Here is a 230,686-nt window from a genome sequence, read left to right as displayed (position 1 = left end):
TCGTGGCGACGACCAGTTGCTCGATCGGCAAACCCATCATCCGCGCAATATGCCCGGCGCACACGTTGCCAAAATTACCCGATGGCACCGTGAACGACACCCGCTCGGCGTTCGACTTCGTCGCGGCGAAGTAGCCCTTGAAATAATAGACAACCTGCGCCACCACGCGTGCCCAGTTGATCGAATTGACCGTGCCGATCTTGTTGGCCGCTTTGAACGCGTGATCGTTCGACACCGCCTTGACGATGTCCTGGCAATTGTCGAAGTTGCCGATCACGGCCAGATTGAAGATGTTCGGGTCCTGCAACGAAAACATCTGCGCCGTCTGGAACGCGCTCATCTTCTGATGCGGCGACAACATGAAAACGCGCACGCCCTGCTTGCCGCGCATGGCGTATTCGGCCGCGCTGCCGGTGTCGCCCGAGGTCGCGCCAAGAATGTTCAGCGTCTGCCCTTGCTTGGCCAGCGTGTACTCGAACAGGTTGCCGAGCAACTGCATGGCCATGTCCTTGAACGCGAGCGTGGGACCGTTCGACAATTCCAGCAGCGACACCGTCGTGCCGCCCTCTTCGCCCAGCGTTTTCAGCGGCGTAATCTGCGACGCGCTCTCGTGATCGCGAACATTGCTGTACGTGCTCGCCGTATAAGTGCGGCGCGTGAGCGAGTGCAGATCTTCGTCGGAAATGTCGTCGCTGAACTTGCGCAGGATTTCGTAGGCGAGATCCGCATACGAAAGCGTGCGCCAGGCGGTCAGCTCGTCCGCCGTGACGCGCGGATATTCAGCGGGCAAATACAGGCCGCCGTCCTTGGCGAGACCGCCGAGAAGGATGTCGGAGAAAGTATGTCGTTCGCCGAAACCGGCGCCGCGCGTAGAGATATAGTTCATTTCAAAGCCCTAGTTCAATCCTTCCATGCGCAGCTTCGTCACTTTCGAAACCACGGTGGAAAGCGCCTCGATCTGCGTGATCGCCGCGTTGATTTCCCGTTCGACCGTTTCGTGCGTGAGCAGGATGATGTCGGTTTCGCCCTTGTCCTCACCATCGACGTGCTCGGATTCCTTCTGCAGCAACGCGTCGATGGAAATGACCTTGTCGGCGAGAATCCGCGTGATGTTGGCGAGCACGCCGGTGACATCCGCCACGCGCAGGCGCAGGTAGTAGCTGCTCGTCACTTCCTCGATCGGCAGGATAGGCGTGTTGGCGAGGCTGTCCGGCTGGAACGCCAGGTGCGGCACGCGATGTTCCGGGTCGGCCGTATGCAGGCGCGTGACGTCCACGAGATCGGCGACCACCGCCGACGCAGTCGGCTCAGCACCCGCACCCTTGCCGTAATAAAGCGTGGTGCCGACTGCATCGCCGTGCACGACCACCGCGTTCATCGCGCCCTCCACGTTCGCCAGCAAGCGTTTTGCCGGAATCAGGGTGGGGTGCGTGCGCAACTCGATGCCCTTCTCCGTGCGCCGCGCAATACCCAGCAGCTTGATCCGATAGCCCAGCGCCTCGGCATAGCGGATATCGATGGCGTCGAGCTTGCTGATCCCTTCCACGTAAGCCCGGTCGAATTGCACGGGCACGCCGAACGCGATCGCGCTCATGATCGTGACCTTGTGCGCCGCGTCGACGCCTTCAATGTCGAAGGTCGGATCGGCTTCGGCATAACCCAGTTCCTGGGCCGCTTTCAGCGCGGTCGCGAAGTCGAGCCCACGGTCGCGCATCTCCGAGAGAATGTAGTTCGTCGTGCCGTTGATGATGCCCGCGATGTACTGGATCCGGTTGGCCGTCAGTCCTTCGCGCAGCGCCTTGATGATCGGAATACCGCCCGCGACCGCCGCTTCGAACGCGACCATCACGCCCTTCTTGCTCGCCGCTTCGAAAATCTCGCTGCCGTGCACCGCCAGAAGTGCCTTGTTCGCCGTCACCACATGCTTGCCGTTGGAGATGGCGCGCAGTACCAGTTCGCGCGCGATGCCCGTGCCGCCGATCATCTCGGCCACGATGTCGATGGAAGGATCGTCGACGACGGCGTTGAAGTCGGTCGTGACGTCAATGCCCGCCGCGCCCTGCACCTTCGACGGCGTGCGCACCGCGATGCGCGTAATTTCGATGCCCCGTCCGGCGCGCCGTTTGATTTCTTCCTGATTGCGGCGCAGCACCGTGAAGGTGCCGCCGCCGACGGTGCCGAAGCCCAGCAGGCCAACTTTGATCGGTTCCATTGCAGCGTGAGTCTTATAAGAGAGGTTTTAGACAGAGTGACGCTTTCGATAACCATCGAGAAAGCGCGCGATACGGTTGATGGAGTCAGCGAGATCGTCCACGTTCGGCAGGAACACTACGCGGAAATGGTCCGGCGCCGGCCAGTTGAACCCGGTGCCCTGGACCAGCAGCGTACGTTCTTCGAGCAACAGGTCCGTAATGAACTGCTGGTCATCGACGATCGGATACATCTTCGGGTCGAGCTTCGGAAACATGTACAGCGCCGCCTGCGGCTTGACGCAACTCACACCGGGGATGGCGGTGAGCATGTCGTAGGCGAGTTCCCGTTGCTTGAAGAGCCGGCCGCCCGGCACGATCAGGTCGTTGATGCTCTGGTAGCCGCCCAGCGCCGTCTGGATGGCGTACTGCCCCGGCACGTTCGCGCACAGGCGCATGGAGGCCAGGATGCCGAGCCCTTCCATATAGTCATGGGCAATGCGACGGTTTTCACCCGTGAGACCGGAGATGAACATCCAGCCCGCGCGATACCCGCAGGCCCGGTAGCTCTTCGACAAACTATTGAATGTGACCGTCAGCACGTCCTCCGACAACGCCCCGACCGCCGTGTGCTTGCGGCCGTCGTAGACGATCTTGTCGTAGACCTCGTCGGCAAAAATGATCAAGCCGTGCTTGCGCGCCAGTTCGATCATCTCCAGCAACAGTTCGTCCGAATACAGCGCGCCCGTCGGATTGTTCGGATTGATGATGACGAGCGCCTTCGTGTTCGGCGTGATCTTCGAGCGCAGGTCGTCGAGATCGGGCATCCAGTCGGCGGATTCGTCGCAGAGATAATGCACCGGCGTACCGGACGACAAGCTCACCGCAGCCGTCCACAACGGGTAGTCCGGGGCGGGCAGCAGCACTTCGTCGCCGTCGTTGAGCAGACCCTGCATGGCCATCACGATCAGCTCGGACGCGCCGTTGCCAATGTAGATGTCGTCCAGTTCCACGCCCGCCACACCCTTTTGCTGGGTGTAATGCATGATCGCCTTGCGCGCGGCGAACACACCCTTCGAGTCCGAATAACCCGACGAAGTCGGCAGGTTACGGATCATGTCCTGGATGATCTCGTCCGGCGCATCGAAGCCGAACGCGGCCAAGTTGCCGATATTAAGCTTGATGATCCGGTGGCCCTCGTCCTCCAGCCGCTTCGCGTGCTCGAGCACGGGACCGCGAATGTCATAACAGACGTTCTGTAATTTATTGGATTTTAGAATCGGTTTCACGGCGGGAAAGCTCACTGGTTACTGGAAGTCAGGCTCTGGATCAGGAAAATCGGCAAATAAAGTTGACAAGTCAGGGCCACGGACTCGGCGCAGCGCCGGCCACGCCGGTGTTTTCGCCCGGCGCTTCAGGTGCTGCGCGTGAAAACACGTCAAACCGGGACCTTGAACGGACCGGACACCGCGCAGAAACCCTAAGTAGCGACGCGGAACAGGCAGTCTAGCGAAAATGCGTCGGATAGAGGCAGGTTTAGGCGCAATCGTGTGAGCTTATGGCCATCAGGCCAAGGCAAAACGCCCGATTGCGTGTCGGCAAGCAGCTTGTGGCGGCACGCGAAGCATCGCGCCGCCCGGGCTCGCAACCCGCTGACGGCTGAAAAGTTATAATTTAGCGGATTATCCGTGACTTTCGCAATGCGCCACCGGCAAAACGCGTGCACATCGGCTTCATCCAGGTGCCCGCACAAGCCGATGAACCCTGTATTGCGCGCCGAGCCGTCCGGTTGTCACAGGACTCTCGCGCAGTCACCTCTCGCCATCAACTTGCCTGTCGGAATACCGATTTGAAACTACATCAGGAAGCCAGCGGCGCGCTCAATACCATCACGAGTTACGGCGCCGATTACGTCGCGATCAATCTGCAACGCCATGAAGGCAGCATCATCGTGATGCCGGAAACGCCGGTGATCGCATGGCCTGTGTCCTCGTTCGAGGCGCTGACGCCGGAAGACTTTGACGCGCTCATCGCGATCGCGCCTGAAGTCGTCGTGTTCGGCAGCGGTGCGCGCCTGCGTTTTCCGCATCCTCGGCTCATCGCGAAGCTTTCCCAGCAACGCATTGGCGTGGAGACAATGGATTTCGGCGCCGCATGCCGTACTTACAACATTCTCATGTCGGAAGGCCGCCGGGTCGCGGCTGCGCTGCTGATCGAAGCGTGACTTCGGCATACCGGTGGAAGCTCACATGAACGCTGCGGCAACGCTTCAGCGCGGATTCCACGCGCCGGTGCGATAAACTGCCGCCCGGCGCCGAAATCGATACGGCTATCGGCATCGGGAACGCCTGTTTTCTGCGCACTGCTGGATGACGCCCCGGCCCGCACCCGCCCGCCGCACGGCGAAACGCACAAGGACTGGCCGTTTGGCTGGCTTGTGCGCGTTGTCGAAGCAGCGGAACCTGCATGGGCTGGCCGCGCGCCGGATGGTGCCGAATAGGTGCCGGATACGCGGCGAAGCTTGCCCCCAATGTGCCTGCTAAGCGGGCCTTAAGCCTCAATGCGCCAAACTCGAGCCCCCATGGATTTTGCTAGCGCCGCGAAAGCGGCATCGGACAGGTCGACTCTCATGAACGATACGCCTTCGCGGCTACCGCTCACCCGCCTCGCACTTCTGTTGCTAATCGCGGCACTCGCCGTGATCTGGTTCGCGCCGCTGGGCCTGCGTCATCTCGTCCCAAGCGACGAAGGCCGTTACGCCGAAATGGCGCGCGAAATGTTCGTGACCGGCGACTGGATCACGCCGCGTTACAACGGCTACAAGTATTTCGAAAAACCGCCGCTGCAAACCTGGGCGAACGCGCTGACGTTCGCATGGTTTGGTATCGGCGAATGGCAGGCGCGGCTTTATACCGCGTTGACGGGCTTTGCCGGCGTGCTGCTGATCGGCTATACCGGCGCACGGGTCTTCAACGGCGTGACAGGATTTTGCGCGGCCGTCGTGCTCGCAACTTCGCCGTACTGGAACCTGATGGGCCATTTCGATACGCTCGACATGGGCCTGTCGTTCTGGATGCAACTCACGCTCTGCAGCTTGCTGCTGGCGCAACGTCCGAACCTGCCCGCGCCCCAAGTCCGCCTCTGGATGTGGCTTTGCTGGGCCGGCATGGCGCTCGCGCTGTTGTCAAAGGGGCTGGTCGGCCTGATCCTTCCGGGCGCGGTGCTGGTGCTCTACACGTTGATCGCGCGTGACTGGGCGTTGTGGCGCCGGCTTTATATTGGCAGCGGGCTGATCCTGTTCCTGATAATTGCCGCGCCGTGGTTCGTTCTGGTCCAGATCAAGAACCCCGAATTTCTGAATTTCTTTTTCATCGTGCAGCAGTTCGCCCGATATCTGACCCCCGAGCAGAATCGTCCGGGTGCGTTTTATTACTTCGTGCCGGTGCTGATTGTCGGCTTCCTGCCCTGGCTCTCGGTGTCGTTCCAGAGCGTCCGGCATGCGCTGAAGGTACCGCGCCAGCCGAACGGCTTCGCACCGGTCACTCTGCTCCTGGTCTGGTCGGCGTTTATCTTCTTGTTCTTCAGCGCATCGCATTCGAAACTGCTGTCGTACACGCTGCCAATCGCGCCTTCCATTGCGTTGCTGATCGCAATCTACTTGCCGCTGCTCACGCGCGCCCAATGGCACAAGCACCTGACCGGGTACGCGGTTTTTCTTGTCGTGGCGGCTTTCGGCGCGATCTTTTTGGGTCGGATGGGCGGTGGCCACACGCCGAATGCGCTGTACAGGGAATTTCAGGTCTGGGTGTACGCCGCGCTCGCCGTGGCCTTCGTGGTCACGCTGGCCGCCATCTGGCTGAACCGGCGCAGTTCGATCGGTGGCGTGGTGCTACTGGGAACTGCGTGGCTGCTGATAGGCACGATTGCCGGCACCGGCCACGATGTATTCGGCCGCGAAAGCTCTGGCGTGCAGTTGGTGCCCGCGGTGAAAGCCGCCATGGCCCGATTGCCCGCCGACACGCCGTTCTACTCTGTGGCCAAACTCGATCACACCATGCCGTTCTATCTCGGCCACACCATGATCATGGTCCAGGAACCCGACGAACTGAAGTTCGGAGTCACGACGGAACCCCAGAAGTGGGTGCCGACCATCGACGAGTGGATCCAGCGTTGGGATGCGCAACGCTACGGTCTTGCGCTGATGCCGCCCGGCCGGTATGACGAGTTGCTGGCAAAGCACGTGCCCATGCAGGTCATAGCGCGGGACGACCGAAGGGTGATTGTCGAGAAACCCCAGCCTTGAAACAATGGCGCCGCGTGTTGACCTGAGCACCGGCCGCCCGCGGATACAAAAGCCGGACAACGCCACGAAGTCTCACCGCTTCGCCGCGCTCCGCAAAAAACCCTATTACGGCCCACGATGAACCCGATATCCTTCATTTGCATCATCACCGGCGTCATGCTAAACGCCGGTGCGCAGTTGCTGCTCAAAGCGGGCGTGAACGCGGTCGGCCATTTCGAATTCACCCCGGCGAACATCGTGCCGATTGGTTTCAAGATCGCGACGCAATGGCCGATCATCGGCGGGCTGGCATGCTACGTGATCAGCGTCTTCGTGTGGATCGTGGGATTGTCGCGGGTCGACGTTTCCATTGCGTACCCCATGCTCTCGCTTGGCTACGTGGTGAACGCGTTCGCGGCGTGGTATTTGTTTGGCGAAATCCTGTCATTGCAACGGCTGGTCGGCATCGGCATTATCCTGATCGGCGTCGTGGTACTGACGCGCGGTTGAGGTGTTAAGCGCAGCCAAATGTGCCTGAGCGAACCTGAATCCGGCACACCCCCGGCTGACATTGCGTATCAAAGACTGTGCTTCAAAGACTGTGTATCAAAGATCTCACCGTTCCTTTCCTTCGCAGAGCTTCCATGACCCAGAACGTGCCTTCTAATACGCTTGCCTTTCTGCCTTTCGTACGCGCCGAGATCGACGAAGAAACGATTCAGGGCGTCGTCGACGTTCTGCGTTCGGGCTGGATCACGACCGGTCCGCAAAACCAGCAGTTCGAAGCCGAACTGTCCGCCTATTGCGGCGGCCGCCCGGTACGCACGTTCAATTCCGGCACGGCGACCATGGAGATTGGCTTGCGGATCGCTGGCGTGGGCGAAGGCGACGAAGTCATCACCACACCCATGACCTGGGTCTCGACCAGCAATGTGATCATTGAAACAGGCGCTACACCGGTGTTCGCGGATATCGACCCGATCACGCGCAATATCGACCTGGACCTGCTCGAAAAAGCCATTACGCCGCGTACCAAGGCAATCCTGCCGGTATATCTGTCGGGCCTGCCCGTCGATATGGACCGGTTGTACGGCATTGCGCGCGAGCATGGCCTGCGCGTGATCGAAGACGCGGCCCAGGCGTTTGGATCGTCCTGGCGCGGCCAGAAGATCGGCTCATTTGGCGATATTATTTCGTTTAGCTTTCACGCGAACAAGAACGTCACGTCGATAGAAGGTGGCGCGCTCGTCCTGAATAATGAGGAAGAAGCCGTGCTGGCACAAAAGTACCGGCTGCAAGGCATCACGCGCACCGGCTTTGACGGTATGGACTGCGACCTCCTCGGCGGCAAATACAATCTCACCGATGTCGCCGCCCGCGTCGGCCTTGGCCAGCTCAAGCATGTGGAGCGGTTCACGGAACAACGCCGCGAGCTGGCACGCGCATACTTTGAGAGTTTCGCGAACGGCGCGGCGGTGCGAATGGGCGTGCAGCTACCGGTGCCGAATTTCACCGACAGCAACTGGCACATGTTCCAGATCGCCCTGCCGCTCGAGCGCCTGTCGCTTACGCGCTCGGCGTTCATGGGCCTGATGAAGGAGCGCGGCATTGGCACGGGCGTGCATTACCCGGCGCTGCACCTGTTCACGCTGTATCGCGGACGCGGGTTTCACGAAGGCATGTTCCCGCACGCCGAAAAATATGGCGCATCAACGGTCACGCTGCCGCTTTTCACGCAGATGACCCAGGACGACGTGACACGCGTCGTGCGTGCAGTCAATGAAATCTGTGCGGCGCACGCCATTTAAGGTACCTAAAAAGGCACTTGAATAAGATGCCTAAAGCAGCGCAGGCACGCACGCCACGCGGATGGCACAGCAAAACAAGAACCACATTTATCACGGACACCTAGCGGAACCATCGTCAACATGAGTCAAACGGATTTTCTGCAGACCGGCCCTGAATTAACGGTCGTGATCCCGGTGTACAACGAAGAAGAAGGCCTCGCCGCCCTCTTCTCCCGCCTGTATCCCGCGCTTGACGCGCTCGGCGCAACGTATGAAGTCATCTTCATCGACGACGGCAGCCGGGACAAGTCGGCGAGATTGCTTGCCCAGCAGTTTCGCGCGCGGCCGGACACCACCCGCGTCATCCTGCTGAACGGCAACTATGGCCAGCACATGGCCATTCTCGCGGGCTTCGAACAATCGCGCGGGGAAAGCGTCATCACGCTCGACGCCGACTTGCAGAACCCCCCCGAGGAAATTGCCAAGCTGCTCGAGAAGATGCGGGAGGGTTACGACTACGTCGGCACGATTCGCCAGCAACGCCAGGACAGCTTTTGGCGCAAGAAGGCGTCGCGCCTGATGAACCGGCTGCGCGAGCGCATCACGCGTATCAGGATGACCGACCAGGGTTGCATGCTGCGCGGTTACAGCCGGCACATCATTGACACCATCAACCGCTGCGGTGAAATCAACACCTTCATTCCTGCGCTGGCCTATACCTTCGCGCAGAACCCGATCGAAATCGATGTCGCGCACGAAGAGCGCTTCGCTGGGGAATCCAAGTACTCGCTTTACAGCCTGATCCGCCTCAATTTCGACCTGGTGACCGGATTTTCGGTCGTACCGCTGCAATGGTTGTCGTTTATCGGTGTGATCCTGTCCGTGGGGTCCGCGGGCTTGTTCCTGCTGCTGTTGGTCCGACGCTTCATGTTCGGCGCGGAAGTCGAAGGTGTGTTTACGCTGTTCGCCATCACGTTCTTCATGCTTGGCGTGATCATCTTCGCGCTTGGGCTGCTGGGCGAATATATCGGCCGGATCTATCAGCAAGTGCGTGCACGGCCGCGTTACCTGGTGCAGACCATCCTGGAAGAGCGCGACGGCAAGCTTGCGCGAACCATGCCACGCCAGGAAGCGGTAGCAGCAATCAGCCGCGAGGTCGATCCTCTATGAGGTCGCTATGAACCCAGCGGTTACCGGTACAAACGCTACGAGTGCTACAAGCGCTCCACGCGCGAAACCTCTCGCGGTCGTATTCGCGTATCACAACGTCGGCGTACGCTGCCTGCAGGTCCTGCTCGCCCGTGGCGTGGAGGTCGCGCTGGTCGTCACGCACGAAGACAACCCCGACGAGAACATCTGGTTCGGCAGCGTGAAGTCAGTCGCGGCGGACCATGGCATCACGGTCATCACGCCGGCCGATCCCAAGTCGCCCGAACTGCATGACGCAATCAGCGAACTCGCGCCGGACTTCATTTTCTCGTTCTACTACCGGCACATGCTGCCAGTCGGCCTGCTCGCACTCGCCGCCCGCGGCGCGTACAACATGCACGGTTCGCTGTTGCCGAAGTATCGTGGACGCGTGCCCACCAATTGGGCTGTGCTGAACGGAGAAACCGAAACGGGCGCGACGCTGCACGAGATGGCCGCAAAACCCGACGCCGGTGCGATCCTTGCCCAGACGCCGGTGCCCATTCTCCCCGACGACACCGCCGCGCAAGTCTTCGACAAAACCACCGTCGCCGCAGAACAAACCTTGTGGCGTGTCTTGCCGGCCTTGATCGCGGGCGAAGCGCCGCATTTGCCGAACGACCTCACGAAAGGCAGTTACTTCGGCGGCCGGAAGCCGGAGGATGGCCGCATCGACTGGTCGCAAACCGCGCAGCAGGTCTACAACCTGATTCGCGCCGTCGCGCCGCCGTATCCGGGGGCTTTTACGGACATCGGCCAGCAGCGGTTTATTGTCGCGCGGGCTCGTCTCGTGCCCGAAAACGGCCTGCCGGGTATCGACGCCGAAACCCTGCGTGAGGTCTCGAATTTGCCCCCTGGCCTGCACGTGAAGGATAATGCGCTGTTTGGCGTATGCGGCGACAGCCGCGTCGTCGCCATCCGTGAACTACGGCAACCATTCGTGGACGAAAGCCAGACTCCCGCCGGCGGCGAACGCGTCGTCAGTCCCGCCGAATTCGGCCGACTCACTCAATCACTTCCTCATTCATGAAAAAAGTCCTGATCCTGGGTGTCAACGGCTTCATTGGCCACCACCTCTCCAAGCGCATTCTCGAGACGACCGACTGGGAAGTCTTCGGCATGGACATGCAACGCGACCGTCTCGGCGACCTCGCCAATCACGAGCGCATGCATTTCTTCGAAGGCGACATCACGATCAACAAGGAGTGGGTCGAATATCACATCAAGAAGTGCGATGTGATCCTGCCGCTGGTTGCTATCGCCACGCCGGCGACCTACGTGAAGCAGCCGCTGCGCGTGTTCGAACTCGACTTCGAAGCGAATCTGCCTATCGTTCGTTCGGCTGTGAAATACGGCAAGCATCTCGTGTTTCCGTCGACGTCCGAGGTGTACGGCATGTGCACCGACGAGCAATTCGACCCGGAAGAATCGCAACTGAGCTACGGCCCGATCAACAAGCCGCGCTGGATCTACGCGTGTTCGAAGCAGTTGATGGACCGCGTGATCTGGGGTTACGGCATGGAAGGCCTGAACTTCACGCTGTTCCGCCCATTCAACTGGATCGGCCCGGGCCTCGACTCCATTTACACGCCGAAGGAAGGCAGCTCGCGCGTGGTCACGCAGTTCCTCGGTCACATCGTGCGCGGTGAAAACATCAGTCTCGTCGATGGCGGCGCGCAAAAGCGTGCGTTCACGGATATTGACGACGGCATCGGTGCATTGATGAAGATCATCGAGAACAAGAACGGCGTGGCGACGGGCAAGATCTATAACATCGGCAATCCGAGCAACAACTTCTCGGTTCGCGAACTCGCCCACAAGATGCTGAAGCTCGCCAACGAGATCAGCGAGTACGCCGAAAACGCGAAGACGGTGCAACTTGTGGAAACCTCGTCGGGTGACTACTACGGTGCGGGTTATCAGGATGTGCAGAACCGCGTGCCGAAGATCGACAACACGATCCAGGAACTCGACTGGAAACCGGTCGCGACCATGGACGACGCGTTGCGCAAGATTTTCGAAGCCTATCGCGGCGATGTAGGCACGGCGCGGCGCCTTGTCGAAGATCAGTCTTAAGGACGGCGCGTGGCTCGCATCGTTCTGAAAATCGACGTCGATACCTTGCGTGGCACGCGCGAAGGCGTGCCGAATCTGGCGCGCCTGCTCGACAAATATCGCGCCCGCGCAACATTCCTGTTCAGCCTTGGACCCGATCACACCGGCTGGGCATTGCGCCGCGTGTTTCGGCCCGGGTTTCTCAAGAAGGTCTCGCGGACGTCGGTGGTCGAGCATTACGGCATCAAGACGCTCATGTATGGGGTACTTCTGCCGGGGCCGGATATCGGCCGCCGTGCGGTTGCCGAAATGCGCGCGATTCATGAAGCGGGTTTCGAGTGTGGCATCCACACGTGGGATCACGTGTACTGGCAGGACAACGTCCGTGCCGGCAATCGTGAGTGGACAGCCAAACAAATGCAGCGCAGCCACGCACGTTTCGCCGAGATCTTCGGCACGCGACCCGTTACGCACGGCGCGGCGGGCTGGCAGATGAACGGCTACGCGTTCGAACAGATCGACGCTTGGGGCATGAAGTACGCGTCCGATGGGCGTGGCCACACGCCCTATATTCCGGTGCTCGATGGCCGAACACTGAACCACGTCCAGATGCCCACTACGCTGCCGACGCTGGATGAAATCCTCGGTGTGGATGGCGTTGACGTGAGCAATGTCGCCGCGCATTTACTAGGTCTCACGTCGAAGCAGGCGCACGACCAGGTCTATACGCTCCACGCAGAGCTGGAAGGACAAAAGCTGGCCACGGTATTCGAACAATTGCTGGCCGGCTGGAGCGCGCAAGGTCATAGCTTCTGCACGATGGGCGACTATCATGCGACGCTGGACCGCGCGACGCTGCCCACGTACCCTGTCGCGTGGGGCGAGATTCCAGGTCGCGCAGGCGAGTTGATACTTCAGCCGGATTGATACTTCGGGCGGATTGAAGCATGCGCACGTCTAACGCGTGGTTGGCCTCAGTCGAGCGGGCTATTTTGCAAACTCGGGCGGCGGGATCAGCCGATCCGGCTCCGCCGAACCGAGCAAGCGGATGCCAGTCGATCAAACCCAGCTGGGCCGCGCCATGCCCCGACGCATCAAGCTTTCCCCGAATCCGCACTACCGTTCCAACGTGCTCGCTCTCCAGAAACTGGCGCTTGGGCGCGCGTCACCCGATAACAGCAACCATGTTACATGGGACCGGAGTAAGCGCTATGGGACCAAAGTAGGCACTAAAGCGCCTACTCTGGTCGACACGCCAACTCCGGTCGACCGCAAACAATTTACATGGGACCGGAGTAAGCGCATGGGACCAGAGTAAGGCACTAAAGTGCCAACTCTGTTCTACACGCCAACTCCGGTCGACACAGGAGAAACTTCGTGCCGATCGCAGTCGATCAACCCGTTCCCGATTTCACCGCGCCCGCAACCGGCGGCGACTTTTCGCTGTCTAGTCTGCGAGGCAAGAAAGTCGTGCTGTTTTTTTATCCGAAAGACAATACGCCCGGCTGCACCACGGAAAGCCTGCAGTTCCGTGATCTTTATGCGAAATTCAAGAAGGCAGGCGCTGAAGTGATCGGCATCTCGCGTGACAGCGTGAAATCGCACGACAACTTCAAAGCGAAGCTGGAACTGCCGTACACGCTGGTGTCCGACTCCGACGAAGTCATCTGCACGCTCTTCGGCGTCATCAAAATGAAGAAAATGTATGGCAAGGAAGTACGCGGAATCGAGCGTTCGACCTTCCTGCTGGACGCGAACGGCGTGCTTCGCCGGGAGTTCCGTGGCGTAAAGGTTCCAGGCCACGTTGAGCAGATTGTGGAAGCTGTACAAGCGCTTTGAGGCACGTTATATTGATTCGCAATGAGCGCTTGCCCTTCCCTCCATTTCTCTTTGCGTAGCGTCCGGTGTTTCGCGGCTTTCCCCGCGACCGGCACGGGGTCCCGCTACACGCCACGCCTTGAATCCTGGGGCGTGGCGGAAGTTGAAAGGCGCTTTGAAGCAGGCGCTGTCGAGCCGCTGGTCCCATCGTCCGGGACGGCGGCTTTTTTGTTCGCGGACGCTCCCTTACCCGCAGCGTGTGCGCCTTGGGCGTCCCGCGCCGTCCGTGCGTTTCATCCCCGTTTTCTTCAGGACGCAACTTCCAAGGAGCCGATCGAAATCTAGGCGAACCGGCGTTTTCGAAACCGAAGCGCGTCTCCGGGCGCAAACTGCATCGACGTCCGGCCTTCTGGCTAAAAACCTGAGGCCTGAAAGACCCACGCAGGATGCGACAGGCGACGCACGACATACGATCCGAATCCTATCGAGGAAAACCATGCCTTTGCCTACCGCACCCGTCAAGCTCGGCAACCTCCTGCCGTCTGAAGAATACAAAGCCAAAGCCCGGCCTGCCCGATCATCGAAAAAGCAGGCAAGCGACGGCGATCTAGTTGAAACCGAAACCGATTTCGGCGCGAGTGTCGGCGCTTCGCGGCCTGCTGCCGCGAATACCGCCAACACGTTGCGCGCTATAGCAAGCGAGACGCTGGCGAACGCGGCCAAAGGCTCGGCGGTAGAAGCCTCCGACGCAGCGCCCGCCGCGCGCACGCGCCGCACGAAACAAACCGCGGCGTTGCTGCAACCCGCTGCGGCACCGGCCGAACAGATCGAAACCACGCAGCCCGCTGTCGCTCGTACGCCGGTCGAAGCACGTGAACGCATGCCGGCGCGCTCCGAAGCACCGGTCGCGCCCGTGGCTGCGGCAGCTCAACCGCGTGGCCAGCAAAAGCGCCGCCAGCGTGGTCAGCCGGAAAACGAGATCGGCAAGCTGTTCGTGCTCGACACGAACGTGCTGATGCACGATCCGTCATCGCTGTTCCGGTTCGAGGAACACGACGTCTATCTGCCCATGATGACGCTCGAGGAACTCGACGATCACAAGAAGGGCATGTCGGAGGTCGCGCGCAATGCGCGTCAGGTGAGCCGCACGCTGGATGCATTGGTGGCGCACGTCGGCGAGATGTCGGCGGGGTTGCCGTTGTCCGCGCTGGGCAATCGCGATGCGACCGGCCGCTTGTATTTCCAGACCACGCTGACCGACATTGAGCCGGTAGAAGGCCTGCCGGTCGGCAAGGCCGACAACCAGATTCTCGGCGTGGTCCGCGCGTTGCAAAAGGAGCGCACCGATCGCCAGGTCGTGCTGGTGTCGAAAGACATCAACATGCGCATCAAGGCCCACGCGCTCGGCCTGCCCGCTGAAGATTATTTCAACGATCAGGTGCTGGAAGACAAGGATCTGCTCTATTCCGGTGTCCGCGCGTTGCCGTCCGACTTCTGGACGAAGCACGCGAAGGGCATGGAAAGCTGGCAGGACACCAAGACGGGCACGACGTATTACCGGGTGACCGGTCCGCAATGCGCGTCCATGCTGGTGAACGAGTTCGTTTATTTCGAACCGCAGAACGGCGAACCGTCGTTCTACGGCATCGTGCGCGAGTTGAACGGCAAGACAGCGCTGCTGCAAACGCTACGCGATTACAGCCACCACAAGAACAACGTGTGGGGCATTACGTCGCGCAATCGCGAGCAGAATTTCGCGTTGAACCTGTTGATGAACCCGGACGTGGATTTCGTCACGCTGCTGGGTCAGGCCGGTACCGGCAAGACCTTGATGGCGCTGGCCGCCGGCCTCGCGCAAGTGCTCGACGACAAGCGCTATAACGAGATCATCGTCACGCGTGCGACGGTTCCGGTTGGCGAAGACATCGGCTTCTTGCCGGGTACGGAAGAGGAAAAAATGCAGCCGTGGATGGGCGCATTCGACGACAACCTCGAAGTCCTGCAAAAGACCGACGACGCCGCCGGTGAATGGGGCCGCGCCGCCACGCAGGAACTGATCCGGTCACGGTTGAAGGTGAAGAGCATGAACTTCATGCGCGGCCGGACCTTCGTGGACAAATACGTGATCATCGACGAGGCGCAGAATTTAACGCCCAAGCAGATGAAAACGCTCGTCACGCGCGCCGGTCCGGGCACGAAGATCATTTGCCTGGGAAATATCGCGCAGATCGACACGCCGTATCTGACGGAAGGCAGTTCGGGCCTGACGTACGTGGTCGACCGTTTCAAGGGCTGGACACATAGCGGCCACGTCACGCTCGCGCGCGGCGAACGCTCACGTCTGGCGGATTACGCGTCCGAGATTCTTTAAATTTTCAGCATGTTTTGAAAGCCCGGCAAGCGATGCTTGCCGGGCTTTTTTGCGTCTTTTCAATGCATTTGGATCTAAAAACACGTTCCGTCGAAGCAACACTTACAGCGTAAACCTCAAGTGACTTATTAAGAAAACTTGCCCGTGCCCCGTCTGACGGGCTAGTATCGCGGGACTGTCATCATGGCGAGCGCTCATGTTCACCCTCGGCTCGCCCTTGCCGAATGCGTCGACTCTGGTCACTGCTGCTCCTCACCCTCCTCGTTGCCGCGTGCTCCAGCGCGCCGACGCGGGTGTCGCGTGCACCGGCTGCATCGAACGCTACGGCTTCTAATCGCACCTTCGCTACACCCTCCGGCTTCCCGAATTTCGTCGATCACAGCGTCGGACGCGAGGAAATTTCCATTCAGGCGATGGCGCTCGTGGGCGTGCCGTATCGATGGGGAGGCAATACGCCGGAGGCCGGTTTCGATTGCAGCGGGCTCGTGCGCTATGTGGTGGATCGGGCGGCATCGGTGAATCTGCCACGCACGACGGCGGATATGAGCGTACGCGGTGAATCGATTGAACCCGACGAAGTTGCCCCGGGCGACTTGATTTTCTTCAACACGACGGGCCGGCCGCATTCGCACGTCGGCATCTATGTGGGTAAGCTGCGCTTCGTGAACGCGCCATCGACAGGCGGCACCGTGCGGCTCGATTACCTCACCAATCCGTATTGGGCCAAGCGTTTCGATGGCATCCGGCGCGTCGCGTCGCCGAAAGCCGTGCCGGCTCCGTTCGATGCACCGACCTATCTGGCGTCGCCGGTCCCTGTTCCTGGCCCCGTCCCGGCGGATGGCGCGTCAGGCCGTCCAGCGACGCAAGTCGCCGCTCAGGCCAGCGATCGGTATGAACCGCCGCGCGATCCGCCTATGACGGCCGCGGCAAGCTCCTACCGGAGTACCGCCTCCTCCGATCAGTTCGAACCACCGCCGCCCGCGTTGTCCTCCGCACAGCGGCAGGCGCAATCGGCGGGTGCTGTCTCACCGGCCATCACCACGGCCCGCTCCGGCGCCGATCCGTTCGAGCCGCCGCCGTCCTCGCTTTCCGCCGCACAACGTCAATCGCAAGCAGCAAACGCGATCTCGCCGCCACGCGAGTCGCAAGCTGAATCAAATGCGGTCGCGGCGGCATCGAATGCGCCCGATCCCATCGCGGCCGCTGCCGATGCCTTCGAACCGCCGCCGCCCACCGCCCGGCTGGCGGCGCAGCAGGTGCGTTCGGTTCAAGAGCGACAACCAGAGCAACAACCCTCATCGGTTGGCCGGATTCCCGCGTCCGATCCCGCCGCCCACGTGATGCGCGCCTCCACGAATTCGCTCGCGCCCACGCGCCCCGCTGCCACCGACGACCCCATCGCGAAGTTCGCCAACGGCAGCTACTGAGCCGTCCCCCGGCCAGCGCGTTCAGCGCAATGGCCGACCTGCACGTATTTCCCAGCGTCTGCTATCGTGTCTCGATAACGATTCCATGCGTCATCGAATCGATCATCAGCCTCGAAAGGAGTGAACCTCATGGACTTGGGACTCGCCGGCAAGATCGTGCTCATCACGGGCGGCAGCAAGGGTATCGGCTTCGCGTGCGCGCGGGCGTTTGCAGCGGAAGGGGCGCGCGTCGCGATTGTTTCGCGCGATCCCGCGAACCTCGCCCGCGCTCGCGAAGAACTCGCGAAAGAGGGTTTTCACGTGCATCTCGCGCGTGCCGATCTTCACGAAGCGCACAGCGCACAAGACGTCGTGGAAGAAGCGACGGGCGCGCTCGGCCCGATCGATATTCTCGTGAATTGCGCGGGCGCCGCTAAACGCTACGATCCCGATCTCCTCGATGCCGCCGGTTACAAAGCCGCAATGGACGCGAAATATTTCCCCTGCATCTACCCTCAGCAAGCCGTGCTGAAGCAAATGGCCGAACGGCTGAAAGCGAACCCCAAGGCCGAGCCGGGCGCGGTGGTGAACATCATCGGAATGGGTGGGAAGATCGCGAGCGATATTCATATCGCGGGCGGCGCGGCGAATGCGGCGCTGATGCTGGCAACCGTTGGTCTCGCGCATCATTACGCGAAGCTCGGCATTCGCATCAACGCGATCAACCCGGGCGCGACGTTGACGGAACGCGTAGAGGAAGCGCTGGCGCTCGAAGCGCAGAGACTGGGTGTCACGCGAGATGAAGCGCTGGCGCTAAGCCAGGCGAAAGTGCCGCTTGGGCGATACGCAAAACCCGAGGAGATCGCGGACGTTGCGCTGTTCCTGGCGAGCCGTCGGGCGAGTTACGTATCGGGCGCGATCATTCCGATGGACGGTGTCGGCGCGCCGCTGATCTGACGCACGAAGCGCGGGTGACTTGAAAAAGGCAAGTCACCCGCGAGCCACTCGCTCAAAGAAAGCGATGTCCGAGCCACCAAGCAGCGGCGGCCATCACGGCAGACGCCGGAATGGTCAGGATCCAGGCCCAGACGATGTTCCCCGCCACTCCCCAGCGCACTGCGCTGAATTTCTGCGTCGCGCCAACGCCAACAATCGCGCCGGTGATCGTATGCGTGGTCGACACGGGAATACCCAGAAACGACGCGACGAACAGCGTAATCGCCCCGCCCGACTCCGCGCAAAACCCGCCGACGGGCTTGAGCTTCGTGATCTTCTGGCCCATGGTGCGCACAATGCGCCAGCCGCCGAACAGCGTTCCGAGCCCCATCGACAGATAACATCCGCCGATCACCCAGATCGGCGGCGCGTCGGCCGTTGCTGACGCATACCCCGCCGCGATCAGCAGCATCCAGATCACGCCGATGGTCTTCTGCGCGTCGTTGCCGCCGTGCCCGAGGCTATACAACCCTGCCGATACAAGCTGCCAGCGTCTGAATCGCCGGTCCACCTTGGAGGGCGGCGTGCGGAAATACATCCACGAAACGATCAGCATGAACAGCGATCCGAGCACGAAACCCAGCAGCGGCGAAATAAAAATGAACGAGACGGTCTTGAGCAAGCCCTCCATATTCAGCGAGCCCCACCCTGACTTCGCCCAAGCCGAGCCGACCAGACCGCCGATCAGCGCATGCGACGAACTCGATGGAATGCCGTAGTGCCACGTGATGATGTTCCAGCCGATCGCCCCGATGAGCGCGCCGAAAATCACATATTGATCGACGATAGCCGGGTCGATCGTCCCTTTGCCAACGGTGGCGGCAACCTTCAAATGAAAGATGAAATACGCAATGACGTTGAACGCAGCGGCGAACGCCACGGCTTGCTGAGGTTTCAGCACGCCGGTGGACACAACGGTTGCGATGGAGTTGGCGGCGTCGTGGAAACCGTTCATGAAGTCGAACACAAGTGCGACCACGACGAGCGTAATAACAGCCCAGAGGGCGAGTTGAATCGAATGCATCGTTTATCGAGTGAGTGGCGCGGCTGAAATCAGGCGTTTTCCAGCACGATGCCTTCGATGATGTTCGCGACATCCTCGCATTTGTCGGTGATCGTCTCGAGCAACTCGTAGATTGCCTTGAGCTTGATCAGCGTCTTGACGTTGTCCTCTTCGCGAAAGAGTTTCGACATGGCCGAGCGCAGCACCCGGTCGGCGTCCGATTCCAGACGGTCGATTTCTTCGCAGATCTTGAGGATTTCGCTCGCGCGTTTCATGTCGGCGAGCAGCTTGACGGCTTGCTGCACACGCTCGGAGGTGGCCGTGCAGATATGGGCGAGCTGGCTCATTTCCGCGGTCGATTCGCGCACATCGTAAAGCGAAATGGCGGTGGCGACGTCTTCCATCAGGTCGAGGATGTCGTCCATCGTCGTGATGAGCTTGTGGATTTCGTCGCGATCGAGCGGCGTGATGAAGGTCTTGTGCAGCAGATCGATGGTTTCGTGCGTGAGCTTGTCAGCACGTTTTTCGTTGGTCTGGACGTTCTGCTTATGGACCTCCATCTGGTCCATGTTGTCGATCAGCAGTTCGAGTTCGTGACTGGCGTCAACGATGCACTTCGCGTGCGCATTGAAGATTTCGAAAAATTTGCCCTCGGTGGGCATGAATCGACCAAACATTTGAGTCCTGTTGAGAAATTTTTCTCTTTTTAATCAATTAGTTGATGAATATTACAACATCAACCGTTCTTGCTGTACGCAAAATATACGCAAAATTAATAGCCCCGCCACGAGTTCATGTGTCAAATCCGTGACAACGTCATATTCTATCGGAAAGCGTTTGGTCGTTGGCCTGCGTTCCCGTTCTGGGAGCCAGCGTTATCGTCGACGGGTCTGTTCTCTTTCTTGGCCCACCGTGGAATCCGGCCACACACGTGCATTCTCGAGGCCGCCTTGACCCCGTCAACACGCCGGCCGGATACTTTAACGATCCCGGAGGACCCGGTTACCCGTTTTGGGGCCGTTGAGCGTCAACGCAAGCGCCACTGTGGCGAGAGCAAACCCAGCAGTGCCTGTCCCATCGGAAGCAGCCGTCCGGTTTGCGCGGATAAGGCGTCAGCGGCCCGCGCAAAAGACCGACGTGCTGCGGAAAGAATCTGAAGCGCTCTGGAGCGCATGACATGCTCGAGGTTGTGCTTGAATTCGCAGTGGAGCTTCTCACCCTCGCGAGCGTCATCCTCATCTGGGTGCCGGCGTAAAAGATCAGCAATGCTCTGCGCGTTACGCGCGACCTGGCGGAAATAGCCTTGAAAACCGGTGCGAAAGATCTAGCCAAGGTGGCAGCGGGTGCGGCCTTGGCGGGCAAGCAGGTGCCCGTGGAGTTTAGCGAGGACGATGACTGGCGGCTCAGATGGGGATTTGCTGCCGAGGGCGTGGCGACCGGCATCAAGATTCTGCCCGGTGACGCTGTTGCGGCCGCCACGCATGTAGGAAGGGGTAAGTCACGACGACCGATCAAAGAACCATTCAAATGACCGTTTTTTGCTTCCAGCAGAGCGGTTACCCGCCGCTCACGTGCAACCGCGGATTGGATGGGTGCCGCTTTTACGCTGCCAGCAACCACCATGAGCTGACGTCGATCTTGGCGCAGTTAGCCGCGCGCCGGGCTGCGCGTAATGGACCTGGTTGGCTTGACCGGCTGCCGCAGGGAATTTTCCGCCTGCCGTCAATGCCGCTAAATCCTGTTAGCAGCATGGCGTTTAATGCGGGGCGGTCGGACTGACAAAGATTCGCTGAAAGATGTACTCCGATCGATTTCCAAAGCACGCGACGTACAGTTGGGGCGGCGCGTCAGCCACTGGAAAGTGATCGAAGGACAGCAATTCGCTGCGCTCTATATGTGGCAGCCAGTAGGAATGACCAAACAGGATCGTAGCGACGAAGACGAGCACCGCCAAAAAACCAATCGACATCGCTGTTATCCAAGCAGCAACACGAGCACGTGCGACACGTCGACCTCGTTTTCCCTTCGCTTCGCACGAAAATGCTCAGTGACATGACGCTGACGGCTCTTTTGCGCCGGGCCAAGGCGGTCAGCGATGAACCCGGGCGTGTTGCAACGGCGCATGGATTCCGTTCCTCTTTCCGCGACTGGGCAAGCGAGCATGGCTACGCGCGTGATCTCGCTGAGCGTGCGCTAGCGCATGCGGTCGAGGGCGATACCGAGGCCGCCTACCATCGCACCGATCTGCTCAATCTGCGCCGGCCGATGATGCAGGCGTGGGCCGACTTCGTCGGCGGCGCCGACAAAACCGCAGAGTCACCCGACGATGCCAGCACCGCCGATCAGATTCCAGCCGAAGCGTGAGTGGGAACCCATCTGCGGTGTCAATGCTTGCGATGCTGTACGGCGCCGAGCTCAACCTGCGGATGATTCCCGGCAACTGCGACTCCTTTATGCCCTATTTACGCCTTATTCTCGCCTTACTGTTGACCCCGGCCGCTCGCATAGGCCTTAGCTTTCTATCCTGACGGCAACGAACCGACGCGGCAGATGACATTTTCTATACCAATCGGAGATCCCACAACACATCAAGTACGTGTTGCGTAGAGCTCTCGACGCACCCCGTACGATGCGCAATGCCGAGCCGACGCCACAGCGCCGGGCGCAGCGGGCGCATGACAATGCGCGGGTCGGGAGATGGAGTAGTGGCCTCATGGGGTAACAACGCTGCGCCGTAACCAGCCGCGACCAGACTCTTGATTGCGTCGTTGTAGTTAAGCTGAATGCGCGGCACAGGATGGTGCCCTCCCGCTGCCAACCACTCCGTGCTGAGGTGCGAAAGCCGTGTAGTTGAGTCATTGAGAATGAGTGGCCTGCTAGCCAGCCACTTGGGTGTTACGCGGACTGGGCATTGCCACTGGGCCGGCATGAACGCCATGACAGGATCGCGGCGCCATGGCTTGATCACAAGGCCAGCCATCGTGGGCTGGGGTAGCGCGACCAGCCCGATATCCAGCGACCCTTCCGCCAGACGGGTGAGCGTGTCCTGCGACGTCAGCACCGTAACCTGGACGTCGATCGCGGGATGTTGCTGCCCCAACACTTCAAGAGTCCGAGGCAGGAGGTGTGCGATTGCGCCCGTCGACGCGCCAAGTCGTACACGGCCCTCAAGCCCCTGTACTTGCCGCCTGACATCGTCCAGCGCCTGCCCGGCATCGGCCAGGAGGTGCCGTGCCTTTTCCAGAAGGGATTCCCCGATCGTGGTGGGCTGAACGTGGCCGCGCTTGCGTGACAGCAGCGGGGCACCAACTCGATCCTCCAGTTCCTGAATGTGAAGACTGACTGTCGGCGCAGCCAGGTGCAGGATACGTGCGGCCTCCGCAAAGGACCGATGGTCTGCGATCGTCACAAAGGTGCGAAGGCGGTCCAGACTAATCTCTCTCATCCCAGTGCCAGATTAGAAATAACTGAACGTTGGTTTCAGGAAATTCAACTTTTCATATTCTATCCCTGGAACGAAGATCGGAGTCTCAGGTTCCGGAGATAGAGAATGACTGATGTACACGAAAGTGCCGATGGCGCCGAAGATGGGCAATTAGCGGATATCGATGCGGAGGCGAACAGGTGGGTCGCCGCGCTGACGCTCACCGGACTATTGGTGACCATTCTGGTCATCGCTGGCCTGTATGTCACGACAACTGCACGCGCCGTGAATCAGGTGTGTTTCCAGAAGAAAATGAACGATGAGCACACACTAATGGAAGCCTTCTTCCAGGCTCCCCCGGAGCAGGATGCGATCGTGGAGGCGATGCGTGCCTGTTCGTACTGACCTAAGCCAGTCCAATTTCCCGTTAGCATTCCCGTGTCGAACTCACTTGGTCTCAACGGATTGACGCCGGCACAGGGTCGGCGACTCAATGACCGATTGTGGCCGCACCAAGCCGGTCAGGCAAAGCGAGTCCAGACTTGCGGTAAAGTCCTGAATGGAATCGCTTCGCGACAACATTCGCTCACCCTGAACCAACAATGACTGCCTTGCTATTCCCGGCCGGTGCGCTCCTTTTGCTGGTGGATCTTCAGAAAGCAATAGACCACCCTAGCTGGGGGCGGAGAAACAACCCGCTTGCGGAAGTTCAAATTGCACGTTTGCTCGACCATTGGCGAGGTAATGGCTGGCCGGTGTGGCACATTCGGCACGACTCCACCGAGCCTGGCTCGTATTATCGGCCAGGCCAAGGCGGACATGACTTCAAGCCTGAGGCCTCCCCTGTCGTCGGCGAGCCTGTGATCCCGAAACGGACTAACAATGCCTTTATAGGTACAAATCTGGAAGCGCAACTCCGCGCGCAAGGCCATGACACACTCGTGGTGGTCGGCGTCATCACCAATAACTCTGTCGAAGCGACGGTTCGTATGGCCGGCAACCTGGGCTTCACAACCTACCTTGTAGCCGATTGCTGTTTTACGTTTGATCGAAGGGATTGGAACGGCAACCTGAGAAGCGCGGAAGACGTGCACGCAATGTCGCTTGCCAATCTGGACCTGGAATACTGCACCGTCATCAACGCTGAGACCTTGCTGGACACGGACAAGTAAGCCGGCCTGTTTCAGGTGGTGCGTGAGGGATCAAGCAGATTCGGGCTCACATACATCCGATCCGAAGTCCTACTTATGGCCTTCAACCGAACGGCCGAGGGCCGGTCATCTATGGTCGCAATCAGTTGTTCGTCCGCTGATCGTCGTCGATATGGCCGACCATGTCGAACCCTCTCACGGTGGCCGGGCCCGGCCCGACGCTTGACGGACGAGTGACGCTGGCAACAACCGGCTGCTTCAGGCAAGTCGACCCATTGCCGTTCTTCGACACGCTCCATTGAGTATAGAAAGATACCGAGCACGCACTGGGCTTTACGCGGGTCAGCATAACCTCATGCAGTCGCATTGGCCCATTGCACGAATATATGACCGGCCTCTCGCAAGACCGCATCCCGATGTCCCATATCGAGGGCAGGCGCGTCGTAATATGCCGCTATAAGCAGCGGCGCGCGGCCTGGCGGCCGCACGAATGCGTAGTCATTCGTCTCTGCCCCGACGCTTGTACCGGGCCGGTCACCTGCAAGCCAATCCGCAGGAAATACCGCACGAAGCCGGTTGAGCCCAGGCCTGCACGCGATCATCCAGTCTTCCAATTGCTGCCGCGACTGGAGACTGAGAACGTCGCCCAGAAGTATGTTCTTACCGATGTCGTGATGGCTCTCGGCGTTGTGGTGTCGAGCAACCCGCTGTATTCGTTCGACTTGGGTTCGTACCGATCGGAACGAGTCACGGTGTCCCCGAGACGTCGCGTGAATCGGGTCAGCGCCGCTGGCGCCACCGACGCTACTCATCAAAAGGACCGCCGCCGTGTTATCGCTCAGCTCGACCGTGGCCTGACATAGAGCACCGACCGTCATCTCGCCCTGAGCGACATTGGCTTTGGTGACTGGCGAAGTAAAGATAAGGTCCTTCTCGGTGTACCGCAGGGGTCGCGCCAGGCTTTCCTGGCCAGCATCCACACGTGAGAGCACCAGCGCGATGAGAAGCCCCTTGAACGTGCTGCACATGAGAAAGTGTTCATCGGCGCGGTAAACCAGCGTTCGTCCGGACTCAGTGTCGACAGCGAATATACCGAGTCGGCCTCCATAGCGGCGCTCGATATCGGCAAACGGAGATTCGGCGGCCAACAGGCGCGTTGTCTTACCGCTTATGCCAAGCAGCAGAGGAAACCCGATGATAAGGTTTCGGCGCGTCGCGGAAATTTTCATAGCGTCGTGCCGTATGTTTCGAAGCGGGGCCATGGATATCAAAATGAACACTCAATGTCCATCCAAATGCTCCGCCGTACGACCGACCACGCGCATCGCCCTTTGAAAATGATCGCGCAGCCGGGTCGAGCGTTTTGTAACCATCCGACCACGACCGTTCTTGACAGCGTGTTGATATCGAACAGGCATAGCAGGAACCAGGTCTTGATGCGTGTGGAATTATCCCTGCTGTCGCCCAAAGATCGGTCGATCAAAGGTCGGTCGATCAAACAGCGGATTTACGCCTGGTGGCACTCGCGTCGCCCGGTCATTCCGAGGATCAGGGGCTGGCGCATGGCCAAGCGCCAGTCGCACATCTTGGCTTCTGTCCGCAGGCGCATGTATCCGCGACAGATGTTCGAAGTTCGTTTAACCCGCAGCGGCCTTTTTTTCGTCACTTCCGGTGACCGTTCACCGCGTCCTTGAATGCTTTACCCGCGGTAAACTTCACCGTTTTCGCGGCCGGGATACGAATCTCCTCGCCCGTTCGCGGGTTACGTCCGACACGTGCGGCACGTTTGCCTTGCGTGAATGAGCCGAACCCGATCAGTTGCACGTCCGCACCGTCTGCGACGGCGCCGCTAATCGTGTCGATCAATGCGTCAATCGTCTCGCCAGCCTTAGACTTGCTCGCGCCTGTCGAGGTGGCTACCGCCTCAATCAATTCCTGCTTGTTCATCCCTGTTCTCCTTCATTCGTTGTTGCACATCACAACCACGTCCAGACTACGACCGCCGTTATAAAAGAATTCGTCCACCTCTTCAAGCGGTATACGTCAATGCCCAGCGGACGCACAGAACGCGCCATTCATGCGATGCCGCATGGGTCAGGAACATCAACCGGGGACCCCGCTATCCGTTTTCTCCCGATGCAGGCTGACCGGTCGCGGCAGCCTGTATCGGCGATCTCGCGTCGCTCTGCACGAAGCGCTGAAGCCGCTCCCAGGCCGCCTCATACACATATGCCGCCACCGTCCCGAGTTGCTGGTCATGGATCGCCAGGATCGACTCCAGCGCCTTCAGGCCAACATCAGAGAGCGACCACTCCCTGCCGTTCTCCGCGCAGCTGATGCTCTGCTGAAGCGCCATTTCGGCTGCACGGAACAGCTCGATCTCGCTGCCTTGTGATCCCTTATCACGCAGAAAATACGCGAGATATACCACCTTCAACAGGCAGAGCATCTGCTGGCTACTGCCGTGGCCACTACGCAGGGTGGCCAGGGCGAGATGATTCTCAAGCGCCATCGCTCGGACGTTGGCCACCGGCAGGGGTAACAGCATGTCCTTTGTGAGTGGCTTTCTGCGCGGTTTTGTGGCGAGGCGGTGCGTACGAACCATGAATTCAGGTCAGCAAGAACTGGTGCGGTCTTCCCGCGGCAGGCGCCGACCGAACAGACACATTGGCTGGCCCGTCACGGTCACACTGTGGCTGGCCGTTCGGCCGGCAAGCCGACGCGCGCCGGAAATCCCTACTGTAGCAATAAATGATCGCCGGCAGAACCTCACCGAGCCTCGCTTCACATCCGTCGGCTATTCGTCCCGGGGCCCGTCCCGATACCGCAAGGGCTGCTTGAACCCATTGGCTGACGTTTCGCACCGGACCCACCCGACATTCTGACGATCCATGCCTAGGCTGCAAGTTCGGCATCTGCTGGGAAAGGAAATCGCCGGCATGCGCATGACTCCCGGTTCAGAACTATCATATCCTCAGACATATGCGGCAGCCGTGGAAGGCCGGACATGGACAAACCGATCGAGATCACCCACTACACGTCCTTTGCGATTGATGACCTGCTGTTCCTCGGGAAACAGTGGAAAGCAGAGCGGCCGCAAAGCGCCCGGCAGATCGGCAGCCTTGTCGACCTGATGCGACGGGGCGTGAAGTTTCTCCTTCCCAACTGCGCCGAGCTGATTGACGAAAAATCCATCGGCGAGGCGCACCTGGAGCTGCTGCGCCTGCCCTACCCGGTCACCATATTTGAAGCGCCGTGGGAGCTGGACCGGCCGGTCGACGCATGGCTGAACGGTGCCCCTCAGTCCCGCTCGAGCAGACGCATCGCACTCTGCTGGGAGCTTTCTGAGGATATCGAACCCTTTGCCGGGCTCAACACCCGATACCGCCAGATGTTCCCCGAAGGCGGGGTATTCATCTTCCCCGTGTATTACCTCGATGCCCTCAGGAGCTGGTCTCCCGGGGTGGGAGGACTCTTCGTTCCCCATGACAGCAGGGTTGACGGGCATTTGGCGGACACGCCGGCCACGACACTCGCGCACCAGGCTTTGCGTAGCGCCGGCCGCTTGAAGGGCAAGGGCTACCGGTTCCGGGCCGAACCGTTCGCGTTAATTCCGGATCTGTTCGCCGAGACCATTGCCAGATTCAACGGGGACGAAGCGCTGGCGTTGTCGCAGGTGATCGTCGACGCGCATGACGAAGTCGGCATGGTGGTCCAGGCCTGCACCGTCCTGAACTGCACGAATGTCCAGACCGTCGATGTGCCGCCCGGCAGGGCCAGCAATGCAGTTCGCACGGCGAGAAACCAGACACCGTTCTACACGTACAAGGTGCTGCAGCTAAAGGCCGAGGCGCCGGCCGCTCACCCGGCCGGCGGAACGCATGCCAGTCCCCGTGCCCATCTGCGCCGGGGCCATATCCGGCGACTCCCGGATAAAACCACGTGGGTACGGGCGAGCTTCGTTAACCCGGGTAGTGAGCGGGGCGTCGTCGACAAGGACTATGCGCTCCCTGCGCCGGGCTCGCGCCCGGATGCGCCGTGACCTTATCGTGGTGTGGACCCTATCGTCTCACACACACTTGTCTGTGAGACGCACCGGACAACGTCGTGCACGAGGTCATCGGCGTGCCCTTGCGCGGGCACGAGTTGTAAGACTCCTGTGCGTTCACTATTTTGCAGTCCTGATTTTCTAAAAACGATCGGGTACATCTCTTCTGCACCAGCAGACCACGATCACGCGGGCGGCAATATGACTTCTCGCGCAGTCCGCCAGTCTGCAGCGTCTCGCGCGGCCTGGTCCCGGTACTCCGCGGAACACGATGCTTGCGGCTTGCGCTTCTTGGTCCTGGCATATCAGTGCCGGTTTTCCGTGAGGGCGCCTTGCGTGCCCCGCATCCCGTGTCAGTGGCCGCGTCGCCAGTGTCCCTGTCACAGCAGCAACGGCCATCTGCAACGCTGGTACCTGGTACCAGCTGCCTGCTCCGTCAGGCTTGACGTCAACGGCATGGGGCACATCCCTCCGCTAGCGCTCCGTGACCGGGCTTTCGTGCTTGCGCATCGAGCCGCGTACGCGTCTCGACCCTTGCGGGCTTCAATCCCTTGCGCAACACCTTGACCCCTCAAACCCTTAAAGGCCCAGTCAGGTGAAGGCCGCAAGCGGCCTCCACATTCGCGCTCGCCGCGCGGCGTTTCATCCTGCTCGAACAGCGAAGTGCTTCGCATCCACCAGTCTCCACCGTTCCCGCCCTAACCCGCGACAGTAGCCGACGCCGGGCGGGTGTCAAGGCGTTCGGGGCCGAGTCCTCCGCTTCGCTCCGTCCCGCACCAACCCCTCACTTCTTTCCTTGACACCCACCCGGCGCCGGCTCCTTGAGTCGCACGGGCGCGAACTCAGGAGACTGGCGGCAGCAAAGCCAACCCCTGGCTTCGACCAGGACGAAACCAACCCCTACGGCGGGGGCGAATCTTGGAGCCCGGTCAGCGCAACACCGATCAACCCTTTTTGATGGTTTTCTCTCTGGAGACTGACATGCAACTCGCTTCCTCTTTCCGTTCCGGCTCCCCGATGCTCCGCTCCGACTCCCCCCTGTCGGATGACCAGATTCACCGCGTCGCCCCGTCCATCTTCGCCGATGGCAAGCACCAAAGCCGTTCGGAGCGCTACACCTACATTCCGACCATCGACGTGCTGCGCGGTCTGCGCAACGAAGGTTTCCAGCCCTTCATGGTCTGCCAGACCCGCGTACGCGACCTGGACAAGCGCGAACACACGAAACACATGCTGCGCCTTCGCCCCGGCACCGAAATCACGGGTGAGGACGTCAACGAAATCATCCTCCTCAATTCGCACGACGGCTCGAGCAGTTTTCAATTACTGGCTGGTGCCTTCAGATTTGTTTGCCACAACGGCATGGTCGCCGGGGACACCGTGCGCGATATCCGTGTGCATCACAAAGGTAACGTGGTGCAGAACGTCATCAACGGTGCTTTCGACGTGCTCGACGGCTTCGACCTGATCCGCGAGCAGAAAGATGGCATGCGCGCCGTCACGCTCAACCGCGACGAACAGCATGCCTTTGCCCGCTCCGCGCTTGCGTTGCGCTATGACCCGACCGACGCCGAGGCGCCCGCCCCGATCACCGAAAGCCAGTTGCTCGCCCCGCGCCGCTTCGAGGACCGCCGCGACGACCTTTGGACGGTTTTTAACAAAGTGCAAGAGCACTTGACCAAGGGCGGCCTGCATGGGCGCTCCCGCAGCGGGCGCTCCATGTCCACCCGTCCCGTCACCGGCATCGACCAGAACGTGAAACTGAACCGCGCCCTCTGGATGCTCGCTGACGCGATGCGGACGATGAAGGCGTAAGACCGGCAGGGCCGGTCAACCCCGGCTCTCACCGCGCATCACATCATGAGGACTCCTACCCGGATTCGGGACTCATGATGTTTCGCAACAAGCCGGACCCGGGACCTTTCTTTTCTCTTTTGGAGTCTGTCATGCAATCGCAAGTCATCGCATCAACCCCTGAACTGTCGGACGCAACGGATACCGACGTCAGCACCAGCGAAGCCACCGCCGTACTGGAAACCGATTTCGGCAAGGAGCAGCCGGTCGAACACGTCCCGTATTCGCGCCTTCGTCTCTCACCGCTCAATGTCCGCACCAAACCCCTTTCGGGAATCGCCGGATTGGCGGATAACATCGCCGCAAAGGGGCTGCTTCAAAACCTTGTGGTCCATTTCATCAAGGGTTCCCGCAGCAAACAGCCCAAGCTCGGCGTGTGCGCCGGTCAGCGGCGACTCGCCGCCCTCGACCTGCTGCACAGGGATGGCCGTATTCCCGCCGACTACCCGGTGCCCGTACGCATCGTCAGCGAAGCCGATGCGTTCGCCGCGAGCCTGATCGAAAACAGCCAGCGGGAGAATCTCGACGTTTTCGATACCGTGCTTGCCTTCAAACGCCTCGCCGACGAAGGGCGAAGCATTGGTTATATCGCCGCGTTGTTCGACGTGTCGCCGCTGACCGTGAAACGCCGCCTGAAACTCGCGCATGTCTCCCCGAAACTGCTCGCCCTTTTGCGCGAGGACGCCATCAGCATTGACCAGCTTGCCGCCCTCGCGCTCGTGGACGACCACGAAACTCAGGAACGCATCTGGTTCGACGCGCCCAATGATTACCAGCGTGCGGCGCATTATCTGCGGCAGGCCATCACCCGTGCCGAAATCGACGCCAGCCGCAGCCGTCTGGTGAAGTTCGTCGGCCTCGACGCCTATGAGGCAGCTGGGGGGTACGTCAGGCGCGACCTGTTCAGCGACGAACAGAACGCAGGGTACGTCGCGGATGCCGACCTGCTGCAGCGGCTCGTTGGCGAAAAACTCGAAGCCGCCGCCGAGGCCGTGCGTGCGGAAGGGTTCGGCTGGGTGCAGACCCGTATCGAGCGCGATCACAGCGAACTGAACAGCTTCGGCAGGCTCCAACCGGTACACCGGCCCTATACCGAGGACGAGCAGCGCGAGCTTGACGCGCTGAAGGCACAGCACGACGAAATCGTCGCGAAATTCGACGCCCTTGAGGAAGGCGACGAGAAAGCGTACGAGGAAGCCGAAAACCTCGAAGCAGCGATGGACGCGACCGAAAGGGCAATCGGGACATTCGCGCAGCGCGCGCAGGTGTGGGACGCCGCACAGATCGCACAGGCGGGGGCATTCGTCACCGTCGGGCCGAATGGCGAACTGATGATCGACCGTGGACTCGTGAAGCTGGAAGACTTCGCCATACTCGAAGGTGACGGCGCGGTCGTCACCGGTCTGGCCGACACGGACGTGAGCGACGCATCCACCGGCAGCGGAAAGGCCGCCCCGAAAGAAAGGCCCGTCCACAGCGCGGCGCTCTGCCAGCGCCTCACCGCGCACCGCACCGCCGCTGTACAGGCTGAACTCACCAAACGCCCGTCCATGGCGCTTGCCGTCCTGCTGCACCGGCTTGTGCCGGTTGTCTTTCCCGAGCGCTATCGTTCCGGGTGGGATGCGTCCTATCTCGAACTGAACGCGACCAGCAGTCACGACAAGCTGCTGAAAGCAGCCGACGACATGCCCGCCAGCATCGCATGGACAGCCATCGACGCACAGCGCCAGCAGTGGACCACCACCCTGCCCGCACGACGCGCCGACCTGCTGCCGTGGCTCATCGACCAGGACCCCGGCACGACGCTGCTCGACCTGCTGGCGTTCTGCACGGCGTCCCTGATCGACGGCATTACCGGCACCGGGGCACCGCACACGGTCAATGCCCTGACTCAGGTACTGGAACTGGACATGACCCGCTACTGGACCCCCACGCGCGCGTCGTACTTCGATCACGTCAGCAAGGCCCGCATCATCGACGTGGTCGCCAGCGCCATCTCGCCCAAGGCCGCCGCCGACCTTGAAAAGATGAAAAAAGGCGACGCCGCAGCCGCAGCCGAACTGCGTCTCGCAAAGGTGAAATGGGTCCCGGAAATCCTCACCTCTCAGGCTCCGCCCGTCATCAATCACTACGATCCCGATGACGACGAGGCCGACGATGGTGACGATGGTGACGATGGCGACACGCAGAACGAATCGCCCGAGGATGACGACACCGGCGCGCACGCAAACGGCACGGACAGCGAACCGGACGGCAGTCAGGCCACCGCAGAGGCGACGACGCTCAACGGCGATGCAACGGGGCGCGGTGCCGATGGCGACGATACCAGCGCCGCCGCACCGGGAACGACGCCAAACGGCGCAGGACCCGCATGGCCGTTCCCGACCGCCGCCACAGCCTCTGGCAAGCCGGTAGCCCGAGCGTGACCGCAGGAGCCATACAGCGCCGCCCGCGCAGGGCGGCGACCTATGCACCCGGCGCGGTCCGCGCATGGCGCTGGCATGGCGACGGTGACGGTGACGTGCGTGGATATCGTCCGCCTCGCGGCTGGACGGCAGTCGCCGACCTGAGCGATATCCATCCGATCAGCGGGCAGCAACTAACTCGCTCGGTATGGTGGATCATCGAGACAAAGCAGTAACGGCAGTGACGGCAGCAACTGTCCCGGCAGGGCACGCCGGGACCGCTCAGACCTGACCGACGCCTGCACGCGACCGACCTGCTCATCGCCAGCCTGATCATCCCCGCACGCCTGTTGTGTTGACAAAACCCCTGTAACGGATACGCCCTTGCTTTGACACAACGCCCGAAACGTGCGGCGCGCTGAATGACGCGACACGTGGTTAACGGGCCCTCTGGCCTTCACCTTCCACGACCGGCACCACGTCGCGCCAGCCCGGGCTCTCGCTGAACTCGAACATACGGCTGGAAGATGTGTAATGCACATGAGTGATGTACATTGAACATCTTGACGTGAACGCCTCTGCGCTGTACATTTGACATCATTGATGTATATCACACATCGAGACGAATATGAAAAACGCAATGCTCAGTGAACTATTCGGCGGGGTGCAACGCTTTGCCCTGCTTCGCGCCCTGTATCAAGACCCAATGCGCAGTTACACAACGGTTGAACTGGCCCGCATGGCGGGCGCCGATCGCGGCAACGTTTCCAGGTGGCTGCGCAGGTGGACCGAGGTCGGGCTGGCAAAGCGGGTCGAGCAGGGGCAGCACATCACCTATCAGGCAGGCGACGACCCCTTGCTGGCGGGACTGACTGACATGGCCCGCCGCAGCGACGAAGTACTGGCCGACATTGCAGACGCTCTCCCCGAGCAGGCCGAGGCGGCTGTCGTGTTCGGGTCGGTTGCCCGAGGCGATGAATCGGCCCGCTCCGATATTGACGTGCTGGTCCTCGGTGACCACCTGAGCAGCCTGAAGGTCAATGCCCGGCTGAAACCAGTCGGACGCAAACACCATCGCCAGATTCATGCAACCGTCGCTTCACGCCGGGATTTCGAGGAGAAGCTCGCTGACGGCGAAGGTTTTGCCAGCAATGTCGTGTCGAGTCCCTTTATCCCGTTAAAGGGGGAGTTCGCGTATGCCAGTGCGTAACCCGCTCTCGCTGTCCCAGGACGAACCCGATCTGGTCCGCCAGGAGCGCACCAGAAACCGGCAGACCATCCAGTCACAACTGCGCGCCGCAGTACAGAAATACCGGGATGCGCAGCATACAGGCGTGTCAGGCCCGACACGGCTCGACGCGGCCTATGATGCAATTCTCTTCTGCGCGCTGGCGGTCTTTGCTGCACAGGGATTTCGCATCGCTTCCAGACCCGGTCATCACCGCATCGCCCTGGAAGGACTCGCCGGTACGCTTGGTTTGAGCAGCGGCGTGCATGACGAACTCGAAACGCTGCTCGACCTTCGCAACAGCAAATACGACGGTTTTGAGTCCGTGGATGCGCAGACGCTGAACGACGCCTTGCAACTGTCGAACAGCATTCTGTCCACGGTGTCCGAATGGCTGAAAGAGCATCATCCCGATCTGGTCGCGAGAACCTGAGCAGTCCGTCACCGGTACCACAACCCTGCTGCGAGGATCAGGTGAGGCCCCCCGCCCCGCGACTTCATCGGCTGGTCCTCTGGTCCTTGTTTCCACACAAGCCATCCTCTGCCAACCTCACCTCGCCGTGACGCTTGTCCCGTCGCACCACGGCCTTGTGTTGATACAACGGCACCACCCGTGCCGTCGCACGCGCACCCGTGTACGTGAGCCTTGTTTTCACACAAGACGCCGCCCAAAGAATCATCGCCTCACCGCCACGGTCGTCACATCGCCGCACGCCTTGTGTCGAATCAACAGCACCGCCAGTCCCACCGCACCCTCATCCGTTGCCGCAAGGCTTGTTTTCACACAAGCCACCCCCAACGCCTTCTCATCGCAGCACCCTTGTGTCGATACAACGCGATAACCCCTGCCGTCGCGCCCTCACCCCGTCACGCGAGCCTTTTTTCACACAAGACGCCGCCCGAAGAATCATCGCCGCACGCCTTGTGTTGAATCAATGGCATCGCCAGTGCCACCGCACCCTCATCCGTTGCCGCAAGGGTTGTTTTCACACAAGTTCTCCCGCGACATCCCTCGCCTCACCGCTGCGGTTTATCCCGTCGCAGCCTATCTTGTGTCGATACAACACCGGTCGTTTGCGCACAACCAGAGCGCGGGTCGCCTGGGCACCCATTTCCCACGATCCCGGAGTTTGTGTTGAGACAACCTCTACCGATCTGCTCAACCAGGCGCCCTGCGGCTCGCCAATCCAGTCTTCAAAGCCCTTGCCCCGGCAGCCACAACGCCCATCGCCCTCGCTACCTACCTCCACCAACACTACTTTCTTCATCTATTGCAGGATAGGCTACCGCCGGTTTTGGGATGCCGTAGCCACTTGGCTCGACTAGCCGAATTTGCCCTTGACGACGCCGGAAGCTTCAACGCTCGCGCGTTGCTACCAAAATGGCAACAGCGAGAGTGCCGCCTGACCATGAGACGCCGACTCCGTTACCCTAGGATCCGCCCGATATATTCAAGCACCCCGCTATGGCCACGCTCACGCCCGCCGGGTTCTGGTGACGTTCCACGATGCGTCGGCACCGGACATGCCGAACGAGCCACGGCTGCACAGTCAATGGGTGGTTATTCGATTTATACGGTTGACCCGGAGACGGGTAAGCCCGTAGCGAGCCGGCGCGGAAAACCCACGATCATAGCGGTGGTCGTGGCCCTCAACCAATACATCCATACTGCGCCTTTCAATGGACAAAGCGCGGTTGCGATTCGTGGCGACCAGGCAGTAGGCGAATCGTACTGCCTCGCGCACCGCATCCTGGGCGGCTTGCCTTGGGGCCGAGGTCAAGGACGCGCTACGCCGGCGCGCCGACTTTCTGGCCGAACAGGGATTGGCCGAGTATCTCGCGCAGCGCATCGTCTTCGCGTCGAGCCTGCTGGCGACGTTGCGCGGACGCGAGCCGGCACAAGCCGCGAAAGACATTACCGTTGAAACAGGCCTGGCGCGCCGGCCAGTGGCCGACGGGCAACGCGTGATCGGCATCTGCCGGCGCTCCGTCATGCTCGCCAAGCGGGCGTTACGCGATGTTCGATGACGGCATGGGCTTCTCGCTGGCACCTTGGACGCCGTGATTGAGCAGCGGCCAGGGTTGCCTGTTGCTGCCACAACGTATGACGGTATGGTGTCTTGGAATCTAACGAGAAAGCCTAGCCGGTGTATCGGCTAAGAGCACGCTAACGGGCGATTGCAGCGGGCGGGAAACCAGTGAACTCCTGCCGTGGAGCTGCGAGGACTGCGCGAGGTCAGTGTCGAGATGACGGACAGGTTTGCCCTGGCGTGAACGCCAACGGCCGGTTCTTCACTGATGTGCAGGGTATGACGTTTTTTGAGGGTTAAACGTCCTTTCCGTCATCTTATACAGATCCCATAATTCGCCCACGAAATCAAGTTAAGGCAAATGTAGTCGTGCTTTGAACTTTTAGCTTGATCAATAGCGAACCAGGGAAGAAACGTAAAGATGAAGCTTAAAACTAGATCAGCCTTGATCACGGCCGGAACGAGCGGCATCGGTCCTGCCGTTGCTAAGTCGTCCGCGGGGAATTTGCAGGCGGCGCCAACATCGTCAGAAAAATGTTCCAGATCGGTGAATACGAGACGCTCTTTCTCACCTCGGAGCCGTCAGGCTATCGCCAGCCAGCGAGATCATAAAGGGACGAAAACAAAGTGGTCCGCACTAAGGATACTGTCCTCTGCAGCTCTCACGTTCACCTTGGCGACGACCGCGTTTGGGGCCGACGGGCATACGTCGGTGGGAGAGGAAGCAAAGATCCGGGCTCTTGAGGATCGTCTCGTGGAAGCGAATAGGACCAAGGATGTCGCAGCTACGATGGGGCTTTACGCCTCCAATACGAATGTGCTTATCTTTGACGTTGTCCCACCACGTCAGATGACGAAGCAGGATGAGGAAAAGAACGTCACCAGTTATTTTGCATCGTTCGATGGCCCTGCGGGACTGGAGATCAGCGATCTCAACATCACTGTCAGTGGCGATCTCGCCTACGCGTATATGACCCAGCACTTCTATGGCAAGCAGCGAGCTGGCGGACAGCTCGACATCAAGGCCCGTGTTACGGACGTCTATCGCAAGATTGGTGGTCGATGGTACATCGTCCATGAGCATGTGTCCGTCCCAGTGAATATTCAGACGGGGCAGGCTGATCTGCAATCCAAGCCATGAGCGAAAGCGGAAAAGCAGCGACGTTCGACCTCGCTGGGAAGAAGGCACTCGTCACCGGTGCGGCGAGGGGCATCGGCGCGGCGATCGCAATGGAACTCGCCAAAAATGGTGCCGACGTCGCTATCACTTTCAAGAGTTCGCAACGTCAGGCGGACGATCTGGTCAATGCGATCACCAAACTGGGGCGCCAGGCGTTTGCAATCAGGGCGGACAGCGGCGATGCCGAGGCAGTGACGCGATCTGTGAACGAGGCCGTTACTAAATTCGGCCGTCTCGACATCCTCGTAAATAATGCGGGAGTGCTGCACTATGGACGCCTCGAAGACATGTTGGTCGACACGATCGACGAGATTATCGATGTGAACATCAGAAGCAGCGTGCTTGCCACGCGAGCAGCAATCCCGCACATTCCAAACGGGGGGAGAATCATCTTCATTGGCTCCTGTTTAGCCGAGCGGGTTTCTCTGACCGATGTCGCCATTTATTCGATGTCGAAGTCGGCCCTGCTGTCGCTGACGCGCGGTCTGTCCCGAGACCTGGGTCCCCGCAATATTACCGTCAACCTGGTGCATCCCGGTCCTACCGACACCGACATGAACCCGGCGGATGGGAAGGGAGCAGATGGCCTACGGGCTCAGATGGCACTAGGCAGGTTTGGATCGGCCGGTGACGTCGCCACTGCTGTCGCCTATCTAGCCAGCCCGTCTGCCCGACACATTACTGGCACTGGCCTCGTGATCGATGGCGGCTTGAACGCCTGACTCTCAATGCCGCCGATGACATACGGCTTCGATAAGTCGAATCACTTGCACAGTGGGCGGCACTCAATCCTCGCGGCTTTTTTGCCTGCGCCCGTAGCGTGGCGAACACGGCGCAGGCCGGCAACGCCCTGACGTGGTGGTACCAGCCGTGCCGTCGGCGTACCTCATATTGATCGAACCCGCATTCGAATCGGTCGCCCGCACGCCAGTTTCGATTTTCCACGTACGGCCCGCGACGTTGGTAACCGTCCAACAAAGGCGTCTTCCCGGATAATTATCCGGTTGCTCATGGCAAAACATATCCATTCATGGGATTGCATTTCCTAGGCCCATTTCGTTACGCTTGAGTTGAACAACTGGTCCTCAACGGTCGGGGCGTGCTGCACTCTACCAGGCAAAGGAGCGATGAATGCGTGTGCGTCCAGCGATAACTGATGACTCTGAGTCCATTAGCAGAATCGCGAAAACTACTTTTTCGCTGGCGTGCCCCGCAGACACACGGGCAGAAGAGTTAGAGCGCTACATCAGCGAAAATCTATCCCTATCGTGTTTTCAGACCGCGTTGGTCACGTCAAGCCAGGAGGTGCAGGTGCTGGAGAAAGCCGGCGATGTCGCGGGTTTCAGTCTGGTCGACTACAAGCCCGATCGCTTAAGCATCGCGCTGGCGGATGGCATTCCTGAGTTGAAACGATGCTATGTCGCGTCGGAGCATCATGGGACGGGCGCTGCACAGCTCCTGCTAACAGCTACGCTTGCTGGTGTTTCCAATCGCATCCGACTCACGGTGAATGATCAGAATGCCAGGGCCATACGCTTCTACCAACGTAATGGGTTTATGACAGTGGGAGAAATGAGCTTTCAATGCGGTGGGGATATCCACCGAGATTTGGTGATGATACGCGAGTGGAATGAGTTGGCGTAACTGCTTGCCGACGAAATCATTTGGATTAGCATACTCCCTTCAACGATGTGCCAACAAGTCCTCAGTTTTTCTTGCTCGCCGAGTTGGAAGTCGCGCAAGAATATCTTTCGAATCAGCATGCGGATCATGAACATTTAGCCGCGCAGACTGAATCAAATTCATGTTCGCCGCCGCCCCGTTTGCTGGACCCTGCGCAGCGCGTCCTGCAAACAACCCGGTCGAGCGCCCCAGCGCAAGTGCGAGATCATTCTGCCCATATCGGGCAGGAAGTTGAAGTCCATTACCGTTGGCATCCCTTGTACGGGCGTCGCGTCAAGGTATGACACTTCGAGGCGAAGCGGCGGTCGCGTGGCGCACGTCGAAGCCAGTCCCGCGTAGTAAGGGTGGTCTCGGCTTGGATGCTGGATCGTGTCATGTGTTCTGCCATGGCGTTGGGCGAGCCGTGCGTTCCTGTGACGGTGCTGAACGAACTCGACCGGCTGCTGGTTGACTGGCGCTTGCGAGCACACTCGTCGGACGACCCCCCCTACCGTCCGGGAGAAACGCAATGGACAAAGCTGCCAAGGGGCGTACTGCCACGCGCACAAACGCCCGCATTGACGCTGTCTCAGATGAGTCTGAGATTCGACACCGCCGAGCTTCAGGGGAACGAGCGCGGCGCAGTGAGCAAGGTTAATCACACACCTTGGGAACGTGCTACTCCAGGCCGCAGGCGTCACCATCCGCAAGGTCTGACGATGACGAACGTTGATCGTCTGCCAGCGCCTTTGCTCTGCCAACTGGCTGTTGTTCGCCACGTGCAGGTCAAAGAACTTGCGGCGCGCGTGGCGCGAACGACAGCGGCAAGTTGTTCATGATATGCGATCCATGACGTTTTTTGAGGGTTATACGTCCTTTGCGTCATTACCCATGTGTTCCATAATTTGCCCACGAAATCAAGTTGAGAGAAGCGCGGTTGCGCTTCGACCATTTGGCTTGACCGATTACCAAGCAGAGAAAGGAATGCAAATATGAGGCTTAAGAATAAGTCAGCGCTGATTACTGGCGGCACGAGTGGCATCGGTCTTGCCACTGCCAAACTTTTCATCGCAGAAGGCGCCCGAGTGGTGGTAACTGGTCGCGACGAGACGGCGTTCGAGCGCGTGAAGGCCGAGCTCGGCGAGAATGCGCTCGTCCTCAAGGGAGACGTACGTTCAATCAATGACATGCGGGCGATTGCTGCCGCGGCAAAAGAGAAGTTCGGTGGCCTGGATGTCGTTTTCGCCAACGCTGGTTGGGCTTTCCCATCCGCACTCAATGACATCGACGACGAACTCTATAGCGAGATCATGGACATCAACGTCAAGGGCGTAGTGTTCACGCTTCAAGCGGTGCTGCCGGACTTGCGGGAAGGCTCCTCAGTCATTCTCAATACATCGTTCGTCGATCAAACCGGCAAACATGGCATTTCGTTGACCGCGGCGGCAAAGGCCGCGGTGCGATCGCTTGCCCGTAGTTGGTCATACGAGTTTCTCGATCGCAAGATCCGATTTAACGCGATCGCGCCGGGTGGCATGGAGACGCCCCTGCTCAGCAAATGGGGGATGTCGGACGAGGACGTCCGCAACTTCAAAAGCGAGTTCGCGAAAACCATTCCGGTTGGCCATATGGGAAAGGCCGAAGACATTGCTTACGCGGCACTCTACCTCGCGAGCGACGAGTCCTCTTACGTCGTGGGCACTGAGCTGGTCGTGGATGGCGGTGCTTCACAGCTTTAAGTCTTCGGTTGCCGATTTCAGAGCCGCACTCGTCGTCTCGGGTCGTTCACCTCTCAATCACACCCCCACCGCGTCTTACGCTGCGGTGGTTTTCCAATCTGCCCTAACCCGGCTGCGCCCCCAGAGGGAGCCGAAGTGCAAGGAGAAATTATCTTGACCGACAACAGAGAAAATCACGCTCCCGGCGAACAGCTCACCAGAGCAGGTCATTCTCGTCGCGATGTTCTCAAGTTTGGCAGCGTTGCAGCGCTCGGCGCCGTTCTTGGGGGCGGAGCCTTGCTTGGCGGCGCCACGCCCGCGCTTGCACAGTCAGTCAGTCAGGGGCCGTTGGCCCCGAGTGATCCACTCAATATTCTCATCGTGAATTACGACGGCGGCACGCTTCTCGATTTCGCCGGTCCTAGCGAGATTTTCCACCGGCTACCGAATACGAACGTCCGCTATGCGAGTCTCAACGGTGGCACGGTGACTCTCGAATTCGGGGTCGTCTATGGCAAGACCGAAAGATTGGCCGATATCGATAAAACTGACTTGATCCTGGTTCCAGGCGGATCTGATTTGTCGGCACCGATGAGTCCGGAGTATCAGGCTCAAATCCGGCGTCTGGCCGAAAGTGCCAAATATATTACGTCGGTTTGCAACGGTTCACTCGTGCTCGCCGCAACCGGCGTTCTCAACGGTAAGCGAAGCGCCTGCCATTGGGCCTTCGTCAACAAACTGTCTGAATATGGCGCCATCCCTGTTCCGGATCGTTTCGTGGAAGACGACAACGGCCGGTTCATGAGCGGCGGTGGTGTGACGGCAGGCATCGATTTCGCCCTTCGCGTTGCAGCAAAGCTGCGTGGTCAACAGGCCGCCGAATTTACGCAGCTCTTGATCGAATATGATCCCGCGCCGCCGTTCCATTCCGGTCACCCCCGAGACGCCCGGCCGGAATTGATGGCGATGGTCGACAAGGAGCTGCCCGGTGCATCTAAGGGCCTCGCACGAATTCCGGGCGTTCGCTGAAGCGTTGGCGGGCAGTGTGTGCGAAATCATCTCGCTGACTGCCTGCGGTCACGATTTTCTCAGTAGTCGAGATAACCAAATTGAGCAATCCCTATGCGATCGATTTTTACCAAATTTGTTTTATTGCCAGTTGCTGTGGCCCTCGCTGCCATGTCCGCTACCGTCTACGCGGCAGGTCCCCGGCCGTCCACGGAGGCAGCCATTAAAGCTGAAAATGACCGCTGGGCCGATGCCTTCAGACGAGGCGATTATCAGGCGATTGGGCATCTCTACACCGATGACGGAACACTTCTGCAGCCTGGCGGCGAGCGCGTCACGGGCCCCGCAGCGATCACGAAATATTTCAAGGATGGATACGCGGGGAAAGCACCGGATACGGTGACCTTCAGCAACTACGAGTTTTACGGTAACGACGAAGTCGTGGCCGAGGTGTCGGACTCGATCGTCCGGAGCCATGATGGAGAACTGAAGTCGCGCGGCAAGCAGATCCTCATATTTCTGAAACAGGGCGGTGCTTGGAGACTTCACCGCGATATCTGGAACGACAATGGTCCGCTGAAGCCAAATGATCGCTGACCCAACATTGCCAACATAGGTGTCACATGTTCAAGAATGTTCTCATCGTCTATGCACATCACGATCCGAACTCGTTTGCCAAGGCGATGCTGGATCGCACTGTCGAAACGCTTGCCCGACAAGGGTATGCCACACGTGTGTCCGACCTGCACGCCATGGCATTCAAGGCCGTCGCCGATGATGCCGACTTCATCGAACCCCACCCTGGCGGGGGACCGGGTTCGGGTACCGACTATCAGTCCCGACAGCGTGTCGCTTCAATAGAGGGGGGTTACGCGCCCGACATCCTGGACGAACTTGACAAGCTCACCTGGGCCGATGCTGTCGTTTTTTTGTTTCCACTTTACTGGTTTCATGTCCCGGCAATCCTCAAGGGTTGGTTCGACCGAGTGTTCGCCTACGACCGCGTATATAGCAACGACCATCCAGATATTGGCGCCTACCGGCGTGGCGGCCTCACGGGCAAGCGGGCTTTAATCGGTACGACCTTTGGCGCGCCCGAACCGCGCGAAGGAGCGGTGCCGAGCCGGCATTCCGAGCGGTTCGAGTCCATCCAGAATGGCGTACTTGCTTACGCTGGGTTTGATGTGATGGCTCCCTTCTATGCCTGGTCGGTCGCTCACGTCGGCTCGGATCGTCGTACCGAATACCTGGATGAGTGGGAAAGTCGTGTGCTAGGGCGAATGGCACTTACTTAAGCCCGTGGCGCGTGCCCATATTTTCGGACGCGCTCGCGTGCGATGTGACGAGGCTCTTTCAGCCATGGGTAAGACTTCGGTCTTCGTTTGCGCATTCGTGGTTCGATGCGACCGGGACGATTCCCAACGCAAGACTGCGCGATCAGGTTGAACAGGAGACTCTGGTCGTGGGTTGCTGCCAGACCTCGGGCCAGCCATTCAGTCCATAACTGCACGGTGTGTTTGAAACTCAGTGTTCTCGGATCGGTGGCATAGTGGCTCGCGGCCTGAGCCATCAGCAACCGAATCACGTTATAGGCCAGCAGATGGACCCAGATCTCCTTCTCGTTCATGTGGGCAGTCTGGCAATGCAGTACGTCCATACCCATCGTCGTCTTGATGTTACGTAGATCCAGTTCCACGTTCCAACGCCTGGCGTACAACTGCGAGAGCTCCTGTTTGCTGGTCTTGCGTTCATCAAGCATCGTGGTGACCAGCACCCGGTGATGCAGCCTGGACTCGCGCACCACCAGTTCATCGGGGAAGGCCTGGTACTGCTCACGCGTCATCCAGTCGGGCCGCTGCCGGGGTTTGAGCCACGTCACAATGTGATCGCGCATGCCCAGCGACTTGCCTCGCCGAAAGTCGGTGCGGCGCGCCCCATGCTGTTCCATAACGACATCCACTCCGGCGGCGATCATTGAGGCCATCAGAAAGTAGTGGCAATACAAGGCATCGGCGACGATCACATCACCTTTGCGAAACGTATCTTGCAGCATGCGAAACGCCGTCAGCTCCCCGCTGCCTTTGCCCGCGTACGTTCCGACACTCGCCTCCAGCACTGCGCCGCTTGCCAGACAGATCACCGCAACCAAATAGGCTAACGGAAATCCCACTCCTTCAGCCTGAGAACTGGACTGCGGGAAGCGGGCCTGGTTCGACGGCGTATCGGGCATCGAGATCCCTGTCCCGTCAACCAGCTTGACCGGGCGCCCGCGCCACATCCAGGCCGCTCTGGCCTGCTCGTGCAGTTGACGTCCTGTCTCGCGCGTCAACTCCCGCACCATCGTCAGAGGCAGTCTCTGGCGAGCGCGGCAGTAGCCTCCCGTACGCACACTCATGGGTCGCAGCCCGTCGGCAGCTCGCTGCGCAGCCCACCCGTTGACCGCCTTCTGACAGGAGGCGTCCTCTTCCAGCGCCTGGCGCATGAACATCGACAGTGTCACCGTCGGCGGATACAGCCGTTCCCGATGCTCTGGCAGATGTGCTTCCGTTATGTCCAACAGCTCCGGGCTCGTCAGTATGTTGAAGTAGTCAACCGCCTGGGCCCTGCGTGCCCGGCTTTGAACGCCGCCTAGGGTTTGCCTGTGATGACTTCGTGCATTACGATCCATGGGGGCTGGTCCTTGGAATGAGACGGGTGTTTGCCTGGTAACAACCATCCTATCAATCCCTGGATCAGCCTCCTCCGTTTCTCTTCAAGTACTTATCCGCGTCTTCTCCTCCATGCTGGCTTAAGTAAGTGCCATTCGTGCTAGGGCTCTTTGCAAAAACGCCCGAACTGCGCGCCGCCGCCGGCCCCACGCCACAGCCGACTGTGCTGCTGGGACGGGTGCGAGAGCCTGGCGAACAGGTCTGGCCTTACGGGGGCGACCGGGCTCTAGCGGGCTTCGCGGCGATGGAGCGGCTACGGGCAAAGCCTGGTCAGGCGGAGGCACTCGTGCAAAAGCTCAAACCGCTAGTCGCTGCTGCCAGTGCGGACGGCGGAACACGAATCTACGCTTTGCTGCGCTCGCGCGATGACAACGACGACATATGGTTGATCCAAACCTTCGACGACGTTGCTGCCGCAGAGCAGCATGCAAATGCAGAGCCCTTCGCAACGATCCTCGACGAGATTGCCCCATTGCTTGCGGAACCGGCCTGCATCGTCCGCCTAATTCCTTTGCTCGCAAAAGGTCTCTAGTAGTACAGAATGGTTCGGATATTGACAACCATCAATCGATTGGCTAATGACGGAAGAAGTGCAGAGAGACACACCTCCTTCCAGACTCAGATTCGACGAATACAACATCTTGACATTCCACATCTAGTCGGCCCGAACACGGTCGATAACCATCGGTATTTGGCCACTGCAGGAGCATAAGAGGAAGATTTCTGAGAATAGGCACTTGAAGATAGGTAGCTTGATCTTTCCAAATATGGACCAATGTGATTTCACGGGGCCATTTGAAGCGCTGTCGCGTATCCCCAACTCGACGTTCTACACATTGTGGAAAGACAAAGGCGTTGTGCGAGATATGCGAGGCATGCAGCTGGTTCCGGACACCTCGTTCGGAGAAGCGCCTCAACTCGATGTGCTAGTACTACAGCCGTAGATTTTTTTACTATAATTCATTAGTACTACTATGTGAGTATAAACCGATGCGAGCAATTGCGAAATCGTGGGAACGTGAACTGTACGCATTGCATGAACGTCTCGAACACCTGTTCAGACGCCCTGAACCCCGGCAGCGCTCACTGGCGTATATGAAGGGGCTGCTGGGCACAGTCGAGCGCAAGAACGGCTGGCAACTTGCCGAATGGATTGGCGAGGCAACACCGGACGGCGTGCAGCACCTGCTCGAGCGGGCACAGTGGGACGCCGACGCCGCGCGCGATGTACTGCGCCAATACGTGGGTGAACGACTCGGCGAGCGTGATGCAGTGCTGATCGTGGACGAAACTGGTTTCGTCAAGAAAGGTGAGCACTCGGCCGGCGTGCAACGCCAATACAGCGGCACGGCGGGCCGAATCGAGAATTGCCAGGTCGGCGTATTCCTCTGCTATGCCGGTCATGGCGGCAGTGCATTCATCGACCGCGAGCTGTATGTGCCGCGGGCATGGACCGATGACCCAGCTCGCTGCAAAGCAGCCGGCGTCCCGCCGACGTTGGAGTTTGCAACGAAGCCACAGCTCGCGCGCAGCATGCTTGAGCGTGCGCTGGATGCCGGCCTGCCATGCGGCTGGGTCACAGGTGATGAGGTTTATGGTGGTGACCGTGACCTGCGATTGTGGCTGGAGTCACGCGGGCAGGCCTTCGTGCTGGCAGTCGCAAAGAATGAGCCGCTATGGTGGCAAGGGCCGAAGTACGTTCGCGCAGACAAGATAGCCGAAGCGTTGCCGTCAACGGCATGGGAGCGCCTATCGGCTGGCGTGGGCGCCAAAGGCGAACGTCTGTACGATTGGGCAATGACGCCACTGTGGAGGCTGCAGATCACCGCCGAGGAATATAGCTTCGGACACTACCTGCTGGTACGGCGCAGTCTGGATGAAAAGCGCGAGCATGCCTACTATGTCGTCTACGCTCCATGCAGTAAAGCTTCACTGCAGATTCTGGTGAATGTCGCAGGACGCAGATGGGAAATCGAAACTGGCTTCGAGGCGACCAAGGGGGAGTGCGGCCTGGATCAGTATGAGGTGCGTCTATGGCGCGGGTGGTACCGCCATATCACCCTGGCACTTCTGGCGCACGCAGTACTTGTCACCCTTCGGATCGAGGGTAAAAAAAACTCCTGAAGGCATGATGCCTCTCAGCCCGCAGGAAATTCGTCGACTGTTATGCCGCCTGTTATGGCGCGCCGTCCATCCGATCAATCATGTGATTGCATGGTCAATTTGGCGACGTACTCACCAGTGGCGCGCACAACAGTCCCATTACCGACGCCGTGGTTTTACCCCGCCTGTCAGTTAGTATCTACGGCTGTAGTACTAGTACTACAGCCGTAGATTTTTTTACTATAATTCATTAGTACTACTATGTGAGTATAAACCGATGCGAGCAATTGCGAAATCGTGGGAACGTGAACTGTACGCATTGCATGAACGTCTCGAACACCTGTTCAGACGCCCTGAACCCCGGCAGCGCTCACTGGCGTATATGAAGGGGCTGCTGGGCACAGTCGAGCGCAAGAACGGCTGGCAACTTGCCGAATGGATTGGCGAGGCAACACCGGACGGCGTGCAGCACCTGCTCGAGCGGGCACAGTGGGACGCCGACGCCGCGCGCGATGTACTGCGCCAATACGTGGGTGAACGACTCGGCGAGCGTGATGCAGTGCTGATCGTGGACGAAACTGGTTTCGTCAAGAAAGGTGAGCACTCGGCCGGCGTGCAACGCCAATACAGCGGCACGGCGGGCCGAATCGAGAATTGCCAGGTCGGCGTATTCCTCTGCTATGCCGGTCATGGCGGCAGTGCATTCATCGACCGCGAGCTGTATGTGCCGCGGGCATGGACCGATGACCCAGCTCGCTGCAAAGCAGCCGGCGTCCCGCCGACGTTGGAGTTTGCAACGAAGCCACAGCTCGCGCGCAGCATGCTTGAGCGTGCGCTGGATGCCGGCCTGCCATGCGGCTGGGTCACAGGTGATGAGGTTTATGGTGGTGACCGTGACCTGCGATTGTGGCTGGAGTCACGCGGGCAGGCCTTCGTGCTGGCAGTCGCAAAGAATGAGCCGCTATGGTGGCAAGGGCCGAAGTACGTTCGCGCAGACAAGATAGCCGAAGCGTTGCCGTCAACGGCATGGGAGCGCCTATCGGCTGGCGTGGGCGCCAAAGGCGAACGTCTGTACGATTGGGCAATGACGCCACTGTGGAGGCTGCAGATCACCGCCGAGGAATATAGCTTCGGACACTACCTGCTGGTACGGCGCAGTCTGGATGAAAAGCGCGAGCATGCCTACTATGTCGTCTACGCTCCATGCAGTAAAGCTTCACTGCAGATTCTGGTGAATGTCGCAGGACGCAGATGGGAAATCGAAACTGGCTTCGAGGCGACCAAGGGGGAGTGCGGCCTGGATCAGTATGAGGTGCGTCTATGGCGCGGGTGGTACCGCCATATCACCCTGGCACTTCTGGCGCACGCAGTACTTGTCACCCTTCGGATCGAGGGTAAAAAAAACTCCTGAAGGCATGATGCCTCTCAGCCCGCAGGAAATTCGTCGACTGTTATGCCGCCTGTTATGGCGCGCCGTCCATCCGATCAATCATGTGATTGCATGGTCAATTTGGCGACGTACTCACCAGTGGCGCGCACAACAGTCCCATTACCGACGCCGTGGTTTTACCCCGCCTGTCAGTTAGTATCTACGGCTGTAGTACTAGGGCGTGTTCACACTAATTGAATTTACCTGTAAACTTCGGGAATGGAACTCACCGAAGCCCAATTTCAAAAGATCGAACATTGTTTGCCGCGTCAGCGTGGCAACGTAAGCATGTCGAATCTTCAAGTGCTAAATGCGATTCTTTACGTTGCTGAGCATGGTTGCAAATGGCGTGGTTTGCCAAAGCGCTTTGGCCGATGGCACACGGTCTATACGCGCATGAACCGTTGGTCCAAAAGTGGCGTGCTGGATCGCGCATTTACCGAACTGCAGCGTGCCCAGATTGTTCGTGTCAGGATCGAGGCGGTCTCGCTGGATAGCACGATTGTAAAAGTGCATCCAGACTGGACTGGCGCATTAAAAAAAACGGACCGCAATCCATCGGCAAGTGCCGGGCCGGATGGACTACCAAGATTCATATGGTTGCCTCGGATGCTCGAACAGCCATAACGTTTTCACTTTCTCCCGGCCAGGCCGGTGATGCCCCCGAAGGACGAGCCTTGCTACAAAGCCTCGGGCCACCGAATCGGCCACTGTACTTGCTCATGGATAAGGCGTATGAGGGCAACGAGACGCGACAACTCGCACTTGACCTGGGCTTCATCCCCGTTGTCCCGCCAAAAAGCAATCGCCTTGAGCCATGGGAATACGATCGGGAAATGTACAAACGTCGAAACGAAGTGGAGCGACTGTTCCGAAGACTCAAAGGCTTCCGTCGCATCTTCTCGCGATTCGACAAGCTGGATGTGATGTTCATCGCTTTCATCAATTTCGCGCTTATCGTCGATGGACTCAGGTAGTGTGAACACGCCCTAGTCATTCCCGGGGGGTATGGCCAGGAAGAAGTCGCAACCGATGGAGAAGTTCTCACATTTATTCGGGAGCAGGCCAAGCGTGCCTTGTATGTGTACTCGGTATGTACCGGCGCTCTTATCTGCGGCGCCGCTGGCTTGCTGCATGGCCGAAAAGCGACGACTCACTGGACGGCAATGGAAGTGCTGCCGTTCTATGGCGCAACCCCCATCGATGACCGCGTCGTCATCGATGGCAATTACGTGAGCGCGGGAGGCGTTACATCAGGCATTGACGGCTCTCTCATCCTGGCCGCACTTCTCCATGGAGATCAAATAGCAAAAGAACTCCAACTCTACATGGCGTACGATCCGCAACCGCCGTTTGACTCGGGCTCACCTACGAAGGCATCCGCTGACGTCTTGAGCGCCGTCCGTGCGCGAGCACAGGAAATCACTGAACAACGCTTTGCCAGCGCTCGCAAGTACGCGGACCGAGCATTAGATCCTGTGTAACTACTCATTCCGTACGATGCCCTCCACATTTCTTGCCGACGCGACCCCAGCAGAATCGATGGCAGTTTGACCATCGATCGATCATCGGCTGCCCATGAGTCTGCTCTCGCGCCGGATTGATTGCGGCGGATGTCCATGTAGTTTGACGAAAGCCCTCCGCATTCGCTCTGGATCGGTGAATCCCACAGCCAGAGCAATCTGCTCGATCGGTTCGCTACCGTCTTGCAAGCGTAGTCGCGCAGCTTCAACTCGTAACCGCTCAACCGCCTTAGCAGGCGTTTCACCAGTTTCTCGGCGAAATGCCCGTCCGAATTGTCGCGGACTTAATCTTGCAGCATCTGCGAGTCTCTCAACAGGTAGTGCTTCAGCTAAATGTTCCCTGGCAAAGTTCAGAGCGATGCGAATGCGATCCGATTCCGGCTCCATCTGCGACATAGCCGAGAATTGCGACTGACCTCCTGGTCGGCGATACGGAACAACCAGGAGCCTGGAGACAGCGCGCGCAATTTCTGCGCCCATATCCGTTTCAATCATCGCGAGTGCCAAGTCTATTCCAGAGGCGATGCCTGCCGACGTCCAAATGTGACCGTCCGCTATATAGATGCTATCGCCCTCAACTCTGGTGCGAGGAAAGCGTGACTGCAATTGAGTTGTGTATCGCCAGTGCGTTGTTGTTCTCCGGTCGTCCAGCAAGCCGGTTTCCGCAAGCAAAAACGCCCCCGTACACACGCTTGCCACGCGCGAGGCTCTGGCGCCCAATTTCTTGGCAGCGGCGATGTTCTCCGATGTTTGCATCGGATCTATATCCCCGCCCACGAAAATTACAGTGTCAAACACGCGCCGTCCGATCGGCTTTGTCTCAATCGGAAGACCCGCATTGCCGAGAATTGATCCTCCTACCTGCGAGATTAGTTGAAGATCGTAGGGGGTATGGCCGGCGGCTGTGGTCACCTGATTAAAAGTCGAAAGTGGCCCAGCAAGATCAAGAAGATCGTAGCCACGGCAAACGAAGAATCCAATTCGATGCATGATGACGTAGTCAACTGGAAACCTTGAAGTGTCCAATTTTAAGGGAAAAACGAAAAATTAGACACATGTCCTTAGATCGAGTGCCAGTCCGGATCGTAAAGGCGGCCGCCGCCTGCACACTGGCCGCCTGCAGGAGTTTCTCGCAAACTCTGGCAGCGGCCTACGGTGCCGTACGCCCCAACGATTTGCCCTTCGGTAATAGAGATGACCGCCACTCCAGCAGCGTAGGTCGACCGGAATTCGACACGTCCATATAACTAGGTGGACTCGCGATCCTCCCGCCATTGATCGAGGTAGGCCATGACCGCCCGCAAAGCCTCGTTTCGAACCGCGATATCGATGCGGCCTTCCTGTAAATAACCGAACTTCAGGCAGGCAAGCCCAATTTCGACGGCGAGCGCTGCAACGTCCGGAGACAGCGGCAAGGCCGGCAGTTCGCCAAATCGCGCGGCCGCATCGCGTAGCAAACGCCCGATCGAGGCATTCTTGGTGGCGTGGGCGGCACGATCCGCGTCGCTGAAAGAACCATTGAGAAGAAGCACGCTCGCCGCAGGGTGGGCGTTGTAATAGTCCACGCAGGTATCGATCACGGTACGCACCCAAGTGTGAAGCGTGCGGGTCCGGGCGGCTCCCGAATTTGCGATAGCGTCACTGAGGCGCTGCATATGGATCTGCGCGATATGCGCGAACAGCGTGTATTTGTCTGGAAAGAACGGGTAAATGCTGGCTCTCGGCACCTCCGACATTTCCGCAAGAGCGGGAATCGAAGTCTTTTCGGGGCCCTGCTCTTCCAGCATGCGCTCGGCCGCCTCGATGACTCGCGTCATGCGCTCCAGCGAGCGCTCCTGGACAGGACGGCGCGTGCGCTTCCCTTTGGCGGGATTTGCATCTGAATCAGACATATGTTAGATTTATAAACAACAAATGTTGGATATTAAGAGTTTCGACACTCAAGGTTACACCATCTCCCGCTCCGATCGCGCAGGCCATCCCGCGCACGCCGCCGGGGTCGGAACCATGACGATGTACAGGGATTCTGCCGGGTCGGTGCTCGACGTGTCGCAAACCCCTGCCTCGACCTGTCAACCGGAAGAAACGCGATGAAAACTGCATCCACGAAAGTCCACATCCATGTCGAGGAACAGGGCAGCGGCGCGCCTTCGCTGATCTTCCTGCACTACTGGGGCGGCTCGTCCAGGACGTGGCGCGACGTCATCGGCGCACTCCCGGGCGCGCATCGCACGCTCGCCGTGGACCTTCGCGGCTGGGGCGCGTCGGACGCTCCCCGCGAAGGTTACGCGCTGGCGGACTTTGCGGACGATGTGCGCGACGTCATCGCCGAGCGCGGCGTGTCGAACTTCGTGCTGGTCGGGCACTCGATGGGCGGCAAGATCGCTCAACTCCTCGCGTCGCAAAAGCCCGAAGGGCTGGTCGGGCTGGTGCTCGTTGCCCCTTCGCCTCCAACGCCGCTGGCGCTGCCCCCAGAGGTGCGCGAAGGCATGGAAAGCGCCTATTCGTCTGCCGCCTCGATCGAAGCAACGATCGACAATGTGCTCACGGCGAAGCGGCTCACCGAAGACCAGCGCAAGCAGGTCGTCGAGGACAGTCTGCGTGGCGGCACAGTGGCAAAGATCGCATGGCCGCGCTCCACAAGTCTGGAAGATATTTCGGCGGCAGTGAGCGCGATTACCGTGCCGACCCTGGTGATTGCGGGCGAACTGGATCGGGTCGACAGCGTATCGACGCTTGAGACCGAGTTGCTCACCCGCATTCCCCATGCGGTCATGCGCGTGCTCCGCGGCACCGGGCATTTGTCGCCGCTTGAATCCCCGCGTGACATAGCGGAATTGCTGGGCCAATTTCTTGCATCGCTGGCGCCGGAAGCGGCAACGCTTAACGGCAGGTAAGACGGCGGCACATGCCGCTGTTTGCATCACGCATGTTTCGCCGACGTCGCAGGCGTTTCGGCAATCAGCTAGTTGTCGTTTGTCGTTATCCCATCCCTATCTTCAGGAACGATCCGCAATGTCCAAGACTATCCTCATCACGGGTGCCGGCTCCGGATTCGGCGAAGCGGCCGCAATCGGCCTTGCGCGCAAAGGTCACAACGTCATTGCCACCGTGCAATGTTCGCCCCAGGTCACACCGCTGCGCGAAAAAGCCAAGGCACTCGGACTCGCCAACTTGCGGGTCGAGAAACTCGATCTGTTCGATTCGCACGACATGGCTTTTGCCCAGAGCTGGGATATCGACGTCCTCTGGAACAATGCCGGCATGGGAGAAGGCGGCCCGGTCTTCGAGATCCCTCTCGATCTGGTTCGTCACAACTACGAGGTCAACGTTTTCTTGCCGCTCACCCTCACGCAAAGCTTTGTCAAAAAGTGGATCGCGCAGAAAAAGCCGGCGAAGATCGTTTTCACATCGTCGATGAGCGGGCTGTTCTCCCCCGCGAACTGGGGCGTGTACGCGTCGACCAAGCATGCTCTGGAATCGATTGCCGAAGCACTGCAGCAGGAATTGGCCGTGCATGGCATCAAGGTTCAGACCATCAATCCCGGCGCCTTTTACACCGGCTTTAACGAAACCATGGCCGACACGGCATTCCGGTGGCTCGACGACGCGAAAAACATCACCCGGCGCGCCGACTTGCGCGCGCAGTTCGACGAGGCGCTGGCGTCGCCGCTCGGGCACCTCGACGCCCAGGAAATGATCGATCGCATGATCGAGATCGTGCCCGCCGACGCGGGGAAGTTCCGCAACGTTGTGCCCGTGGCAGTCGAAGATATGCTGAAGGCACTGCAGCTCGCGGCGTGGGACAACCGGATCTGACTTCCGCGGGACACGGCTGACTCCACGCCCCATAGACGAGACGGAAAAGCATGAACGACTCCATTTCGGTTCGACAGGGGGCGCAGATCGTTCCGATCGTCCCGCATATCGCAAGACGGCATCCCGATCTGGCTGTACGGGGATTGCATGTGGAATACCACGCGATTGAAGCGACGGCCTTCCCTGAACGCGAGCTTCTACAACACAATCTCTTCCTCTACACCGGTCCGGCTGCGCGAGCGGAGATTAAAAGCCCCGAGTTCTCCGGGCTGAGATGGATTCGTCCCGGCTCTCTCTGGGTCATGCCCCAGGGAAGCCGGCATGGCGTCCGTTTCGAAAGCGCGGTGGAAGGAGTGGCGCTGGCATTTGATCAAGTACAGCTTGACACCCTGGTGCTGTCCGCAGGCGGCAAACATTCCGTCCCGATCGTTCAATCTCTGGCGGCGTGCCCACCGAAAATCGAGCATCTGATGCGCGCGTTGGGGCACGAAAGCTATCAGCCCAGCGCACCGGGCCATGTCGGCCTGGAATGTATCGCTACGGCAATCGTTCTGGCGCTGAGTCAACATGCGGGGGCCACGGTGATATCGTCAAAGGCCGGCCCCCGGCTTGCGCCACGGCAGATTCGTGCTATCAAGTCCTACATCGACGAACGACTCGGTCAGCCCATCGCATTGTCCGATCTGGCTGGTGCCGCCGGACTGAGTCCCTTTCACTTTCTCCGCGCATTCAAAGGTAGCTTGGGCGTGACACCCGGACAATATCTTCTTGATTGCCGAATGGAGCGAGCGAGGATGCTGCTCAAGAACGGCAACCTGAGCATTACCGAAGTCGGTATCCACGTCGGCTTCGACGATTTGAGCCACTTCTCACGCGCTTTCCGCCGGGTAGTGGGAATCGCGCCGTTGATGTTCCGGAAAAACTGTCGAGAATAAGCAAGGAACGTCAAATTGCCGCAATTTCGGGTAACGGCGATTCCGGATAACTCCAGCAAAATCGGCGCAGCCGCCATGTTGAATCTCGCGTAATTATTGCGGGCTTCCGTGGCTCAAGACTCGCCCTTTCTGCTGCTTCCCCGGAGAAAAACACTCATGGCACAAACCGTCCCGGTAAAAAACATCGTCTTGGTCCACGGCGCTTTTGCCGATGGATCGAGCTGGTCCAAAGTCATCCCGCTGCTGCAAACCAAGGGTTATAAGGTGACTTCCGTGGGCAACCCGCTCACCTCCTTCGAGGATGACGTGGCCGCAACCCGGCGGGCCATCGCAGTACAGGATGGTCCGGTCATCCTCGTCGGCCATTCTTACGGCGGGGTCATCATCACGGAAGCAGGCAATGACCCGAAGGTCGTCGGGCTCGTCTATGTCGCGGCCTTTGCGCCCGACGCGGGACAGTCGATCGGAGAAATCGCGCAGGGCTTTCCGAAACCTTCGGGACTGGATCACCTCGATCCACTGGCCGACGGCTTTCTGCGCCTGTCGGTGGAAGGCATCGAAAGCGGACTGGCGCAGGACTTAAGCAAGGAAGAGAAGGCGCTTCTCGCCGCGGTTCAACCCCAGACGGCGGCTTCCATCTTCGGGGCGCACCCGACGCAGGCGGCGTGGCATAACAAGCCTTCGTGGTACATCGTGGCTGCGAACGATCATATGATCGCACCGGAGCACGAAGCCAGCATGGCCCTCCAGATTAAGGCGACGACAACGACCCTACCTTCGAGCCACGTCGTCATGCTGTCTCATCCGCGGGAAGTCGCGCAAGTCATCGAGGATGCCGCGACAGCGAGCAGTTAATAAATAACCTGCAACGCCCGTTTGGCCTTTTGCGAGGCGAAGCGACCTCGCATTCACTCTTTCTCCGGGTAGCGAGCATCGTCATTGCGCCGAGGCGACGGCTGCGGGAGGCATCGAAAACCTGACAGACGTGGAGGCCGAGGCTCTGGTCGGCAAACCGGACCGGCATCGACGCGCCTGATGGAGTTTGATAGAGCTAAAGACGACGAAAGGTTGTCCAGCTTTTCGCAATAGAGGCAACTGATCATTCAGCACTTTATCCAATCCCCACGACGACGGGATTTGGTCACCGAAATTTCTTCCCAACGGAAAACAAATGAGCTCTCAAACAAACGAACAGAATCCTTCGGTATCGAGGCGCAATATTCTGATGGCGAGCGCAGGCGCAGTTGCTGCTGCGACGGTTTCCAGTTTCTCCCACGCCGCCGATACTTCGCCGCGCAAAGAGGCATCCATTCACTCTGCAAATCCAGGAGCGCAAGCCATGAACTACGTCACCACCAAAGACGGCGTCGATATTTTTTACAAAGACTGGGGGCCGAAGGATGCGCAGCCCATCTTCTTCCATCATGGCTGGCCCCTGAGCTCCGATGACTGGGACGCGCAGATGCTCTATTTCCTCAGCAAAGGCTTCCGTGTCATTGCCAATGACCGTCGCGGCCACGGTCGCTCCAGCCAGGTGAGCGACGGCCACGACATGGACCATTACGCCGCCGATGCAGCAGCCGTGGTCGAGCACCTCGATCTGAAGAACGCGGTCCACATCGGCCATTCCACCGGCGGTGGCCAGGTAGCGCGCTATGTCGCAAAATACGGTCAACCGCAGGGCCGTGTCGCCAAAGCTGTGCTCGTCAGTTCGGTTCCCCCCCTGATGCTCAAGACCGAGACGAATCCGGGCGGCACACCGATCGAGGTGTTCGATAATTTCCGCAGCGCCCTCGCCGCCAACCGGGCGCAGTTCTACATCGACGTCGCCAGTGGGCCTTTCTATGGCTTTAACCGCCCCGGCGCGAAGGTCTCGCAAGGCGTGATCGACAATTGGTGGCGCCAAGGCATGATGGGCAGCGCCAAGGCACATTACGACGGCATCAAGGCATTTTCTGAGACCGACCAGACCGACGATCTGAAGGCGATAACGGTACCTACTTTAGTCACCCAGGGCGACGACGATCAGGTGGTCCCCTACACCGACGCCAGCCTGCTCCAGGTAAAGCTACTGAAGAACGGCACGCTTAAAATCTATAAGGGCTATCCGCATGGCATGCTCACTATCCATGCCGACGTGATCAACCCGGACCTGCTCGCCTTCATCCGCGACTAACGAGTACGGCGCCTGACGCCGCGCGCACTTTTTATTGTCTCCGAAAAGATGCTATATGTCCTGGCCGGTATCACGTCAAAAGCGGCGACGGCAGATGCACCGGTCGGGCGCGCGTAGCAAATGAGTTGAGCTTTTGCCCATCCGAGGTCTGCAAACGCTGTGTCCTTCGCAAGTCGAGTCGCCCAAGCGCTGGCGGGGCTCTGTCACATCAAATCGTGTCTCTCGCGCACTCCAAGTCTTTAAGCAAGCATTCAATCCGAGCGCTGGCATAGAAAAAATCTGTGCCGTTGCCCCCAGTTTACCCAGACCGGTCTGGATGACATCAAGCTGCTTCGGTGAAGGCAAGTTGCTGCGGAACATCTTCGATGATTTGTCCCATCCGATCCGATCCGACGAAACGGCACGGACACATAGCCACCCGGTTTATAGGTATGACACGCGACGTGTGTTTGCCAGCTGAAGTGGGCGACTGTGACCGGCGTCTCAGAGGCTGCTCCAGAGACTGAATCAATCGCCGTTGTACAGCTACTCTGATTGACCAATACTTTACTGATCCGCATCGAACCTGTTTTGGGCGTCGTCGATCTCCGCGATATGGTCGCATGCCCATTTCCCAAGCGCCACGACAGGTTTGCCAAGCGATTGGCCAAGTTTCGTGAGTGCGTATTCCACTTGCGGGGGACTGCTGGGGAGGACAGTCCGCGATACGATTCCATCGCGCTCCAATGCACGCAAGGTCCGCGTCAGCATCTGCTGCGAGATCCCTTCGATGCTGCGTTTGATGTCGTTGAAACGACGAGGGCCAGGTCGAAGCAGGACGATGACAAGCACACTCCACCTATCGCCAATACGAGTCAGCACGCGGCCGACACGGCGCGTGTCCTTCAATACATAACGGCCGTCCTCAGTCATACTCATGTGACTAGATCCCACATTTATGCGTTCTCTCAACCAGCGAAATGGCTCTATATTTAACCTCGGTCAATTAATGAACAGCCCCGCAGCAAGCTCTGAGGATTACCCACATCTCTTGATTTGATTCCGGCGTAGGCTACTCGTTTTGCCGGAAGATGCGATACACGACCGTGCTCTCGTGCAGTGCGAGAAAGCCACGCCACATGACGGTTGGTCCCGGAGGAAGGTCGTGCTTGCGATTGAGATAACCACCGAGCTTTGCAACCCAAAGCACCACCTGCGCGAGCGTCGGCGGTTCGGCCGGCGCTTGCGTTGTGCCGTGTATCCGGCAATACAGCGCGCGCCATTCGACCGGCTGCAGCAGCACTTCGCAGGACGGGTCGCCGTCAAGGCGGGCCAACAGCGTCGCGTACATGATGCGCCAACTGACGACAGCAAACAATGCTGTGGCGCGCACGAAACGATCGAGGTGGCCGAATTGTCGGGCTTCGATCTGGCACCCGCTCTTCAGGACGCGATGCCACGATTCGATCGTCCAGCGGCGGGCATACCACGCCAGACGTTCGAGTGCGTCATCGCAGTTCAGTGTCGGCACTGAACTCAGCAACATCCATTCGATTGGCTCGACGCCCTCGGGGGGCTGAGTCTCCAGCGCGTGGATCACATACACATCGACATCAGGCAACTTTTCGCGCTGACGGCTACGCGGCGGATGCAACCGGAGTGCCTTGCAACGCACCGTCAATTGCGCAGTACGTGTCGGCGCCTTTCCATTGCGTGTCGGCACCAGCAGATCCGTTTCGCCCACAGCGGGCTCTGCCGCAACGGCGTCCCACAGATATGCCTGCGGATGCGCGACGCGGCGGCTCCAGGCTGCGCGTACCAGCCAGTCAACACCCGCAGGCCGAGGGGCGATGAACGCATCGTAGACATCGCCGTCGCGGTCGGAGATGCCGATGATGTGGGTGTCGGGGCAACGCGTTTTCAGCGACGCCAGATGCTCAAGACCTTCGAGCCACTTGAAGCTTTCCTTCTCCTCGATAGGGCGTTTCCTGCGTTGCTTCGATTTGCCGGATTCCTCGGGTGCGCGAATCCAGGTCTTCATCCCTAGCACCCCGAGTGGCAGGCCCTCAGGTGTCACGGCCAGCAGGCTGTGCAGCATGAAGCCGTGCAGATTGCTGCTCGTGCCGTGGCCCAGTCCCTGCGTCGCCGGTAGATGCATGAGGTTGATTCAGTCGTATCCTGCGGCGCCAGGACCACCGGGACCTGCTGCATGCGGTTCAGCGTCTGCCCGATGTGGTTGACCAGTACGCCGTCGGTGTCGATCCGTGGGTTGTCGAAGAAACGATACGCGGCTTTCAGTTGTGCCCCGTCCAGCGACTGCGGAAACGAACACTGCGGGCTCTGTGCCAGCCGTCGCGCGAGTGCCACGAGCCGCTGCGTCAGGCGGGCGTCGCCCAGCGCCGCCGTGCCGAATTCCTCGCTGGCCCAGTCATCGGATTCACCCGTTGCAGACAATGCGCTTCACCCCGGTCCATGAACGCGCGCCCAAAGTTAACATCGGTCAGCGCAGTTTACAAGCGGTGATTCGAGATGTGGGTAATCCTCAGAGCTTGCTGCGGGGTATCTTAAAACAGCGCGAGCTGATGATCTGAGTGAAGCTTGTGGTATTCGTTGCCCTGATTCTTGACGTATCGACCTATCATCGCCTCGTCGCCGTGTTTGCCGACCGTGCTGGCGAAGTAACCGTCCGACCAGAATTCGCCGCCCCACAGCTGCTTCTTGACCTGCGGACACCGGCGAAAGATCTCTCGCGCCGTCAGACTCTTCAACATCTGAACGAGTCTCGACACGCTGTAGGTCGGCACCGACTGAACGAGAAAATGAACATGATCCTTGTCCGTCCCGATCTCCAGAAACTTCACCTGATAGCGCTCCGCAATCTCAAGGCATACCTCTTTTAGAACTTCGTCAACCCGATTGTCGAACACCGCTCTGCGGTACTTTGCCGGAAACACGAGGTGGTACAGCAACACCGTCACGTTGTGGCTCTTGTGGATGTATTCGCTCATCCACAAAGTCTACTTCTACGCCGCAAGCGGCGGGGAATTCGACCCGAAGAGATTAAGCCATCTCTAGCATCGGTCCAGCGATATCGAACGCGGGACAGATCGACATGTGGCGATGAGACGGCCAAGAGCTAATAACACACAGGTCCAGTAGCAAAACTCAACGACGCGACTCGAGGGATTCAGCCGCTGCACAATGATCGTCACCGGCAGCGCTTGTGGAATAGAACCCAACTTAATGAACCCATCTGCTGATAAACGAATGAGAGAAATGAACAGGAGCATGCAAAGGGTAGCCGTTGTAACCGGTGCCAGCCGCGGCGCGGGAAAAGGCATTGCACTTGCGCTTGGCCAGGCTGGGATGACGGTATATCTCACAGGTCGCAGTCTTGCTGACGACGATTCCCCGTATGGAGGCACGATCAGCGAAACCGCCTCCCTGATCGACAAGGCAGGCAGCCGGGGAATCGCGGTCGCAGTAGACCATACCGATGACACGGCGGTTGCCTCGCTCTTCGAGCGCTTGCGCAACGAGCACGGCAGGCTCGATATCCTGGTCAACAATGCGGCCAATCTGGTCGCCACGACGATGGTGGGTGGCTTCTGGGAAAAGCCCCTCGCCACCGTAGATCTGATCACGGTAGGTCTTCGCTCGCACTTCGTCGCGAGCTATCATGCCGCGCCTCTATTGATCGCCAATGGCAAAGGCCTGATTGTGAACACGGACCACTACGGGGCCCTGTGCTATTACCACGGCCCTGTCTACGGCGCGCAAAAGGCCGGATCGGACAAGATGGCCGCCGACATGGCCAAAGAATTACGTCCGCATAATGTCGCGGCGTTGTCGATCTGGATGGGCGGATTGGATACCGAACGGGCTCGTGCATATCTGATGACGCTTCCCCCAGCATCACGTCCGACCGCGAAGCGGGAGTCGCCACAGTTCACCGGAAGAGTCATTGCCGCCCTATACGAATCCGATCAAAGGATGGCTCTATCAGGGCGCGCGCTGATTGGTGCGGAAATCGGTGCCCTCCTTGGTGTAAGCGACATAGACGGCTCGCATCCCGTCTCACATCGCTACACGCTGGGCGGGCCGCCCGAACTTCATCCTTCTCTTTTGACCTGACGTGAGGCAGCACCTTTTTTTCTATCGAGCATCGGCAATGGCAACCTGGCGCCCCGCGCAATCCCCTCTGCAGTGCGCCCTCGCTCAATATCTCATCAGGTTGTTCGCGGTATTCCGCAGAAACCACTTGTCCGGCCAGGCCGTTGCCCTGAACGAATACGTCCAGCAGACGGATGTGCCTCCGGACACCCTCTTGGTCTGTCATGCATTCAAGCTGGTCGACTGAAGCAGGCGCTGCCCCGTTAGCCGTTCGAGAATCGCAAGCGGCCCATACTCAGGCCGGATCATCGCGGCGACAGGCAGGAAAAACGTCTGCTCCAGCATGAACTGTCCCGACAGCACGGCGTGCGACGTCTGATCGGAAAAGCAGATCCATGTACTGCCTGGCTGGAACGCCGCGAGCTCCTGCGAGCCGTCACGCTGATAATTCAGGTCTGCCTTCATCGCATCATGCAGCCCAAGCATCAGATGATCGTACCGGGTGCGCCTCGACTTCGTGATTCGCAGCTTTTCGAGGATCCAGGCGCTGCCCGGCCTTTGCGGGGGGATGCCTGGGATGAACCGGCGCACAGCGAGCTCGAACGGCTCGCCGACACGCCATACGCGAGGTACGCCAGCCGGATTAACGTTGGCAAAGACCCGGAGGATCCGCATGCCGTGATTGGGTCGGGAAGGAAACGCATCCACATGAAGGCGGCTATCGTCCGCCTTCCACGACCGCTTGCGATGCTCGACGGGTGAAGGCGCAGACTCGTCGGTTCGGGTCGTAGATGCGGCCTGTATTCGGGGACCAGGTTTTCGACAAGCTGGCGCGCATACGCCTGATACCGCGCAATCAGCATCTGAATGCCGCGCTTCGCCGTAGCGTCTCCGAGCACACCGGACAAGGACGCACCATCCGCTGAGAGACTGATATTCCTGCGCGCCGGATCGGCAAGTTCCGGACGAAGTAACGCCCTTTCAGACGGTGCAAGATCGAATTCCGTTTCCGGAAAATACAGCACCTTGCCCTGTTCAAGCGCCTGCGCACACTGCGAACGAAAAGCGGCAGGATTGGACGACAACTGCGCCTGCCAGTCACCGTCCGGACCTACTACCTGAGACAAACCTGGATTCATTTCAATCCCTGAAAATGCGAGGGCTGCGCTCGGTGCGATGCTGCGGAAAATCAGATCGCGACAGAAGGAACTGACGCCGATCGGGTTCGTGGAACCGGATAGTTATCCGCGCCGTGCCAGGCGAAATTCAGCGAAAGCTTCACCTGCCCGGACAGGTTCCTGCCTGCCCGATGCAGCGTGTTGCAATGGAAAAACAAAGCCTCGTCGAAGCATCCACGATCGAGGTCCATACGGTGCGAACGCGGAATAAACCGGATTGCGCCGTTGGAGGCCCGTTCGGAACCGAGGGCCAGCCTCGCCGAGATCAGGTCGTCACGTTCGAACGACCAGTAACGGATATCCCGATGCCATCCCGTTGCAGTTCCATACCTCGGATATTTGCTCATCAGGCTGTTATGGTGAGCGAGAGACAATCGGGCCGGTCCACAAAAATGTGCTTCCAGCAATGCTCTGGTGGCCGCTGAGGTTGCCCAGGCGGAGAACGCTGGATGTCGCACCACACCGCCAGCAGCAGCCTGATCGTTTCGCCTCCTGGTGCATCCCGCGAATGCGATGCGCCGGGGTAACCCACGTCGACTTCGAACTCGAGCGGTGGCCTGCGCACCGCAAGTTCCTGAGACGCCAGCTCGCACAGTTCGGCACACCGTTCAGCGTCAACCATGCGCCGGATGACGACATAGCCCTCGCCGTCTAACACGGCACCGTACTCTCGGGCGAATGAAGAATCGGGCATTACCTGTCCAGAGATGTTTCAAAATCCGACCGGATGCGGCGTGCGCTCCCTGTTGGAAGCAGCACCGGCACCGTGCTAGTTTTTAGGCGCTACCGGGTTGAAGTATTTGATGCCGATGACGGCGCTGATCAGCTTCACGGCAAGAATCAATGCGATGCACGCCGGCCAGCCTCCAGCCGCATAGGCGAACCCGGGCAGAAATGCCCCGACACTGCCCCCTGCGTAATAGCAGCAGACGTAGACTCCCGCGGCCGAAGATTTCGCCTTGCCAGCGACTGCTCCCATCTGCCCGGTCGCGGCCGTCTGAGCGACGAAAACGCCCGTAGAAATGAGCGCTACACCGATCAGCGCCACGACGAGGTTGGGTATCAGCGTGAGCAGAATGCCGACCGTACTCGTCGCGAGTGCGGCGATCAGACCAACCTTGTATCCGACTCGCCCCATCCACCGGGCCGCAAACGGATTGGCAAACGCACCGAACAGGTTCAGCAGGAACATGAAGCCCAGCGCGGCGTTCCCGAGAAGGAACGGCGGTTTGACCAGGTAGAAGGTGATATAGGTGAAGACACTGACGAAGACAAAGAGGTTATTGAAGGCGCACGCGTAGATGGCGACCAGGCTGGGGTTTTTCAGATGCCGGGCCATAGTGAGAAGGCCTGTGCCGATACTGCGCTGGCGCTCGAAGTGCTGCGAGCGCGGGAGCAGAAGCCAGACGCAAAGGCCGCCGAGCGCGATGAGACACGCCAGCAACAGAAAGGAGGCACGCCAGCTATGGAGGTCCGCGGCAATGCCGGAAATAACGCGCCCGGAAACGCTACCTACCACGCTGCCAGAGACATAGGCCGACATGCCCATGCCGATGTTCTTGCCCTTCCACTCCTCGCCTACGTAAGCCAGCGTGACCGAGAAGATACCCGGAATGAACAGCCCCTGGATGAAACGCCAGATGATGAGCTGCTCGAGCGATGTCGCCGTCGCAGCGAGGGCCATGGGTATCGAGAGGCCGAGAATGCAGGCAACGAGGACAAGCTTGCGCCCAATGGTGTCGGCGATGACGCCGCTGAATGGTGCGGCAATCGCGACGGCGAGCGTTGTCGCCGTAATCGTCAGGCTGATCTCGCTCGCGCTGGTACCGAATAGCTGTGCAAGAGACGGCAACAGCGGCTGGGTCGCGTAGATCGCAAAGAAGGGGCAACAGGCGCACAGCGCGACAGCCCAGAAGCGACGTCTGTCGGAATCGGTTGAAGCTGCGGTCTGAGCGCCGACCGGGGTATTGATGGACATGGCTATTTCTCGCAATCATGGCCCGGATACGGACGGGCTAAGACTGAGAATTTAAGCCAGCTCTCATTGGCAGTCGCTCGCTCCTCGGTCAATTCACGTCGAGAAAGTGACAATCTTGCGTGACCCGGATGCATTGGCTGATGGGATTGAGCCAGTTCCGTTTGCGCTCGTACCGGATCAAGCGGGAGCCGGTGGAAGGCACGCTACGCGTCTCGGACCGTGATTTCGACCGATCCGCCGTGAAGATAAGCATGTCAATCAGATAGATCACTCCATGGGCTCGGCAGACTGGCTGTTTTTATGAAAGTAAGCCGCCGGTGTGGCGCCAAGCGTTCGCCTGAACATCGCACCAAAAGCGCTTGGACTGTCGTAGCCCAGATCGAGCGCCACCGATATGATTGTTTCACCACGGGCCAGCTTGGGGAGGCTTGCCAGAATTCTGGCCTTCTGTCTCCACTGGGTAAACGTCATCCCAGTACTCACAAGAAATTGTCTCGTCAGAGTACGCGCGCTAGCCCCTACGCCCCGTCCCCACTCCGCCAGTGTCAAGTCAATCGAAGGGTCGGCAATCAGCCCCTCGCATATCTTCGCAACGCGCGGATCGTCAGGAATCGGAAGATGAAGCGACAGAATCGACAAGGTTCGGGTTTCATCGAGCAGGACAGCAACCAGCCGCTCCAGTCGGGCCTGCCGATCCTCCTCGCCGCCTTCCAGACTGGTGGCGCGAAGGATCAATTCCCTCATCAGCGGCGTCACGTCAATAACCGAACATTCCGTTGGAAATGCCCGCTCGATATCCGTTCCGGGTTCGAAATAAAGCGTGCGCATTTTGAGCATGCCCGAAGCGCGAATCTCGTGTTCAAACCCGGCCGGCATCCATACGGCCCGCTGCGGCGGGACCACCCATGTTCCGCGGCCGGTCGTGATCGTCATCACGCCCGCCGACGCGAAAACCAGTTGTGATCGGCGATGTGCATGGCTGGCGATAAGCGCGTTGTCCGGGTAGTCCTTGGCCATCGCCGCAACGATCTGGAAATCCTGGCGCTCGCCGGGATGCTCGGGCGGCAATGTCATTCTTTGCGACAGTCTGGATTCGCGCTCGATACTCGCCATCGGTTGGTGGGCCGTCGTCACCGGCATGATTTATCAATGATTCGGGCAAGACCCCGGAGGCAATACGGGGGGGAACGTCACCGGACGTCTGCGGCAGCAAGCAGTATCCGCACGAGTTCGTCAGGCTCGTGGAGCATGACATCATGATCAGACGCCACCGCGTGGACCTGCCAGTCGTCCTGCTGACGCAGTTCCGAGGCCCGTGTTCTGAACGGCGACGATGCGAATTCCGTCGCCTCGATGAAAACACGCCGGATTCTGCCGTCAATCTCTCCGCGCAAAGACAGCTTCTGTTCGATGCAGCGCAGCGGATGTGGCGTACTCAGACGTGCAACTCGCTGATGATAATCCGGATCATGAGGCCTGACCTGGACCGCTGGAGGTTTGACCATCCACCCGCCACTTTCATGATCCACGCGACTCAGATGAGCGTCCCTGCGCTCAGGCGACGTTGCATCCAGCATCGACATGCCGTGCTCCGGCACGAAAGCGTCCAGATAGACGAGCGTGTTCAGGCGCTCGGGGATACGGTCCGCCACGCCCGTAATCACGAAACCCGCATATGAATGACCGCACAGCACCACATCCGACAGATCCTCCCACTTCACGAGATTGACGATGTCGAGAATATGCGTTTCGAGATCGACCTCGGGACCGGCCAGATGGCTGCGATCCGCAAGGCCAGTCAGGCTCGGCGAATAGACCTCGTGCCCCAGCGCGCGCAATGCAGAGGCGACACGGGACCAGCACCATTGCCCGCGCCACGCGCCGTGCACAAGAACGAACGTCGACATTTCAACCTCCAGGCCACGAGTTCACAAAGTTCCGCGATCCCGCAGCCACGGGTGCCCATCACGTCGATATATTGAATCGAAAGCATTGCAGCACGATCGGAGGGTAGAAACCCTCCGCAGGATCACGCTCCAATATGCCCCGAATGGCGGTTGCCATCGCGCTCAATTCGGCCATCCATAGTCGCGATCGGGACAACAATCGGAACCGGCCATTCGAGTCACGAAGATGTCCGCATCAGTTTTGACCGGTTCTCCACGTGCCTGCCATTCAGGACGACGATTTGGGCGCCTTTTCCGCCGCAACAAGCGCCGTTTCAAGCGTGAGAAATTCCGTCTGGCTCGCGCTTCCGTCACCGTTCTGATCCATCAACGTCAGCAGCGATTGCGAGCCGGCGCTGCTGCTGTCTGTGGATGTCGCCGCGAGTCCTTGCAGCAACACGGCATTCGTGAGGGGATTGCTGTCGTTCGCGCCAAGTGCTCCGAAAAGCTGGTCAGCTTGAGTCTTGCTGCCACCGAACTGCTCGACGACCTGTTCGAATGCTGCCTCGCTGATCTCCCCATCCTGCTTACCTTCGGCATTGGTCGGAGGTGCGACGGTTCCCGAATTGAGCGTTCGAAGATAGCTGGCGAGATCTGCCGGGTTATCTCGTACCGACGACAACGACGGCAGATCCAGTCCGGCGATGCTGCTCTGAGTCAGAGTCACACCTTCTGACGAGAGTGCTGCAAGCGATTTTGCTTCCGGACTGAGCGTGACCTGCGTCGACGACTGAGAGCTCACGTCTGCGGACGATGCCTGCGCTGAAGCAGAGGCGCCGCCCGCGCTCGCGTCGAGCGCCGACGATGCCGCAGGCGACGACTGCCCTTTTCCTGCCTGGGCATAAACGTTTTCTCCGGGGTCAGAGCCAATCGATGATAAAGCCATGAATACTCTCCGATAGGAATGCGGGATACAAGCGCAGTGCTCTCGTGTGGAATCCTTCCACCGAGCACTACGCCACTTGTTTACGGCCTCATACGGTTCAGGTTTAGGACACAACTGTCCAGTACCCGGCACTCCACCGCTGCGAATCGTCTTGTGTCTTTTTCGTCTGCATCGCATATGCAACCGCAATTGCCGTCCCCTCAGTCGAATCATTACTGAAGCACTGACATGACTGTCACAACGAAATCCGCAGCCGTCCGATTTCGAGGCCATCCGATTCAGCAATCCGTCTTATAGAGCTTGAGAACGCGCCCGGTAAACGGATTGGAAATCGCACGAAGATAGGCTTGCCCGACCTCCCAGGCGTCAACAGGAATGAAACCCGGGAAATACGGATGATAGGCAACAGACTCGGTCAGCACGGTGGGACTCACGCAGTTAATCCTCAAACCGCGCGGTAATTCGACGGCGGCCGACTTCGTGAAGCCCTCGACGATGTGATTGACAACGGTACCGATAGCACCGCCGGCCAGATATTCATCCGTCAACACGCCCGAAATCAGCGTGAATGAACCCTTGTCCGCGATATACGGAAGTGCCGCCCGCACCAGATTAATCTGCCCCATGCCCTTCGCCTTGATCGAATCGGCCCATTGCTCGTCCGTCGTCAGTTCAAGCGGTGCCGGGAAAACATCCCCCGCCGCGCACGCCACCGCATCGAAATGACCGACTGTGCTGAAGAGGGCTTTCAGGCTTGCCATATCTGAAAGGTCTGCCCGGAAATCCGCGGACGAACGAGAGACAGACACGACCTCGTGCCCCTTTTCTTGCAGCGCTGCCTTCACGGCGGCGCCCACCGTGCCGATCCTGATAACGATTGCTCGCATGACTTCCTCATAAATTTACAGTGACTGTAAAAAAAATTATCGCATTTACTGTAAAATTTCACGCACTGATTTCGACTGAAAGTGGCACCCATGACGGACAAGGAAGAGAAGAAGGAAGGACTGCGCGAACGCAAGCGCCGCGAAACGCTTGAACGCATCGCTGAAACCGGCCTGCGGCTATTCGTGGAAAATGGCTACGACGGCACAACACTGGAGGCCATCGCGACCGAGGCCGGTATCTCCGCGCGGACGTTCTTCTACTACTTCAAGAGCAAGGAAGACATTCTGAGATACTGGCAGGGCGACGGCTTCCTCGAAGCGCTGCGCCCGTCCCTGATGGCCATATCGTCCAGGCAGGCGCCGCTCACCGCCGTACGTCATTGCCTGATTGAACTGGTCTCCCGCTACGAAAACAAGCGATCCATCGTCGTGGACAACCTCATGCGCTCGACGGAAGCACTGCGCGCCCAGAAGCAGGCGATCTTTGTCGAGATGGAAACGACCGTATTCGAGGCCCTGTGCGAGGTGTGGCCGGACCAGAAACGTTGGGCGACGCTGCGTGCTGTTGCGATGGTAGCCATCGGGACGATGCGGCTGGCCATGGAAGACTGGCGCGACGGCAAAGGCAAGCGCCCCCTGGCCGATTATCTGAGCGAGGGTTTCGCGAGATTGCAGACGGAAATTCGTGCCTCGCGGACCAGGGCATAAATCCCTGTCAAGCCAGCACTCGATCCATCAGAGATCGAGCGTGATTTCGCCAGATGTCGCACGCGACACACAGACCGCCAACAGACTGTCTCGCGAGCTTCGATGCAAACAAATGTCGTTGTGCTCGACTCTTCCCTTGCTGTAACCAATGACACACGTACCGCAAGACCCCGTCTCGCAGGAGGACGGCACATCCAATCCATCCGCTTTAACACTGAGGTTGTGAAACGGCAGGCGCACGATGAGACATGGTAAAACAAGGCAGCTAGTATCGCCATAATACCGACCGCAAGATGACCCACGTATCCACACTCAGCAAGCAGTCGCGCGAGTCTTCGTGACTTTATTGAAGATAAAGGTCATCTATCGCATACGTCAATCGCGGTCTGGCGTGAGAACAATGCGACCGTTAAGCGCGCGATCTTCGGGATGGCGCAGCGCTGGGAATTCGTCGACCATTAGCAACAGCTTGGGGCGACGCGCGATGCCGTCGCTGACGAGGTACAGTGAAACGGGATGCTCGGGCGCAATCAGAAAAGGTTCGTCGAATTCTGCCCTGCTAAAACGAGGCGGCCGGCGCCCACTTACCCGCGCAAGCCTGGACCGCTGACGTACCTATACTGAAACAGATTTCAGTTCGGTGACGTCGCGCTTGGGCGGCGTACCAAACATGCGCGCATATTCCCGGCTGAACTGCGATGGGCTTTCGTATCCCACCTGGAATGCAGCGTGAGAGACACTTACGTCGTTCGATGCCATCAATCGCCGCGCCTCCAGCAGCCGGAGCTGTTTCTGGTACTGAAGCGGCGTCATCGAAGTGAGCATCTTGAAGTGTTGGTGAAAGGATGTCGCGCTCATGCGGGCAGCTGCGGCGAGATGCTCGATCCTGACCGGCCGGGTGAAGTTTTCCCGTAGCAGATAAATGGCTTCAGCTACGCGCTGCATATGGCTATTGGGCAAGACGAGCTTGCATATCTCGCCCGCATACGGGCCTGTAAGCAGCCAGAAGCAGATTTCGCGCATGATCATCGGCTGAAGGATCGCAATTGCCTTCGGATTGTCCAGAAGGCGCACGAGCCGAACTACGCAATCGGCAAGCCCGCCATCCAGAGGCGAAGCAAACACGCCAATGCCCTGATTGTTCGACGGAACAGGCGGCTCATCGAGCTGATCCATGACCTCGCGAAGCACACCTATGTCGAGATCAATCGTAATGCCGAGATAGGGTCGCTCCTTGCTGGCCTTCGTCACGCGTCCGAATGCCGGCATTTCTACGGCGACGAGCAGGAAACCCATTTCGCCATAGTCGAAGACGGCCTCGCCAAAGGCAACCTCCTTCATGCCCTGGACGGTGATGCAAAGCGATGGTTTGTAGACCACGCCATTCGGCAAGGTCTTCTCGCTCAGCCTGATGATATGCACGCCGTCGACGGCGGTCGGAAAAAAACCGTCTCCTTGCCCTTTCGGGGCAAGGAGACGGTTTACGACTTCGACAAGGGCTGAGGTCACGGCCAGGCTCCAGGATTTCCGGGGAATTCTAGCTGATATCTGCAGGATCCAAACCGCCTAGATCAGCCGTCCTGAAGGAATAGGCAAGAAATCTGAGAGATCGGGCATTTAGCCTAAAGGCTGTAGCGCCTACCCTTGCAGAGCGGGAAACACGCGTGAGGCGGTTTTTGTCCATCGAACTCGTTCTTCGCCCCCCTGCCTCGCCCAATAAGCCACGTAAGGTAAAAACATGAGCAAATGGACCACCTCCGACCTTCCTCCACAGCATGGCCGCTCCGCAGTTGTCACCGGGACGGGCGGCCTCGGCTTCGAAGACGCGCTGGCGCTGGCGCGTGCCGGCTGTGAAGTGATCGTCGCAGGACGCGCCCCCCAAAAGGGCCAGGAAGCGCTCGCGAGAATTCGTGCGCAGGTGCCTGGCGCTAAGGTCTGCTTCGAACAGGTCGATCTCGCCAGCCTCGCCTCAATCGCGGCGTTCGGGAAACGGCTAAACGCCAATCGAGATAGCCTCGATCTCCTCATCAACAATGCAGGCGTGATGACGCCGCCCAATCGTCGCGAGACGTCGGATGGCTTCGAGCTGCAATTCGGGACAAACTATCTGGGTCATTTCGCCTTGACCGCACATCTGCTACCCTTGCTGCGCAAAGGCCACACGCCACGCGTCATCACCCTCTCCAGCGTCGCCGCTCGCAGCGGAAAGATCGACTTCGACGACCTCAATGCGAAGCGGAAATACAAGCCGATGCCCGTCTACAGCCAATCGAAGCTCGCCTGCCTGATGTTCGCGTTCGAGTTGCAGCGCCGCAGTGAAACATCAGGCTGGGGCATCACCAGCATCGCCGCGCATCCTGGTATCTCCCGGACCGATCTTCTGCATAACGCCCCTGGACGCCGAAGCCTCTTCGGCATGGTTCGTTCCGCCTTCTGGTTCCTGTTTCAACCGGCGGCCCAGGGGGCGCTGCCGACCCTGTTCGCCGCCGCCGCGCCGACCGCCAGGCCAGGCGGCTACTACGGACCGGACAAGATGAACGAGATACGCGGTTATCCCAGCCCGGCGAAAGCGCCCCCTGCATCGCTCGACAAGCAGGTCGCCAGGCGACTGTGGGATGTGTCGGAGGAGCTCACCGGCATCCGCTTTGGTCAGGTGGTCTGATGCACCGGGCGCTCGTCTATGTGGCATTCGGCTGGCTGACCTTCGGCGGGATGATGCATTTCCTGATCGATGTCATCTCCCAATACGCGCGGCAAGCGCGCGCCGGGACCGGAAACGACGCTCTACTACGGACTGAACACGTCGTTCGCTCTTGGGCAGGTCGCGTTCGGTTTGATCTGTCTCTGGCTGGCCTGGCATGCGCCGGCGATCCTCGACGGTCGCCCCGTCATGGCACTCGCCTTCGTCGCAGCGGCGGCCTGGCTGGCGATCACTTTCCTCTTCATGGGCTATTGGGAGCCGAAGCTGAACACCGGCATCTTCGCCGTTCTCCTGATCGCTGCAGCCCTGACAACCTGAGAACCCGCCGAGTGTCAGTCCTATGTCAGAACTCGATGCTCGCGAGCTTGGATCAGATGCGCCTTCGTGGGAGAAAACCCAATACCCAGTCGCGCAACCGAGTTGGCGCAGCGCCATGAAAACGAAGCAGCAAGTCGGTTTCGTAGGCTGTCATAGAACTTACACGGAGCAATCCGGAAATCATTTCAAGATGCTGACAATCGACCTGAAGCTCCCTACGGGAGCAATCCGCGGCGTCGCGCGCGATGCTAACGGCGTGCTGGCGTTCAAGGGCATTCCTTACGCCGCTCCACCAACTGGCGAGTTGCGCTGGAAACCTCCGCAAGACGTGCCCGCGTGGCCGGGCGTGCGCGACGCAACTGTTTATGGCAATCCTGGCTTTGGTGCGCCAATACCCGGCCTCAAGAAGCTGACAAAAACACAGAGTGAAGACTGCCTGACACTCAACGTCTGGACTGGAGCGTGGCGAGCAGATCGACGTGCCACTGCTAGGTGGATGGAACGCTGATGAGCATACCTACTTGGTGCCGAGAGCACTTTCGCATCGAACCCCGGCCAGCTTCAAGAACGCCGGTGCGCGCCAGTTCGGCGAATCGAGGTTGAGCGACTTCCTCAAGTTCTATCCGGCTGACTCCAGCCAAACCGCCAAACGATCTGCCCAGCTGTTGATCGACGATCTGGTCATCAGCGAGCAAACCTGGGAGCGGCTAGGTGCGCATCGCGCGACATCGACATCGACGGTCTTCGTCTACAACTACCAACATTCTTCGGATTACTCACCTCATCCCGTCCACAGCGCGGAAGTGTCATTCGTATTCGGCAGCATCAATGACCGCCTGGATCCCTCCAGGCCGCGCGCAGGTCCGTCCGACGAGGCCTTGTCGGCCTTGATGATGTCTTACTGGACCAACTTCGCGTGTGATGGCAACCCGAACGGTCCAGGCCTTCCGACTTGGCCGGCCTATGAAGGACCAGGCTCGCAGGTGATGCGCTTCGGGGCGGCTCCAAGTGCTGCAGCCGGGGATGGAACGGAGCGATTTCGCTTCATCCAGTCGTTTCGAAAAAGCGGGCGACTTCCGGAGAATTGGAGAAACGTCAAAGCGGGAATGCCGACACCCATCGCAGCAATGCTCGCTAAATTGGTCCTCTTGGCCAAGTAGGTGCGAGGCTTGCACTTTGCAAAACCAAAATGCTGTAGCCAGTAGCCAATCAGACGCTGCCCTTTAACGCAGTCCCCGGCCACAGAATCGGCATTGTGAACCTCATACCAGACTCACTTACTTCAATAAGGAGCGGGAATTGGTCGACAGACTCGAAGACGAAATTGAAATCGCAGCAGTAATGTCCGGCTGGCTGCACCGTGATCTCGCGCAATGGGATGCGCTCGGCCCCTCGAAACAGGTATGCGACAGTGAGTTGCGAAACCATGGAGACGAGCCGCATCCAGAGCGTCAGCGTCATCGGCAAGGTGCTGGACACGGTCCGGATCGGGGAGCACAGGAAAGCGCTGTTCAGCGCGCGAAGGACGGACGGTGTGCATGGATGTTTGCGGTTACAGAACGAAAGACGGCGCAACGCGTGCGCCGCGGCAGTCGTTGACAAGTGAATGCCTGAGCTCAATTGGAACAGCGCCGATGAACCCGGCCTACCATCGAAATGGAGCAAATGCGGCTTTGTTACCGGAATCCTGCCGATGGCTTTCATTGGCCTGCAGCACTTCATCGAGAACGGACATTGCGTTCTCCTCGCGTGGCCACCGCGTCCAGGTAATTCCATACCGAAGAGCGCAGCGGCGCCGGCAACGAACGATTCGAGATAAGCATAGTCATCAATCGCCACAACCCAACGGCGCGCCAACGCTTCTCAAGCGAAATATTAAATATTCACTTAGTTGTGAAAAAAAGTCGTTTAGAGGCAGCAGGGTGATCCGGCAATAATCGGCATTCGATGCGCCACGCGCATCCGCAACCGACGTAGTTCCTTTCATCGAGCGATGTGAGTGCTCATGCTTAGCATGCCTATGCGCATGGACATACCTTCGCCGTCGAGTCCGGCATGCGTGACTCAACCGTGGAAACAAGATGCAGCACCTCATTGAATACGCGCTCCTCGGTTTGAGCATGGGCGGCGCCTATGCGCTGGTAGCGCTCGGTCTTGTCTCCGTTTTTCGCGGGACGGGTGTCGTCAATTTCGCGCAGGGCGCGATCGGCATGACGGCAACCTACATTTTCTGGAAGCTCTACGCGCACGCGGGCGTGCCGCTATGGGCCGCCATTTCGATCGGCTTGCTGACCGGCATTGCGATCAGCATCGCTTTTTATGCGTTCATTGGCCGGCGTCTTGTCGGCGCTTCGACTACGGTCAAGACCCTCGTGACGCTTGGCCTCTTGTTGCTGTTGCAGGCAATCGTCAGGATCGTCTGGACCAACCAGCAGGAGCGCGTCGCGAGCTTCCTGGTCTCGGGCGGCACCACCATTCTCGGTACGCGCGTCCAGTTTCTCGCGCTCGTGCTGGTCGGCGTGGCCGTCGTCCTGACTGTGCTGCTCACGCTGCTGTTCGAGCGCACCAGATTCGGGCACGTGACAACCGCGTTGCAGGACAGTCCGATGGGTGCGCAGGCGCTCGGCTTCTCACCTCACCCGTGGGGCGCCGCCGCGTGGGGCATTGCGGGTCTGCTCGCGGCGCTTGCCGGCATCCTGCTCAGCCCGATCACCGCGCTGAGCCCGGACGCATTGAGCAGTCTCGTGATCCCGTCGATTGGCGCCGCGCTCATCGCCGGCTTTCGCAAATTCTGGGTCGCGTTGCTGGTTGCGATCGCGACCGGGGTTGTCGAATCGCTGGCGATCGGCCTGTCCATAGAACCAGGCCTCGCCAAATCCATTCCGTATATCGTCACGCTCATCGCGCTCGTCATAAGCGGACGCAATCTGCCAGGACGCGGCACTGTCGATGCGCCGCGGCTATTTCGCGTGGGTTCAGGCACGGTCAGCCCGGCCGGTTTGGTGCTCGCACTTGCCGTGATCGCGGCGCTTGTCGGCTGGCTGCCGGACTACTGGTCCGACACCATGGCCTTGACCGCGATCTTCGCGCTGGTCGGCTTGTCGGTTGTCGTCGCGACCGGGTATGCAGGCCAGGTGAGCCTGCTTTCGCTCGGACTCACGGGCAGTTCCGCCTTGCTCGCGGGATGGCTCAACCAGGCAGGCGCGTCGCTGTTGCCCACGCTGGCCGGAACGGCCGTCGCGGCGGGCGCCATCGGATTTGTGATCGGCGTGCCTGCATCAAGGACGCGCGGCATCGGCCTGACCATCGCGACGCTTGCGATTTCAGCGATCATCGAAACGTGGATCTTTACGAGCGATCGATTTCTGAACGGCGTGCAAGGATGGACCGCGAGTCACGTCAGCGCCTTCGGATTTTCGTTCGATAACGCGTCGCACCCGCAGCGATTCGCGCTTCTTGCCTGGGCTATTGCGACGCTGGCCGCGCTTGGCGTCGCCGCGTTGCGTCGCAGCCGGGCCGGCCGTCGCATTCTCGCGGTCCGCTCCAACGAGCGGGCGGCTGCGGCAAGCGGCGTGTCGGTCATGCACGCGAAGATTGCCGCTTTGGCGATGTCCTCCGCGCTGGCCGGACTGGCCGGCGCACTGCTCGCGCTGCAAAGCGGCACGGTCGGGGGCCAGCGTTTCGGCGAAGGTTTTGCTTACGCCGATTCGCTTGCCGTGATCAGCATGACGGTCCTCTCCGGTGCAGGGTTTGTAGTGGGCGGCGTGCTGACCGGCGTGTTCGCGCCCGGCGGACTGCTCGCGCAGGTCCTGTCGTTCGAAGGCTCGATCAATGACTGGCTGTTCCTCGCGCTGTCGCTCAATCTCGTGTTCGTGCTCGTGAGCGAACCGGATGGTTTCGTCGCCCAGCTCATGCGCGGCGGCGCGCGCTTGCCCGCGCCTGTAAGACGCATCGGCGCGGCGCTCGCGCGCTGGCCGGCCTCTGCACCATCGCCTGTGGTTGCCGTGCGTTCGCAGGCCGTCGAGCGGCCGCGCGCGACGCCTGTCGACGGCCCCGCGCTGCAGGTCGAGAACCTGCGCGTGCAATACGGCGATGTAGTCGTCGTCGACGGCGTGACGCTGAGTCTCGCACCCGGCGAGATAGTCGGCGTGCTCGGCGCCAATGGCGCGGGCAAGAGCAGTCTGATCGATGCCATCACCGGCTTTATTCCCGCACGCGCGGGACGCATCGTGGTGAACGGCGCCGATGTCACCGGACTGCCGCCGCATCGCCGCGTTGCACGTGGCCTGACGCGCACGTTTCAGGACCATCTGCTGTTCGAGGATCTGTCGGTGCGCGAGAACCTGGAAACCGCGGCGGAGCGTCAGGACTGGCTCGCGTACCTGCTTGCGCCGTTCGGTCTGGCGCGACGACGTGCGTTGCCATCGGTCGATGCCGCGTCCCAGGCGGCCGGCATTGCCGCCCTGCTCGATACGACCGTGGAATCGCTGTCGCTCGGCTGGCACGCGCGGGTGACGATCGGCCGCGCACTTGCCGCGCGGCCTTCAGTGCTGTGTCTCGATGAACCCGCCGCAGCGCTCAGCCCCGAGGCGCGCGCGCATATCGTCGATGTGATTCGTCGTGCCGCGCATGAATCGGGTATCGCGATCCTGCTTGTCGAGCACAACATCGACGTGATCCTCGAAACCTGCGATGTCGCCATCGTGATGGATGCGGGCCGCGTCATCGCGCGTGGCAAACCAGCCGACGTGCTGCGGCTGCCGGACGTGAGGCGCGCCTATCTGGGCGACACGCTGGAAGAAACTCAACTTGCCGATCCGCAAACGGAGGCAGTGCAATGAGCACGCCCGTCCTCGAGGTACGCGGCCTCAGCGCCGGTTATGGCCGCCGGCAGGTGCTGCAAGACGTGTCGTTCAGCGTGCGCGCCGGCGAAGTGCTCGCGCTGCTCGGCCGCAATGGCGCCGGAAAATCGACGACGCTTTTGTCCATCGCAGGTTTCATCCCGGAAGCGCGCGGTCAGATCCTGTTGCATGGCCGGCCGCTCGAAGGTGCGCCTCACCAGCGCGCAAAAGCGGGGACGGGTCTCGTGATCAAGGGACGCAGCCTCTTCGCGTCGCTCACCGTCGCGGAGAACATGCGCCTCGCCGGGCTGAAGCCGGATGCGCTGCTTGGCATCTTTCCTGAACTCGAACCACGCCTCGCCGTGCTTGCCGGACAACTCAGCGGAGGCGAACAGCAAATGGTCGCGGTCGCCCGTGCGTTGCTGCGGCGTCCGCGCATCGTGTTGCTGGACGAGTTGACATTCGGCCTGAGTCCCTCGATGTCGCGCCGGGTCGTCGACGCCGTGCTCCGGCAAGCCAAAGCCGACGAGATCGCGGTGCTTGCGGTCGAGCAGCATCTGCACATCGCGGAACGCATCGCGACCCATGTTGCGATCATCGGCGATGGCGTCGTGAAGCTGCATCTGGATCGCGCCGAACTACTGCATCGCGCACACGAAATCGAGGCGATCTATCTTGGTGCGGTCACCGAAATCTAGCCATGTGAATCTGCCCTGCGCTTACTCAACGCCTACCCGGCCTGCGGGTCCATCCCTTCTTTTCTCTTCAACTGGCCTATGTCCCCACGATCCATTTCGTCCGCAGCGACACTGCTGCTCGCCCTGCTCGGCTTCGCCGCCACGGCAGCCCAAGCCGACGATAAAAGCCCTGTCCTCGTTGGCTTCATCATCGCGCAAAGCGGTTCGCCGTTCGCCGTAACCGACCCTGGCCGTGTTGCGACCATCGCCGCGCAAGCGGTGAACGATCAGGGCGGGATCAACGGCCGCAAGCTGGTCGTCGAGATTTGCGACACCAAGGGCCAACCCGCTGCGAGTCTCGCCTGCGCGCGGCGTCTGGCCGACAAAGGCGCGATCACCCTGATCGGCGGGCGCAGCGCAAACGGCGTCGACAAGATCCTGCGCGCGAAAAACATGGCGGCCTGGTTTCCGATGGGCAGCGATCCATCGGACGTTCGCAATCCGCTGTCCTTCATCACCGCGCTCAACGGCGCAGGCGCGGCACAAGGCACGTATCTCGGCGCAAAACGCTTTGGCGCCAAACGCGCTGTCTACGTGTCCATGCTCGGCAACACGATCTATCAGAACACCGCCAAATTCGGCTACGCGCAGGCAGGCGTGACGGATGTGACGATCATCGAAGTGCCGCCTTCGACGACTGACTTCGCGCCGTACATCGCGAAGATCAAGGAGCTGCATCCGGACGTCTGGGGCGGCATGCTTTACCCGCCCGAACAGCAGACGCTGCTGGTCGAGGCGGCCGCGCAGCAGGGTCTGACAATTCCATTTGTCAGCAGCAACAACGTGATCGAGGACGCCACCATTGCGGCGTTGAGCAAGGCGCCGTTTGCGAATTCCCTGGCGCTGGAGAAAGGCGAGGACGCAAAGCGCTTCCCGACGTGGGCCGAGTATGAAAGACAACTCGCCCGTTACGATCCGCATCACGACGTGAAAGGCCCGACCGACGGCACCACGACCACCGACTGGCTGGCCGTCTGGACCTTCGCGCAGATTGCCCGCAAGTTGCCGGTCGTGACTGTCGACAGCTTCCGCGACTACGTCTCGCGGGACAAGAACTTCACTACGGACGTGCTCCATCCGATCGACTTCACCGCCGTCGCGCCGGTCGACGGCATGCCGCGTCAGGAGAACATTTGGGCCTTTGCGGGTCACGTCCAGAACGGCCACGAAGTGGTCGATGACCCCGTGCCATACAGCGCGTGGCAGAAAACGGCGGTCAAGCCGTGGACCGCGCAGCAGATCGCGGAGGCCACCGGAAAATGAGCACATCATCCCGCACGCCCCGGCCGCTGATTTTCAACGCGTTCGCGCACGTCACACCCAACCATCACAGCCACGGCCTGTGGCGGCATCCTTCAGGCGCGCATCAACTGGACTTCTACAAGTTGCAGCCGTGGATAGAACTTGCGCAGACCGCCGAACGAGGTTTCTTCGATGTCGTGTTTCTTGCCGACGTCGCGGGCATCTACGAAACGTCCGACGGAAGCTGGCAGCAAGCCGTGCGAACCGGCATGCAGTTTCCGTCTCATGACCCGGCCGCGCTGGTATCGGCGCTTGCGGCGGCGACACGGAACATTGGCTTTGCGGTGACGAGTTCGGTGATTCAGGAGCATCCGTTCAGCTTCGCGCGCAAACTCTCGACGCTCGATCATCTGAGCGAAGGACGGGTTGCCTGGAACATCGTCACATCCTATCTCGACAACACTGCGCGCAACTACGGGCTCGATGGCCTTCCGAAGCACGACGACCGTTATGTGTGGGCCGAAGAATACGCAGAAGTGGTGTACAAGCTGTGGGAAGCAAGCTGGGAAGACAACGCCCTCGTCACCGATCCCGCAAGCGGCGTGTTCGTCGATCCCGCGCGCTTGCATGCGATCAATCATCACGGCGAGCGCTACCGTGTCGCCGGGCCGCATATCGTTCAGACCTCGCCGCAACGCACGCCAGTCCTGTTTCAGGCAGGCTCGTCCGAGGCCGGACGCCGCTTCGCCGCGCGGCATGCCGAGCTGACTTTCCTGCCGGCGACCACGCCGGAAACCGCCGCCGCCGATATTGCCGACCTGCGGCGGCGCACGGCGCAGGCCGGCCGCGATCCGAAGGACATTCGCGCCATTGTGATGCTGGCGCCGGTTATTGGCAGCACGGAAGCTGAAGCGAAAGCACGACGCGCGGAGATCCTGGAATCGTTCAGCCTGGAGGCGCTTGCCGCGTTCTGGAGTGGCAGCATAGGGGTCGACCTGACCACGATCGATCCGGCAACGCCACTGACGAAACTGCGGGAACAGAACGGCACCCGAGGCAAGATCCATGCATTGATCGACGCAGCGCCCGATGGCGTCGTGACATTCGCGGACGTATTGCGCAAGACCATCTCCGCACAGTTCGCGGGCACGCCGGAGCAGATCGCCGACGAGGTCGAGCGATGGGCGGCCGCGGGCGTCGCGGGCTTCAACGTAGTGCCCGTCACCACGCTTGGCTGGTGGAGCGAGTTCGTCGACCACGTCGTACCGGTATTGCAACGACGCGGCTTGATGCAGACGGAGTATGCCCAGGGCACGCTGCGAGAAAAGCTGTTCCGCGACGGTCCCTATCTGCCGGATCGCCATCCCGCTCGCCGTCTGCGCCCATGGGCGCCCTCCACACCATCCGCCTGAGCACACACAAGACCATGCCAACTGATCGTTCCACCTTGCCCTCCGATGCCATTGCGCATCATTGGGGCGCAGGCCCTACCCCGGGATATGACGCGCTCGCCGCACGCTTTCGACCGGTGTTCGCGCGCATCCGCGCGGGCAGTGTCGAGCGCGAGATCGAGCGGCGCTTGCCCGTCGAAGAAATCGAATGGCTGCGGCGAGCCGGCTTTACGGCCTTGCGCGTGCCGCATTGGAGCGATGCGAACGGCGTGACATTGCCCGAACTGTTCGCGCTGCTCGTCGAACTTTCCGAGGCCGATTCAAATCTCACGCAAGCGCTGCGCGCTCATTTCGGTTTCGTGGAACATGCGTTGGCGAAACCGCCGGCGCGCCGCGATGTCTGGCTGAACCGCCTCGCCGAGGGGCAGATCGTCGGCGCTGCATGGTCGGAGACCGGCGACGCGAAGCAAGCGAACTTTTCGACGGTGCTGAGCCAAGGCGAAAACGGCTGGCGTCTGAACGGCACCAAGTTCTATACGACGGGTTCGCTCTACGCAAACTGGATTCATGTCGGCGCTTCTGACGCGCAGGGCGCGCCGGTGTCCGTCACGATCGACCGCAAGGCGCGGGGCGTCGAAGTGCTGGACGACTGGGACGGTATGGGACAACGCCTGACGGCGAGCGGAACCAGCCGGTTTATCGATGTGCCGGTGGACGAAAACGAAATCGTGGCCGACGGTCCGCCGTTTGCCTATTCGGAGGCGTTCTACCAGCTGGTGCATCTTGCGACGCTGGCGGGAATCGGACGCGCGCTGGCGTCCGATGTCGCGGCCGCGCTGGCCACGCGCAAGCGCGGCTACAGTCACGCCGCGGCGCCATTGCCGGCAAACGATCCGCAACTGCTCGAAATTGCCGGGCGGTTGCGCGCGAACGCGTATTCGGCGGGTGCGATCGTCCGGCTGGCGGCCGTAGCACTGGAGCGGGCCGCAGCGTTCTCCGGTGAAACGACGGATGACGCGCTGCTCGCAGTCACGCAGGCCGAACTCGAGATCTGGCAGGCGCAGACGGTCGTATCGCAACTGGTGCTGGACGCGACGACGGACGCTTTCGATGCGCTGGGTGCATCGGCGACGCTTCGATCTGCCGGGCTCGATCGATACTGGCGTAACGCGCGGACCATCACCTCGCATAATCCGCGCGTCTACAAGGACAGGATCGTGGGCGACTTCGCGGTCAACGGCAAGCTGCCGCCGGGGCAGTGGCGCATCGGACAGGTTTGATGGCGTCGGCGCTGGCCGATCAGGGGGTCTTTCGATGTCTCATATGGAAGCCGATGCTATTGCTTGCTACTCACGGCGCGAACGTCGAACGCGCCGCCGGTCTGGCGCTGCATGGTGGTGACCGGTTTCTTGCCGGGCAATAGCGGAAACACCAGTTCGGCGAAGCGATACGCCTCTTCCAGATGCGGATACCCCGACAGCACAAAACTGTCGGCGCCCGCCTCGACGTATTCAAGCAAACGCTCGGCGACTGTTTGCGGGTCGCCGACCAGCGCCGTGCCTGCGCCGCCGCGTACGAGGCCCACGCCCGCCCCACAGATTCGGGCTGATCTCCAGCTTGTCGCGCTGGCCACCATGCAGCTCGGCCATCCGCTTTTGTCCAACCGAATCCATCCTGGCGAAGTTCTGCTGGGAGTCCGCGATGTCCTTGTCGGTGAGTTTGCTGATCAGGGAATCCGCCGCTGCCCACGCTTCATCGTTGGTTTCGCGGACTATCACATGCAGACGCACGCCAAAGCGCGGCTTGCGTCCGCGACGCGCAGCACGTTCCCGCACATCGGCGAACTTTGCGGCAACCGCCGCGGGCAGTTCGCCCCACGTCAGATATGTATCGACATGCTCCGCTGCAATTTCGTGTGCCGCCGGCGACGAGCCGCCAAAAAAGAGCGGAGGATATGGCTTTTGAACCGGCTCATGGAAGTTCTTTGCGCCTTTAACTCGCACATGCATGCCCTCGAAGTCAATTTCTTCTCCTGAGAACAGGCTGCGCCACACGGTCAGGAATTCGTTCGCGTATTCATAGCGCTGTTCATGATCGAGAAACACACCATCGGCGGCCAGCTCGGTTGCATCGCCGCCCGGCACCACGTTCAGCAGCAAACGACCGCCCAGTGCCTCATCGAGCGTGGCCGCCTGCCGCGCCGAAGCGGTGACATTGCCAAGCGAGGTACGCAGCGCGACGAGCAGTTTGATGCGACGCGTAACCGGAGCGAGACTGGCCGCCGTCACCCAGGGATCGAGACAACTGCTGCCAGTCGGGATAAGCAGACCATCGTAGCCAAGCTCGTCCGCGGCAACGGCTATCTGGCGCATATAAGCATTGGTTGGCGCGCGGCCCGAATCGGAGACCCCGAGATAACGCGTATCGCCGGATGTGGGTAAAAACCAGAAAATGTCGAGACTCATCATGCACTCCTCATGCGGCCCCGCAATTCAAAAAATTTCTGCACTGGATTGCGGGGACAATGCGTCGCCATGCAACTGCCGGCTTGCCCTGCCGGGGCGAAAATGTGGATCGGCGATCATGCTTTAACTCAGGCAGAGCGAGCCGCACACGTGGCCTTCAAAGTTTGCCCGGACGAGGATCGGGTACAAAGCCATCGCGGTTAGGCATTCGCACCTTTGGCAACGAGTCCTTGTCGAGCGTCGTGCCGGGTGGAACGATGCCGTTCTGGTTCAACAAAAACGCGCTGAGCGCGTAGACCTCGTCGGACGAGAGCGACTGCGGCGCATTGAATGGCATGGCCCGCCTGATGTAGTCGAACAACGTGGTCGCGTAGGGCCAGTAACTTCCCACCGTGCGCTTCGGTTTATCGCTGGCAAGCGTGCCGCGTCCACCCACCAGTGCATCGCCGATCAGGCCCTGCCCCGCAGCGCCATGACACGCTGCACACTTCGATGCGAAGACGTGCGCGCCCATCGCGACGTCGCCACTGCCTGCGGGAAGGCCGCGTCCGTCCGGTCCCACGTCGATGTCCCAGGGCGCGATCTCTTCCCGAGTCAGCGGCGTACCGACATGATGGGAAGCGTTCGCCAGAATGGGAGAACCTGCAATCGCGAGAATGAAGCCCAGTCGAAATAAGCTAAGCATTGCGAACGTCCCCGTTGGTATCGACTCGCCATTGCTGGATTGCGTTGTAGTGATACTGCGAATTAAGGCCACGCGCGCTGACAAGCGCTTCGCGAGTCGGCTGAACGTAGCCGGTTGAATCGGTCGCGCGGGACAGGATCGCGGCAGGGCCGCCGTTCCACTGCCAGTCCGCTTCGAAGCGCGTCAAGGCACGCTCGCGTGACGAAGTCTCCATGCGCGCATTACGCCAGCTCGCGCCGCCATCCGTCGATACTTCCACGCGCCGGATCGTCCCGCGACCGGACCACGCAAGCCCCGAGATCGGATAGTACCCGTGCGTCGTCAGCTTGTGGCCCGGCGACGGCCTCGTGATCACCGACTTGGCATCCATTTCGAAGACGAACTGACGCGCGGTGCCATCAGCGAGAAGATTGGTGTACTTCGAGGTTTCTTCGCGGGTTTCGAGCGGTGCGTCGACCAGCTTGAGCCGCCGCAGCCATTTGACATGCGTGTTGCCCTCGAAGCCCGGCACGATGAGGCGCAGGGGGTAACCATTCTCGGGCCTTAGCCGCTCGCCATTCTGCGCATACGCGATCATCGCCCGGTCGATGATCCGGTCGAGCGGCAGACTGCGCGTCATCGCCGCCGCGTCGGACCCCTCGGCAAGAATCCAGCCGGTGTTACCTTGCGCGCCGTTTACTTCGTCGAGCAGTGTGGACAATCGAACGCCCGTCCATTCGCAACAGGAAAGCAGGCCGTGCGTCAGTTGTACGGGCATGCCGCTTGGCCCGTTCCACTCGCCACCGGTATTGCCCGAGCATTCGATGAAATGAATCCGTGATTCCGATGGCAGGCGCAAGATATCGTCCATCGTGAAGAGCTTGGGCGCACCGACCAGACCATGAACCGCCAGCCGATGCTGCGCCGGATCGATCTCCGGGACGCCGGCATGATGACGTTCATAGACCAGACCGTTCGGTGTGATCGATCCGTGCAGGTCGGCAAGCGGGGTCATCGATGAAGCGGCGCCCGGCAAAGGCCATGCCTTCGCGGCGCGACGCACGACGTCCTTTTCAAACGGCGATGGAACACCATAAGGGTGCTCGAGAATCGGCGCACCCGGCGTGGTGGACCAGGGTTCCACTTTCAGCGGCGCCAGAAGTTCTGAAGCGCTTGCCTGCGCCGCAGCAAAGGCGCTGATGCCCAGGCCGCCGATAAACCGCCGTCGTCGACGCGAGGTCAACCGGCTAACCGACGTTGTATTGGGGATGTTCGTCGCGGAAACACTTTTAGACATGGGGACGCTGCATCTTGATTGACTCTTCTGGTGGGGCGCAGGCAGAAAACCAGAACGGGATGAAAGCGTGCGGCTCACCCTGCTCACATAGAAATGCCAGCAACTCTATCAGCGCCGTTTTTCAAAGCAAACGAAGTCTTTGTTATGAGTAAATTTGCCTGATCGCGGGAACCGCTAATAGTGAATTCGAGATTTCGCTGCATCTAAAACGGCGCTTTGACAGAAACGCAATGCCAATCAAATACGTCTTTGTGCAGTCTGACGTGACTAATGCCTGTAAACCGTCGCAGGGTGCGGCGCGCTCAAACGCGCACCACCGGCAAAAAGCTTCTCGCGGAATGTTCCGGGCGCGTACTCCCGCTGATACACGCCGCGCGCCTGCAATTCCGGAACGATGAACTCGACGAAATCGCGGAAACTCCCATCCATGACCGCGTAAGAAAGATTGAATCCGTCGATGCCGGTGTCCGCCACCCAACCCTGCAAGGCATCGGCAACTTCCCCAGGTCCTCCGACTGTCACCGGGCTCAGGCCGCCGATCGTCCCCCATCTGGCAATCTCGGCGATGGACCATACGCGCCCGGGGTCGGCCATGCTCATGGCTTCGACCGCGGACTGAATCGCGTGGCTCTCGCGATGTTCAAACGGCGCGTCAGGCTCAAGCCGGGACAGGTCGATCCCGGTCCACCCGGACATCAATACAAGCGCGCCTTCCTCCGACGCGTAGCGTGTGTACGCATCATGTTTCTCATGGGCCCGCGCGCTGTCCGGCGCGGTGATCACCGTGTGCTCTGCAATGATCGGGACGCTCAGTGGATTGCGGCCGGCATCGGAAAATGCGCTTCTCAGCTTTTCCACCGTCCGTTTCAACGCCTGCTTCGAAGGTGCGCCGACGAATACGCATTCGGCGTGTCGCGAGGCAAATGCGCGCCCTTGTGCCGAGGCGCCCGCCTGATAAAGCAGCGGCGTTCTCTGCGGCGACGCTTCCACCAGATGCGGACCGTCGACTGAAAAATGTGCGCCACGATGTCCAATCCGATGCACGCGCGCCGGATCGACATACACGCCGCGCTCTGTATCGTGCAGCAGCGCGCCGTCTTCCCAACTGCCTTCCCAAAGCTTGTAGCAGACGTCGAGAAACTCCTCTGCGCGCTCGTATCGGCTCGCGTGATCGCGCTGTTGTTCAAGCCCGAAATTCCGTGCGGCGCCGTCCGACGCTGAAGTGACGATGTTCCAGCCAATACGTCCCTGCGTCAGATGATCCAGCGTGGAGAGCCGTCTTGCGAGCGCAAAGGGCGCTTCGTAACTCGTGGAACACGTCACGCCAAAGCACAGGTTGCGCGTCGCATTCGCCATGGCGCTGACCACCAGCAGCGGATCATGCAAGGGAACCTGTACGGCGCCTCGCAGTGCCGCGTCTGCCGAGCCGCCGTAGACGTCGGAAAGGCCATAAGTATCTGCCATGAACATTGCGTCGAAGCGCCCGCGCTCCAGCAGCGCCGCAAGTTCGGTCCAATGCGACAGGCTGTCATGGCGATGCGATGTGTCGCCCGGATTTCTCCACATGCCCGTAGATAAATGAGAGGGCGTGTTCATAACAAACGCATTGAAAATTAGCCGCGACATTCGGGTTCCGTAGTGAGTTTATTGATCCAGTTCCCACAATCCTAACGAGAACGTTGTCCCGCGTGGCGCGAATTTGCTTTCCACTTTCAGGCGTAATTGCTTAGCGGGAATATGACTTAGGGAAGTGCTTGCTCCGTGCTAGCTTTCGAGTCCATCCCATCTTTTATTTCGACTCATTTGATATGCAGAACAATCACTTCAGAAACCCAAGAGTCGCGTCTGCAACATGGCGGAAGTCGCTCGTCCGAGTCTTTGCCGGCTCGCTGGCGGGACTGCTTGCAAGTGCGGCGTTCGCCGCGCCGGCGCCGGCAGAGATTCCGTCGCTCAAGGGAAAGCGTATCGGCATTACCGTAGCCGGCACGGACCATTACTGGGACCTGAAGGCATATCAAGGACAAATCGATGAAGTCAAGCGTCTCGGCGGCACGCCCATTGCACTCGATGGCGGACGCAAGGACCCGCAGCAGATCGCGCAAATCCAGACGCTGATTGCGCAGAAGCCCGATGCGATCATCGAACAGCTCGGCACGGCTTCGGTACTCGAACCGTGGCTGCAAAAGATCCGTGCAGCCGGCATCCCCCTCTTCACCGTCGATACCGCCAGCCCCTCGAGCATCAACGTCACCACATCGGATAACTTCTACATCGGCGAGCAGTTGGCGCTCAAGCTGGTGAACGACCTGCATGGCGAGGGCAACATCCTCGTGTTCAACGGCTTCTATGGCGTGCCAGTCGTGGCCATGCGTTATGACGAGTTGCGCGCGGTTCTCAAGTGGTATCCGAAGATCAAGATCATTCAGCCGGAACTGCGCGACGTAATGCCGAACACAGTCCAGGATGCCTACGCGCAGATCAGCCAGCTGCTCAACAAGTATCCGAAGGGCACGGTTCATGCGATCTGGGCTGCGTGGGACATTCCGCAGATCGGCGCAACGCAGGCGGTGGACGCGGCGCATCGCACGGACGTCAAGACCTATGCGGTCGATGGCAGCCCTGACGTAGTGGCCCTTGTGAAGAATCCCAATTCCAGCGCGGCGGCGGTCGTCGCGCAGCAACCGTATCTGATTGGGAAGACCGCCGTTGACAACGTAGCGCGTTACCTTGCAGGCGACCGGTCGTTGCCGCCTGCCACGTATGTGCCGGCCATTATCGTCACGAAGGAAAATGCCGCGGACGCGCAGAAGACGTTGGGCCAGGCCGATGGCAAATGAGCATGACGAGGTGCTTGCGCTGCGGGCCATCTCCAAGAGTTTCGACGGGATACCCGCCTTGCACAACGTCTCTCTTGCGCTTGCCCGCGGCCAGGTTCATGGCCTGATTGGTCAGAACGGCGCGGGGAAATCCACACTGATCAAGATCCTCGGCGGTATTCACAGGTCGGATGATGGCGAGCTCGTTCTCGACGGAAATATTGTTTCGATCAGCACGCCTGCCGGGGCGCGCCAGCTCGGCATTGAAATCGTGCACCAGGACCGGCTGCTTGCGCCGACCCTGACCATGGCCGAGGCGTTATTGCTCGGCAATGAACACACCTTCGGCTTTCTGCCCGTGCTCAACGCGGCTGCCATGCGCCGTTACGCACGCGCCGCCGTGCAGGAACATTTCGATGTCCACATCGACCCGTCCCGGCTTATCGCGGAGTTAAGCGTTGCCGAGCAACAGGTCGTGCAGATCACGCGCGCGCTCCTGAGCAAGCCGCGCGTGCTGGTCCTCGACGAGCCTACCGCAGCGCTCGCGCGGCATGAAGCGGAGCAACTGTTCGCCGCGATTCGGCGGTTACGCGATCGCGGTCTCGCGATCCTCTACGTCTCGCATTATCTCGACGAAATCGAGTCTCTTTGCGACGTCGTCACGGTTCTCCGCGATGGCCGCGACGCCGGCAGGTTTGTGGTGGCTGAATCAACGCCGCAACAACTCGTTGCCGCGATGATCGGCGGCAGCACCGCTTCACTCGTCCCTGCATCGACACGCAAGCCCGGCGCGCCGCTGCTGCGCGTTTGCGCGTTGAGCGCTGCAGCGCGCTTCGAAGACGTGAGCTTCAACGTGCGCCGTGGCGAGATTGTCGGCGTGACGGGGTTGCTGGGTTCGGGAGGCAAAGCCGTAGTACGAAGCCTGTTCGGACTGGAGGCGGGCGTGCAGGGACATATCGAACTGGATAACAAGCCGTATGTTCCTGTCGATCCGCGCGATGCGGCGCAGCGTGGCATTGCGTTCGTTCCGGAAGACAGGCGCGCGCACGGCATTGCGCTCGACCTGCCGGTGCGGGAGAACATCTCGCTCGCGAGTCTCACGCGTCTCGTGCGGCACGCATTGATCGATCGCCGCCGTGAAAGGGAACTGGTGCAGCGGCGCATCGACGGCTTGCAGATTCGTGCGCCGGGAATGGATGCGCCCGCGCGTCAGCTCTCCGGTGGCAATCAGCAGAAGGTGGTGCTGGCGAAATGGCTCAGCACGCATTCGAACCTGTATTTGTTCGACGAACCCACAGTCGGTGTCGACATCGGTGCCAAAGCAGAGATCTATCGCACGATCGATGAACTTGCCGCACAGGGCGCGGCCGTGTTGGTGTTCTCCACCGACCTCATCGAGCTGCAGGGCATCACGGACCGGATCCTGATCCTTGCGCGTGGGCGGCTCGTGCGGGAACTGGTATCGAACGAAACGAATCATCAGGAAATCCTGGGCTGGGCGAGCGGAGCGCCGGTCCACGAACACGATCAACAAACGGTGCAAGCGTGAGTCATCTTCCAGTCAAACAGGCGCGCGGGAATCTGTTCGCTTTCGCGGGTGCGCTCAAGCTGCCGCAATGGTGGTTGCAAAGCGGCGCGCTTATCGCGTTCGTGATCGTGCTGGTCGTGTTTTCGACAAGCTCGCCCCTTTTCTTCACGCTCGGCAATTTCGCCAATGTGATGCAGCAGTCGGCCATCATCGGCACGCTCGCCTTCGGGCTGACGCTGGTTCTGGTGGGCGGAGGCGTGAACGGCATAGCAGGTGGCATCGATCTTTCGATTGCGGCCAACCTCGGGTTTTGTGCGGCCGTGTACGCGACATCGCTTGCCGATGGTCTTGCGCCTGCGGCCGCGGTCGCGCTGACTTTACTTGCCGGAACCGCCGTCGGCCTGTTCAATGCTTTCGCGGTGGTCGTATTGCGCATGCTGCCCCTGCTCGCGACGCTCACGGCCATGAACATCGTGGCGGGGCTGGAACTGGTCGTCACCCGGAACTCGACCGTTTCCGCGACAGGGCCGACGCTTTCCGCTCTGCTCGATAACGGGCCCTTCGCGATTCCGTGGTTATCGTATGCGTTTGTCGGCGTGGGCCTCGCGTTCGTGTGGCTCGGCCATTTCACGCGCTTCGGACTGCGGCTTCACGCGTCCGGCAGCCACCCCGCAGCGACCCGTGCAGCCGGACTGCGCGCCGACGGCTACGTTGCCGCAAGCTATGTCTTGTGCGGATTGTCGGCCGGCGTGGCCGCCCTCGCCTCCACCGCGCTTCTGAGCGGCAGCGCACCGGGTTCCGGCGAAAATCTCCTTGCTGTCATCGCTGCGGTGCTTCTTGGTGTCGTGTTCTCGCGCCGGCTTGTGCCAACCATGGCAGGCACCTGGCTAAGCGTGCTGTTTCTCGGGCTCGTAGCGAACGGTTTCCAGCTGGACAACGTATCCAGCTACTGGATAAACGGCGTGGAAGGCGCGTTGATCCTGTTCGTTGTTTCGCTTACGGCGCTGCTTCGGCGACGCAACCTTGAGAGAAGCAGTCATGCGTGAACTCGTCCTTCGCCCTTTCGGGCGTGCCGTCACTTTCATGGGCTGGACGCGGTATGCGCTGGTCTTTGTGTTTGCTGCGGCAATTGCATTTTTCGCTGTATTTGCGCCCGCATTCGCAACGCTTTCGAATATCGACAGCGTGCTGCTCAACACGGTCGCGCCGCTGGCGATCGTGGCGCTTGCCATGACGGTGGTGGCGTCGCTGGGTGCGGTCGATCTTTCTGTCGGGACGGCCGTCGATCTTGCGAGTCTCGTGTTCATCACGCTTGCAGGACACAACATCGGCATCCCGCTTGCCTGTGTTGCGGCACTTGGCGCAGCACTCGCAGTGGGGCTGTTCAACGGCGTACTGATTGCGTCATTCGGCGTGGAGCCGTTTCTCGCGACGCTTGGCACACTGTTCATAGGCCAGAGCATCCAGCAACTCGCAACCGATGGTGGCCAGCCCATCTATCTTTTGAACCAGACGCTGCCTCAATCATTTTCGATGCTCGGTCATGGCCGCTTGTTCGGCATCGCCTTGCCTTTGTATTTCGTCGCGGTTCTCGCCTGCGTATTGCACTTGCTGCTCGCGCGCTCGCGTCACGGCCGGGGCATTACCGTCCTCGGCGTGCAGGCCGGCGTGGCGCGCTATTCCGGCCTTCCGGTGCGCGCGTTGTTGTATCTCGCGTTCGCACTGAGCGCCGTGAGCTCAGGGGCGGTCGGGTTGATCCTTTCGTCGAACGTAAAGGCCTATGTGCCGTTAGCGGGAAACGGCTATTTGCTCAACGCGATCGGCGCAACATTTATTGGAGCGACGCTTTCGTCGTCTCATCGACCGAACGTGCCGGGAACGCTCATTGGGGTGCTACTGCTAGGCTTCGCAGCGAACGGGCTGCTGCTTGTCGGATGGAACTTCTATTGGCAACAAGTGGCGATCGGCGTTCTTATCTTTCTGGTGCTGGCGGCCGGAACTTTGAACTCGCGACGCCGATGAAGAATGAGTTCCAAGAGTCAGAGGGAGGTCCAGGAATGCGTTCGCTAAGCTGAACAACGTGTCCGTCCAGTGGTGAACACCCAGAACGGTTTGAGGATTCAGGTTGCGCAAGATTCTTAAAAGTCCGCATTACGACGTCCGCTTGAGCACACTGGTGTTTTGCGCCCAAGCGAAACGAATTGATATCTCGCACCTCGAGATACCAGCAATATAGCCCCAACAATTAAAAAGAACGTCGCACGGCACGCGCCCGATTGAGACCATGCGGAGGCCGTGCGAGCCCAACTCGCTGTTTCAACGCCGCGACGATAGCCGGCGTACCACAGAAACCATCTGATCAGCTTCATCGCAGGTGTTGTAAAAAGCGAGTGACGGCCGCACGGTCGCCTCGACTCCGAAGCGCCGGAGAATCGGTTGCGCGCAGTGATGCCCCGAACGCACTGCAATGCCCTCTTCGTTCTGCCCGACCTCTTCCGTCTCATAGCCCTTCAGCACAAACGACAACACGCTGGCCTTATCCTTTCGCTGTACCAATCAGCCGCACACCCGGCACCGGCTGCAATACGCTCGTCGCATAAGCAAGCAGATCATGTTCGTAATGCCCGATATTCTCGATACCCACGCGCGTCACATAGTCAATCGCAGCCCCAAGGCCCACTGCATCGGCAATGTTGATGGTGGCGGCAACTCCATGGCTGTCTCGATGGCCAATGGTGAGAAACAAAGCATGAAGCTGTGCCGCTTGTATGCGGCCAACAACGCGGTGGTCTGGCAAGGGCTAAGGCGTCGCCGGTTCAGAACGGCATGCACTTAGGATGCTGTCGCGCGGAAAGCCGCTGAGGCGTCCGTCATCCTGAGTCGCCGGTACCTGACCGATTCGTTCAAAAGCAGTCAGACAATGCCGCATAATAAACATCGTAGAATTAGTTCGTTTCGGGTGCCTGTCGCTTGCTGTACTGTGTAGACAGCGCCACGATGATCAGGTATCTCGTGACGCCACTGGGCCCGGCAGCAACGGAGCGCATCACGCGCGAAACGCCTTCGCCAGGGTCCAGTCCAGAGACAAGTAAACAGCGCTTACGAAATCAGGCACCTACCTATATGTGGTCAAAAAGGTACCCGGCGCCATTGGGGGGTTATTCCTACACGGTCGTGCGGCTAGCAAGCGCTTTGACGGGCGTGCTTCGCGCTTCTAATCTCCGCGAGATCCGCTTTCACCGTGGCATCTTGGACATTAGAAGTGTCTGGGTCGACGAGGGTGAAATCGGTATTCCACACCTGCCAGCACGCTAATAGTCATTGGGCAGCCTGCAAAGTCAGGTGGCGATGGTTTAAGCCTGTTTCCTTTTGGATGGCAGTAGCGTTGTGCTGTGCGTCTTTTATCGAATATCCGGTGGCGGCCGCTCCGGGCGCAGATAACGCCGCCTTTCCCTCCGACCGGGCACATGGCGTCAGATCGCCAGACGGGATTTCTCCGGCAAGGTGGTCCATCTCGCACCGACATCAGTAGGCCATGACGCGTCCGAGTCAACGACGTGGACATCGATATTCCGGGCATCCTGCCAGCATTATCCAGTTGCTAATTGCCTGCTCAGCTACTGGAGAAGGAGGTAAAGCTCTCCCCTTCTGGACGACATCGCCGAAAGCGCCACGCCAACCCGCGGAAGGCTTCATTCGGTCGCGCCATGGTGCTGGGAACTTGAGGCAACGAGTCAACTTCGACGCTGATCGCGCATCACGTCCGCGCAAGCTCCGCCTGAATGGTGTCGAGCAAACGAGCATCCTCTGCCGTAACGTCAGGAGCGAAACGCCCTACCACGCGACCGTCGTTTCACTAGGAATTCCACAATACGTCGGGCACCGGATTGGGCTCGACCCCGTAACCTTGAGACGCTCTCGAAAGGTGCCATCGCCAGTAGCATCCGGCTGTGCGGTCGTCAGCGTCCGGTACAACGGATGCTAGTCCGTGCCAACTACGGATATTTTGGAAAACAGCGGAAACTTTACGTCGTAGGTCGTGTTGTAGAACGCCAGGATCTCCGCGTCGCTACCCGACTCCTGTCCCTTGAAGTTATCCGCCGGGAAACCTAACACTTCCAGCCCCTCTGCCCGCTCATCCCCGCGCAGCTTCTCCAGGCTTTCGTACCGAGGCGTCAGTCCGCGTTTTGAAACCACGTTCACCACCGGCAATAGTTTCCTCTTGAACCGTTCCAGTGTTAGCGGTGCACCATCAATGGATTTCACTGGAACATCGTAGATCGTCTGGCTCATTGTCTGGCTCGCTTAAAATGAAGGTTCATGGGGTGGTCACTCTCTGGGATCATTCGCGATCGGAAGCTTATATACTGCCCGCGATACTCAACAGTAGCACCGCCGAAGCCCCTCTCTTATCCCTATTTCTGATCCTCTTATAGGGCAACTGACTTGAAACGAATATCCTGCTCATCAGCACGACCGGCACCACGTCAGCTTCGTGCATCCGGCCCGTCGTCTAGGGCATTCTGAATCGGACAAGAACGTCAAAGGAGGGCCCGGCAGGAACCGCAAATGGTTGTTTCTCTCGACATTCCCACGGGGAAATTGGTTTACGGAGCGTATAACCCTGGCCAAGGTACACAAGCAAATCTACGTGCCAAGAATGAACTCTGAAACCGGTATGCAGGGCGGCTCGGTGTCAATAATTTGAAGTGTCAGACCCACCCAGATGAAGTTGATCGTGCAGCGGCACCTGACCTTGCCCTAACGGTCAACACAGTACTCCCCCGCTATAACAAAGGCGAAAACACCAGCGACAAAGGTGTTTCGAGACTCAATCACGCGGCTTCGGCACCCGCTGCCTACGCTTCACGAAGTACGTGACCGTCCTCCATGCAAGAGTTGCTTCCGTTTGGTGGTTAGCCTTTACCGGGAGGGAGTCGAATCCTCTGGACTCCAACGAAAGGTTTCTGCTTTCACATCCTCCTTCCCAGGCTTTCCCTGGCGCGATGATATTTCCCTCTCATCGCCCGCGCCCAGCCTAAACGTAGCGGTTCCCGAACGTCGCTGAGATATGGCGTGCCACTTGCCCTCAGACAGGTCCCTCAGGTGAAATCGCATTGAAGCTTTAGTCGGACTTACTGTCGGGTCTCTTTAGTTCAAAAGAATCCGAACCGTTTTTGCGTTTCTCAATCAGCCTGTTAAATCGCTCGCTAGCGTGCACAACAGCCTGAAGCCGCGTTTCCCGCAATTGTCGATCATGCTCGTTGACGATGATGGTCAGGTTGTCGATCGCAAGATCGTCGATCAACCAATCCCCCGTCGCTTTACCTCTTTGAATTAAAGCTGATAAAGCGCGCTCGCCTCGATCCAATACCTCCCGTTCGATTTGCCCGAAGCCGGCCTCTTCTAGGAAACCTGTCAGTAAAATAACTTGAACCAGGCACTGGGCAGTGGTCGAATCCCCTTGGCCGCGACGCAGTGTTTCCAAGGCGATATGAAATTGCAACGACAACTGGTCCGCAGCCGTCCGCTCCATTGGCAGAAACAGAATTCTCTTTCGCCTCGATTGGGTCGCAAGGCTAGGTCGTTTGGTTTTCTCTCTTGAGGCAGGCATAGCCAGCAGCTCCTGTCGAGTTGCTTATCAATAAACGGTGCGCCACCATGACAGATAGGCCGATGCCGTGATTGCAAAGACCAACGCATCGCCTGAATGAGGGCGTTCAACGTTAGTCTAGATCCAGCATGCTGAAAAACCCTGCACGGCCGCGTGCCTGTCATGTCCATTGCTAGATTTGCGTGGATGCATCGTCAATGAAGTGAACCAGCGTCCATTCACGTTTTCCAGATCGCTAGCGCTTCGCACTTATAGGTTTTGTATATCACCTAGCGTAGTTAGCGCGATGAGGCAAATAGCGTGACTTCCGTTCGTTGATAAAACACGTCGTTATAACAGCATTGCTGCGTTCAGCGTGAAGTACCGCGTCCATTACGACCACAGATAGGTGACCGCATACACCGGCTATGTCGTGCAGGTCCGGTCTCAACTAGTCGATAATGTATCTGCGAACATTCCGCGCGCGTTACTATCTGAATTTAGTACCAAGCTAATAGTGAACCATTTGCCATTAATCGGCAAGATAAGACATCTGCGGATCAGCTAACCGGATCGCACTGTGCCTACCGCTGCCCCGCTATCGGCATCTGATGTGGCGTTGTGCATATATCTGGCGATCAGTCCGGCGCGTGACGTTCGGGTAACGGTCTTGGTGCTGCCTCTGTTAACTCGTGGAGGAACTGCGTAGATTCTCGATATTTGGCGGGAAGATGCGCAAGGACAAACGCAAGAGCCGTGAGCCTAAAGGCGTCTATCGAGTCAGGAACTGGCCGGAGTACAACGCAGGGCTGTGTCGCATGAGGCAGCTTGACCATGTGGATCGACGAGCCCGCCTTCAGGAGTGAGAGCGCTCAAGCGCGGCAGGCCGCAAGTCTACTCGGACGCAATCATTCAGGCCGTGCTAACGCTTATTGAGACTTCCATAATTCATGACATTACCAGAGCGTAGCCTGCATCCAGCACGCCGCAATGATCGAGGGTCGCTTTTGAGCGCTCTTGAGTTTGTTGCGCGCGGTGAACTGCAACTCGCTCAGATCGTTAGGACAGTAGTTGGCCAGTGCGTGTCGCTTGAGCCATGCCCACAGATATTCGACCGGATTGAGGTCCGGGGCATAGGGAGGAAGAAAGGCGATTTGGATGTGCCCGTTCAGTGCATCAAGATAGTCGCGCACCAAGCGGCTGCGATGCGCCTTCAAACCATCCCAGATGACCAGCAGAGGTTGCTTGAGATGGGCCTTGAGTGCTTTGAGAAATTCGACGATCTCTTCCTTGCGGATGCTGCCCTCGTGCAATCTGAACAAACAGTTGGTGCGCGTGAGTCCGGCGATCACCGAGACGTGATTCCAATTGAAGTGAAATTGGATGACCGGCGTCTGACCCTTGAGCGCCCAGGTGCGCACGCGCGTAGGGCGCTCGCTGATTCCGGACTCGTCTACAAAGACAATCAGTCGACCTTCTCGACGGGCTTTTTTTTGAGAGCCGGCCACGTACTGCGTTTCCAACTGCGCACTGCATCTTCGTCGCGCTCGATGGCCCGCTTCTCAGGCTTTTGCACGCTAAAGCCCAAGGCGCCCAGGATTCGCCAGATTTGCGTTTGGCCGAACTTGACGTCGTACAGCCGTTCGATAAGCACTCCCACACGCTTGAGCGTCCAAAGCTCTGTACCAAAGCCGTGCTCGGTAGGCTTTTGCAGAATGGCTCGGCGCAAACCTTCCAACTGGGACTCGTCCAGTCCGGCAGGACGGCCCTTCGATGGCACGCTACGCAACGCTTCGATCCCGCCTTCATCGAGCAAGGCCTTCCACGTGTACACGGTTTGCCGGGCCACCCCCACTTCGAGTGCGACTTCGGCAGGCTTTTTCCCCTTGAGCAGCAGTCGCGCTGCACGCAATCGTTTCTTTGTCGCCTCATCCGATAGCCTCTTGACCATGCCTCATACCCTCAAACAGTTCATTGAAGATATAACGCCCCGGGCTCCAATTGGTTGTCATGTTTTACGGAAATATCAATAAGCACGTTTATCATTTGACGCTTCGAGCCGCTCAGGGCTTTGTGCAAAGTCTTCGTGACCTTGCGATTGCGGACCTGCCTGTGCTCAACTATACGACGCTAAGCCGCCGAGCACAGGAATTACAGGTGACGTTACCTGAAATGTCGAGCGGCGACCCGATTCATCTGGTTGTCGATAGTACCGGCGTGAATCTCTACGGCGAAGGCGAATGGAGGGTGCGCAAGCACGGCTACTCCAAGCGGCGAACCTGGCGTAAGGTCCATCTCGGGCTGGACGTGAAGACGGGCCAGATACGTGCGGCGCTGATGACGCATCAGGACGTCGACTAAGCAAGTGCATTGCCCGGTTTGTTGGCGCAGATCTCAGCCGATGAATCCATCGATACGATAGGCGGTGGTGGTGCATACGATACAAAGCAGTGCCACAAAGTGATCGCCGGGCGCGGTGCTACGCCCTCCATTCCGCCACTCGAGGGCGCGAAACCTTGGTCTGAGGGCACGCCCGGAGCAAGCTGGCGAAATGAAGCGATCAACGGTATTGCGCGAGATGGCCAAGGCGATTGGAAGAAGCGCAGCGGTTATCACCGACGTTCGCTGATCGAAAATGCGATGTACCGGTACAAAACGCTCACGGGGAATTGTCTTTCTGCGCGCTGCATTGGTTCACAAGCGACGGAGATCGCCATCCGTGGTGGCATCGTCAACCGCATGGTCACACTTGCACGCCTGCAGTCCGTGCGTATTTTATGAATTTAAGATCGCGGGTGAAAGCCCGCCTGCACCGTCGAATTTTGCAACAACGCCCTTAATGAGTCGCTCATACAAACGGCGCAAACGGGTTAGTGTCGGGATCCAGACGTCCTTGAAACGTCGATTTGCATCCAACGTCCGCCTGCTAGCGATAGTGCGCGTCAGCGCAAAATCATCGTAGCAAAGAGGGCCGCTGTGGCTAAAGAAGTAAAACAGATACTTATAGGCAAACGGTGTATGTCGTGGAAAGTTTCACCATGCACGTTGTCAAACGTGGCTACCTTGGATCCCGTCACGCTAACGACGGCCGGCATGGCATGTGGCATGCCTCTGCCGCTCATTCCGTCACTCGGTCATTTTTATGCGTAGTACTTTGTAAAGCTATTCTGTACGTCCCACCTTCCTTACAACAAGAAACGCATCCCGAGAGCCAACGCGACGGGATTCCAGCGGTTCGATCGTTCCCATGGGGATAAGCGCAGCGATCGGTTCGACCGATGCCGAAGGATCCGTCGCCAGTACCAAGCACGGCGCGACGTCCACGGGCGTGGGTCCGGGCTATATCCCGGACCGTTATGCTAAACGAGTGCTAAACGATCAACTATTTGGTCGTTCCAGGAACATCCCTGACGATCTACAATATCCAATTCGCTGCAGCGCGCGGCGCCTATCTGGAATAGGGACATTTGCCAGCCACAGGTGAGTCATGCCGATTGAGCTTGTCACTAATTCGATACATCACCTCGCCGACTCTACTCGTACGGTGCAAGCGTATCTGGAGTTCACCGAGCGGACGGGTGAAAAGCCCTACTCGTATGCCGGAGAGCCGCCCGCAGGTGTACCGCGAACCCGGGGCGAATACCGAGGGCACGCGGTTCAGGTGGAAGACGCACGACCTATTGCCGACCGTCTGAGCCTCGACGTCGAGGGCGTTGCGGTGGTACAGCGCGCTTCGGTCGTGCGGGGTTTCTGGGACGAGGCTCAGACCCTCGCCCTCGGTCATCCGGAGACGGCGCAGTTGGTGAGGGACATAACTGGCGCATCGCGCGTCGTGGTATTCGACCACACGCTTCGCCGCCATCAGGAAGGCGCCGCCGATCGCACCCCGGACGCGCTACGCCAGCCGGCCAAGCGTGTTCATGTCGATCAGACGATCCTGTCGGGTCCTAAGAGGGTCCTAAGAGGGTCCGCGAGATCATGGGCGAGCAAGCCGATGCGCTCCTTACTCGACGCGCCGCAATCATCAATGTCTGGCGGCCGATTGCCTATCCGGCGCGTGACTGGCCCCTGGCTGTCGGCGATGCGCGCACCATCGACCCGGACGACCTGATCGCCGCTGACCTGATCTTTCCGCTACGCAAGGGCGAGACTTACGGCGTCGCCTTCAACCCAGCGCAGCGCTGGCTTTACATCCGGAATCTGCAATTGGACGAAGCCCTGCTGATCAAATGCTGGGACTCTGATCCATCGGTCGCACGCTTTGCGCCGCATACCGGGTTCGAGGATCCTACGACACCGCCCGGCACGCCGCTCCGGCAGAGCATTGAATTCCGCACCATCGCCTTCTTCGATTAACGGTTGGACGCATCGTGCCGTTTGCGGCAGATCATCAAAAGGAAGCAACCTCGTGATTGAAGTCCATTACTGGCCGACCCCGAATGGCAAGAAAGTGACCATCCTCCTCGAGGAGTTGGGTGTTCCATACACGATTGTCCCGGTGAACATCGGCCGCGGCGACCAGTTCAAGCCTGATTTTCTCGCGATCAGCCCCAACAACCGAATGCCCGCCATCATCGACACTGAACCGAAGCGCAATGGCTCCCCTGTCAGCGTATTCGAATCCGGAGTCATTCTCTTCTATCTGGCTGAAAAAGAAGGCCGCTTTTGGCCCCAACAGGATGTTCACGCCAAGTATGAGGTAACGCAGTGGGTGTTCTGGCAGATGGCCAACCAGGGACCAAAATTCGGCGAACGTGGTCACGTCTCAAGGGTTCCCGAGAGCGCGGGCGACCAAACTTACGCCAAGCGTAGATTCAACGATGAAGTCCACCGCCTCTATGGGGTGTTGAACAACCGCCTCTATGATCGCCGTTACCTAGCCGGCGACGAATACACGATTGCGGATATTGCGTCCTACCCCTGGACGGTTTCCTGGCAGCAACAAGGCATCGACCTGGACGAATTCCCCTACTTCAGACGCTGGTTCGCGGAACTGTCGGAACGGCCAGCGGTGCAACGAGGTTTGGCCGTGACGGCCGGTGAGCCGGAAGATCCCAGCAGCGTCACACCTGAGGAACAGGAACGGCGCCGCAAGATTCTTTACAACCAGCGCGCCCGTCCTGCGCCCCCCATTGCAGGCGACAAAGCCCGCTGAGACATTCCAGACCTCGTCGGCGCGTCAGACCTAAATATCTGCGGTTGGATTGTTCGAGCGAGCGCATATCGATGGCAGCGCGCTCGAACAGCCGCGCAGTTTTTGCCGAACAGGGTGCACCCGAATTGCTGTCGGCGATGGGTCGTGACCAATCAAAGCGTTAGGACTATGCAGGCGTTAAGTAGGCAGGTAGCGTCTGGCCGTCCATGCCGGAAGCGAAACACGTACGCGCACCGCAAAGAAGCCGCACTGCTATCGATATGCGAAAAAGTTAGTTCGACACTGCCGCACGATTGCGGACACTCAAAATGTTCAAATCGACCCGCCGACAATCATGAAGGGACTTGGATATCGCCCTCATCGAACGCTCGATGACGCCACGGAAAACGCCGCCATACCATCGGACCCGCACTGCGTGTCCGTTAGACGGGTAGCCACCGTGCTGCTGCTCGCTGCACTTCTCGCGTGCATCGAAAGGGAAATTGCGGGCGCAACCGATGGGTCGCTCCTGGCCATTTTCACTGGATACGTTGGCGGCGATCTACATCATCTCGTGTCGATCCTGCTCAACCGCAGCCCATGATGCTACCGTCCAACGTACCGAATCAACTGGTCACATCGGGTAATGGGCAGCACGCAGGCTGTTATGCCGCTGCAAGGCAAAGGCTGCCGCACGGCCGCAACCCGGGAACACGGTGATGGCTGCGGACGCCCAGGGCCTGCCGGTGACAGCGTCGAACGAATCTGCTATCGCGCTGGATTGTGCCATCTCCGACTACTTCGGCTGGAAGGGCGATCCCGTCACCGGATTGCAAAGTGCGGTGGGCGAGGATCCTGGCTTCGGTCTGGGCAGTAGCGTCATCGCTTCGCTGTTCCTGCTGGGCGGATTTCGTGGCGATCATCCTTTCGTCACCACCGCCCTCGGCGCGGCCGAACGCGCAAGCGCCGGCGCGACCTCGCGCGAAGTTCTCCACTTCGCTGCTGCCCGGGCGTTGGCCGCAGGTGAAATCTCCAATGCGATCCATATCTGGGAAAGCATTCTGGTCGACTACCCGACCGATGCATTAGCACTGCGCTTTGCGCACGACGGTTATTTCTGTCTCGGTCAGTCGCTCAGCATCCGGGATTCCATCGCGAGAGTGCTACCGGAATGGGACCCGCAGGGTGAAAACTACGGTTATATCCTCGGACAGTATGCGTTCGGCCTTGAGGAGGCGGGCGAACTACGTCGTGCGGAAGAAGTCGCTCACGCCGCAATCGCTCGCAACGACGGGGACGGCTGGGCGATTCATGCGATCGCACACGTACTTGAGGCCGAAAGCCGGCAAACTGAAGGTATCGTGTTCCTCAAGGCTACGCGCCCGGCCTGGCGCCGGGCCCACGCGCTCGCCGTCCACAACGGCTGGCATCTTGCGCTCTACCTGATCGAGGAGGAGCGTTTTGATGAAGTGTTGGCCGATTACGATCAGCACGTTGTACCAAAGCTCGCCGGTGACTTCCTGCTCGATCTCGTCGATGCTTCGGCTCTGCTCTGGCGACTGGAACTGGCGGGGGCCAATGTTGGAGACCGCTGGAGCCCGCTCGCCACCCAATGGTTGACCCATGTCGACGATCATGTGCTTGTATTCAACGATCTGCATATTGCGCTCGCTGTCTCGCGGGCGGGCGACCAGCTGGGCGTCAAACGCCTGCGCCGCTCCCTTGATCGTTACGCGCGTGACGGCCGGGGCGATAACCGCGACATTACCGCCGACGTTGGTCGTCGGCTGATCGACGGCGTACTCGCTTTCGCCGAAGGCGCCTACGCCCGCGCGATCGAACTCATCCTGCCCGTGCGTTATAACGCGGTACGCGTCGGCGGCAGCCATGCCCAGCGGGATCTCATTACGCAGACACTGATTGCGGCGGCCGAACGCGCCGGCCAGCTCAATCTGACCCGAGCGCTCCTTGCCGAACGTTTTGCCGTGAGGCCGACCGAACGCACCAGACGGCATTATGTGAGAGCCGGCGGGACCACCGTCGCGCATACGCTCCGGTAGAGAAGAACCCAATAGATGCCGGAAAAGCCGGTCTCAACGTTGAGCGTCCGACCGTTGCGATCTTCGTGATGACCGCTCCTTTTCCGTGGCAGTCACGACCTATTTACTTTGGCCTATGCCTAACTCCAAAGGGAGGGATTCGTCCATCACATCAGCGCCACGTGTTTGACGATTTTGGTGCAATCTATACTGGCAATACGTATTTTCAAGTCACGCCGATCTCGAACAGACGATGCGTCAGATCATTTTCTGTTCCGCCAGCACGCGCTTTTTTCCAGCCGAGGGCGCGCGCGTAGCTGCCCATCAATCCCTGTTCGATGAGCGTTTCTTCTGACACCGTGACGTGCCCGTCGGCGCACGGGTCGACATACATGGCATCCACGGGACAATATAGTTCGCACATGAAGCACGTTTGACATTGGTCCGGCCGGGCGATGACGGGTATGGCGCCATCGACTGCGTCGAAAACACCTGTCGGGCATACCTCCACGCAGCGATTGCAGGACGTGCAACGGGACTCGCTGATAAGTTCGATCAAGACCGTTTTCCTCGGCTAGTTCGCAACAGCCTCTGTTACGAACGTAAATGTATCGATGCCGGCGACCACTTGCCGGTAATGCTGGGCGTCCGAGCGCGCGGGAAAATCGGTGCGCTGATGCAGGGCCCGCGATTCGGTGCGGCGCAGCCCGCTTCGATACCCAAGGCGGGCCACGTAGAGCATCGCGCGTGCGGACCGCGCGTGCGCGACCGGTGCAGCATGGTCCGCGGGCTCATGCCACGCGCGCTCAAGCGCGTCGAGCGCAATGCCAAGACCCGCTGCGTTGCGAAAGAGATTGGTTTGCAAAGACCAGACGTATTGTTCAACCACCTGACGCGAGAGCTGCGGATCGGACAAGACAGTCATGTCCGTCGCGGGCCGCAATGGCACGGGAGCGTGCGAGCGTTGTCCAACCGCGAAAGCGCTGGCGGCAATGCCTGCCCAGGCGCCCGTCACGATCGCCCATGCCGAGTTAGGCGACCCACCGCCCGTGCGGCCGCCGACCACAACCTCCCGGGAGGTCACATCGCCTGCCGCATAGAGGCCGGGCACATCAGTCGCGCAATCCCGCCCACTCAGCCGGATGCCGCCGGTCCCGCGCACCGTGCCCTCAAGCAGCAAGCTGATCGGAAATCGCTGCGTGAAAGGATCGATACCCTTGCGATCGAAAGGCAGGAAGGCATTGGCCTGGCCGCTGCGCAGCCAACGCTGAATGTCCTTGCTGGCCCGGTCGAAGACGGCGAACACCGGTTCCTCCGCCAGTACTCTTGCGACCGAGACGAACGGCTCGTCGTCGATGACAGGAATCTCGCTGCCGTCCTCTCGCGAGTAGGTGCTCCACACGAACGGAAGCCCTTTGGTCACAGACGAGTGACTCGAGGCCAGCCCATACTGGTTAGAAAACTCCATGCCGGAAAACCGCGCGCCCACCTCTCCCGCTGCGAGATGACCGTCGCCGGTGCATACATTCGTGCCCAGCGCACCGCTCATGAACGCGCAGCCGCCCGTTGCCATCACGGTAGCGTTGGCCTGGACCTGCCATCGGCCCCGGTCCCTCGACACGCCATGAGCCCCCACCACGCGCCCTTCATGGTCGAGCAGACCGAGCATCGGACTGTGATCAAGAATCTGCACGCCGGCTCGTTTGATCTGCAAGCGCATGAAGCGCATGTAGTCGGGTCCGCGCAAGGTCGCGTAGTTGGTGGCGCCCGCTTCCGTCTTCGGGAACGGATAGCCAAGTTCGGCCAGCAAATGCAATTGCTGCACCGCGCCCAGCAGGAGCGCGCCGGTCCAACTGCGTTCGCTAAGACCTCCGCCGGAAAGGAAGCGCTCGGCGAATTCGGCTTCATGGCGCGCCGGGTCGCTGACGTACCAGACATTGTTGTTCGACGCAGCAGCAGCGCCGGACGTGCCGCAATAAGCCTTGTCCGCAAGCACGACGCGTGCGCCCTGGCGCGCCGCGCTCAACGCGGCCCATGTACCCGCCGGGCCGCCGCCGAGTACGAGTACGTCCGCTTGGAGAACGATACTTGCAGCCATCGAATGCGTATCGCTCATGCGTGTCCTTCCCAAGGCACCAGCACGCGCTGGAGATATCGCAATCCCCATTCGAACAGGCCCGCAATCAACGCAATAACGATGATGCCCATGATCACCACGTCGGTGACGAGGAACTGCGCCGCCGACTGGATCATGAAGCCAAGTCCGCGCGTGGCGGCGATCAGCTCCGCCGCAACCAACACCGACCAGCCCACTCCGAGGCTCACGCGAATTCCTGTCAGCACATCTGCAGCGGCTGAAGGCACGACGATATAGCGAATGAGCTGCCACCGTGTCGCGCCCAGCGCCTGAGCGCCACGCAACCGGCTTTGCTTTACCCGTCGCACGCCTTGCTGGGTGGAGATGGTCAGGGGTGCGAAAATCGCCAGCCAGATCAGCAGGATCTTGGAGGGTTCGCCAATTCCACACCAGATCACGATCAGCGGCAGGTACGCAAGCGGCGGCACGGGCCGATAAAATTCGATCAGCGGATCCGCAATTGCGCGCGCGGTCGGATTGAGCCCGATCAGCACGCCAAGCGGCACGGCGGTAACGACCGCCAGCGCGAGCGCGGCAAACACGCGCGACAGGCTCGCGACCGTGTGTTGCCAGAGCGTGGCATCGCTGAAACCATTCACGGAGACATCGACAAACTTGCGGGCTACCGCCACTGGCGAAGGCAGGAACACGGGACTCACGAGCTGAAGCCGGGTAGCGATACTCCAGAACGCGATCACGGCCACGACGGTCGCAATACTGATCAGCCGGTGCCGGTTAAGCGGCAAACGACGGCGCGCCGATGCAGAGGGCTCCAGGCGGGACGCCGGATAGCCGGCCACCTGCTCGATATCGCTCATGGTAGTTCCTCTTCGTCGGCGAAAATCTGGCTTTCGATGTCGTCGCGCAGGCGCAAGAACGCCGGATCGGCCTTGATGGCGCGAGACGTTTCTCCCGCGACGAAACGCTCGCCGAAATCGAGCCGCGGGACCGAGGCAATCCGCCCGGGATTCGCGCGCATGAGGACCAGATCAGTCGCCATGAACAGCGCTTCGGAAATGTCATGCGTGATCATCACCATGCCCTTGCCGCATCGTTTCCAGAGCGTGAGCAAATACTCCTGCATCTTCAGCCGGGTGGACGAATCAAGTGCGCCGAGCGGCTCGTCGAGCAGCAGGAAACGGGGATCGACAGCGAGCGCACGGGCGAGTCCCACACGCTGACGCATACCGCCCGAGATCTTCCAGAGCGGGTACCGGGCGTAAGCGGTCAAGCCGGTCAGATCGAGCAGCGCAGACACGGTCGCGCGCCGCTGCGCCTGTGGCGCGCCAGCGAGGACCAGACCGAAACCAATGTTCTGCTCGACGTTCTGCCAGGGTAGCAACGCATCGTCCTGGAACACCATACCGCGCTCGGAACCCGGTCCCGTGACCGTCTTTGCGTCAAGACTCACGGTTCCCGCCGACGGTGCGATGAACCCCGCGACCACATTGAGCAACGTGGTCTTGCCGCAGCCGGATGGACCGAGCACGACAGTGAAGCTCCCGTCACGCAGGACGAGATCGACCTCCGAGAGAACCGTGTGCGGTCCGCGTGGAGTATCGAACGCAACGCTGAGCGAGTCGATCCGGATCATCGAATTACTTTCCCTCTGCCTGTGTCACGTAGGAAGCCGTGACGGTCGGCGCGTAGTCAGGCAGAACGGCATCCACGCGCTTTTGTTCCTTGAGGAACGCGGACGTATTGGCGAGCGCCTTGGCCGTGCCGCCTCCGAGCAAGGCTGGCGTCGTCTGCTCGCCGAGCAGCGGGAAGGTCGTCCCTTGCAATAATGCAGGCAGGTCCGCCGGGTCTGAACCGCTGATGCGGGCAATCTCCTTCACCTGCAACGTGTCGGCGTTCCACGTCGCACCGTCCTTGCGATACGCGGCATTCTGCGCGCCCGTGACCTTCGCAAAGCTCACGAGGAAGTCCGGATGGGCCTGCGCGAAATCCTTGCGTGCAACCCAGGCGAGGAATGTGGGTGCGCCCCATTTGCATACGTCCGCGGATGTGATCAGGACCTTGCCCGTCTTCGCGATCTTGCCGAGCGCCGGATCCCATATATAGGCGGCGTCGATGTCGCCGCGTTGCCATGCGGCGGCAATTTCCGGCGGCGCCAGGTTCAGGATGGTGACCTTGTTCGCCGGAATGCCCCAGTGCTTGAGTGCTGCGAGCAAGCTGTAATGCGTGGTCGAGACGAACGGAACCGCGACCTTCTTGCCGATTAGGTCCTCCGGCTTCGTAATGTTGCTGCCGTTGCGCACGACCAGCGCTTCGGCGGTGCCGATCTCGGCCGCAATGAAGAAGGTTTCGAGCGGCAGGCCTCGCGTGACGCCTGCGGCAAGCGGACTGCTGCCCGTGAAACCGACCTGTACGTCGCCCGACGCCATGGCTGCAATTACGTCGGCACCATTAGTGAATTTGCGCCAGTCGATCTTGTAGCCGCTCGCCTTCTCATAGAGCCCTTCCGCTTGTGCAATCTTGGACGGCTCGATGTCCGTCTGATAGCCGATGACGACTGTCTTTTCGGCCGCGAGGGCCGCCGATGTGAAGCTGGTCGCCAACGCCAGCAGCGCGGCTGCGCGGATCAGATGCTTGAACATGCTTTACAGCTCCGTTAGTAACATGCAGAAAGGCGGATGAATAAGCGCACGTGAATCAGGTTGTAATAACAACGGTCCGGGTATTGCAGTATAGGAACGACCGAACTCGGATTCAAAGCAACGAATCCTCACTTACTTAGCGGTTTTATAGCTTTAGACAGCCTGTCTCGAGACACTGAGATTGATGTATTCGCGATCCCTCAGCAGGTATAAAAGCCGTTAAACTTGTGTTGGTTTCTTTTTTGTTGTCATAACATCTAAAGCGATAACTTACCGTCAATGCTCATTCAGGATTCCACTTCCCCCTTGTACAAACGTGTGAAAGAACATCTTTGCGCGCGCATGCTCGACGGCACTTATGGCCCCGAGACACAACTTCCGACCGAACAGGCGTTGTGCGACATGTTCGAGGTGAGCCGCATCACTGTCCGGCAGGCGCTTGAAGAGCTGCGTCAGGAGGGCCTCGTCAAGAAAGTGCATGGACGCGGCACGTTTGTCTCGCCGCCGCGTGCCTATCAGAACGTGGACGCCCTGCAGGGATTTTCCGAGGCGATGGCGCCGCTGGGTCACAAGGTCAGCAACCAGCTCGAAGGCTTGCGTTACCTCGAAGCACGCGAAGAGATTCGCTCACGGCTCGATATGGAGGAAGGCGCCCGCGTTGCCGAGATCAAGCGCGTACGGTTCCTGGACGGAGAAGCCATCTCGTTCGAGACCACCTATATTGGCGAACCGCTCGCGAGACAGTTAACCAGCGCCGACCTCGCGACCCAGGATATCTTTCGTCTTCTTGAAGAACGCAGCCAGGTTCGCGTCAATCATGCGAACGTTGCAATGGATGCCATTCCCGCGGACGAAGAAACCGCTGCTGCCTTGGGGCTTGCGCCGCTTACTCCAATACTGAGAATCGAGCGGCATGTGTTCGACGCACACGGCCATCCAATCCTGTTCGAGTACCTGCACTTTCGCGGCGACGCGTTTCAGTACCGGATGCGTATTGACCGTGATCCTGCGTCAAAACGAGCCGCACAACGATGACCTTCCCATGAACAAGTCTGCCAGCGTTAGTTATCCTGTGGATCCTGAGCGCCGACGCATCGCCAACCAGAAAGCGGTGGAACGCATCGGTGCGACGCAGCCAGTGCTGGCTGGCTGTGAGCGCGCGGCCAGCGCACTGAACCTCGCTGACGGCGAACTCGGCCACGCCGGTCCGCCATTCGACGAACTCGCCGAGATTCCTGCCCCGGTACTGAACGCCTTGGCCGGCGCAGCGGTGTACGAAGGCTGGGCCGGCACCCTGGAGGCAGCACGATCAAGCATTCTGCGTGGCGAAATCCCCCTGCGTGCCAACCATGACCTGGGCACCGTCTCGCCAATGAGCGGTGTCGTGCGGCCCAGCCAGATCGTCATGCGCATCGAGAACCGTGCAGGTCCAGGGGTCAAGTATGCAACCCTTGCCGAGGCAGGCCGCCGCGTGCTGCGCTTTGGCCGTTATGACGCGCATGTGGCAGGAGGGCTCCGCTACCTGGACGATGTGGTCGGACCCGCGATCGCACGTGCACTTTCGCCAGGCGGAATGCCGTTGTTGCCACTCATTGCAGAAGGGTTGGCGTTGGGTGACGACGTGCATCAACGCAACGTCGGTGATATGTTTGCATTCGCGCGTCATCTTACAAGCCTCGAGAATTCCGTACGCTCCTGGCTGCTTGGGAATCCTCAGCATTTCCTTAACTATGCGATGGCCGCCGCAAACCTTGCCCTTGATCAGGCGGAAGGGATCGCTGATAGCACCATCGTCACGGCGATATCGCGCAACGGGTTCTCGTGCGGCGTGCGCGTGGCCAGCATGGGCAAGCGCTGGTTCTGCGCGCCGGCAACAATCCCTGATGGACACTTTTTCGCGCCGCATTCGCGCGAAGACGCTCAACACGATCTTGGCGACAGTGCGATCATGGAAACCTTCGGCCTTGGCGGCGCGGTCGCGCACTGCTCGCCGGAACTTGCTCGCATCATGTTGCAAGACTGGCCGTCATCAGAAGCCGCAGGGCGTTCGATGCGGGGGCTGTTCTGGTCCGCCCATCCCCTATTCGCGCCTGCCTTGGCCGGAACGGAAAAAGCAGGACTCGGCCTTGATGTACAGCGAGTGGTCGACGAACAAAGTCCCGTGCGGATTCACACCGGCATCGCCCACCGTGACGGCGGGACGGGATGGATTGGAATCGGCGTGGCGAGCGTCCCACTCAGTTGCTTCGAGCAGGCGCTTAGTGCAGTGGCGGAGTCATGAGCACCCTGCCCTGTGGCCGTATGTCTTGAACAAAAGTAGCCGCTGTGACCAACCCCCAGCACCCCTCATTTCTAAGCACTCGTTCTATGTCCGCAGATAAAATCCACCACTTTGTAGCCGATGCCAGCCCTCCGCCGCCGTCCTCACTGTATTCGCATGCGGTGCAGGCAGCAGGCTGGCTATACGTCACCGGACAGCTTCCAACGGACCCGGATGCGCCCACCGCAGCGCTTGCTCACGGCGTCGAAGAGCAAGCGGATGTCTGCTTCGAGAACCTCACCCGTATCTTGCGACATACCGGATATGGTTACGAGGATGCCGTATTCGTGCGCATCTACCTCAGCGAGTTCGACCGTGATTTCGCCGCGTTCAACGCGGTCTACACGCGCTATTTTCCGCAAGACGGTGTCAGCCTGCCCTCTCGCACTACCGTCGGCGTGGCGCGCCTTGGCAGGGCGGCGCTCGTCGAAATTGATCTGGTCTGCTATCGACAGCCCTGAGCTCGTGCACCTGCGCCTTGCCTGGGAAGATATCAAGCCGCATGCAGGTCCGGGGCCTCAGGAATCGCCAGAATCAACTCGCGCGTGTAATCGCTGCCCGGGTGCTGAAACACCTCTGTCGTAGCGCCGAAATCCACCTGCTGCCCCGCGTGCAGAACCGACACCGTATGTGCAAGCTTGCGAACCGTGTCCAGGTCGTGCGTGATGAACAGGTAAGTCAATCCCAGCTTTTGCTGCAATTGAAACAGGAGACTCAGGATCTGCGCCTGTACGGTGACGTCGAGGGCGGAGGTGGCCTCATCCAGAACCAGAACGGCCGGATTCAATATCAGCGCGCGCGCGATGGCAACTCGTTGCCTCTGTCCCCCGGACAAGGCCCGAGGTTTGCGTTGCAGCACTGAGAGCGGCAGGGCGACGCGCTCGGTCACGGCTTCCACCTGACGTTGCCGTTCTGCTTTCGGCGGTCGATCGAAGTTGAGCAGTGGTTCTTCGATCAGTTGGAACACCGTCTGGCTCGGATCAAGCGACGTGAACGGGTTCTGATACACCAATTGAATCTTCCGGCGAAACAGACGCAACGACTCTCCCCGCAACGCGCTGACATCCATACCCTCCACCAGGATCGTTCCGGCGTCGGGCTTCTGAAAGCCCATCAGCATCCGCGCCAGGGTCGTTTTTCCGGACCCGGACTCGCCCACCAGAGCATGCGTGGTGCCGCATGGAACCGAGAACGAAACTTGATCGACGGCCCGCAATGGTGCGGTCCCCTTGCCTCCGATCGAGAACAGTTTGCTCAAACCCGTGATCTCGATTGCTGGCGCGCTCGCAGCGGCGCCTCGATTGGAAATGGCTGGCGTTGCAGGGAGGAATGACGTCCGGCTGTCCTCAAAAAGCTTCCGGGTATAGGCGTGTTTGGGCGATCGGATAATGGTTTTCGTGTCGCCTTGCTCGACAATCTCGCCTTGGCGCAAAACCACGATCCGGTCGGATCGCGCTGCCGCCACCGATAAATCATGCGTCACGAACAGCACGGCAGTTCCGGTAGCAACACGCAGTTCATCCACCAGGTCAAGAATGCGTTTTTGCACGGTCACGTCGAGCGCGCTGGTCGGCTCGTCGGCAATAATCAGTTCGGGCTGGAGCGCGACGGCAATCGCAATCAGGACACGTTGCTTCATGCCGCCCGACAATTCGTGCGGATATTGTCTGGCTCTTTGTTCCGGGTGATTCAGCCCAACCCGGGTTAACAAGGCCAGAACCCGGGCATCGCGCTCCTTTCTCGACAGACGCTCATGCAATTGCAGGATCTCTCCGACCTGCGTGCCGATGGTTTGAACCGGGTTGAGCGAACTGCCGGGATCCTGAGGAATCAGGCTGACGTGTTTTCCGCGCAGGCCATCCAGGCGCTTGTGCGCCCACTGCGTGATATCGACACCGTTGATGATGATCCTGCCCGTTTCGCGCTCCCCGTTTTCCGCCAACAGCCCGATGATGGCTTGCGCCGTAGTGGTCTTGCCGGAGCCGGATTCCCCCACCAATGCGACCACTTCACCCCGGTTCACCGTCAGTGAAACGTCGTGTACCACGCGCTTTTTCGTGTGACCGTCGCGATAGGCGATGCTGAGATTTTCAAGCGCAAGGACCGGTATGGACGAAGTGCTCATCGGCGGTCTCCTGAGAATGCATGACTGATTCGATTCGCGGCAAGGACCACGGCAATGACGGTGATGCCGGGAAATATTGTCAGCCACCAGGCTGTCGAGATGTAGTTACGTCCTTCCGCAATCATCAGTCCCCACTCCGGGGTGGGCGGGGGTGCGCCGTAACCCAAAAAGCTCAACGTCGAAATCGCAAGAATCGCATTGCCGAACTGGATAGCCGAGAAGGCGAGCACGGGCGTCAACGAGTTGGGCAGGATGTGCCGCCACAGAACCGACAGAAACGTCCCACCGCTTCCGTAGGCCGCTTCTACATAGTCGCTGTAGCGCACTCGTGCCACTTCAGATCGGGAGAGACGCGCGAAGTTGGCGACTGACGTGATGCCTACCGCGATGGCCGCATGGATCGTGCCGAAACCAAGCAAGATGATGATGCTCAAGGCCAGAAGCAAGCCGGGGATGGACAGCAGGACATCCACGATACGCATGACAACACCGTCGGCACGTCCGCCCAACGCCCCCGCAACCAGCCCTAGCGACGTCCCCACGACGAGACCGAGCGCGACGGCCACGAAGGCGCTGCTCAGGGAGTACGAAGCACCCCAGACGATGCGCGCGTAGACGTCCCGCCCGAGCTGGTCCGTACCCAGCCAGTGTCCCGCTTGCGGCGATAACCGCTGCGCGCCGGCAATGCCTTCGGTACCGCTCCATTGTGTGCACGCACTCGGAAACAGCGCCCAGAGAATCACCGTGGCCATCACCAGACAAGCCAGTATCATTCCCGGCGACCCCGTTTTCGAGCGGAAGAAACGCTTGCCGGGCGATGAAGGTCCACGAGAAACGCCGAGATCAACGATGCTCATGGGACAGCCCTGTGAAAAGCTTTTAGTCGAGGATCCAATGCCAATGAAATCAGGTCGACGAAGAGATTGATGAAGACAAACGCGGTGGCGGACAAAATGACGATAGCCTGCAATACCGCCACGTCCTGATTATTCACGGCCCGTTGTGTCAGCGCGCCAAGACCACTCAAGCCAAAGACAGTTTCGGTGATCAATGCGCCAGCGAGTACTTCGCCGAACAGGAGGCCGGCAACGGTCAGCGCGGGCAGCACGGCGTTTCGTGCCACGTGATGAAAGAGCACGCGACGGTAGCTCGCTCCTTTCGAGCGCGCGACGCCGACAAACGGTTGTAGCGCCACCTGATCCAAGCTGCGGATCAAGATTTGCGCAAGCGGCGCTGAAATGGGCACGGACAGCGTAATGACCGGCAAGATCATGCCAACCCATTTCCCGGGGTCGATCACGCGAATCCATCCCAGCCTGAAGGAAAACACCTGAATCAACGCGATGCCCAGCCAGAAGGTCGGGATCGAGACAAATAGCGACGGCAGCGTCTGCAGTGCATTGCGTAACCAACGCAGGCCAACCAGATTTGATGCAAAAGCGATGAGCACCGCCCATATCACCGCCAGTAAAAAGCCTGGCAACGCCAAACGCAAGGTGGCCGGAAGGTTTTCCGCCAGTAACTCGCTGACGGGAACGCCTGCCTGTACCGAATAGCCGAAATTGCCCCGCAATATTGCGCCTAACGTATGGACATACTGCTCCCACAAGGGCGTTGCAGCGCCATACGCTTCACGCATTGCCTGGATTTGCTGAGGGCTCAACCCCAGGTCGGGATTCTGAAACTTGATCAGTATTGCGTCGCCCGGAAGAACCTGTAGCAATACGAACGAAACCGTGAATGCTGCCCACAGTACCAGCAATGCCTGACCAAGTCGGTGGGTGAAATAGCGCATCGTGCCAGCCGCCCTTTAATGTTTCGCGATCCACGCACCGTAGAAGCTTGGGCGGCCAACCGCCTCGAAACTTAAGCCCTTCAACCAAGGCGCACCGGCAAAGACTTGAGGCTCCTCGAAGATAGGAATTACGTATGCCTGGTCGATCAGATAACGTTGGGCATCGCCCGTGAGCGCAAGGCGTTTCTTCGGGTCAGTTTCAGCAGAAATACTCTCCAGTAAGCCATTGAGTTTATCGTCACGAAAGTTTTTCACCTTACTGCTTGATCCGCCCTTTTGCAGCAATGCATCGCGGTTGGTGGGATAGAACTGGCTCTTGATCACGTCGGGGTCTGCACGTCCCACTTCGGACACGACGAGCGCCGTTTTCAGCGGATCGAGATTGTCGACCGTCTTGCTGCCGGCATCACCGGCGAGCACGTTCAAACTGACACCGATCTGCTTCCACTGCTGCGCGACCAGTTGCAGCACTTCCTTGTTCTGCGGCTGGGGAGTTGATTCAAAAACGGTCAACGACAACCGCTGCCCGTCCTTTTGCCGGATCCCGTCACTGCCCGGCTTCCAGCCCGCTTCGTCGAGGAGCTTGCGGGACAGCACCGGATCGAACTTTAATTTATCCGACAGATCCACGAACCCTGCAGCAGACCGGGCAATGACCGACGATGCCGGCGGATAATGAGGCGAGAACAGCGTGTCCACGATCTGTTTGGTATCCGTAGCATGCAACAGTGCTTCCCTGACCTTCAGATCGGCCACGAGCGGATTATCGGGGCGAAAACTGATGCTATCGTTCACGCCGCGCGTGGCTGCCGCATAGATCAGGAAATGTTTCTGGGTCGCCTGGCTCTCATCGTAGGCCTGGACCTGACGCACGGCCCCGGCTTGTCCAGCAAGCAACGCACCAATACGAATGCTGTCTTCCGGCGTGACGATGATCTTGATCTCGTCCAGATTCGCCCGGCCTTGCTGGCTGATATTTTTGGGACCCCACTTATAGTCCTTGCGCACAGTGAGATCCACTTCACGCCCAAGCTTTTCATCGTTTACGACAAACGGACCTGAGCCAATGATGTGGCGGGCCTCACCCAAGGCCTCGAAATTCCGGGCCAGCGTGCTCAGCGAAACCAGCCCGGAGCCGATCGTCGAGGTCCCTTGCAGGAACCCCGGAGACGGCTTCTTGAAGTAAAACTTGACGGTCAGTGGATCAATGACTTCACTGTGATCGTAGTTGTTGATCACCTCGGACACCGGCAGATGATGTTCCTTGTCACCCAGGCCATATGTATCGAAATTTTTCGCCACGGCATTGGCGTCCAATGGCGTGCCGTCGGAAAAAGTCACGCCCGGGCGCAGCTTGAATGTGTATTCCGTCTTGTTGGCATTGCTGCTCCAGCTCTCGGCAATCCACGGTTGTACTTCCAGCGTGTCCGGGTTCTGCCGCGTCAGCTTGTCCGTAATCTGATTGACGATCCCGCCGTTGGGATAGAAACCGGCTGCCGGAGGGTAAAGATTTGTGTGTGGCTGTTGTTCCAGATAAACCAGGGTGCCACCCTGTACCGGCGTCGCCGCCGCGGTGGCGGCCACAGCGGAGCCCGTCGCCGTCAAAAGAACAATCGATGTGCCGAAAACCCGTGCGCGCCCCATGGCATTCAGGCGAAAAAACGACTGCATGTTGAATCCCTTTAGTGACTATTGAGCAAGGTCCCGGAATCAGTGCGGTGCACTGATGAATTGCACTGCCACGCCCACCGCCTCTGCGGCACGAACCACGACCGTGCAGTCCCTTTGTTCCACGAACGACACCTGATTACGCGCCAGCAGCGCGCGAAGCGCGTCTATTGAACGAACTTCAAATGTGAGGGCGACGTTGCGTTCACTGCCGTCATTCGTGGTTTCAACTGGACCAAAGCGTGCCTGCGCCGCTGCCGGCGTGATGAACTGCACGCGTGCACGCCCCGCTTGAAAGGCGACGCCGTCATCGATCGTTTCCAGAATCAGTCGCGAACCAAAGAGCTGCTGGTAGAGCTTCGCCGTATGAGCGGGATGCGCGGACCTGACGATGAAGTCTGTTAAATCAGTGACGCCGTTGGCATGCATCTGCCACTCGTCCCGCCAGACCAATTCCGGTGTGAGATGCTCGCAAAAAAGCGTCCGGCCGTTCCTGACCAGCTCGGCACCAAGACGTACCGTGCGAAACCGTGCCTCTTGCATACCCGTCGAAATTTGCACCGGTCGATGAAACGCTCTCGGCTCCTCGGCACGCAAACCTGCCGCCTGAATTTCGCCAAACAGCTTTTCAGCGTCGGTGGTCGTGAACACCAGGCCATTCAAGCCTTTTGGTGCGTTCACGACATCCTGAGCTGAGTGCGCGTTTTTCGGTTCGAAGCCCAATAACTCAAGATAGTTTTCCTGGAAGATGGAAAGATGGTTACTCGTCCCCAGCGAATGATGACCGCGCTCGGTCAGCGTAAAGCCAAGCTTCTGCCATTGAGTGCTTGCTTCGTCGAGTTCGCCGCGGACATTGATAACCACATGATCGAGTGTAGGAGCGAGTGTGACGCTCACGATGGTCGACTCGTAAAGCGGCTGGCGCCGAGCGTAAGCGGTGATCGCGGATGGCGATTGAATCGTGAGAGCAGGGGCATCGATCTGGCTCCTCCAGTGGGGTGGGCGTCAGGCATCATAATCGTGCTCCTTGAGGCGGAGAACCGATGTTTTGTGCTATCGATATCCCGGTTCGGACGCCAGAAATGAACCGACACCTGTCACTACCGGACGTCGCGATGCGCAAGCCGCTGCAAGGCATGCTTATTGGCGCGCGGGTTCAGAGCGATGTTGAGAAACATGCCGCGATTGAAGGTTCATCCTGCCCGCGGGTCGTCCTGGCTCAAGTGCAATCCCATGCTGAGGTTAAGGATTTTCCGACTAAAAGCACTTGTGGTCCCGCACGGCGGCGTCAAGAAACTCAAGTACCTTAGGCCAGGAATCTTCATTGGCGTGCGCGTTGGCTTCGGGCGTGCCGCCGGCCGTGAGGTCCACCTTTGCCACGGCGTGAGGCTTGACGATACGCGTGGTCGGTACGAACGGAAACTGGATCGAATGCCCGGCGCCCTCGTATCGTAAATGCGTGGCCGGATGCGGGTGTGCCGCCGACCGGATACGTTCGACGATAGTGTCGGCCATATCGGACGAAGGCCAGAAGCCATCGTCTGTTCCTGAGAGCAGCAGGACTGGTCCTGTGATCTTTTCCACTGGAATACGAGCCCGCTCAACGGCGTCCGGGTCACGCAGGGCGGAGACGAAAGCCGGCGACTGGCGCACAGGTGAAACGGTGCTATTGAACGCGGACCAGTCAGCCGTGCGATTGTCTTCCCACACAATGGGCAACGGCGTGTCGTCCAACGTCCACGCCGGCGAGGCTGGATGCTCGCCCGGTTTCCCCGCGCGCAGCGTGCCGTGCACCACTGAACTCGGCACATAACCGATAATCGCCGAGACCTCGGCGCTGAACGTCGCCCCCACCAGCAGCGCGAGTTCAGCGCCGCGTGATTGTCCCGTCAACGCAACGAAGCCATGGGCAGGCGCCAGATGCTGGCGCGTCCAGGCGAGCGCTTTCTTGAAGTATTCGAGCGGTGTCGCGGAGATGTAATCGGGCAGGCCCGGCGCCTGGAAATATCCCAGAGCAAAGCCGGCATATCCGTGCGCGGCAAAGAGCGCCGCGCGAGCTTCGTTGATGCCGCCGCCCGAGCCGTTCAGCACGATCACTACCGGATGCGACCCCTCCCCGGCCGGACGAAACAGCGTGCCGACCAATCCCTGTGCGCGGATCTCCTCGCGTAACACGCCTCCAGCCACTACGTCCTGGATGAGGGACGCAGAGGCACTCGTGCCACCAGCTGCGCTCGCATGCAATTCGATCGTCCGCGGATCGATCGCTTCGTCGCCACGGACGGTCTCCTTACCCTCTTCCAGCGCGAGAGACCAGATCAGGCCGCTCGCCGACGCCTGCCGGTAACTACTGCCTGCTGTCGGCGCAGCACGGCCAAGGTCGAGCGAGCCATCGTTATCCACGATAAAGCTCGCGTGGCTACGCCAGACGCTGCCATCGGCACGTGTCAGCGAGGCGCTGATCTTGACGGGTTGATTCGGCTGGAATTGCGTAAGCCGGATGCTGCGCGGTACATCGATCAAGCCGCGCACGGGTTCGACTATTAGCGCGGGTTGTATTGCTGTCGTCATGTCTGGTCCCTTGTCGTTGGCTTTGTCGTTGCGATTGTCACTACGCCGGATCAATGCGCGGCGCGGGCTTGATTGCGAATGGCGTTCGCGTCGAACTTGCTGAACTGCGGCACCAGAGCGTTGGTGAAAAGCGTATCGACCGGCACATTGGCCGACGCGAACTGTTCGTCCGCCGCCATCTGTTTCACGAACTGATGGATAACAGTCATGTCGAATTCGCCCGGCGTGCGCGGGCTGCCATCAGCCGCGAGCATCACACGTGCGAGCCTGCGACGCACCAGCTCCTCGGCGTTCTTCAGGTTGGTCGCGGCGTCGCCAGTCTTTGGCCGCGCTTCAGGGTGCTGTCGCCAGAAGGATTCAACGCACAACTGCAGGTTGGCGGAGCATGCAATCTGGGCTTCACTGTAAGCGCGTCCGAATCGCGCATACAAATCAGGATTCGACTTCAACGCGTCGGTATTGGCGATGAAGCCGTTGCCCGCCATCTGCCCGAAAGTTCCTGGGTACTGGATCCGCCGCAACGGCGTACCCGAAAGTTCCAGCATGTCGTGCCAACTGCTGTTGTAATTCAATGCGTCGACCTGTCCCGTGTTGAGCGCATGAAAGCCCGAACCCAGCACGCCGACCGGCACGATGTCATAGTCGGTCTTGCCGAGCCCAGCTTCCTTGAGTACCGCTCGCGAACTTGGGATCGTGCCCCACGTCAACGCGCCCACGCCAATCTTCTTGTTCTTGAGGTCGGCGAGCGTCTTGATCGACGAGCTCGCGGGAACTGCAAACTCCATCGTGTACACGGGCGTTGCGTTGTAGAAGTAACGCACGGGGAGATCCGTGCGGCCGGCAGCGTAGGACGCCAGGATAGGATCGACCACCGGGAGGCCGATCGTTGCATGTCTGGAAGCCACTTGCGGCACCAGTGCGCCGGCGCCCTCGAACGTCAGCGTCTGCACCTCAAGATTCTCTTTTTTCCAGATACCGAGTTCATTGCCTATCGTCCAGATGCCTCCGTCGGTCACGGTGGGCGGTATGGCAAGGGCGACCGTCACGGCATCGGCCGCGAAGGCGGGAACGGCCTGTACCGCGCAAGCCAGAGCGGCGCTCGCAAGCGTGGCCCTGAGCGCACCACGTGTCCTATGCCGCAAGCGTACTTGATGAGTTTGCAATTTCACTTTTTTTTGAAAGGACTTGATGCGGAGCAGACACGGACCGGGAGCGGACCAGATGCGGTCATGCGTCATCGCCGGCAGCAGCGGGCGGCAATTCCCAGAATACGACCCGCCGATGGATCGCGCGCACGAGCTGTGAGCCACCTATGCCGAGCACAGCCAGCAGGAAGACACCGGCGAACATCGTGCTCACGCTCATATTGGTGGCCGACGACTGGACCAGATACCCGAGGCCTTTCTGCGAAGACACGAATTCGCCCACGACTGCCCCTATCAGCGCCAGCGATACGCCGATCTGCAAGCCGGCGAAGATGTCGCCCGCGACGAAGGGCAGCTTCACGTGAAAGAAGATGAATGTCCGCGAAGCGGAGAAAGCCCGGCAGGCATCGATCAACTCGACGTCCACGCGCCTGATGCCGACCAGCATATTGATGAAAAGCGGAAAAAAACAAATGAGGACCACCAGGACCAGCTTGGATGCGAAGCCGAATCCGAACCAAACCAGGATCAGCGGAGCCAGTGCGACTTTCGGCACCGCCTGGATGCCGATCAACAACGGATACACATAACGCTCGAACGTTTCTGATTCACCAAGCAGCGCTCCCAGCACGAGGGCGAGCAGCGAACCAATGATATAGCCCGTCACCGTCTCAAGCAGCGTATAGCCGATGTGCGGCCATAACGATCCGTCGGCGAAACCGGATGCAAGCGCGCTGAAGACTTCGGACGGAAGCGGCAGGATATAATTCGGTATACGAAGCGTTACAACACTGATTTGCCAGACGACAAGCACAAGCACGAGCGTAATCAGGGGTGGAAGCCAGATGCGGGCGCCGACAAGACGGGTGAGCTTTTTCATTTCACAAAATATCGGCGCAGATGGCTGCAGGCGTCCACAAAGGCGGAGAGAGTCATTGTCTCGAGTGTGCGCGGCCGGGGCAGATCGAGGTCCAGGACCTCGACGACCCGCCCGGGGCGCGATGACATGACCAGCACGCGGTCAGACAGGAACACGGCTTCTGCAATGCTGTGCGTGATGAACAGGACTGACTTCATGTCCGCCATCCAGATGCGCTGCAACTCAAGCGACAGCGCTTCACGGGTCATTGCGTCCAGCGCGGCGAACGGCTCGTCCATCAACAGGACCGATGGGTCCTGGATCAGCATGCGTGCCAGCCCGGCGCGCTGCTGCATGCCCCCCGACAATTCACGCGGATAGTTGTTTGCGAATTCCGACAGTCGCACCGTCTCGAGCAAGCTGTCACAGCGCTGTCGATAGTTCGCCACCGGCAATTGCGCCGCGCGCACGGGCAGCAGGATGTTGTCCCGAACGGTTTTCCACGGCAGCAGCAAGGGCTTTTGAAATGCAACGCCGACGTCGGTGCGCGGTCCCGATACATTAAGGCCGCCAAGTGAGACCGTGCCGTGCGTGGGCTTGAGCAATCCAGCAGCGACTTTCAGCAAAGTCGACTTGCCGCAGCCCGAGGGCCCGAGGATCGATACGAACTCGCCCGGTTCAACAGTCAGCCCGACGTCCTGCAGCGCGTGTATCTCTCCACCGTGAGTAGGATAAGAAACCGACACGTCTTTTATTTGCAGCGTGGCCGGAAGTGACGGTACCCTTAAGGCCGCCGCATGCGTCATGGAAGTCCCTCAGGTGTGCCGCATCGGCTCCCATACACGGCCCGACGAACCAGTGCGGGACGTGTACAGGGGGAAAAGGAGCCGACGGGTTTCAAGGCCAGAGATTCTAGTTCCGTGCAACGCGCTGGGGCCACGAACAAGATGTTCTAAGCAAAGCTTCGAAACGAATAAACCGGCACCCAGGGCGCGCGTATGTGCCATACGGGATATTCATCGAGATGCGCGATCCGGACCGGCCGCCTGCTGAGCCTCGCTGGTAGCTGGCTCAGGAAAAGCGAATCGTCTGATGTCGAGCGCAATCGAGAACAGGTGATCAGCTTACGATAGCGCTGCAACAGATAGGCTTTCCCGATTTGCTCCGTTCGCAGCGCAATGCCGAGTCTCCAGGATCGCCCATGGTTCGCGCGAAGAAAAATTGTGAGCAGCCTACGATCGATTGCACGCGAGCGTTCTTGTCCAATTTCGGCCCGTCGCGCATACACCTCCTTGCGATAACGACATTCCGATTTGTTGGTTTGTCCTGAGTTGTGTGCTGATAGTGTATGCGGCCTCCAGGGAAGCACGCCTCAAGCGAATCATTCGAACACGCGGTCACACAGAGGGAATAACGGTGTCCATACAGTTGAAAACGTCCGCATGGGGCCTGCTCGGGCGTGCTGCTTTGCCGTTCTTCAAAACTTGGAAAATGCTCTTGTCAGCGGGCTGTGCCACTTACTCTAGGGCGTGATAATCACTTTCCCAAGTAACGCGCGTGCCTCCATGCGTTCAAGCGCGTCGCGTGCATCTTCTAACCCGGCGATGTGATCGATCAGCGGATTGAGTTCGCCTCGTTCCACCAAGACCAGAAGTGAAGTCAGGTCATGCCTGTCCCACGAATTCGAGCCGCGTATCTGAAGCTCAAAGGTCCAGATGTACCGGATATCTTCCGGGGGAGCGAAGCCCGCGGTCGCGCCGCAAGTCAGTAGGCGTCCGCCCAGACGTAAGGTCCGCAGTGATTTCACCCAGGTCTCGCCACCCGTAAAATTGATCACGACATCGACACCACCGGTACTCGTGCCGCGATTACGGGTCGCCTTACCATAGCGTTTTATAACCGCATCAGCAAAATCAACCTCGCGGTATTCGATCACGTCATCAGCACCCAGTGCCTTGAGCATTTTGGCTTTTTCAGCCGTACCGGCGCACGCGATGACGTGTGCTCCAAGCAGTTTTGCCAGTTGAACGCAGGCCACACCCACCCCGCCGCTTGCGCCCAGGATCAGCACCTTTTCCCCAGCCCGAATTTGCCCAATGGTATTGACCATGCGATGCGCCGTTCCATAAGCCACCGGCAAGGCGGCTGCTTTTTCGAAACTGATGGAATCATTCAGGCGCAGCAGATGGTGCGATGGCACGCGACATAATTCAGCCATGCCGCCATGCAGGTTTTCTCCGATCAGGTCGCCGTTATCCATGTTGGCGGGATCGACCAGGACGCGGTCACCGACAGACCAATTCCGCACGTCGTCGCCAACGGCAATGATCTCTCCCGCGATATCCAGGCCGATAATGGCAGGCAGCGGTATCTTGATCCCCGGCATCCCTCGTCGCGTAAAGATGTCGTGATAATTGAGCGCCGATGCACGCACGCGAATCAGCACGTCTTCATTGCCAATAGATGGCTCAGGAAATTCTGGTTCGATTCCCAACGCTTCTGGACCGCCATGCTGACGCAGTACGAGAGCTTTCATTATTCGAACTCCTTCACCATACTGGTGCCCCAGGTCGCGGCCGCTTCGTATTCGCGGGCGAGTACAAGAAGCGCGCCCCGATCGATCTTGTTGGTACCTGCCCAGGGCAACTGAAGTAGAAACGCCACGCGACGCGGATACTGGTAGGCAGGACCGTGTTCGAGCGCGTGTGCCTTAATGTCGTTAAAGCTCAAGCCGGCATCCGGGCGTTTGACAATGAAAGCGACAGGTATCTGCCCCCGTTCATCGTCCGGTAACGGCAGTACGCATGCCTCCCGGACCAGCGGATGCCGTTCGAGCATTTTTTCCACTTCGCCCGGGTAGATGTTTTCACCCGAGCACACGAACATGTCGTCGGCACGGCCGACAAAAAAGAAGAAGCCATCTTTGTCACGCCGCATGACATCGCCGGTGGTGTACCAGCCGTCATCCAGCACTTCGGCTGTCTTTTTCGGCAAACCAAGGTAGCCGGTCATTACCGCAGGGTTGCGCACACTCAAAATTCCGGAATCGGCGGCAGCTCCGCCCGCCAGGCGAACTTCGCTGGTCGGCAGCGGATACCCGACTGACAGGTCGGGCGTGGAAAGGCCCAAGGGATGCGCGCCAAAAACCGCAGGGCCCCCTTCCGTCGTCCCGTACCCGTTCGTCACGCGTACATGAGCAATGGCAGCGCGAATGCGGTCGATCAGCGCCTGGGTAAGCGGCGATGACGACAAGCTGACGACCTTCAGCGCCGATAGGTCGGAGTCCGGTGCTTGCTCCAGTTCCCTTATTATCCGCGCAAGCATGGTTGGCACCGCACGGCAGATGCTTACCCGGTGAGTGCTGAGCAGGCCGAGATACTGGCGAGCGTTGAACGAAGGCGTCAGGACGACATATGCGTTGGTGACAAATACCGATTTCAGCACCATCAGCCCATTCATGTGATACAGCGGCTGGGCAAGAAGATAACGATCGGCCTCCGGCGTGAGCGAAACAACGCTGGTGCCTAATGCGTGCAACTGTCCTCCATGCTCCAGGGGCACGCCCTTGGGCAGCCCCGTTGAACCCGACGTATAAAGGATCTGGGCAATCATGCCCGACTCTGCGTGGACCGACTCAAACTCGCACGGCGTCACGAGCGACGCGAAACCCGAGGAACCCGCACCGTCGAAGCTTACACATGGCACATCTCCGTGCAAGAGCAACTCACGCTCAGCATCCACAAACGCAAGCCGAACGTCGGCATCGCGCAGGATGTGCGCTATGGTTGGCGACGCAAGCTTGATGTTGACTGGGACTGCGACCATACCGGCACGCATGATGCCGAAGTAAGCGGCGACATATTCCGCCCGGCTCGCGGACGCAATGGCGATGCGTTGCCCCCGTTTTAAACCTTTCGATACAAGATAACTCGCTACGCCGCCCGCGAATTGATCGATCTCGCGATGACTGTATTCTTGCGGCGAATCAGCGATGCGCATATCGACAAGGGCCGTGCGGTCCATGTCTCGACTACGATCGGGCAGATCACCGAGGTTTCTTAAGGTAGATATGTGACTGAGCATTGGGTTACTTTTGATCTTTCACCCTAGATGGCTTGTGAACAATACCGGCAACCGGTCTATTCGATGCCCGTTAGATGAAAAACAACCTCCTGTAGTGATCTGATCCCAGAACCGGATATTCAAGTGGATCATTGAAGGTCGGACGTCGGGAGTCCTGCACTCTGCAGCACGGCATGCAACAACACGTTCGCCCCAGACTCGGCCCAATACGGTGTAATTGCCTCAGCTTCGTTATGACTGAGCCCATCCACGCAGGGAACAAAAATCATCCCCGTGGGCATGACGCGCGCAAGATGGCAGGCATCATGTCCGGCGCCCGACACAATATCGGCGTGTGCGAGTTCAAGCATCGTTGCCGCACGTCGCACGGCACTGATGCATTCCGGTGCGAACTCGACCGGAGCGTAATCAAAAATCTGGTCGATCCGTTTTTCCAGTCCGGCCTCGTTCGCAATTCTGGCAACCTGGTCACGCAGCGTCGCATCCATCTGGTCCAGAACAGCGGCATCGGGATGTCGGAATTCGACCGTAAAAAAGCACTCACCCGGCACCGTGTTGCGTGAATTAGGCCGTGCCTCGATCATGCCAACCGTCGCTCGGCCGTGTGGGGCATGACGATTTCCAAGTAGCTCTACAAAGGAAATCACACGCGCCGCGCCAGCAAGCGAATCCCGGCGCATGTTCATTGGCGTGGTGCCGGCGTGAGCGTCGGTCCCCTTGAGCGTCACCTCATACCAGCGCTGCCCTTGCCCTCCTCTCACCACGCCGATCGTGTGACCGTTGTGCTCCAGGATCGCGCCCTGCTCGATATGCAGCTCGTAGACGGCGTGCGCCTGTATCCCGCCAACGGTTTCAGTCCCGTCGTACCCTATGCTCCGCAGTGCCTCTGCGATGGTCGTGCCAGACGCATCCGAGCGTGACAGCCCATATTCAAGCGGATAAACGCCAGAGAACACACCCGAACCGATCATGGCCGGTGCAAACCGTGAACCTTCTTCATTGGTCCAGAGGACCACGTCGATGGGATGCTCCGTAGTGATCCCCGCATCATTCAGGGTTCGCACAACTTCCAACGCACCGAGTACCCCATAAATGCCGTCGTACCGCCCACCGGTGGGCTGCGAATCGGCGTGTGAGCCTGTCAGAACCGGTGCGGCGTCAGGATTGCGTCCGGCCCGACGCGCGAAAATATTTCCCATCCTGTCGATTCGGACCGCGCATCCTGCGGCTCGTGCCCAATCGATAAAAAGATCGCGAGAATGGCGATCCAGTTCGGTAAGTGCAAGCCGGCAGACCCCACCTTTCGGGGTTGCGCCGATCTGGGCCATACGATCGAGCGAGTCCCACAGCCTCGCACCATTTATCCGCAGTGCGCTTGCCTCGTTGATCGCATCACTCATGGGGTTCGTCTCCCGCTGTTTTGTCCACGAGACGATATCTGAAGTCACATCGTCCCCCACCCTGCATGATCGTAGTGGTCCGCGTGAGATGAATGCGAGCGTCGTATCCGATAATAAAATGACTATCGCGCGCACAGCTCAGCAAATGACCGATCTCGCCCAGGCCCATCGCGTGGTACATCTCGGCGTAGCTGCAGCGCTTCACGTTATAGTCGTAGTGCTCGGCATCCACCTGCAGCACGTCGACATCCAGAGCGTCGTCCTTTTCCCATAAAGCCTGCAACGCCACGAACGACGCCACGCTGGTGCCGCCTGGCTCCTGAGCGGCGAATCGCCTGCCGGTTTCCACAGCCGCGCCACGCACCGCTTCGCCAATCACCGCCTGCGCCCGCTCGATGCCGAAATCGCGCTTCAGGATTTCGTAGATCGGCTTGATGATCTCGGCTTCAATTCGGCGTTGTTCCAGAATGCCCGTGCGATCAGACAGTACCCTTGATGATTCTGGCAATTCGTCACTCATTCCAACTCCTCCCGCAGCCCTTCGGTTTTACTTGGCCGCAGTCTGATCGGTACCGCCGAGTACATCAACCACGGCCCACTTGCCATCGCGTACCTGGTAAATGGTGTAGGCGGGATCTTTCAGATTGCCTTGCGCATCGAATGCGATCGTACCGGTCACGCCAGGACGACTGATCGAATGAAGCACGGTTACGAGCTTCGCCGGATCAATCGAGTCGGCTTGCTGGGTGGCTGCAATCAGCGTCGCGGCGGCGTCATAAGCGAACGGGGCATACAGTTCGATCGGCTCGTGATAACGCGCGCGGTATTGCTCGTCAAATGCCCGTCCGCCGGGCATGCCAAGAAGCGGCCGGCCCGGATCCAGCGCGGTCACGCCCTCCCCGTCAGGCCCTGCCAACTTCAGGAAAGTCTGGCTCACAAAGCCGCCCGCGCCGAGCAATCCTGCCTTGATCTGCAACTGGTGCATGCGACGCACAAGGGGCGCAGCCTCTACATCGACGCCGCCGAGGAAAATCAGGTCAACGTGTTTCGACTTGATCTCGGTCAGAACGCCACTGAAATCCGTTGTCTTGTCGTCAATGTACTGATGATCCACGACCGTTCCACCATTACTTTCCACGCCTTTGATGAACTGCGTCGCGAGGCCGGCCCCGAACGCCGTACGGTCGTCGATCACCGCAATGCGCTTCGCTTTCAGGGTCTTGACCGCATACGCACCCGTGTATGCACCGCCGATGTCGTCATGGCCGATGATCCGAAACGCCGTGTCGTAGCCTTGCTGCGTGTATTGATGTCCGGTCGAGACCGGTGCGATCTGCGCAATGCCGGCATCGTGATAGATCCGTGAAGCCGGCACACTGCATCCGGTGTTCCAGTGCCCCACTACACCGGTCACGTGCTGATCCACCAGTTGCTGCGCGACCGTTACGGCTGTGCGAGGATCCGCTTGATCATCAACGGAAACCAGCTTGTATATGACCGGCTTTCCTCCGAGCACGGGATGTTTCTTGTTAGCCTCGTCGAGCGCAAGTTGTGCACCGTTTTGCAGATCCTTGCCGGTTCGCGCTGACGGACCCGTGAGCGGTCCGGCCAGCCCGATCAGCACGACCTGTTCGTTCTGCGCCTGGGCAACGCCCGTTAGGCCCAGCAAGGAAATGGCCGCCAGCGCGACCAGGAGTGGAGAGACAATTTTTTTCATGGGAAAGGTCGCACAAAAAGTAGTGTTCGTTGGATGAAATAAGGAATCGATAAGATGAGAAATATTATTCAGTTGCAAATCAACCATCCAAATATCCAATTGTTGAATCGATATACGGAACCCGTGTTTATCCGTAAAAGTTCCTTAAATAAAGGGGCTACGGAGATAATCCGGATTTTGTATTCTTCGATATAATTCCACACATGAAAAATATCGAACGATTAGTCAATGATCCGCCATTGCGTGCGGTTCGTGCCTTCGAGGCTTTCGCCCGCCACGGCTCCGTAACGGCAGCGGCCGCTGAGCTCGACATCACCCCTTCCGCGGTCAGCCATCAGTTGCAGTTGCTGGAGACTTTCGTCCAGACGCCACTCTCCGCACGCCAAGGGCGTACGCTCAGGCTGACGGACGAGGGGCGCGACTACTACCGGTCAATTAGCACGGCTTTTTCTGTTCTCCGCAGTGCGACGGGCTTCGTGCGGGATCGCACGTCCCGACGTCAGATCACGATCAGCCTGATCCCTCTTTTTGGCATGGGATGGTTCATCCCCCGGCTGCAGACCTTCCTCTCCGCGAACGAAGACGTTGACGTCACCGTCTTATATGCCAACCACCGCAACTATCGAAGCGACGCAGCGGACCTGTCGATCCGCTTCGGTACCGGTGACTGGCCCGGATACACCAGCACACGGCTAATGTCAGGTGCTGTCGTGCCGGTATGCAGTGCCACGTTCCGGCGCCGTCACGGGCCATTCAGGAAGCCCGCTGATCTCGCACCGGTACCGCTCGTGCATGACGAGGATCGAAGTACCTGGATTAACTGGTTGCAGAGTGCGGGAGTTCGGCATATCACGCGCACCGTTGGGCCCCTGTTCGAGGATGGACAGTTGACACTCAATGCGACACAGGCGAACCTCGGTGCAGCACTCTTGCGCGCGCCGTTAATCGCTCGCGAACTGGCTTCTGGTGAACTAGTAAAGCTGTTTGACCAGGAACTCGACGATGGACGCCACTACTATCTGTGCAGTCGAGTCGACACAGATCTACCCGATGGCGCACAACGGCTCGCAGCGTGGTTACTCGAATCCATCAAGAGAAGGTGATTAGATACTGAAATCCGACGGCTGAGCTCTCCTATTGGAGATCCACCGTCGCGATGTCCTGGCGCCCAAACGGGCTTACGGGGCGTCCACCGAGTTGGTGCGCGTGACCGTTGCTGCCGTCGGATAACCGAGCGGAATCCACAGCGCCTGATCGTGGATAATCTTCTGCACGTCCGCTACGTCCTGCGTCTTCGGCGACTGCGCGATCTAACATTCAATTCTTGGTTACGCCGAGTTCAGCGTCTTCAAATGATCACTCAGGGGCGAATTTGTATCGCCGGGCCCGTTTGGTCAAAAGCTATCAATGATGCATGCCTTTCTCGGTCAGTTAATACTGGCGTCGATTTGTGATGCACAAATGAGGCCGCGAGCTCCACGATATCGTTAGCGCTCGATCTTATTTGTCGCATCCTCGCTTCATCCCTAACATTCTGTCTTCTGCAAACCAACCTGTTCGAATACGTAAAAAATGAAAATACTTTGGAAATTCGCATTCATCGCGACACTATTCGCATCTACCATGGTGAACATCCAGCAGGCGCAGGCGGCCGATCAGGCACTTCGGGTCGGAATCATGTCTGGCGAGGACGAAGATGTCTGGCGCACGGTGGCCGCCAATGCGGCAAAGCATGGCCTTACGATCAAGGTCACGACTTTTTCCGACTACACGCAGCCGAATGAAGCACTCGCTCAACACGACCTTGATGCCAACTCGTTCCAGCACAAACCCTATCTCGACGCGCAGATTCAGGCCCGCCACTACACCATCGTACCGGTTGGTTTCACTTATGTTCAGCCGATCGGCGTGTACTCTCGGAAAGTAAAATCTATCGACGCGCTACCGCAAAACGCGACGATCGGTGTGCCCAACGATCCCAGCAACGAAGGACGCGCACTATTGCTGCTGCAAGCGAACGGGCTTATTACGCTGCGCTCCGGGGTCGGACTGCTTCCCACTGCGCGTGATATCGCCAACAATCCGAAACATGTGCAGATCAAGGAGCTCGACGCAGGCATCGTAGGCCGCGCGATCGGTGACCTCGATGCTGCTGTAGTCAATACGGACTGGGCCATCAAGGCGGGCATCCAGATTCCCCAGGAGCGCATCGCGCAAGAAAAGGTGACAGGCAATCCGTATCGAAACTTCATTGCAGTCAATGAGAAGGACGCGCATGCGCCATGGGTCAAGACGCTCGTCGACAGCTATCAGCAGGCGAACGTGGCTGCCGAAATCTTGAGCGTTTATCACGGCGCGACGCTGCCCGCCTGGGACGGTGCGCCTCAACACTGAGAGGATGGCTGACCACTGTGACCGGCAGAGCGCTACAGATCCGGGAATAGCGTATCTCCCCGCTGTGGTCAGATAACTGAAACTTCCGGCCGTGTCGAGGAAGGAAAAGTAGCGCACCGGAAAAGTCACGCTCAAGATCGGATTTCGCCTCGACGAGAAGCCACTTCCGGATCAAGCGCCTGGTTGCCCGGATCATGCTTGCGGCCGATGGGTGTTATCGGCGCCTCAGCTCCTCGCCGCGCTTGACTTATTAGTCGGCCCTGAACAATTGATTTTGCTCGCTGCGAGTTGAGTCACGATAGGGACTTGCAAGCGAGTGTGTTCAACAACAAGGCCAGCATAAGGGCGTAAAAAAACCGCAGCGTCCTGAGGATCATGCGCGGGTTGTGGCCGGCACCGCACAGTACCGCGTGCATCGCATCGCCCAACGCGCCTTTGAGCCAATTACGATCGAGTTTGCCATCCGCTTTCATGTGACCGATGGCCGGCTCGATCGCGCTACGCCGCCGGATCATCGCCCGTAGCCCACGCGTGATGCCACGCCTCAAACCAGGGTGGTAAATCTTTACGCCGTCGAGCGCGACGCCCTTGTAACCCCGATCCACAATCGCCACTTCCGGACTGACATCGCTAAGGATTGCCGCCTGCTCCAAAGCCTCAGCCAGCGTGTGCCCATCGTACGGATTGCCGGGCATTGAGCGCGCGCCGACTACCAGCCCTTCCTTGTGAGTCGTTGTGATCGATACCTTCACGCCAAATTCATATGGTATGCGAACCTTTCCTTTGGCCAGGCACTCGACTTCCGGTGCGTGCAGCGCGTACAGCTTGTTCTTGTCCTTGGGCTTCTGCGACAGAATCCGCTTCGTACGGGCAATCAGTTCCAGCAGCGCAGTGCGACCCGAGTCCGACGCTCGGTCGACTTGCCGTTCGACATCGCGCATCACCCGGCCCACACGCGAGCGCAGCGTACGCAACGTCTTTCTCATGCGCTTGTACTGCTTGGCGTGCGCGTAGCGGCCAATTTGCAGTGCCAGGCGTGGCGCCTCGCGGTTGTAGTTCTGTCTGAGCTTGAGTCCGTGGCGCGCGGCGGCTTTGACCAGATGTTCACGGCACCGCTCGAGCAAGCGTGAATCGGTTGGATGGGCAATTGCCTTGGGCATCACCGTCGTGTCGACGATCACGCGCTTCACGCTCGACGCTTTGATCACGCCTGCACGTTTGGCCGCTTCGATCGTCGCCGCCAACAGTTCTTCAACACCTGCTTCACCAAGGCGCTTGCGCCAGCGTGTCAAGCTCGAAGGATCGATCGGCGGCTCGGTTTGCAGGAACGTCTCGCCAGTGAAGACTTGCCAATAGGGGTTCTCGACCCATTGCCACACGACGTCCTCATCAGACAGGTCAAATGCGTGTTGCAGATAGAGCAGGCCCGCGATCAAGCGCGGTGATGTCGCGGGTCGTCCGGCACTGGACACGAAGCTCTCACTCATCGCTGTGCCTAGTCGCTCCCAATCGATCAAGCCGGCCAAGCGCACCAAGGGATGCTTCAAATTGATCTGCTCAAGCAGCGGTTGGCGGAAGAAATCTCGCTCTGTCACACGTGCTTTCGGACCCATTCGGACCTCGCCAGAATTTGCAGGGTTTCGTGCATTAATATGCCCGTCTCCTGCAATTCCAGCAATCCGGTTTCGCCCTTAAACGCCCGTCAGTAAAGGCTTTGGCGATTGTTCAAGGCCGACTTATTAGCCGCGCAATGCGCGGTCGAACAATTCTCGAGTCCTTTGCTTCGCAAGTCGATCGGCAGCGGCATCGTAGGGTTGATACCCAGAACGAGCGAAGCCATGTCCCACGTTCGAGTACACAAATACCTTGGCATCGGGCAACGGTTCAATAGCGCGATGAACCGTCTCAACTGTGGCCAAGGGCACCCATGGGTCGGTTTCACCGAAGTGAAAAGCGGCGGGTACAGCGAGTCGCGCGAGTTCTCTCGCATGGTCTTCGAGCCGTACTCCGTAGTAGCAGGAAACCGCTTGAACCTGTTCCCTGACACCTGCCAGAGCCGCTAAACGGCCGCCCAGACAAAAGCCGATCACGCCAACCGGCACATGGCTCCCAAGCAATTTTCGCAAATAAGCGGCGGCAACGCCGACATCCTCCACGACGCGGTCAACATCCAGCGCGTCTCCGCGCGACCGGGCTCGCTCAGGCTGATCGTAACCGAGATGAATATCCGGCTCTTGACGCCAGAAGACATCAGGGGAAAGCACGGCATAACCTTCGTGCGCGTAATCCTTGACGACGCTCCTAAGCCACGAATTGACGTTGTAGACCTCGGGCAATATAACGAGCCCACGCCCGTTAGACTCGGTCGATGTTGGCAAAGCCAGATACCCATGGAACTCGCCGCCGTCTCTTGCGCGCATCGATATGAAATTTCCCACCCTCAGTTCCTTACGGTATCAATATCCACGACATGGGTGCTCGCGAGGCCGCGAATCCTGTTTGCCGAGCGATCCTTACGTCATTTCGACACGTTCGTCATCAACAAGCCCCAAAGCTTGGCGAACACCTGCGATCGTTTCCTTGGGCCGGCGTGCAAGATGCCTCGGCTCCTGATTAATCGTTGCAGTGCATTCGCTCCAATGGATGTCCGGCACTACCGGCATTGCAATCCATATGTAGTCTGGGTGAAGATTTAATCTTGTGGTCGTAAATTATCAATATTACTAATCTGCTGCAGCCTTATATGTACTTGAGTTCCACCAATCTGAGTGGTACCGCTTAGCCGCTGCAAAGCCAGATAACGTCGATACCGAGAATTGAAGAAATTCGTTGGCAATCAATGCGGCCAGGCACCACTATCCCTGCACGCCAGAGACTGATGTCGCGTTCGGGGATACGCAGGGTTCGGGCAAGACGCGCGGACGTCAGCTTGGCGCGCTTCATTGTCATATCAAGTCGCGCAGCGAAAGCACGGCGCAGGCGACTGTTATCAGTTGCCTCTTTCAGTTGCTTGTCTAGTGGTTGGCGCATGCAAAAGATAGCCGCAATAAATTCTTCGAGAAACACGGTTCATTGATCGACGGTCTACCGACCGACATCTATTTAAAACTGGTGCCCACCAGTGCGAATTCATCGTAGCCAATGTCGTTGCTCTTGCAAACCAAGTATAAAAGATATTAATAGGCAAGCGAATCACGTTGCGGGCGTCCGTTTCACTAAAGTAACAGCTAACCGGAAGAGACAGTGAAGTCGCAACAACCGTGTGACTGACGGGAGCGAAGCGCAGAATTATCGGGATGGGCAAAGCGGCGCTGTTGGGTTTCGCGGCTTGCCAAAACCAAGCTGCCCACGGTCAGCGACCGGCTGCTGGCCTCCAAACGCCTTGTGGACCATGTGCTATCTCGCATGGCTACTGCAGTCCATGGCACTGTCGACCGTTATATTTATGTAGAATAAAAACTAAGACGAAGTCATCCACGTACTGAGCCAGTTGCCAAAGAAGCAATGGCATGCTGTTTGCAGAGAATGATCTGCGTCTTGCGTCAATTTCTTATGAGATTGAATTACCAAGCGGGCACGATGATCGGGTCAGGTTCGACCGAAGATGCCTTCGCGAGGTCCAACCATCCGCAAACACTTGACCTGAATTCCCGTGCTTGGCCGCTGAGGGGTAAAGGCGCGTAAGGAGACTGCATGGCATACGATGCGCAAGGGCTCATCCTCTCCACAAACGAGGGTAACGAAGCGGGCGCCGCGTATCGTTTCGCCATCGATGGATACCTTTACTACAAAGCCGACCTTGGTGCGCGTCTTGCAACGCTGCTCGCTGAAGACCCCGGGTTCGCGATGGCGCACGTGCTGGCCGGCTATTTCGCGATGATGCCGCTCAATGCGCTGCAACTCCACACCGCTCGGCAGGCGCTTGCAAAGGCAGAAAAGTGCGCCGTTCATGCGACGCACCGCGAGCGTTCTCATGTGGCAGCACTGGCGCACTGGATCGATGGTGACCTTGATCGTGCACTCTCAGTCTGGGAAGAGATTCTTGCCGCTTATCCACGCGATCTGCTCGCTTTGCGCGTTCACCACAACACCGCGTTCTGGTACGGGCTTCCACAACGCATGTTGCATGAAATCACTAAGATCATGCCGTCCTGGAGCAACCAGCGTCCCGGCTATTCAACGTTGCTGGCTTGCCAAGCGTTTGCCCTCGAAGAGTGCGGTCAATACGATGCTGCTGAGAAAGCCGGTTGGTCAGCGATCGAGGCGGACCCGGGCAATCTATGGGCGACGCATGCGCTGACCCACGTGATGGAGATGCAAGGGCGGCGTGAGGAAGGTATTGCGTTCCTGAACCAGCTCGAACCGCACTGGGAAACCGCGAACAACTTCAAGCATCACTTGTGGTGGCATCGTGCAATGTTTCATCACGAACGGCGCGAATTCGACCAGGTTCTTGACCTCTACGATCAACGTTTTCGAGACATCTCCTCGCCGCTGCTCAAAGCAGTTCCGGACCTTTATAACGATGTGCTCAACGCAACATCGATGTTGTTCCGGCTCCAGCTCCATGGCATAACCGCGGGCAACCGATGGGATGAACTCGCGGATCTGGCCGAAGCGCGAATTGGCGACACGCTAGCGACCCTGACGCTCCCGCACTGGATGATGGTGCTAGTTGGTGCAGAGCGCTGGCAAGCGGCTGAGCGTTTGTTGCAGGGGATTAACGACGCCGGATCACTGCAGCGCGGCGAGCGCCAGCAGATTATCAAGGACGTGGCCTTGCCGGTGAGTCGTGCCGTGTTGTTTCACGGACGGCAAGAGTACTTGGCAAGTGTCCAAGCGATGCGCCCGGCGCTTCACAGGTTGCAGCGCCTTGGCGGTAGCCACGCCCAACGGGATGTCTTCGAGCAGTTGTTTGTTGACGCCGCCATGAAGTCTGGTCAGGACGATGTCCTTCGACTGTACCTGGATCGCGCCCGCGCCACTCACCCCGTCGAACCGCTTAACCGTATTGGCTACGCCATGGCAGCACGCCGGGTTGGTATGAAGTTGTCGACGGGATGACCCACTGTGCTCGCCGAACGTATCACCCAACATGCGGGCGTGTTCACGTTGCACCTTGATAAAAAAAGAGCCTTCGCACACCCGGAAACGAAGGCTCGAGTCCATGACTTTGCTCAAATCACGGAGGAGATGTATGCAGGATAACGAATTGACACGTGGACGTGTACGTAGAAATTTTCATATCGATTCCCATTCGACGACCTTCGCTGCTCGCCACGTTCGTATAGCCGCATGCTTTCGTTGGGAACTCCATTTTGCTCTTCCCTGCTTCTCTCCAATTCAACGGTATCTCCGCCCAGCCGCCCAGTAACCTGATTCACCACATTCTTACCACCGCGTGCGTTCCCTATGCCTCGATCGCGCAAGCGGCGACCGAGGAGGTCGACCTCGATTGGATAGTCAGATAAGCGTTCAGGCGAGCAAATCGGCGTAGATTTTTGCTGCAAATTTCTGCGAATCGGTGCTCTGATTGATGACGTGTACGAGCTTCAGGTCGTCGGTGTAAGCCTGAAGTTCGCGCTCCAGCGCTTGGTTTGCCGGATGATGGTGATGCGTATGGCTTCTCAGCATCGCTGCCAGATCTGTGACTGGAATCTTTGGTGAATAAGACGCGAAAATTGTCGCGGCCTCGTCCGGATTGTTGGCGGTCCACTCTGACGCTTCTAGCACCGCTTGAGTCAGCGCTGCCGCAGTCGCGCGATCCTTGCGCACCAAGTTTCCGCGCACTGCGAGTACGCAGCACGAACGGTTCGCGTAATCGCCCGTCAGATTTGAAGCGATTTCGACAAGATCGAAGTTCTTGCGCACCAGCCAGATCGCCGGATCGTTGTCGGCGACAGCTTGAACTTCTCCTTTCTTCAGCGCCTGACCGAGCAGATCGGCTGGATAAGTGCGCCAGGTTATGTCGTCCGTCGGATCGATGCCCTGTCGCGCAAATAAAATGGAAAAGAAATTCTTGCTGGGGCTGGCCATATCGCTTACGCCCACCGCCTTACCCTTGAGGTTCGCAAGACCTGTCACACCGCTGTCCTTCAGTGCGAGCAAGCGCATGCAGCCGCCATGAAGGCCAGTAGTGATTTTCACGTCAAAACCCTGTTCCAGGGGTTTCAGCCATCGTAAGGCCATCCCTACACCGCCGTCTGCCTTGCCGGAAGCAATTGCTTCGAGCAACTGATCCGTTGAACCCGCGAAGTTCACGAAATCCACGTCAAGGTTGTATTTCTGGAAGAAGCCCTTTTTGAGCGCCACCGGCACTGGCACCGTGCAGATGGCCGTGGCGCTCCAGGCCAGTTTTAGCGCCTTTGGACTTCCGCTCGGCACTTGTGTCGAGGCCGGCACGTCGCCCGGTGCAGCGCTCCACGCGCGCTTTACGGAGACAAACGGCGCGGCTAATGTCAAAGCCGCCGCTGCCTTTAGAAGTCGACGACGCCGGTCATCGGGATTGGGCTGCGCGGCCAGCTCATTTTTGGTTTGATCCAATGCTTCCATGTTCATATCCCTACCCGTTGTGAATGATTCATTGCAAGCGAGGTGATGCCTGGCAAACGCTGGCTCTTTTTAGAGCCAGCCGCGCATTCAAGTGGGTCGCATACCTTTTTTGTGGCGCCCAAGCTCGTTCGCCACACTCGGTCAATGACAGTTGACATCGCTCTGCTCCAGTGCGACGTCGAAGCCGATAAGATCCGCTACTTTCTTGCGCGAGTGCTCGGGCAGTTTTTCGCGCCGCCAGGCGCGGACCGCACGATCAAGCCACGCGAGCGTGGCGTCGTTTCCTTCGGAGGCACCCTCTCTTTTAGGAAAGGCGATAAACACTGGATCGCTGGCAAGTTCGGGGAGCGCAGTGTAGTACCGCCATTGCGGCAGCTTCAGGACCGCCGCGAGCGTCTCCTCATCGTCAACAACCGCACTACAGTCGCCTCGCTCAAACGCGAATAACGCTTCGGTCGCCGCGGCGAAGCTTACGATAACGGCCTTTTCCCTCGTGCGCAGCGTTCGCGCGTAGGGGCTGCCGTCGGTTACGCATACGGGCTTGCCGCGCAAACTGGTCCATCCATTCAAGCCCCCTTTGCGCAGCACTAGCGCGCTACCGCTACGCCCGCCGTAAGCCGTGGGTACGTAGGCGATCGACGAATCACGCTCGTAGTGCAAATTTGCGATTGCAACGTCCACCGAACCCGCACGCAGCGCATCACGCGCAATCTCCGGGGTGGCCGGTATCATTTCCACCGGTACGCCCAGGCGACGACCGAGGTCCGAAGCCAAATCAGCGGCGGTAATATCGGGAACTCGCGCCTGCGGATCGACGCGTCCGATCGCGAGTCGCGGCGCGGGACGCCCGGCCACCGCCACGATAAGCAGACGGCGCGCTTGCGCAGCGGCGAAAGGCACAAACGCTTGATTCGCCCTGTCAGGGGCGTGCCATCGCTCGCCCTGCATCGCGCCAAGCGACGCGGCGAAAAAGCCCGCGACCAACATTGCGCAAAGCGCCCAAGTGTGTGTCCGCTCAAGCATGACCGTGCGAACCGTGAGGTGGTGCAGGGCTCTTCGCGTGGCCAAGCAGAGGGTTAAAGGCGTTCGTGTACAGATCCGTGACCCGTAATCCGGCGGTCGAGATACGTCCGTCCTCTCGCAGCACATTCAGGTAGTACTGCAGGGGTGCCTCATCGATCGCCAGGTTTGCCCTATAGTTCGCTGGCCGCACTGCCTCAGAGTCGACGCCAAGCCGCTCAGCGGCCCACCGGCGCGCGTCATCCGGATGGTTACGGCTCCAAGCCGCCGCCTTCGCCAAAGCGCCAATGAAGTCACGCACAGCGAGTGGATGCGCGCGCGAGAACTTACCATTCACGATGTATGGCGCGGAGGTGCTGAGCCCGCCGTCAACGTCCCAGTCGGTCCAAAGCAGACGCAGACGCGAATCAATCAACGCCGATACGGAATACGGAAAATGCACCACTGCAACATCAACGCTGTTAGTCGCAACCGCGTGCGCGGCTCCGTCGTTGGGAACGCGCAACCAGTTTACCGTCGACGGGGAAAGGCCATGCTCGCGCAGGTAATGGCGCATCGCAAGGACGCCGCAACTGCCTTCGTCGTCGAACGTCACGGTCTTGCCTTCCAGATCTTGAACTGTCCGGATTGAGGATTCCCGGCGCACGAAATAAGTCATGTGCGATTCTTCCGGGCTTGATTGCGTGGCATCAGCGATCATTTTAATATCAGCCCCGGCCGCAATCGCCAGAACCTCGAGCGGCGCCATTCGCGTGCCGAAATCCAAGTCGCCGCTTGCGACTAGCGGTACTACCTGCACGGCGCCTACTGGCGAAATGTATCGCGGCTTCGCATGCGTTCCCTGGAAATAGCCCAGATGATCGGCCAGATAAACAAGATCCGGCGATGAGCTTTGCGCATAATTGAACTCGATCACTGCGTCGTTATTGCTCTTAAGGAGACCCAAGTGCAGCACGGAAAAAAGCATCAACACCGCCAACGCTCCAATAATGGCGCACGCGGAAAGGTAACGATGCGACATATGGAAGGCAGGCATACAAGAGGGACTTAGTGGTGGCGCAAAAATTAGTAGACGGATTCGCGCAGAGGGACAGAGAGATTCTTCTTTGCTTACACACGTAATGCACCGTCCGGGACGCGGCAAAGGCGTCTCGCGTCAAAGCGCTTCGTTGCTGCCGGACCCAGAATCAGACTAAAGCAACAAGCCTAAATTATTCATCCTGGATATTATGAGAAGCTAATCACCTATGTAACCAATAATTTCTTCGTTAGTTATCGGAAACGTATCGACCGGATAACGTGGTCTAGCCAGGAGATTGCTGTCACCATTTTTGGTCTGATGCAACCTATCCATAGAATTTAAAAAGCGATTCGGTTCGCGCATTCCAAGACCTGCGGTTCAGCAGCAAGGGGGCGGATGGTGATCGTGGACCGAGTTGAAATCGTCGCGCTCTAGCGGCGATATCAGCTCCAGTGCAAACCAGAGTTCACGCGCTGAAATCGCCTACTGCCTGCCGATGGTCACGATGCCTCGGGAAAGTCCGCTCACGGAGTCCACCGCTTGCGACCCTGCGTACAACTTCGCTATTGGAACCCACACGGCCGGATACTTGTATCGTGCAACATCGAGAACGAGCGCACTATCGCTGGCGACGTCGAACGCTGCGATGGGCGACCAGTGACCGCCGCCCACTTCGCCAATCTCCACACGCCTGAAGTTCAGCAGCACGAAGCGGTCGCTACGACCAGTGGTGTCGAGAATCAAATTGCGAAACTGCGCGAGCGTCAAGTTGGCGGAGTGAAATTTCTCGACGTCAACTGGAAATTCGCTCAAGACCGCGCTGAGCTGATCGAGCGTCATGCCCTCTTTCGCAACTCGATCGGCATTAGCCACGTGTGGATCAACGCCGCGAAAGAAGTCCTCCTGCGAAAAGTAGGGGAAATCAGGGTATTGCGTAGATTCAGGACGGCGGATTCCCAGGGCATTCAGCGCCATTACAGAGGTTGCGACGGAACAGTAGGCCTCATTTCTCTGGGTTTCGAAATACTCTGATAGCGGCCAGTACGACTGGTTGGCGGCAGCAGAGATCAACCGCTTTTGTCCCCCAGCTTGAGTCAGCGCGATGAGGTCAGGCGGAACAGGCAATGGGCCATCGGCTCGATGTATCGCGCTTGGCGCAGCAACGTGGCTCGCGATGGGCGGCAACGGCGCACATGCAGTCAGTGCAAAGGCCAGTGCAACAGTCGGCCACGCAGCGCGACCTGCGCGCCGTAGCGTGAAAAGCATCGTCAGTCCACCTGTGCGAACTCGGCCGGAGCAGTTGATCCAACCGTACACGGCATCGTAACGATGCCTATGCGCTGTTGTGAGAGTGAACGAGCGCGCATCACGCCCGCGCAAGCTCCGCCTGAATGGCATCGAGCAACCGCGCATCCTCTGCTGTAACGTCGGGAGCGAATCGCCCTACTACTTGACCATCACGGTTCACGAGGAATTTCTCGAAATTCCACAACACTTCGGGCACCGGGTTGGGCTCGACCCCGTAACCCTTGAGACGCGCTCGAAAGGGGCCATCGCCAGTAGCATCCGGCTGTGCGGTCGTCAGCGTCCGGTACAACGGGTGCTGGTCCGCGCCAACTACGGATATTTTGGAAAACAACGGAAACTTTACGTCGTAGGTCGTGTTGCAGAACGCCAAGATCTTCGCGTCGCGACCCGGCTCCTGTCCCTTAAAGTTATTTGCAGGGAAACCTAACACCTCCAGCCCCGCTGCCCGCTTATCCTCATACAGCTTCTCCAGGCCTTCGTACTGTGGTGTCAGTCCGCATTTTGAAGCCACGTTCACCACCAGCAATACTTTGCCCTTGAACTGTTCCAGCGTTACCGACGCACCATCAATGGATTTCACTGGAACATCGTAGATCGTTTGGCTCATTGTCTGGCTCGCTTGAAATGAAGGTTCATGGGGTGGTCACACTCTGGGACCATTCGCGACAGTAAGCTTGTATGCCGCCCGCGACCCTCGACAATAGCACCGCCAAAGCACGTCTCTTATCGGCATTTCTGATCCCCTTATACGGCAACTGACTTCAAACGAATATCCTCAGCGTCAGCACGACCGGCATCACGTCAGCTTCGTGCAACCGGTCCGTCGTCTAAGTCATTCTTTATTGGACAAGAACGTCAAAATGGGGTCTGGCAGAAACCGAAAACGGTCGTCTCTCTCGACATTCCTAAGGGGAAATAGCTCGCTGGGCGTATAGCCCTGGCCAGAAATGGTAGACGAGCCGAGAATGAACTCTTTCAGCCGTATTGCAGGGCGGCCCAGCGACAATCATTCGAAAGTGCCCGGACTCACCCAAGTGAAGCTGATCGTGCAACAGCACCTGACCTCGGGCGCGCGACGCCGCGTCCGGTGAGCCGCCGAGTTGGTCAGAGATGGTTCGGGCGTCGGCCATGAATGCGGCGTCGAAGAACATTCCGAGCCTCCTGTCCGGATCGCGAGCGTCAGCGAATAGAGGATCGCGGCAGCTCAACCCCCATTCGCCGCGTGCTGCCCGTCTCCGGCTAAAATCGTTTGCAGCGGAGGCAATTCGAGATTCGACCGTAGATCGCTACCGCAGTAGTCAGTGTCGATCAAATTCCGCTTGCGTAGTTCCGGCAGAAGTCCATTCAGCAGAAGGTCTTCCTGATCCGGCTCACCAAGCCCGTGCAGCGATACTATATCGACCAGCCCCGCGCGATACCGTTCCTCGATTGCATCGGCGAGTCGCTCCGGCGTGCCGGCGACGGACCAGTGGCCGGTATCCTGCGCGCGGATAATCAGCTCGCGCAACGTGAGTCCCCGCAAGACATAAGCACGAAAGATCGCGACACGCCCGCGCCGCCGGTTCACGCTCTCGATCGTGGGTAGCAGAGTCTCGGGCAACGGACGGTCCAGCGATAGACCGGTCAGATCGACTGCTCCACCGAGCATGTCGGCGAGCTTCAACCTGCCCTGCTCGTAGTCGATCCGTTCGTGCTTGTCGCGCAGTCGCCGCGCGACGTCTGCGGGCGATTCGCCGATCACTGAATGAAACGAGTTCATTATGAACGGCAATCGGTTCGCGCGACCGAAGCCAACAGCCTGACGATGCAGTTCGGTTACGAACGCACGCGCGTCGTCGAGTGTCGGCTGCGAGGTGTAGACGACTTCGGCGTAACACGCGCCCAGCGTCACGCCGCTCACCGACTGGCCAGCCTGGAACTGAACCGGCCGCCCTTGCGGTGGTGGCGGCACGTTGAGTGGCCCCTGAACGTGGAAATGCTCGCCTCGATAGTCAATCGCGCCGAGCTTGCGTGGGTCGATCGAGACCGAGCCCGCAGGCGTGCGTCGAGCGGCCGCCGCGTCGTTCGCGTCGAACAGCGCGTTGACAACCTCAACGAACTCCCTCGCACGTGCATAGCGGCGCTCCGGATCGGGTAGCGCGTCATTGCCGAAGTTCTCCTCGCCGACCGACGACGTGACCGCATTCCACGCAGCTCGGCCGCCGCTTACATGGTCGAGCGTGCCGATCAACCGCGCGATGTTGTACGGATGGTGGTAGGTGGTCGATACTGTCGCGACGAGCCCGATGTACGACGTCGCTTGACTCAGCGCAGCGAGCGCGACGATCGGCTCTTGGCTGCCGGTATTGCCAGCTAGCCCAGCGGGGTCGGCCTGCAGCAGGTCGGCCGTAAAGAGGAGGCCCGTGACTTTTTCAGCCTCCGCCTTACGCGCGAGTACCGCTGCGCGGCGGATGCCCTGCGCCACCTCCGCGTCACCGCTCGCATATAACACGCTGCCCGCGCCAACTAGCGTCTTTAATCGTCTGCGCGCGACGCTCATGCTGCGCTCCAGCCATTCAAACCGCACCACGTCGCAAAGGCTGATATCGCGATAACGTCGATATCGAAGCCAGCCCGCCGATCCTTTCGTTCGTGCATAAAGAGTTCCTTTAGATTCGCGAACGATACCGCGACCCACCCCGCTGGCCAGAACAATATTTTCGGCTTTCCATATTCTTCTTCATTGCTTGACCGCTCGATGCTCAACGAAAAATAATTCCCGGGCCCCGAATTGAATTGTCGATTTCGATTTATCCGTCCTATATTCGATTTCGAAGCAATGACATTTCAAGCCAACCAGCCAGGGCGGAATGCGGCGAACTTCACCGTCAGGCTGAGCGTGTTGGACAACATCAAATTCGCGTTCGGCGGAAATTCGTCTTGCACGCTGGTTCGTAGAAGCGTGGTCGCCTTCGGCTTGACCAACGCCATCCGACGTTTTTCACTCTATAACCCGGCAAGAAAATGACCAGGTGCTGGACTCGCCACATCAGGAGCTTTATGTTCACAGGTATTGTTCATGGCACTGCCTCTCTTTCAGAAATTTCTGACTATCAAGGATTACGCACGTTCACCATTGATTTTTCGCCAGGATTTTGCCGCGATCTGGTAGTGGGCGCGAGCGTCTCCGTCGATGGCGTATGCCTTACCGTGACGGAAATCGTGTCTTCCGATGTTGCTCGATTCGACGTGATCCTTCAGAGTCTGTCGATTACGGCTCTCGGAGGTTACGGCGTGGGAGCCACTGTGAACGTTGAGCGCGCTGCGAAGGACGGTGCAGAAATCGGCGGCCACCCGATTTCCGGACATATCGACTTTTCAGCGCCGATCATCGCGGTGCAAGCCTCCGAAAATAATCGTTTGCTTCGCATAGCTATTCCGGCTCAATTTCGCAAATATGTTTTTGCCAAGGGCTATATTGCGATTAACGGAGCCAGCCTGACCGTCTCCGAAGTAAACCGGAATGAAGGCTGGTTCGAGGTGTGGCTGATTCCCGAAACCAGGCGTGTGACGGTATTCGAGCAAAAGCAGGCCGGCAACATACTCAATATGGAAATCGAGCGTGGTACGCAGGTCGTGGTCGATACCATACGAGAGGCGGTGGAATCAAGTCTGGGCAAGCTAAAGCCCGTGCTTGATGCTGTCCTCCGAGAACGTGGATTAAACCTTGAAGATTTCATATATCCACCAGCCTTGAAATGAGTGTGTCCACGGGTGCACTTTTGCTTGATCGTGCGTTGATAAGCGAAAGTGCCCGATCGCGAGGAATATCGCATCGCCAGCAAAAACCAGCAAGGCTTTCGGTGGATAGCTCACTAAGCTGACGCCTTACTTTCGAGTACGCACCGTTTTCTATGAAACACTACGACCTCTACGCCATCGGCAACGCCTTGGTAGACTCCGAATACGAAGTAAGCGACGCTCAGCTCAAGGCCTTGCGCGCGGAGAAAGGCCATATGTCGCTGATCGACGCGGACCGGCGCGCCGAACTGCTGCATGACCTGCGCCGCATCACTGCGCGCCGCAGCGGTGGCGGATCGGCCGGTAACACCGCGGTTGCACTATCGCAAATGGGCGGTCGGGCGTTTTACGCGTGCCGCGTGGCTGACGACGAGCTGGGCGAGTTCTACAGGCGAGATCTGGCTGCCAACGGCGTCGCAACCAATTTGACTCACACACCGTCCGCAGCGGGCATCACCGGCACCTGCATCGTATTGATCACACCCGATGCAGAACGAAGCATGAGCACTTTTCTCGGCGCGACAGCCGAGCTGGATGCAACGGCACTGCACGAGCAGGACATCGTGAGCTCCAGTGTCTATTACATGGAAGGGTATCTGGCCGCTTCGCCCACCGGACTGCAGGCTGCGCTCCAAGGCCGTCAGATAGCGCGGGATGCCGGCCTCAAGCTGGCCACCACACTCAGCGACGTGAGCATGATCAATTTTTGCCGGGAAGGCCTCGCCGCCATGGTCGGCGAGCAGCTCGACTATCTGTTCTGCAACGAAGAGGAGGCTCAGGCCTGGTGCGGGACGCAGGATCCGGCTCTGATATATCGCGAGATCAGCCAACTGGCTCGCGCGGTCTGCCTGACCTGTGGCGCGCAAGGTTGTGTGCTGCTGGAACGCCACCAGCAAACATCCGTGCCAGCGGACGAGGTAAAGGCGATCGACACCAATGGCGCCGGTGACATGTTTGCCGGCGCATTCCTCTATGCCGTGACACATGGCTACAGCCACATCGAGGCGGCGAGGCTGGCGAATCAGGCCGCCGCTCAGATAGTCCTTCAATATGGCAATCGTTTAACGCGAGGCAGGACACTGGCAATCAAAGCCCACTTCGAGCGGAGCACAAATCTCTGATGTCTCTGATCCACGCGAATCGCCATATCGATACGGCACACGTTGCGTCGAAGCAAAATGATTCGACGCACACGACCGAGGTTGACGTTTATTCACAAGCAACCCTGATCGACGCTGACTGCCGGCAGTGAAGACCGTCATCAGCGCGACTCATAGGCGCGGGCGAGGTCGGTCTCACGCGTTCAGATCGCTGAAGGACCGGGCTTTGAACAACAGTCCTGGCCAACCTCCTATGGCTCACTGACATCCAGAGTGCCACCCAACGTGTGCCCGGGCAGCGCCGCCGGGACAGTCGAGCCGCCGGATCGACCTTCATCGGGCGGAATCGCCAAACGCCGGCGCAGCGTATCGGCCAGAGCAGCGAGCAGCGCCCCTCCAGTGAGGGCGAGAACCAGAATCAGCGCGGCCACGAACGCCGAACGATAAGACGTCAAACTGGCTCCGCTGCTCAGCTTCACGAGAAAGATGCCCGCCCCCCACGACATCCCGATCGAGCAGGCCAGACGCTGGGACAACTGCAGAAATCCAGCCGCGAGTCCACGCCCCTCGCCCTCGCCTGCCTCGGCTAGCGTCATCACCTGGTTCGGTGCGTGGATCAGGCCGCTCGCGCCCCCTTGCAGAAGCCCGATGACCGGATAGGCGAAGAGTATTCCCGCTACCGGCAGCAGCAGGATCGCCACGGCCTCCAATGCAACCAGGACGGCAAAGATGGCGATGACGGATGCGACGCCGGCGCGGCCGAAACGGCTGACGAAACGCCAGCTCCTGGCGGACGACACCAGCATGCCCAGCGCTGAAGACACCGACAGGGCCGCAAACAGCAAAGGCCCTATTCGCAGGCCATCAAGAAAAAATAGCGCGCTGACGATGCCTAACGTAAGACCAGAGGCGAACTGGAACATGGCCACCACGGAGCCCAGCACGTAGCCAGGCGAACGAATGAGGCCGCGCGCGAGAATCGGTGAACCGCCGCGACGCTGGTAGTACACCTCCCAGCAGACAAACAACGGCACGCCAGCCGCAGCGGCGCCGAGATAGGCTCGGGCCGGAATGGAGCCTGTGCTGCCGACCAGGGTGGCGAGCATCAACGCCAGCGTGATGACACTTAGCAATGCCAGCCCGCCTGGATCCAGGGAGAACCGGCCGGGCTGCGGCCGGCTCCCGGGCAAGTGCCGCAACGCGAGGAAGAAGACGACAGCGCCAAACGGAACATTGATCAAAAACAGCAGGCGCCAGCCGATATCTGGCGGTGCAAATGCGAGCACCAGCCCGCCAAGCAGAGGCCCGACGGCGCCGGACATCCCGCCGGCCGAAGCGTAGCGGCCAAGTGCTTTCGCGCGGCTTTCACCCTGGAACAGGTCCTGAATCAGCCCCAGCACCTGCGTGTTGATGATGCCCGCTCCCAGCCCCTGCAGCAGCCGCGCCGCGATGACCGTTTGCGCGCTCCAGGCTAGGCCGCCGAGCACACTGAAACCGGCAAACATCGACAACCCGATCAGGAACAGCAATCTGCGGCCGATGATATCGCCCAAGCGCCCGGCCGGGACCAGCGCTACGCCAAAGGCCACCGAGTAGATCGATATGATCAGTTGCAGCTGGGACACGGACGCATGGAGACCATCGCGTAGCCGGGGAACGGCCAGTGCGAAGATTGCCTGGTCGAGCAGCGTAGTGAAGCCCATCGCGACGCAGATGCCGAGAACGACGCTTGCATTGCCGCCGGACTGCGCAGGTGTCTTAACGCCCGTCTTGTGCAATTGCCGATGCGGTAGCCTCACGACAACTGTTTCTCGAACAGGAAGCCCGGCGGCTCCTCCTCACCGAAGTCGTGCGCCGACAGCAACGTATAGCCGCTGGTCTGGTAGAGCGCAATGGCCTCGGGCTGACGCGGACCGGTACCGAGGAACACCCGTGTGTACCCCAGGCGTAAAGCCTGCGCCTCGAGTTCGGCCAGCACGCGCCGCGCAAGGCCTTGACGGCGATGGTTGCGGCTGGCCCAGATGCGCTTGAACTCAGTGGTGCCAGGATCGGAATGTTTCATGAGTGCGCCTCCCGCTATTGCTTGCCCGTCTCGCAGCAGCAACAGGAAGGCGCCATGCGGCGCAGCAAACGCCTCGGGGGGATAGCGTCGCAATTCGTTTTCGATCTCGCCCGGCTTGATAAACCCTTCGTAACGGCTACTGTATTCGAAGATCAGTTCATCGAACAAAGGGCGAGCCAATGGATCGTGAACCGAAACATAGGCGAAGCGCTCATCCTGCCCGGTTGACGGGTATGTGGCTGCCATCTCTTACCCCTGTGCCTGCGCGTAGCGATTCGCGGGATACGGCAAGCCCAGGTGTTCCCGTAGCGTACTGCCCTGATAGTCCGTGCGATAAAGACCGCGCTTCTGCAAGATAGGCACCACCTGGTCGACAAACTCGTCGAATGCGCCTGGCGTGCCCCCCATGATGACGAATCCGTCCGCGGCGCGAGACTCGAACCACTCCTGCAAACCGTCTGCCACCACCTCGGGCGTGCCGATAAAGCGCGGTCGCGGTGCGGCCGACTCCAGCGCGACCTGACGCAGCGTCAAGCCGCGCTCGCGGGCTTTACGCTTGATGCCGTCGGTCCCGCTACGAAAGCTGTTACTACCGAGCTCGCCAATGTCGGGAAACGCTTCGTCCAACGGATACTGGCTGAAGTCGTGGTGCTCGAAGAAGCGGCCGAGATGATCCAGTGCGCTGTCGATGGTGATCAGCTCCAGTGTTTCCTGATAGCGGCGCTCCGCCTCTTGCGCGCTATCGCCCAGGATCACACCCACCCCTTGAAATATCTTCAGCTCGTGTGCGCCCCGGCCAATGCCGTCCGGCTCGTGCTTCAATTCGGCGTAAAACGTCTGGGCCTCGGCGAGCGTCTCATGATGCGTAAATACAGCATCGGCGTGAGCAGCGGCGAGGTGCTTGCCATCCTCCGAGGCGCCCGCCTGGAACAGGATTGGCCGCCCCTGCGGAGTGCGCCCGACATTGAGCGGGCCCTCCACCGAGAAGTACTTGCCCTTATGGTCCAGCGTATGCAGTTTGGCCGGGTCGAAGAAGGCGCCGCTGGCACGGTCACGGATGAACGCGCCCTCCTCCCATGAATCCCACAAGCCCTTCGCGACGTCGAGATACTCAGCCGCAATGCGATAGCGTTCGCCATGTTCCGGATGGCTCTCTCGCGAGAAGTTGCGTGCCGAGCCCTCCAGCGGCGAAGTCACGACATTCCAGCCGGCACGGCCGCCGCTGAGGTGGTCGAGGCTCGCGAACTGGCGCGCCACGGTGAACGGCTCGCTGTAAGACGTGGACAACGTGCCGACAAGGCCGATCCGTTCAGTGATCGCGGCTAGCACCGACAAGAGGGTGAGCGGTTCAAAGCGGTTGAGGAAGTGCGGAACCGACTTCGCATTGATGTGAAGTCCATCGGCGACGAACACGAAGTCGAACTTGCCGGCTTCGGCCTTGCGCGCCACGTCCTTGACGAAGTCGGGGTTGATGCTTGCATCGATGACCGCATCGGGATGCCGCCAGCCGGCGTAGTGGCCGCCGGGCCCCCCAATAACAGCACCGAGGTGAATCTGCCGTGAGGCAACGGAAGCGGAGGTCGCCCGGTTCGCTTGATGCACTTGATTCATAAGGTAGTCACCTGACATTGACGAAAGAGGTGCGAGTCTGTAACGACGGCGGCACGCCGGTCATGGAGCGGATCGTCCGCCTTCCATATGCGCATCGACGCCATACGGCTCCTTCAGACTGCCAATGAGCCGTCGCACGAAACGCTCGCAGCTCGCCAGTTGCCCGAGCTCGACATACTCGTTGGCGCGATGCGCCTGCTCGATGTAACCCGGCCCGCATACGATGGTCGGAATGCCTGCCTGGGCGAACAGCCCGGCTTCGGTGCCGTACGCAACCTTGCGCTTCTGCCGGTCATCCGTGAGTGCGCGCACAAGCTGCGTGATCGCAGCCTCTTCGGAGGCGTCCAGCCCCGGCGACGACGACATCTGCCGGAACTCGATCGCGGCGTCCGGATGCTCGCGGCGCATTGCCGGCAGCAGCGTATCGCGCGCATAAGATTCGATCCGGGCGATGATCTGTTGCGGCTCGAGCGCCGGAAGATTGCGGAACTCGAATGAAAAGCGGCATTCGGCCGGCACCGTGTTGATCGCGTTGCCCCCTTCGATCAGGCTTGTCTGCGCGGTCGTGAAGGGCACGTCGAACAACTCATCGAACGGTCCTTGCGCGCGGAACTGATCGGCGATGTCCCGGATGTGGCAGATCAGCCGCGCCGCGTATTCGATCGCGTTCAGCCCATTGGGCGTCAGTGACGAATGGGCGGCGTGGCCGCGCACGCAACACTGGTAGGTATTGATGCCCTTGTGCGCGATCACCGTGCGCATGCCGGTGGGCTCACCAACAATACAGCCTGCCGGACGCAGGCCACGCCTTTTCAGATCGGCAACCATGTACGGGGCACCAACGCAGCCAATTTCCTCGTCGTACGACAGCGCGAAGTGCACCGGTTGCAGGAGCTTCCCGTCGAGCATCTCCGGCAGCAGCGCAAGCGTGCTGCCGATGAAACCCTTCATGTCGCAGGTGCCCCGGCCATAGAGCCGGCCGTCGCGGATCTCGGGCTGAAACGGATCGCTGTCCCACTGCTGGCCCACGACCGGCACCACGTCGGTATGGCCCGAAAGCACGATCCCGCCATCGGTCGAACCGTCGTGTGCCGGTACGGTAGCGAACAGATTTGCCCAACCGTCGCGCTGGTCGTGTATGAGCGTCGCGTCAATACCATGGCGCCTCAGTTCATCGCGTACCGTTTCGATCAAACCGAGGTTCGGCAAGCGGCTTGTCGTATCGATCGATACGAGAGTGCGGATCCAGTCAAGGGTAGTCTGCCCGGGCTGCCCACTGGTTGGAATATAGGCCGTATCCAGGGTGGACATCATTACCTCCTGGAAATAATGAGAGTGATCAACATAGTTGCGCGCACCGCAAACTAGCACGGCGCGTCAACAGATTTAATGGATTTAATGGACCTTCGGGAAGCCGTGCCGCTCGGCCAGCAACGCAAGAATCCGCTTCGTATCGGTGACGAAGTGCTTGTCGCCGAGTGTCTGAGCGTCGTCGGGTATGGGATACTCGTTACCTAGCACGAGTACCGGCAGCCCCTGATGCTCATCGTCGAGAGCCGCGATCACGTCGCGCCTGGGCCGCAAAAACGGAATGTGCTTCACGTCTAGCCGCACAACGCGGGCGTGGTCGCTCGCGAGCAACCCTTCGATCGCCACGCCATGTGGGCAGACAAAACGCTCGCCCGGGTGAGCGGGATCGGCGAAGCCCGGTTCCAGCAACAGCAGTAAATCTCGGCTCATGGTGAACAATCCTCCTGTAGTCTGGTCAGAGAAGCAAAAGATTCTCCCGGTCCTGTACCGGAATAGCCACGAAGAAATTGATCCAGGAATATGAATGGTTCTGATAAGCGACTACGAGAGCTGACGGAGCCCGCCCTGCGGCGCAGCGGCCATGAACCTGCGTCGCGTACGGAACATGTTTCCTGTGACCAGCTAAAATGCCCAGATTTCCTGGTCAAACGGCACTAGAACAGGTACTTCGCGCGCAGGTAGTAGAAGCCACCGTCCATACCAATCGCGGACGTCGTGGGATCGATATCAGCCCCTGCATATTGAGCAGCCAGGGGCAACTTGTTGGGATATTCATTGAACAGATTCTTCGCGCCTACCGCCACCTCGAAGTGCTTCGTTACTTCGAAACGAGTCTCAAGGTCAGTGGTGTATTCCACTTTGTTTTTGAACGGTATGAATACGGAGACCGAGCCTGCATTAGGGCCGGTACTATAGGACTCCTCCGCCGACGTGGTACCGAAGCGCGTTTCATGCAGAGATACTCCCCACTTGCCCCAATTCCAAATGCCGCCAATAATGATCTTGCTCTTCGGTGTCCCACTCGTCAGGTAATCGATCTGCTTGGCATTCAGGAGCGGCTGGCCGTTGGCTCCCGCAGCGAGATGCGTCAACGACGTGTTGTTGAAGTTGACACCCACGTCCCAATCAATCGTGCCATATTGCCCGATGTATGTATGGTAGGTCGCCGCCAGATCGACGCCATCGGTGCGAGTATTCGCACCGTTAGTGAAATAGCTGGCCGAAATAGCTGAAGCCGGGATGCCCAGCGGGGTTGAGAATCCCGCCAGGCCGATGGCGTTGATTGCTGCCTGGCCCGCCTGCGAACCGCCCTCGACAATACGATTACGGATATCAATTTCATAGGCATCGACCGTCACGTTGATATCGCGCGTCGGAGTCAACACGAGACCCAAGTTGTAGCTGGTCGACTTCTCGGGCTTCAGGGGCTGCGCACCGAGCGATCTTGCCGCGGCCGAATTCGCAGCCAGCAATGCGAACGCCGAAGTCGGCGTCGGGCTAATCGTTGTGTAGTATTCCTCTGCGAGCGTGGGTGCACGGAACCCGGTGCCAACACTACCGCGCAGCGCGAGCCATGGAGTGAAATCGTAACGGGTCGAGATCTTGCCGTTCGTCGTATCACCCACGTCGCTATAGTGCTCGAAACGTCCTGCCAGATCGACTTGCCATTGTTGCGTGATCTTGGTCGCCAGATCGATATAGGTGGCGAGTACGTCGCGCGTATTGTTGCTCGCGCTCGCGGCGGTCAAACCAACCAACGCCGGCGTGCCTCCGTACAGATACGCATCCGGCTCGCCCGCGCCGACCGAATAGCCCTCGGTGCGCTGCTCAAAGCCGAACGACACGGTGACGGGTGCCGGTAATAGGGGAACATTGAACGGCCGCGTGAAATCAAGGTTATTGGTCCACTCGGTGTTCTGCTGATTGCCGATGTAAAAGTTGGTCGGCGTCTGGCCCGTTGCCTGATATAAGCCTAGATTCTCCGACGTCGCCTGGCTGAAATGAGCGTAGTCGCCGCCGTAGGTCGTACTCAAATCCCACTTCCAGCCCAGCAGGTTGTCGCCCTTAGCACCGGCCGTGACCGAGAAATCGTTTTCGTTAAGCAGGTCTTGCGGTATGAACCCGCCCGGATAAACTGCAGGCAAGACGCCGGAGCCCCGGATCGACTGATAGCTGGCCGCGTCCTTGTGGGCATAGGTACCGAATCCGTAAAGTTCTACATTGTCACCAAGGTAATAACCGGCGTTGAAGCCGACAACCTCACGCGTACTCGCCGGATCGCCAAAATAGATGTTGCTGACCGACCCGGCGAGCGCTCCGGTGTGAGCATACTGAGAGGTCCGGTCCGTATGATTCTCATGCGACACTTCTGCGCTCAGATCCAGGAACCCGCCCGGTCCGAGGGCAAGTCCGTAATGGGCGGACTCGTCTTGATGGAGACCGTCGCCCTGATAGGTTTGCCCGGTCGACGTTTCGATAGAACCACCCTTGGTGTCCGACTTGAGAATAATGTTAATCACCCCCGCGATCGCATCGGAACCATACTGTGCGGCGGCACCATCACGCAGGATTTCCACATGGTCGACAGCACTCACGGGAATCAGGTCGATGTCGACTCCCGTGGAACCTTGCTGCGGGCCGGGGTTAAGGGAAATAGTCGCGGTCGAATGCCGGCGCTTGCCGTTCACGAGTACCAGCACCTGGTCAGGCGTCAGGCCATGTAACGTAAGTACGTCGACCAGAGCGGCTTGCGCGCCACCCATGGCCTGACGCTGGATTGCCGGCGACAGGGAAACCAGTGCGTCGCGCAGATCAGTCTGGCCAGTGCTCTGCAACTGCTCGGCCGTAATCACATTCACCGGTGTCAGACTCTTGGATGCCTTCGTCGCTGTACGCGTTCCCGTCACCACTACCCGATCCTGAACCTGCACGCCATCCTGCTCGCGCGATTGCTGCGCAGTACTAGCCGGCTGCGCCACAGACGGCCCGGCCTCGCTCTGCGCGTAGGCGGCACCGCTGCACGCGTAGGTGGCGACCGCCAGCGAAATTGTCTTGCGCCGCCAACCCGCAATAGGCCCACAACCCAGCCTTGCTGAACGTCTTCCATGCATAATTATCGACCCCGTGGGAAAAATTAACACCCTGTGCGGCGCACGCATCATTGCGCGAGAAAGTGTCTGAATTAGTTAGTTAAGCGAGCAGATACTGATCTGTCAAAGTCACATCCTTCAACCAATTAATTCCGAGATAGTCATGAATTTAAAGACGTATATGCATATGTCTCGATGCCTCGCGGGCGATGAAATCCCGTGCGCAGTTCGGCGTTTTTATAAAAACCGCCAAGGTGGCAAGACATCGTCACAGCGAAACTGGCACGTCGCCTTTCCATAGGCGCACGACCAGATATCCAGCCACGCCTGGCGGACCTGGACGGCGACAAACATGTTGGCCGGCGGTGAGATAGATATCGAAGGCGTCGTAGCCGACAGAGACGATCGCTCAACGACGATGTTGAGTTAGCCGGGTTCGAAGATGGCTGATCGAATATAAAGCGATCAGAGACATGTCGGAAACCCGCATTGCTGGGCAACAGGTTCGCCTCTGCGCGTGCGAACGAAAACATTCCTTGTGGGAGCCGCAGCCAGGTCCAGCATCAATATGCGCAGCGTGAGAAGCATTGATCACGAGGCCATATTCCCGTCGCGGTAACCTCGTCGACACCCGCGTCCCGAGCCGCCTGGCCGCACTTATGTCGTCACAGCCTCCCGCACGGCTGACGACTTCCACCCAAGATGGGGTGCTATACGAGTAGCGAAATCTTCCAGAATCTGATGATAGTTCTCGAACGGTAGATCGTAGGGCAACTCAAGACGCAGCTCCCGCACTCCCGCCACTACGGGATCCGCGAGCAGGCGCTCAACGATCTCGTCCGCGGTCCCCACGAGATCAGGAATGAACAATATGCGCCGCTCGCCAAACGGGGCCAGCGTACGTGCGTGGCGTCCTTCCGCGAAGGACTGATAGCGTTGCCGTGTCTGGACGTCGGCGCCATCTACGGGAACGATGACACGCCCCAGCGCGACACGCGGCGTACGCACTTCGTTCCAGTTAGAGTGGAACAGATCAAGTTGTTGCAATTGGGCTTCACGGTAATCGTCGGTCCCCTCGCCCGTAGTAATGTTGCCGATCAACAGATTGAAGCCGTTACGTCCTGCCCATTCGATCGATCGCCGTGAGCCACCGCCATACCACAGCCGGTCAGTCAGCCCCCGCGCGTACGGCGATACGCGCGGTCGAACCCGCCCGGCCGCCGATTCGACAAAGGTGTCCTCGTCTCCGAGCCAGTCCCCTGACAAATTCCGGCGCAAGCGCGCCACCCGCTCATGTGAGAAATCGATCAGGTCGGGATCCGTGTCGAACAGCCGCTCACCCAACAAGGCGCCGTGGTTCGGCGCACCCGCGCTGAGCCCGACATTGAGTCGCCCCTTCGACAGCACGTCCACGGTTGCCAGGTCCTCCGCCAGCCTGAATGGATTCTCATATCCCATCTGGATGACCGCCGAACCCAGCCCGATTCGCGTGGTACGCTGACTTGCTGCGGCAAGAAAGGTCGCGGCGGATGACACGGCACGCTCGAGATGACGTTGACGCACCCAGGCGCTGTCATAGCCGAGTGCCTCACCCACGCCAAACAGTTCGAGCGTTCGCTCGAATCCCGCCTCCGGGCTTTCATCCGGATAATTCCCAGGTGTCAGAAATGCAATATGGTCAATGCGTGCCGCGCACATGTCGAACCTTTGTCTTGACGCGTATTAGTTTATTGGATAAGTCACCTTTTCCCACTTGATCAGGAATCCTTATATCCTGGCGGATTAGTGTCCGAGCGCTCGATTGCTTCGGTTTCGAGGCCCCACCGGGCGAGCGCCGCCCTATATTGACCTCCGGCGATCAACCCATTAGTCGCCTCGGTCAGCGCCTGCGCGAGTCCGGAGCCCTTGCGCGATGCAATCGCCACGTCGGCCCGTAGTGGCCAACCCGCATTCACGGTGCCCACCAGGCGAATTTTTCCTTGCGTCGCCGCCGCGTAGGCGAGTGGCGCGTGGGGATTGAAAGTTGCATCGGCGCGATTGGACAACAGCGCGAGCGATGCCGAGTCCAAATCATCAAAATACTGGAGGGTCGCAGCCTTGAGTCCCTGGGCTACGTTCTGGTTATTCCATTCGAGCAGGATGCGCTCCTGGATTGTTCCAGAACCCGTAATGATACGGAGCCCCGCGATATCCTTTGGGATGCGTATCGACTGGATCGAGCTGGCCACGGGTACATAGAACGCGTGTAAGCCGAGCCGATAGGTCGAAAAATCGAATTTCTCCTTGCGCTGCTCGGTCACGCCCACGTTCGAGATCACTGCGTCGTATTTGCCGGAGGTGAGGCCCAGCGGCCAATCCGCCCATGCGACAGGCACGAATTCCAGCTTCAGGCCCAAAGTATCGGCCACTAGCAGCGCATAATCCGGATCCGAACCCACAATGGTGCGTGCGTCCGTCGCATAGGTTGCGAGCGGTGCTGCAAATGGCGCGACGGCAACCGTCAGCACGCCCGCCTCGACAGGACGGTAGCCATTGCTCAACAGCCGGACAGCTGACGGATTCTTTGGAGCCCGCAACCGTCCACGCTGTTCCGGGCTGAAGTCGAACGACCGGGTTCCGGCCAAGGCGCGCCCGGCCGGCCAGATTATTGTAGCGGCGGCAAATACCGTTACATTGGTTAGGAATACTCTTCGCTTTGTCATCGTCGGGATATTCTGGTATCAATAGTTGCAAGGTGCTAAAAGTGCTACAGCACCTTTGAGAGGAATTCACGGGTGCGGGGATGAGCGGGGTCGCCAAGCACGCTGGCCGGCGATCCGGATTCCACGATACGTCCGGCGTCCATGAATACGATCGTGTCGGCGACCTCGCGCGCGAACCCGATCTCGTGCGTGACGATGATCAGCGTCGTGCCGGAGCGCGCAAGCTGACGAATGACGTCCAGCACCTCGTTGACGAGCTCCGGATCGAGTGCCGATGTCGGCTCGTCAAAAAGCAGGACCTTCGGCTTGAGCGCAAGTGCGCGAGCAATCGCCACGCGTTGCTGCTGGCCTCCGGATAACTGGCGCGGCCACGCGTCAGCCTTGCCCGTGAGTCCCACGCGCGCGAGCAACGTGCGCGCTTCCCCCTCAGCCTGAGCGCGCGGCACCCCAGCCGCCAACGGCGCTTCGATAACGTTGTCAAGCACAGTCAGGTGCGGGAACAGGTTGAAGCTCTGGAACACCATCCCGACGTCAGCGCGACGCCGCTCCAGGATGTCCTTTTCCTTGAGCTCGTAAAGCGTGCGCCCGTCCTTGCGATACCCAACCAGTTCGCCATCGATGTCGATAAAGCCGTCGTCAACGCGTTCAAGGTGGTTGATCGAGCGCAGCAGGGTCGACTTGCCTGAGCCCGATTGACCGAGGATCACAGTGACGCTTCCCGAAGGAAACGCCAGCGAGACGTCGTCGAGCACCTTGAGGGTGCCGAAGCTCTTCGATACGTTATGGATGCCCACCTTGCCGCCGACCCGCAGCTGCGCCCAGCCGGCCGCGCCCGAGTCAGCCACCGTGCGATGTTGCCCTTCCGGCTGTTTAGCAGCACTTTCCCTGCGCGCAGCGCGCGCGCGGCGCCACCCTCCGAGCAGCGCGGTCAGCGGCGAGCGCACGACCGGCGCGCGTGTCGCGCCACGCGCGAAGTACCGTTCGATATGAACCTGGATCGCCGATAGCACGGTCAGGATGACCAGATACCAGACGGTTGCGACCATCAACAGCGGGATGACTTCCAGATTGCGGTGATAGATGATCTGCACCGTGTAGAACAAGTCTGGCATCGCGAGAATGTAGACGACCGATGTGCCTTTCGCTAGGCCAATCACGTCGTTGAACGCGGTCGGCAGGATCGCACGCATCGCTTGCGGCATCACGATGCGCCGCACTTGACGGCCGCCCGGCAAGCCAAGTGCGGCGGCCGCTTCACGTTGCCCGTGATCGACGGACAGGATCCCTCCGCGAATTGCCTCCGCCGAGAATGCCGCGGCGTTCAGCGTGAGCCCGAGCACTGCCGCAAAGAATGGACTGATCAGGTTCGTCGTCGATTCATTCAGTAGTGCAATGTGCGTGAACGGCACGCCGATCCAGATCGTCTCGTACAGATAGCCGAGGTTGTTCAGCAAGAGCAGCAGGACAATCGGCGGGATCGAGCGGAACAACCAAATGAACGCCCACGAGCAGCCAGCCAGCAACGGTGAACGAGATACCCGCGCCAAGGCAAGCGGGATCGCAAGCGTAAAACCAAAGAGCGCGCTGAGCGCCGTGAGCACGAGCGTCCGGCCGAGGCCCGAGAGTACCGGCCCCGCGAGAAACCACTGCGCAAAGACACCCCAGCCCCAGCGCGGATTACCCAATACCGAATTCAGTACGACACCAATCAGCACGATCGCTAGCACCGTTCCGGCCGTGCGTGCATGATGCCGTGCCGGGACAATCCGATAGTGCGCGTAGTCGCGACCTGCCGCGTCTTCGTTCGGGTGGCCCGAGTGGACGACCTGGCCGGCAAGCTGCTGGGTGGCATCGCTCATAATCCCCTCCTCCTGGGTGGTAAGCCATTCGTCATGCCGTTTCCGCGTTCGCATAGCGGCTCTCGCGGCGCGGCAAGCCGAGGTGATCGCGCAGCGTTGTCCCGGTCAGCGTGCGGCTGTAGCGGCCACGTGCCTCTAGCGCGGGAATCACGTACTGGACGAAATCGGCGAATCCTTCAGCCTGCACCGGGAACCCGAGGATGAAACCGTCAGCGGCGCCGGCATCGAACCAGCGGATCAGTTCGTCGGCGATCTGCTCGCCCGTACCGATGAACTGCGACTTCGGTGTCGCCACTTCCAGCGCAACCTCGCGCAGGGTGGCGCCCGTGCGCTTGGCGTCGGCCTTGATGCGATCGGTTGCTGAACGGAAGCTGTTCGTGCCAAGCTCGCCGAGATCCGGGAACGGCTCGTCGAGCGCGTATTGCGTAAAGTCATGGTGCTCGAAGAAGCGCCCCAGATAAGCAAGCGCGTCATCGATGGTCAGCAAATCGCGGATGGCGCGATACTTCGCTTCGGCTTCTTCTGCCGTCGTGCCGACGATCGGGCCGATACCCGGAAAGATCTTCACATCGGTGGCCGCGCGCCCGTGCTCGACCGCGCTTTGACGTACCTTCTCCGAAAATTCCCGCGTCTCTTCAAGCGATGGCGAGGGCGTGAATACCGCGTCCGCATACTTGCCGGCGAGCGCAATTCCCGACTCGGACGCGCCCGCCTGGAAGATCACGGGCTGGCCTTGCGGCGAACGCTGGATATTGATTGGCCCGGCGACCTGGAAAAACTTGCCTTTGTGATCGAGCGTATGCAGCTTGTCGCGATCGAAGAAACGCCCGCTCTCGCGCTCGCGCACAAATGCGTCGTCGTCCCAGCTGTCCCATAGTCCCTGCACCACTTGCAGATATTCGTCGGCAATCTCGTAGCGCAGTTCGTGATCAGGATGCTCACCGCCATAGTTCTTCGCGGAACCTTCAAGCGGCGACGTCACGACGTTCCAACCCGCACGGCCGCCGCTGATGAGGTCGAGCGACGCGAACTGGCGCGCCACCGTAAACGGATGGCTGTACGAAGTCGAAAGCGTGCCCGCAAGACCGATCTTCGAGGTCGCGGTAGCGAGCGCCGACAGGATCGAGATAGGCTCAAAGCGGTTCAGGAAGTGGGGAATCGACTTCTCGTTGATATACAGCCCATCGGCCACGAACGCGAACGCAACGCCGTTAGCCTCGGCCTTCTGCGTGATACCGGTGACGAAATCGAGATTGACGCTCGCATCCGCAGGGCCGGCGGGATGCTTCCATGAATTCATGTGGCCGCCTGCGCCGTGCAGCATGATGCCGAAAGTGAGGTTTCGCTGAGTCATGTTTTGATCCGTTAAACGGGAATGGGGGGCAAAAAAATCAGACGCGGGCGGTCTGCCGCGCACCGGCCAGCGCTTCGACTGAAGCCAGGCGCAGCGCGTAATCCGCAACCGGGCTGTCGATCACGAATTCCTCAATACCGAAGCGTTCATGCAATGCGTCGAGTTCCTGGCGCACATCGTCCGCGGTGCCGGTAATGAGGTGGGGATGCAGCTCGTTGATCTTGTAGTCGGTCACGCCGACCTGCCGGGCGAACTCCGCGCCGGCCTCCGGACTGGGGAGGTTGACGCTCTGCCCGGTTGCAAGCTGCAGCTTGAAAATCCGCAGCGGTCCGACATGACGCGCGGCCTCAGCCTTCGACTCCGCTGCAAAGGCGTAAAGCGCAAGCAACGGCGTGCGACCGGTCGCGTTGCGATAGGTGTCGATCGAACGCTGGAGGTTGACCTCATCGCGATTGAAATGACCGGCGTAACAGAATTGCCAGTCGTACTCTGCTGCGAGCGCGGCGCTCTCGGGGCTGGCGCCCAGCAGGATGCCCTGCGGGGCCTCGGGCGGCGCAGGAAACGCAACTGCTCCAGCAAGCGGATGATCTTCATCAACACCCGACTTCAGAAACGCGTCGAGTTCCGCGAGCTGCCCCCGGAAGTCGGGTTTCTTTTCCTTGTCGTGAAACCATTGCAACGCGCGAGTCGTCAAGGGCAGGCCGCCCGGCGCCTTGCCAACGCCAAGATCTACGCGACCCGGCGCGAGCGATGCCAGCACCCGGAACGACTCCGCAACCTTGAAAGGGCTGTAATGCTGAAGCATCACGCCACCGGAACCAACGCGGATACGCGAGGTATGTGCGAGCAGATGCGACACGACAATCTCCGGCGCCGAGCTAGCGAGCCCCGGCGCTCCATGATGCTCGGCAATCCAGTAACGCTTGTAATTCAACGCCTCGGCACGCTGCGCAAGCTGGACGGTAAAGCGCAGCGCGTCATAGGCGCTTGTTCCGTCGGCGATCGGACTCTTGTCGAGAATCGAAAGTGAATACGACATATCAGGCCCTTCCAGCGCACCCGCGGGTGCATCGGGAAAAAGTTTTAGGGAATTTTCTGAACAACACCCGTATCCCATTATGGCTATCGGGGTAGAGAATCGTTCGAGCAAATCTTGCTATGCATATAAAGAAAACGTCAGAACTGGTAACGGGCGCGCAGATAGTAGAAGCCACCGTTCTCGCCGATCGTCGATGCAAATGCGTCGTACTGGGCACCCTCGAGCTGAGCCTCGAAGGGCAGCTTGCTCGGGTACGCGTTGAACAGGTTGTTCGCCCCCAGCGCGATCTGGAACTTCTTCGTCACATCGTAGCGAACCTCGAGATCGGTTATATATCTGGCTGCATTCTTGAATTGGAGGAACTGGGTGGTCGAGAATGCATCTGCCCCAACGATGTAGGTTTCCTGACTGGTCGTGGAACCAAAACGTGTCTCGTGCAAAGTCACAGCCCACTTGTCTCGATGCCACGTCCCACCAATGATGATCTTGTTCTTTGGCGTTGATGTGCTCAGCCAGGCGACCTGCTGCGCGTTAAGTTCGGGCTGTCCGTTCGGTCCGTTCGCTACATGCGTGACCGAGGTGTTGTTGATGTTGACACCCAGGTCCCAGTCCACCTGCCCATACGCGCCGAAGCCTGTATGGTAGGTACTTGTCAGGTCGATCCCGCGGGTACGCGTGCTCGCGCCGTTCGTGAAGTAGCTCGCCGATACCGCTGACGCGGGGACCGAGCCTGGCACTGACAGGCCCGCAGCCTCCATTGCTGCGATCGCAGCATCGCCCGACGCCGTGCCGCCTTCGACGATCCGGTTACGGATGTCGATCTGATAAGCGTCCAGCGTCACGTGAAGATCCTTCGCCGGCGTTAGCACAAGGCCGACGTTATAGTTGGTCGACTTTTCCGATTGGAGCGGCTGGGCGCCGATCAGCTTGGCCGCCGCTGAATTTGCAGCGAGAAGCCCACTGACCGATGCCGGCGACTCATTCACGTTGCTGTAGTATTCCTCGGCCAGCGACGGGGCACGGAATCCGGTGCTGACGCTGCCACGCACAGCAATAGCCGGCGTGAAATCGTAGCGTGTCGAGAACTTTCCGTTCGTCGTACTGCCTACGTCACTGTAATGCTCGAAGCGTCCGGCCAGATCAACAGTCCATTTTGGTGCCAGATGTGTCGATAGATCGATATACGTGCCGACCACGTTGCGCGAGTTGTCACTCGCGCTGACCGGAGCAAGACCCGGCAGCGCCTGCGCACCGCCATCGATATAGGAGGCGTAATCGCCCGCTCCCACAGAATAGGTCTCGCGACGCTGCTCAACACCCCACGAGACGTTCACCGGCGCCGGGAGTAGCGGCAGTTGGAATGCCCGCGAGAAATCGAGGTTGTTCGTCAGTTGCGTGTTGCTGACCGTAGACAGATGGAAGCTTGACGGCGTATATCCTTGCGACGCGTATAACCCCGTATTCGCCGAGTTTTCCAATCCGACGACGTCATGATCGCCGCCGTAGGTCGTACTCAAATCCCACGACCATCCGAACAGATTCTGACCTTTGATACCCGTAGTAACGGAAAAGTCGTTTTCGCTAATCGTCTCCCTCGGCACAAACCCGCCCGGATAGACCGTCGGCAGTACTGAAGGCGGGCGATAGTTCTGGTAGGCCTGCGCATCGCGATGCGCATACGTTCCGAAGCCATACAACTCGACGTCGTCACCGAGGTAATACCCAGCGTTGTAACCGACTGATTCGCGCGTGCTGGCGGGATCGCCCTCGATCGGGTTGTAATAACCGTGCCCCGGCTTGAAGGTGCCGAAATAATCGTCAGGCCCGGTACGTATCGTATGGTTCTGGCGATCATATTCTGCGCTCAGGTCTAGAAACCCCTTACCACCCAGATCGAGGCCGACACTCGCGGAATTGCTGGTCTTGAAGCCATCGCCGGCATAGGTCTGGCCGTTCGTCGACTGCAGTTCACCCCCGTGTGAATTTTTCTTCAGGATGATGTTGATGACGCCCGCGATGGCATCCGAGCCGTACTGCGCCGCGGCTCCATCGCGTAGGACTTCAATGTGATCGATCAGTCCCACCGGAATCATGTCGATATCGACACCGGTCGAACCCTGATTCAATCCGCCGTCGAGCGCAATATTTGCCGTGGTATGGCGACGCTTACCGTTCACGAGCACGAGTACGTGATCCGGACTCAGGCCGTGGAGCGTCAACGCGTCGGTGAGCACTGCGGCGTCGCCCGCATAGCTCTCGCGCGAGATCGACGGCGACAATTGGACCAGCGCATCGCGCAAATTGCTCTGCCCGGTAGAGCGTAACTGCGAGCCGCTGATTACATCGATCGGGGTCAGACTCTGGCTTGCCTTTGTATCGGTGCGCGTGCCCGTCACGACCACCGTGTCCTGCCGCACCGTGTCCCCAGAGCCAGACTGCGTCGCGGCAGATGCCGGTGGCGTCGTTTGATTGACCGCAGGCGCCTCTGCGGCCGGCGACGTTTGCCCCTGTGCAGCCGCGTCCTGCGCCCACGCCGCGCCGTTGCACGTGATTGCCAGCACGGCAACCGATAGCATTTTCTTGCGAACCCCATTGACCGGCTGTTCGGCCCGATTCTTCCTGTTTGCCCCGCGCATCGACTATCCCGTTGGTTACGAGTGGATACCATGCTGCAGCACACCGGCTGATTTAAGCCATGCGCCAAGGTATTTTTAGTGATACTAATGAAATAGAACTGAGCATCATCGAAGCAGCGACCGCTGCCTCGATGCCTTAGCTCTTGGGTAATCCCGGAGGATTCGTCTTGGCCGTATCGATCGCTTCGGAACCCAGATTCCAGCGGTCGAGTACCTGAGTGTATTGTCCGCTGTGAATGAGATCGTTCAGCAGCAGCGTGAGTGGCGCAGCAAGTCCGCTACCCTTGCGTGTGGTGATCGCGACGTCGGCCTGAATCGGCCAGCCCCCGCTTATCGTGCCGACTGCGCGTATCCCGCCTTTCTGCGCAGCTTCATACGCGAGTCCCGAATTGACGCTCAGGATCGCATCCGCGCGTCCCGAGCGAAGTGCCACATCCCGTACGGCAAGATCGTCGTAATACTGAACCTGCACCGCCTTCAGCCCATGCGCGACGTTTTCCTTGTCCCATTCGAGCAGAATCTTTTCCTGGTTCGTTCCTGAATCGGTAATGATCCGCAGACCGGCGACATCCTTCGGCTCACGGATCGCCTTGATCGGGCTTGAATTGGTCACGTAGAACCCGAGCACGTCGCGTCGATAGGTCGAGAAATCAAATTTCTGCTTGCGTTCTTCTGTCACAGTCACGTTGGACAACACTGCGTCGACCTTGCCCGACTGTAGGGCAAGCGGCCAGTCTTCCCATGCGAGCACCACGATTTTCAGCTTGCGCCCCAAACCGTCGGCCACCAGTTGCGCGAGGTCTGGGTCGAAGCCGACAACCGTCTCGTTATCGGTTGCGTATACACCGAGCGGCGGCCACGCCACTGCCATGCCGATAACCAGTTCACCCTTCTCGGCGAACGGAAACGCAGCGGGAACGGCCTTGATTGCTGCGGCGTCTGGCGTGGCTCGGACACGGTCGTGCTGATCCGGACTCAGATTGAATGTGCTTACGGTCGTGGCTGAGGTTGCAGCCATTGCTGTGCTGGCTAAACCCACCGCCAGTGCGACGAACGTTGTGGCCACTGCCGACAGAATATTCCGGCCTTGCTTCATGACTTGATATGTCCCGTTGATATAGTTGGTATAGGCGGTTTAAGCGATGCGTTTCACGCACTACTTCGGAAGGCCGAGCGGCTCGGACTGAACCAGGTCGTGCAACGAATCGACGCGGCCGGGTTCCAGCAAATCCTTGCCAAACGGAAGACGAAAATGGATCTCCGGCGCGATCGAACGATCGAACAGAGGTTCATAACCCGTATTGAGATAAAGTCCAGTTGCTTCCGGCTGCCTGAAGCCCGTGGTCAAGTAGACGCGGCGATATCCCTGGCGCAACGCACGCACCTCGAGTTCGTGCACGACGAGACGGGCCAGTCCCTGACGACGCTGGCTGGCATGCGTCCAGATCCGCTTGAGCTCCGCAGTGGTTGCGTCATAGCGCTTGAACGCACCGCCGCCGACCGTCTCCCCGTCACGCACGATCACAATGAATGCCCCATCGGGCGGCGCGAACGACTCGGCCGGGTAACGCATCATTTCCTCACTTGCCGATGCTGAGCTGTCGGGCCGAAACTCGCGATAACGGCTCGCGTATTCGACCTGCAGCGCATCCAAGAGGGGTCGCGCAATTGGATCCAGCAATGTGGTATCAATAATCGTGTAGGTCATGGCCGATAAGGGAATCGATTGCCCCTGTTTATCTCGTTGTTGAATCTCTATTCCGTCCGGCCCGTACTCCGCCGAACTGAAAATACGATAACAGGCAGCCGATGGGGAACGAACCAAACATTTAACGAATCGTTATTCAAAGAAAACCGTATATATAATTCACGTCATTAATCACTCTGCAGACACGCGGTTTCCGTCGCTGACGAAACATTCGAATTTAAAGGATAGTCATCACGAATTTATTTCATATTTCTTTCAAATATAAAACAGATATAAATAATGACACCGGCAGCTAAATTCTGCCTTATGGTTAAATATTTGAATCTAAAGAACATCTCGATCGCTGATTTATTTTCTTATTCTTTCATATATGTAATTAATATTACAATCAATGACGCGACGGCGCAGTTTCCCCGTCGATGCGACATGTGCATTTCCACGGTATCAGCAGAAAACTTTATTTGGCACTACTTTCCGACTGCCTCGGCGAGATGAAACAGACAATCGCCACGCTCCACCGCGGCCGGCACGCGTTTGCAGACAACTTCGCCCGTTCCCGCAAAGAAAGTAGTGACCGGTTCACGTAGCGGCGTGTCGGGGAAATGAATGCGCGCCGCTGGCTGGCCCGCGACCACCTGGTCGCCTAGATCAACGAGCGGCTCGTATACGCCGCGATCATAGGCATACACGTAATGGCGCGAGCCGGAGACCGTGAAGAAGCGCGTCTGCGCGGGGGGGCCGTCCGGTACGAGCGGGCCGCTCAGCAGTCCGATGAAACCAAGCAGATTCAGCAGCCCGTGTCGCGCATCGCGCAGCAGGCTCGCCTGCACGGTACCGCCGCCGCCGAGTTCGGTGAGGATCGAGATAGCGCCCTGCCGACGCGCTGCGGTCGCTGCATGAACCGGATTCGGCCGATGCAGAAACGCACGCGGTAACCCGAAGGCCGCGAGCAATACTTTGAGGCGTTCCTCCTCCTCGTGGTCTCGCGGCTCGATGGCGAGCATATTGGCGCCGTCATAGAGAAGCGAACTGCCGCCCGAATGCAGGTCGATCAGATATTGTGCGCGGGTGAGCAACGTATGCTCGATATAGTCTGCGATCGCGGCCGTCGGCGGGCCTTGTGAATCGCCGGGAAAACTGCGGTTCAGGTTGCCACCGTCTAGTGGCGAAGTCCTCAGGCCCGCAGCCGCGGCAGGAAAATTCGCCATCGGCAGGAAGATCAGTTGCCCGCGTACCCACTGCGGCTCAATTTCGCGGATCAGGCTGGAGACGAGCACCTGTCCTTCGTATTCATCGCCGTGATTGCCTCCCATCAGCAGCACGACGGGACCGTCGCCATTGCGGATCGATGCGATCGGAATCGGAATCCAGCCATACGCGGAACGATGAACGGAATAAGGCAGGCGCAGATAGCCGACGTGACGACCGTCGGCATCCAAGTCAATTTCGTTGTGGATGGAGCTCATCAGGTTTCCTTCGTTACGTGAGCTATCCAGCCAAACGGTTGGTCATGTGGCCGGACAAAGTCGGATTATCGCCGGATAAGCGTCCCGTAGCCGACCGATAACTATTAGCAAACTACTCACTCCGTTTATTCGAGACTAGCGCCCACAGGCGCGCAAGGTCGGCAGAGCCATCGGCGCCCTTCACGGTGCCGAACACCTGCGCCGCGCGTGCCTTCTGTCCCGCGTAGTAATACGCTTCACCCAGACGCAGGCGAGCCGCATCTGGATGGGCAGCATCCTTGCCGACCGCGGCAGAGGTCGCACCAATCCCTTGCTGCGCCTGCCCCGCAAATACGAGGTTCAACGCACCATCTACCGGATCCACCGGCAGGTTGTTGGGGTCGTGCTGCCCCTGCAGACGCCGGACGACAAGCGCCTGCAAACGCTTCTCACGCTCGGCCTGTGCGTCGTGCCCGAGCACGCCCGACGCAAAACCTTGGTCGATCACCTGCTTCGCCTCGGCGGGTACCCCGGCGACGAGCGCGAGTTGGGTCATCTCCATGTACTGATCCACTGTCGTCAGCGTGCCGGTCGCGCGCCGCAGCCGGTAGATGTCAAGATCGAGCGATGCGAAATAGCCCGGCTTGCTGCGCACGGTATCGAACAACTGCTCCTGGTACGCGGGCTTCGGGTAGTACGCAACAAGTGCGGCCAGCGCCTCACCATGCGCGCTATCGTCCTTCGTTGTCTGTGCGCACTGCGCAAGCATCTGCAACTGCGACTCGGAGGGCGCGCGGCCACCCTTCAGCGCGCCGTCGACGCCCGGCTTCAGCGTCGCGACGACATTGACGCAGTCACCAGACAGGAAATACGACTGCTGCTGCAGTTCGCGCATCTGCGGATCCGTGCCGCCCGCCTTCTGGTAACGCTGCGCGGTGCGGATCGCTGCTGCGTAGTTCTTTTGCTGGAAGTAGATTCCGGCGAGCGCCGCCGAGAATTGCTGCGCGCTCGCGCTGTCGAGCGCGCCCGACGACAGCAGCGCTTCATAAGCCCCGGCAGCGACGCCGGTGTCTCCCGAGGCGATTGCCGCCGCGCCCTGCATCTCCTCGATCACGCGCGTCTCATAGGACGTCTTGCCCGGTATCGCTGCGGCCTGTGAAATCTTGCTGAGCGCACCGCGATAGTTGCGCGCGCGGTACAGGTTCTGCGCGTCGTTCAACGGTTTTGCTACTTCGGGACGCAGCGTGTCGGCCGAGTGAGAGACGACGGGCCACCCCGCCAGCGCAAAAAAAACACTGAGTGCTGCCGCTGCTGCGGCACGCCTCACGCTACGAAAAATCATTCGTGCCCCCACGTCCTTGCCTGACTGTAGTGATTGTCGCGCGTACCGCTCACGCGCGCTCATTGCATATATTGCTCGTTGCCGACCAGTCCGATCTTCGTCGCACCTTCGCGCTGCGCAGCGGCCAGCACAGCGGCCACATCCTTATACGGAGCAAGCTTGTTCGGCAAGAGGTGGATCTCCGGCTGGTCCGACTGCACCGCGACGTCGGCCATGTGCTTCTCCAGATCGGCACCGGCCGTAACCGGTGTGCCGTTCCACGTGATCGTCCCGTCGAAATCGATGTCGATCTGCACGACCGGCGGCGGCACAGCCTGCGGCGGTGGATTGCCGACCGGCAGGTTCATCTTCACCGAGTGCATCTGGATCGGAATCGTGATAATCAGCATGATCAGCAACACCAGCATCACGTCGATCAGGGGCGTCGTGTTGATGTCGACCATCACCTCCGGTTCGCCGCTGCCACCCGACGATACGTTCATTCCCATTCGGACTCCTAGCCGCCGCGCGCCGGCGGCTGAGTAATAAATGAAACCTTCGCGATCCCGGCACGCTCGCATGCGGTGACCACTCGCCCGATGAATTCGTAGCGCGTCGCCTGGTCCCCGCGTACGTGCACCTCAGGCTGCGGCAGCTTCACTGACGCCACCTTCAGCCGCGCGAGCAATGTCGGCGCATCGACCAGCTTCTCGTTCCAGAAGAAGTAACCGTCCTTGTTCACCGCAATCTCGATGCTGTCCGGCTTGGTCTGCAGCGGGTTCACCGTCTGACTCGGCAATTGCACCGGCACCGTGTGCGTGACGACCGGGATCGTGATCAGGAAGATGATCAGCAACACCAGCATCACGTCGACGAGAGGGGTCGTATTGATGGAGGCGATGACTTCGTCCTCGTCACCGTCCTGTGCAACGTTCATGGCCATGGCTTCTAGCTCCGCCTATGCTGGTTGCTTACTTCGCATTCGCGACCGCGCGCACCTGACGTTTCGTGCCCGACAGCAGTACCGTATGCAGTTGCGCGCCGAATGCACGTACACGCTCCATCACCGACTTGTTGCGACGCACGAGAAAGTTGTAGCCAAGCACCGCCGGCACCGCGACGGCAAGGCCGATCGCCGTCATGATCAGTGCCTCACCGACCGGGCCCGCTACCTTGTCGATCGACGCCTGGCCGGCGATGCCGATCGCGGTGAGCGCGTGATAGATTCCCCACACCGTGCCGAATAGCCCAACGAACGGCGCCGTCGAGCCCACCGTGCCAAGGAACGCGAGCCCGTCCTGCAGCCGGTTCGACACGCTGGTAATGGCCCGCTCGATGGACACGTCGATCCACGTGTTGCGATCCACCGCTTCGAGCAACGCTTCGTCGTGATGCGCGCCGGCCTCGATCCCCGTCTGGGCGATGAAACGAAACGGTGAGTTCGCGTCAAGCTGTTCCGCACCCTGCGCGAGCGATGGCGCACTCCACAGTTGCTCCTCGGCCGTTCTCGCGCGGCGGTTTGCACGCAGTTGCTCGAGGAACTTGGTGATCATGATGTACCAGCTTCCCATCGACATGATCACGAGCAGAATCAGCACGAAGCGCGCGACGAAGTCACCGTTCGCCCATAGCGCGCCGAGACCGTACGGATTCGTCACTTCGGTGCTCGCGGCCGCGAGCGGCGGCGGCACGGGTTGGTCGGCGGTCGGTGCCGTCTGCGGCGGCGCCGCGGCTTGGTCCGCGCCCGTCGCCGGTGCGTTGCTGGCGCCCGGTGCGCTCGTCTGAGCCAGGACGGCCTGCGGAGTAGCGAGGACACCAACGAGGACGCTGACGGCCGTGGCCGAGATCAGCAGGCTGGCCGCCGCGGCGGCAAAGGAACGCTTTTTCATACATGCTCCAGAGGGTGCATCCATCGATATCGAACGGGTTTGGATCAAGGCAGACTCGGACTGTGCAAGCAACACTCAGTTCAGCTTGAACGAGAACGGTACCTGTACGCGGACCGGCTGACCTTGCGAAATGCAGTTGAACTTCCTCACCGTACTGAAGGCTGCGCGGTCGAGGATCGGGTCGGCAGACTGCTCGACTTTCTCGTCGGTCACATGCCCCTGCGGGTCGACGACGAACGAGATCATCACGTCGCCCGTAATGTCGTTATCCTGCGCTTCCTGCGGATAACCCATCGAGCGGCGAACCTCATCCGAGTTCGGACACACGACACCAACGACGTGACTGACCGGCTTCGCAGGCGCCAGCGGCGCAACGGGCGCAGGGGGCGGTGGTGCCACCGGAGTCGGCAACGGCACGGACTGGTGGGTGATCGTCGGCGCAGGCGGAGGCGCGACCTGCACTTCAGGCGGCGGCACAAACGGCGGCGGTGGCGGCGCGAACTTCGGCGGCGGCAGTTGCACTGTCGGCATCGGCGGCGGAGGTGGCGGCTTCACTGGCTCGATGATCTTCGTCTCGATCGGCTTCTGAACAATCTGCACCACCTTGTTCGCAAGGCCGTTCATTAGCGCCCAGATGAAAAAGATATGCAGGAGCACGACCACGGCGATACCAGCGTAGCGGCGCACCGGATTCTGCTGGGGGCGCCCATACTCGGGTGGCCGCCCCGCCAACCGGATCGACCTGGAAATCACCTCTGACGACATACTTCACTCCGATAACTGTGACCTATACCGCTCACGACCGCCCTCCTGAAATCGCACAAAAACTTGGCCCCTTTTTTGGGCCGCACTACCCTGCTGCGCCTGAGCACAACGGGAAGCCGAGTCGAATACCGTCTCCGCGAAAGCGCAATGCAACGCTCTACGTTAATGAAATTCGGTATTTCAGTGAACCAAGAATTCCGTATTTGAATTCCTGTCGATACATGGGAAAGATCCCAGTGAATTTTGACCTCCGTGATCGCATGTTTTGTTCATGTCATGCCGGAGAACCGATACTCAGTAGTCTGGAACAGGACGTTTAAAAATTACGGATTCAGATAGTCTCAGTTGATCTACGACATTCACTCCCACCTTGATCTGGCCAAGCCGTTCGATTGATTCCGCAAGCTAGCCAATAGACTGACGCGGTTCCCCTGTGGCAGCGTCATCGCCGAATCCGGCGAGAAAGGAGATCGGCCGCCGGCGCGCCGCCCAAGCGAATCCGGCGCCGGCGGCGGCTTATGACCGCTAATCTCACTAATAGGTATAACGAAGGCCGACCATCACCTCCCGAGGAGGATTGAAGTCCGACGCATAGACTTTCGCGGACGGTAGATAGAATTTCTCGCCCACCGGATAACGCCTGTCGAACAGATTGTCGACCCACACCGAGGCGGTCCAGTGCCGATCCGGAAACGCATAATGAGCACTGAGATTGACGTAGAGCTGCGATGGAATGCGAAGCTGCGGGGTATTGGCCGCGTCGTCGAAGGTCTGCGTCAGGAAATTGACGTTGGCGTTCAAGTTGATCTTGCCGGGTATCGCGATCGGGACCGCATAATCGAGGCTGGCGCCGAGGCTGAAACGCGGGGCAAACGGCAGGCTATTTCCCGTGTAGTTAGCATTGGCGGCTCCGGTGGGGTTTTCAAACGAATCGAACCGGGAGTACGTATAGGCCGCCGATACGTTGAGCAGCATGCCCTTGATGGGCGCCACCGTTGCCTGCGCCTCCGCGCCCTCCGTCTTCGCCTTGGCGGCATTCGCAATCACGCTGCCAAGAATCAACTGTCCATTGATGATCGGGTTGGAGATCGACGCTTGATATCCGTTATAGACGTTGTAGAAAAGTGCGACGCTGGTCTGAAGGTGGTTTTCGAACAGTCGGGCCTTCGCGCCCAGTTCGTAGGTCGTAACGGTCTCGGGATTGACCGGCGCCGCCGCTATTGCATACGTGGCCGCGGAGCGGTTATATCCACCGTTCTTGTCCCCCTTTGTCCAACTGGCGTAGGTCATCAGGTCATCGGTCCATTGATACGTCAACGCCAGTTTGGGCGTCCACGCATTCCAGCTCGAACGCAGGTTGTTTGCAGAATAGGTCTGCGAGAGCGGCACGCCTTGCGGCGAATCGATATACCCGGCACTGTTGAAATGCTGGACCTCGTAGCTGTATCGCACACCGGCCGTCACCGCCAGCTTGCGGGTCAGGTTGTACGTGCCCTCGCCGTACAGACCGACACTTGACGTGTTGGTATCGCTTGCGATCCCGCTATAGTTGCCGTTCAACCAGCTTACCCGCGTGAAATCGAAAAGCTCGTGATAAAAGAAGACGCCGGTAGTGAAATTGAAGCGGTCGTATTTCCCCTGGAGCTGGAGTTCCTGAGTAAATTCCCGTTCGTGAATATCCTGCGAAAAACCATAATTATTGGATGGCGTTCCGTCCATCTCCCACGGAGAGGGATGATCGGAGAAGCCCCGCAGCGCGGTGATGGACTTGATAGAATAGTGATCGTTCAAACGATCGGTCACGTTCAGTGAGCCGCCACCCTGGTATCGTCTCAGTTGGGGATTGAACGCCGCATAGGTCGTATTGGGGCTTCCTCCCGGATAGTTGAGAGGAACGAGCGTCGGATTGTCCGAAAAATCGCGTGTTCCGTCTACCGAAAGCACGGCCTGCAAGTCCTTGGTCGGCGTGAAGCTCAACTTCCCGCGAAACTGATCAGTATCGATCGCATTGACATCTTTATGCAGATACGCGTTGTACAGGGTGCCGCTGTTCTGACGATGCGCATAGGCGAAACTACCCGCCAGCACGCCCGGGATGATCGGACCGGACACATACTCGTGCGTCTGAAAGTTCCCGTCCGTACCCCCCAGCATGTCTACTGATGCCTCGGTCTGGTCGTTCGAAGTCCGCGTCGTTATCTTGAGCGCCCCCGCACTGGTGTTCTCGCCGTACAAGGTTCCCTGCGGGCCACGCAGCACCTGTATGCTCTCCACATCGGGCAGGTCGAACAAGCCGGTGCCGAAGGTACGTGGGATGTAGACATCGTCCACGTACGTACCAACCGCGCTCGGCACGCCGGGGTCGGTCGTGCCGATGCCGCGGATAAATACCGACTGCATGTTGTAGGTGGCGCCCGGCGCCGAGAGACCCGGTGTGGTCCCGGCAAGATCGGCTATCTGCTGGATCTTTTGTTCCTGGATCCGCCGTGACGCGATCTGCGTGACGGCCACCGGGGTTTTCAGCTCAGAGGTACTACGTCGCTCCGCCGTGACTATGACGTCGGGAAGCACTGCGGAAGAAGCGCCGCCCTCCGTCTGAGAAACGACTGGTGCTGGTGGGTTCCCGGCAGCATCGCTTGCCGTGGCCGGAACCGGTGCGGCGATTTGCTGAGCGTGTGCCAACGGCGTAATCACCGACGAAGACAAAACACCATAACCCATCATCTGCCAAAACCGCAGCCCCGTACGCAGACCATGGCGGCGCATACTTTGCGCTTGTTGCGCATGCCGTTTGCTGCGCTGCCATCCCCTCAACCCACTTTTGTTTTTCATCGTCATTTCCGTTATATATAAAGCATTCCTAAATATATGGTAGTGGAGTAAATGGTTTGTTCAACCGCAATACCCCAACACTGGTCCAACGTGTTCCTGCTGGTGTTCCGGTCTCGTCCTGCTCAGGACACAGTCACGGCGTCCTCGATCAGGGAAAGGATCGTCGAACGGGTCCGCTCCCGCGCCGCCACGTCGCTTGGCTTCACGTTTTCGATGATCCCCGCCACTTGTCCTGGCTTGCCGAGCACGATGATCCGGTCGCCCACTGCAAGCGCCTCATCTATCGAGTGTGTAATCTGCAACACAGTCTTGCTCCGTTGCCTGGCAATCTGGCGAAATTCACCGCGCAAGGCTGCGGCCGTCACCTCATCCAGGTTGCCGAACGCTTCGTCCGCCAGCAACAGCACCGGGTCGCTGACCAGTGCACGCGCCATCGCCGCGCGCTGTCTCATACCGCCGGAGAGTTCATATGGATACGCATGCAGAAAGTCCCCCAGGCCGATTCGGACGAGCCATTCGACAGGGGAAATGTCCAACGAGCTTTCGTCGATGCCGAGTATCTCAAGCGGCAAACGCACGTTGTCCAGCACCGAGCGCCAGGGAAGCATGCGGTCGCCCTGGAACACACACCCAATCTGGCCCTTCAGTTTTCCAAAATCCTTCCACGGATCGACGCCCAGCACACGAACCGTGCCGCTGGTTGCAGAGTCGAGCCCGAGGATTAGATTGACTGAGGTGGACTTTCCACAACCGGAACGTCCCAGCACACAGACGTATTCCCCGTATTGCACGTCAAACGACAAGTCGGAAATCGCAGTTACAACTCGGGATTTTCGGGTGAACTGCTTGTTCACGCTTTCAAACCGGATAGCTGGATGTCTCATGATCTGCGTCCCATTACCTGCCGCCAGTTCACGAGGCGGCGCTCGATCATGGACAGCACCCAATCGATCAACAGCACGAATACCGCCAGCACGACGGTCCATGCCATCACCACATCCATCCGGAACTGCTCCTGTGCATTACGCAGGAAATAGCCGATGCCACTGTCGCCCGCCAGCAATTCGGTCGTGATCGCCACCGGAGTGCCAATCCCGAAATTGACCCGCAACCCGATCAGCAGCGAGGGCAGCATGCCCGGTAAAATAAGTTTGCGAGCCATCTGCCAAGGCGTGGGCCGCCACGCCTTTACCATTGCCCACAAGTCGTGTGGCACGGCGCGCACGCCGTCGCGTGCCTGGAAGAAGAAGCTGGGTATAGTCGTAACCATCACGATGAAGACCACCCGGAAGTCCATGTCCCGAAACCACAGTACGGAGAAAATAACCCAGCAAATTCCCGGTACTCCCTGCTTCAGCCTGATGATCGGCAACAGCGAACGCTCAACCCGTTCATTCAGCCCCGCCGCCGCGCCGAACAGGGAGCCGATAGAGAACGCAAGCATCACTGACATGATGATGCGTGCAAATGTGGCCCAGATCGTCTGATAGGATTCCGGGCGAGACAACAGCTTGCCAACGCCGATCGCAACTCGTCCGATCGATGGAAACAGGAAGGGGGGTAGAAAATGGGCCGCCACTTCCCAAGCGATCGCCGCGCCGCCCAACATCAGGATGCCTTCCCAATTCACACGACGCACCAGCACCTCGACGAGTTCCAGCGGTGCACGTCCCTTTGGCCGGGGTATGAACGCCTCCCTCGAGACATCGCTCGCTGTTTCTTTTCGCGTCGCCACGACTTCAGACATCAGGATTACCTCGTGAATTGGTTCTGCAGAATTAGGGCTGAAAATTTGCCACGTATCGATCGATCTCGGCGTCGGTCAAGGGGCGCTCGAGCACGTCATCGGTCACCATCAGTTGCTGGGAGAGCACCTTGATCGCACCCTTGTAGGCTCCGATCGGCCTCACGTCCAGGATCTCCGGATAATGCGCGAGCACATAGGTCACCGCCGCCCGATCCATCTTCGTGCTGTCACTGACGATGGTGGCGGCATCGTCGGGATGCGCGCGCGCGAAATCAGCCGCGTCCTGGGTCGCCGCATACAGCCGCTTCACGAGATCGAGATTCGCGGGCACGGCCAGCCAGTCCCGCCACGCGCCGAGCGCGATACTTGGAATGCCCGGACTATGGGAATAGGCCTGCCATTTGGCCTGATCGAAGATCGAGATCACGTGATAGCGACTCGTCTGGGTCTGCACCGACGCAATTTCGACCGGCGCCGGAAAGATCGCGTCCAGCCTGCCCATCGCGAACTCGGCGACTTCAGTGGCGCTCTCGGTCGAATGGATTTTCACGGTGGAGAGGTCCAGGCCGCTCTGCTTCAGCAGAAACGACGTCACCGACCAGTTTCCGGTTCCGGTCGCCGCGCCAAGCGTCTTGCCCCGCAGGTCTGCGACTGTCCTGATCGAGGGATCGGAGACCGCGACGAGATTCGTGAACTTGAACACATTGAACACCATCGAGATGTCGGCGCCCTGTTCGACGAACTGTGTAAAGGTCTGCGGCGCCACGCAGAAGCAGACCTTGTCCACCCCATGCGCGAAATCGACGTAGGCGACCTGCCCGACCTTGGGCGTCACCTCGAGACGAAAGCCGTGCAGGATGTCCAGGTGATTTTTCTTGATGATGGCGGGTAGCCACGTGCTGTATGACGGTGGCGCAAAAACCGTGATTCGCAGTGTCGGCAGCGCACCGGCGGCAGGCGGCGCGACGGCAGCACCATCGGCCGGTACCGCGAGTGCCACGGCGCCGCGCGCCAGCGCCACGAGCCCGGCGACAACCATCCACAAGCGCATCCGTGAGAATAAGACCATTAGGGTCAACCGTATAAAAGAAGTCAGGAAGCCGCGTGCGCGGTCTCAGCGGCGGGAACCCGGGTAACGTCGTGGTGCGCGTCCGAGGCGACACCCTCGCGGCTGGAAGGCTGCTCTGGATCGAACCAGAACGTATGCGCATACCCGAGTCGGGCCAGTTTCGTCGCAGCGATCCGTACGGCGCGGCCGTGGCCGGCCAGCACGATCGGAGTTGCACTGTCCTCCGGCAGTCCGGCCGGTGCCCCACCTTCGGGATCGATCCGGCGCGCCCCGCGCAGCGGCTCCGGCAACGGCGTTTCAATTGTGCCGGCCTGCAGCACAGACAGCGGGTTCCCGGACGCATCGCCGGCCTGGACGTCGCGCAACCAGACGCGCTGCACCCCGATTTCGCCCGGATCGATCGTTCCCGCCCGGGCAACCACCACGTCGCTCTCCGGTGAAGCGAACCGCGGCGCGCCGCGATGTTCGGGCGTATCGGTTCCGATGCGGTAGAAGTGCAAGTGGATGCCCACCTCGCCGCCGCGGGTGCCGATCGTGTGATACGTATCGTGAGGAATGTAGAGCGCCTTACTGGGCACCACCGATACTTCCCCGACCTTGCCGAGCTGCCCCCGGCCCTCGACCTGCCCGTCGTCGGTTCGCCGGTAGAGCACGTTGTGCTCGTTGCCCCGCACGCCGGCGATGATTGCCCAGTAGGGGTGTTGATGAGGCGAGTTTCCGCCATGTTCGTTCGTGCTCACCTGCACGTACAGCGCGTTGCGGTGGTCCGCGTCCTCCGCCAGACGATAGAAGCCGCTGCGCTGCGCATATAAATAGGGAAACTGCGCAACCGGAAACAGCTCGGTCCGGGCGGCCAGTGCGAGCAGTGCTGCCCGCCCGGCTTCAATCTGCGCGTCGTCGTGATTGTCGTCGCCGAGCTCCGCGGCTTTGATACGCGCGATCGCCTCGCGCACGGCATTGGTTCGTTCAAGAATGAGCGACATGCTTTTCTTCCGATGTCTGGAGATGAAGAGGGTTGTTGGCTTCAGTGCTTCCGGTGCTTCCCACATTCGCGGGCGCGGCGCTCCGGTTGAACCGGCGCAGCGGCGCAAGCGCTGGGGAATAATGATCAAGATCTAGAAGCGGGAACAGCAGCTCCTTGACGCGCTTCGCCTCCTCCACCAGTGGCCAGCCTGCAAGAATGAATACATCGATACCGAGATCGCGCTGCAGCTCGCGCATTCTTTCGGCCACGTTCTTCGCACTGCCGACGAAGTAGCCACCCCAGCCCTGGTCGAACAGGTCCAGCGCCCCCCAGGCGTTCACCCCCGACCAGATATTCGGCGCGGATTCCAGCGAGCGGACCGGTGGTAGTTTCCCAGCGCGCAGCGCGTCGATTCTTGATTGAATCAGCGAGTCGTCGCTTTCCAACGAGTCGAAGCCCTTCGTGTCCCGGGCGCCGAACGCGACGTTGTAGCGCCCGAGGTTAAGGCGTCGCTCAATCTGACTGACGATGTGTGCCGCGCCGGTCTGCTCCATCACCCACTCCGCGTGCTCCCACGCTTCGGCCTCGGTTTCCCGGACGATGATGTTGGCGAGCGTACCGACCTTCAGCGTGCGGCCGTGAGTTGTTGCCACCTCCCTCGCAGCCGCGATCTGTGCGCCCAGTCTGTCCGGCCGGTGCAGATAGGTCAGGTAGGTATCGAGCACCTGTCCGGCGTGCCGAATGCCTGCTGGTGATGCACCCGACCCCCAGACTGGCGTGTGGGGATTCTGCACGAGCGGCCCTTCCCCCTTGGTCGACACGAGCGGGACGGGAGGCGGGTCACCTATCTGGAAATGCCGTCCTTCATGAGCGCCAACTTCACCCGAGTAGAGCTGCTTGAACAGCGTCCAGTACTCGGCGCTCAGTTCGTAGCGCTCGTCGCTGCCTACACGGATACCGTACTGAGGCAGTATCTTGTCCGTCCCGTTCACTTGGTTGAACAGCAGTCGGCCACCCGACAGTTCGTCGAACACCTGGGCCTGCTGTGCCAGAATCGCCGGCGAGTAGGAACCCGGATAAATAGGAATCAAAAACCGCATCTGCTTCGTGACCGGTATCAGCGTCGCCGTCTCGACGAACGGGTTCCGTCCGACCGTCAATGCGCCGAAATAGCCCAACTGGTCAATCGTCTTCGCCAGCTCAACCACCTGATCGAAATGCGCTGGGCGCGCGCCTTCGGGCTTCCACGGAAACGGGCCATCGTTTGGATTGATGTACCAGAGGACCTGCATCGGATGACTCATAAGTAGTCCATATCGAATATCGCAAGCAAGTAAATCGGAAAAAACGTGTGACCGTCAGCCACCGACGGGAGCCGAAGCATGCCGGATCGCCACGGACTCGGCGGACGAGGTAATTTGTTTCGCCGGGGCCGTGGGCCGTAAGTCCGGTAGTGACGTGTCCAGTTCGAGCAGAGGCAGCAGCAGCGACGCGATCCGCTCCGCCTCCTCGGTCAACGGCCAGCCAGCCAGAATGAATACGTCGATGCCGATGTCGCGCTGCAACGCCTTCATGCGTGCTGCGACGTTCTCCGCACTTCCCACCAGATAGGCGCCCCATCCCTTGTCGAGGATGTCGACGGCGGACCACGAGGCCGGTCCCGACCAGATATTCGGCGCGGACTCCAGTTCACGGACGTCTGGCAGCCGGCCGGCGCGCAGCGCGTCGATGCGCCGTTGGATGAGTGGATCGTCGCTCTGCAGACCGGCAAATCCACCCGCGTCGAATTCCCGATGCCGGAGCCTTGCATCGATCTGCTTCACAATCGTTTCGGCACCTGTTTGCTCGAGCAGCCAGCGTGCGTGATCCCACGCTTCCTCTTCGGTTTCGCGGACGATGATGTTCGCCAGCGTCCCCGCCCGCAGCGTCCTGCCAAACGATGCCGCCACTTCGCGCGCGGCGGCGATCTGTCTACCGAGTTTCGCGGGATCGTGCAAATAGGTCAGATAGGTATCCAGCACCTCGCCTGCATGCCGTATCCCGCCGGGCGATGCGCCCGATCCCCAGACCGGTGTATGCGGATACTGGACGAGCCTCGGCTTGCCTTCGGTCAGGGTGCGCGCGTGCGGAGGTGCACCGAACTTGAAGAATTTGCCGTCGTATTCCGCAATTTCTCCTGCATAGAGCTGCTTGAATACTTTCCAGTATTCGGCACTGATCTTGTAGCGTCCGGCACCAGACTCATAGATGCCGAATTGCGGCAGGATCGAGTCCGTGCCGTTCACCTGGTTGAACAGCAGCCGCCCGCCCGACAGTTCGTCAAATGTCTGGGCTTGCTTGACTAGCAACGCCGGCGGGTAGACGCCCGGATAGATCGGAATCAGAAAACGCATGCGTTCGGTCAAAGGCACAAGCGTCGCGGTCTCGATGAACGGACTCTCGCCGACTGTCAACGCGCCATAGAAGCCGAGCCGGTCCACGGTCTTGGCGAGATGGACGACTCGGTTGTGATCGGGTTCAAACGCACCCTCGGGCTTCCAGGGATACGGACCGTCGTTGTGGCGGAGATACCAGAGGATCTGCATCGGGTTAGCCATGTCGCGTCTCCCTGTTCAGGCTGCAGCGGCGGCGATACCACGATCGGCCGCCCACTGACGCCTCGCCACTTCGAGCGGCGCTGGCGCAAGCCATGCGTCGACATCGATCTCCCGCTCGATTACACCAATGCGGCGCAAGAATGCCACCTGGGAGCGCAACGCAGCGATCTTGGCCGATGCGAAGTCCAGCTCGAAATTGCGGCCGACCTGATCGCCATACGCCTGATGCACGAGGTACTCCGGCACGAACTGTTCATTGGCGATATGACGCACCAGCGCCGCCGGGTTACGGCGCGCCTCGTCCTCCACATCGAGCGTGCGATAGAGCACCCTCGAAACGAGTTCCGGGTGCGCGTCTAACAGATCCGCCTTGACCGCAAACACGAGGGGTGTACTGAGGTTTGCGCGTTCCGAGTCGTCGTCCACCCAGTCCAGGTCGAACACGACGTCGAGCCCAAGCAGATATTCATATTGCAGCGACGATGCACCGATCCCACCGCCCGACGTGATGACGTCAACCTCGCCGCCAATCAATGGCAACACCGATTCGCTCCATTGGCCAGCCTTGTGCTTCGCACGGAACGCCGCAGGACCGCTGGCTGCGCTGCCCTTGACGTCGGGAGTGCGCCGGTCGACGATGAACGGGCGATTCACCTCACGCTCAACCAGTTGCACGTCGCCGAGCGTGAGGCCTGCTGATCGTAATGCCACGTCGTAGAAACGCAGCGTGTTGGCCCAGGTATGGTCGAGCTGTTCGTGCGACCGCCGCGGTACCAAAAGCCGTTTCCCTTTCAGATCCGCAGGTCCACTGATGCCTGATCCGGGCAAGGCGAGTAGCGTCTGGGCACCCCGAAGGAATGACAGTCCGAGCACGCGCGTGTTCGCGCCGTTAGCCTGCGCCCAGATCGCCGGATAGTTGCTGCCGTGCCGGAACAGGTTCTCATGCGCATGGGTGAAATGCGACTGCAGCACAACGGGGTCACTCGAATCCTGCAACGCGGTGAGCGTTGCCGCGCCATCCGCGAATTCTTCATCGAACAACCCGCGCTGTACCGCGATACCGAAGCTCGTCGGCACGCCGCATCGCGTGTACCACAACGCAATCGGCGATGTCTTTTCGCCGGTCGCAGCCGGGCTGCCCGGATGTCGCTCCACCACTTCGCTCATTTTTCGCCCCATCTCGCAAAGCCAGTTCCACTGGCGGGTCCATAGAATCGAATCGGCCGAAACGCTTCGATTGGCTGTGTCACGTTTGGCGTGACCCTTTATACTAGAAACACCAACTGGCGCACCGTGATATGCTCTATAGCGTTAATAAGTTACCTCTATAAAGCAGACGACAGTATAGAATGGCACTAATGGGTCCATAACACTAAATTCGGATATGGTTATTCGTACACGGTGAAAGGAGCAAGAATGCAATCGAGCACTGCCGAGCTGGATGAAGCAGAAGATCTGAATATCGGGGAGTCGCCGGAGACGTTTGTCGACCGGCTGAAGATGGCTATTACGCTGGTTGGGAACGCCAGCGCGCTCGCGAAGCGAGCGAATATCTCGCAAAGTGGTCTCCAGCGTTATCTCAATGGCGGGGAGCCGACCCGGAAAGTCCTGATCGCCCTGGCGGAGGCGGCCAACGTAAGCTTGCTATGGCTGATGACCGGCGAGGGCTTGTTAAGCGACAAGCCGGCGACACCTACGACCCTGACCCGGCTGCCCCTGTTTAACGCCAACGACGTGCCCAGGAAGGAAGGGTTGCTAGCGCTTAACGGCAAACTGTCGGGACTGGCGTTCTGTCGGGCATGGCTCGGTCAGCACGGGCTGGACGCCAAGGAGCTCTCTGCGCTCTATGTCTGCGGAAACAGCATGGAACCGACAATTCGCAATGGAGATACGATCCTCATGGACCAGGCTCAGGTCGAAATATCCGACGGCGACTTATTTGTGATCAAGGATTCGGGAGCCCTGATGATCAAGCGGATGCAGCGCCAGTTGGGCAACAGGGTACGAATGCTCAGCGACAACCCGAACTATGACGTGAGCGAAGCGTCAACCAGCGAAATTGAAGTCGTTGGGAAGATTGTGTGGAGAGGCAGTTTGCTTTAATCCCGGCATGCCAAGCATGAGCGAATGAAGGACCGGAAAAAGATCGTTCGAGCAAGTATTGGCACATCAACGCGCGGGTATCACTCATCCACGCGGGAGCCACGTCTGATGCGGTCATGGTTGTAGCAACGGGGATGTATCAAGTAAGGCCGCGGCCGTCAATCGACGGCCGCGGGCGCGTACTGGCTCAAAGATCGCGAAGCGACTGGTCTATCTGGCACAGCGGGGCGCGACACCTTCCCGCTGCCGCCCCCCGCTGTCGACTCGTGCCGTTGTCGGCTGTTCGCCGGATGCTGAGGCGTATTCCGTCTGCGTTTGTTGATACAGTCATCCGCTCGCTGACGAATAACGGCACCGAACATGTTGATGTCGGGCAGTCGGTCGTTCTAGCCTTTCTTCCTGTAAGCAGCATGACTTTGTAATAACCAGTCGATCAACTGGATGCCAAAACCTCCCTAAGCACTGCTTTGCCGTAGCTATTCCCGCGACGAGCGCCAGAGTCCCGACGTTCTCCAAGACGCCCTAGCGCCTGCAGCCATGTGTGAGATTGGGTATAACAGTCAGAGTGCAGTTGGAAATCAGCTCGCCATCCTATCGCCACCGAACAAGGTATGGCCACCTCTGTCAGTCGACACTTCCCAACGCTTCGAGTATCGGCGCAAGCGTCCTCACGCTGATCTGGAAGTTCGCACCTCGCCCGAGCGATGTTTCCAGCGCAAGCCATTATCCAGCTACGACCGCGAAGCCGCAGAGATCACGCCAGAACCGCAAGCTTATGTTTAAATCCGCGACCAGCAATTCAGGCATCAGCCTCGCCGGTATGAACGATGGTTGCAAAGTACCCGGCTTCATGATGTAAGGTGTCCACGTGCGCGTTGCCGCGAAAAAAGCCGGACATGCAGGGCATCAAGACGTGCCAGCAAGACTGCACCACACGACTGATGACGATTGTTTGAATGCATTGACAGCACAGCCGCCGGTTGCCCAGATCTGAACCGGAGCTAAAAACTAAGCCCTTCGTGTCAACAACGCAAGATCTCGAACACTTGCCAATGAAACATCGTAGCCGCTGAGAACACCAGTCAGGCGACGCGTAACGGGAAAAGTCGCGACACTCCTGATTTGTTCAGGTAAACGATCGACTTGTACGGGGTAGTTCATTTTCGCCCCGGCGAAATGCTATTTCCCCGTCCGCCCTATTCACCATTTCTCCCCCCTTGAGCGAGTGCACATAGGATGTCGCGCATGGTCGCAGTTGAAACGTCAAAATGGTACGCCAAATAAATAGGGTTGTGGTTGCGGCCAATCTGCATGCGACCAAGAGGGGTAATCTGCCTAAGTTTCATGGACTGTCCTATGACTGCGGCTCGATCTGAACGACGGCAATCGCGTGCCGAGCCCGATCCAAGCCACTTATGAACCTATCAGTTCCGGAGTCGTTCAATACAAGTTCATCTGAAATCCGGCATGCATACCTGCGGGTCGTCGCACTGATCCACCCCGCACGATATGGCAGCGCCAGCGTTCAATCCCCCGCGGCATCGATCAAACCCAGCTCGACGCTGTTCAGGCTGACCTACGCGATCCGTGCAAAGAACCGTATGAGGTTCGCGCTAAGCGGCACGACAGCCGCCCAGGTGTCAAGCGTCTTGCCTGCAATGAAGCGCGTGCGGGGCAACAGCGCGACCAACAAAATGATAAATGGGAATCGCACGAAACATATTGATGACGATCGACAACGTTCTCTTCAAGCGGGCCTTCGAGACGCAGAAGCGGGATCATGTGATCGCCGATCGCGCGATGACCTGCGCATTCCAGCGCGATCTGCGGTCTTTGCGGCAGCTCATCAACGGTGCCCGCCACCGCCGTCACGGGGTCCACGCGTCGCTGCACCGTCTCTACGCTGCGCGGCGATGTGATAATCTGGCCGATGGCAATATCAGGATCGTCAACGAACGCGTCGAACACAGTCGAGTCTATTGCGCCGAAGCCGATCAGCGTAACGGGCGCGCGGCGCCTCACACCCGGCATGTCTGCAGGCGCTTGAGTATCCATTGAAAGCTAGTCAGAAGAAATGATGCATGCCGATGCGCAGGGCCGCCTGGTTGGCGCTGGACGACGGTACGAGCAGGGGGATGGCAGCATTGCCTGAGCCGTTCGCGTGCTGCCACACGAGCTGCGCATAGACCGTGGTCCGCACCGAAAGCTTGTACATATCGCCGACACCCACCTCCGCATACCGTGTATCAGTCAGCCATGACAGATACCCGCCGACGTTGACGGTGTTTGCTACAGTGGTATGGAAATCAGCGCCCGCCTCGACCGTACGCATGCGACCCGAAGCAGTGTCCGTTCCCAAGTTCACCTGGGTCAGCATGCCATGCAGGTCTACTTTCTGGCCGATCGAATAGAACGCGGACAGGCCGCTGATGCGCTGTGTCCTCGCAGTAAAAACAGCCCCAGTCGCGAGCGATTGTCCGAGGAAACTCGAATAGCCGAGCTTCGACCCAACATCGATCGCGTGATTACGCCAACTGCTATACACGGCCGACGCGCGGAACGGACCATTCCTGTACGACACGTCGGCGGAAAACACATGCCCCGGTTGCGTGGCCGTGTCATCCAGGCCGTAAATAGCGCTCGCGGTCAGTCCACCGATTTCCGGTGTCGTATAACGCAGCGAATTGTTGATCGAATCGCCCATGATTCCGATGTTGTCGAGATTCGCCGGGTGGAACAGATAGAACGTGTACTGAATACTGCCGTTCGAATTGAGCCGCAGCGCCTCGGTCGTCAGGTCAAGTTGCCGACCCATCGTGAACGTACCGTACTGCGGTGAAGACAAGCCCACGTACGCAAAATGGCTGAACGCCTCATTAGCGATCGTTCCGGAGCCGGTATTGGAGAGAAACCCGTCCTGCAACGCAAACACTGCTTTCAGATGGTTCCCGAGATCCTCGCTACCGCGCAAGCCGAAGAAATCGGGCACAGCAACTGGACCCGCGAGCGCCGTGCCACTGCCTTTGGCATTCGTGTTGTACGTCACCCCCTCGTCGATACTGCCATACAACGTCACGCTGCTTTGCGCATGGGCGCCAGCCGCAAACCACGCCATCGCGGCAGCACTGAATATTTTTCTTTTTATCATTAGTTATCCTATTTATCTAATATATGAAAAGACCTGACCGGCTTCTAGATAAGCCGGCCCGCGCCGTGGTTCCGAATTCTTACTCGTGCTTAAGCCTCAGTCCTCGCGCTCGGAGCAACGGCAGCACGTGCGCTGCGAAGAAATCCAGTTCGGGCGCGTAATCGTAGAAGCCAATCTGCGCGCCGTCGATGCCCGCTTCATGCAGTTTCTGCAGCGCGTCGGCCACGTCGTTGGGGTCGCCGATAATCTGGATGTGACCGCCGAGAATCCGGTCGGCCGGCACGTGTTCCTTCCATCCTTGCGCGTCGCCGCCCGAGTGACGCGCGCTGTACGCCCGAACCGACTCATAGTCGGCCTGCGCCAGGATTGCGTCGCGATACGCGAACGCCTCTTGCCGCGTCGGCTTGCAAATGACGAGGGGGAAAATGATAACTTTTGGCGAGCGCCCTGTGTCGGCATACGGTGCGCGAATCCGCTTCACATGCTCTGGTAGCGCCTCGATCGCACGCTCGAACACCGCCCCGGCCGGACTCGACGTGAACACCACGTCCGAATGCCGGGCTGCGTACTCGAAACCGGCCTGCGACGCGCTCGCCGACACCATGATCGGGCGGCCGTAGCGCGGCCGCGGCGACACGTATGCGTTTTCGAGTTGATAGAAGCGACCTTCATGGGTGACGTTTTCGCTGCCCTCCCACAAGGTCTCCATCACCGATGCGAACTCGTCCGCACGCTCATAGCGCTCGTCATGCGCGATCCGCTTCATCCCGAACATCAGCGGTTCGGCCGCATCGTAACCTGTCACGATATTCAGGCCGAACTTGCCGCCTGAAATGTGATCGGCGGTCGCCGCGAAGCGTGCGAGATGCAGCGGATGCCAGCTGCCATAAAGGATGTGTACTGTCGAGATCGTGATAATGCGCCTAGTCAACGCACTCAACGCGACGGTCGACATAAATGGATCGAGGAAGTTTTCCCGGTAACGTGAAGCACCACCGAAACCGCCCTTCGGCACCCATTGCTGCAGGCCGAACACGAAGTCGAAACCGTGCGATTCCGCTTTCAGCACCAAGGCACGGTTGTAGTCGAAGGTCCAGTCCGTGCCGCGCGGATAGGTCGATTGGGAAAAACCGCCGGTCTGCGTCGGCAGGAACAGGCCGAGCATCAGCGGCTCACGGCCGGCCTTCGACAGAGGGCTGTCCGGAAAATCGAGCGGGCCTTGCAGCGCCGGCGCGCGGGGTGTTGATTGTGCTTCTAGTTCTGTTGACATGACTCTTGCACCACGGGAAGAAAAGGATTTGCGGATGTCGGTCAGTCCGGCAGGCCGCGGCCGCGCGTTTCCGGCAGAAATAGCATTGCGACGACCCCGAGCAGGTAGATCGGAGCAAACCAGACGGCGACCTTGCCGAAGCCACCGAGCGCCGCGGCGAGTGTGCCGGCGGTGATGGCACCTGCCATCGCCAGATAGCGGGCACCGGAGAACACAATGCTGATAGCCGTGGCGCGGATTCGCGTCGGGAACAGTTCCGGCGTGTGGATTGCATACCAGCTATACAGGCCACCTGTGAAGAAGCCCGCGACCAATTGCGCGAGTGTCACAGCCTGCGCGGAACCGAGACCGGCGAACACTACCGGCACGATCAGCAGCGATCCGAGCAGGTAGACAATCGTTGTCGGGCGGCGTCCCCAGCTCTCCGCCAGGAAGCCCATCGCAATGCAGCCGACGATCTCGCCCAGGTTGTACAATGCGCCCGCCCATCCTGCCAGCGAAGCTGCGGTGCGCGGATCGTGTGCGAGGCTGCCGACGAAGGTCGGCAGAAAGGACGTCACCGCCCACCAGCCGCCAGTAATCGATATGGACACCGCGAGCGCGGCGACCAGATGCCTGCGGACCGCGGGCGTGGCAAAGAGCGCGAACGGTTTCGCGTCGTGTTGAGCCTTGCTCCATCGGGTCGACTCGGGAATGTGCCGGTACACGGCGAGGATAATTACAAGCGGCACGACCCCGAAGAGGTACATCCAGCGCCACGACAACCCGAGCGTCGAACCGATCAGCACCCACAAGCCGGATACAAGCAATCCACCGACCGAAAAACCGGCCTGCAGCAGCCCGGCTCCGCGCGTACGCCACTTCTCCGGCCACACTTCCTGCAGCAGCGACGTGCCGACGCCCCATTCCGCACCGATGCCCACACCCGTGATGAAACGCGCAAGCGCCAGCCATTCCCATGACGAAGCCAAAGCCGATGCGGTGGTCGCTATGCTATAGAGAGCGACGCCGAGAATCATCGTCCTCCGGCGGCCGATCCGGTCGCCCATCACGCCGCCAAGCACGCCACCCGTGGCCCAGCCCGCCAACGTGATCGTCACCAGGTATCCGAGATATCTCGCAAATGCATGGCCCACCTCTGGACGCAGCAATTCCGCCAGCGCGGGCCGCCCCGTCACGAGCAACACGAAGGTGTCATAGCCGTCCGCAATCCAGAATGTCGTGACGATTGCCAGTACGCCCCAGGCCTCTCGTGTAATCGAGGCCTGTGATGATGGGGAAACTTTTTTAACGGACTGGTTCGTGTACATATTCTTATATGGATTACTAATCTGTTAATGGAATATGAGTTTCGCAGATCACCAGGTCCACCAGCAACGTGCGAAATGCCTGCTCTAGAAAGCGATCAGGTTGTCCCTGAACCGCTCATGCTCGTAATGCGTACGCACCACGCCAAGACGCTGCAACGCGGGCACGAGGCCATCGGTGATCTCGGCGATGTAGCGCCGCGTTAGGTCCGGGTCCATCAGCAGGAAGCCGTCGCCGCCGACTTCATCGACGATTTCCGACAGCCGCGCGGCCACGTCCGACGCGGTACCGACCAGATTGACATCCGAGAGCATCTTGCCGCTGCCGCTAATCTCGCGCAGCGTACGGCCCGTGTACTGCGCGACGAGCGTCTGGTGGCCATTCGACTTTAGCTCCGGCAACGGCTCATCCAGATCGAACTTCGAGAAGTCGATCCCGCTCGTGCGCGACAGCGACGCGAGATGCGCGTCCAAGTGCCGCTCAGTGTCATCGAGCTGCGCGCGGCGGCGCAGCTCGGCGCTCTCTCGCGACCCGTCGACGATCGGCGTAATCAGGAACAACACCTTGATGCTGTCCGGGTCGCGCCCCGCCTCGCGTGCCTTCGCCCGGATGTCCTCGCGAAACGCCTTCATTGAGGCCACGCTGCGCGCGGTGCCAATGACCGTTTCGGCCCAGCGGGCTGCGAACTGGCGGCCACGCGGGGAACCACCGGCCTGGCAGATCACCGGTCGCCCCTGCGGCGAGCGCGGCGCACCGAGCGGTCCGCGCGAGCGGAAATATTTGCCCTCGAAGTAGACCGGCCGGACCTTTGACGAATCGGCGAAAATCTCGTTTTCCTGGTCCATCACGACCGCGTCCTCATCCCACGACTCCCAGAGCCGCGTGACGAGATCGGCATATTCGTCGGCCATCTCGTAGCGCTCATCGTGCGGATACTGACGCTCGAGCCCGAAATTCTGCGCACCGCCATCGTTGCTACCCGTCACGAGATTCCAACCGGCGCGGCCAAGGCTCACGTGGTCCAGCGTGTTCGTCAGGCGCGCGAGTTGGAACGGGTGATATTCAGTGGTCGAAAGCGTCGTCACGACGCCGAGGCGGCGCGTCGCCTGAATCAGGAACGACGCGAGCACGGCCGGATCGAGCTTCGGCGAATCGACCGCATAGCGCAGATAGGTATCGTGCGAATTGCCGTACGTGTAAGGGATGTTCGATGAATCCTCGATCATCACGTAGTCGAATGCGGCGCGCTCCAGCGCGCGCGAAAGATCGACGAACAGGTCGGGCGAAGTCCATCCCTTCGGGTTCGGGCCGCCCCACGGCAGCCGCCATGCTTTCGGGCCGTAGCCGCGGGAGATGAACCATGCGAGGTGAAACGGTTTGCGTGCCATGATTGCTTCAGGTCAGGTCAGGTCAGGTCAGATCGGGCTGCGAGGTTGCAGAGGGTTTACGGGTATGCCTGGACCGCGACCGAAATCGGGCCGCCGCGCCGAACTGTGTTGTAGATCACGCAGCCACTGGTGAAGTGGTTGATCAGTTGCTGTGCCTCAGCCTGCGTGACGCCATATACGGCGACATCGATATGCACGCGCTCAAAGCGGGTCCGGTCTTCCGCATCGCGCACTGAGTCGACCGCCGCCGTGGCGTGCTTCACCGTCAGGTTCAATTCGCGGGCGGCCTTCTCGACGCTGCCGAGCGCGCACACGCCCAGCGCCGATAGCAGCAGTTCTGAGGGTTCTGTCGCGACTGTGTCGCCATCGCGCGCCGACGGTGAATCCGACGCGAAGAGGTTGCCGCGACTCTCTACCAGATAGCGTCCCGTGACACCGATGGTGGTCGTCGTTGCACTGCGTTGCTCGCTCATGAGTAGACATCCTTCCAAGATCAAAGAGGGGTTTCCGTGGCGAAATTAGATATGACCACGTCCGTTTATTCCAGTAACATATTCAGATATGTTTATCTCATAAAAATATGTTCACCAGCTCAGAGACTACCCACAATGGACCGTCGCGAACTGACCCGTACGACGAGACTCGCGGTAGACTGCCGTTCCCGGCGCGCTCTCAACGGCGGTAAGTCCCGTCCAGCGGGCCTTTCGGCCGGCACCGAGATTTGGCCACGACAATGGATTGATTGAATGACCGCTACAAAAAGCGCGCTTGAGAACCTGGATTCCGACACCGGCCAGCTGGCTGAGGCCGACTGGTTAGCCCGTTATGTTCAGACTGACGGCGGCGGCAATCTGGTCAACAGCATCCGGGATCTGATCCAGTCTGGACGGCTGCAGACCGGCGCACGCCTGCCGACCGTGCGCATACTGGGCTCCCTTCTAGGCGTCAGCCCGGCGACGGTCGCCGGTGCCTGGTCCCGGCTGCGTGAACTCGGTCTGATCGAAACGCGCCGCCGCGGTGGGACGGTCGTGACGGACCTCGGCGCACGGGTCGCTGTGCGCCCAGAGGCTCGCGACGAACAATCGTGGGATTTGGCGCAGGGCCTCATCGATTACTCGCTGCTGCCCGATCTCGGCCAGGCGTTGCTGGCCGGGTTGCAGGAATCGTCGGTTCATCGCGCGTCGAAAGAACACGCGATCCCAAGCCTGGTGGCCGCAGTGAGCCCGACGTGGCCGTTTCAGCCGGAAGCATGGAGTACTGCAGGAAGCGGCACCGAAGGTACACTGCTCGCAATCCAGGCAGCGGCCGGCGAACGAAGCGTCATCGCCATCGAGTCGCCGACCAGCCCCCGGCTGCTGGATATCTGTGCGGCGCTCGGGCTTGAGCTGATTGCCGTTGCATGCGACGAAAGCGGTCCCACGCCCGAGTCACTGCGCGAAGCCCTGACACGGCAACCGGCAGCATTCGTCTATCAGCCGCGCGCACAGGTGCCGCTTGGCCATGCGGTCAACGCGGCGCGATTGAGTGAATTGGCTCTGGAATTGAAGCGCAGCCCGGACACCCAGATCGTCGAGGACGATTTCATCGGTATGCTCTCTCAAGCCACGGCGCCAAGCATGGGGGTGCTTCTTCAGGACCGGACACTGTTGGTGCGCGGGTATTGCAACACATACGGAATCGATCTTCGCACCTGCGTGATCGGCGGTTCGTCCAGACTCGTGGATCGGGTTCGACGCCTGCGCAGCTTCGGCGCCGCGATGAACAGCAGGATTCTCCAGGGCGCGCTCGCATGGCTACTGCGCGACGAGCGAACTGGTACCGCCGTCGCCAACGCCCGGCAACGCTACGCCGCGCGCCGCCAGAACCTTCTCATGCTGCTGCGGGCACGAGGATTGACTGTGCAGGGTAACGACGGCCTGAACCTGTGGGTATCGGTGGCTCGCGAAGAAGCAGCAATCGTCTCACTGGCCGCACATGGCATTTCGGTTGGAAGTGGAAGCCGCTGCCATGTAGGTCAAAAGACAGGTGAATTCCTCCGCCTGTCCACTGCCCGCTTACCCGACGATATCAAAGCACTTGAACAGATCGCAGACCGGTTTGATGAGATATAGGGCAGTCCGACGGTCAAGACCCTACCCAATTAGCAGCGCTTATTGCCGCGAGGTTCGCCCTGCGTTTTGCCCGATGAATCATGTGGACCGCAAACCCGCCCCGTGTGGTGCATGTTAAAATTGGTCACCTTTCCGTCACATTGGCGACAATGCCCTGCGATTCATGCAAGCAACTACTCACGCAGGAAGGAACTGCCCCGCCCCACTCCGCGCTTACGCCCATCGGCACCCCCGGGAAGCTGCGACCGATGCTGCGCCGACCTGTTCTTATTAGCCGGTACCGCTGCTGTACATGCGAGGCAAACTGGATCCACGAGGTCGACTCAGAGCCCACCGGCAACAGGCATTGGATCTGTCTGGGCGGTGCTACCAGTATTCTCGAACCCGACCAATTGCGGAGCCTGACCTCCGAGGTCGCCTCCGACGCCGGGCACCTCAGCGCTCACTGAAGATATCAAGGTTCCATGGATCCATAGCGGAATCCTCAATCGCTTCGATCAGGAAGTGCCCGGCGTGACCCTCGAATTCCTTCCATTGAATACGCCGACCCAGATCGCCGCACTTGTCGACGACTGCGTCGATGGTGGGTTCGTCTATCTGCTGAACGGGACATCCGATATCTGGTCGGCGAATGCCGCAACGCAGGACTCGTTCTTGACGTCGTGCCGGAAGTGACGACGGAAACACCAATCCTTTCCCTTGTTTCGACCGGCATCGGTGCGGCCAATCGTGCGCGGCCACCGGCCCTCGTGCGACTGCTCAATTTGGCCGATCGCGCTGCCGATGGTGTTCATGCACCGGCAACAGAACGCGAACCTGGCGCTCGCGCGGCTTGCGGAACGACGTCGCCAACTTGCCGATACCTCTCCCGACCGACCGGTCCCCCTTTCTATTACCAGCATGATGTCGATCCGTCCTGCGAGCTGATGTCGACCCGCCAGTATCCGCCAACGAAAGCGACGAATGCCACGCAGACGGCCACACAGCACGCACATGCGACCACCTCTCATCCCCACAACGCCAAGCGGCCATCATGCTTTCATCCGAAGGCCCGCGGCAGCGCTGCCCGCTCGCTGGTGACCAAAGTGTGCCGTGCTGCGACCTCCAAGCGGCGCATTGAGTCATATAACGTCTTGTACGTATCATCCGAATCAGGTCCTGCTGAAGCGATGATGAAAAGGCTCACTCCCGCAATTCCCTTCGGGAGCTCTGGCATTACCAAACCGAAATTCCTGGTAGCTTGACCTAGATCAAGCTGCAACGGCATTGTTGCGTCAACATATATCACAATACGATGTATCTCTCTTCTGACCCATGCCACATCGCCCGGTAAATGAGCCCTGCTCTTCGTAGACCATCGTCTCAAACTGGAAATGTTACTGATTGGGTTTTCACTAAATCGAAGTCCTGAAGTGCTTAAACTCAGATCGCGTACTTGCTGGAAATAAACCGGGAGACTGGATGAGCCACTTTATTGATCGCCTGAAATACTTCTCCACATCGAGGCCGACGTTTTCCGAAGGCCACGGTATGACCACGCAGGAAGATCGCGGGTGGGAGAACGTCTATCGGCAACGATGGCAGCATGACAAGATCGTCCGCTCCACCCATGGCGTCAACTGCACGGGTTCGTGTTCGTGGAAGATTTATGTCAAAAGCGGCATTGTCACCTGGGAAACGCAGCAAACCGACTATCCACGCACCGGTCCAGATATGCCCAATCACGAACCGCGCGGCTGTTCGCGCGGGGCATCGTATTCCTGGTATCTCTACAGTGCCAATCGCCTTAAATATCCGCTGATTCGCAGCACACTGTTGCGGCAATGGCGCGAAAAGCGCCTGACACTCGCGCCAGTCGAGGCGTGGGGCGCGATCGTCGATGATCAGGTGGCTCGCGCGTCCTATACGCGACGTCGCGGTCTGGGTGGTTTCGTCCGTTCCAACTGGGACGAAGTCAACGAAATCATTGCTGCTGCGAACATTCATACCATCAAGCGCCACGGCCCGGACCGGGTGGTCGGCTTTTCGCCGATTCCTGCGATGTCGATGGTCTCGTACGCCGCAGGTAGTCGCTACCTGTCGTTGATCGGAGGGGTCAATCTAAGCTTTTACGATTGGTACTGCGATCTGCCACCTGCATCGCCGCAAACGTGGGGTGAGCAAACCGACGTTCCTGAATCGGCCGACTGGTACAACTCCACATTCATCATGATGTGGGGGTCCAACGTGCCGCAAACGCGTACGCCCGACGCGCATTTCATGACCGAAGTCCGGTATCGCGGCACCAAGGTCGTATCGATCTTTCCGGACTACGCCGAAGGCGCCAAGTTTGGCGACATCTGGCTGCATCCGAAGCAAGGCACCGACGCGGCACTGGGTCTGGCGATGGGCCATGTCGTGCTCAAGGAATTCCACGTCTCGGGCAAGAGCGCGTATTTCTCGGACTACTGCCGACGCTTTACCGACATGCCATTGCTGGTACGCATCGTCAAGCAGGGCGACCACTTCGTGCCTGAACGTCTGCTGAGATCGGGAGAGTTCGACGAAGCGCTCGGCCAGGATAACAACGCCGCCTGGAAGACCGTCGCGTTCGATGAGTTGAGCGGAAAACTCGTGACACCGGTCGGCTCAATCGGCTTTCGCTGGGGACAAAAAGAAGGCGGCGACGCAGGTAAATGGAACCTGAAAGAAGAGGATGTTCTGGGCCACCCGATCCGGCCCGTCATGTCGTTTGTGGCGGAGCATGACGAGGCTATCGACATTGCTTTCCCCTATTTCGGCAACGTCGAACACACTCACTTCACGTATACCGGCCATGCCAGCGTGTTGCCACGTCGCATCGGCATACGCAAGGTCACGACCCGCGATGGCGAAGTGCGGGTCGCCACGGTCTACGACCTGTTCATTGCCAACTATGGCGTAGACCAGGGACTGGGCGGTACGAATGTCGCGGCCAGTTTTGACGACGACGTCCCCTACACACCAGCCTGGCAGGAAAGAATCACGGGCGTCAGCCGACACGACGTCATCACCGTCGCGCGCGAGTTTGCCGAGAACGCCCATAAGACCGAGGGCAAATCGATGGTGATCCTCGGCGCCGGCTTGAACCATTGGTTCAACATGGATATGAGCTATCGCTCGATCATCAATCTGCTGGTCATGTGCGGCTGCATCGGCAAATCCGGCGGTGGCTGGTCACACTACGTCGGCCAGGAGAAATTACGGCCACAGACCGGTTGGCTGCCGCTCGCGTTCGCGACCGATTGGCACAGGCCGCCGCGCTTCATGAACGGTACTTCGTTTTTCTACGCGCACACCGATCAGTGGCGCTATGAAACGATGAAGGTGACCGAGTTGCTTTCGCCGCTGGTCGATGGCAAACAATTTGATAACAGTCCCATCGATTACAACGTGCGGGCCGAGCGGATGGGGTGGTTGCCGTCCGCGCCGCAATTCAAGACCAACCCGCTCGAGGTTGGCCGGGCGGCGGCCGGATCAGACGCTTCTGCCTATGTGGCGAAAGGACTCAAAGACGGTTCGCTTGAGATGTCATGCGTCGATCCCGATGCACCGGAGAACTTCCCGAGAAACCTGTTTGTCTGGCGCTCGAACCTGCTCGGCTCATCGGGTAAAGGACACGAGTATTTTCTCAAGCATCTGCTTGGTGCCGAGCATGGTGTACAGGGGAAAGATCTGGGCACAAGCGCCGGCATCCTGCCAAACGAAGTGAAATGGCACGAGAAAGCCCCCGAGGGCAAGCTCGACCTGGTCGTGACATTGGACTTCAGGATGTCCACCACGTGTCTGTATTCGGACATCGTGTTGCCGACTGCGACCTGGTATGAAAAGGACGATATGAACACGTCCGACATGCACCCGTTCATCCATCCTCTATCCGCGGCAGTCGATCCCGCGTGGCAATCCAAAAGCGACTGGGATATCTATAAAGGCATCGCGCAGAAATTCTCGGAACTGACGGCAGGTCATCTGGGCATCGAACACGACGTCGTATTGTCGCCGCTCCAACACGACAGCCCAGGGGAAATCGCGCAAACCGACGGAATTGCGGACTGGGGCCGCGGCGAATGTGAACCCATTCCAGGCAAGACCATGGCGAGCGTCGCTACCGTCGAGCGGGATTATCCGAATACCTACCGAAAATTCACGTCGGTGGGACCGCTGCTCGATTCGCTCGGCAATGGCGGCAAAGGCATTACCTGGCAAACCGGCGAGGAAATCGAGCAACTGCGGGCATTGAATCGCCCCGTCACGGACGAGGGCGTATCGCATGGGCGCCCGCAAATTCTTTCGGCGATTGACGCCGCCGAAGTCATTCTGTCGCTTGCCCCGGAAACCAACGGCGCCGTTGCCGTCAAAGCGTGGCAAGCATTGTCGGCACTCACCGGCACCGATCACACCCACCTCTCACGCGCCCGTGAAGACGAAAAAATCCGATTTCGCGATATTCAGGCCCAGCCGCGCAAGATCATTTCATCGCCGACCTGGAGCGGCATCGAATCCGAGCATGTCTCGTATAGCGCCAGCTACACGAACGTGCATGAATTGATCCCGTGGCGCACCCTCTCGGGACGTCAGCAGCTATACCAAGACCACAGGTGGATGCGCGATTTTGGCGAGTCGCTATGCGTCTACAAGCCGCCTATCGACACGCGAAGCACCGAGGGTATGGAGGGCAGCCGCTCGAACGGCAACCTCGAGATCGCCCTGAACTTCCTGACACCTCATCAGAAATGGGGCATACACAGCACTTACACCGACAATCTGTTGATGCTGACGCTTTCGCGCGGTGGCCCGATCGTCTGGATATCGGAGATCGATGCCAGAAAAATAGGTGTGGTCGATAACGACTGGATTGAAGCATTCAATTTGAATGGCGCATTGACCGCCCGTGCGGTCGTGAGCCAACGCATCCCGGCGGGCGCGGTCCTGATGTACCACGCGCAGGAAAAAATCATCAATACGCCGGGATCCGAAGTCACGGGGGTACGTGGCATCCACAATTCGGTGACACGCATCATGCCCAAACCGACCCACATGATCGGTGGCTACGCGCAACTTTCTTACGGTTTCAATTATTACGGCACCGTCGGCTCCAATCGTGACGAATTCGTGATCGTCAGAAAAATGAACACGGTCGACTGGAAGGATGAGTCGACGCCCGCGTCGGTGCTCTCGGCAACCGAGGCCGCCCGCCATCAACACACACTCGCCCACGGCGCGCCAACGCTCGCGATGGCCGATGACGAGTCTGGAGAGAAGTCATGAAAATCCGCGCGCAGATCGGCATGGTGATGAACCTGGACAAATGCATCGGTTGCCATACGTGTTCAGTCACTTGCAAAAACGTCTGGACCTCGCGTGAAGGCATGGAATACGCGTGGTTCAACAACGTCGAAACGAAGCCCGGCATGGGTTACCCCAAGGACTGGGAAAACCAGGATCGCTGGAACGGTGGCTGGAAACGCAAGACCAGCGGCAAGATCGAGCTTCGCGCGGGCAGCAAGTGGCGTGTACTTGCCAATATTTTTGGCAATCCGAATCTGCCGGAAATCGATGACTATTACGAACCCTTCACCTTCGACTACGCACACTTGCACGATGCGCCGGACGTCAAGGTCGGACCGGTCGCCCGGCCGCGTTCGCTGATCACCGGCGAGCGGATGGAGAAAATCGAATGGGGACCGAACTGGGAAGAGATCCTCGGCGGCGAGTTTGAAAAGCGCAAGCAGGACTACAACTTTGATCAGGTGCAGACCGACATCTACGGAGAGTTCGAGAACACCTTCATGATGTACCTGCCTCGCCTCTGCGAGCACTGCCTGAATCCCGCCTGCGTGGCCTCCTGCCCTTCCGGCGCGATCTACAAGCGCGAGGAGGATGGCATCGTCCTGATCGACCAGGACAAGTGCCGCGGCTGGCGCATGTGTGTGTCGGGATGCCCTTACAAGAAAATCTATTACAACTGGCAAAGCGGCAAGTCGGAGAAATGCATTTTCTGCTATCCGCGCATCGAGGCAGGTCAACCGACAGTGTGCTCGGAAACCTGCGTCGGACGGATTCGCTATCTCGGCGTCCTGCTGTACGACGCCGACCGGATCGAGGAAGCCGCATCGGTCAAGGACCCGCAGGACCTGTATGAAGCGCAGCTCTCGATCTTTCTCGATCCGAACGACCCGGCCGTGCGTGAACAGGCCGCTCGCGATGGTGTACCGGACAACTGGCTCGAAGCAGCCCGGCACTCGCCCGTGTACAAAATGGCCATGGAATGGAAGATCGCCTTTCCCCTGCACCCCGAATACCGGACCTTGCCGATGGTTTGGTACGTGCCGCCCCTATCGCCGATCAATTCGGCCACCAATGATGGGCGCTTGCCCATGAAAGGGTTGTTGCCCGACGTCGATTCACTGCGCATCCCACTACGCTATCTGGCCAATCTGCTCACGGCCGGACGCGAAGCACCCGTGCGTCTTGCCCTCAAGCGGATGCTGGCGATGCGCGCCTTCATGCGCGAGCGCCACGTCGAGCGCCGCGAAAGCCCCGCATTGCTTGCTGAAGTCGGCCTGGACACAGCGCAAGTCGACGAGATGTACCGCTACCTGGCCATTGCGAACTACGAAGATCGTTTCGTGATTCCGACTGCACATCGCGAATATGCCGAGGATGCATTCGATCTGCGTGCGTCGTGCGGTTTCTCGTTCGGCAACGGCTGCTCGGACGGCACCACCGAAACCAGTCTGTTCGGGGGACGCAAAGGCATCAACAAGGAACGAAAGACAATTCCGATACGCGCGGCGGGTCAATGAAATGACAGACAACCGCCAGATCTTCAGCATGTTGAGCGCCCTGCTCGACTATCCAGACGCCTCGCTCATTGAGGCGCTCACCGAGATTCGCGCGGCGATGGCAGCTCATCGTGCCTTTGCGCCGGCCACCCGCTTGGCTTTGATCGCGTTGGTAGATCACTTAGCATCGCGACCGCTACTGGATCTCCAGGAAGACTACGTCGAAACCTTCGATCGCGGCCGGGCTACGTCGCTTTACCTGTTCGAACACGTGCACGGCGAATCGCGTGAGCGGGGGCAAGCGATGGTCGACTTGCTGGCCATGTACGAAGCGAAAGGACTGTTTCTCGGTAGCGGCGAGTTGCCTGACTATCTACCGGTGTTCCTGGAATTCCTGGGACAGGAGTCCCCGAGCAAGGCCCGGTCGTTGCTCGCTGAAATCGCCGACATCAACCGGCGAATCGCAACGAAGCTCGCCGAGCTCGGTAGCGCATATTTTGCGGTCGTCGCTGCATTGTTGCCGCTCGCAGGCGAGGCACCGCTGGACGTCGCCGCGCCTGCAAAAGTCGTGGAGCAGGCGATTGACGGCGAGGCACTCGATCGCGAGTGGCAGGACGACCCGGTGAGCTTTCTGGGGGCACCAGCCCCTGTTTCCAGCCAACCTCAGCCGATTCAGTTTTACGACAAAAGGCCGCCGCGGTAGCCCGAGAACACATGACTACCGTGTTGAACTGCCCCCTGTTCAAAAATAGGATTTTCGCTGGAGACGCCTCATGAATCAGCCCGTCATCAATTCGCTGTTGTTTGGCATTTATCCCTACATCTGCCTCGCTATCTGGCTGCTCGGCAGTCTGATCCGCTTCGATCGCGAACAGTACACGTGGAAAAGCGATTCGTCGCAACTGCTCAGACGCCGCCAATTGCGCCTGGGCAGCAATCTGTTTCATATCGGCGTGCTGATCGTCATTGCTGGCCATTTCGCGGGCTTTCTGGCGCCGCACTGGATGGTGTCGCCCTTTCTCAATGCGTCTCAACATCAGTTTATTGCGATGGCGGCGGGGGGAAGCGCGGGCATCGTCGCAATCATCGGCCTTTCGATTCTGCTGTATCGACGATTGTCGGACCCGCGAATTCGCATCAATAGTGCACATGCGGATATCCTGGTCCTCGTCATTCTGTGGCTACAGCTCGCGCTCGGACTGTCCACCGTCCCGCTTTCACTGGCCCATATGGACGGCGTCATGTTCGAAACGCTGAGCACCTACGTCAAGGGAATCGTCACGTTTCAACCCGTCGCGGATCTCCTTGCTCCCGTGCCACTTGTCTACAAGATCCATATCGCACTGGGCTTCACGATCTTTCTCATTTCGCCGTTCACGCGCCTTGTGCATATCTGGAGTGGCATGGCCACCGTCGGCTATCTGTTTCGGCCTCACCAGATCGTGCGCAAGCGCTAACGCAGGGGAATCTCCATGACTTCAAACACGATCGGCACATCGACGACCGCCGAGACAGTCGAGCTCAGCGTCAACGGCGTTGTCATCGACGCCACCGCGATCGATGCCGAATCCGCATCCCATCCAGAGGAAACCGATCCCGACTATGCCGCGCGCCGCTCGCTAGTCGTACGCGAACTACTGACCCAGCGCGCCGTCACGCTGGGTTTGCTGATATCAGGCACCGACCTCGACGATCAGACGACAGACCGTCTTCTGGAAATGGAGTGCAAGACGCCCCTGCCGTCCGATGAGGAATGTCAGCGCTACTACGCAGCCAACGCGCAGAAGTTCCGCAGTCCGGATCTGGTTTTCGCGCGCCACATTCTCTTCGCGCTGACGGACAAGGCAGCCATGACCCACGTGCGCAACCGCGCCGAAGAGGCGCATCGCGAACTCGTGCAGCACCCCGAGCGCTTCGAGGCACTCGCCCAGACCTTATCGAATTGCCCGTCCGGCCAGGTCGGCGGGAACCTCGGCCAGTTGACTCGCGGCGAGAGTGTGCCGGAGTTCGAGAAGGCAATTTTTGAGACTAGCCAAATTGGCTTGCTGCCGGGGCTCGTCAATACACGTTACGGCTTTCATATCGTGTCAGTGGAGCGCCGCATCGCAGGCCTCGCGCTACCGTTCGAAGCGACGCGGGAAACCATCGCTCGCTATCTCCAGGAGCACGTCAGGCATAAATCGATTCAGCAATATCTGACTCTGTTGGCTTCGAGCGCTGAGCTGCGCGGCATCGCACTGGATGTACGCCCTGGTCTGCTGCTGCAATAGCGCCCGGCGCGCAAGCAGTTACGCTTGATAAACAGGAAATGAACACTGCGCTAACCATGCCGATCGATGTTGCCTCATGCGGCATCATTGCCGCACCTGATCTGGAGTATTTATGAGTTCATCGAGAAGTCCGATGTTGGTCTTATGTGTCACGACGCTCGCCTTTATGGTCTGCTTCGTGGTCTGGATGATGTTCGGCGTGATCGGAATCCAGTTACGCACCGATCTGGGCCTGAACAGCACCGAGTTTGGGTTGCTGACAGCGACGCCTGTGCTGAGCGGTGCGCTGTTGCGCTTACCGCTGGGCATCTGGACTGACCGCTTTGGCGGTCGCGTGGTGATGACCACCTTACTGGTCCTATGTGCGATCCCGGTGTTTCTGATTTCCTACGCGACGGCCTTGTGGCAATTTCTCGCAATCGGCTTGTTTCTCGGCGCCGTCGGCGCCTCGTTCGCCGTGGGTACGCCCTATGTCGCTCGCTTCTTCCCGCCTGAAAAGCGTGGCTTCGCCATGGGATTCTTTGGTGCCGGCACGGTCGGTGCAGCCGTGAATCTGTTCATCACCCCGACGCTACAGGCGACCTATGGCTGGCGAGCCGTTCCGAAGATCTATGCGGTTGCGCTCCTGGTCACGGCGGCCATTTTCTGCCTGGGGTCCGCTACCGACCCGGGAGCAGGCAAAACCTCCGGGTCCTGGACCAAGCAGTTCCTGGTATTGAAAGACCCGAAGGTCTGGAAGTACTGCCAATACTATTCGATTTGTTTTGGTGGCTTCACCGCCCTGTCGTTGTGGATTCCGCAGTATCTGAAGGGCGAATTTGGACTGTCGGTCGTAGCGGCCTCCGCATTAGCGGTCGGATTCTCGCTGCCCGGATCGGTGTTGCGCGCGCTCGGCGGCAGCCTCGCCGACCGTCTCGGTGCGCACAAAGTGACGTGGTGGGGCTTATGGGTCGCATGGGTATGTTTGTTTCTGCTGTCGTATCCCGATACGAACTTTGTTGTGAGCACAATCGGTGGACCGCGTAGCTTCCATATTCATCTCGGGTTGCCTGTGTTTATTGGATTGTTGTTCGTGCTGGGTGTTGTATTTGCGTTCGGCATGGCGTCCACGTTCAAGTATGTCGCCGACGACTTCCCGCAGCAAATGGGTGTCGTGACGGGCATCGTTGGACTGGCCGGCGGCCTCGGCGGATTTTTGCTGCCGATCCTGTTCGGCACCCTCCTCGATTGGCTGGGCGTGCGCTCGAGCTGCTTCATGCTGCTCTATGGAATCGTCTGGGTATCCCTCATCCTGCTTTATCAATCCAGTGTCAGGCGGGTGCGAATCGATGGCCAAACCAGTACCCCTTAAGTGGTCAGCATGGGCCTCGATACACGTATCGCTACTGCACCACAGGAACCTGCAAACATGAGCATGGACATTTCGAGCTTTGACGACCTAGTGCGCGCCGCCCGGCTGCAAACAGAACCGCAGCGGCTGCTGTTCGTCTTCACCCAGGTAGCGTTGCCGGAGGACTGCACACCCGAACAACGGGCGACCTTCGAGGCAGGGCATGGTGGCACGCTCACACCATTAATTTGCCTCGACAAGACGCCTGAAGAACTGGGGGACTTTAGCGAATTGCTTGAAGAATCCCGGCAGTTCATTCTCGAATGGACGATCGTGTTTGTGGCGGCGCTTTCGGGGAGAAATGGGCGCCACCCTACTCCGGAAGAAGCTGAGGCGCCTTTGAACAGGATGGTGGAATCGATCAAGGCTGGCGCCGTTGGTGCGTTCATTCCATTCGACACGCATGGCCAGCCGGTGCTACTGGATCACTCCTGAACGACGGCGGATTTCCCCATCGTTACTTCTGCGAGAGCCGCAACACCCTCGAATCCTCGTGGAGCGAAGGCCATCCACATGGCGAACAATGTTGCTAGGCTATGCGACTGTGACCGCAGCACCTGCATTCCCGCGGCGAGAACGGGCCCGCAGACCATGACACGGCGGCCGTCGCCAAGAAGCGCCACGTTACTGGGCTTCCATTGCGGCAAATCCAGCATACTTCGTTAAACCACTGGCGGAACCGTGGACACGTCGCCATCACGAACCAGCATGCAAAGTGCGGGCTCCCAGCCATTTATTCCCGATAACACCCGCTCTCGAAGCCCTTCCGGTGCCAACTTTGCTATATCGGGCGGATAGTCCTGTTGCGTAACAACGTAGGCCAACACGTTCAGTTCATTTCTTCAGCATAGATCCAACGACACCCCATTTTTGCAACGATGACGGCATCGAGCAACGAAGCAGCAATGACATCTGCTGGATTGACATGAAATTTCTTTGGCAGAATCGGAGCTAAGAGTCGAAGCAGCGTCAGCACCGCTCCCTCTGCATTCCTTACTTCATTTCGCTCTCCACCAATGAGGCTGGGTTTGCAGATCGTAAGCGATCGGAACCCGATTTTCTGGATGTCCCTCTCGACCTCTCCTTTGGTCCTGTAGTAAAAGCTCATGGAATTTGCAGAAGCACCCATGGCCGTCACAATCGCATACGTCTCTACGCCGGCCGCATGTGCGGCTTTGCCAATCGCAATAGGTAGGTCGCGGTCGACATGACGGAACGCTTCCTTCGAGCCTGCTTTTGCCTGAGTCGTTCCCAATGCGCATATGACCGCGTCTGGCTGGTACGACATCAGATTCGGAACAAGCTCCTCCAGGCGTGATCCGACCGGGTTCACCAGTCTGTCACTCGGTGCAAGCGGTTTCCGTGTTGGCGCGATTACTTCGGAAAAGGCTGGGCTGGAGAGCGCGAGCTTCAATGTTCTGCTTCCCACCAACCCTGTCGCACCGAACAGTAGTAGTTTCATCTTTACGCTCCCCCATTCAAGCGTTGGAACCAACGTGTACCTGTAAAAGGCCGTTTCGAGTATGCAAAGACCGAAGACTATTGCTTGATATCCTCGAAATTGATCGTCACGTGGACATCGTCGCCAACATAAGGGACATAAGCCTTCATACCGAACTCAGAACGCCTGATCGTTGTTGTGGCAGTAAAGCCGGCCTTATAAACGTTCGTACCGGTCGTATCCTGCGCCATTCGATTGAACGTTGTCTTGAGAATCAGCGGCTTGGTGATCCCAAGCAAGGTGAAGTCGCCTTGGATGTCTGCCGTCTTGGCGCCTGTCATTTTGATGTGTGTGCTCTTGAACGTCATCGCTGGAAACTGCGCAACGTTGAAGAACATCGGCCCCTGCAGTTCCTTGTCGCGAGCCGCGAAGCCCGTGTCGACGCTGTCCGCACCCATGGTCACCGCGACCGTACTGTTTTCCGGCTTCACCGTATCTAGAAGCAGAGTCCCTTTAAGATCGTGAACAGCCCCGGTGATAGTCGAGAAGCCGAGATGGTCTATCGTGAAGATCGTCTGGGTATGGGCCGGATCTAGGGCGTAAGTATCAGCCGCAAACGCGGAAGCAAACGGCGCGGCACTGATCAGGGCCGCCGCAAAAAGTGCCTTTCGTGAAAGGGGCATGGATATGGTCCGTTTTGGCTTTAGTTTGAGTTTGGAAGGGCCGTTCAACATTTCAGGGTTTTGATCGACTTCCCACAACCTCTGTTTTAAGCGTGCTGCGTGCCTTGAGCCGCGTTTGATACGATTTCCCATTTGTCCCAGTTGCTAAGCCGCGCCTGGTAGACCGCCTTGAACTTCGCGATCGTTGTCGAACCGAGCACTAAGCGAAGTGGGGGCTCATCGGCGTCCACGGCTTTGAAGATCGCTGCGGAGGTGGCAACCGGATCGCCAAAATCTTCGGGTTTGAATGACGAGCGAATGGCCTGACGTATGGGGTTGTACACGTCGATGGCCGGCGGGGATTGCACCGCTGCGCGAAACCCGGTGGTGAAGTGGCCCGGTTCTATGATCGTGACTTTGATACCGAATGCAGCCACTTCGGCCGCCAGTGCTTCCGACATGGCTTCGACGGCAAATTTAGTGGCGGTGTAAGTTCCACCCGTCTGGAAAGCGATGACGCCTCCTATGCTCGACACCGTAGGATGTGACCGCTGGCCTGCGCCCGCAAGATCGGCAGTGCTGCCTGAATGACCGAGAGGGTCCCGAATACATTTGTGTCGAAGCTGGCTTTGACTTGCTCGGGTTCCAGTTCCTCAATGGCCCCCATATAGCCATAGCCGGCGTTGCTGACGACGACGTCGAGGCGTCCAAAATGCCGGTGCGCTTGACCGACCGCTTCGAACACGGCATCGCGATCCGTCACGTCGAGCGGTAGGGCCAGAACCGCATCACCATAAGCCGTTACGAATTCATCAAGCTCCCCCACGTTTCGCGCCGTGGCGACTACCCTATCGCCGCGTTTCAGAGCAGCCTCCGTCCAGACACGGCCAAACCCGCTCGATGTACCGGTGATGAACCAAACTTTTGACGACGCCATGTTCGCTGCTCCATTAACAATTACACTCAGTGCGATCTTACACTCCGTGCAATGTATGGCACATAGTGTAGACTTGTCAAGGATCAGCCATTATTTAATGGCAAAGGAGTCTTAGCGAAGTTTAGGGTGGCGATCATTGCGGAACCTATTCGCTTCGTTCAGGTGCAAGCGTGCCTGAGAGGCTGCTGGTGGCTGCGGCATAATCCGGGGAGCGGGAGTTACCCACCGCCGTGGACAACTCCCGCTTTCCAATAGAGATAGAGCGACCCCTGAACCTCGACATCACCGGCAAGTTCAGACTCCTTTCCGGATTGGAAAATACTGAGTCTCAGCGGCCGTCAGAATGACAACGATGATTAACGTAGAGAAAATCCCAAACGACCTGCGCGAACGCAAACGCCGGCTTACGCTCGATCTGATCGCCAAAACCGGTCTTGAGCTCTTCGTAGAAAATGGCTATGAGGCGACCACGCTCGATGCGATCGCGGCGGCATCGGGAATATCGCGGCGCACTTTCTTCTACTATTTAAAGTCGAAAGAAGATGTCCTGCTGGCGCACGAGAGCGGCAACATCCCGCGCCTTCTGCGTCCCACCTTCCTGAAGCAATCGCCGAAGCAATCACCGATCGATGCCGCTCGGAGGACTTTTTTGGCCCTAGCCTCAATGTATGAGACCAAGGAATCCATTATGGCGGACCGAATCCTGCGATCGATAGAAACGCTTCGGCTACGCAAAGAAGCGCTTCATGTGCAGTTGGAGGAGGTACTGGCCGAGGCGATGTACGAGCTATGGCCAGATCCGGCCCGGCGGCCTGCTTTACGTCTGACAGCCATGATGGCTATGGGTACGCTTCGGTTTGCTAAAGACAACTGGCGACAGGAAGACGCCGCGCACCCGTTGACACACTATATCGATGAGGCCTTCGATCTTCTCGATCACCAGTCGAAGCGGTGATGCCGACCGCTACGCAGAGCGCCATGTCGTCGACCTGATTAAGCGTGATGGGGAGCGGATTCTCCAAGAGGTGTACCTGTTCGCGGAGCGCGACCCCGACGGGCGCTTCGCCCGAATCGAGGAGACGACCCTGATGCTCGAAAAGTGATTAATTCGAGAGATCAGTGGTCGGCCTGAGAACGAGCTGTGGTTCAGACTGTTGTTGTGGATGTAGGTCATGGTTCGCGGCAGCCGTCGGGTCATAGCTCTTTGCAGCCGCGCCCTGGCCTTTCGGGGTTCACCCCTTCCTCAGACTGAGCCCGACAACCTGAGCGTCCTGACCAGGAGGCTGTGGAGGCTGTCCACCGCTTTCGAACCACGCGAGTCGCGACTCCGGTACACGGCGACTTCCATGGGTCCGAGTGGCCCCAACCCCTGCTCGCTGCCCAGGATCTGCAAATCTCCCGGTGCGCTGCACTGGGTCAGCGCCGCGATCGCCAAGCCACCCTCGACAGCGGCAATCTGCCCGGCCAGGCTGGAACTGTTGTAGACCACCCTGTATCGACGCCCCTGCTGCGCCAGGGAATTGATTGCGCCACGCCGTGCCAGGCTGGTGCCCTCGTAGACGGCAATGGGCAGCGGGTCACGCCGCCACAGCTCGAATTGCGCCGAGCCCACCCACACCATCGGTTCATGAAACAGCAGAGTGCCGCGCCGGGAATGGTCACGGGACACGAGCGCCAGGTCAAGGTCACCGCTCGCCACACGCGGGATGAGCGAGGTGGACTGCTCGCAGTCCAATTCGATCTCGACACCACTGTGCCTGGGCGCAAACCGCTTGAGCACCGGTGTCAGGTACCTGGCTGCGTAGTCGTCAGGCACGCCAAGTCGCACCCGACCGGTAAGCTCCTCGCCACTGAGAACGATCTTGGCTTCGGCGTGCAGATCGAGGATGCGCCGCGCGTAGCCAAGCAGCGTCAGCCCATCGAGAGTCAGCTCGAACTTGCGCGAACCCCGCTCAATGAGTCGGCGCCCCACTGCTTCCTCAAGCTTCTTGAGCTGCATGCTGACCGCCGACTGCGAGCGGTGGACCTCCCCAGCCGCATTCGACAGAGAACCCGCGTCGACCACGGCGACGAAGCATTTGAGCCAATCCAGTTGCAGATCTTGTCGTGTCATCAGACCCGGAGACTTTCGATTATCGAATAATTGATGGTTGAATTATGCGCTTCTCGTTTGACTGCTCAAAAGACAAACTGCGGCCATGAATACGGACCAACACCTTCAGGCAGGAGCAGCAAGTCTTCTAGGGCGTGACAAAGCCCGACTCGCGAGCACTCGCGCGGCGGGCGCATTCCCTTTTCTTATCGGTAGCGCGCTGCTTGGCACCATCGGCATCTTCGTACATCACGCCGGCGCCGATCCCTTGACCACAACCTGGTTTCGCTGCGCATTCGGTTTACTGGGCCTGACACTCTGGGTGTTGCTGCGCCGACAAACAGGCTACCTGCGCCTGACCAGAACCACCGGACCCTGGGTATTGTCTGCCGGCATGCTGATGGTGCTAAGTTGGGTGTTGTTTTTCACGGCGATCGAGCGGACCTCCGTAGGCGTGGCGATCGTGTTGTTTCAGATTCAGCCAATGTGGGTGGTGGTGCTCGGAACATTCTGGCTGAAAGAGTCGATTGGGAGGCGGCGCGTCGCGTCGGTCTCTGTAGCCATGCTGGGGCTGGCGCTGGCAACCGGGATCCTGGAACACACCTCCCTGTTCGGACCACGCGAAATGCTTCGGCCAGGTTATTGGCTAGGCGTCACCGCGTGTCTGATCGGTGCGTTCTGTATGGCATGCGTCACGATCATCGCCCGCCGCTTGCGCGAGCTACCTGCCGGAATATTGACCTGGTGGCAATGTGCGCTCGGCACACTGATGCTGTGGGTGTGGCCGATGAAGCAGGGGTGGCCTGAATGGGGCATGTCCTGGGTGTGGCTGGCGGGCCTGGGGCTGGTACACACCGGGCTGGCATACACCCTGATGTACGTCGGCATGGCCCGCTTGAACACCGGCCGCCTTGCGGTGTTTCAATTCGCCTACCCTGCAGTCGCCATCGTCATCGACTGGCTGTTCTTCGAACAGCACCTGGGGGGTGTGCAGCTATTCGGCATTGCGGTGATGGCGGTTGCCATCTGGTTTGCTGAACGCGCCCCGAGGGGATAACGTGTCGCCGTGCGAACGCTCGCGCACGATAGGTCGATGCCTGGCTGTTGTCTCGCGTTGCGACGCCTGCGAGGCTCACTAACGCGGATGCAATATCGCAAATACCGGTCACCACTTGTCGAAGAAAATCGATGGGACTGGTCAAAACCGCTTGCTGAGCGTCTCAACATGATCTTCAGGTTACATCCGCACCTGCTGCTTCTAGCGCTCGAGATCACTTGCCGGCGCTCACCGACTAATAGCGTCATGCTTGTTACCGGTTAGGTTCGCGCTGCCACCTTCTTTATGAACGCACCTGCTAGCGCAGGCCATTTGCGATGTTGAAGTCCATCGAATGGGGTTCTGGTACCAACCGCGTCATGCGTCCCGGCCCGAAAACATGCAGACCCAAGCAGATTACGGCGTCTTACACGTCAATGATCACCAGTGTACCGTAGCTGCCCGCCAAAACCGCGTGCGCGAGCGCCGCCAGTCCGATCGCCAGCACCGTGACGCCCGTGGACGCGAGCACGGTCCCCTTGATCCGTCCCGTCAGCTTGCCCGCCAGCGGCGCGACAACGACCACGGCCAGCGGCCATGGGGTGAAGATCAGGGCCGCCTGCAGCACGTCGAAACGATACGTGTGCTGCAGCAGAAAGGACAACGCGACCAGCGCCAGCCCCTGGGCCGTGAACATGCAGATCGACGAGATCACCGCCAGCGTGAAGCGTCGCGAATGGAAGATGTCGAGCGGCAGCAGCGGCTTATGCGAACGGGTCTGCCAGAAGACGAAGAAGGCCGTGAGACAGCCGCCGGAGAAGAAAACAGCTAGAAGGATATCGCGCGGCCAGCGTCCGAGTTCATCGACGCCCACGACCAGTGCACACATGGCCAGGGCGGAGGCTACCGCGCCGATAACGTCAAAGCCCGGCTTCCTACCAGAATCGGGCGGAAGTGAGCGCCATGTATAAAAAGCGCAGCGATGCCAAGAGGCAGGTTGATGAGGAACAGCCATGGCCAGGAAAGCCAGGCGACCAGCACACCGCCGATAACCGGGCCGATCGTCATACCGGACGAGACCACCAGCGCGTTCCAACCGAGGACTGTCGCCAGGGATCGGGGCGGGAATATCGTCCGGTACAGCCCGAGCCCGATCGTCGCCATCGCCGCATAGCCGAACCCTTGCAACGTACTCATCAGCACGAGCAGACCGTTTGACCCCGACAGTGCACAGCCAAGCGACGCGAGCGTAAAGACCAGCAGACCGGCACCGTACACCCTTCGTTGCCCCAGCACGTGAGCGAGCGCGGCGAATGCCAGCATGCTGACGGCACTGGCGACCTGATAACTGTTCGCGACCCAGATCACGTCGGCTGGGCGAACTTTCAGCGCGGTCGCGATGGTCGGCAATGCGATGTTCACGATCGAACTGTCGAGCGACCCCATCAGGATACCGGCCATGATGGCCGCCGCCGCGTAATAGCGGTGTGGACGGGACAAACCTTCTTCGATTACCTCACTCGTCTGCAAGGAACTGGACATCCGGTTTTTCTCTTTGTATTGCGGTATCGATGCCACCGTTGAGCTCGCGGCGAACGCAGCAATCTATTATCAGGGCAAGACGGACGGACGAACGGCGTGGCACTGGTTCAGGTCGTGCGTTTTGGGGTCCATATGATATCCAGCATTCATTCGGTCATCCCAGGTGCGAGACGTGATGTGGCTTTCACCGGTACGTTGCCGGGCAGCCATAGGGACAGCAGTCCGCCGACGGCTAGCAGTCCCACGTTGCAGCCTAGTGCGATAGTGAAGGCGTGTGAGTACGCATTGAGGTCCCGCCCTGCTCCGAGCGCACTGTAGAACACCCCACCAATGATCGCCACGCCAAGCGCCGCCCCGACCTGAAAGGTGGAGATCACGATCCCCGATGCCAGTCCGGCATGACGTTGATCCACGCCACCGATGACGGCCTTGATGACAGAGGGCATGACGGTCCCATAGCCCAATCCGCCAATGGCCAGGCCAACACCCAAACTACCCGGCAACACCTTGCTGACGGTCAGCATCACGACACCGAAGCCAAGCACCTGCACCGCGAAGCCGAGCGTCAAGGCGCGCGTCCCCAGACGCCTCATGAGGTAGGACGATGCAAGCGACGCGACAAAGAAGCCAATGGCGAACGGCAGCGTCGCGAGACCCGCAGCGAGCGCGGTCAGATGTAGGCCGCCTTGCAGATAGACCGAGAAGGTCAAATAAAAAGACGACATCATGTAGAACACCAATGCCATGACGACGCCAATGCCGAACCCGCGCAGACGAAATAGCGAAAGCGCCACCAGCGGAGAGCCTCCTCGAGCGGCAATCCGCTTCTCGAAGCGAATGAAGGCATATAGCGCAAGCGGTGACGCAATGAGCAACGCAACGATCCAGGCCGACCACCCGGTCTCGCGCCCCTCGACCAGGGGGTAGACCAGGAGGCCCAGTGTCACCGAGAGCAATACGACGCCGCCGATGTCGAGCTTCTGGGCGTGCTGCGCCCGCGAATCACCGAGAAACAGCAGTCCTCCGATAAAGGCCACCATGCCGATCGGCACGTTGATGAGAAAGATCGCCTGCCAGGCGAAACCGAACGGGTGGGATGACACCAACGCACCGCCCAGTATCTGGCCGCAGATATTGGCCAGACCGAACGTAGCGCCGTAAAGTGCGAGCGCGCGCCCCTGCTCGGCCGGCGGGAACAGGACGCGTATCGACGCCAGCACCTGCGGCGCCATGACGGTTGCCGTCAGACCTTGCAGGATGCGGCCCGCGATCAGAACCGGCGGCGACCACGCGAAACCGCACAACACCGATGCGAGTGTGAAGCCCGCCACACCGAGCAGGAACATCTGCTTGCGGCCCAGCAGGTCCCCGAGGCGACCTCCGGTAATGAGGAACACGGCATAGGTCGCGGCGTAGGCAGAGATGACGAACTGCATCTCGCTCGATGTAGCAACGAGATTTTGCCGGATGGCGGGCAGCGCCAGATTGACGACGTTGAAATCAAGGATCGGGAGGAATGCCCCGGTGAGCAGCACCGGGAGCGCGAACCAGCGCCGCGGATCGCCTTCCGGTTCCATGATGACGCTGGCATTTATCTTTTCGGCTTGTGCAGCACTCATGGTCGCTCCTGCGGATTTTGAAAGCGAGTTGCCCTGCGCAGCGGGATGGCGGCGATGCCAGTTCCGCGAGGAAGGCATGGCCCGTTCGCAGGACTTCGATCAGAGTGTGCGTTGAATCGATGATAAGATAAAGATATGTAACTATATTTCAGTCATAACAAAATAGGATTGTTTCCATGGCGGCTCTTGACGTCGATTCCGTGAGTGCATTCGTTCTGGTCGCCGATCTGAGCAGCTTCACCAAGGCGGCGCAGGCGCTTGGCACCACGCAGGCCGCAGTCAGCGTGAAGGTGAAGCGTCTGGAAGATCGACTGGGCTACCGTTTGCTCGAACGCACGCCTCGAAAGGTGCGTCTGTCCGCACAGGGCACGACGTTTCTGAAACCGGCGAGAAACTTCATTGCGGCCCATGAACTGGCGATCGGCGGCCTGTCCAGCCAGTCCAGACGGCTGGTGATCGGCATCAGCGATCAGGTCGCGGGTCCCGGTTTGCCCACCTTGCTGGCGAACCTGAATGCGCACGATCCCGCTCTGGTCATCGAAGTCCACATCGAAGCGTCGCGCACTCTCATGGATGCGTTCGACAAAGGCACACTGGATGCTGCGATCGTACGGCGCGAAGATGATCGGCGGGATGGAGAACGCCTGATGGTTGTGTCGCAGTAAGACAGGAGGGACGAGTAAATGCGATATCCGAAGGATACCTTATGAAACGAGTGAGTAGAACTGCTGGGCGGCGGACAGCGGGATTTTACCCAAGCACTTCATCTGCCCTTTCTTGATCATGTGCATAGTCTCAATGCCACCGAGAATTACGCGCGCGCAGTCAAAGTTCTTGAACCCCTGCATCGGCCGAGTGATGCGTTTGATGGCCCGATGGTCCTGTTCGACCACGTTGTTCAAATACTTGACTTGACGAATCCTGATGGGCATCTCGCGCTCGGCATTCACCGCATGAAGCGCGGCGAGATTGGAACCGCTCTTGTCGATGGTCACCGTCTCGGGCGAGCCGTTCTGACCGATTGCCTTTTCAAAAAACCGCCGAGCAGCAGCCTTGTCCCGCTTGGCTCTAAACAGAAAGTCGATGGTGTTGCCCGCCTTGTCCACAGCTCGATAAAGATATTTCCACGATCCTTTGACCTTGATATAGGTTTCATCCATGCGCCAACTCGCGCCCACCGGGCGCTTGTGCTTGCGAAACGTCTTTTCGAACAACGGCACCAACTTGATGACCCAACGATGCACTGTTGAATGATCCACGCCAATGGCCCGCTCAGCCATCATCTCCTCAAGATTCCGAAGACTTAGCGAATAAGCCACATACCACCGCACGCACAACAACATCACGTCGAGCGGATAGTGCAACCGCTGCAGCACCTTGGCAACGCCAGCAGCAAGGGCCGTTCGTGGTGTTGCGGTCTTCTTCATCGAGGGTCCAAGCAAAGTTTTGGCAACCCGAACTTTACTGCAGCGTCGCTAATGCGACAAAACCCTTTGATCTATTGCAGCGATCATTCGCTCGACGGAGCGAGCCGGGCTCGCTTTAGAATCTAGAAAAGATGGTTCGCCAACCCGGTTAGCTCACGGTAAGAAAAAGAGACGTCATGAAGAGACGATGCCTTCTAAAGGGTATTGCCGCCCTGCCTTACCTCCGCACCACCACGATTTTTGCCGACGTGATTCCAGCAGTGGCTGGAACGGGCCGCGTTCGGCCTAGCGATCCTGCGTGGCCGGAAGCAGAGGAATGGGAGGCGCTAAGTCGCGCAATTGGTGGAAATTTGTTGCAACCAACAACCATCTGGCAGACCTGTGCGCAAGCGCCCCGCGCGCCCGATTGTCTTGCTGGCCTGGGGGAAGCGCGAAACCCGATCGCGCTCGGTGACGATCCTGGCGGCACGCAGATCTCAGGGTGGCTCGACGGATGGACACCCCGCGCGAGCGCCTACGCCGTGCGGCCCGTTCTACCACCGACGTGGTTGCGGGCATCAATTTCGTGCGCCAACACAATTTGCGTCTGGTGGTGAAAGGCGGGGGGCATAGTTACCTTGGCGGGTCTAACGCGCCGGATTCCCTTTTGATCTGGACACGCGCGATGAACCGCATCGAGCTACACGATGGATTCGTTCCATTGGGCTCTTCGATACCTCCGACGCCGGCTGTGACTGTAGAGGCCGGCTGCATGTGGATCGACGTCTACACTGCCGTCACCACCCAGGCGGGGCGATACGTCCAGGGCGGCGGTTGTGCGAGTGTGGGGGTTGCCGGCCTCGTCCAGGGAGGCGGTTTCGGATCGTTCTCGAAGCGTTACGGATTGGCGGCCGTGAGCCTGCTCCAGGCCGAGATCGTCACAGCTGACGGCGTTGTCCGCACGGTCAACGCATCGCGGGAGCCCGACCCTTTTTGGGCGCTGAAAGGCGGAGGTGGCGGCAGTTTCGGTGTGGTGACCAGGATCACTTTGCAGACCCACGATCTGCCTGAGCACTTTGGTTGGGCTGAATTCACGGTCAAGGCGTCATCGCGTGAGGCTTACCGGCGGCTGGTTGAACGGCTCGTTGACCACTATGCCGAAAACCTGTTCAACCCCCAATGGGGCGAGCAGCTTGCTTTTCACGAAGACGAAGTCCACGTGTCGATGGTGTGTCAGGGCCTCAACGACGGACGGGCCAAATCGGTGTGGGCACCGTTCATCGATTGGGTAGGAGCCTCACGAGCAGATTTCACCTTCAACGATGAACCTCAGATCGGCGCCGGTCCTGCACGCCGCTGGTGGGATCTCAAGGCCAACCCCGGACTGGTGCCCGACCCACGGGCCGGAGCGGCCACCCAGCACGGTTGGTGGCGAGGCGATGGAGACCAAGCCTCACTATTTCTGTACGGCTACGAGTCACAATGGCTGCCCGCGACGCTTCTCGAACCAGCCCAACGCGGCCAGCTTGCCGGGGCGCTCACGGAGGCCGCCCAATTTCAGGCCGTGGAACTTCATGTCAACAAAGGACTCGCGGGTGCCCCTGCGGAGGTAAACGAGCACGCACGTCAGTGCGCCATGAATCCAAAAGTCGCCGACGCGTTCGCCTTAATGATTGTGGCTGCGGGCGGTTCGCCGCCGTTTGCGGGTCTCCCGATCACGCCGCCTGACATGACAGAGGCACATCGCCAAGCCGAGCGTGTGGCCAAAGCTGCGGCCGTTCTTAAAGTATTATCGCCACAAAGCGGCTCGTATCTTTCGGAAACAGATTTTTTCCGTGGAGATTGGCGCGAAGCGTTTTGGGGGGCAAATTATGCGCGGCTGAAAGCGATCAAGAACCGCTACGACCCGAGGGATTCCTTTTCGTCCATCACGGGGTCGGCAGCGAGGACTGGAGTCCCGACGGCTTCACGCCGGTGCGGTTGTGATCTTTGGGATGCCCGTTCATTGACTTGCAGCGGTCGCGTGTCATCCATTCGGACGGATAGTGTCGAGTCACCACAGATAGTGATTCTCTAGGAATCCTCATCTTTATGCCTTGAGTCGAACGGTGACGGCTACGGGAACGTCCCGACATGCATCAAGCGCATATAACCGTTAGCTCTTGATAAAATGCCGTTGTTTTTAGGATAATGCTTGCGACAAGGACTCTGAGATTCACCGTTAGCAGCGCGTTACCTGCCCGCCGCCGCGCCGAAAGCTCGATGGGATTTTTGGGTGATGACACAACGCACGTCGGGTCGGCTGCCTAAGGTCGACATGCGCCTGATTTCCAGGAGGTGCGCAAAATGCCGGTCTCGCAACACATCCTGCATTGCGAACGTCAACCGGTGTACCCGCGTACCGGGTTGCCGCTACAGGATCGAAACCCGGTCTAGCCGCTCAACGATGTTATCCGTCCGGTTTCCGTAATTCGATTGAATGATAGCGACGCTCGTGCCAGTAAGGTCAGCAACTGTGTACACATCTATACCTTGCGCGATGGCTTCACTGATGTAGGTGTGACGCATGCAATACAGGACAGCATCGGGTAGGCCAGCCGCGTCGCGCGCCTCTCTAAATTCCTTACCCCATTGCGCAGCGGTCCACCGCTGCGAAAACGAATTGCTCAACAGCGGCGCATTCGCGATTTTGTCTCTCGCCTGCTCAGCAAAGAATGCGCGAGCCGCTGTCGACAGGTCAACTTCTCTTCGCCCCGTCTTGCCGTCGAGCCATATCGTGCCGGCATTTCGATCAAGGTCGCTTGCATTGGCTCGAGCCAGCTCGCCCGGCCGCGCGCCGGTGAGCAGTAGCGCAGTAGCCAATGTACGTAGATCATCGAACATGGCGGCCAGCAATGTGCGGCGCTGTTCTGCTGTAAGCCAGCCGTTACGCCGCGCACCCACCTTCGGAAATTTGTTGACGTCCTTCCATCCGGTGTCAGTTGGGACCAACTGGCATTTCTTCGCGTAATTCAAGGCGGCCTTAAGAGCAGCCAGATTGCGGTTGGCCGTATCTTTAGCCCGGTTATAGCTTTCTTCGTCATCCGGATCGTCATCGTCCAGTTGATCGTTTCTCCATCTCTCAATGTCCATGGCCCGCAGCTTCGATAGCTCGACCCGTCCTATGCGCGGCGGGTCGCCTGGTACCGTGGATTTGTACACGAGGCGTTTGAACCGGTATTCCGCGTCTCGGGAGCTGGCAGGCGAGTTATCAATCAGCAGCTTTTTAACGTACGCCTCACATGCATCGGAAACCGTCGTTCTTTGATTTTTTACACCGCCCTCAAGCCCTTTCGCCCATTCCTCAACGGCTCTTTGGGCGTCGTCATATTCGGCAAATTCGCCGAAAGCCTTGAAAGTCTGCGCACCATCATCGGTGCGGTATCGACCGACCCAGGTGCCCGGGCCCACCTCCACCCTACGGAAGCCGACGAACACACCTCTGCGGATCTTCTCGAAGTACGGATTGCGGCGCGGCGCCAGTTTGGCGCGAGCGGTCTTGCTTCTGATGTTGGCGTTGGCGGTCATGTCGCTCCCCTGTCCGGACAGGACAGTATGTCATGCCACCGAGCCGTACGTAAATTATACGCAAAAACATATTGGGATCACTTGAAACCGTATGAAGCGCTATTTCCTTTATTTTCATCAACTTAGGCCGGGCATCGAGATCTTATGGAGCGTCTTGAGAGCCTATTTTTTGCCCTCGGTGGGCATGAATCGACCGAACATGAAAATCCCGGAAAGTGGCTCAAAATGGCGCTGACATAAAACTGCCACATTGTACCTTCGCGGGACCATCGAAGCACCCTGACCGACGTCAAATCAAACGTGGACAGGCGATAAGTTCCCTAGTCGCCGTAGAAATTCTGCGCACCGGCAAAATTCTCGAACTTCGTGTATTGACCCTGGAACGTGAGTCGAATGGGACCGATTGGACCATTACGCTGCTTACCGATGATGATCTCGGCCGTGCCTTTGTCCGGGCTATCCGGGTTGTAGACTTCGTCGCGATAGATGAAAAGAATCACGTCCGCGTCCTGTTCGATAGCGCCGGACTCACGCAAGTCGGACATGATCGGGCGTTTGTTCGGACGCTGCTCCAACCCGCGATTCAACTGCGAAAGCGCCATCACGGGAACGTCCAGTTCTTTGGCAAGGCTTTTGAGTGAACGCGAGATTTCCGAGATTTCGGTCGCGCGGTTTTCACCGGCCGAACCGGAGCCGGACATCAGCTGCAAATAATCCACGATAATCAGGCCCAGCTTGCCGCATTGCCGTGCCAGACGGCGCGAGCGCGAGCGTAGCTCCATCGGGTTCAGACCACCCGTTTCATCGATAAAGATCTGCGCCTCGCTCATTTTCTGCACAGCGTGCGTGAGCTTCGGCCAGTCTTCGTCGGTGAGACGGCCGGTGCGCATTCTGTGCTGATCCAAACGGCCCACCGAACCCAACATACGCATGGTGAGCTGCGTGCCCGGCATTTCCATTGAGAACACGGCAACCGGAAGGCCATATTCAACGGCCACGTATTCACCGATATTCATCGAGAACGCAGTTTTACCCATCGACGGCCGGCCCGCCACGATGATCAGTTCACCGCCGTGCATACCCGATGTCATGCGGTCCAGATCGACGAAACCCGTCGGCGTGCCGGTCACATCGCTAGGATTCGCGGTGTGATAAAGCGTGTCGATACGCTCGACCACCTGCGTCAGCAGCGGTCCGATCTCGAGAAAACCCTGCGTGCCGCGCGCGCCGCTTTCCGCGATCGAGAACACCTTCGCTTCGGCCTCGTCCAGCAACTGGCGCACTTCCTTGCCTTGCGGATTAAAGGCATCGGCGGAAATTTCATCTGCGACCGATACCAGACGGCGCAACACCGCCCGATCCCGGACGATTTCCGCATAACGGCGAATGTTCGCGGCGCTCGGCGTGTTCTGCGCGAGCGCATTCAGATACGCCAGGCCGCCCACTTCCTCGGCCTTGCCGGTGTTCGTCAGCGCCTCGTAGACGGTGATCACGTCGGCCGGGCGCGTGGTCGCGATCAGCTTGCCGATCGCCTCGTAAATGATCCGATGGTCGTAGCGGTAAAAATCGCCGTGCGACATCACGTCCGCAATACGGTCCCATGCGGCGTTATCCAGCAGCAAGCCGCCAATGACGGACTGCTCGGCTTCGATGGAATGCGGCGGGACCTTCAGCGCATCCAGTTGGGGATCTTTCGACGGTGCGTTCATGGGGAGGAATTATCGGCGAAATGACGGGCGACGGCGAGGCCGGAAAAACAAAAAGGCGGGAACCGCTCGCGGTTCCCGCCTTTCTTTTACTGCAGCATTACTTCTGCATCGGCGGCAGGACTAAGCCCGGCCGTTGATGCGAGCGAAATACACTTAAGCGTGTTCGCCGAGCACCGACACCGTCACATCGACAACTACGTCGGTGTGCAGTGCAACCTGGATAGCGTGATCGCCAACCAGCTTCAGCGGGCCGTCGGCCAGACGCACTTGCGACTTTTCGACTTCGGCCAAGCCTTGCTTCTTCAGCGCTTCGGCGATGTCCGCATTCGTCACCGAACCGAACAAACGACCGTCGACGCCAGCCTTTTGCGAGATCTGAACGGTCGCGCCGCTCAGCTTTTCGCCCAGGGCCGTAGCGGCTGCCAGCTTTTCAGCGGCAACTTTTTCCAGATCGGCGCGGCGCACTTCGAATTCCGCGATTGCGTCCTTCGTTGCACGGCGGGCCTTCTTGCCCGGGATCAGGAAGTTACGTGCGTAACCGTCCTTGACACGAACGATGTCGCCCAGGTTGCCCAGGTTGACGACTTTTTCCAAAAGAATGATTTGCATTTGGCTTTTTCCTTATTGCGTCGTCTGATTAGGCCTTGTGCAGGTCGGTGTACGGCAGCAGCGCGAGAAAACGAGCGCGCTTGATAGCCGTATCGAGCTGACGTTGGTAGTGAGCCTTCGTTCCTGTCAGACGAGCCGGCGTGATCTTGCCGTTCTCACCAACGAAGTCCTTCAGCGTTTCCGTGTCCTTGTAGTCGATGGTCTCGACATTGGCCGCGGTGAAACGGCAGAACTTCTTGCGCTTGAAGAGCGGGTTTTGTTGCTGACGACGTTTGTCGAATTTCTTACCAGTCGGGCGGGGCATGTTCAGTCCTTTCCAATATCCTGCAATTCTGTGATGTGAAACACCAGGGTTCGCGCGTTGCGGCTTTTCTTCGCCATGAAGCCCGTGAAGAGCGTTTCTACGCCCATTACGAGGCTTTCCAGCTTGCCGCTCGCAGCACCGGCCGCGACCGCCGGGAGAGTCAGTTCGATTTGCCGGGCAATGCCCGCTTCGACGACTTCCGTACGGTGATGCAACGTGCAACTCGCTATGGGGACGCCGGCGGGGGTGTACCGCACCGGTTCTCGCTCCACAACGCTTGCTGTCAGTTGCAGCCGGTTCACTTGATTCCTGGTGACGCGACGACCTTAAAAGTCGCCTTCTTGATTAGTTTGCCTGCGAGCTTGCGGCCGGAGCTGCATGAGCTTCAGTCGACGGCTGGCTGGCCGCCTTCTTGGCTTCTTCGCGGTGAACTTCCTTCATCATCGGCGACGGGCCGGTTTCGGCCTTCTTCAGCTTGACGATAAGGTGACGCAGCACAGCGTCGTTGAACTTGAACGCGTGTTCCAGTTCTTCGAGCGTTTCCTGGCTGCATTCAATGTTCATGCACACGTAGTGAGCCTTCGCAAGCTTCTCGATCATGTAAGCCAGCTGACGGCGGCCCCAGTCTTCGATGCGATGGATCGAACCACCGTGTGTTGTGATCGTGGTTTTGTACCGTTCGATCATGGCGGGCACTTGCTCGCTTTGATCCGGATGCACGATAAATACGATTTCGTAATGACGCATTGTTACTCCTTGAGGATATAAAGCCACCCGGGCGTCGGACCGGTGCGGCAAGAGAGAAGCCAGCGATTATAGCGAGATACGGCCGGCCACACAACTGATTTACGCATTTCGCGTATTACTTCCGCTGTGTTTTCAATGGCTTAGCACTCATGCATGCCTGAGCGGCCCGGAAACTCACCTTTCGCGGCTCCAGTAATCCGGCTGGGCGTAGATTTTCTTCAAATAATCAATGAAGTAGCGCACTTTCGCCGGTACGTAGCGCTGCTGCGGATAGACCGCGAGGATGTCGTAATCGGGCAGCGCGAACTCGTCCAGAACGGTTTCCAGTTCGCCATTTGCCAGTTGACGCTGGATTTCCCAGGTCGAGCGCCAGCCAAGCCCATGCCCTTCCGATACCCATCGGTGGAGCAATTCGCCGTCGTTGCAATCCAGATTGCCCGAGACACGCACCGTCGCGAGTTTGCCGTTGCGACGGAAATACCAGCCGCGATTCTGTCCGCCCTGCAAATTGAATGCGAGGCAGTTGTGACGCGGCAGGTCATCGAGTGATTTCGGCTTGCCGTGCTTCTTGAAATACGCCGGCGTGCCGCAGACCACCCGGCGGTTATCGGCGAGCTTCACGGCAACGAAGTTCTGATCGACCGCCCCGCCTATGCGGATCGACAGGTCGTAACCCTCGCGGATCAGGTCGGCAACGCGGTCGTTCAGGTTGAACGACATCTGTAACGCGGGTTTATCGACGAGAAAACCTGGCGCGTGAGGCGCCACGTGCATTCGTCCGAAGGCCGCCGGGGCGGAGACAATCAGGTGGCCATCGACGGTGCGCTGGCCATCGGCGAGTTCATCTTCTGCCTGATTCCAGTCCGCCAGCAGTCCACGGCAGCGTTCAAGGAACGCCGCGCCCTCCTCGCTTACCACTAGACGGCGCGTGGAGCGGTACATCAGCTTGACGCCCAGACGCTTCTCTAAAGCATCAATACGCCGCCCCAAAATGACTGGCGACACCCCCTCCTCCAGCGCCGCCGCAGCCAGACTGCCGGCCTCGGCGACCTTCACGAACGTCTCAATCTGCCTGAAGCGGTCCATTTTCTTGGCCTCCATTGCTCATTCATTCCATACTTTTTGTATCGGATCAAACGACTCTGGCTGATCTTATCAACACTCCCGCATACGCATAAAGTCCCCTTAACGACATCGCGCAACGGCGCAATGCAGCAGAACACAATGGAAGGAGACACTCATGACAAAAATGCGAGCAGTCGACGCAGCCGTTCTCGTGCTGGAAAAAGAAGGGATCGAAATGGCGTTCGGCGTTCCGGGCGCGGCGATCAACCCGTTCTACTCCGCCCTGCAACGGGCCGGCAGTATCGGCCACGTGCTGGCACGCCACGTTGAAGGCGCGTCGCATATGGCCGAAGGTTATACGCGGGCGGCACCGGGCAATATCGGCGTGTGTATTGGCACGTCGGGACCGGCGGGAACGGACATGATCACCGGGCTGTATTCCGCCCAGGCCGATTCCATCCCGATCCTCGCGATCACAGGCCAGGCGCCGCGTGCGCGTCTCTATAAAGAAGACTTCCAGGCCGTCGATATTGAATCGATCGCCAAGCCGGTGACCAAGTGGGCGGTGACCGTGCGCGAACCGGCGCTCGTGCCGCGCGTGTTCCAACAGGCATTTCACCTGATGCGCTCAGGCCGTCCGGGTCCGGTGCTGGTCGATTTGCCGATCGACGTGCAACTCGCGGAAATCGAATTTGATATCGACACGTACGAACCCCTGCCCGTCTACAAGCCCAAAGCAACACGCGCTCAGATCGAGAAAGCGCTGGCGATGCTGACGGCGTCGGAGCGACCGTTGATCGTGTCCGGCGGCGGCGTGTTGAATGCTGCGGCCGAAGATCTGCTGGTCGAGTTCGCCGAAATCATGAACGTGCCGGTCATCCCCACGCTGATGAGCTGGGGCGCGATTCCCGACGATCATCCGCTGATGGCCGGCATGTGCGGTTTGCAAACGGCGCATCGCTACGGGAACGCTTCGATGCTCGCGTCCGACTTCGTACTCGGCATCGGCAATCGCTGGGCTAACCGTCACACGGGCAGCGTCGAGGTTTATACGAAGGGCCGTACGTTTGTGCACGTGGACATTGAACCGACGCAGATCGGCCGCGTGTTCGGTCCGGATCTGGGCATTGTCTCCGACGCTAAATTCGCGCTCGAACTGTTTGTGGAAGTGGCGCGTGAATGGAAGGCCGCGGGCAAGCTGAAGGATCGCGGCGCGTGGGTCGGCGAGTGCCAGGAACGCAAGCGCACGTTGCATCGCAAGACGCACTTCGACAACGTGCCGATGAAACCGCAACGCGTCTACGAAGAAATGAACAAGGTCTTCGGCCGCGATACCTGCTACGTCTCGACGATCGGTCTGTCGCAAATCGCCGGCGCGCAGTTCCTGCATGTGTACAAGGCGCGCAACTGGATCAATTGCGGTCAGGCCGGCCCGCTCGGCTGGACCATTCCGGCCGCGCTCGGTGTTCGTGCCGCGGACCCGCAACGGCCGATCGTCGCGCTCTCGGGCGATTACGACTTCCAGTTCATGATCGAAGAACTTGCGGTTGGTGCGCAATTCCGGCTGCCGTACATCCATGTGGTGGTGAACAACTCGTACCTCGGCCTGATCCGTCAGGCGCAACGCGGCTTCGATATGGACTACTGCGTCCAGCTTGCCTTCGAGAACATCAATGCACCCGATCTGAACGGTTATGGCGTCGATCACGTGGCAGTAGCCGAAGGACTTGGCTGCAAGGCAGTGCGCGTCTTCAATCCGGAGGACCTCGCTCCAGCCCTTCGCAAGGCTCAGGGAATGCTCGCGGAATTCGGCGTGCCAATCATTGTTGAAGTGATCCTCGAGCGTGTGACGAACATCGCGATGGGCACGGAGATCGATGCGATCAACGAATTCGAACCGCTCGCCGAAAGCGAGCAGGACGCACCGACGGCCATTGCGCATAACGCCTGAGAGAGAACAAAAATCATGCCGAAATTTGCTGCAAACCTGACCATGCTGTTCAACGAAGTGCCGTTCCTTGACCGCTTTGCGGCGGCATCGGAGGCGGGCTTCGAAGCGGTTGAATTTCTGTTCCCGTATCCGTATGCAGCGGCCGATCTGCGTCAACGTCTCGACGCCAACAATCTTCAGCTCGTGCTGCATAACCTGCCGGCCGGGAATTGGGAAGGCGGCGAGCGTGGCATCGCGTGCCTGCCCGATCGCCGAGAAGAATTCCGTGAGGGCGTAACGCGGGCGATCGAGTACGCGAAGGCGCTGAACGTGCCGCAACTGAATTGTCTCGTCGGCATTCCAACGGCTTCGGTGAGCCGTGAGGAAGCGCGGGCGACCATCGTTGAAAATTTGAAGTTTGCGGCCACCGCGTTGAAGAAAGAAGGCATCAAGCTGCTGGTCGAGCCGTGCAATCACTTCGATATCCCCGGCTTCGCGCTGAACCGGTCGCAGGAAGGACTCGACGTGATTCGCGACGTAGGGTCGGACAACCTGTTCCTGCAATACGACATCTATCACATGCAGCGCATGGAAGGCGAATTGGCTGCCACGATCAAGCGCAACCTGCCATCGATTGCGCATATTCAGCTGGCCGATAACCCCGGCCGCAATGAACCGGGTACGGGCGAGATCAACTATCCGTTCCTGTTCTCGTGGCTCGATTCGCTTGGCTACGACGGCTGGATTGGTTGCGAGTACAAACCGCGCGGCACGACTGCGGCCGGCCTTGGCTGGCTTCAGGAAATCGCTGGCCTGAAGACTGCACGCGCAGTGGCATAACTGGAGGAGACACGCATAATGGCAACAATCGGATTTATCGGCCTTGGCATCATGGGCGCGCACATGGCGCGCAATTTGAAGAAAGCTGGCCATTCGCTAGTGCTGAACGGCGCGTACCCTGTGCCGGACGACCTGCGCTCGCTGGGCCAAGTAGCTGCCAGCTCGACCGACGTTGCGCGAGCTAGCGAAATCGTCATCATCATGGTGCCGGACACGCCCGATGTCGCTAACGTCCTCTTTGCAGAAGACGGCGTGGCGAAGGGGCTCGAGAAAGGCCAGCTCGTGATCGACATGAGCTCCATCTCGCCGCTCGAAACGCAAGCGTTCGCCAAGAAAATCAACGCGCTAGGCTGCGATTATCTCGATGCACCCGTGTCAGGCGGCGAAGTCGGCGCACGTGAAGCGTCCCTGACGATTATGGTCGGCGGACCGGAAGCCGCGTTCGAGCGCGCAAAACCGCTCTTCGATGTCATGGGCAAGAATGTGACGCTCATCGGCGATAACGGCGCGGGACAAACGTGCAAGGTCGCGAACCAGATCATCGTGGCGTTGAACATTGAAGCGGTGGCCGAAGCGTTGCTGTTCGCTTCAAAGTCCGGTGCGGATCCCGAGCGCGTGCGGCGTGCGTTGATGGGCGGTTTTGCGGCATCGCGGATATTGGAAGTTCATGGCGAACGCATGACCAAGCGTACATTCAATCCGGGCTTTCGGATCGAATTGCATCAGAAGGATCTGAACCTCGCGCTGGAAAGTGCGAAGAAACTTGGTCTTGCTTTGCCGCATACGGCGAGCGCGCAGCAGTTGTTCAGCGTGTGCGTGGCAAACGGCGGACGCGAGTGGGATCACTCGGGAATGGTGAAGGCGCTGGAACTGATGTCGAATCATCAGGTTACCGAATGAACTGCTTGAAGACCGGCTGACGCATACCTATAAGTATACGCATAGCCGGTTGCAGAAAGTGCAATAAAGCGGGGTCCGTCAAGCGGCGCCCGGTGATGACGTGGAAGCCTTGGTCGGTCAGACGTCATTGCCGGGTGTCCGCCTTGCCGGATCTTTTTTTGTTTACGTTCTTAAAAAATGCCCATCCACACAGTTTGACAATTCCATCGGTGAAATCCGAGAACTATCGATTAGTTCTGGAGACTAAATGGCTCGGCTTTATCAGGTCGATCTACCCGGTTATTACAGGAGTTGCAACATGGGCATTTTCAGTTTCATCAAGGACGCGGGCGAGAAATTGTTCGGCGCTGTTTCAACCACGGCTCAGGCTGCGCCGCCCGTTGATATCGCCGCGCTCAACAAGACGGCAGGTGACGCAATCGCCGCCTACATCCGCACGCAAGGCTTGAGCGCCGACAACCTGCAAGTCAGCTTCGATGGCGCGTCGCATACGGTCACAGTCAGCGGCCAGGCAGCCGATCAGGCGACGAAGGAAAAGATCCTAGTGGCAGCGGGTAACGTGCAGCATGTGGACAAGGTCGACGATCAACTGACCGTACCAACCCCCACGCCCGTTTCGCAATTTCATACCGTGGCTTCCGGCGACAATCTGTGGAAGATCGCCGACAAGTACTACGGCAACGGCGCGAAGAACGACGTGATCTTCGAAGCCAACAAACCGATGCTCAAGAGCCCGGACAAGATTTACCCGGGACAGGTTCTGCGGATTCCCGCGCTGGCTTGATGACGGGTTGAATGGTTGAGTAAAAACGCGACCCTCGGGTCGCGTTTTTTTGGTTCCGGGTCAACAGGTTCCGTTACGGACGACGGACCGGGGCCGGCCGTGGGCGCTATCGAATTATCCTTTGCCAGAGCGTTGCATTCCGGACCGTACGTCTGATCGACAGTATCTGGAAAAACCCGTGTATGCCGGCCCTCAGTTCGTCCGGGTGTTCGAACTCCAGGTAAGTCACCTCACATAAATCATCGAGTTCGCGAATGAGCGTCGTTTTGATCGGAGCATGCTTCCAGACAAGAAACAGGATCGGGGAACATCGCCCCTTGAAGATGTGATAGCTCAGCTCAAAGGCACTGCTCTCGCTCATACCAACCCTGATATTGATCAGGACATCGGCCTGGTCCAACAGTTTCAGCCGATAGTCACGGAAATTCTTCGGCGTAAAGGGCAAGTGACGGTCACGCTCAAACGATTCCCTGAAAGTATCGGCACTTTCAGCGCCGGTGCCAGTGAGATAGTTGAAAGGGCAGCGCGAGTCGTTGGCGGTGTCGATTATTTGCAATATCTGTTCGACTAATCGCTGCTGCGTCTCACCCGATTCGGTGAACGGTTGCCTGATAAATAGCCTGAGTGGAGTGCCGTCCACAGAAGAGTCGGGACCGTCGGTGAGCAGCATTGGTTGCGCAAGCGACCGATGTAGGTCCTGCAAGGAATACACAGCCATGGGATGTTTCATTACTTATGCCGCCCATCCGGGTTGCGAACTGGCAGCCCCTATTTTTCGGGTGTTTGAAAATAAGATATTAAATAGTATTCCGAACATAATTTCAAAACCTGACGAACCATGATCTATATGTCCGCACCACACGGCTCGCTGTTCCGAGCGATCGCAAGGACTATCACTCCCGAAAACTCTTGCTCAAGTCTAGTGCATGGACCCGCACTCTCCAAGGGAATTTAACGACCATTTCGGTGCATCCAGATGCCATCGAGGCAGGGTTTCGCCCATTGAATTTTGATGTTTCATATTTTGTTCGCATTTCTAACTAATAGATCTTGCTTTCCGATCATGGTTGGATTTTCTGAAGCAAACGTCGGTTCTGATGCGAAATACCGCCATGGCATCAACATCTGGAACGCGCGAACCCATCGTTACCTTCGCTGTTTATTTCACTCTACGGACGCTTTCGGCACGTGGCACCTGGAAAACAAGCGCTGCTGGATCTTTTTGCTTTTGCTGAAGCGCCCTATGATCTCCCACGCTATTTCGCACTGTTCCAATTACCTTCGGGAAAACCGCGCCCATGACACCAAGACCCCCTGTTGAGATCAGATCGGTGGCTGTTGCCGACTTCGATGCGTGGTTGGCGTTATGGCGCGGTTACCAGGCGTTCTACAAGACCGATATCCCGATGGACACAACTCAACGCACGTGGGCGCGCATGCTCGATCCCACGGAGCCGGTATTCGGCGCGGTGGCAGTAATCGATGGTCGTATAGTCGGGATGGTGCACTGGGTCATGCATCGGTCGTGCTGGACGACCGGTGACTATTGCTATCTGCAGGATTTATACGTAGAACCGGATATTCGCGGAGGCGGGATTGGGTGCAAGCTCATCGAGCATGTCTATGCCAAGGCCGCGGAAGCACAGTGCTCGCGAGTCTGGTGGTTGACTCATGAAACCAATACCGACGCGATGCAGTTGTATGACCGCATCGCGGACCGGTCGGGGTTCGTGCAGTATCGGAAGGTGCTGGGGTGATAGAAAGCTAACGCAGCAGATCTTGCGTCAGTACGTATCGAACACGCGTTGCAAGTCTGCCGCCGCTGTGCCCGCCGCCAACGCCAACATCAGCAGCACGCGCGCCTTGTACGGGTTCAAAGCGCCTGCCGTGATCGAGCCAAGTGCATCGTCGGGCGCAGCGCCGTTGCGCATCACGTGGCCCGCTCCCACCCGTGACGAACGTACAACCGCCACGCCGTGTTTGACGGCATCGGCAAGAGCCTGTTGCAGCGTCGAATGAATCGAGCCGTTGCCCGTCCCTGCAATCACGAGTCCTTTGACACCCGAGGCAACGAATGCATCGATAGCCGCTCGCGACGCCCCTGCGTAACTCGTCACGATCTCGACCGCGGGCGGTTCAGCGGGCATCTGGAACGGGCTATGCAGCGTATGCGGCCTGACCACTGAACGCTGGAATTCCACCTGCCCGTCCTGCACCCAGCCGAGCGCACCGCCTTCGGGCGAACGGAAGGCATCGACGGCATAGGTGCTTGTCTTGGTCACGTCGCGGGCACAGTGGATCTGGTTGTTGAATGCGACCAGCACGCCCTGCTTCCACGATGCCCGGCTCGCCGCCACCGTCACCGCGTTGAGAAGATTCAGCGGGCCATCGGCGGATAAAGCCGTCGCCGGCCGCATGGCCGCCGTGAGCACGACCGGTTTCTCGCTTTTGACGGTGAGATGCAACAGGTAGGCGGTTTCCTCGAGCGTATCGGTGCCGTGCGTGATGACGATACCGTCGATATCGTCCTGCGCCAGCAACGCATTCACTCGCGCACAGAGGGTAATCCACAGCGCGGGCGTCATGTCCTTGCTGTCGATACTCGCTACTTGCTCGGCCTGGATCTGCGCGACTTGCGAGAGCGAAGGCACGGCGCCGAGCAGTTTATCGACGCCGACCACGCCGGCCTTGTAACCCGAGGTTTTGGCGGCATCGCCGGCCTCGCCCGCGATGGTTCCGCCGGTGGCCAGCACCACGATCCGCGGCAATGAAGTGTGTGATGAGTTCATGGCCGTAATTGTAGCGGAGCGGCGGCCGGCTGATTTCCAGGCTCTCAAACTTTCAAAGGGTTAGGCCGCTTCCCGCAATTGAGCCGCGATCTGCGCTTCGTCGAGTTGCGGTGCGAACATCTCGATCAGCCTGTACGCATACGCCCGCAGGAAAGCACCCTTCCTCAAGCCCACGCGCGTGGTGCTGGCTTCGAACAGATGTTGCGTGTCGAGCGCGACGAGTTCGGTATCGCGTTTTTCGTCGAAGGCCATCGCCGCCACGATGCCGATGCCCATGCCCAGTTCCACATACGTCTTGATCACATCGGCATCGATAGCGGTCAGCACCACGTCCGGCAGCGCGCCCGCTTTCGCAAACGCCTGATCGACATGCGAACGGCCGGTGAAATCGTGGTCATACGTGACGATCGGATATTCGGCGATCTCATCGAGCGTGATGTTCTCGCGGCCGACCAGCGGATGCCCCTTTGGCACGACCACCGTGTGGTGCCACGAATAGCACGGGAACGTGACGATATCCGGGTACCTGTCGAGCGCTTCCGTCGAAATGCCGATGTCCGCCTCGCCGTTGATGATCATTTGCGCGATCTGCTGCGGACTGCCCTGACGTAGCGCGAGATGAACCTTCGGGAATACCTCGGTGAACTGGCGGATCACCTTGGGCAGCGCGTAACGCGCCTGCGTGTGGGTGGTCGCCACCACCAGATGGCCGTTGTCCTGATCGGCGAACTGGCGGGCGACGCGGCGGAGGTTCTCGGCATCGAGCAGCATGCGCTCGATCACCTGATGCACTTCCTTGCCCGGCTCGGTCAGGCCTGTGAGCCGCTTGCCGCGTCGAATGAAGATATCGACGCCGAGTTCGTCCTCAAGGTCCTTGATTTGCTTCGACACACCCGATTGCGACGTATAAAGCACGTTCGCGACTTCGGTCAGATTCATGTTCTGCCGGACGGCTTCACGTACGAAACGCAATTGCTGGAAGTTCATGTCAGCCTCTCTCTTCAGTATGCTTATTCAATAAGCTCAATGCGCCGGGAACACACGCAGAACACGCGGCACGGCGGTCACGCCATCGCCGATATTCAGATTTAATCCACGCCAGGTTTCGCGATCCAGTTCCGCTTCCAGCACGTTGCCTTCAGCGCCTTCCAGATCCACGCGCACCGAACCGCCGAGCGTCACGACACGGCGGACATCGACCACGATGCCATCGCGATGACCCGACGCCGTCGGGAAGAGCGTCAGGTCGTGCGGCCGGACGTAAGCCACCGCCGGACCCGCGAAATTCGCAACGGTCGGAATCGGCTGCGCAGCGCCTTGCGCCACAAAACCGTTCGCATCCACGCTGCCCCTGAGCCGGTTTGCCGCGCCGAGAAACTCGTACACAAACGATGTCTGCGGATGATCATAGACGTCTTGCGGACTGCCGACCTGCTCCACATGTCCACGATTGAGCACCACGATCCGATCCGCGACTTCAAGCGCCTCTTCCTGATCGTGCGTGACGAAAATAGTCGAGATATGCAGGTCGTCGTGCAGACGCCGCAGCCAGCTACGCAGCTCCTTGCGAACCTTGGCATCGAGTGCGCCGAACGGTTCGTCGAGCAGCAGCACCTTCGGTTCGACAGCAAGCGCCCGGGCCAGCGCGATCCGCTGCCGCTGCCCACCGGAAAGCTCAGATGGAAACCGTTGCGCCAGCCAGTCAAGCTGCACGAGCTTCAGCAATTCATGCACTTTCTCGCGGATCACCGCTTCGGACGGCCGTTCCTTGCGCGGTTTCACGCGCAGGCCGAACGCCACGTTCTCGAACACGGTCATGTGACGGAACAGCGCGTAATGCTGGAACACGAAACCGACCTGCCGTTCCCGCGCACCCACGGCCGCCACGTCCTCGCCGTTCAGCACGACCGAACCGGCGTCCGCGTATTCCAGCCCCGCGATCACGCGCAGCAGCGTGGTCTTGCCACAGCCCGACGGTCCGAGCAGCGCGACGAGTTCGCCCGACGGGAAGTCGAGCGAGACGTTGTCCAGCGCGGCGAAATCGCCGAAGCGTTTCTGCAAATTGCGAACAATGATGCTCATGGTGATTTTCGCCTTCTAGTTCTGGAGTGACGCGACCGGCAACTCAGCGGGTTGCGCCTGCACTGCTTCAATCGATTGCGACATGCGGCGCTCGGCAAGCAGCTTCAGGCCGAGCGTGACGAGCGCGAGCAGCGCAAGCAGCGACGCCACGGCGAACGCCGCCGAAAAGTTGTATTCGTTGTAGAGAATTTCTACATGCAGCGGCATGGTGTCGGTTTGTCCGCGAATATGGCCCGATACCACCGATACCGCGCCGAACTCGCCCATCGCACGTGCATTGCAGAGAATCACGCCATACAGCAAACCCCATTTCACGTTCGGCAGCGTCACGCGGCGGAAGATCTGCCAGCCCGACGCGCCGAGTACATGCGCGGCTTCTTCTTCGTCGTTGCCTTGCGCCTGCATCAGCGGGATCAGCTCGCGTGCGACAAAGGGGAACGTGACGAAGATAGTGGCGAGCACAATGCCGGGCACCGCGAAGATGATCTGCACGTCGTGGTCGATGAGCCAGGGACCGAACCAGCCTTGCGCGCCGAACATCAGCACGTAGATCAGGCCCGAGACGACCGGTGACACCGAAAACGGCAAGTCGATCAGCGTCGTGAGGAAGGCTTTGCCGCGGAATTCGAACTTCGCGATAGACCAGGACGCCGTCAACCCGAACACCACGTTCAGCGGCACCGCAATCGCGGCGACGATCAGCGTGAGCTTGATGGCGGACCACGCGTCGGGATCTTTCAGCGAATCGAAGTAATAGTCCACGCCCTTCGCGAACGCTTGTGCAAACACGGCGACGAGCGGAACCACAAGAAACAGCGCCAGGAAAATCAGCGCGATGGCCGTCAGGATCCAGCGCACGGCGCGCGGTTCGGTAACCGGATCAAGCTTGTGCTCAGTCACACGGGCCGTGGTCACATCCACAGTTTTCTGGTTGACGGCGCTCATGCTTTCGCCCCGTCAATATGCAATGCACCGGCCGAAGCAGGCGCAGGACCTGCGCCACCGCGGCTCGTGCGCCGTTGCAGGAACCATTGCAGCGTGTTGATCAGCAGCAGCATCAGGAACGATACACACAGCATCACCACGGCGATCGCGGTCGCCCCGGCGTAGTCGTATTGTTCGAGCTTCGTGATAATCAGCAGCGACGTGATTTCGGACTTCATCGGCACATTGCCTGCGATGAAAATCACCGACCCGTATTCGCCCAAGGCACGCGCAAACGCAAGCGCGAAACCGGTCAGGATCGCGGGAAACAGCGACGGCAGCACCACGCGGCGAAACGTCAGCCAGCGCGTGGCGCCAAGGCACGCGGCCGCTTCTTCCTGCTCCCGCTCGAAATCTTCCAGCACGGGTTGCACGGTGCGCACGACGAACGGCAGGCCGATAAACGTCAGCGCCACGAGCACGCCCAACGGCGTGAACGCCACCTTGATCCCAAGCGGCGCGAGAAACTGTCCGATCCAGCCATTCGGCGCATACACCGCGGCGAGCGCGATGCCGGCCACGGAAGTCGGCAATGCAAACGGCAGATCGACGACTGCATCCACCACGCGCTTGAACGGGAACGTGTAGCGCACGAGCACCCACGCCACTAGGAAGCCGAACACGGCGTTGATCAGCGCGCCACCGAGGGCAGCGGTAAACGTCAGTCGATACGACGCCAGCACGCGCGGCGACGTGACCGCGCGTACGAACGTCGCCCAGTCGAGCGTGGCCGTCTTGGCGAAGGTCGCGGCGAGCGGAATCAGCACCACGAGGCTCAAATACGCCACCGTGATGCCGAGCGTCAGGCCGAAGCCCGGCAGTGCGCTGGGCTTGCGGAAAGTGAAAGTCGTCATGCGTGAATCATCCAGTTCCGCCGCGCCGCGGGGACGGCGCTTCGGGGTCGAGCTTCGGGTTGGTTTCATGGCCGTCTATGCGGCCATCGTGTTATTTCAGCCTTCTTTTACGACTACAGCACCGCGAGCGCATAAGCGCCGGCAGTGCTGCCCTTCATGCCGCCGTGCTTACTGCGGCTGATAGATCGAATCGAACACGCCGCCATCGGCGAAATGCGTCTTTTGTGCGTTGGTCCAGCCACCGAACGAGTCGTCGATGGTGTAGAGCTTGATCTTCGGGAACTGCTTCGTCAGCGCAGCGGGAACAGCTGTGGAACGCGGCCGATAGAAGTTGCGTGCCGCGATTTCCTGGCCCTCCTCGCTATACAAATATTTGAGGTACGCCTCGGCCAGCTTGCGGTCGCCATGACGATCCACGACCTTGTCGACTACCGCGACCGGCGGCTCTGCCAGGATGCTCACCGAAGGCACGACGATCTCGAACTTGTCCGAACCGAATTCCTTCAATGACAAGAACGCCTCGTTTTCCCACGCTATCAGCACGTCACCCTGTCCGCGCTGCACGAAGCTGGTGGTCGCGCCCCGCGCGCCCGAATCCAGCACGCCGGCGTTCTTATAGAGCTTGGTTACGAAGTCCTTGGCGGTCGTCGCGTTGCCGCCCGGCAGATGTTCTGCATAGGCCCACGCTGCGAGGTAATTCCAGCGCGCGCCGCCGGATGTCTTCGGATTCGGCGTCACGATGGACACGCCCGGCTTGAGCAGGTCCGGCCAGTCCTTGATCTGCTTCGGGTTGCCTTTGCGAACGAGAAACACGATGGTCGATGTATACGGCGACGCGTTGTCCGGCAAGCGCTTCTGCCAGTCCTGGCTAACCAGCCCCTTGGCTGCGAGCGCATCAATGTCATAGGCCAGCGCCAGCGTCACCACATCTGCCTGCAAACCGTCGAGAACCGAGCGAGCCTGACCACCGGAGCCGCCGTGCGATTGCTTGAATGTGACGGTCTCTCCGGTTTCAGCCTTCCATTTCTTGCCGAAAGCCTGATTGAACTCCTGGTACAACTCACGCGTCGGGTCATACGACACGTTCAGGAACGACGTGTCGGCGTGCGCTTGCGCGATCATGCCCGCGGTCATCCCGGTCACCGACGCTGCCCCGATCACCGCCGTGGCAAACAGCTTCCTTGCACGTGCGCCCCACCTCGAATTCTGACTCAGCATTACCCCGTTCCCCGTCTTATGTGGTTTGAGCAGCCGAGTCTATCGACGAGCTTTCATTATTAAAAATAATTGTTATTCATTCTTTTAGATCAAAAAGTGCTAATGACGGCTGGAAGCGGCGTTGCGGCCATCAAACAGCCGTTGGAGCACCCTGTTTACAGGCTCTGTATGGTTCTGACGACGTCGAACTTAAAGTAAAGCTTGAAAAGCGCTGAATACTGTATAAAACTACAGGCATCTGTTCATCCATACAGTGGACGACCAGCCATACAAGGGGCAAAAGCACGTGACCAAAATGAGCAAACTGACTGCGCGGCAGCAAGAGGTTTTCGAACTGATCCAGCGCGCGATCGAACGCACGGGGTTTCCGCCCACGCGCGCCGAGATCGCAGCCGAACTTGGTTTTAGCTCCGCTAATTCCGCCGAAGAGCATCTTCGGGCGCTGGCGCGTAAAGGGGTGATCGAACTGGCGGCGGGTTCATCGCGCGGCATTCGTTTGCTGACCAATGGCGGCCTCGACGAAGGGCCTCATCAGTTCACGTTGCCCCATGCCAGCATCATGCAATTGTCCTTGCCGCTGGTCGGGCGCGTGGCGGCCGGCAGTCCGATCCTCGCGCAGGAACACATCTCCAAGCATTACGCCTGCGACCCGGCGCTGTTCTCCAGCAAACCGGACTATCTGTTGAAGGTGCGCGGTCTTTCCATGCGCGACGCAGGGATCTTCGACGGTGATCTGCTCGCTGTGCAGAAGAAAAACGAGGCTAAGGACGGGCAGATCGTCGTGGCGCGACTTGGCGACGACGTCACGGTCAAACGGTGGAAACGTCGTCCAGATGGCGTTGAACTGATCGCTGAAAATCCTGATTACGAGAACATCTTCGTCGCGTCAGGCAGCGACGACTTTGCGCTGGAAGGTATTGCGGTCGGGTTGATTCGTTCCGGCGAGCTTTGATTTCTGCAAGGTTTTCAGCTTCTGCTTTGATGTCTGCTTGTTGATTTCTGATTTGCAGGGCGGCGGGGTTTCCGGGTATTCCGGGTGTTCCCCGGCCGCACTGCACTTGAATTCCGGCCCTATAAAGCGTGACGGACATCGCACTCGCGATGAACCGGTGCGCGTCCTATTGTCATCGGTCATCGGAGAAACATCATGGAACGATTCGCCCGGTTGTTTTCTGCTTCTTTTTTATCCGCATCGTTCGCGCCGACAGCACGTGCACCCCTGTCGTTTCGGCAATTCCGCGAGTTCGGCCGTTTGCGGCATCTGCGCTCGCTGATCTCCTGCAAGACACCGAAGCCAGCAGACACCCCCGATCTCTTCGACGAACTGCCCGTCCTGCCCTCGCGGCAGCCGGCGTTCGCCCGGGTATCGCTGAGTGCATCGGTGCATACGCAGGCCGAGCAACGCGCGCCGGTGCGAGTGTATCGCGGTGAATCGCGGGTCATCATGGTCGGCAATATTGAAGCGGTGTCGCGCATGATCGACCGTTGTATCGACGAGGAGCGGGCCGGCGTTGAAGGCGGATTGCTCGCCTGATTTTTTCGAAGCAATGAGATTCGCGGGGATAATTCTGGCGCTGTTGCGGTCCATCCAGGGGTTGAGGCTTCTTTGGCCTCTGCTCTTGCATTCGAGCCGCATCCACCTCATCAGCCCAAAGGCGCCTTAGCGTATGTCCCTGTCCCGTACCAGCAAGTCCGTTGTTATTACGTTGTTGGTTGTTGTCGTCGTGGCAGTGCTCGGTGCGATCTATGCGTCGCCGTACATCGCGCTCGACCGGTTGAAACGCGCCACCGACGCCCGTGACGCTCAAACTGTGAATCAGTACGTCGACTTTCCGCTGCTGCGTGAAAGCCTGAAGGACCAGGTCGGTCAGTTGTTGACCCGAAAGATCGACATACAGAGGAGCGGCAATCCGTTAGCGATGATCGGCGCCATGATTGGCGCGGCGCTAATCGGCCCGCTGGTCGATTCGTATGCAACGCCAGACGGCGTGGCGGCTATTCTCAATGGCATACCGCCACGGGGCGATCCGGGCGAGAAACCGCCGGTTCCGTCCGAGGCGAGCGGCGCTGTTGTCGCTACCCCGGGAGCCGCGCCCGTCGTAGCTTCACCGTCCGCACCGAAACCGCCGCCGCAAACCACGGCGGGGTATCGAAGTTTCGATACTTTCGCGGTGAATTACCAGCATGGAACCGGCGACGCACGCTATTCGGCCATTCTCCGGCGCTACGGGTTGTTCTCGTGGAAA

At 59.4% G+C, this 230,686-nt stretch carries 206 protein-coding genes and 10 pseudogenes (2 of these 216 running past the window's edge); 94 read left to right on the top strand and 122 right to left on the bottom strand.

Going from position 1 to position 230,686, the window contains the following annotated elements; genetic code table 11:
- The 3 genes in view from thrC to ACSQ8V_RS08645 are tightly spaced (at most 27 nt apart) and all read right to left on the bottom strand, a layout consistent with a single transcriptional unit that may run on beyond the window.
- Positions 1–886, bottom strand: partial view of a threonine synthase gene (gene thrC, locus ACSQ8V_RS08655; RefSeq protein WP_436205446.1) — the 5' portion only. The gene continues 560 nt to the left of window position 1, outside the view; the window shows 886 of its 1,446 coding nt (coding positions 1–886); it begins with the start codon at positions 884–886; the stop codon falls past the left edge of the window.
- Between the two features lie 9 nt (positions 887–895).
- Positions 896–2,212, bottom strand: a complete 1,317-nt coding sequence (locus ACSQ8V_RS08650) for a homoserine dehydrogenase (RefSeq protein ID WP_213763996.1) — start codon at positions 2,210–2,212, stop codon at positions 896–898.
- Between the two features lie 27 nt (positions 2,213–2,239).
- On the bottom strand, positions 2,240–3,478 hold the full coding sequence (locus ACSQ8V_RS08645; protein WP_436181621.1) for a pyridoxal phosphate-dependent aminotransferase: 1,239 nt from the start codon (positions 3,476–3,478) through the stop codon (positions 2,240–2,242).
- Between the two features lie 560 nt (positions 3,479–4,038).
- Here ACSQ8V_RS08645 and ACSQ8V_RS08640 point away from each other — a divergent pair.
- The 12 genes from ACSQ8V_RS08640 (at position 4,039) to ACSQ8V_RS08585 (ending at position 18,053) form a co-directional block, all read left to right on the top strand.
- Positions 4,039–4,413 (top strand): Mth938-like domain-containing protein, encoded by a 375-nt coding sequence (locus ACSQ8V_RS08640; RefSeq protein WP_213763998.1) that lies wholly within the window; start codon positions 4,039–4,041, stop codon positions 4,411–4,413.
- 405 nt (positions 4,414–4,818) lie between these two features.
- On the top strand, positions 4,819–6,492 hold the full coding sequence (locus tag ACSQ8V_RS08635) for a glycosyltransferase family 39 protein (RefSeq protein WP_436205445.1): 1,674 nt from the start codon (positions 4,819–4,821) through the stop codon (positions 6,490–6,492).
- A gap of 117 nt (positions 6,493–6,609) precedes the next feature.
- Positions 6,610–6,981: an SMR family transporter gene (locus ACSQ8V_RS08630; protein WP_089159042.1), complete on the top strand. Its 372-nt coding sequence runs from the start codon at positions 6,610–6,612 to the stop codon at positions 6,979–6,981.
- A 134-nt stretch (positions 6,982–7,115) separates the two neighbouring features.
- Positions 7,116–8,279, top strand: coding sequence for a DegT/DnrJ/EryC1/StrS family aminotransferase (locus ACSQ8V_RS08625; protein ID WP_436205444.1), 1,164 nt, complete (start codon positions 7,116–7,118; stop codon positions 8,277–8,279).
- A 120-nt stretch (positions 8,280–8,399) separates the two neighbouring features.
- Positions 8,400–9,428, top strand: a complete 1,029-nt coding sequence (locus ACSQ8V_RS08620; protein WP_213764000.1) for a glycosyltransferase — start codon at positions 8,400–8,402, stop codon at positions 9,426–9,428.
- A gap of 7 nt (positions 9,429–9,435) precedes the next feature.
- Complete coding sequence (locus ACSQ8V_RS08615) at positions 9,436–10,476, top strand: formyltransferase (protein WP_436205443.1); 1,041 nt, start codon at positions 9,436–9,438, stop codon at positions 10,474–10,476.
- Positions 10,473–11,522 carry a bifunctional UDP-4-keto-pentose/UDP-xylose synthase gene (locus tag ACSQ8V_RS08610; RefSeq protein WP_436205442.1) on the top strand — a complete coding sequence of 350 codons (1,050 nt, stop codon included), beginning with the start codon at positions 10,473–10,475 and terminating at the stop codon, positions 11,520–11,522. The genes ACSQ8V_RS08615 and ACSQ8V_RS08610 overlap by 4 nt, the downstream gene beginning before the upstream one ends.
- Before the next feature lie 9 nt (positions 11,523–11,531).
- Positions 11,532–12,428, top strand: coding sequence for a polysaccharide deacetylase family protein (locus ACSQ8V_RS08605; RefSeq protein ID WP_436205441.1), 897 nt, complete (start codon positions 11,532–11,534; stop codon positions 12,426–12,428).
- 450 nt (positions 12,429–12,878) lie between these two features.
- On the top strand, positions 12,879–13,340 hold the full coding sequence (locus ACSQ8V_RS08600) for a peroxiredoxin (protein ID WP_436205440.1): 462 nt from the start codon (positions 12,879–12,881) through the stop codon (positions 13,338–13,340).
- Positions 13,341–13,815: 475 nt separating this feature from the next.
- Entirely contained in the window at positions 13,816–15,690 is a 1,875-nt protein-coding gene (locus ACSQ8V_RS08595; RefSeq protein WP_436205439.1) for a PhoH family protein, read from the top strand.
- Positions 15,691–15,914: 224 nt separating this feature from the next.
- Complete coding sequence (locus ACSQ8V_RS08590) at positions 15,915–17,117, top strand: NlpC/P60 family protein (RefSeq protein ID WP_436205438.1); 1,203 nt, start codon at positions 15,915–15,917, stop codon at positions 17,115–17,117.
- A 129-nt stretch (positions 17,118–17,246) separates the two neighbouring features.
- Positions 17,247–18,053, top strand: coding sequence for an SDR family NAD(P)-dependent oxidoreductase (locus ACSQ8V_RS08585; RefSeq protein ID WP_213764007.1), 807 nt, complete (start codon positions 17,247–17,249; stop codon positions 18,051–18,053).
- Positions 18,054–18,105: 52 nt separating this feature from the next.
- Here the strand turns inward: ACSQ8V_RS08585 and ACSQ8V_RS08580 are convergent, their stop codons facing one another.
- Both ACSQ8V_RS08580 and ACSQ8V_RS08575 read right to left on the bottom strand, forming a co-directional pair.
- Positions 18,106–19,116, bottom strand: a complete 1,011-nt coding sequence (locus ACSQ8V_RS08580) for an inorganic phosphate transporter (RefSeq protein WP_213764008.1) — start codon at positions 19,114–19,116, stop codon at positions 18,106–18,108.
- A 29-nt stretch (positions 19,117–19,145) separates the two neighbouring features.
- Positions 19,146–19,772, bottom strand: coding sequence for a DUF47 domain-containing protein (locus ACSQ8V_RS08575; protein WP_089159053.1), 627 nt, complete (start codon positions 19,770–19,772; stop codon positions 19,146–19,148).
- A 626-nt stretch (positions 19,773–20,398) separates the two neighbouring features.
- On the opposite strand from ACSQ8V_RS08575, the gene ACSQ8V_RS08570 reads away from it, so the two are divergent.
- A complete protein-coding gene (locus ACSQ8V_RS08570) occupies positions 20,399–20,626 on the top strand; it encodes a hypothetical protein (RefSeq protein WP_436181612.1) in 228 nt (75 codons plus the stop codon).
- Positions 20,627–20,851: 225 nt separating this feature from the next.
- Here ACSQ8V_RS08570 and ACSQ8V_RS08565 read toward each other — a convergent pair whose 3' ends face one another.
- Positions 20,852–21,064: a hypothetical protein gene (locus ACSQ8V_RS08565; protein WP_436181611.1), complete on the bottom strand. Its 213-nt coding sequence runs from the start codon at positions 21,062–21,064 to the stop codon at positions 20,852–20,854.
- Positions 21,065–21,093: 29 nt separating this feature from the next.
- On the opposite strand from ACSQ8V_RS08565, the gene ACSQ8V_RS08560 reads away from it, so the two are divergent.
- Positions 21,094–21,459 carry a tyrosine-type recombinase/integrase gene (locus tag ACSQ8V_RS08560; RefSeq protein ID WP_436181610.1) on the top strand — a complete coding sequence of 122 codons (366 nt, stop codon included), beginning with the start codon at positions 21,094–21,096 and terminating at the stop codon, positions 21,457–21,459.
- A gap of 196 nt (positions 21,460–21,655) precedes the next feature.
- Here ACSQ8V_RS08560 and ACSQ8V_RS08555 read toward each other — a convergent pair whose 3' ends face one another.
- Complete coding sequence (locus ACSQ8V_RS08555; RefSeq protein ID WP_436181609.1) at positions 21,656–22,540, bottom strand: LysR family transcriptional regulator; 885 nt, start codon at positions 22,538–22,540, stop codon at positions 21,656–21,658.
- 105 nt (positions 22,541–22,645) lie between these two features.
- On the opposite strand from ACSQ8V_RS08555, the gene ACSQ8V_RS08550 reads away from it, so the two are divergent.
- Positions 22,646–22,924: a hypothetical protein gene (locus ACSQ8V_RS08550; RefSeq protein WP_436181608.1), complete on the top strand. Its 279-nt coding sequence runs from the start codon at positions 22,646–22,648 to the stop codon at positions 22,922–22,924.
- Between the two features lie 197 nt (positions 22,925–23,121).
- Positions 23,122–23,691, top strand: a complete 570-nt coding sequence (locus tag ACSQ8V_RS08545) for a cysteine hydrolase family protein (protein WP_436181607.1) — start codon at positions 23,122–23,124, stop codon at positions 23,689–23,691.
- Between the two features lie 332 nt (positions 23,692–24,023).
- Here ACSQ8V_RS08545 and bla read toward each other — a convergent pair whose 3' ends face one another.
- From bla to ACSQ8V_RS08530, 3 genes are all read right to left on the bottom strand, one after another.
- Positions 24,024–24,899, bottom strand: a complete 876-nt coding sequence (gene bla, locus ACSQ8V_RS08540) for a class A beta-lactamase (RefSeq protein WP_436205437.1) — start codon at positions 24,897–24,899, stop codon at positions 24,024–24,026.
- Positions 24,900–25,332: 433 nt separating this feature from the next.
- Entirely contained in the window at positions 25,333–25,617 is a 285-nt protein-coding gene (locus tag ACSQ8V_RS08535; protein ID WP_144150276.1) for an HU family DNA-binding protein, read from the bottom strand.
- Between the two features lie 172 nt (positions 25,618–25,789).
- Positions 25,790–26,218 (bottom strand): hypothetical protein, encoded by a 429-nt coding sequence (locus ACSQ8V_RS08530; RefSeq protein WP_436181605.1) that lies wholly within the window; start codon positions 26,216–26,218, stop codon positions 25,790–25,792.
- 459 nt (positions 26,219–26,677) lie between these two features.
- Here ACSQ8V_RS08530 and ACSQ8V_RS08525 point away from each other — a divergent pair, with 459 nt between their 5' ends.
- From ACSQ8V_RS08525 to ACSQ8V_RS08500, 6 genes are all read left to right on the top strand, one after another.
- Complete coding sequence (locus tag ACSQ8V_RS08525; protein ID WP_436205436.1) at positions 26,678–27,712, top strand: hypothetical protein; 1,035 nt, start codon at positions 26,678–26,680, stop codon at positions 27,710–27,712.
- A 987-nt stretch (positions 27,713–28,699) separates the two neighbouring features.
- Entirely contained in the window at positions 28,700–29,533 is an 834-nt protein-coding gene (locus ACSQ8V_RS08520) for a DUF932 domain-containing protein (RefSeq protein WP_436205435.1), read from the top strand.
- Positions 29,534–29,664: 131 nt separating this feature from the next.
- On the top strand, positions 29,665–31,998 hold the full coding sequence (locus tag ACSQ8V_RS08515) for a ParB/RepB/Spo0J family partition protein (protein ID WP_436205434.1): 2,334 nt from the start codon (positions 29,665–29,667) through the stop codon (positions 31,996–31,998).
- A complete protein-coding gene (locus ACSQ8V_RS08510; RefSeq protein ID WP_436205433.1) occupies positions 31,944–32,213 on the top strand; it encodes a hypothetical protein in 270 nt (89 codons plus the stop codon). The genes ACSQ8V_RS08515 and ACSQ8V_RS08510 overlap by 55 nt, the downstream gene beginning before the upstream one ends.
- Positions 32,214–32,605: 392 nt before the next feature.
- Positions 32,606–33,187, top strand: coding sequence for a nucleotidyltransferase domain-containing protein (locus ACSQ8V_RS08505; RefSeq protein WP_436181600.1), 582 nt, complete (start codon positions 32,606–32,608; stop codon positions 33,185–33,187).
- A complete protein-coding gene (locus tag ACSQ8V_RS08500; protein ID WP_436181599.1) occupies positions 33,180–33,638 on the top strand; it encodes a hypothetical protein in 459 nt (152 codons plus the stop codon). The genes ACSQ8V_RS08505 and ACSQ8V_RS08500 overlap by 8 nt, the downstream gene beginning before the upstream one ends.
- A 434-nt stretch (positions 33,639–34,072) precedes the next feature.
- Here the strand turns inward: ACSQ8V_RS08500 and ACSQ8V_RS08495 are convergent, their stop codons facing one another.
- On the bottom strand, positions 34,073–34,195 hold the full coding sequence (locus ACSQ8V_RS08495) for a hypothetical protein (RefSeq protein ID WP_436181598.1): 123 nt from the start codon (positions 34,193–34,195) through the stop codon (positions 34,073–34,075).
- 777 nt (positions 34,196–34,972) lie between these two features.
- Between ACSQ8V_RS08495 and ACSQ8V_RS08490 the strand changes: the two are divergent.
- The 8 genes and pseudogenes from ACSQ8V_RS08490 to ACSQ8V_RS08455 all read left to right on the top strand — a co-directional run.
- Positions 34,973–35,365 (top strand): annotated as a pseudogene (locus tag ACSQ8V_RS08490) (DUF3363 domain-containing protein); the annotation flags it as partial.
- Positions 35,366–35,656: 291 nt separating this feature from the next.
- Positions 35,657–36,376, top strand: a complete 720-nt coding sequence (locus tag ACSQ8V_RS08485; RefSeq protein WP_436181597.1) for a nuclear transport factor 2 family protein — start codon at positions 35,657–35,659, stop codon at positions 36,374–36,376.
- Positions 36,373–37,137, top strand: a complete 765-nt coding sequence (locus tag ACSQ8V_RS08480; protein WP_436205432.1) for an SDR family oxidoreductase — start codon at positions 36,373–36,375, stop codon at positions 37,135–37,137. Before ACSQ8V_RS08485 ends, ACSQ8V_RS08480 begins: the two co-directional genes overlap by 4 nt.
- Before the next feature lie 409 nt (positions 37,138–37,546).
- Positions 37,547–38,059 carry a GNAT family N-acetyltransferase gene (locus tag ACSQ8V_RS08475; RefSeq protein WP_436181595.1) on the top strand — a complete coding sequence of 171 codons (513 nt, stop codon included), beginning with the start codon at positions 37,547–37,549 and terminating at the stop codon, positions 38,057–38,059.
- Positions 38,060–39,069: 1,010 nt separating this feature from the next.
- Positions 39,070–39,816 (top strand): SDR family oxidoreductase, encoded by a 747-nt coding sequence (locus ACSQ8V_RS08470; protein ID WP_436181594.1) that lies wholly within the window; start codon positions 39,070–39,072, stop codon positions 39,814–39,816.
- Positions 39,817–39,969: 153 nt separating this feature from the next.
- Positions 39,970–40,824 (top strand): DJ-1/PfpI family protein, encoded by an 855-nt coding sequence (locus tag ACSQ8V_RS08465; protein ID WP_436181593.1) that lies wholly within the window; start codon positions 39,970–39,972, stop codon positions 40,822–40,824.
- A 150-nt stretch (positions 40,825–40,974) separates the two neighbouring features.
- A complete protein-coding gene (locus ACSQ8V_RS08460; protein WP_436183130.1) occupies positions 40,975–41,400 on the top strand; it encodes a YybH family protein in 426 nt (141 codons plus the stop codon).
- A 26-nt stretch (positions 41,401–41,426) separates the two neighbouring features.
- Entirely contained in the window at positions 41,427–42,098 is a 672-nt protein-coding gene (locus tag ACSQ8V_RS08455; protein ID WP_436205431.1) for an NAD(P)H-dependent oxidoreductase, read from the top strand.
- Here ACSQ8V_RS08455 and ACSQ8V_RS08450 read toward each other — a convergent pair.
- On the bottom strand, positions 42,095–43,471 hold the full coding sequence (locus tag ACSQ8V_RS08450; RefSeq protein ID WP_436205430.1) for an IS4 family transposase: 1,377 nt from the start codon (positions 43,469–43,471) through the stop codon (positions 42,095–42,097). The two genes, ACSQ8V_RS08455 and ACSQ8V_RS08450, sit on opposite strands and share 4 nt — an antisense overlap.
- 284 nt (positions 43,472–43,755) lie before the next feature.
- On the opposite strand from ACSQ8V_RS08450, the gene ACSQ8V_RS08445 reads away from it, so the two are divergent.
- From ACSQ8V_RS08445 to ACSQ8V_RS08425, 5 genes are all read left to right on the top strand, one after another.
- The gene (locus ACSQ8V_RS08445; protein WP_436206621.1) at positions 43,756–44,043 is read left to right on the top strand and encodes a putative quinol monooxygenase; all 288 of its coding nucleotides are present in this window, start codon (positions 43,756–43,758) and stop codon (positions 44,041–44,043) included.
- Positions 44,044–44,501: 458 nt separating this feature from the next.
- A complete protein-coding gene (locus ACSQ8V_RS08440) occupies positions 44,502–45,635 on the top strand; it encodes an IS701 family transposase (RefSeq protein WP_436205429.1) in 1,134 nt (377 codons plus the stop codon).
- A gap of 256 nt (positions 45,636–45,891) precedes the next feature.
- Entirely contained in the window at positions 45,892–47,025 is a 1,134-nt protein-coding gene (locus ACSQ8V_RS08435) for an IS701 family transposase (protein ID WP_436205429.1), read from the top strand.
- Positions 47,026–47,262: 237 nt separating this feature from the next.
- Positions 47,263–48,020, top strand: a protein-coding gene (locus ACSQ8V_RS08430) for an IS5 family transposase (protein ID WP_436205428.1) whose coding sequence is annotated in 2 segments (ribosomal slippage) — positions 47,263–47,578 and positions 47,578–48,020 — 759 coding nt in all. Because the reading frame shifts where the segments join, the coding sequence is not laid out codon by codon here.
- Between the two features lie 18 nt (positions 48,021–48,038).
- Positions 48,039–48,527 carry a DJ-1/PfpI family protein gene (locus ACSQ8V_RS08425; RefSeq protein WP_436183129.1) on the top strand — a complete coding sequence of 163 codons (489 nt, stop codon included), beginning with the start codon at positions 48,039–48,041 and terminating at the stop codon, positions 48,525–48,527.
- Positions 48,528–48,608: 81 nt separating this feature from the next.
- Here ACSQ8V_RS08425 and ACSQ8V_RS08420 read toward each other — a convergent pair whose 3' ends face one another.
- Both ACSQ8V_RS08420 and ACSQ8V_RS08415 read right to left on the bottom strand, forming a co-directional pair.
- Positions 48,609–49,556: a GlxA family transcriptional regulator gene (locus ACSQ8V_RS08420; RefSeq protein ID WP_436181590.1), complete on the bottom strand. Its 948-nt coding sequence runs from the start codon at positions 49,554–49,556 to the stop codon at positions 48,609–48,611.
- A gap of 257 nt (positions 49,557–49,813) precedes the next feature.
- A complete protein-coding gene (locus tag ACSQ8V_RS08415) occupies positions 49,814–50,383 on the bottom strand; it encodes a TetR/AcrR family transcriptional regulator (protein ID WP_436206620.1) in 570 nt (189 codons plus the stop codon).
- A gap of 273 nt (positions 50,384–50,656) precedes the next feature.
- On the opposite strand from ACSQ8V_RS08415, the gene ACSQ8V_RS08410 reads away from it, so the two are divergent.
- The 4 genes from ACSQ8V_RS08410 (at position 50,657) to ACSQ8V_RS08395 (ending at position 54,175) form a co-directional block, all read left to right on the top strand.
- Positions 50,657–51,463, top strand: a complete 807-nt coding sequence (locus ACSQ8V_RS08410; RefSeq protein WP_436205427.1) for an alpha/beta fold hydrolase — start codon at positions 50,657–50,659, stop codon at positions 51,461–51,463.
- A gap of 118 nt (positions 51,464–51,581) precedes the next feature.
- Positions 51,582–52,385 (top strand): SDR family oxidoreductase, encoded by an 804-nt coding sequence (locus tag ACSQ8V_RS08405; protein ID WP_436205426.1) that lies wholly within the window; start codon positions 51,582–51,584, stop codon positions 52,383–52,385.
- Between the two features lie 50 nt (positions 52,386–52,435).
- On the top strand, positions 52,436–53,320 hold the full coding sequence (locus ACSQ8V_RS08400) for a helix-turn-helix transcriptional regulator (protein WP_436205425.1): 885 nt from the start codon (positions 52,436–52,438) through the stop codon (positions 53,318–53,320).
- A 156-nt stretch (positions 53,321–53,476) separates the two neighbouring features.
- On the top strand, positions 53,477–54,175 hold the full coding sequence (locus ACSQ8V_RS08395; RefSeq protein ID WP_436205424.1) for an alpha/beta fold hydrolase: 699 nt from the start codon (positions 53,477–53,479) through the stop codon (positions 54,173–54,175).
- Positions 54,176–54,499: 324 nt separating this feature from the next.
- Here ACSQ8V_RS08395 and ACSQ8V_RS08390 read toward each other — a convergent pair whose 3' ends face one another.
- Positions 54,500–54,631, bottom strand: coding sequence for a hypothetical protein (locus ACSQ8V_RS08390; RefSeq protein ID WP_436181584.1), 132 nt, complete (start codon positions 54,629–54,631; stop codon positions 54,500–54,502).
- A 28-nt stretch (positions 54,632–54,659) separates the two neighbouring features.
- Between ACSQ8V_RS08390 and ACSQ8V_RS08385 the strand changes: the two genes are divergently transcribed.
- Positions 54,660–55,496, top strand: coding sequence for an alpha/beta fold hydrolase (locus ACSQ8V_RS08385; RefSeq protein ID WP_436205423.1), 837 nt, complete (start codon positions 54,660–54,662; stop codon positions 55,494–55,496).
- A gap of 546 nt (positions 55,497–56,042) precedes the next feature.
- On the opposite strand, the gene ACSQ8V_RS08380 is transcribed toward ACSQ8V_RS08385, so the two are convergent.
- The 4 genes from ACSQ8V_RS08380 to tnpA all read right to left on the bottom strand — a co-directional run bounded on the left by ACSQ8V_RS08380 (position 56,043) and on the right by tnpA (position 58,483).
- A complete protein-coding gene (locus ACSQ8V_RS08380; protein ID WP_436205422.1) occupies positions 56,043–56,414 on the bottom strand; it encodes a winged helix-turn-helix transcriptional regulator in 372 nt (123 codons plus the stop codon).
- Between the two features lie 133 nt (positions 56,415–56,547).
- Positions 56,548–57,633: an IS4 family transposase gene (locus ACSQ8V_RS08375; protein WP_436205421.1), complete on the bottom strand. Its 1,086-nt coding sequence runs from the start codon at positions 57,631–57,633 to the stop codon at positions 56,548–56,550.
- Entirely contained in the window at positions 57,549–57,929 is a 381-nt protein-coding gene (locus tag ACSQ8V_RS08370) for an IS4/Tn5 family transposase DNA-binding protein (RefSeq protein WP_436205420.1), read from the bottom strand. The genes ACSQ8V_RS08375 and ACSQ8V_RS08370 overlap by 85 nt, the downstream gene beginning before the upstream one ends.
- Positions 57,930–58,039: 110 nt before the next feature.
- Positions 58,040–58,483 carry an IS200/IS605 family transposase gene (gene tnpA / locus ACSQ8V_RS08365; protein WP_436205419.1) on the bottom strand — a complete coding sequence of 148 codons (444 nt, stop codon included), beginning with the start codon at positions 58,481–58,483 and terminating at the stop codon, positions 58,040–58,042.
- Between the two features lie 268 nt (positions 58,484–58,751).
- On the opposite strand from tnpA, the gene ACSQ8V_RS08360 reads away from it, so the two are divergent.
- Positions 58,752–59,609: an SDR family NAD(P)-dependent oxidoreductase gene (locus ACSQ8V_RS08360; protein WP_436206619.1), complete on the top strand. Its 858-nt coding sequence runs from the start codon at positions 58,752–58,754 to the stop codon at positions 59,607–59,609.
- Positions 59,610–59,810: 201 nt separating this feature from the next.
- Here the strand turns inward: ACSQ8V_RS08360 and ACSQ8V_RS08355 are convergent.
- The 7 genes and pseudogenes from ACSQ8V_RS08355 to ACSQ8V_RS08325 all read right to left on the bottom strand — a co-directional run bounded on the left by ACSQ8V_RS08355 (position 59,811) and on the right by ACSQ8V_RS08325 (position 66,463).
- Positions 59,811–60,727, bottom strand: a pseudogene (locus tag ACSQ8V_RS08355) (Kdo hydroxylase family protein).
- A gap of 50 nt (positions 60,728–60,777) precedes the next feature.
- Positions 60,778–61,460 (bottom strand): annotated as a pseudogene (locus ACSQ8V_RS08350) (phytanoyl-CoA dioxygenase family protein).
- Between the two features lie 75 nt (positions 61,461–61,535).
- Positions 61,536–62,744, bottom strand: a complete 1,209-nt coding sequence (locus ACSQ8V_RS08345) for an MFS transporter (protein ID WP_436181579.1) — start codon at positions 62,742–62,744, stop codon at positions 61,536–61,538.
- A 267-nt stretch (positions 62,745–63,011) separates the two neighbouring features.
- A complete protein-coding gene (locus ACSQ8V_RS08340; protein WP_436205418.1) occupies positions 63,012–63,884 on the bottom strand; it encodes an AraC family transcriptional regulator in 873 nt (290 codons plus the stop codon).
- Between the two features lie 50 nt (positions 63,885–63,934).
- Entirely contained in the window at positions 63,935–64,651 is a 717-nt protein-coding gene (locus ACSQ8V_RS08335; protein ID WP_436181577.1) for an alpha/beta fold hydrolase, read from the bottom strand.
- Between the two features lie 268 nt (positions 64,652–64,919).
- Positions 64,920–65,576 (bottom strand): hypothetical protein, encoded by a 657-nt coding sequence (locus ACSQ8V_RS08330; protein WP_436205417.1) that lies wholly within the window; start codon positions 65,574–65,576, stop codon positions 64,920–64,922.
- A 278-nt stretch (positions 65,577–65,854) separates the two neighbouring features.
- On the bottom strand, positions 65,855–66,463 hold the full coding sequence (locus ACSQ8V_RS08325) for a short chain dehydrogenase (RefSeq protein WP_436205416.1): 609 nt from the start codon (positions 66,461–66,463) through the stop codon (positions 65,855–65,857).
- Positions 66,464–66,553: 90 nt separating this feature from the next.
- Between ACSQ8V_RS08325 and ACSQ8V_RS08320 the strand changes: the two genes are divergently transcribed.
- Entirely contained in the window at positions 66,554–67,171 is a 618-nt protein-coding gene (locus ACSQ8V_RS08320; RefSeq protein WP_436181574.1) for a TetR/AcrR family transcriptional regulator, read from the top strand.
- A gap of 27 nt (positions 67,172–67,198) precedes the next feature.
- Here ACSQ8V_RS08320 and ACSQ8V_RS08315 read toward each other — a convergent pair whose 3' ends face one another.
- Both ACSQ8V_RS08315 and ACSQ8V_RS08310 read right to left on the bottom strand, forming a co-directional pair.
- A complete protein-coding gene (locus tag ACSQ8V_RS08315) occupies positions 67,199–67,363 on the bottom strand; it encodes a 2Fe-2S iron-sulfur cluster-binding protein (protein ID WP_436181573.1) in 165 nt (54 codons plus the stop codon).
- Between the two features lie 423 nt (positions 67,364–67,786).
- Complete coding sequence (locus ACSQ8V_RS08310) at positions 67,787–68,680, bottom strand: AraC family transcriptional regulator (protein WP_436181572.1); 894 nt, start codon at positions 68,678–68,680, stop codon at positions 67,787–67,789.
- A gap of 229 nt (positions 68,681–68,909) precedes the next feature.
- Between ACSQ8V_RS08310 and ACSQ8V_RS08305 the strand changes: the two genes are divergently transcribed.
- The 4 genes from ACSQ8V_RS08305 to ACSQ8V_RS08290 all read left to right on the top strand — a co-directional run bounded on the left by ACSQ8V_RS08305 (position 68,910) and on the right by ACSQ8V_RS08290 (position 71,350).
- Positions 68,910–69,833: an SDR family oxidoreductase gene (locus ACSQ8V_RS08305; protein ID WP_436181571.1), complete on the top strand. Its 924-nt coding sequence runs from the start codon at positions 68,910–68,912 to the stop codon at positions 69,831–69,833.
- A 69-nt stretch (positions 69,834–69,902) separates the two neighbouring features.
- Positions 69,903–70,190, top strand: a complete 288-nt coding sequence (locus ACSQ8V_RS08300; RefSeq protein ID WP_436181570.1) for a hypothetical protein — start codon at positions 69,903–69,905, stop codon at positions 70,188–70,190.
- 115 nt (positions 70,191–70,305) lie between these two features.
- Entirely contained in the window at positions 70,306–70,698 is a 393-nt protein-coding gene (locus ACSQ8V_RS08295) for a carboxylesterase family protein (protein WP_436205415.1), read from the top strand.
- Positions 70,670–71,350 (top strand): carboxylesterase family protein, encoded by a 681-nt coding sequence (locus tag ACSQ8V_RS08290; protein WP_436205414.1) that lies wholly within the window; start codon positions 70,670–70,672, stop codon positions 71,348–71,350. The genes ACSQ8V_RS08295 and ACSQ8V_RS08290 overlap by 29 nt, the downstream gene beginning before the upstream one ends.
- Positions 71,351–71,399: 49 nt before the next feature.
- Here the strand turns inward: ACSQ8V_RS08290 and ACSQ8V_RS08285 are convergent, their stop codons facing one another.
- Positions 71,400–71,894, bottom strand: a complete 495-nt coding sequence (locus tag ACSQ8V_RS08285; protein ID WP_436205413.1) for a hypothetical protein — start codon at positions 71,892–71,894, stop codon at positions 71,400–71,402.
- Between the two features lie 377 nt (positions 71,895–72,271).
- Here ACSQ8V_RS08285 and ACSQ8V_RS08280 point away from each other — a divergent pair, with 377 nt between their 5' ends.
- The 5 genes from ACSQ8V_RS08280 (at position 72,272) to ACSQ8V_RS08260 (ending at position 79,681) form a co-directional block, all read left to right on the top strand.
- Entirely contained in the window at positions 72,272–75,031 is a 2,760-nt protein-coding gene (locus ACSQ8V_RS08280; protein WP_436181566.1) for an ABC transporter permease subunit, read from the top strand.
- Positions 75,028–75,729, top strand: coding sequence for an ABC transporter ATP-binding protein (locus ACSQ8V_RS08275; RefSeq protein ID WP_436181565.1), 702 nt, complete (start codon positions 75,028–75,030; stop codon positions 75,727–75,729). The genes ACSQ8V_RS08280 and ACSQ8V_RS08275 overlap by 4 nt, the downstream gene beginning before the upstream one ends.
- 78 nt (positions 75,730–75,807) lie before the next feature.
- Complete coding sequence (locus ACSQ8V_RS08270) at positions 75,808–77,031, top strand: ABC transporter substrate-binding protein (protein WP_436205412.1); 1,224 nt, start codon at positions 75,808–75,810, stop codon at positions 77,029–77,031.
- Complete coding sequence (locus ACSQ8V_RS08265; RefSeq protein WP_436181562.1) at positions 77,028–78,422, top strand: LLM class flavin-dependent oxidoreductase; 1,395 nt, start codon at positions 77,028–77,030, stop codon at positions 78,420–78,422. The genes ACSQ8V_RS08270 and ACSQ8V_RS08265 overlap by 4 nt, the downstream gene beginning before the upstream one ends.
- A 14-nt stretch (positions 78,423–78,436) precedes the next feature.
- Positions 78,437–79,681 carry a monooxygenase gene (locus ACSQ8V_RS08260; protein ID WP_436205411.1) on the top strand — a complete coding sequence of 415 codons (1,245 nt, stop codon included), beginning with the start codon at positions 78,437–78,439 and terminating at the stop codon, positions 79,679–79,681.
- A gap of 56 nt (positions 79,682–79,737) precedes the next feature.
- On the opposite strand, the pseudogene ssuD reads toward ACSQ8V_RS08260, so the two are convergent.
- From ssuD to ACSQ8V_RS08240, 4 genes and pseudogenes are all read right to left on the bottom strand, one after another.
- Positions 79,738–80,866, bottom strand: a pseudogene (gene ssuD, locus ACSQ8V_RS08255) (FMNH2-dependent alkanesulfonate monooxygenase).
- 157 nt (positions 80,867–81,023) lie between these two features.
- The gene (locus ACSQ8V_RS08250; protein WP_436205410.1) at positions 81,024–81,551 is read right to left on the bottom strand and encodes a c-type cytochrome; all 528 of its coding nucleotides are present in this window, start codon (positions 81,549–81,551) and stop codon (positions 81,024–81,026) included.
- On the bottom strand, positions 81,544–82,827 hold the full coding sequence (gene soxC / locus ACSQ8V_RS08245; RefSeq protein WP_436205409.1) for a sulfite dehydrogenase: 1,284 nt from the start codon (positions 82,825–82,827) through the stop codon (positions 81,544–81,546). Before soxC ends, ACSQ8V_RS08250 begins: the two co-directional genes overlap by 8 nt.
- Before the next feature lie 267 nt (positions 82,828–83,094).
- A complete protein-coding gene (locus ACSQ8V_RS08240) occupies positions 83,095–84,453 on the bottom strand; it encodes an LLM class flavin-dependent oxidoreductase (RefSeq protein WP_436181557.1) in 1,359 nt (452 codons plus the stop codon).
- Positions 84,454–84,635: 182 nt separating this feature from the next.
- On the opposite strand from ACSQ8V_RS08240, the gene ACSQ8V_RS08235 reads away from it, so the two are divergent.
- The 4 genes from ACSQ8V_RS08235 to ACSQ8V_RS08220 are packed head-to-tail and all read left to right on the top strand — an operon-like array spanning position 84,636 to position 89,193.
- Positions 84,636–85,664, top strand: a complete 1,029-nt coding sequence (locus ACSQ8V_RS08235; protein ID WP_436181556.1) for a sugar ABC transporter substrate-binding protein — start codon at positions 84,636–84,638, stop codon at positions 85,662–85,664.
- Positions 85,654–87,192 (top strand): sugar ABC transporter ATP-binding protein, encoded by a 1,539-nt coding sequence (locus ACSQ8V_RS08230; protein ID WP_436181555.1) that lies wholly within the window; start codon positions 85,654–85,656, stop codon positions 87,190–87,192. The genes ACSQ8V_RS08235 and ACSQ8V_RS08230 overlap by 11 nt, the downstream gene beginning before the upstream one ends.
- Positions 87,193–87,224: 32 nt before the next feature.
- Positions 87,225–88,217 carry an ABC transporter permease gene (locus ACSQ8V_RS08225; RefSeq protein WP_436206618.1) on the top strand — a complete coding sequence of 331 codons (993 nt, stop codon included), beginning with the start codon at positions 87,225–87,227 and terminating at the stop codon, positions 88,215–88,217.
- The gene (locus ACSQ8V_RS08220; protein ID WP_436181554.1) at positions 88,210–89,193 is read left to right on the top strand and encodes an ABC transporter permease; all 984 of its coding nucleotides are present in this window, start codon (positions 88,210–88,212) and stop codon (positions 89,191–89,193) included. The genes ACSQ8V_RS08225 and ACSQ8V_RS08220 overlap by 8 nt, the downstream gene beginning before the upstream one ends.
- A 294-nt stretch (positions 89,194–89,487) precedes the next feature.
- On the opposite strand, the pseudogene ACSQ8V_RS08215 reads toward ACSQ8V_RS08220, so the two are convergent.
- The 4 genes and pseudogenes from ACSQ8V_RS08215 to ACSQ8V_RS08200 form a co-directional block, all read right to left on the bottom strand.
- Positions 89,488–89,878, bottom strand: a pseudogene (locus ACSQ8V_RS08215) (aminotransferase class V-fold PLP-dependent enzyme); the annotation flags it as partial.
- A 1,274-nt stretch (positions 89,879–91,152) separates the two neighbouring features.
- Positions 91,153–91,464, bottom strand: coding sequence for a hypothetical protein (locus tag ACSQ8V_RS08210; RefSeq protein ID WP_436181553.1), 312 nt, complete (start codon positions 91,462–91,464; stop codon positions 91,153–91,155).
- Between the two features lie 832 nt (positions 91,465–92,296).
- Complete coding sequence (locus ACSQ8V_RS08205) at positions 92,297–92,785, bottom strand: hypothetical protein (protein ID WP_436181552.1); 489 nt, start codon at positions 92,783–92,785, stop codon at positions 92,297–92,299.
- A gap of 935 nt (positions 92,786–93,720) precedes the next feature.
- Positions 93,721–94,715, bottom strand: a protein-coding gene (locus ACSQ8V_RS08200) for an IS630 family transposase (protein WP_436181551.1) whose coding sequence is annotated in 2 segments (ribosomal slippage) — positions 93,721–94,250 and positions 94,250–94,715 — 996 coding nt in all. Because the reading frame shifts where the segments join, the coding sequence is not laid out codon by codon here.
- An 80-nt stretch (positions 94,716–94,795) separates the two neighbouring features.
- On the opposite strand from ACSQ8V_RS08200, the pseudogene ACSQ8V_RS08195 reads away from it, so the two are divergent.
- The 6 genes and pseudogenes from ACSQ8V_RS08195 to ACSQ8V_RS08170 form a co-directional block, all read left to right on the top strand.
- Positions 94,796–95,545 (top strand): annotated as a pseudogene (locus tag ACSQ8V_RS08195) (IS5 family transposase); the annotation flags it as partial.
- A 706-nt stretch (positions 95,546–96,251) separates the two neighbouring features.
- Positions 96,252–96,716, top strand: a pseudogene (locus ACSQ8V_RS08190) (CmcJ/NvfI family oxidoreductase); the annotation flags it as partial.
- A gap of 26 nt (positions 96,717–96,742) precedes the next feature.
- The gene (locus ACSQ8V_RS08185) at positions 96,743–97,120 is read left to right on the top strand and encodes a CmcJ/NvfI family oxidoreductase (protein ID WP_436205408.1); all 378 of its coding nucleotides are present in this window, start codon (positions 96,743–96,745) and stop codon (positions 97,118–97,120) included.
- 52 nt (positions 97,121–97,172) lie between these two features.
- Entirely contained in the window at positions 97,173–97,919 is a 747-nt protein-coding gene (locus ACSQ8V_RS08180; protein WP_436205407.1) for a glutathione S-transferase family protein, read from the top strand.
- A gap of 334 nt (positions 97,920–98,253) precedes the next feature.
- Positions 98,254–98,502: a hypothetical protein gene (locus ACSQ8V_RS08175; RefSeq protein WP_436205406.1), complete on the top strand. Its 249-nt coding sequence runs from the start codon at positions 98,254–98,256 to the stop codon at positions 98,500–98,502.
- Between the two features lie 115 nt (positions 98,503–98,617).
- Positions 98,618–99,958 carry a tetratricopeptide repeat protein gene (locus ACSQ8V_RS08170; protein ID WP_436181547.1) on the top strand — a complete coding sequence of 447 codons (1,341 nt, stop codon included), beginning with the start codon at positions 98,618–98,620 and terminating at the stop codon, positions 99,956–99,958.
- A 205-nt stretch (positions 99,959–100,163) separates the two neighbouring features.
- On the opposite strand, the gene ACSQ8V_RS08165 is transcribed toward ACSQ8V_RS08170, so the two are convergent.
- Genes ACSQ8V_RS08165 through tauA form a run of 5 tightly spaced genes read right to left on the bottom strand, consistent with a single transcriptional unit; the run spans position 100,164 to position 104,674 of the window.
- Entirely contained in the window at positions 100,164–100,496 is a 333-nt protein-coding gene (locus ACSQ8V_RS08165) for a 4Fe-4S binding protein (RefSeq protein WP_436181546.1), read from the bottom strand.
- Between the two features lie 15 nt (positions 100,497–100,511).
- Positions 100,512–102,053, bottom strand: a complete 1,542-nt coding sequence (locus ACSQ8V_RS08160; protein ID WP_436205405.1) for an FAD-dependent oxidoreductase — start codon at positions 102,051–102,053, stop codon at positions 100,512–100,514.
- Positions 102,050–102,892 carry a taurine ABC transporter permease TauC gene (gene tauC, locus ACSQ8V_RS08155; RefSeq protein ID WP_436181544.1) on the bottom strand — a complete coding sequence of 281 codons (843 nt, stop codon included), beginning with the start codon at positions 102,890–102,892 and terminating at the stop codon, positions 102,050–102,052. The genes ACSQ8V_RS08160 and tauC overlap by 4 nt, the downstream gene beginning before the upstream one ends.
- Positions 102,889–103,668 (bottom strand): taurine ABC transporter ATP-binding protein, encoded by a 780-nt coding sequence (locus tag ACSQ8V_RS08150; protein ID WP_436205404.1) that lies wholly within the window; start codon positions 103,666–103,668, stop codon positions 102,889–102,891. Before ACSQ8V_RS08150 ends, tauC begins: the two co-directional genes overlap by 4 nt.
- Before the next feature lie 4 nt (positions 103,669–103,672).
- Positions 103,673–104,674, bottom strand: a complete 1,002-nt coding sequence (gene tauA, locus ACSQ8V_RS08145; protein WP_436205403.1) for a taurine ABC transporter substrate-binding protein — start codon at positions 104,672–104,674, stop codon at positions 103,673–103,675.
- Positions 104,675–104,992: 318 nt separating this feature from the next.
- On the opposite strand from tauA, the gene ACSQ8V_RS08140 reads away from it, so the two are divergent.
- From ACSQ8V_RS08140 to ACSQ8V_RS08130, 3 genes are all read left to right on the top strand, one after another.
- Positions 104,993–105,709 carry a GntR family transcriptional regulator gene (locus ACSQ8V_RS08140; protein ID WP_436181541.1) on the top strand — a complete coding sequence of 239 codons (717 nt, stop codon included), beginning with the start codon at positions 104,993–104,995 and terminating at the stop codon, positions 105,707–105,709.
- Positions 105,710–105,716: 7 nt separating this feature from the next.
- The gene (locus ACSQ8V_RS08135; RefSeq protein ID WP_436205402.1) at positions 105,717–106,955 is read left to right on the top strand and encodes an oxamate carbamoyltransferase subunit AllG family protein; all 1,239 of its coding nucleotides are present in this window, start codon (positions 105,717–105,719) and stop codon (positions 106,953–106,955) included.
- A gap of 86 nt (positions 106,956–107,041) precedes the next feature.
- Positions 107,042–107,455: a RidA family protein gene (locus ACSQ8V_RS08130; RefSeq protein ID WP_436181539.1), complete on the top strand. Its 414-nt coding sequence runs from the start codon at positions 107,042–107,044 to the stop codon at positions 107,453–107,455.
- A gap of 32 nt (positions 107,456–107,487) precedes the next feature.
- On the opposite strand, the gene ACSQ8V_RS08125 is transcribed toward ACSQ8V_RS08130, so the two are convergent.
- The 14 genes from ACSQ8V_RS08125 to ACSQ8V_RS08060 all read right to left on the bottom strand — a co-directional run bounded on the left by ACSQ8V_RS08125 (position 107,488) and on the right by ACSQ8V_RS08060 (position 124,357).
- Complete coding sequence (locus ACSQ8V_RS08125) at positions 107,488–109,119, bottom strand: dipeptide ABC transporter ATP-binding protein (protein ID WP_436205401.1); 1,632 nt, start codon at positions 109,117–109,119, stop codon at positions 107,488–107,490.
- Positions 109,116–109,892 carry an ABC transporter permease gene (locus tag ACSQ8V_RS08120; protein WP_436206617.1) on the bottom strand — a complete coding sequence of 259 codons (777 nt, stop codon included), beginning with the start codon at positions 109,890–109,892 and terminating at the stop codon, positions 109,116–109,118. Before ACSQ8V_RS08120 ends, ACSQ8V_RS08125 begins: the two co-directional genes overlap by 4 nt.
- 80 nt (positions 109,893–109,972) lie before the next feature.
- A complete protein-coding gene (locus ACSQ8V_RS08115; RefSeq protein ID WP_436181537.1) occupies positions 109,973–110,914 on the bottom strand; it encodes an ABC transporter permease in 942 nt (313 codons plus the stop codon).
- A 15-nt stretch (positions 110,915–110,929) separates the two neighbouring features.
- On the bottom strand, positions 110,930–112,585 hold the full coding sequence (locus ACSQ8V_RS08110) for a TIGR04028 family ABC transporter substrate-binding protein (RefSeq protein WP_436181536.1): 1,656 nt from the start codon (positions 112,583–112,585) through the stop codon (positions 110,930–110,932).
- A gap of 39 nt (positions 112,586–112,624) precedes the next feature.
- Positions 112,625–113,479, bottom strand: coding sequence for a VOC family protein (locus tag ACSQ8V_RS08105; RefSeq protein WP_436205400.1), 855 nt, complete (start codon positions 113,477–113,479; stop codon positions 112,625–112,627).
- 360 nt (positions 113,480–113,839) lie between these two features.
- Positions 113,840–115,153 carry an acyl-CoA thioester hydrolase/BAAT C-terminal domain-containing protein gene (locus ACSQ8V_RS08100; protein ID WP_436205399.1) on the bottom strand — a complete coding sequence of 438 codons (1,314 nt, stop codon included), beginning with the start codon at positions 115,151–115,153 and terminating at the stop codon, positions 113,840–113,842.
- 50 nt (positions 115,154–115,203) lie between these two features.
- Positions 115,204–116,316: an ABC transporter substrate-binding protein gene (locus ACSQ8V_RS08095; protein ID WP_436181533.1), complete on the bottom strand. Its 1,113-nt coding sequence runs from the start codon at positions 116,314–116,316 to the stop codon at positions 115,204–115,206.
- Positions 116,317–116,380: 64 nt separating this feature from the next.
- Positions 116,381–117,178, bottom strand: coding sequence for an ABC transporter permease (locus ACSQ8V_RS08090; RefSeq protein WP_436181532.1), 798 nt, complete (start codon positions 117,176–117,178; stop codon positions 116,381–116,383).
- The gene (locus tag ACSQ8V_RS08085) at positions 117,175–117,963 is read right to left on the bottom strand and encodes an ABC transporter ATP-binding protein (RefSeq protein WP_436205398.1); all 789 of its coding nucleotides are present in this window, start codon (positions 117,961–117,963) and stop codon (positions 117,175–117,177) included. Before ACSQ8V_RS08085 ends, ACSQ8V_RS08090 begins: the two co-directional genes overlap by 4 nt.
- Before the next feature lie 716 nt (positions 117,964–118,679).
- A complete protein-coding gene (locus ACSQ8V_RS08080; RefSeq protein ID WP_436205397.1) occupies positions 118,680–119,693 on the bottom strand; it encodes an SDR family NAD(P)-dependent oxidoreductase in 1,014 nt (337 codons plus the stop codon).
- Positions 119,693–121,180 (bottom strand): class I adenylate-forming enzyme family protein, encoded by a 1,488-nt coding sequence (locus tag ACSQ8V_RS08075; protein ID WP_436205396.1) that lies wholly within the window; start codon positions 121,178–121,180, stop codon positions 119,693–119,695. Before ACSQ8V_RS08075 ends, ACSQ8V_RS08080 begins: the two co-directional genes overlap by 1 nt.
- A gap of 188 nt (positions 121,181–121,368) precedes the next feature.
- A complete protein-coding gene (locus tag ACSQ8V_RS08070) occupies positions 121,369–122,640 on the bottom strand; it encodes a Zn-dependent hydrolase (RefSeq protein WP_436181528.1) in 1,272 nt (423 codons plus the stop codon).
- Positions 122,633–123,160, bottom strand: a complete 528-nt coding sequence (locus ACSQ8V_RS08065) for an L-2-amino-thiazoline-4-carboxylic acid hydrolase (protein WP_436181527.1) — start codon at positions 123,158–123,160, stop codon at positions 122,633–122,635. The genes ACSQ8V_RS08070 and ACSQ8V_RS08065 overlap by 8 nt, the downstream gene beginning before the upstream one ends.
- Positions 123,161–123,187: 27 nt before the next feature.
- Entirely contained in the window at positions 123,188–124,357 is a 1,170-nt protein-coding gene (locus ACSQ8V_RS08060; RefSeq protein ID WP_436181526.1) for a branched-chain amino acid ABC transporter substrate-binding protein, read from the bottom strand.
- A gap of 203 nt (positions 124,358–124,560) precedes the next feature.
- Between ACSQ8V_RS08060 and ACSQ8V_RS08055 the strand changes: the two genes are divergently transcribed.
- Positions 124,561–125,460 (top strand): LysR substrate-binding domain-containing protein, encoded by a 900-nt coding sequence (locus ACSQ8V_RS08055; protein ID WP_436181525.1) that lies wholly within the window; start codon positions 124,561–124,563, stop codon positions 125,458–125,460.
- A gap of 31 nt (positions 125,461–125,491) precedes the next feature.
- Here the strand turns inward: ACSQ8V_RS08055 and ACSQ8V_RS08050 are convergent.
- A pseudogene (locus ACSQ8V_RS08050) lies at positions 125,492–125,661 on the bottom strand (ABC transporter substrate-binding protein); the annotation flags it as partial.
- A 319-nt stretch (positions 125,662–125,980) separates the two neighbouring features.
- On the opposite strand from ACSQ8V_RS08050, the gene ACSQ8V_RS08045 reads away from it, so the two are divergent.
- The gene (locus ACSQ8V_RS08045; RefSeq protein WP_436206616.1) at positions 125,981–126,751 is read left to right on the top strand and encodes a MetQ/NlpA family lipoprotein; all 771 of its coding nucleotides are present in this window, start codon (positions 125,981–125,983) and stop codon (positions 126,749–126,751) included.
- A gap of 293 nt (positions 126,752–127,044) precedes the next feature.
- Here the strand turns inward: ACSQ8V_RS08045 and ACSQ8V_RS08040 are convergent, their stop codons facing one another.
- The 3 genes from ACSQ8V_RS08040 to ACSQ8V_RS08030 form a co-directional block, all read right to left on the bottom strand.
- Positions 127,045–128,364: an IS5 family transposase gene (locus tag ACSQ8V_RS08040; RefSeq protein ID WP_436205395.1), complete on the bottom strand. Its 1,320-nt coding sequence runs from the start codon at positions 128,362–128,364 to the stop codon at positions 127,045–127,047.
- A 126-nt stretch (positions 128,365–128,490) separates the two neighbouring features.
- Positions 128,491–129,189 carry a dienelactone hydrolase family protein gene (locus ACSQ8V_RS08035; RefSeq protein WP_436205394.1) on the bottom strand — a complete coding sequence of 233 codons (699 nt, stop codon included), beginning with the start codon at positions 129,187–129,189 and terminating at the stop codon, positions 128,491–128,493.
- A 340-nt stretch (positions 129,190–129,529) separates the two neighbouring features.
- Entirely contained in the window at positions 129,530–129,817 is a 288-nt protein-coding gene (locus ACSQ8V_RS08030) for an XRE family transcriptional regulator (protein ID WP_436181523.1), read from the bottom strand.
- A gap of 627 nt (positions 129,818–130,444) precedes the next feature.
- Between ACSQ8V_RS08030 and ACSQ8V_RS08025 the strand changes: the two genes are divergently transcribed.
- A complete protein-coding gene (locus ACSQ8V_RS08025) occupies positions 130,445–131,815 on the top strand; it encodes a tetratricopeptide repeat protein (protein WP_436181522.1) in 1,371 nt (456 codons plus the stop codon).
- Positions 131,816–132,226: 411 nt separating this feature from the next.
- Here the strand turns inward: ACSQ8V_RS08025 and ACSQ8V_RS08020 are convergent, their stop codons facing one another.
- From ACSQ8V_RS08020 to ACSQ8V_RS08000, 5 genes are all read right to left on the bottom strand, one after another.
- The gene (locus ACSQ8V_RS08020; RefSeq protein WP_436181521.1) at positions 132,227–133,303 is read right to left on the bottom strand and encodes an ABC transporter substrate-binding protein; all 1,077 of its coding nucleotides are present in this window, start codon (positions 133,301–133,303) and stop codon (positions 132,227–132,229) included.
- Positions 133,304–133,444: 141 nt separating this feature from the next.
- Positions 133,445–134,290: a transporter substrate-binding domain-containing protein gene (locus ACSQ8V_RS08015; RefSeq protein ID WP_436181520.1), complete on the bottom strand. Its 846-nt coding sequence runs from the start codon at positions 134,288–134,290 to the stop codon at positions 133,445–133,447.
- 28 nt (positions 134,291–134,318) lie between these two features.
- A complete protein-coding gene (locus tag ACSQ8V_RS08010) occupies positions 134,319–135,290 on the bottom strand; it encodes an ABC transporter substrate-binding protein (RefSeq protein WP_436206615.1) in 972 nt (323 codons plus the stop codon).
- Between the two features lie 537 nt (positions 135,291–135,827).
- The gene (locus ACSQ8V_RS08005; protein WP_436205393.1) at positions 135,828–136,610 is read right to left on the bottom strand and encodes a phytochelatin synthase family protein; all 783 of its coding nucleotides are present in this window, start codon (positions 136,608–136,610) and stop codon (positions 135,828–135,830) included.
- 100 nt (positions 136,611–136,710) lie between these two features.
- On the bottom strand, positions 136,711–137,259 hold the full coding sequence (locus tag ACSQ8V_RS08000; protein ID WP_436205392.1) for a glutathione peroxidase: 549 nt from the start codon (positions 137,257–137,259) through the stop codon (positions 136,711–136,713).
- A gap of 358 nt (positions 137,260–137,617) precedes the next feature.
- On the opposite strand from ACSQ8V_RS08000, the gene ACSQ8V_RS07995 reads away from it, so the two are divergent.
- Positions 137,618–137,743: a hypothetical protein gene (locus ACSQ8V_RS07995; protein WP_436181516.1), complete on the top strand. Its 126-nt coding sequence runs from the start codon at positions 137,618–137,620 to the stop codon at positions 137,741–137,743.
- Between the two features lie 113 nt (positions 137,744–137,856).
- Here the strand turns inward: ACSQ8V_RS07995 and ACSQ8V_RS07990 are convergent, their stop codons facing one another.
- Entirely contained in the window at positions 137,857–139,191 is a 1,335-nt protein-coding gene (locus ACSQ8V_RS07990) for an NtaA/DmoA family FMN-dependent monooxygenase (RefSeq protein WP_436205391.1), read from the bottom strand.
- A gap of 500 nt (positions 139,192–139,691) precedes the next feature.
- Here ACSQ8V_RS07990 and ACSQ8V_RS07985 point away from each other — a divergent pair, with 500 nt between their 5' ends.
- A complete protein-coding gene (locus tag ACSQ8V_RS07985; protein ID WP_436181513.1) occupies positions 139,692–140,393 on the top strand; it encodes a riboflavin synthase subunit alpha in 702 nt (233 codons plus the stop codon).
- Between the two features lie 152 nt (positions 140,394–140,545).
- Positions 140,546–141,553 (top strand): adenosine kinase, encoded by a 1,008-nt coding sequence (locus ACSQ8V_RS07980; protein WP_436205390.1) that lies wholly within the window; start codon positions 140,546–140,548, stop codon positions 141,551–141,553.
- Between the two features lie 230 nt (positions 141,554–141,783).
- Here ACSQ8V_RS07980 and ACSQ8V_RS07975 read toward each other — a convergent pair whose 3' ends face one another.
- From ACSQ8V_RS07975 to ACSQ8V_RS07840, 28 genes are all read right to left on the bottom strand, one after another.
- A complete protein-coding gene (locus ACSQ8V_RS07975) occupies positions 141,784–143,331 on the bottom strand; it encodes an MFS transporter (protein ID WP_436205389.1) in 1,548 nt (515 codons plus the stop codon).
- Entirely contained in the window at positions 143,328–143,840 is a 513-nt protein-coding gene (locus tag ACSQ8V_RS07970) for a GNAT family N-acetyltransferase (protein WP_436181511.1), read from the bottom strand. The genes ACSQ8V_RS07975 and ACSQ8V_RS07970 overlap by 4 nt, the downstream gene beginning before the upstream one ends.
- Before the next feature lie 3 nt (positions 143,841–143,843).
- Positions 143,844–145,205 carry an LLM class flavin-dependent oxidoreductase gene (locus ACSQ8V_RS07965; RefSeq protein ID WP_436181510.1) on the bottom strand — a complete coding sequence of 454 codons (1,362 nt, stop codon included), beginning with the start codon at positions 145,203–145,205 and terminating at the stop codon, positions 143,844–143,846.
- Between the two features lie 60 nt (positions 145,206–145,265).
- A complete protein-coding gene (gene argE / locus ACSQ8V_RS07960) occupies positions 145,266–146,516 on the bottom strand; it encodes an acetylornithine deacetylase (protein ID WP_436206614.1) in 1,251 nt (416 codons plus the stop codon).
- Positions 146,517–146,600: 84 nt separating this feature from the next.
- Entirely contained in the window at positions 146,601–146,945 is a 345-nt protein-coding gene (locus ACSQ8V_RS07955; RefSeq protein ID WP_436181509.1) for a DUF3088 domain-containing protein, read from the bottom strand.
- 224 nt (positions 146,946–147,169) lie between these two features.
- The gene (locus ACSQ8V_RS07950; RefSeq protein ID WP_436205388.1) at positions 147,170–149,626 is read right to left on the bottom strand and encodes a TonB-dependent receptor plug domain-containing protein; all 2,457 of its coding nucleotides are present in this window, start codon (positions 149,624–149,626) and stop codon (positions 147,170–147,172) included.
- A 636-nt stretch (positions 149,627–150,262) separates the two neighbouring features.
- A complete protein-coding gene (locus ACSQ8V_RS07945) occupies positions 150,263–151,303 on the bottom strand; it encodes an LLM class flavin-dependent oxidoreductase (protein ID WP_436205387.1) in 1,041 nt (346 codons plus the stop codon).
- Positions 151,304–151,362: 59 nt separating this feature from the next.
- Complete coding sequence (locus ACSQ8V_RS07940) at positions 151,363–152,307, bottom strand: ABC transporter substrate-binding protein (RefSeq protein ID WP_436181506.1); 945 nt, start codon at positions 152,305–152,307, stop codon at positions 151,363–151,365.
- Positions 152,308–152,351: 44 nt separating this feature from the next.
- Positions 152,352–154,166 (bottom strand): amino acid ABC transporter permease/ATP-binding protein, encoded by a 1,815-nt coding sequence (locus ACSQ8V_RS07935; RefSeq protein WP_436205386.1) that lies wholly within the window; start codon positions 154,164–154,166, stop codon positions 152,352–152,354.
- Positions 154,167–154,197: 31 nt separating this feature from the next.
- A complete protein-coding gene (locus ACSQ8V_RS07930) occupies positions 154,198–155,520 on the bottom strand; it encodes an LLM class flavin-dependent oxidoreductase (RefSeq protein ID WP_436181504.1) in 1,323 nt (440 codons plus the stop codon).
- A 37-nt stretch (positions 155,521–155,557) separates the two neighbouring features.
- A complete protein-coding gene (locus ACSQ8V_RS07925) occupies positions 155,558–156,559 on the bottom strand; it encodes an LLM class flavin-dependent oxidoreductase (protein WP_436181503.1) in 1,002 nt (333 codons plus the stop codon).
- Between the two features lie 137 nt (positions 156,560–156,696).
- On the bottom strand, positions 156,697–159,195 hold the full coding sequence (locus tag ACSQ8V_RS07920; RefSeq protein ID WP_436205385.1) for a TonB-dependent receptor plug domain-containing protein: 2,499 nt from the start codon (positions 159,193–159,195) through the stop codon (positions 156,697–156,699).
- A gap of 136 nt (positions 159,196–159,331) precedes the next feature.
- Positions 159,332–160,291, bottom strand: a complete 960-nt coding sequence (locus ACSQ8V_RS07915) for an ABC transporter substrate-binding protein (protein WP_436181501.1) — start codon at positions 160,289–160,291, stop codon at positions 159,332–159,334.
- A gap of 60 nt (positions 160,292–160,351) precedes the next feature.
- Positions 160,352–160,903, bottom strand: coding sequence for a GNAT family N-acetyltransferase (locus ACSQ8V_RS07910; protein WP_436181500.1), 552 nt, complete (start codon positions 160,901–160,903; stop codon positions 160,352–160,354).
- A 467-nt stretch (positions 160,904–161,370) separates the two neighbouring features.
- Positions 161,371–162,369 carry a succinylglutamate desuccinylase/aspartoacylase family protein gene (locus ACSQ8V_RS07905; RefSeq protein WP_436205384.1) on the bottom strand — a complete coding sequence of 333 codons (999 nt, stop codon included), beginning with the start codon at positions 162,367–162,369 and terminating at the stop codon, positions 161,371–161,373.
- A 112-nt stretch (positions 162,370–162,481) separates the two neighbouring features.
- Positions 162,482–163,690 carry a tetratricopeptide repeat protein gene (locus ACSQ8V_RS07900; protein WP_436205383.1) on the bottom strand — a complete coding sequence of 403 codons (1,209 nt, stop codon included), beginning with the start codon at positions 163,688–163,690 and terminating at the stop codon, positions 162,482–162,484.
- Positions 163,691–163,749: 59 nt separating this feature from the next.
- The gene (locus tag ACSQ8V_RS07895; protein ID WP_436205382.1) at positions 163,750–164,178 is read right to left on the bottom strand and encodes an ExbD/TolR family protein; all 429 of its coding nucleotides are present in this window, start codon (positions 164,176–164,178) and stop codon (positions 163,750–163,752) included.
- An 8-nt stretch (positions 164,179–164,186) separates the two neighbouring features.
- Complete coding sequence (locus ACSQ8V_RS07890; RefSeq protein WP_436205381.1) at positions 164,187–164,612, bottom strand: ExbD/TolR family protein; 426 nt, start codon at positions 164,610–164,612, stop codon at positions 164,187–164,189.
- Between the two features lie 28 nt (positions 164,613–164,640).
- Positions 164,641–165,558, bottom strand: a complete 918-nt coding sequence (locus ACSQ8V_RS07885) for a MotA/TolQ/ExbB proton channel family protein (RefSeq protein WP_436181495.1) — start codon at positions 165,556–165,558, stop codon at positions 164,641–164,643.
- 75 nt (positions 165,559–165,633) lie between these two features.
- Entirely contained in the window at positions 165,634–166,323 is a 690-nt protein-coding gene (locus ACSQ8V_RS07880; protein ID WP_436181494.1) for an energy transducer TonB, read from the bottom strand.
- Positions 166,324–166,857: 534 nt separating this feature from the next.
- Entirely contained in the window at positions 166,858–169,155 is a 2,298-nt protein-coding gene (locus tag ACSQ8V_RS07875) for a TonB-dependent receptor (protein ID WP_436205380.1), read from the bottom strand.
- Between the two features lie 122 nt (positions 169,156–169,277).
- The gene (locus ACSQ8V_RS07870) at positions 169,278–170,039 is read right to left on the bottom strand and encodes an ABC transporter ATP-binding protein (RefSeq protein ID WP_436181492.1); all 762 of its coding nucleotides are present in this window, start codon (positions 170,037–170,039) and stop codon (positions 169,278–169,280) included.
- The gene (locus ACSQ8V_RS07865; RefSeq protein WP_436181491.1) at positions 170,036–170,902 is read right to left on the bottom strand and encodes an ABC transporter permease; all 867 of its coding nucleotides are present in this window, start codon (positions 170,900–170,902) and stop codon (positions 170,036–170,038) included. The genes ACSQ8V_RS07870 and ACSQ8V_RS07865 overlap by 4 nt, the downstream gene beginning before the upstream one ends.
- A 31-nt stretch (positions 170,903–170,933) precedes the next feature.
- Positions 170,934–171,971, bottom strand: coding sequence for an ABC transporter substrate-binding protein (locus ACSQ8V_RS07860; protein WP_436205379.1), 1,038 nt, complete (start codon positions 171,969–171,971; stop codon positions 170,934–170,936).
- Positions 171,972–171,994: 23 nt separating this feature from the next.
- Positions 171,995–172,954 carry a hypothetical protein gene (locus tag ACSQ8V_RS07855; RefSeq protein ID WP_436205378.1) on the bottom strand — a complete coding sequence of 320 codons (960 nt, stop codon included), beginning with the start codon at positions 172,952–172,954 and terminating at the stop codon, positions 171,995–171,997.
- Positions 172,938–174,239: an LLM class flavin-dependent oxidoreductase gene (locus tag ACSQ8V_RS07850; RefSeq protein ID WP_436205377.1), complete on the bottom strand. Its 1,302-nt coding sequence runs from the start codon at positions 174,237–174,239 to the stop codon at positions 172,938–172,940. Before ACSQ8V_RS07850 ends, ACSQ8V_RS07855 begins: the two co-directional genes overlap by 17 nt.
- A gap of 54 nt (positions 174,240–174,293) precedes the next feature.
- Entirely contained in the window at positions 174,294–175,532 is a 1,239-nt protein-coding gene (locus ACSQ8V_RS07845; RefSeq protein ID WP_436205376.1) for an LLM class flavin-dependent oxidoreductase, read from the bottom strand.
- Positions 175,533–175,547: 15 nt separating this feature from the next.
- Positions 175,548–176,699, bottom strand: a complete 1,152-nt coding sequence (locus ACSQ8V_RS07840; protein WP_436181486.1) for an ABC transporter substrate-binding protein — start codon at positions 176,697–176,699, stop codon at positions 175,548–175,550.
- A 249-nt stretch (positions 176,700–176,948) separates the two neighbouring features.
- Here ACSQ8V_RS07840 and ACSQ8V_RS07835 point away from each other — a divergent pair, with 249 nt between their 5' ends.
- Entirely contained in the window at positions 176,949–177,635 is a 687-nt protein-coding gene (locus ACSQ8V_RS07835) for an XRE family transcriptional regulator (RefSeq protein WP_436181485.1), read from the top strand.
- 1,579 nt (positions 177,636–179,214) lie between these two features.
- Here the strand turns inward: ACSQ8V_RS07835 and ACSQ8V_RS07830 are convergent.
- A pseudogene (locus ACSQ8V_RS07830) lies at positions 179,215–179,395 on the bottom strand (ABC transporter permease); the annotation flags it as partial.
- Between ACSQ8V_RS07830 and ACSQ8V_RS07825 the strand changes: the two are divergent.
- Positions 179,361–179,693 carry a hypothetical protein gene (locus tag ACSQ8V_RS07825; protein ID WP_436183225.1) on the top strand — a complete coding sequence of 111 codons (333 nt, stop codon included), beginning with the start codon at positions 179,361–179,363 and terminating at the stop codon, positions 179,691–179,693. The pseudogene ACSQ8V_RS07830 and the gene ACSQ8V_RS07825 sit on opposite strands and share 35 nt — an antisense overlap.
- Before the next feature lie 7 nt (positions 179,694–179,700).
- On the opposite strand, the gene ACSQ8V_RS07820 is transcribed toward ACSQ8V_RS07825, so the two are convergent.
- The 5 genes from ACSQ8V_RS07820 to ACSQ8V_RS07800 all read right to left on the bottom strand — a co-directional run bounded on the left by ACSQ8V_RS07820 (position 179,701) and on the right by ACSQ8V_RS07800 (position 185,222).
- Positions 179,701–180,783, bottom strand: coding sequence for a porin (locus ACSQ8V_RS07820; protein WP_436205375.1), 1,083 nt, complete (start codon positions 180,781–180,783; stop codon positions 179,701–179,703).
- Between the two features lie 79 nt (positions 180,784–180,862).
- Positions 180,863–182,053, bottom strand: a complete 1,191-nt coding sequence (locus tag ACSQ8V_RS07815; protein WP_436205374.1) for an LLM class flavin-dependent oxidoreductase — start codon at positions 182,051–182,053, stop codon at positions 180,863–180,865.
- A gap of 41 nt (positions 182,054–182,094) precedes the next feature.
- Entirely contained in the window at positions 182,095–183,363 is a 1,269-nt protein-coding gene (locus ACSQ8V_RS07810; RefSeq protein ID WP_436205373.1) for an MFS transporter, read from the bottom strand.
- Positions 183,364–183,447: 84 nt separating this feature from the next.
- Positions 183,448–184,749, bottom strand: coding sequence for an NtaA/DmoA family FMN-dependent monooxygenase (locus ACSQ8V_RS07805; protein WP_436181481.1), 1,302 nt, complete (start codon positions 184,747–184,749; stop codon positions 183,448–183,450).
- A gap of 56 nt (positions 184,750–184,805) precedes the next feature.
- The gene (locus tag ACSQ8V_RS07800; RefSeq protein ID WP_436205372.1) at positions 184,806–185,222 is read right to left on the bottom strand and encodes an OsmC family protein; all 417 of its coding nucleotides are present in this window, start codon (positions 185,220–185,222) and stop codon (positions 184,806–184,808) included.
- A gap of 273 nt (positions 185,223–185,495) precedes the next feature.
- On the opposite strand from ACSQ8V_RS07800, the gene ACSQ8V_RS07795 reads away from it, so the two are divergent.
- The 9 genes from ACSQ8V_RS07795 (at position 185,496) to ACSQ8V_RS07755 (ending at position 197,758) form a co-directional block, all read left to right on the top strand.
- The gene (locus ACSQ8V_RS07795; RefSeq protein ID WP_436181479.1) at positions 185,496–186,860 is read left to right on the top strand and encodes an aminotransferase class I/II-fold pyridoxal phosphate-dependent enzyme; all 1,365 of its coding nucleotides are present in this window, start codon (positions 185,496–185,498) and stop codon (positions 186,858–186,860) included.
- Positions 186,861–187,373: 513 nt separating this feature from the next.
- A complete protein-coding gene (locus ACSQ8V_RS07790; RefSeq protein ID WP_436181478.1) occupies positions 187,374–187,535 on the top strand; it encodes a hypothetical protein in 162 nt (53 codons plus the stop codon).
- A 786-nt stretch (positions 187,536–188,321) separates the two neighbouring features.
- Positions 188,322–192,146, top strand: a complete 3,825-nt coding sequence (locus ACSQ8V_RS07785; protein ID WP_436205371.1) for a nitrate reductase subunit alpha — start codon at positions 188,322–188,324, stop codon at positions 192,144–192,146.
- Positions 192,143–193,684: a nitrate reductase subunit beta gene (gene narH / locus ACSQ8V_RS07780; RefSeq protein ID WP_436205370.1), complete on the top strand. Its 1,542-nt coding sequence runs from the start codon at positions 192,143–192,145 to the stop codon at positions 193,682–193,684. The genes ACSQ8V_RS07785 and narH overlap by 4 nt, the downstream gene beginning before the upstream one ends.
- 1 nt (position 193,685) lies before the next feature.
- Positions 193,686–194,366, top strand: coding sequence for a nitrate reductase molybdenum cofactor assembly chaperone (gene narJ / locus ACSQ8V_RS07775; RefSeq protein WP_436205369.1), 681 nt, complete (start codon positions 193,686–193,688; stop codon positions 194,364–194,366).
- A gap of 70 nt (positions 194,367–194,436) precedes the next feature.
- A complete protein-coding gene (narI, locus tag ACSQ8V_RS07770) occupies positions 194,437–195,120 on the top strand; it encodes a respiratory nitrate reductase subunit gamma (RefSeq protein WP_436205368.1) in 684 nt (227 codons plus the stop codon).
- Positions 195,121–195,135: 15 nt separating this feature from the next.
- Positions 195,136–195,933 carry a peptidylprolyl isomerase gene (locus ACSQ8V_RS07765; RefSeq protein WP_436205367.1) on the top strand — a complete coding sequence of 266 codons (798 nt, stop codon included), beginning with the start codon at positions 195,136–195,138 and terminating at the stop codon, positions 195,931–195,933.
- Between the two features lie 133 nt (positions 195,934–196,066).
- The gene (locus tag ACSQ8V_RS07760; protein ID WP_436205366.1) at positions 196,067–197,284 is read left to right on the top strand and encodes an MFS transporter; all 1,218 of its coding nucleotides are present in this window, start codon (positions 196,067–196,069) and stop codon (positions 197,282–197,284) included.
- Between the two features lie 63 nt (positions 197,285–197,347).
- Positions 197,348–197,758: a ribonucleotide reductase subunit alpha gene (locus tag ACSQ8V_RS07755; protein WP_436183123.1), complete on the top strand. Its 411-nt coding sequence runs from the start codon at positions 197,348–197,350 to the stop codon at positions 197,756–197,758.
- Positions 197,759–198,152: 394 nt separating this feature from the next.
- Here the strand turns inward: ACSQ8V_RS07755 and ACSQ8V_RS07750 are convergent, their stop codons facing one another.
- The 3 genes and pseudogenes from ACSQ8V_RS07750 to ACSQ8V_RS07740 form a co-directional block, all read right to left on the bottom strand.
- Positions 198,153–198,785, bottom strand: a complete 633-nt coding sequence (locus tag ACSQ8V_RS07750) for an NAD(P)H-binding protein (protein ID WP_436205365.1) — start codon at positions 198,783–198,785, stop codon at positions 198,153–198,155.
- 77 nt (positions 198,786–198,862) lie between these two features.
- Entirely contained in the window at positions 198,863–199,447 is a 585-nt protein-coding gene (locus ACSQ8V_RS07745; RefSeq protein ID WP_436205364.1) for a YceI family protein, read from the bottom strand.
- Positions 199,448–199,533: 86 nt separating this feature from the next.
- Positions 199,534–200,363, bottom strand: a pseudogene (locus ACSQ8V_RS07740) (SDR family NAD(P)-dependent oxidoreductase).
- Positions 200,364–200,706: 343 nt separating this feature from the next.
- On the opposite strand from ACSQ8V_RS07740, the gene ACSQ8V_RS07735 reads away from it, so the two are divergent.
- On the top strand, positions 200,707–201,318 hold the full coding sequence (locus ACSQ8V_RS07735; protein ID WP_436205363.1) for a TetR/AcrR family transcriptional regulator: 612 nt from the start codon (positions 200,707–200,709) through the stop codon (positions 201,316–201,318).
- Positions 201,278–201,466, top strand: coding sequence for a hypothetical protein (locus tag ACSQ8V_RS07730; RefSeq protein WP_436205362.1), 189 nt, complete (start codon positions 201,278–201,280; stop codon positions 201,464–201,466). The genes ACSQ8V_RS07735 and ACSQ8V_RS07730 overlap by 41 nt, the downstream gene beginning before the upstream one ends.
- Before the next feature lie 140 nt (positions 201,467–201,606).
- Here ACSQ8V_RS07730 and ACSQ8V_RS07725 read toward each other — a convergent pair whose 3' ends face one another.
- Positions 201,607–202,476 carry a LysR family transcriptional regulator gene (locus ACSQ8V_RS07725; RefSeq protein WP_436205361.1) on the bottom strand — a complete coding sequence of 290 codons (870 nt, stop codon included), beginning with the start codon at positions 202,474–202,476 and terminating at the stop codon, positions 201,607–201,609.
- A gap of 85 nt (positions 202,477–202,561) precedes the next feature.
- Between ACSQ8V_RS07725 and ACSQ8V_RS07720 the strand changes: the two genes are divergently transcribed.
- The gene (locus tag ACSQ8V_RS07720; RefSeq protein ID WP_436205360.1) at positions 202,562–203,512 is read left to right on the top strand and encodes a DMT family transporter; all 951 of its coding nucleotides are present in this window, start codon (positions 202,562–202,564) and stop codon (positions 203,510–203,512) included.
- A gap of 406 nt (positions 203,513–203,918) precedes the next feature.
- Here the strand turns inward: ACSQ8V_RS07720 and ACSQ8V_RS07715 are convergent, their stop codons facing one another.
- From ACSQ8V_RS07715 to ACSQ8V_RS07705, 3 genes are all read right to left on the bottom strand, one after another.
- Positions 203,919–204,380 (bottom strand): hypothetical protein, encoded by a 462-nt coding sequence (locus ACSQ8V_RS07715; RefSeq protein WP_436205359.1) that lies wholly within the window; start codon positions 204,378–204,380, stop codon positions 203,919–203,921.
- Positions 204,381–204,394: 14 nt separating this feature from the next.
- Positions 204,395–205,033: an MFS transporter gene (locus tag ACSQ8V_RS07710; RefSeq protein ID WP_436205358.1), complete on the bottom strand. Its 639-nt coding sequence runs from the start codon at positions 205,031–205,033 to the stop codon at positions 204,395–204,397.
- 146 nt (positions 205,034–205,179) lie between these two features.
- Positions 205,180–206,652, bottom strand: coding sequence for an MFS transporter (locus ACSQ8V_RS07705; protein WP_436205357.1), 1,473 nt, complete (start codon positions 206,650–206,652; stop codon positions 205,180–205,182).
- 176 nt (positions 206,653–206,828) lie between these two features.
- Here ACSQ8V_RS07705 and ACSQ8V_RS07700 point away from each other — a divergent pair, with 176 nt between their 5' ends.
- On the top strand, positions 206,829–207,317 hold the full coding sequence (locus ACSQ8V_RS07700; protein ID WP_436205356.1) for a LysR family transcriptional regulator: 489 nt from the start codon (positions 206,829–206,831) through the stop codon (positions 207,315–207,317).
- Between the two features lie 39 nt (positions 207,318–207,356).
- Here the strand turns inward: ACSQ8V_RS07700 and ACSQ8V_RS07695 are convergent, their stop codons facing one another.
- The gene (locus tag ACSQ8V_RS07695) at positions 207,357–208,079 is read right to left on the bottom strand and encodes an IS6 family transposase (protein ID WP_436181471.1); all 723 of its coding nucleotides are present in this window, start codon (positions 208,077–208,079) and stop codon (positions 207,357–207,359) included.
- Positions 208,080–208,572: 493 nt separating this feature from the next.
- On the opposite strand from ACSQ8V_RS07695, the gene ACSQ8V_RS07690 reads away from it, so the two are divergent.
- Positions 208,573–210,135: an FAD-binding protein gene (locus tag ACSQ8V_RS07690; RefSeq protein ID WP_436205355.1), complete on the top strand. Its 1,563-nt coding sequence runs from the start codon at positions 208,573–208,575 to the stop codon at positions 210,133–210,135.
- Positions 210,136–210,470: 335 nt separating this feature from the next.
- On the opposite strand, the gene ACSQ8V_RS07685 is transcribed toward ACSQ8V_RS07690, so the two are convergent.
- From ACSQ8V_RS07685 to ACSQ8V_RS07655, 7 genes are all read right to left on the bottom strand, one after another.
- On the bottom strand, positions 210,471–211,625 hold the full coding sequence (locus ACSQ8V_RS07685) for a tyrosine-type recombinase/integrase (RefSeq protein WP_436205354.1): 1,155 nt from the start codon (positions 211,623–211,625) through the stop codon (positions 210,471–210,473).
- Between the two features lie 320 nt (positions 211,626–211,945).
- Positions 211,946–213,334 carry a replicative DNA helicase gene (locus ACSQ8V_RS07680; RefSeq protein WP_031359785.1) on the bottom strand — a complete coding sequence of 463 codons (1,389 nt, stop codon included), beginning with the start codon at positions 213,332–213,334 and terminating at the stop codon, positions 211,946–211,948.
- Between the two features lie 153 nt (positions 213,335–213,487).
- The gene (gene rplI / locus ACSQ8V_RS07675) at positions 213,488–213,943 is read right to left on the bottom strand and encodes a 50S ribosomal protein L9 (protein ID WP_089159054.1); all 456 of its coding nucleotides are present in this window, start codon (positions 213,941–213,943) and stop codon (positions 213,488–213,490) included.
- 28 nt (positions 213,944–213,971) lie between these two features.
- Positions 213,972–214,247, bottom strand: a complete 276-nt coding sequence (gene rpsR / locus ACSQ8V_RS07670; protein WP_031359787.1) for a 30S ribosomal protein S18 — start codon at positions 214,245–214,247, stop codon at positions 213,972–213,974.
- 2 nt (positions 214,248–214,249) lie between these two features.
- A complete protein-coding gene (priB, locus tag ACSQ8V_RS07665; RefSeq protein WP_436181360.1) occupies positions 214,250–214,549 on the bottom strand; it encodes a primosomal replication protein N in 300 nt (99 codons plus the stop codon).
- A 43-nt stretch (positions 214,550–214,592) separates the two neighbouring features.
- Entirely contained in the window at positions 214,593–214,994 is a 402-nt protein-coding gene (gene rpsF, locus ACSQ8V_RS07660) for a 30S ribosomal protein S6 (protein WP_031359789.1), read from the bottom strand.
- Between the two features lie 174 nt (positions 214,995–215,168).
- On the bottom strand, positions 215,169–216,080 hold the full coding sequence (locus ACSQ8V_RS07655; RefSeq protein ID WP_213764139.1) for a LysR family transcriptional regulator: 912 nt from the start codon (positions 216,078–216,080) through the stop codon (positions 215,169–215,171).
- Positions 216,081–216,234: 154 nt separating this feature from the next.
- Between ACSQ8V_RS07655 and gcl the strand changes: the two genes are divergently transcribed.
- The 4 genes from gcl to lysM all read left to right on the top strand — a co-directional run bounded on the left by gcl (position 216,235) and on the right by lysM (position 220,513).
- The gene (gcl, locus tag ACSQ8V_RS07650) at positions 216,235–218,010 is read left to right on the top strand and encodes a glyoxylate carboligase (protein ID WP_436181359.1); all 1,776 of its coding nucleotides are present in this window, start codon (positions 216,235–216,237) and stop codon (positions 218,008–218,010) included.
- A gap of 15 nt (positions 218,011–218,025) precedes the next feature.
- On the top strand, positions 218,026–218,829 hold the full coding sequence (hyi, locus tag ACSQ8V_RS07645; protein ID WP_436205353.1) for a hydroxypyruvate isomerase: 804 nt from the start codon (positions 218,026–218,028) through the stop codon (positions 218,827–218,829).
- An 18-nt stretch (positions 218,830–218,847) separates the two neighbouring features.
- Complete coding sequence (gene glxR / locus ACSQ8V_RS07640) at positions 218,848–219,729, top strand: 2-hydroxy-3-oxopropionate reductase (protein ID WP_436205352.1); 882 nt, start codon at positions 218,848–218,850, stop codon at positions 219,727–219,729.
- Positions 219,730–220,027: 298 nt separating this feature from the next.
- Entirely contained in the window at positions 220,028–220,513 is a 486-nt protein-coding gene (gene lysM / locus ACSQ8V_RS07635; protein WP_436206613.1) for a peptidoglycan-binding protein LysM, read from the top strand.
- A 106-nt stretch (positions 220,514–220,619) separates the two neighbouring features.
- On the opposite strand, the gene ACSQ8V_RS07630 is transcribed toward lysM, so the two are convergent.
- Complete coding sequence (locus ACSQ8V_RS07630; protein ID WP_213764012.1) at positions 220,620–221,243, bottom strand: hypothetical protein; 624 nt, start codon at positions 221,241–221,243, stop codon at positions 220,620–220,622.
- A 568-nt stretch (positions 221,244–221,811) separates the two neighbouring features.
- Here ACSQ8V_RS07630 and ACSQ8V_RS07625 point away from each other — a divergent pair.
- Entirely contained in the window at positions 221,812–222,270 is a 459-nt protein-coding gene (locus ACSQ8V_RS07625; RefSeq protein WP_436205351.1) for an N-acetyltransferase family protein, read from the top strand.
- Between the two features lie 27 nt (positions 222,271–222,297).
- On the opposite strand, the gene ACSQ8V_RS07620 is transcribed toward ACSQ8V_RS07625, so the two are convergent.
- From ACSQ8V_RS07620 to ACSQ8V_RS07595, 6 genes are all read right to left on the bottom strand, one after another.
- Complete coding sequence (locus tag ACSQ8V_RS07620) at positions 222,298–223,302, bottom strand: asparaginase (protein ID WP_436205350.1); 1,005 nt, start codon at positions 223,300–223,302, stop codon at positions 222,298–222,300.
- 60 nt (positions 223,303–223,362) lie between these two features.
- The gene (locus tag ACSQ8V_RS07615) at positions 223,363–224,289 is read right to left on the bottom strand and encodes a CysB family HTH-type transcriptional regulator (protein ID WP_062090223.1); all 927 of its coding nucleotides are present in this window, start codon (positions 224,287–224,289) and stop codon (positions 223,363–223,365) included.
- 36 nt (positions 224,290–224,325) lie between these two features.
- Entirely contained in the window at positions 224,326–225,384 is a 1,059-nt protein-coding gene (locus ACSQ8V_RS07610) for a sulfate/molybdate ABC transporter ATP-binding protein (RefSeq protein WP_436205349.1), read from the bottom strand.
- 15 nt (positions 225,385–225,399) lie between these two features.
- On the bottom strand, positions 225,400–226,329 hold the full coding sequence (gene cysW, locus ACSQ8V_RS07605) for a sulfate ABC transporter permease subunit CysW (protein WP_213764016.1): 930 nt from the start codon (positions 226,327–226,329) through the stop codon (positions 225,400–225,402).
- Positions 226,326–227,222, bottom strand: a complete 897-nt coding sequence (gene cysT / locus ACSQ8V_RS07600; RefSeq protein WP_213764017.1) for a sulfate ABC transporter permease subunit CysT — start codon at positions 227,220–227,222, stop codon at positions 226,326–226,328. The genes cysW and cysT overlap by 4 nt, the downstream gene beginning before the upstream one ends.
- A 168-nt stretch (positions 227,223–227,390) precedes the next feature.
- Entirely contained in the window at positions 227,391–228,440 is a 1,050-nt protein-coding gene (locus ACSQ8V_RS07595) for a sulfate ABC transporter substrate-binding protein (protein WP_213764018.1), read from the bottom strand.
- 295 nt (positions 228,441–228,735) lie between these two features.
- On the opposite strand from ACSQ8V_RS07595, the gene lexA reads away from it, so the two are divergent.
- From lexA to ACSQ8V_RS07580, 3 genes are all read left to right on the top strand, one after another.
- The gene (gene lexA, locus ACSQ8V_RS07590) at positions 228,736–229,392 is read left to right on the top strand and encodes a transcriptional repressor LexA (RefSeq protein ID WP_213764019.1); all 657 of its coding nucleotides are present in this window, start codon (positions 228,736–228,738) and stop codon (positions 229,390–229,392) included.
- A 195-nt stretch (positions 229,393–229,587) separates the two neighbouring features.
- Positions 229,588–229,974: a hypothetical protein gene (locus ACSQ8V_RS07585; protein WP_436181353.1), complete on the top strand. Its 387-nt coding sequence runs from the start codon at positions 229,588–229,590 to the stop codon at positions 229,972–229,974.
- A 133-nt stretch (positions 229,975–230,107) separates the two neighbouring features.
- On the top strand, positions 230,108–230,686 hold the 5' portion of the coding sequence (locus tag ACSQ8V_RS07580; protein WP_436205348.1) for a DUF2939 domain-containing protein. The gene runs 30 nt beyond the window's last position; 579 of the gene's 609 nt are visible here — the first part of the coding sequence; its start codon is at positions 230,108–230,110; its stop codon lies beyond the right edge, outside the window.

It is taken from the genome of Caballeronia sp. LjRoot31, assembly GCF_964253885.1.
Lineage (GTDB): Bacteria > Pseudomonadota > Gammaproteobacteria > Burkholderiales > Burkholderiaceae > Caballeronia.
The sequence above is the reverse complement of the archived record's forward strand: the minus strand, read 5'-3'. Positions and strand labels throughout refer to the sequence as shown.

Excerpts from the sequence above, each read along its gene's own strand:
- ACSQ8V_RS07950 (WP_436205388.1), bottom strand. The coding sequence starts at position 149,626 with ATGCATGGAAGACGTTCAGCAAGGCTGGGTTGTGGGCCTATTGCGGGT.
- ACSQ8V_RS08080 (WP_436205397.1), bottom strand. The coding sequence starts at position 119,693 with ATGAAAGCTCTCGTACTGCGTCAGCATGGCGGTCCAGAAGCGTTGGGA.
- ACSQ8V_RS07625 (WP_436205351.1), top strand. The coding sequence starts at position 221,812 with ATGACACCAAGACCCCCTGTTGAGATCAGATCGGTGGCTGTTGCCGAC.
- ACSQ8V_RS07610 (WP_436205349.1), bottom strand. The coding sequence starts at position 225,384 with ATGAGCATCATTGTTCGCAATTTGCAGAAACGCTTCGGCGATTTCGCC.
- ACSQ8V_RS08320 (WP_436181574.1), top strand. The coding sequence starts at position 66,554 with ATGACGGACAAGGAAGAGAAGAAGGAAGGACTGCGCGAACGCAAGCGC.
- bla (WP_436205437.1), bottom strand. The coding sequence starts at position 24,899 with ATGAAAATTTCCGCGACGCGCCGAAACCTTATCATCGGGTTTCCTCTG.
- ACSQ8V_RS08260 (WP_436205411.1), top strand. The coding sequence starts at position 78,437 with ATGCCAACTGATCGTTCCACCTTGCCCTCCGATGCCATTGCGCATCAT.
- ACSQ8V_RS07685 (WP_436205354.1), bottom strand. The coding sequence starts at position 211,625 with ATGACCGCCAACGCCAACATCAGAAGCAAGACCGCTCGCGCCAAACTG.
- ACSQ8V_RS08585 (WP_213764007.1), top strand. The coding sequence starts at position 17,247 with ATGGACTTGGGACTCGCCGGCAAGATCGTGCTCATCACGGGCGGCAGC.
- ACSQ8V_RS08515 (WP_436205434.1), top strand. The coding sequence starts at position 29,665 with ATGCAATCGCAAGTCATCGCATCAACCCCTGAACTGTCGGACGCAACG.
- ACSQ8V_RS08125 (WP_436205401.1), bottom strand. The coding sequence starts at position 109,119 with ATGAGCACTTCGTCCATACCGGTCCTTGCGCTTGAAAATCTCAGCATC.
- ACSQ8V_RS07765 (WP_436205367.1), top strand. The coding sequence starts at position 195,136 with ATGACTTCAAACACGATCGGCACATCGACGACCGCCGAGACAGTCGAG.
- ACSQ8V_RS07655 (WP_213764139.1), bottom strand. The coding sequence starts at position 216,080 with ATGGACCGCTTCAGGCAGATTGAGACGTTCGTGAAGGTCGCCGAGGCC.
- ACSQ8V_RS08150 (WP_436205404.1), bottom strand. The coding sequence starts at position 103,668 with ATGATCCGGATCGACTCGCTCAGCGTTGCGTTCGATACTCCACGCGGA.
- ACSQ8V_RS08625 (WP_436205444.1), top strand. The coding sequence starts at position 7,116 with ATGACCCAGAACGTGCCTTCTAATACGCTTGCCTTTCTGCCTTTCGTA.
- ACSQ8V_RS08595 (WP_436205439.1), top strand. The coding sequence starts at position 13,816 with ATGCCTTTGCCTACCGCACCCGTCAAGCTCGGCAACCTCCTGCCGTCT.
- tauC (WP_436181544.1), bottom strand. The coding sequence starts at position 102,892 with ATGAGCGATATCGAGCAGGTGGCCGGCTATCCGGCGTCCCGCCTGGAG.
- ACSQ8V_RS07865 (WP_436181491.1), bottom strand. The coding sequence starts at position 170,902 with ATGTCTGAAGTCGTGGCGACGCGAAAAGAAACAGCGAGCGATGTCTCG.
- ACSQ8V_RS07860 (WP_436205379.1), bottom strand. The coding sequence starts at position 171,971 with ATGGTCTTATTCTCACGGATGCGCTTGTGGATGGTTGTCGCCGGGCTC.
- ACSQ8V_RS07995 (WP_436181516.1), top strand. The coding sequence starts at position 137,618 with ATGAACTCTTTCAGCCGTATTGCAGGGCGGCCCAGCGACAATCATTCG.
- ACSQ8V_RS07750 (WP_436205365.1), bottom strand. The coding sequence starts at position 198,785 with ATGAAACTACTACTGTTCGGTGCGACAGGGTTGGTGGGAAGCAGAACA.
- ACSQ8V_RS07905 (WP_436205384.1), bottom strand. The coding sequence starts at position 162,369 with ATGAGCTCCATCCACAACGAAATTGACTTGGATGCCGACGGTCGTCAC.
- ACSQ8V_RS08485 (WP_436181597.1), top strand. The coding sequence starts at position 35,657 with ATGAAGCTTAAAACTAGATCAGCCTTGATCACGGCCGGAACGAGCGGC.
- ACSQ8V_RS08295 (WP_436205415.1), top strand. The coding sequence starts at position 70,306 with ATGAAAACGAAGCAGCAAGTCGGTTTCGTAGGCTGTCATAGAACTTAC.
- ACSQ8V_RS08010 (WP_436206615.1), bottom strand. The coding sequence starts at position 135,290 with ATGCTTTTTTCCGTGCTGCACTTGGGTCTCCTTAAGAGCAATAACGAC.
- ACSQ8V_RS08085 (WP_436205398.1), bottom strand. The coding sequence starts at position 117,963 with ATGACGCATGCGGCGGCCTTAAGGGTACCGTCACTTCCGGCCACGCTG.
- ACSQ8V_RS07820 (WP_436205375.1), bottom strand. The coding sequence starts at position 180,783 with ATGATAAAAAGAAAAATATTCAGTGCTGCCGCGATGGCGTGGTTTGCG.
- ACSQ8V_RS08170 (WP_436181547.1), top strand. The coding sequence starts at position 98,618 with ATGGCTGCGGACGCCCAGGGCCTGCCGGTGACAGCGTCGAACGAATCT.
- ACSQ8V_RS08235 (WP_436181556.1), top strand. The coding sequence starts at position 84,636 with ATGCAGAACAATCACTTCAGAAACCCAAGAGTCGCGTCTGCAACATGG.
- ACSQ8V_RS07630 (WP_213764012.1), bottom strand. The coding sequence starts at position 221,243 with ATGAAACATCCCATGGCTGTGTATTCCTTGCAGGACCTACATCGGTCG.
- ACSQ8V_RS07925 (WP_436181503.1), bottom strand. The coding sequence starts at position 156,559 with ATGTCGTATTCACTTTCGATTCTCGACAAGAGTCCGATCGCCGACGGA.
- ACSQ8V_RS08065 (WP_436181527.1), bottom strand. The coding sequence starts at position 123,160 with ATGAGTGACGAATTGCCAGAATCATCAAGGGTACTGTCTGATCGCACG.
- ACSQ8V_RS08610 (WP_436205442.1), top strand. The coding sequence starts at position 10,473 with ATGAAAAAAGTCCTGATCCTGGGTGTCAACGGCTTCATTGGCCACCAC.
- ACSQ8V_RS08455 (WP_436205431.1), top strand. The coding sequence starts at position 41,427 with ATGTTCAAGAATGTTCTCATCGTCTATGCACATCACGATCCGAACTCG.
- ACSQ8V_RS08040 (WP_436205395.1), bottom strand. The coding sequence starts at position 128,364 with ATGGGTCCGAAAGCACGTGTGACAGAGCGAGATTTCTTCCGCCAACCG.
- ACSQ8V_RS08230 (WP_436181555.1), top strand. The coding sequence starts at position 85,654 with ATGGCAAATGAGCATGACGAGGTGCTTGCGCTGCGGGCCATCTCCAAG.
- ACSQ8V_RS08100 (WP_436205399.1), bottom strand. The coding sequence starts at position 115,153 with ATGACGACAGCAATACAACCCGCGCTAATAGTCGAACCCGTGCGCGGC.
- ACSQ8V_RS08015 (WP_436181520.1), bottom strand. The coding sequence starts at position 134,290 with ATGTTGGTCGCGGGCTTTTTCGCCGCGTCGCTTGGCGCGATGCAGGGC.
- ACSQ8V_RS07805 (WP_436181481.1), bottom strand. The coding sequence starts at position 184,749 with ATGGCACGCAAACCGTTTCACCTCGCATGGTTCATCTCCCGCGGCTAC.
- soxC (WP_436205409.1), bottom strand. The coding sequence starts at position 82,827 with ATGTCTAAAAGTGTTTCCGCGACGAACATCCCCAATACAACGTCGGTT.
- ACSQ8V_RS08460 (WP_436183130.1), top strand. The coding sequence starts at position 40,975 with ATGTCCGCTACCGTCTACGCGGCAGGTCCCCGGCCGTCCACGGAGGCA.
- hyi (WP_436205353.1), top strand. The coding sequence starts at position 218,026 with ATGCCGAAATTTGCTGCAAACCTGACCATGCTGTTCAACGAAGTGCCG.
- ACSQ8V_RS07965 (WP_436181510.1), bottom strand. The coding sequence starts at position 145,205 with ATGAATCAAGTGCATCAAGCGAACCGGGCGACCTCCGCTTCCGTTGCC.
- ACSQ8V_RS08020 (WP_436181521.1), bottom strand. The coding sequence starts at position 133,303 with ATGGAAGCATTGGATCAAACCAAAAATGAGCTGGCCGCGCAGCCCAAT.
- ACSQ8V_RS07875 (WP_436205380.1), bottom strand. The coding sequence starts at position 169,155 with ATGAAAAACAAAAGTGGGTTGAGGGGATGGCAGCGCAGCAAACGGCAT.
- ACSQ8V_RS07760 (WP_436205366.1), top strand. The coding sequence starts at position 196,067 with ATGTTGGTCTTATGTGTCACGACGCTCGCCTTTATGGTCTGCTTCGTG.
- ACSQ8V_RS07745 (WP_436205364.1), bottom strand. The coding sequence starts at position 199,447 with ATGCCCCTTTCACGAAAGGCACTTTTTGCGGCGGCCCTGATCAGTGCC.
- ACSQ8V_RS08445 (WP_436206621.1), top strand. The coding sequence starts at position 43,756 with ATGGAGCGGCTACGGGCAAAGCCTGGTCAGGCGGAGGCACTCGTGCAA.
- ACSQ8V_RS07890 (WP_436205381.1), bottom strand. The coding sequence starts at position 164,612 with ATGGCCATGAACGTTGCACAGGACGGTGACGAGGACGAAGTCATCGCC.
- ACSQ8V_RS08375 (WP_436205421.1), bottom strand. The coding sequence starts at position 57,633 with ATGCATCTACCGGCGACGCAGGGACTGGGCCACGGCACGAGCAGCAAT.
- ACSQ8V_RS08005 (WP_436205393.1), bottom strand. The coding sequence starts at position 136,610 with ATGCTTTTCACGCTACGGCGCGCAGGTCGCGCTGCGTGGCCGACTGTT.
- ACSQ8V_RS08185 (WP_436205408.1), top strand. The coding sequence starts at position 96,743 with ATGGGCGAGCAAGCCGATGCGCTCCTTACTCGACGCGCCGCAATCATC.
- ACSQ8V_RS07970 (WP_436181511.1), bottom strand. The coding sequence starts at position 143,840 with ATGGCAGCCACATACCCGTCAACCGGGCAGGATGAGCGCTTCGCCTAT.
- ACSQ8V_RS08480 (WP_436205432.1), top strand. The coding sequence starts at position 36,373 with ATGAGCGAAAGCGGAAAAGCAGCGACGTTCGACCTCGCTGGGAAGAAG.
- ACSQ8V_RS07850 (WP_436205377.1), bottom strand. The coding sequence starts at position 174,239 with ATGAGTCATCCGATGCAGGTCCTCTGGTACATCAATCCAAACGATGGC.
- ACSQ8V_RS08335 (WP_436181577.1), bottom strand. The coding sequence starts at position 64,651 with ATGTCGACGTTCGTTCTTGTGCACGGCGCGTGGCGCGGGCAATGGTGC.
- ACSQ8V_RS08325 (WP_436205416.1), bottom strand. The coding sequence starts at position 66,463 with ATGCGAGCAATCGTTATCAGGATCGGCACGGTGGGCGCCGCCGTGAAG.
- ACSQ8V_RS08470 (WP_436181594.1), top strand. The coding sequence starts at position 39,070 with ATGAGGCTTAAGAATAAGTCAGCGCTGATTACTGGCGGCACGAGTGGC.
- ACSQ8V_RS07855 (WP_436205378.1), bottom strand. The coding sequence starts at position 172,954 with ATGTCGCTCATTCTTGAACGAACCAATGCCGTGCGCGAGGCGATCGCG.
- ACSQ8V_RS08210 (WP_436181553.1), bottom strand. The coding sequence starts at position 91,464 with ATGAGCCAGACGATCTACGATGTTCCAGTGAAATCCATTGATGGTGCA.
- ACSQ8V_RS08475 (WP_436181595.1), top strand. The coding sequence starts at position 37,547 with ATGCGTGTGCGTCCAGCGATAACTGATGACTCTGAGTCCATTAGCAGA.
- ACSQ8V_RS08055 (WP_436181525.1), top strand. The coding sequence starts at position 124,561 with ATGAAAAATATCGAACGATTAGTCAATGATCCGCCATTGCGTGCGGTT.
- ACSQ8V_RS07825 (WP_436183225.1), top strand. The coding sequence starts at position 179,361 with ATGACGATCGACAACGTTCTCTTCAAGCGGGCCTTCGAGACGCAGAAG.
- cysT (WP_213764017.1), bottom strand. The coding sequence starts at position 227,222 with ATGACGACTTTCACTTTCCGCAAGCCCAGCGCACTGCCGGGCTTCGGC.
- ACSQ8V_RS08000 (WP_436205392.1), bottom strand. The coding sequence starts at position 137,259 with ATGAGCCAAACGATCTACGATGTTCCAGTGAAATCCATTGATGGTGCG.
- ACSQ8V_RS08300 (WP_436181570.1), top strand. The coding sequence starts at position 69,903 with ATGTCATCTCCCAATACGCGCGGCAAGCGCGCGCCGGGACCGGAAACG.
- gcl (WP_436181359.1), top strand. The coding sequence starts at position 216,235 with ATGACAAAAATGCGAGCAGTCGACGCAGCCGTTCTCGTGCTGGAAAAA.
- glxR (WP_436205352.1), top strand. The coding sequence starts at position 218,848 with ATGGCAACAATCGGATTTATCGGCCTTGGCATCATGGGCGCGCACATG.
- ACSQ8V_RS07620 (WP_436205350.1), bottom strand. The coding sequence starts at position 223,302 with ATGAACTCATCACACACTTCATTGCCGCGGATCGTGGTGCTGGCCACC.
- ACSQ8V_RS08220 (WP_436181554.1), top strand. The coding sequence starts at position 88,210 with ATGCGTGAACTCGTCCTTCGCCCTTTCGGGCGTGCCGTCACTTTCATG.
- ACSQ8V_RS08575 (WP_089159053.1), bottom strand. The coding sequence starts at position 19,772 with ATGTTTGGTCGATTCATGCCCACCGAGGGCAAATTTTTCGAAATCTTC.
- ACSQ8V_RS08070 (WP_436181528.1), bottom strand. The coding sequence starts at position 122,640 with ATGAGTGATGCGATCAACGAGGCAAGCGCACTGCGGATAAATGGTGCG.
- ACSQ8V_RS07705 (WP_436205357.1), bottom strand. The coding sequence starts at position 206,652 with ATGAGTGCTGCACAAGCCGAAAAGATAAATGCCAGCGTCATCATGGAA.
- ACSQ8V_RS07940 (WP_436181506.1), bottom strand. The coding sequence starts at position 152,307 with ATGACAAAGCGAAGAGTATTCCTAACCAATGTAACGGTATTTGCCGCC.
- ACSQ8V_RS08525 (WP_436205436.1), top strand. The coding sequence starts at position 26,678 with ATGGACAAACCGATCGAGATCACCCACTACACGTCCTTTGCGATTGAT.
- ACSQ8V_RS08590 (WP_436205438.1), top strand. The coding sequence starts at position 15,915 with ATGCGTCGACTCTGGTCACTGCTGCTCCTCACCCTCCTCGTTGCCGCG.
- rpsR (WP_031359787.1), bottom strand. The coding sequence starts at position 214,247 with ATGCCCCGCCCGACTGGTAAGAAATTCGACAAACGTCGTCAGCAACAA.
- ACSQ8V_RS08270 (WP_436205412.1), top strand. The coding sequence starts at position 75,808 with ATGTCCCCACGATCCATTTCGTCCGCAGCGACACTGCTGCTCGCCCTG.
- ACSQ8V_RS08650 (WP_213763996.1), bottom strand. The coding sequence starts at position 2,212 with ATGGAACCGATCAAAGTTGGCCTGCTGGGCTTCGGCACCGTCGGCGGC.
- ACSQ8V_RS07980 (WP_436205390.1), top strand. The coding sequence starts at position 140,546 with ATGAAACACTACGACCTCTACGCCATCGGCAACGCCTTGGTAGACTCC.
- ACSQ8V_RS07870 (WP_436181492.1), bottom strand. The coding sequence starts at position 170,039 with ATGAGACATCCAGCTATCCGGTTTGAAAGCGTGAACAAGCAGTTCACC.
- ACSQ8V_RS08510 (WP_436205433.1), top strand. The coding sequence starts at position 31,944 with ATGGCCGTTCCCGACCGCCGCCACAGCCTCTGGCAAGCCGGTAGCCCG.
- ACSQ8V_RS08175 (WP_436205406.1), top strand. The coding sequence starts at position 98,254 with ATGAAGGGACTTGGATATCGCCCTCATCGAACGCTCGATGACGCCACG.
- ACSQ8V_RS08535 (WP_144150276.1), bottom strand. The coding sequence starts at position 25,617 with ATGAACAAGCAGGAATTGATTGAGGCGGTAGCCACCTCGACAGGCGCG.
- ACSQ8V_RS07720 (WP_436205360.1), top strand. The coding sequence starts at position 202,562 with ATGAATACGGACCAACACCTTCAGGCAGGAGCAGCAAGTCTTCTAGGG.
- ACSQ8V_RS07840 (WP_436181486.1), bottom strand. The coding sequence starts at position 176,699 with ATGAGCGAAGTGGTGGAGCGACATCCGGGCAGCCCGGCTGCGACCGGC.
- ACSQ8V_RS08440 (WP_436205429.1), top strand. The coding sequence starts at position 44,502 with ATGCGAGCAATTGCGAAATCGTGGGAACGTGAACTGTACGCATTGCAT.
- ACSQ8V_RS07700 (WP_436205356.1), top strand. The coding sequence starts at position 206,829 with ATGGCGGCTCTTGACGTCGATTCCGTGAGTGCATTCGTTCTGGTCGCC.
- ACSQ8V_RS08620 (WP_213764000.1), top strand. The coding sequence starts at position 8,400 with ATGAGTCAAACGGATTTTCTGCAGACCGGCCCTGAATTAACGGTCGTG.
- cysW (WP_213764016.1), bottom strand. The coding sequence starts at position 226,329 with ATGAGCGCCGTCAACCAGAAAACTGTGGATGTGACCACGGCCCGTGTG.
- ACSQ8V_RS07735 (WP_436205363.1), top strand. The coding sequence starts at position 200,707 with ATGACAACGATGATTAACGTAGAGAAAATCCCAAACGACCTGCGCGAA.
- ACSQ8V_RS08205 (WP_436181552.1), bottom strand. The coding sequence starts at position 92,785 with ATGCCTGCCTCAAGAGAGAAAACCAAACGACCTAGCCTTGCGACCCAA.
- ACSQ8V_RS08075 (WP_436205396.1), bottom strand. The coding sequence starts at position 121,180 with ATGGACCGCACGGCCCTTGTCGATATGCGCATCGCTGATTCGCCGCAA.
- ACSQ8V_RS08060 (WP_436181526.1), bottom strand. The coding sequence starts at position 124,357 with ATGAAAAAAATTGTCTCTCCACTCCTGGTCGCGCTGGCGGCCATTTCC.
- ACSQ8V_RS07795 (WP_436181479.1), top strand. The coding sequence starts at position 185,496 with ATGACCGCTACAAAAAGCGCGCTTGAGAACCTGGATTCCGACACCGGC.
- ACSQ8V_RS08410 (WP_436205427.1), top strand. The coding sequence starts at position 50,657 with ATGAAAACTGCATCCACGAAAGTCCACATCCATGTCGAGGAACAGGGC.
- ACSQ8V_RS08630 (WP_089159042.1), top strand. The coding sequence starts at position 6,610 with ATGAACCCGATATCCTTCATTTGCATCATCACCGGCGTCATGCTAAAC.
- ACSQ8V_RS08435 (WP_436205429.1), top strand. The coding sequence starts at position 45,892 with ATGCGAGCAATTGCGAAATCGTGGGAACGTGAACTGTACGCATTGCAT.
- ACSQ8V_RS08400 (WP_436205425.1), top strand. The coding sequence starts at position 52,436 with ATGAACGACTCCATTTCGGTTCGACAGGGGGCGCAGATCGTTCCGATC.
- ACSQ8V_RS07945 (WP_436205387.1), bottom strand. The coding sequence starts at position 151,303 with ATGTGCGCGGCACGCATTGACCATATTGCATTTCTGACACCTGGGAAT.
- ACSQ8V_RS07595 (WP_213764018.1), bottom strand. The coding sequence starts at position 228,440 with ATGCTGAGTCAGAATTCGAGGTGGGGCGCACGTGCAAGGAAGCTGTTT.
- ACSQ8V_RS08115 (WP_436181537.1), bottom strand. The coding sequence starts at position 110,914 with ATGCGCTATTTCACCCACCGACTTGGTCAGGCATTGCTGGTACTGTGG.
- ACSQ8V_RS07695 (WP_436181471.1), bottom strand. The coding sequence starts at position 208,079 with ATGAAGAAGACCGCAACACCACGAACGGCCCTTGCTGCTGGCGTTGCC.
- ACSQ8V_RS08025 (WP_436181522.1), top strand. The coding sequence starts at position 130,445 with ATGGCATACGATGCGCAAGGGCTCATCCTCTCCACAAACGAGGGTAAC.
- ACSQ8V_RS07915 (WP_436181501.1), bottom strand. The coding sequence starts at position 160,291 with ATGAAGCAAGGCCGGAATATTCTGTCGGCAGTGGCCACAACGTTCGTC.
- ACSQ8V_RS07885 (WP_436181495.1), bottom strand. The coding sequence starts at position 165,558 with ATGAAAAAGCGTTCCTTTGCCGCCGCGGCGGCCAGCCTGCTGATCTCG.
- lexA (WP_213764019.1), top strand. The coding sequence starts at position 228,736 with ATGAGCAAACTGACTGCGCGGCAGCAAGAGGTTTTCGAACTGATCCAG.
- ACSQ8V_RS07755 (WP_436183123.1), top strand. The coding sequence starts at position 197,348 with ATGGACATTTCGAGCTTTGACGACCTAGTGCGCGCCGCCCGGCTGCAA.
- ACSQ8V_RS08545 (WP_436181607.1), top strand. The coding sequence starts at position 23,122 with ATGACTGCCTTGCTATTCCCGGCCGGTGCGCTCCTTTTGCTGGTGGAT.
- ACSQ8V_RS07615 (WP_062090223.1), bottom strand. The coding sequence starts at position 224,289 with ATGAACTTCCAGCAATTGCGTTTCGTACGTGAAGCCGTCCGGCAGAAC.
- ACSQ8V_RS08090 (WP_436181532.1), bottom strand. The coding sequence starts at position 117,178 with ATGAAAAAGCTCACCCGTCTTGTCGGCGCCCGCATCTGGCTTCCACCC.
- tauA (WP_436205403.1), bottom strand. The coding sequence starts at position 104,674 with ATGTTCAAGCATCTGATCCGCGCAGCCGCGCTGCTGGCGTTGGCGACC.
- rplI (WP_089159054.1), bottom strand. The coding sequence starts at position 213,943 with ATGCAAATCATTCTTTTGGAAAAAGTCGTCAACCTGGGCAACCTGGGC.
- ACSQ8V_RS07880 (WP_436181494.1), bottom strand. The coding sequence starts at position 166,323 with ATGTCGTCAGAGGTGATTTCCAGGTCGATCCGGTTGGCGGGGCGGCCA.
- ACSQ8V_RS08580 (WP_213764008.1), bottom strand. The coding sequence starts at position 19,116 with ATGCATTCGATTCAACTCGCCCTCTGGGCTGTTATTACGCTCGTCGTG.
- ACSQ8V_RS08520 (WP_436205435.1), top strand. The coding sequence starts at position 28,700 with ATGCAACTCGCTTCCTCTTTCCGTTCCGGCTCCCCGATGCTCCGCTCC.
- ACSQ8V_RS08330 (WP_436205417.1), bottom strand. The coding sequence starts at position 65,576 with ATGGCTTTATCATCGATTGGCTCTGACCCCGGAGAAAACGTTTATGCC.
- ACSQ8V_RS08240 (WP_436181557.1), bottom strand. The coding sequence starts at position 84,453 with ATGTCGCGGCTAATTTTCAATGCGTTTGTTATGAACACGCCCTCTCAT.
- rpsF (WP_031359789.1), bottom strand. The coding sequence starts at position 214,994 with ATGCGTCATTACGAAATCGTATTTATCGTGCATCCGGATCAAAGCGAG.
- ACSQ8V_RS07785 (WP_436205371.1), top strand. The coding sequence starts at position 188,322 with ATGAGCCACTTTATTGATCGCCTGAAATACTTCTCCACATCGAGGCCG.
- ACSQ8V_RS08385 (WP_436205423.1), top strand. The coding sequence starts at position 54,660 with ATGAACTACGTCACCACCAAAGACGGCGTCGATATTTTTTACAAAGAC.
- ACSQ8V_RS08045 (WP_436206616.1), top strand. The coding sequence starts at position 125,981 with ATGGTGAACATCCAGCAGGCGCAGGCGGCCGATCAGGCACTTCGGGTC.
- ACSQ8V_RS08280 (WP_436181566.1), top strand. The coding sequence starts at position 72,272 with ATGCAGCACCTCATTGAATACGCGCTCCTCGGTTTGAGCATGGGCGGC.
- ACSQ8V_RS08130 (WP_436181539.1), top strand. The coding sequence starts at position 107,042 with ATGTCCGCAGATAAAATCCACCACTTTGTAGCCGATGCCAGCCCTCCG.
- ACSQ8V_RS07930 (WP_436181504.1), bottom strand. The coding sequence starts at position 155,520 with ATGACTCAGCGAAACCTCACTTTCGGCATCATGCTGCACGGCGCAGGC.
- ACSQ8V_RS07730 (WP_436205362.1), top strand. The coding sequence starts at position 201,278 with ATGAGGCCTTCGATCTTCTCGATCACCAGTCGAAGCGGTGATGCCGAC.
- ACSQ8V_RS07585 (WP_436181353.1), top strand. The coding sequence starts at position 229,588 with ATGGAACGATTCGCCCGGTTGTTTTCTGCTTCTTTTTTATCCGCATCG.
- argE (WP_436206614.1), bottom strand. The coding sequence starts at position 146,516 with ATGTCCACCCTGGATACGGCCTATATTCCAACCAGTGGGCAGCCCGGG.
- ACSQ8V_RS08360 (WP_436206619.1), top strand. The coding sequence starts at position 58,752 with ATGAACAGGAGCATGCAAAGGGTAGCCGTTGTAACCGGTGCCAGCCGC.
- ACSQ8V_RS07845 (WP_436205376.1), bottom strand. The coding sequence starts at position 175,532 with ATGGCTAACCCGATGCAGATCCTCTGGTATCTCCGCCACAACGACGGT.
- ACSQ8V_RS07900 (WP_436205383.1), bottom strand. The coding sequence starts at position 163,690 with ATGATTTTTCGTAGCGTGAGGCGTGCCGCAGCAGCGGCAGCACTCAGT.
- ACSQ8V_RS07725 (WP_436205361.1), bottom strand. The coding sequence starts at position 202,476 with ATGACACGACAAGATCTGCAACTGGATTGGCTCAAATGCTTCGTCGCC.
- ACSQ8V_RS08615 (WP_436205443.1), top strand. The coding sequence starts at position 9,436 with ATGAACCCAGCGGTTACCGGTACAAACGCTACGAGTGCTACAAGCGCT.
- ACSQ8V_RS08635 (WP_436205445.1), top strand. The coding sequence starts at position 4,819 with ATGAACGATACGCCTTCGCGGCTACCGCTCACCCGCCTCGCACTTCTG.
- tnpA (WP_436205419.1), bottom strand. The coding sequence starts at position 58,483 with ATGAGCGAATACATCCACAAGAGCCACAACGTGACGGTGTTGCTGTAC.
- ACSQ8V_RS08285 (WP_436205413.1), bottom strand. The coding sequence starts at position 71,894 with ATGAAAGCCATCGGCAGGATTCCGGTAACAAAGCCGCATTTGCTCCAT.
- narH (WP_436205370.1), top strand. The coding sequence starts at position 192,143 with ATGAAAATCCGCGCGCAGATCGGCATGGTGATGAACCTGGACAAATGC.
- ACSQ8V_RS07935 (WP_436205386.1), bottom strand. The coding sequence starts at position 154,166 with ATGAGCGATGCCACCCAGCAGCTTGCCGGCCAGGTCGTCCACTCGGGC.
- ACSQ8V_RS07680 (WP_031359785.1), bottom strand. The coding sequence starts at position 213,334 with ATGAACGCACCGTCGAAAGATCCCCAACTGGATGCGCTGAAGGTCCCG.
- ACSQ8V_RS07955 (WP_436181509.1), bottom strand. The coding sequence starts at position 146,945 with ATGAGCCGAGATTTACTGCTGTTGCTGGAACCGGGCTTCGCCGATCCC.
- ACSQ8V_RS08275 (WP_436181565.1), top strand. The coding sequence starts at position 75,028 with ATGAGCACGCCCGTCCTCGAGGTACGCGGCCTCAGCGCCGGTTATGGC.
- ACSQ8V_RS08120 (WP_436206617.1), bottom strand. The coding sequence starts at position 109,892 with ATGATACTGGCTTGTCTGGTGATGGCCACGGTGATTCTCTGGGCGCTG.
- ACSQ8V_RS08450 (WP_436205430.1), bottom strand. The coding sequence starts at position 43,471 with ATGGATCGTAATGCACGAAGTCATCACAGGCAAACCCTAGGCGGCGTT.
- ACSQ8V_RS08345 (WP_436181579.1), bottom strand. The coding sequence starts at position 62,744 with ATGTCCATCAATACCCCGGTCGGCGCTCAGACCGCAGCTTCAACCGAT.
- ACSQ8V_RS08110 (WP_436181536.1), bottom strand. The coding sequence starts at position 112,585 with ATGCAGTCGTTTTTTCGCCTGAATGCCATGGGGCGCGCACGGGTTTTC.
- ACSQ8V_RS08505 (WP_436181600.1), top strand. The coding sequence starts at position 32,606 with ATGAAAAACGCAATGCTCAGTGAACTATTCGGCGGGGTGCAACGCTTT.
- narJ (WP_436205369.1), top strand. The coding sequence starts at position 193,686 with ATGACAGACAACCGCCAGATCTTCAGCATGTTGAGCGCCCTGCTCGAC.
- ACSQ8V_RS08135 (WP_436205402.1), top strand. The coding sequence starts at position 105,717 with ATGAACAAGTCTGCCAGCGTTAGTTATCCTGTGGATCCTGAGCGCCGA.
- ACSQ8V_RS08390 (WP_436181584.1), bottom strand. The coding sequence starts at position 54,631 with ATGGATGCCTCTTTGCGCGGCGAAGTATCGGCGGCGTGGGAGAAACTG.
- ACSQ8V_RS07895 (WP_436205382.1), bottom strand. The coding sequence starts at position 164,178 with ATGGGAATGAACGTATCGTCGGGTGGCAGCGGCGAACCGGAGGTGATG.
- ACSQ8V_RS08555 (WP_436181609.1), bottom strand. The coding sequence starts at position 22,540 with ATGAGAGAGATTAGTCTGGACCGCCTTCGCACCTTTGTGACGATCGCA.
- lysM (WP_436206613.1), top strand. The coding sequence starts at position 220,028 with ATGGGCATTTTCAGTTTCATCAAGGACGCGGGCGAGAAATTGTTCGGC.
- ACSQ8V_RS07815 (WP_436205374.1), bottom strand. The coding sequence starts at position 182,053 with ATGTCAACAGAACTAGAAGCACAATCAACACCCCGCGCGCCGGCGCTG.
- ACSQ8V_RS08380 (WP_436205422.1), bottom strand. The coding sequence starts at position 56,414 with ATGAGTATGACTGAGGACGGCCGTTATGTATTGAAGGACACGCGCCGT.
- ACSQ8V_RS07835 (WP_436181485.1), top strand. The coding sequence starts at position 176,949 with ATGCAATCGAGCACTGCCGAGCTGGATGAAGCAGAAGATCTGAATATC.
- ACSQ8V_RS08565 (WP_436181611.1), bottom strand. The coding sequence starts at position 21,064 with ATGTCGATTGGTTTTTTGGCGGTGCTCGTCTTCGTCGCTACGATCCTG.
- ACSQ8V_RS07910 (WP_436181500.1), bottom strand. The coding sequence starts at position 160,903 with ATGACCTACACGATTATTGATACCACATTGCTGGATCCAATTGCGCGA.
- ACSQ8V_RS08160 (WP_436205405.1), bottom strand. The coding sequence starts at position 102,053 with ATGAGCGATACGCATTCGATGGCTGCAAGTATCGTTCTCCAAGCGGAC.
- ACSQ8V_RS07810 (WP_436205373.1), bottom strand. The coding sequence starts at position 183,363 with ATGTACACGAACCAGTCCGTTAAAAAAGTTTCCCCATCATCACAGGCC.
- ACSQ8V_RS07800 (WP_436205372.1), bottom strand. The coding sequence starts at position 185,222 with ATGAGCGAGCAACGCAGTGCAACGACGACCACCATCGGTGTCACGGGA.
- ACSQ8V_RS08530 (WP_436181605.1), bottom strand. The coding sequence starts at position 26,218 with ATGCTGTTACCCCTGCCGGTGGCCAACGTCCGAGCGATGGCGCTTGAG.
- ACSQ8V_RS07710 (WP_436205358.1), bottom strand. The coding sequence starts at position 205,033 with ATGTCCAGTTCCTTGCAGACGAGTGAGGTAATCGAAGAAGGTTTGTCC.
- ACSQ8V_RS07715 (WP_436205359.1), bottom strand. The coding sequence starts at position 204,380 with ATGTGTGCACTGGTCGTGGGCGTCGATGAACTCGGACGCTGGCCGCGC.
- ACSQ8V_RS08305 (WP_436181571.1), top strand. The coding sequence starts at position 68,910 with ATGAGCAAATGGACCACCTCCGACCTTCCTCCACAGCATGGCCGCTCC.
- ACSQ8V_RS08395 (WP_436205424.1), top strand. The coding sequence starts at position 53,477 with ATGGCACAAACCGTCCCGGTAAAAAACATCGTCTTGGTCCACGGCGCT.
- ACSQ8V_RS08405 (WP_436205426.1), top strand. The coding sequence starts at position 51,582 with ATGTCCAAGACTATCCTCATCACGGGTGCCGGCTCCGGATTCGGCGAA.
- ACSQ8V_RS08550 (WP_436181608.1), top strand. The coding sequence starts at position 22,646 with ATGACTGATGTACACGAAAGTGCCGATGGCGCCGAAGATGGGCAATTA.
- ACSQ8V_RS07920 (WP_436205385.1), bottom strand. The coding sequence starts at position 159,195 with ATGCGCGGGGCAAACAGGAAGAATCGGGCCGAACAGCCGGTCAATGGG.
- ACSQ8V_RS08340 (WP_436205418.1), bottom strand. The coding sequence starts at position 63,884 with ATGCCGGTGACGACGGCCCACCAACCGATGGCGAGTATCGAGCGCGAA.
- ACSQ8V_RS08420 (WP_436181590.1), bottom strand. The coding sequence starts at position 49,556 with ATGCATCGAATTGGATTCTTCGTTTGCCGTGGCTACGATCTTCTTGAT.
- ACSQ8V_RS08250 (WP_436205410.1), bottom strand. The coding sequence starts at position 81,551 with ATGCTTAGCTTATTTCGACTGGGCTTCATTCTCGCGATTGCAGGTTCT.
- ACSQ8V_RS07690 (WP_436205355.1), top strand. The coding sequence starts at position 208,573 with ATGGACACCCCGCGCGAGCGCCTACGCCGTGCGGCCCGTTCTACCACC.
- narI (WP_436205368.1), top strand. The coding sequence starts at position 194,437 with ATGAATCAGCCCGTCATCAATTCGCTGTTGTTTGGCATTTATCCCTAC.
- ACSQ8V_RS08265 (WP_436181562.1), top strand. The coding sequence starts at position 77,028 with ATGAGCACATCATCCCGCACGCCCCGGCCGCTGATTTTCAACGCGTTC.
- ACSQ8V_RS08415 (WP_436206620.1), bottom strand. The coding sequence starts at position 50,383 with ATGACGCGAGTCATCGAGGCGGCCGAGCGCATGCTGGAAGAGCAGGGC.
- ACSQ8V_RS07990 (WP_436205391.1), bottom strand. The coding sequence starts at position 139,191 with ATGAGCGTCGCGCGCAGACGATTAAAGACGCTAGTTGGCGCGGGCAGC.
- ACSQ8V_RS07985 (WP_436181513.1), top strand. The coding sequence starts at position 139,692 with ATGTTCACAGGTATTGTTCATGGCACTGCCTCTCTTTCAGAAATTTCT.